This window comes from Streptomyces yatensis (assembly GCF_018069625.1).
Classification (GTDB): domain Bacteria; phylum Actinomycetota; class Actinomycetes; order Streptomycetales; family Streptomycetaceae; genus Streptomyces; species Streptomyces yatensis.
This window is the reverse complement of record NZ_CP072941.1, coordinates 4,975,378-5,203,467: the sequence shown is the minus strand read 5'-3', so window position 1 is coordinate 5,203,467 and position 228,090 is coordinate 4,975,378. Positions and strand designations below refer to the sequence as shown.

Sequence of the window (228,090 nt, the reverse complement as noted above, 5' to 3'; positions counted from 1 at the left end):
TTGGTCATTGGCCCGCTGCACGGCGGTGCCGAGGGACGTCAGGATGTCCGAGCCCGGGACGTCGTCGTCGAGCTGGACGAGGGTGGAGATCACCTCGGAGCTGGCGACCTCGCCGGCGGCCTGGCCACCCATGCCGTCGGCGATGGCGAGCAGCCGGGGACCGGCATAGCCGGAGTCCTCGTTGCCCTCCCGGATCATGCCTTTGTGCGATCCGGCCGCGAAACGCAGTGACAGACTCATGCGCACCTCGCCTGTCGGCTCCGGGTACAGCCCCTTGCCAACCACGCTGCCCACCCTCCGGTCGTCATGGTCCTACTACTTCCGCAGCTCGATGACGGTCTTGCCGATGCGAATCGGCGCACCCAGCGCGATCGGTGTCGGTGTGGTGAGTCGGGTCCGGTCGAGATACGTGCCGTTGGTGGACCCGAGATCCTCGACGATCCACTGGCCGTCACGGTCCGGGTAGATCCTGGCATGCCGGCTGGAGGCGTAGTCGTCGTCCAGCACGATTGTTGAATCGTGCGCACGGCCGAGGGTGATGGTCTGGCCCTGGAGGGCGACCGTGGTGCCGGTGAGCGTGCCCTCGGAGACCACCAGCTTGGTGGGGGCACCGCGGCGGCCGCGGCCACCGGACTGCTGGCGCTGCGGCGGCGGCGCGCTCTGCCGCTGTTGCTGCTGCTGCGGCCGGTCGGGGGCGCCGCGCCGCGCCGAACCGCGCTGGGTCACGCGGGTCCCGAACAGGTCGCTGCGGATGACCTGGACGGCCACGATGACGAACAGCCACAGTACGGCGAGGAAACCCAACCGCATGACCGTGAGGGTCAGCTCTGACATTGCCCCCGCTTCACCCTTCGGCTTGCCGGTAAACGATGGTGGTGCTGCCCACGACGATCCGCGAGCCGTCGCGGAGCGTAGCGCGCGTGGTGTGCTGTCCGTCCACCACGATGCCGTTGGTCGACCCGAGATCCTGCACGGTCGGTGGGGTTCCGACCCGGATCTCGCAGTGTCTGCGGGAGACACCGGGATCGTCGATCCGCACGTCAGCGTCGGTGGAGCGGCCCAGGACGAGCGTGGGCCGGGAGATCTGGTGGCGGCTGCCGTTGATCTCGATCCAGCGCCGGGTCTGACCCTGCTGCTGGGCTCCGGCGCCGGCCCCGGCTCCGGTTCCGCCGGTGCGGGGCACCGGACGGGCGCCGGGGGGCGTGGACGGCATCGGCGGGGCACCGGCGGGCTGGGCGGGGTAGCCGTAACCGCCGGGGCGCTGCTGCGGGGCTCCGGCGCCGGGGCGGCCCGGCGCCTGCTGCGCGTCCTGGGACTCGCTGGACGCCAGCGTCCGGCTGCGCACCCGGTACAGGCCGGTGTCGAGATCGTCGGCCTTCTGCAGATGCACCTTGATGGCGCCCATGAAGGTGTAACGCTGCTGCTTGGCGTAGTCGCGGACCATGCCGGCCAGCTCGTCGCCGAGCTGGCCGGAGTACGGGCTGAGCCGCTCGTAGTCGGGCGTGCTCAGCTCGACGATGAAGTCATTGGGGACGACCGTCCGGTCGCGGTTCCAGATCGTGGCGTTGTTGTCGCACTCCCGCTGGAGGGCGCCGGCGATCTCGACAGGCTGGACCTCGGACTTGAACACCTTGGCGAAGGTGCCGTTCACGAGGCCCTCGAGACGCTGCTCGAAGCGTTTCAGTACTCCCACGGGGCACCTCCTTCCGTCAGTCGTGCTCTATGCCGTCCTGGTACTGCTTACTGATCGTATCCACGCGTCGGGAAATCGGGTGGTTCCCCTTCCTGGCCCTGTGGAGCAGTGTCACCTCTCACAGGGATCGTAGAGGTGCCCTGACGACAGTGTCCCGCAACCGTGACGCTCCACGGACGGGTGGGGGCGGGGGCGCCGGTAACGGGTGTGATTGCACCCCGGAGGGCGTGCTAATGTTCTGGATGTCGAAAGGCGCTCCACACGAACCGGACGGATCGAGACGATCAACCGGGGAGCGGGACGAGTGGCCGGACGGCAGCACCCATGCGCGGGTGGCGGAATAGGCAGACGCGCTGGATTCAGGTTCCAGTGCCCGAAAGGGCGTGGGGGTTCAACTCCCCCCTCGCGCACCAGTCGGAGCGGGCCTCTCGGAAGTGACGAAAGTCGCTTTTGGGAGGCCCGCTTCGCGTTGTGGCAGGGGCGTTCCTTGCCGGGGCTTTGCCGGAGCCTTGCCTTCCAGGGGAAATGGCTGGGGCCTCCCCGGGGAGGGGAGGCCCCTGTGGCCTGATGCCCGGGTGGGTCGGGTCGATCAGAGGTCAGGCTGATCAGGCGGTCGGGCTGATCAGGGAGCCGGGCTGATCAGGCGGCGAAGCGGGTGGCGAGTTCCTTGGCCTTGGCCGCGGCCTCCTCGTGGGCCTTCGCCTTGGAGGCGTCCGAGGCCTCGACCAGCTCGGCCATGGCCGGATTGCTGCGGGCCAGCGTGAGTTCGGGCACAACGAAGGTGACATCGAGGCCGAGCCCGTCGCCCAGCGCCTTGCCCAGGTAGTTCGTGACGAACTCGAAGCTCTCGCGGGGAGTGCCGGGGCCGTAGCCGCCGCCACGGCTGGCGACGACGACGGTCGGGGTGCCCGAGGTGGTGGTCTGCTCGGCGCCCGCGGTGCGGCCCATGATGATCACGTGGTCCAGCCACGCCTTGAGGGTGGAGGGGATCGTGAAGTTGTACATCGGGGCGGCGATCAGGACCGTGTCCGCCTGCTCGAGCTCGCTGGCAAGGGTCTCCCGGAGGGCGAAGGCGGCGTGCTGCTCGGGCGAACGCTGATCGGGAGCGGCGAAACCGGCCGCGGCGGCGAGACCGTCCAGGTGGGGCAGCGGCTCGGCGGCCAGGTCGCGATAGATCACCGTGCCGTTCGGGTGCTGGGCTTCCCATTCCTTGCGGAAGGTGGCCGTGACCGAGCGGGAGGCGGAGGCCTCACCGGGGAAGACGGACGTGTCGATGTGCAGAAGAGTCGGCATCGATGCCTCCAGTGAAGAGGGCTCGGGTAAGGAGCCCGTAATACCTACGTACCTACAGATGGCACAGTAGCTTACTTTTCTGCAGTCCCGAACCAGAACGCAGTAGTCTGTATTCCATGGCGAAGGATCGTGGGGAGCACAACGAGCAGGCCTGCAAGCAGGTCGACGGCGAGATGACGCGGTTCTTCGAACTGTTCGGCAAGCGCTGGACGGGGCTCATCGTGGCCGTGCTGACGGAGCAGGCGGCGTACTTCGCCGATCTGCGGCGAGCCATCCCGGGGATCAGTGAGCGGATGCTGTCCGACCGGCTCACCGAGCTCTCCGCGGCGGGTCTGGTGGTGCGGGAGGTCGACGCCGGGCCGCCGCTGCGGGTGGCCTATCGGCTGACCGACGCGGGGAAGGCGCTGGAGCCCGCGCTGAAGGAGCTGTCGCGGTGGGCGGAGACCAATCTGCCCTCGGGCGGCGACAACTGCCCGGAGCAGTTCCGGGGCTGAGCCTGGGGCTGGGGCTGGGGCTGGGCTTGGGGCTGGGCTGGATTCGTGGCTGAGCCTGGGGCCGAGCCGGGTCCGGCGCCGGTTCCGTGACCGAGCCTGGGCCGGGGCTTGGGCCGAGGTTGGTCCGGGCCCGGGATGATTCGCGTCTGATCAGGCATTTCACCATGATCGCCGAGGTTTTCCACAGGCTCTGACGGGGTGGGCTGACAGGGGGTACGGTCTGCTCAGTCGATGTCGTGTGCAAGGAAGGCGGGGGCGCGATGACGGACGACCGGAGCGGTCAGGGCGGCGGAAACGGCGAGGCCGGCCGGGGCGACGAGAGCGGCCGGGGCGGAGAGAGCGGCGAGCGGGGGCCGGGCGGCGAGGGCACCGCGGGCGGGGCGGCCCGGCGGCTGCCTCCGGTTCCGGGCTTCGCCGTCTGGCGCGGTGAGGGGCCGTCTCCCCGGCAGATGGGCAAGGCGCTGCGCAAGCGGGTGCCGCGCTCGGCGCATGCCGAGCCGCCGAGGGCCGACGGGCGGCCGGATCCGGTGGCGGCGGTCGAGCGGTCGAATGCCGGGCGGCTGCCGGAGCTCACCCCGATCCGGGTGGGGCGGATGGCCGCGGGCCCCTTCTCCTTTCTGCGCGGGGCCGCCGGGCTGATGGGGCACGACCTCATGACCACGCCGGTGACCGGCATCGGGGCACAGCTGTGTGGCGATGCCCACGCCGCCAACTTCGGGATCTACGGAGATGCGCGCGGCGGCCTGATCATCGATCTCAACGACTTCGACGAGACCGTTCACGGCCCGTGGGAGTGGGATGTGAAGCGGCTCGCGGTCTCGCTGGTGCTCGCCGGCCGGGAGGCGGGTGCTGACGAGGACACCTGCCGGGCGGCGGCTCGGGACGCCGTGGGTGCCTATCGGCGCACGGTGCGGCTGCTGGCCAAGCTGCCGGCGGCGGACGCGTGGAACGCGATCGCGGACGAGGAGCTGGTCTCCCACACGGACGCCAAGGACCTGGTCGGGACGCTGGAGCGAATTTCCGAGAAGGCCCGGCGGAACACCAGCGCGCGGTACGCGGCCCGGTCCACCGAGCCCGTGCCGGGCGAGGAGGGCTCCTCCGGCCGGCCGGAGGCCCGGCGCTTCGTGGACGCGCCGCCGGTGCTGCGGAGGGTGCCGGACGAGGAGGCGGCGGCGGTGGCCTCCTCGCTCGCCGAGTATCTGGGCACGGTGCCGGAGGACCGGCTGCCGCTGCTCTCGCGGTACGAGGTGCACGACGTGGCGTTCCGGGTGGTCGGCACGGGCAGTGTGGGCACCCGCTCCTATGTGGTGCTGCTGCTCGACCACCGCGGCGAGCCGATGGTGCTCCAGGTGAAGGAGGCGCGCCCCTCCGCGCTGCTGCCGTATGTGGCGAAGGCCGGTTTCGAGGTGCCGGACGTCACACATGAGGGGCGGCGGGTGGTGCTCGGCCAGAAGCGGATGCAGGTGGTCAGCGACATCCTGCTGGGGTGGACGACGGTGCGGGGGCGGCATTACCAGGTGCGGCAGTTCCGCAACCGCAAGGGAAGCGTGGACCCGGCGGCGCTTGCGGCGGACCAGATGGACGACTACGGGCGGATGACCGGCGCGCTGCTGGCGCGGGCGCATGCCCACAGCGCGGACCCTCGGTTGCTGGCCGGTTACTGCGGCAAGGGGGAGGAGCTGGACGAGGCGGTGGCCAGCTTCGCTGTGGCGTACGCGGATCGCACGGAAGCGGATCACTCCGCGTTGGTCGTGGCGGTGCGCAACGGCCGGATAGCGGCCGAGTTGGGGGTGTGAGACGCGGGGCGGGGGTGCGCGCTCGGTCGCCGATCACCGCCGGACGTAGTCTGAGCGGGTGACGAATCCGGAAGCGCAGCAGCAGGCACGGCAGTCGGTGTCGGACGCGGAGCCCCAGGCGGAGTCGCACGACCGGTCCGGGGAGACGCGATCCGGGGAGACATGGTCCGGGGAGGCGTGGCCCGGGGAGACGCGGTCCCAGGGGCCTTGGTCCGAGGAATCCCGGTCCGGTGGTGCCGGGCCCGGGGACGCGGGGTCGTCCGGCGATGCGGGGTCGTCTCGGGATGCCGGTTCCGGGGATGCCGCGGACGACGCGGCCGCCCGTGCCCAGGAGGAGGCTCAGGCCGCCGAGCGTCTGGAGCGGGCGGTGCGCGCGGCCGAGCAGGCGCTGATCGAGTTCGAGATCGCGGTGGAGACCTTCCGGGTGGAGGTGGAGAACTTCTCCCGGCTGCACCACCAGCGGCTCGGGCCGATGTACTCGCGCCTCGACGAGCTGGACGCGCTGATCGCCGAGGCGGTCGCGGCGCGCACCGGCGATCCGGAGGACATCCGCAAGGCCCAGGAGGCGCGGGGGCTGGTGCAGCCGATGCCGGGCGTGGAGGAGCTGTTCCACGGCTGGATCGACTCGGAGGGGCTCTCGCCGGAGGCGGCCGCGATGCTCACCGAGCGGCCCGTGCAGCCGCCGCCGCGGGTGCGGCCGAGCGAGGAGGCCCGCCGGATCTACCGGGAGCTGGCCCGTAAGGCCCATCCGGATCTGGCCGAGGAGGAGGCCGAGCGGGAGCGGCGCGGTGCCTTCATCGTGCGGGTCAACGCGGCGTACGCGGCCGGGGACGAGGAGGCGCTGCGGGCGCTGGCCGAGGAGTGGGAGGCCGGTCCGCCGCCGCCGGAGCGGCGGGCGAGCCGCAGCGAGGAGCTGTACGCCCGGCTGGAGTGGCTGGCCGAGCGCAAGGAGATGCTGGCCGCGGTCGCTGCGGAGCTGGAGTCGAGCGCGATCGGCGCGATGATCAAGATGGCGCCGGAGGACCCCGATCGGCTGCTGGACGAGATCGCCGAGCAGCTGCTGGCCCAGGCCGCGGAGAAGGAGACCCGGCTCGCGGGGCTGATGCGGTAGTAGGTTTGCCGCAGCTGCCGATGTCATGTGAGAGGTGTGTCTGATGCATTTTGCCCAGCTTCCCCAGGTGGAGGCGGCGGCGGTACCGGCCGATGGCCTTCTGCTGGATGTCCGGGAGGACGACGAGTGGACTGCCGGGCATGTCGAGGGCGCGCTGCACATCCCGATGGGCCAGGTCGTGGCGCGGTTCGATGAGCTGACCGCGAAGGTCGGCGAGGGGCAGCGGGTGCATGTGATGTGCCGGGTCGGCGGCCGCTCCGCGCAGGTGACGCAGTACCTGGTCGCGCAGGGCATGGACGCGGTGAATGTGGACGGCGGGATGCTCGCCTGGGACGCGGCGGGCCGGCCGATGGTGAGTGGCCCCGACGGCACCGCCGAAGGGGCCTTTGTGCTCTAGGAGTTTCCCTACGATCGGCGGGCCCGCCGATCAGCCGAGGGGGTGGGCGGCGAGGAGCTCGCCCAGTGCCTCCTCATGGGCGGCGGCGGACCCCAGTGAGAGCTCCAGCTGCTTGCCCCACGCGTGGTAGCGGTGCAGGGGGTAGTCGGTGACCGCGCCGAAGCCGCCGTGCAGATGCTGTGCGGTCTGCACGACGCGGCGCACGCCCTCGGCGGCCCAGATCTTGGCGACGGCGACATCCCCCGCGATGGGCAGCGCCCCGCTCGCCGTCGGCCGCTCCTCGGCCAGGGACAGCCGCCAGGCCGCCTGCCACAGCGTGGCCTCCATGGCCCGCAGATCGATATAGCGGTCGGCGGTCTGCACGGCGACCGCCTGGAAGCTGGCGAGCGGGAAGCCGAACTGCTCGCGCTCGCTCACATAGGAGCTGGTGAGGTCCAGCACCGCCGAGCCGAGGCCCAGCGCGAGCGCACAGGTGCCGGTGGTGAGCAGATCGCGCAGCCATTCCCAGGCGCCGTCCGCCTCCAGCACCTCGCGGTCGGCGAGCCGCACTCCGTCCAGCCGCATCTCGGCCAGGCGCTCACCGCTGGTGGAGATCTGCTCCTCGAGGGCGACGCCGTCATGGTCGCGGGGGACCAGGGCGAGGATCGTCCGGCCCTCCCCGGTGTGCGCCGGGATCAGCACCTGCTCGGCGCCATGCGCCCAGGGGACCGCGGTCTGGGCGCCGTCCAGCACCCAGCCGTCCCCGCTCCGCCGCGCCTGGACGGCGAGTTCGGCCGGGCCATGGCCGGTGCGGCCGCTGGAGGCCGTGGTGAGGACCAGCTCACCCTCGGCGGTCCGGGGCAGCACGGCGGCGCGCAACTCGGCCCCGCCGTACCGCTGCACGGCCAGCGCCGCGGCGCTGGACTCCAGCAGTGGCACCCGGGCCAGCACCCGGCCGCATTCCCGCAGCACCAGGCAGAGGGCGAGCGCGTCGAGGCCCGAGCCCCCGTACTGGGGGTCGAGGCTCAGGCCGAGCAGATCGCTCTCGGCGAGCTTGCGCCACAGCGCGCGGTCGAAGTCCTCGGCGACGGCGCCGGCGGTCAGCGCGGGACTGGGCACGCTGTCCGGTGTGACGGAGGAGAAGACGGCCTTCGCCGCTTCGACGGCCGCCTGCTGCTCCTCGGTGAAGGTGAAGTCCACTGTCCGTACCTCCCGCGCCGCGGCTTTGTCTGACGGCCCGTCAAGATAGAACAGGTTCTACAAGAAGGGAACGCCGGTGCCGCGCCCGAGGGCGTCAGCGGTCGAAGTCCAGCTCCACCCGCTCGCCCACCGGATGGGACTGACAGGCCAGCACATAGCCCGCCTCCACCTCGTCCGGCTCCAGCGCGAAGTTACGGTCCATCCGCACCTCGCCGGAGACCAGGAAGGCCCGGCACGTCCCGCAGACGCCGCCCTTGCACGCATACGGCGCGTCGGCCCGGTTGCGCAGCACGGTCTCCAGCAGCGGCTCCCCGGCCTGGACCGGCCAGGTGCCCGACCGGCCGTCCAGGGTCGCCGTGACCGAGCTCTGCGACGCGGTCCGCGCCGGATCCGGCACGGGGGAGACGTCCTCGGTGGGGGCCGCCTCCACATGGAAGATCTCCTGATGGACCCGGCCGCGCGAGACCCCGAGGCCGCGCAGCGCCCGCTCGGCGGCCCGCACCAGACCATAGGGCCCGCACAGGAACCAGCCGTCCACCGAGGTGACCGGCAGCAGCGCCGGCAGCAGGGCGGTCAGCCGCTCCTCGTCGAGCCGCCCGGACACCAGCCCGGCCTGCTGCTCCTCCCGGGAGAGCGCGCACACCAGCTGGAACCGGTCGGGCCAGCGGTCCTTGAGGTCGGCGACCTCCTCCAGGAACATCGTCGAGGCCGCGGTGCGGTCGCTGCGGATCAGACAGAACCGCGCCTCGGGCTGCAGGCTGAGCAGGGTGGCCGCGATGGACAGCACGGGGGTGATCCCGCTGCCGCCGACGACCGCCGCGAAATGGCCGGGCCGGGGCTCCAGGACGAAACGGCCGGCCGGGGCCATCACCTCCATGACCTCCCCGACCGCCAGCTCCTTGAGGGCATAGGCCGAGAACTCACCGCCCTCGACCAGCCGCACGCCGATCCGCAGGAACTCCGGGCCCTCCGCGCCCGGGACCGGGGCCGGGGTGCACAGCGAATACGTCCGGCGGATCTCCGCGCCGTCCGCGAACCGGCGCACGGCGATGTGCTGCCCCGCCGTGAAGCGGAACGTCTCCCGCAGCGCGGGCGGCACCAGGAGGGTGACCATCACCGCGTCATCGGTGAGCCGGTCGACCGCGGCCACCCGCAGCGGGTGGAACGCGCCGTGGCGGGGCGTGGCCCGCTGCACCGCCTCCGCGGCCATCACAACTCCTTGAAGTGGTCGAACGGTTCACCGCAGGCCGTGCAGCGGCGCAGCGCCTTGCAGGCGGTGGAGGAGAAGCGGCTCAGCAACTCGGTCTCGGTCGAGCCGCAGTGCGGGCAGCGCACCGCCAGGGCCACCGGGACCGGGCCGCCCGCCGCCGCACGGCGCGGCGCGGGCGGCGCTATGCCGGACTCCGCCAGCTTGCGGCGGCCCTCGGCGCTGATCGCGTCCGTGGTCCAGGGCGGGGAGAGGACCGTGTGCACGGCGACCTCGGGGACGCCGTGGTCATGGAGCACCCGCTCGATATCGGTGGCCATCGACTCCAGCGCCGGGCAGCCGGTGTAGGTGGGCGTCAGCTCGACCTCCACCCGGCCCGGCCCCAGCAGCCGCAGCCCGCGCATCACGCCCAGCTCGGCCAGGGACACCATCGGCAGCTCGGGGTCCGGTACGGATCCGGCCAGCCGCAGCAGCTCCTCCTCGAGCGGGGTGGTGCCGGACGCGGGAGGCGTGGGCGCCGCGGAGGGCGTGGGCGTCACCATGTCGCCCCCGGGTGGCTACGGTGCAGATGCTGCATCTCGGCGAGCATCCGGCCGAACGGCTCGGTGTGCAGGCCCTGGCGCCCCGCCCCGGCCGCCCAGCCGCCGCGCCGCGGCCCCTCGGGCACCGCCAGGGTGGCGCGCTCCAGGACCGAGGTGATCCGGGTCAGCCAGGCGTCGTGCAGCGTGTGCCACTCCACCTCGCACCCCTCGACCGGCTCGAAGAGCTCACCGGTGAACCGCCAGAGCGCGTCCAGCCCCCGCCGCATCCGCTCATGGCTCTCCTCCGTGCCGTCGCCGAGCCGCAGGGTCCACTGCTCGGCGTGGTCGCGGTGGTAGGCCACCTCCTTGACCGCCTTCGCGGCCAGCGGGGCGAAGGGGCCGGTGCCGCGCGCCAGCCGCTCGTACAACAGCTCCTGGTAGGTGGAGAAGTAGAGCTGGCGGGCGATGGTCCGGGCGAAGTCACCATTGGGCTGCTCGACCAGCTGCACGTTCCGGAACGCCCGCTCCTCGCGCAGATACGCCAGCTCGTCCTCGTCGCCTGCGAGGGAGAGCAGCACCCGGGCCTGGCCGAGCAGGTCGAGGGCGATATTGGCGAGCGCGACCTCCTCTTCCAGCACCGGGGCGTGTCCGGCCCACTCCCCCAGCCGGTGGGAGAGCACCAGTGCGTCGTCGCCCAGGGCGAGGGCCGCGGTCATAGGTGCCGCACCCCCTCCGGGATCGCGTAGAAGGTGGGGTGGCGGTAGGGCTTGTCGGCGGACGGCTCGAAGAAGGGATCCCGCTCGTCCGGGGAGGAGGCCGTGATCTCGGCGGACGGCACCACCCAGATCGAGACGCCCTCCGAGCGCCGGGTGTACAGATCCCGTGCGTTTCGCAAAGCCATCTCCGCGTCCGGGGCGTGGAGGGATCCGGCGTGGGTGTGCGACAGTCCGCGCCTGCTGCGGACGAACACCTCCCACAGCGGCCACTCGGCGCTCGGGCTGCCGCTCATGCCTGTGCCTTTCCGTGCTTGGCCGCGTGTGCCGCGGCCGCCTCGCGCACCCAGGCGCCTTCCTCATGGGCCCGGCGCCGCTGGGTGATGCGCTGGGTGTTGCACGGGCCGTTTCCCCGCAGGATCTCGCGGAACTCGTCCCAGTCGATCGGCCCGAAGTCGTAATGCCCCCGCTCCTCGCTCCACCGCAGCTCGGGGTCGGGGAGGGTGAGGCCGAGGGATTCGGCCTGGGGGACGCAGATGTCGACGAAGCGCTGGCGCAGCTCGTCATTGGAGTGGCGCTTGATCTTCCAGGCCATCGACTGGGCGGAGTGGGCCGAGGCGTCGTCCGGCGGGCCGAACATCATCAGCGACGGCCACCACCAGCGGTCCACCGCGTCCTGCGCCATGGCGTGCTGGGCCTCGGTGCCCCGGCTCAGGGCCAGCAGCAGCTCATACCCCTGGCGCTGGTGGAAGGACTCCTCCTTGCAGATGCGGACCATCGCCCGCGCGTAGGGCCCGTAGGAGCAGCGGCACAGGGGGACCTGGTTGGTGATCGCGGCACCGTCCACCAGCCAGCCGATCGCTCCGACGTCGGCCCAGGTCAGCGTGGGGTAGTTGAAGATCGAGGAGTACTTCTGGCGGCCGCTGTGGAGCTTGTCGAGCAGCTCCTCCCGGCTGGTGCCCAGGGTCTCCGCCGCGCTGTAGAGATACAGACCGTGGCCCGCCTCGTCCTGGACCTTGGCCATCAGGATCGCCTTGCGCCGCAGCGAGGGGGCGCGGGTGATCCAGTTGGCCTCCGGCTGCATGCCGATGATCTCCGAGTGGGCGTGCTGCGCCATCTGCCGCACCAGCGTGGCCCGGTAGTCATCGGGCATCCAGTCGCGCGGCTCGATGCGCTCGTCCGCGGCCAGGGCGGCGTCGAACACCGCCTCGTACGCCCCCGCGTCCGCCGCCATCGTCGTCATGCGAAGCCCCTCCGCCCGTCCGTCTCCGCCGACCGGCCAGCCGACCGACCGATCGTTCGGTTCAATGGTGTGCTGAGGAACGTAGGGTGTCAACCCTGTGGATAACGCTGAGGACGCTGTGCCGAGTGGTTCCGCATGGGTACGGTGCCGGGGACGTGGGGGCCACGGGGCGCGCGCTCGACCGGCGTGCGCGAAGACCTGGACCATCGGGAGCGGGGCGGGGTATGGCGGGGCTGGGCATGGCCGGGACGGAGCCGGAACCGGAACCGGAACCGACGGAACCGGAACCGGAGTCGACGGAGCCGAAGCCGGACGACGACGTGGCGGCACCGCTCGCCGCGCTCTCCCTGCCCGCCCAGCTGATCATCGCGGTGGGCATCGCGGTCGCCGCCGTCGCCGCCGCGATCCACGTCTCGGCGGCCTTTCTCGCCGTCTCACCGCCCAACACCCTCACCAAGCGGCACGGCGCGGCGATCGACGACTACATCTATCCGGAGTTCGAACGGGTCTGGAAGCTCTTCGCCCCCAACCCGCTCCAGCAGAACATCTCCGTCCAGGCCCGCGCCGAGATCCGCACCCGCGAGGGCGGCACCGCGACCACCGGCTGGCGCGACCTCTCGGCCCAGGACGGGGCGGCCATCCGCCACAACCCGCTGCCCAGCCACACCCAGCAGAACGAGCTGCGCCGCGCCTGGGAGTTCTACGTCGGCTCGCACGACGCGCAGGAGCGGCCGCAGGGCATGCGCGGCAGCCTCTCCGAGCAGTACATCCGCCGGATCGTGATGCTCCGCTTCGGCCCCGAGGAGGACGGCGGCGCCGTGGAGCGAATACAGGTGCGCTCCGCGACCACTCCGGTGGCCCCGCCGTCCTGGAGCGACGAGAAGATCGACACCAAGACGATCTACCGGACGCTGCCGTGGTGGACGGTGACCACCGACGACATCCCGGAGGCGAAGAGCCGGTGACCCCCTCCGCCCGCCTCCAGACCGCCGTGGCGCACGGCTACGCCCGCGTCACCGGAGCCGCGCTCGGCCCCCGGCAGAGCGCCGCGGTGCGCATCGGCTTCTCCTTCACCTGGCTCCTCTTCCTGGTGCGCGAATGGCCGTACCGCCGGGAGCTGTACGGGCCGGACGGTCCGTGGAACTGGGACATGGCCGCGCGGCTGATCGACGGCAACCGCGCCTTCAGCGCGCTCATGTGGTCCGACGGCGGGGTGTGGTTCGAGGCCGTCTACGCCCTCGCCCTCGTCTCCAGCGCGCTGCTGCTGATGGGCTGGCGCACCCGCACCATGTCCGTGCTGTTCATGATCGGGGTGCTGTCGCTGCAGAACCGCTCCATCTTCGTGGGGGACGGCGGCGACAATCTCATCCATCTGATGTCGATGTACCTGGTGCTGACCCGGTGCGGTCAGGTGTGGTCGCTGGACGCGCGCCGGGCGGCCCGGCAGGCGGACCGGGAGCGGCCGCCGCGCGATACCACCGGCATCGTGCTGTGGGCCGTCACCGGGACCGCCCTGCTCTGGGTGCAGCTGTTCACCGACGCCCGGCTCTCCGTGATCTCCGACGGCCCGCTGCCCGGGCTGGGCTGGGCCACCGTGCTGTGGGGGCTGTGGATCGTCCAGGCCGGCTGGTGGCTCGTCCAGCGCTACGCACCGGGGGAGCCGCGCACCGTTCTGGACGCGCTCGCCAATGTGGCGCACAACGGCACCCTGGTGGTGATCATGGCCGAGGTGTGTCTGCTGTACGCCACGGCCGGCTGGTACAAGATCCAGGGCTCGCGCTGGCAGGACGGTACCGCCCTCTACTACCCGCTGCATCTGGACTACTTCTCGCCCTGGCCGGGGCTGACCGACCTCATGGCCTCCAGCGGCACCCTGGTGATGGTGCTGACCTACGGCACGGTCATCGTCCAGGTGGCCTTTCCGTTCACCCTGCTCAACCGGCGGGCCAAGAACGTGATGCTGGTCCTGCTGATGCTGGAACACCTCGGCATCGCCGTGATGCTGGGGCTGCCCTTCTTCTCGCTCGCCGTGATCGCGGCGGACTCGGTCTTCCTGCCGACGAACTTCCTGCGCTGGGCCGAGGGGCCGCTGGGCCGGGCCCGGGACCGGCTGACGGCGCGCGCGGTGCGGCTGCCGGGGCAGCGGGTGCGGGAGAGCGACGGGAAACCCGCGGCCGACACCCTCGTACGCTGGGGGAATGATCGATGACGAGGCCGCGCAGGCCGTACGGCACTGGCGCGCGACGGCCCCCGAGACCGTCCTGCTCGACGGCTTCCACGCGCTGAAACACGCGCTGCGGTTCGGAGCGGACGTGCGCGCCGCGGTTACCAGCGACAAGGCGGCCGCCGTGGAACTCGCCGAGGGCCTCGCCGACGATCTCACCGAGACGATCGCGGATCTCCTGGTGGAGGTGGAGGCCGGGACCCTGCGCGATCTGGTGCCCCGGGTGCACCCCACACGGGTCGCCGCCTTGGCGGTACGGCGCGGCCGGCAGGGCAATCTGGACGAGCTGTCCAGGCGGCCCCGGACTGCCCCGGTGGTCGTCCTGGACAACCCCCGCAACCTGGGGAACGTCGGTGCCGTGGTCCGGCTCGCCGCGGGCTTCGGGGCCACCGGCGTGGTCACCACCGGCGATATCGATCCCTGGCATCCGAACGCCGTGCGGTCCGGCGCCGGGCTCCACTTCGCCACCGCGGTCGAGCGGCTGCCGGGCGACGCCCTCCCGGAGGGGCCGCTGTATGTGCTGGACGCGGAGGGGGAGGACATCCGGTCCGTGACCATCCCCGATGACGCGCTGCTGGCCTTCGGCTCCGAACGGCACGGGATCTCGCCGGAGCTGCGGAAGCGGGCCACCAGGCTGGTGGCCCTTCCCATGCGGCCACAGGTCTCCAGCTACAACCTGGCCACCAGCGTGGCCATGGCCCTCTTCCACTGGGGTGGCCCTGATCGGCCGGCCTGAGCGCAGGCCCGCCCGCCCGAGACGGTGTCATGGCGGGGCGGCGCGGTGACCCGCCCCGCCCCGCTCACCGGGCCCGTTACTCCGCCGGGCGGCGGACCTCGATCATCCGGAAGCGGCCGGCCACGAACGCCCCGTCGCACAGCGTGGCGTTGGCCGACGGGTTGCCGCCCGAGCCGTGGTAGTCCGAGAAGGCCGCGGTCTGGTTCACATACACCCCGCCGGTCAGATTGAGCGACAGCTGGGCGCACTCCTCCAGGCACGCCTCCTCGATCAGCCGCTCCGCCTCCGGTGAGGAGGTGTACGCGCCGACCGTCATCGCGCCCTTGTCCCGGGTGGTCCGGCGCAGCAGCGCGACCGCGTCCTGTGTGGAGTCGACGGCGACGGCGAAGGAGACCGGGCCGAAGCACTCGGACAGATAGGGCGCGTCAGCGTCGGCCCCCTCCCAGAACTTGCGGGCGCCGTCCGCCTTGACCATCAGCGGCGTACGCACCGTGGCGCCCGGGAAGTCGGGGTGGGTCACCGTGCGCGAGGCCAGGGCGACCGCGCCCAGGCCGGGCGCGGCCTCCAGCCGCTCCTGGACCCGCGGGCCCACGATCGCGCCCAGCAGCGCACTCGCCCGGGCGTCGTCGCCCAGCAGCCCGTCCACCGCCGCCGCCAGGTCGGCCACCACCTCGTCGTAGGTCTTGGGGCCGGCGTCGGTGGTGATGCCGTCCCGGGGGATCAGCAGATTCTGCGGGGTGGTGCACATCTGGCCGCTGTAGAGGGACAGCGAGAACGCCAGGTTGGCCAGCATGCCCTGGTAGTCGTCGGTGGAGTCGATCACCACCGTGTTGACCCCCGCCTTCTCGGTGAAGACCTGGGCCTGGCGGGCATGGGTCTCCAGCCAGTCGCCGAAGGCGGTCGAGCCCGTGTAGTCGATGATGCGGATCTCGGGGCGGACGGCGAGGATCTTGGCGATCCCCTCGTCCGGCCGCTCGGCGGCCAGCGCCACCAGATCCGGGCTGAACCCCGCCTCCTTCAGCACCTCCCGCGCCACCTGGACGGTCAGCGCCAGCGGCAGCACGGCCTGGGGGTGGGGCTTGACCAGCACCGGATTGCCGGTGGCGAGCGAGGCGAAGAGCCCCGGATAGCCGTTCCACGTCGGGAAGGTGTTGCAGCCGATCAGCAGCGCGATGCCGCGCGGGACGGCCGTGAACGTCTTGCGCAGGCGCAGCGGGTCGCGCTTGCCCTGCGGCTTGGACCAGTCCGCGGCGCCGGGGGTGCGGGTCTGCTCGGCGAACGCGTAAGCCACCGCCTCCAGGCCGCGGTCCTGGGCGTGGGGGCCGCCTGCCTGGAAGGCCATCATGTACGCCTGACCACTGGTGTGCATGACGGCCTGGGCGAACTCATGCGACCGGGCGCCGATCCTGGCCAGGATCTCCAGACACACCATGGCCCGCGTCTCCGGGCCGGCCTCCCGCCAGGCGGACATCCCCGCCCGCATCGCCGGGAGGAGCACATCGAGGTCCGGATGCGGATACTCCATGCCCATCTCGACGCCGAACGGCGAGACTTCGGAGCCCGTCCAGCCATCGGTGCCCGGCTGGTCCAGCTCGATGCGCCGGCCGCGCAGCGCCTCGAACGCCGCCTGGCCCTCGGCGACGCTCAGGCTCGGGCGCCCGCTCTCGCCCTCGCCGCCGTAAGCCTTCGGGTGCTCGGGGTGCGGGGACCAATAGGCGCGGGTACGAATCGCCTCCAGGGCCTGGTCGAGGGTGGGGCGGTGTTCTTGCGTCAACTGCGCGGTGGTGAGTGCGGCGGTCACGACTGACCAACTCCTCGTCGAGCTGGGGGCTGGGCTGGAACGGGCGACAGAGTTAGAGTAACCGAACGATCGGTCGGGACAAGAGGGCCTGACGAACCTGTGGACAACTTCGTCGAAAAGGATCTGCGGCATGACTGCGAGCGACCGTGGGATCGACCGCGCCGGCGTCGTCGCCGTCATCGGCACCGGCACGATGGGCCAGGGGATCGCCCAGGTGGCGCTGGCCGCGGGCCATCCCGTGCGGCTCTACGACGCGGCGCCCGGTCGTGTCTCCCAGGCCGCCGACGCCATCGCGGCCCGGCTCGACCGGCTGGTCGCCAAGGAACGGCTCACGGCCGCCGACCGTGACGCGGCCCTCGGCCGGCTCGCCCCCGTCGCCGACCTCGCGGACCTGGCCGAGGCGGAGCTGGTGGCCGAGGCGATCCTCGAGGAACTCGGCGCCAAGCAGCAGCTGTTCACCGCGCTGGAGTCGGTGGTCTCCGACGGCGCTCTGCTCGCCACCAACACCTCCTCCCTCTCCGTCACGGCCGTCGCGGGCGTCCTGCGCCGTCCCGGCCGCCTCGTCGGTCTGCACTTCTTCAATCCCGCCCCGCTGATGCCGCTGGTGGAGGTGGTGCGCGGCGCCGCCACGGACGAGGCCGCCGCCGACCGTGCCCACGCCACCGTCGCGGCCTGGGGAAAGACCCCGGTGCGCTGCGCCGACACCCCCGGGTTCATCGTCAACCGGATCGCCCGCCCCTTCTACGCCGAGGCGTTCCGGGCGTATGAGGAGCGCGCCGCCGACCCGGCCACCCTGGACGCCGTGCTGCGGGAGTCCGGCGGCTTCCGGATGGGCCCCTTCGAGCTCACCGACCTGATCGGCCAGGACGTGAACGAGGCCGTCACCCGATCCGTGTGGGAAGCGTTGTTCCACGATCCGAAATTCACCCCGTCGCTCGCCCAGCGGCAGCTCGTGGCCGCCGGACGGCTCGGCCGCAAGACCGGCCACGGCTGGTTCGACCACTCCGAGGGCGCCGGGCGGCCCGCCCCGCACACCGCCGAGCCGTGCGAGCCGCCCGCGAAGGTCGCCCTCCACGGCGACCTGGGGCCGGCGCAAGGGCTGGTGGGCCTCATGGAGGAGGCGGGCATCCCGGTGACCCGCGAGCCCGTCGGGGGACATCTCGCCCTGCCCGACGGCACCCGCCTGTCCCTGACCGACGGCACGACCGCCACCGACGACCCCTTCGCCGCGACGGTCCGCTTCGACCTGGCGCTGGACTACCGCACCGCCACCCGTATCGCCCTCGCCCCCTCCCCGGCCGCCGGCGAGGAGCCCCTGCGGTCCGCGATCGGCCTGTTCCAGGCGCTCGGTAAGGCGGTCAGCGTGGTCCAGGACGTGCCCGGCATGGTCGTGGCCCGCACGGTCGCGATGCTCGTGGACTTCGCCGAGGACGCCGTAGCCCGCGGGGTGGCGAGCCCCGGGGACGTAGACACCGCCATGCTGACAGGGGTCAACTACCCGCGCGGGCCGCTGGCCTGGGGGCACGCGCTCGGCGCCCGCTGGGTGCGCGACACGCTGCGCAACCTCCATCAAGCCTGCCCGACCGGTCGCTATGCCCCCTCCCAGGCGCTGATCCGGCGTGCCGCCGCCGATGAGAGGCTGCTCTAATCATGACCATGGCCAAGCGCGACACCTACACGCCCGAATCGCTGCTCGCGGTCGCCGTGGAGGTGTTCAACGAGCGTGGCTACGACGGCACCTCCATGGAGCACCTCTCCCGGGCCGCGGGGATCTCCAAGTCCTCCATCTACCACCATGTGAAGGGCAAGGAGGAGCTGCTCCGGCTCGCCATAAGCCGTGCGCTGGACGGGCTGTTCGGCATCCTCCAGGAGCCCGCCGCGCGCGACGGGCGGGCGATCGAACGGCTGGAGCATGTGACCCGGCGCACCAGCGAGGTGCTGATGGAGGAGCTGCCCTACGTCACCCTGCTGCTGCGGGTCCGGGGCAACACGGACACCGAGCGGTGGGCCATGGAGCGGCGCCGGGAGTTCGACCACCAGGTCGCGGAGCTGCTCAAGCAGGCGGCGGCCGACGGCGACCTGCGGTCCGATGTGGACGCCCGGCTGGCGACCCGGCTGCTCTTCGGCATGATCAACTCCATTGTGGAGTGGTACCGGCCGGGCCGCGGCGGGGCCGCGACCTCCCAGGAAGTGGCCGAGGCCGTGGTCCGTACGGCGTTCGCGGGCCTGCGCACGGAGCGCTGAGCGCTCCGGTCCCCGCTACGGCTCCGAGTCCAGATCCGTCTCCTCGAAGACCAGCAGCGTCCGGGTGCTCAGCACCTCCGGTATGGCCTGGATCCGGGTGAGGACCAGCTCGCGCAGCGAGCGGTTGTCCTCGGTGTGCACCAGGAGAAGCACATCGAAGTCCCCGCTGACCAGGGCGATGTGGGCGGCCCCGGGGAGCTGGCGGAGCTGTTCGCGCACGGTGCGCCAGGAATTCTGGACGATCTTCAGCGTGATGTACGCGGACGCGCCCTGCCCGGCCCGTTCCTGGTCCACCCGGGCGCTGAAGCCCCGGATCACTCCGTCGTCGATCAGGCGGTTGATCCGGGCGTAGGCGTTGGCGCGCGAGACGTGCACCTGCTCGGCAACGGAGCGTATGGAGGCACGGCCATCCGTTCGGAGCAGACGCAGGATGTCGTGGTCGATGGCGTCCAGGGGCCGGGCCGGGGGTTTGCCGTCCGGATTGGCCATCTGTTCGCCCCGCATATCGTCCCGCCTCCCCTTCATGGACGTCCTGTCTTCATCACAGGCGCTGCAGAACCGTTTGTCCACAGGCTTGGGTCGCCTGTAGCCAAAATGCGTCAACGACCGAACAATCGGTAGGGGGAGGGCGATGCCGCACGGCACGTCCCGCCCTCCCGCCGTACGCCACGCCCAGGAGGTCGCGACATGACGGTCCTTGAGCAGCCCGGTGCCTACCGGCCCACTCCCCCGCCCGGCTGGCAGCCCCGCGTCGAGGCCGCGCCGCTGCTGCCCGACGCGGAGCCGTACCGCCTGCTGGGCACCGCCGCTGCCGCCGACATCTCCCCCGATCTGCTGACCCGGCTCCACCGCGAGCTGGTGCGCGGCCGCCGCTACAACACCCAGGCCACCGCCCTCACCCGGCAGGGCCGGCTGGCCGTCTACCCCTCCTCCACCGGGCAGGAGGCCTGCCAGGTCGCGGCCGGGCTGGTGCTGGAGGACCGCGACTGGCTCTTTCCCAGCTACCGCGACACCCTGGCCGCCGTGGTCCGCGGGCTCGACCCCGTCGACGCCCTGACCCTGCTGCGCGGCGACTGGCACTCCGGCTACGACCCCCACGAGCACCGCGTGGCCCCGCTGTGCACCCCGCTGGCCACCCAGCTGCCGCACGCCGTCGGCCTCGCCCACGCCGCCCGCCTCAAGGGCGACGATGTCGTGGCCCTCGCCCTGGTCGGCGACGGCGGCACCAGCGAGGGCGACTTCCACGAGGCCCTCAACTTCGCGGCCGTCTGGCACGCCCCGGTGGTCTTCCTCGTGCAGAACAACGGCTTCGCCATCTCCGTCCCGCTCGCCAAGCAGACCGCCGCGCCCTCCCTCGCCCACAAGGCGGTCGGGTACGGGATGCCCGGCCGCCTCGTCGACGGCAATGACGTGGCCGCCGTCCACCAGGTCCTGGCGGAGGCGGTGCGCCGGGCCCGCGGCGGAGGCGGCCCCACCCTGGTCGAGGCGGTCACCTACCGCATCGACGCCCACACCAACGCCGACGACGCCACCCGCTACCGCCCCGACTCCGAGGTCGAGGCGTGGCAGGCACACGACCCGATAGCGCTCCTGGAGGACGCCATGCGGGATCGCCGTCTGCTGGACGACGAGGGAGTCCGGGCCGCCCGGGAGTCCGCGGAGCGGCTCGCCGCCGATCTGCGCACGCGCATGCACCAGGACGCGGTCCTCGATCCCATGGAGCTCTTCGAGCACGTCTACGCCGACCGGACCGGCCAGCTGCGCGAGCAGGCGGCCCAGCTGCGCGCGGAGCTCGACGCCGAGGCCGGCGACTCCGGGAAGGGGGAGTGATGACCACCGCCATCGGGGCCGACACCGCCCGTAAGCCCGCCACCATGGCCCAGGCGCTCGGCCGCGCGCTGCGCGACGCCATGGCCGCCGACCCGTCCGTCCATGTCCTCGGCGAGGACGTGGGCACCCTGGGCGGCGTCTTCCGGATCACCGACGGGCTCGCCAAGGAGTTCGGCGAGGACCGCTGCACCGATACGCCGCTCGCCGAGGCCGGCATCCTCGGCACCGCCGTGGGCATGGCCATGTACGGGCTGCGGCCGGTGGTCGAGATGCAGTTCGACGCCTTCGCCTACCCGTCGTTCGAGCAGCTCATCAGCCATGTCTCGCGGATGCGCAACCGCACCCGGGGCGCGATGCCGATGCCGATCACCGTGCGGGTGCCCTACGGGGGCGGCATCGGCGGCGTCGAGCACCACAGCGACTCCTCCGAGATCTACTACATGGCCACCCCCGGCCTCCATGTCGTCGCCCCCGCGACCGTCGCCGACGCCTACGGGCTGCTGCGCGCCGCCATCGCCTCCGACGACCCCGTGATCTTCCTCGAGCCCAAGCGGCTGTACTGGTCCAAGGCCGACTGGTCGGCCGACGCCCCCGAGCAGGTGCCGCCGATCGGGCGCGCGGTGGTGCGCAGGCCCGCCACCGGCGGCCGGCAGAGCGCCACCCTGATCTCCTACGGCCCCTCCGTGCCGGTGTGCCTCGAAGCCGCCGAGGCGGCCCGGGCCGAGGGCTGGGATCTGGAGGTCGTCGATCTGCGCTCGCTCGTCCCCTTCGACGACGACACGGTGTGTGCCTCCGTGCGCCGCACCGGCCGCGCGGTCGTCGTCCACGAGGCCACCGGCTTCGGCGGGCCCGGCGGGGAGATCGCCGCCCGGGTCACCGAGCGCTGCTTCCACCATCTGGAGGCGCCCGTGCTGCGGGTCGCCGGATTCGACATCCCCTACCCGCCGCCCATGCTGGAGCGGCACCATCTGCCCGGTGTGGACCGGGTGCTGGACGCCGTCGCCCGGCTGCAGTGGGAGTCGGAGTGGACCGAGGGGAGCGCCGTCTGATGGCTGTCGTACGGGAGTTCACCCTGCCCGATCTGGGCGAGGGGCTGACCGGCGCCGAGATCGTGCGCTGGCTGGTCCAGGTCGGTGATGTGGTCGCGGTCGACCAGGCGGTGGTCGAGGTCGAGACGGCCAAGGCGATGGTGGACGTGCCGTGCCCCTACGGCGGCGTGGTGACGGCCCGTTACGGCGAGGAGGGCGCGGAGGTGCCGGTCGGGGCGCCGCTGATCACGGTCGCCGTGCCGGAGGGCTCGGACGACGGCTCCGCTCCGCCGGTCACCGAGAGCCCGGCCGACGGCGGATCGGGCAATGTGCTGGTCGGCTATGGCACGGCCGGTCCCGCCGCGCGGCGCCGTCGCGTCCAGCTCTCCCCCGGGCCGCCGCGCGAGACGGTGGCGGTGGCCCCCGCCGGGCCCCTGCCGGTGATCTCGCCCCTGGTACGGCGGCTGGCCCGGGAGCACGACGTCGATCTGCGCCGGCTCAAGGGATCGGGCCCGGAGGGGCTGATTCTGCGGGCCGACGTGGAGCGAGCGGTGGCGGCCCCCGCGGCCGCGCCCGCCCCGGCACCCGGCCCCGCACTCGCGCCCGAGCCCGCCCCCGCGGTCGCCTCGGAGGGGCAGCGGGTTCCGCTGCGCGGTGTGCGGGGCGCCGTGGCCGACAAGCTCGCCCGCAGCCGGCGCGAGATCCCCGACGCGACCTGCTGGGTGGACGCCGACGCGACCGAACTGCTCGCCGCCCGCGCGGCGATGAACACCGCGGGCGGGCCCAAGGTCTCGGTGCTCGCCCTCCTGGCCCGTATCTGCACGGCGGCCCTGGCGCGCTTCCCCGAGCTCAACGCCACGGTGGACTGGGAAGGCCGGGAGATCATCCGGCTCCCCGACGTCCACCTCGGCTTCGCCGCGCAGACCGACCGGGGTCTGGTGGTCCCCGTGGTGCGCGACGCGCAGACGCGGACCATAGAGGGGCTGTCCGAGGAGATCGCCCGGCTGACCGAGGCCGCGCGGACCGGGACGCTCGCCCCCGCGCAGCTCACCGGCGGCACCTTCACCCTGAACAACTACGGGGTCTTCGGGGTCGACGGCTCGACGCCGATCATCAACCACCCCGAGGCGGCGATGCTCGGGGTCGGCCGGATCACCCCGAAGCCCTGGGTGCACCAGGGCGAGCTGGCGGTGCGCCAGGTGGTGCAGCTCTCCTTCACCTTCGACCACCGGGTGTGCGACGGGGGCACCGCCGGCGGATTCCTGCGGTACGTGGCCGACTGCGTGGAGCAGCCCCTGGTGTTGTTGCGACGGCTGTAGCGGAGTGTTGTTGCGACGGCTGTAGCGGATGCCGGGCGGCGCCATACTCATGGGGTGACTCCAGGTGCGTATGACGCGGTGATCCTGGCCGGGGGCGCCGCCCGGCGGCTCGGCGGGGTGGACAAGCCCGCACTGCGGGTGGGCGGGCGTGCCCTGCTCGACCGGGTGCTGGACGCCTGCCGCGGCGCCGGGCGGACCGTCGTCGTCGGCCCGCGCAGGCCCACGGTGCGGCCCGTGCGGTGGGCCCGGGAGGAGCCCCCCGGCGGCGGCCCGGTCGCGGCCGTCGACGCGGGCGTCCGGCAGACCACCGCCCCCGTCGTCCTCGTCCTCTCCGCCGATCTGCCCTTCCTCACCCCCGAAACCGTGGAGACCCTCCTCGACGGCATCGAGGGCACCGACGGCGTCGAGGGCACCGAAGGCGCCGTGCTCATCGACTCCGACGGCCGCCAGCAGCCCCTCGTCGCCGCCTACCGCGCCGAGCCGCTGCGCCGCGAGATCGCCCTCCTCGCCACCGAACACGGCGGCCTCGGCGGGCTGCCCCTGCGCCTCCTCGTCTCCGAGCTGGCACTGGCCCGCCTCCCGCACCCCACGGCGTCGTTCGACTGCGACACCTGGGAGGACATCACCACGGCTCGAGCACGGATCAGGGAGCATGGACGCGTGTTGGATGAATGGATTACCGCAGTCAAGGCCGAGCTCGGGATCGACCTGGATGTCGACACCGCGGCGCTACTCGATCTGGCCCGTGACGCCGCACATGGCGTCGCCCGGCCCGCCGCCCCCCTGACCACCTTCCTCGTCGGCTACGCCGCGGCCCAGAAGGGCGGCGGCCCGGAGGCACTGGCCGCCGCGACCGAGAAGGCCGCGGCGCTGGCCGCACGTTGGGCCGAGGAGCAGTGACACCACGCACCCCCCGGGACGGGGACCCGCTCGATCGAGAGGTCGACGAGGCGCTGGCGCTGGCCAACGAGGCGGAGCCCGCACCGGAGGGCCCCGGGTACTCCGACGAGGAGGACTGGGCGGACGCGGCCCTCAACCTGGCCAACGGCCGCCCGGACCGGCCCGCCCCGGAACGAGGCCGCGGTGGCAGCGCCGGCTCGACCGGCACGGACTGGGCCGAGACCGCACTCGACCTGGCCCATGAGCGGCCGGGGAAACGGCGGGCGAGCCGCGAGGAGAGGGGAGGGGACGGGGCGGGCGGGGAGGGGATTTCGGACGCCGACGTATACGTGTGGCGCCAATTTCTGGGTAACTCGACGTCAGAGGGGACTGGCAGCAAAAGCATGCGGTCCAGCGCCCCCGCCCCGCAGACCCCGGCCCCGCACCCGAAACGCACCCCAGCCGCCCCCACCTCCCACCCGCACCCCCTCATGGACGAACCGCACCCCAGCCCCACCTCCTGGCCCGACGCCCGCGCCATCGCCGCCCGCGCCGCCGTCAAGGAGGCCGCCCACGCCGCCCCGGTGATGCGGCCGCTGTCCGAGGCGCTCGGGCAGGTCCTGGCCGCACCGCTCGCCGCACTCACCGATCTGCCGCCCTTCGACACCTCCGCCATGGACGGCTGGGCGCTCGCGGGCCCCGGCCCCTGGCGGCTGCCCACCGATGACGAGGGCCAGGACCATGGCATCCTCGCCGGACACGGTGAGGCGGCCGCCCTGCCCGACGGCCACGCCGTCCGCATCGCCACCGGCGCCCGCGTCCCGCCCGGCGCCACCGCCGTGCTGCGCAGCGAGTACGGCACCGCCGCGGACGACGGCTGGCTCCACGCGTCCGCCGCCCACCCCGTCGTCCTCGGCCAGGACATCCGCACCCGCGGCCAGGAGTGCCGCAGCGGCGATCAGCTGCTCCCCGCCGGGACCCTGGTCACCCCGGCCGTGCTGGGCCTGGCCGCCGCGGCCGGGTACGACGAACTGCCGACGGTGCGCAGGCCGCGCGTCGAGGTGCTGGTCCTCGGCGATGAGCTGCTCACCGAGGGGCTGCCGCACGACGGCCGGATCCGGGACGCGCTGGGGCCGATGGTCGGGCCGTGGCTGCGGGCGCTCGGTGCCGAGGTCACGGGCACCCGGCGGCTGGCCGACGAGGCGGACGCGGTGTGCGCCGCGGTGGCCGAGTCGTCCGCCGATGTCGTCGTGACGACCGGGGGCACGGCCGCAGGCCCGGTGGACCACGTCCACCCCACCCTGCGCCGCCTGGGCGCCGAACTGCTGGTGGACGGGGTGGCGGTGCGCCCCGGCCACCCCATGCTGCTCGCCCGCCTGGCACCCGAGCACCGCGAGAAGCCCGAGCACCGCGAGAGCCGCGAGAGCCGCGAGAACCCTCAGAGCCCCGAAAGCCCCGAAGGCCCCGGGACCTCCGAAAAGTCCGAAACCCCCGGACCTCAAACCCGCCCCGCCCGCCATCTGGTGGGGCTCCCGGGCAATCCGCTCGCGGCGGTGTCCGGTCTGCTGACCCTCGCGGAGCCGCTGCTGCGGACGCTGACGGGCCGCCCGGCCCCCGCCCCCGGCCCGGCCCCGCTGGCCGAGGCCGTACAGGGGCATCCGCGGGACACCCGGCTGGTCCCCGTGACCTTCCGGCAGGACGCGGCGGTGCCGTTGCGCTTCAACGGTCCGGCGATGCTGCGCGGAATCGCGGTGGCCGACGGCCTCGCCGTGATCCCGCCGGGCGGGGCGAAGCGGGGCACCGAGGTCGAGGTGCTGGATCTCCCGTGGTCGGCGATCGCGACCGAGCAACTGAGCTACGGGGGCCAAGCGCGCCGCGCGGACCAAGCCCGCCCCGCGGACCAAGCCCGCCACGCGGACCAAGGGCGCCCCGCGGACCGAGCCCACCGGGCACCCCAAGCCGGCCACCGCGCACCCCGAGCGAGCCACCGCACGGACAAGGCAGCGGGCCACCGGGACGGCGAGGACATATCCCCCGAGGAGGGCCCGGCGTGAAGCTGCCCAGCCATGACGCGGCCGCCCGCACTCCCGAGGACGGCGGCCACCGCGTCCATCTGCCCCGCTTCCGCGCGGGCCCGCTGCGCCAGGTCGCCAGTCGACTGCTGCTGGCGCTGCTGGTGCTGGTGCTGACCGTGGTCATCGTGTACGTCGACCGCACCGGCTACCACGACAACTCCGACGAAAACGTCGACTTCCTCGACGCCGTCTACTACTCGACCGTCACGCTGTCGACGACCGGATACGGCGACATCGTGCCGTACAGCGACAGCGCGCGGCTCAGCAACATCCTGCTGGTCACGCCGTTGCGCGTGCTCTTTCTGATCATCCTGGTCGGTACCACACTGGAAGTCCTGGCCGAACGGACCCGCGAGCAGTACCGCCTGAACCGCTGGAGGTCAGCGTTGCGTGATCACACCGTCGTCGTCGGCTTCGGCACGAAGGGGCGGTCCGCGGTGCAGACCCTCTGCGCGACGGGGCTGGCCAAGAACCGGGTGGTCGTGGTCGACCCCAACCACAAGGTGATCGAGGCGGCGAACGCGGACGGGTTCGCCGGCGTGGTGGGCGACGCGACCCGCAGCGATGTGCTGTTGCGCGCGGAGGCGCAGCGCGCCCGCCAGTTCGTGATCGCCACCCAGCGCGATGACACCGCCGTCCTGGTCACGCTGACGGCCCGGCAGCTCAACCGGGGCGCCAACATCGTGGCGGCGGTCCGCGAGGAGGAGAACGCGCCGCTGCTGCGCCAGTCCGGAGCCGACGCGGTGATCACCAGCGCCAGCGCGGCGGGCCGGCTGCTGGGCATGAGCGTGCAGAGCCCGACGGCCGGGGCGGTGATCGAGGATCTGATCCAGCAGGGCTCGGGCCTGGACCTGGTGGAGCGCACGGTGGTGAAGGCGGAGGTGGGCAAGTCGGTGCGGGACACCGACGACCTCGTGGTGTCGGTGCTGCGCGGCCATCGTCTGCTCGCGTACGACGACCCCGACGCCAGCCCGCTGCAGGCGGCCGACCGGCTGATCACGATCGTTCGCGCGCCGCTGGTCCAGGAGTAGCCTCGCGGCCATGCATGCGATCACGATTCCCGAACTCGGTGGCCCCGAAGCCCTGGTGTGGGCCGAGGTTCCCGATCCCGAACCCGGTGAGGGCGAGGTCCTGGTCGACGTGGCCGCCGCCGGTGTCAACCGCGCGGATGTGCTGCAGCGCCAGGGCGTCTATCCGCCGCCCCCCGGAGCCGCGCCCTACCCCGGACTGGAGTGCTCGGGCCGGATCTCGGCGCTGGGCCCCGGCGTCACCGGCTGGGCCGTGGGCGACGAGGTGTGCGCCCTGCTCGCGGGCGGTGGATATGCGGAGAAGGTGGTGGTTCCCTCGGGGCAGCTGCTGCCCCTCCCCGAGGGCGTGGACCTGGTCACGGCCGCCGCGCTGCCCGAAGTGACCGCGACCGTATGGTCCAACGTCTTCATGATCTCCCATCTCCGGCCGGGCGAGACGCTGTTGGCGCACGGCGGATCGAGCGGTATCGGCACCATGGCGATCCAGCTGGCCAAGGCGGTCGGGGCGCGGGTCGCGGTCACCGCGGGCGGCCCGGAGAAGCTGGCGGCCTGCCGGGAGCTGGGCGCCGACATCCTGATCGACTACCGCGAGCAGGACTTCGTCGAGGAGGTCCGCCGGGCCACCGACGGCGTGGGGGCCGACGTCATCCTGGACATCGTCGGCGCGAAGTACCTCGCCCGGAATGTGGAGACGCTCGCCACCAACGGCCGACTGGCGATCATCGGGCTGCAGGGCGGGACGAAGGCCGAGCTGAACCTGGCCGCTCTGCTCTCCAAGAGCGCCGCCGTGACGGCCACCGGACTGCGGGGCCGCTCGCTGGCGCAGAAGGCGGCGATCGTCGCGGCGGTGCGGGAGCATGTCTGGCCGCTGATCGCGGGCGGCCGGGTCCGCCCGATCGTCTACCGCACCGTTCCGATGCGGGATGCCCCGGAGGCCCACCGGCTGCTGGAGGCCAGCGAGCACGTGGGGAAGATCCTGCTGACGACCTGAGCGGCGCGGGCAGACGCCCGGAGTGGCCCGGCACCGGCCCTGCTGACGACCTGAGCGGCGCGGGCAGGCCCGGCCCCGGCCCGGCCCCGGCCCGGCCCCGGCCGTACGGACGGCGGCGTCGCAGCCATAGCGGTGTCGCGGTCCGTACGGCGGCGCCCAGAGTGCCCGGTACGTACCCTCATGTGACGCTGATCCCGTTACGCTACGGTTCGGCACGGGAGGGTGACCACCGTGAACCCCGCGATACTCCGCACACTCCCCGCGGCGGCCCTGCTGGCGGGCACCGCCCTGACCGCCGCCCAGGCGGCCCAGGCCGCCCACGCCGCATCCGCCACCTCCACCGCCGCCACCACCCCCGCCGCCGACGACGACGGCGGGCTGGCGGGCACCCGGGCGGGCGAGGGCCGTACCCACCCCGGCCGTATCCGGCCGCCCGCCCCCTCACCGCCGGACGAGGACCCCTCGGCCGGAACGCGGGACGGGGACGGCGACCCGGACGGATACGGGAACGAGAGCGGGAACGAGAGCGACGAGGGGACCGGGCGGTTCTCCCTGGTGCCCGAGTGGACGCCGTCCTCCCTCCCCATGCCGCAGCGTCCGGACCGCCACCAGGCGCGCGAGCCGTTCCCCTCCGGGCAGCCTTACGGCGCTCAGCGGACCGCCGCCGAGCCCAGCGAGCGGGCGATGCGGGTGCTGCCGCTGGGCACCGGTCTCGCGCTCACCGGTCTCGGCCTCGGCCTGGCGTTCTTCGGTCTGCGACTGCGCCGCCGCTGACATCGGCGCCGAATCCTCGACCCTCGACCGCCGGACCGGATGCCGGTGCGGAACAATAGGGGTATGAACCAGCCGATGAACGAACGAGCGCAGGAGAGCCCGCACGTCCTGGTCGTCGGCCCGGACGGCATGGCACTCGGCGGCGGTGCTCCCGCTTCAGGCGAGGGCAGTGGTGACGACGAGTCGCGCGAGATTCCCGTGACCGACATGGTCGAGCAGCCCGCGAAGGTCATGCGGATCGGCAGCATGATCAAGCAGCTGCTGGAGGAGGTGCGCGCCGCACCCCTCGACGAGGCCAGCCGGGTCCGGCTCAAGGAGATCCACTCCAGCTCGGTGAAGGAGCTGGAGGACGGGCTCGCACCCGAGCTGATCGGGGAGCTGGAGCGGCTGTCGCTGCCCTTCACGGACGAGGCGGTGCCCACCGAGGCGGAACTGCGCATCGCCCAGGCCCAGTTGGTCGGCTGGCTGGAGGGGCTGTTCCACGGCATCCAGACCACCCTGTTCGCGCAGCAGATGGCGGCGCGCGCCCAGCTGGAGCAGATGCGCCGGGCGCTGCCGCCCGGGCTCGGCGGGGGCGAGGAGGACGAGGACGCGCCCAAGCCGGGCGGCGCCCGCTCGGGTCCGTATCTCTGAGCCACGCACCGCACGACGAAACGACGCCGCGGGCCGCACCGGAAGGTGCGGCCCGCGGCGTCATGCGTGGAGCGGAGTCGGGCGGGAGTCGTGCGGGGTGCGTCCGCCGGGGTGCGCCGGGTGCGTGATCGGCGCGGAGCCGTGGCTACCCCGGGTTACCCGTGGAGACGGTCAGCTCGATGGTGTCCGTCTTGGGGTTGTACGGCTCGTAGTTCCGGTACGTGTAATTGAGGACGGTGCCCTTGCCCCACAGATTCTCGTCCTGGGGCACCACGCGGTACTTCCAGCCCGCGGCGCGGATGCACTTCTTCACCGAGTCGATGTAGAGGTTCTGGAAGTCGGGCACCGAGTACGTGCCCTTCTCGTTCGAGTTCTCGTAGGCGTCGGTGCACCTCGAGGCCTCGATCGTCTTGGTCTTGTCTCCCATGCGGAAGCCCGCGGCGGTGTCGGAGGCCGACGGCTTCGCCCGTCCGCCGCCCCCGCCCCCCTTGTTCTCGTCCTTGGAGCCGCCGTCACCGCTGAACGCGATGGCCAGGCCCACGGCGATGACCGCGACCGCCGCGACCACGGCGGAGCCTATGATCACGCGCTTGTTGCCGTTGCCGCCGCCTCCGGACGGCGCCGAGGGCGAGATGCTGTACGGCGGCGGGGTGCTGGGGCCCTGGTACGACGGCGTCGGGGTCTGGTAGCCGTGCTGCCCCATCGGCGGGGTGGCCGGGGCCGGGGTGGACGGGCCGAAGGCGCCGAACTGCCCGGCCGAGGGCTGCGGCTGGTACGGCGTCTGGACGCTCCCGGGGCCGGGGGCGGGCGTCTGCTGGTCGATCGGCGGGAAGACCGCCGAGCCGACACCGACGCCGCTGCGGGCCGGCGGACCGCCGCTGATGATGATCGGGGAGGCGCCGGTCTGGCCGGTACGGGTGACCCGGGCGCATTCGTCGCGCATGGCCTCGGCGGTCGGGAAGCGCTCGTTCGGGTTCTTCTTCAGGGCGCGGGCGACCAGCGCGTCCACCGCCGGGGGAATGGACTGGTTGATCGTGGAGGGCGCGACCGGCTCCTCCTGGACGTGCGCGTACGCGATGGCCAGCGGCGAGTCCGCGTCGAAGGGCAGCCGTCCGGTCAGCAGCTCGAAGAGCATGATGCCGACCGAGTACAGGTCGCTGCGGGCGTCGACGCCGCGGCCCAGCGCCTGCTCGGGGGAGAGGTACTGCGGGGTGCCGACGACCATGCCGGTCTGGGTCATGGAGGTGACCCCGGACTGCATGGCGCGGGCGATGCCGAAGTCCATGACTTTGACCACATTACGCTTGGTCATCATCACGTTGCCGGGCTTGATGTCGCGGTGGACCAGCCCCATCTCATGGCTGATTTCCAGTGCCGCCAGCACATCGCCGGTGATCTTCAGTGCCTTTTCGGTCGGCATCGCACCGTATTGCCGGACATCGGCGTCCAGAACCGCGCGCAGCGGCTGGCCCTCGACGTACTCCATGACGATGTACGGCATCAGGGAGCCGTCCACGGAGTCCTCGCCGGTGTCGAAGACCGAGACGATATTGGTGTGCGTGAGTTTCGCTACAGCCTGGGCCTCGCGGCGGAACCGCTCGCGGAAGGACTGCTCGCGGCCCAGCTCGGTGTGGAGCGTCTTGATCGCGACCTGGCGGTCCAGTACGGAGTCATAGGCCAGGTGAACGGAGGCCATTCCGCCCTCGCCCAGCAGGTCACGCAGTTGATAGCGGCCGTTCGCCAGAGAGTGGCCGTGATACCTGCCGGATGCGCCGTACTGGCTCATTTCGTACTTCCCCCTCGGCGCACTCACTACTCTGACGCGCACGTTTCGACGCATTGATCTTGATGTTCTGGATATCGTGGCCAAGTCTGCCCCAGGCCACGGACACGTCAAGCCGCGTGCCCGTTCCGTGACCGGATGAGCAAGAACCCGTCACGCGATTTGCATCGCTTTGGCGTCAACAGGTTTGATGGCCGGTCCATCACCAACCGATGTACGGCGCGAAGGCTGTAGCGTGCCTAGCAGGAACCGTACCGCCCGTGGGCGGGGCGATCTCGACCAGACCCCCACCGAGAACGAGACGGCGAGGACCGATGGCACAGACCCAGAGCGCCCAGGGGCCCTCCGAACCTGACGCCAGTGGGTCCGGCATGCCGGACTTGCCCGAAGCGTGGGGTAACGGAGGACTTGTCGGCGATGGTCGATATCGGCTTACCGGTCGTCTCGGCCGCGGCGGTATGGCGGAAGTCTTCGCCGCCGAGGACCTCCGGCTCGGCCGGACGGTCGCGGTCAAGCTGCTCCGCGCCGATCTGGCCGAGGACCCGGTGTCCAAGGCCCGCTTCACCCGCGAGGCACAGTCCGTCGCGGGGCTGAACCACCACGCCGTGGTCGCGGTCTACGACTCCGGCGAGGACACCGTCGGCCAGAACACCGTGCCGTACATCGTCATGGAGCTGGTCGAGGGCCGGACCATCCGCGATCTGCTGCTCAACGCCGAGGCCCCGCCGCCGGATCAGGCGCTGATCATCGTCTCCGGGGTGCTGGAGGCGCTCGCCTACAGCCATCAGCACGGCATCGTGCACCGTGACATCAAGCCCGCCAACGTCATCATCACTCACAGCGGCGCGGTCAAGGTGATGGACTTCGGCATCGCCCGCGCCCTGCACGGCGCGCAGTCCACCATGACCCAGACCGGCATGGTCATGGGCACACCCCAGTACCTCTCGCCGGAGCAGGCCCTCGGCAAGGCCGTGGACCACCGCTCCGACCTGTACGCCACCGGATGTCTGCTCTACGAGCTGCTGGCGCTGCGCCCGCCGTTCACCGGGGAGACCCCGCTGTCGGTGGTCTACCAGCACGTCCAGGACACCCCGGTGCCGCCCTCGGAGACCTCGGGTACCGTGCCGCCGGAGCTGGACGGCCTGGTCATGCGCTCCCTCGCCAAGGACCCGGACGACCGGTTCCAGAGCGCCGAGGAAATGCGCGGCATGGTCCAGTACGCGCTGCAGATGCTCCATGAGGCGGGCGGCCACACCGGCGTCTGGAGCACCGGCCCGGTCACCCAGCACCTGGGCGCGGCCACCCCCGCCATGGGCATGCCGGGCGTACCCGGGGCGACCACCGCGCTGCCCCACCCCGGCCACGGCGAGACCTCCCAGCAGCCGATCGTGGGCGGCCCTGGGGGCGGTGACGGCGGTTACCACGGCGGTTCCGGCCGCCGTAAGGGCCGCGGCAAGGTGTGGCTGATCGCGGTGCTCGCGGTGATCGCGGTCGCGGTGGGGGTCGCCTTCGCCCTGCAGGCCGGCAAGAAGGACGACAACAAGCAGCCGACCAAGCCCAAGACGTCGGTCACCCAGGACAAGACCACCGAGCCGAGCGACAAGCCGACCGACGACACCAGCGACGACTCGGTCCCGACCGACAACTCCACCGGCGGGAACACGGGCGACGACTACACCCCGTCCGGCGACCCGACGCCTTCGTACTCCGAAGACCCCACGGACCAGCCGACCGACTCGGAGACGGACCCGGGCACCAACGAGCCCACCGAGGAGCCGACCACCCCGGGCGGCAATGAGCCGACCACCGAGCCCACCGACAACGGGCCGACCGAGCCCACCACCGACCCCACCGGTACGGCGGGCGCCACGGACGGCGGCATCCCGTAACGGCCCGGGGGCGCCCCCGGCGCCCCCGGCAGCCGTAGGGGGCCCGCCCACAGAGGTCACCCGCAGAAGGCGTCGCGGACCGCGTCGTACTCCCGGGTCCACCACACCACCAGCGCCGCGGCCGCCGGGAACTGCGGATCGGCGCGCCGGTCCCCGCGCTGGTAGCGCCAGCGCAGCATCCAGAAGTCGTTGAGCCGCTCCCACCACACCCGGTGCACGGCCGCGGCCATCTCAAAGGCCCCGGCCCCCGCCGTGCAGCGGTACGCCCGGGCGTAGGAGCGCACCTTGGTGAGCTCCAGGGTGCCGTCGGGCCGTACGAAGAAGATCGCGGCGGCCCGGACCGCCTCCTCGGCGCGCGGCTGCACCCCGAGCCGGTCCCAGTCGACGATGGCGGCCGGTTCCGTGTCGCGGTAGAGCAGGTTCAGCGGGTGGAAGTCGCCGTGCACCCAGCCGGCGACCGGGACGGCGTGGGCCTCCGGGTGGCGGTGGGCGTGCCGCTCCAGCAGCGCCCGCCGCTCGACCAGGCGGTGCTCGGCGAGCTCGTCGAAGCTGTCGCGGTCCCGGCGTCCCCGGATCAGCGTGAGCAGCTCGTCGATGACGTCGAAGGTGTCCTCGGGGTCGGCCGCCTCCTCGGGCGGCCGGCGGTCGCCCGTACGGGCCCGCATGACGCGCTCCAGACAGGTGTGGACAAGCCCGAGCAGGCCGCCCAGCCGCCAGCACTGGGGGGTGGTCAGCTCACCGCCGGCGCGGTGCTGTCCGTCGATCCAGGGGTGTAACGCGTAGCAGCGGCCGCCGATGACGGCGACCGTACGGCCGTCGGCGTCGGGGACCGGCGGGGCGACGGGCACCCCGAGCGCGCCCAGCCGCTGGGTGACCCGGTGCTGGCGGGCGATGGCGGTGCGGTCGCCGTCGAGGTGGTGTTTGAGGAAGAACCGGCCGCGGGTGGTGGCGAGGCGGTAGCCCCGGTTGAGCAGCCCCTGGGTGAGCGGTTCGCAGGAGACGGCCTCACCGGCGCTGTCGTAGCGGCGGAGCAGGGCGCCCAGGGTTTCCCCGTCGGGAGCGGCCTCGGCGGAGTGTACATGTGAGCGCGGCACCTGCCAGATGTTAGATCACCGGGGATCACCGCCATGGCGTGCGAGGACGAGGACGCATGGCACGCCGGGGTGCGGCTGGTTGACCGAGGCGGGGGTGGCGCGTCGCGGCGGGTGTGCCTTTCGGGGGCTGGGGCGTCCGAGGGGGCGTGGCGCCTGCGGCGGGCTGTTTCCCCTCCCCGCCCCTTCCCTCAACCGGGGCTCCGCCCCGGACCCCGGGGCCTGGGGGCAAGGCCCCCGCCACGCGGCGGAGACCCCCGGAGCGCGGAACGACGGCACACCACGGCACATCCGGCGGAGTGCTGAGCGCTTCTGGGCCTGTGTCGCCCCCCGTCAGGGCTGGCGCTTCTGGGCCTGTGTCGCCCCCCGTCAGGGCTGGCGCTTCTGGGTCTGCGTCGCCTCTGTCAGGGCCGGTGCTTCTGGGTCTGCGTCGCCCCCGCCCGGGGCTGGTGCTTCCGGGGCTGTGCCGCCCCCCGTCAGGGCTCGCGCTTCCCGGGTCTGCGCCGCCCCCGCCAGGGCTAGTGCTTCTGGGGTTGTGTCGCCTGCATCCGGGCGACATAGGCCGCCGCCTGCGACCGGCGTTCCATGCCCAGCTTGGCGAGCAGGCTGGAGACATAGTTCTTGATCGTCTTCTCGGCGAGATGGAGCCGCTCGCCGATCGCCCGATTGGTGAGCCCCTCCCCGATCAGCAGCAGGATGCGGCGCTCCTGCTCGGTGAGGGCGGCCAGTCGGTCGTCCGGTTTGGTGGCCGTCTGGCCGCGCAGCCGCTCCAGCACCCGGGCGGTGGCCACCGGGTCGAGCAGCGACCGGCCCGCGGCCACGTCCCGGACGGCGGAGAGCAGTTCCTCGCCGCGGATGTCTTTGAGGACATAGCCGGAGGCGCCCGCGATGATGGCGTCGAAGAGGGCCTCGTCGTCGGCGAAGGAGGTGAGCATCATGCAGCGGATGCTCTCGTCGCGGGCGCGGATCTCCCGGCAGACCTCGACCCCGCTGCGGTCGGGCAGCCGGATGTCCAGGACGGCGACATCCGGCCGGGCGGCCGGGATCCGTGCCAGGGCGTCGGCCGCGGTGCCCGCCTCGCCGACCACCTCCATGTCCGGCTCGCTCGCGAGCAGATCCCGTACGCCGCGTCGGACGACTTCATGGTCGTCAACCAGGAAAATCCCTATTTTTCCTTCTTCGCGCACGGATCCAGTCTCACACACCATGTCTTCCCGTGCCCTTGTCGCGCGGGATAACGTGCGCTTGTCCGGCGGCCTGCGGGGCTGTGACCAGTGGATGTTTCCCCCCTCGCGCGATTTACTTGGAAATCCAAGCAAAATTGCAGGTCAGGTGGGGTTTCGCAGACATGCGACGCACTGGGTAACGTGCCTTGTGCAGGGCCAGCCGCCGGGAACCTGTCACGCCCGGCCATGTCTTGGCGCACCCACCCCGTGTGCCGAGACGGAACGGGCGAGCCGCAACTGGCCGCCGGCGGATCCCGGGGGCCGGACAGACGGAGGAGCACACGTGACCGTGGAGAGCACTGCCGCGCGCAAGCCGCGCCGCAGCGGAGCCAAGCGCAGCACCACCGCGCGGGACGCCAAGAAGCAGCCGGAGGCCCAGACCGAACTCGTACAGCTGCTGACCCCCGAGGGCGAGCGTGTCGAGCACCCCGAATACGCCATCGACCCGACCCCGGAGGAGCTGCGCGGTCTGTACCGGGACATGGTGCTGACACGGCGGTTCGACGCCGAGGCGACCACTCTGCAGCGCCAGGGCGAACTGGGCCTGTGGGCGTCGCTGCTCGGCCAGGAGGCGGCGCAGATCGGCTCCGGCCGGGCGCTGCACGACGACGACTACGTCTTCCCGACCTACCGCGAGCACGGTGTGGCCTGGTGCCGTGGCGTCGACCCGACCAACCTGCTGGGGATGTTCCGCGGGGTGAACCACGGCGGCTGGGACCCGAACAGCAACAACTTCCACCTGTACACCATCGTGATCGGCTCGCAGACGCTGCACGCGACCGGCTACGCGATGGGCATCGCCAAGGACGGCGCCGACGCCGCGGTCCTGGCCTACTTCGGTGACGGCGCCTCCAGCCAGGGCGACGTCGCCGAGTCGTTCACCTTCTCCGCGGTGTACAACGCGCCGGTGGTCTTCTTCTGCCAGAACAACCAGTGGGCCATCTCCGAGCCCACCGAGAAGCAGACCCGGGTCCCGCTCTACCAGCGCGCCCAGGGCTACGGCTTCCCCGGCGTGCGGGTGGACGGCAATGACGTCCTCGCCTGCCTGGCCGTCACCAAGGCCGCGCTGGAGCGGGCGCGGACCGGGCAGGGCCCGATGCTCATCGAGGCGTTCACCTACCGCATGGGCGCCCACACCACCTCCGACGACCCGACGCGCTACCGCTCCCCCGAGGAGCGGGAGCTGTGGGAGACCAAGGACCCGATCCTGCGGCTGCGGACCCTGCTGACCCGCGAGGGCCTGGCCGACGACGCGTTCTTCGCCGAGCTGGAGCGGGAGAGCGACGCGCTGGCCAAGCGCGTGCGGGACGCGGTGCGGGCCATGCCCGACCCCGATGACATGGCGCTGTTCGAGCACACCTACGCCGACGGGCACGCGCTCGTCGACGAGGAGCGGGCGCAGTTCGCCGAGTACCAGGCTTCGTTCGTCACCGCTGAGGAGGGCATCTGACATGGCCGCCGAGAAGATGTCGCTCTCCAAGGCGATCAACGCGTCACTGCGCACGGCCCTCGAGTCCGACCCCAAGGTCCTGATCATGGGCGAGGACGTCGGCAAGCTGGGAGGCGTCTTCCGCGTCACCGACGGGCTGCAGAAGGACTTCGGCGAGGACCGGGTCATCGACACCCCGCTCGCCGAGTCCGGCATCGTGGGCACCGCGATCGGGCTCGCGCTGCGCGGCTACCGCCCGGTGGTGGAGATCCAGTTCGACGGTTTCGTCTTTCCCGCCTACGACCAGATCGTCACCCAGCTCGCCAAGATGCACGCACGCTCGCTCGGCAAGGTGAAGCTGCCGGTCGTCGTCCGGATTCCGTACGGCGGCGGCATCGGCGCGGTGGAGCACCACAGCGAGTCGCCCGAGGCGCTGTTCGCGCATGTGGCCGGGCTGAAGGTGATCTCGCCCGCCAACGCCTCCGACGCCTACTGGATGCTGCAGCAGGCCATCGGCAGCGACGACCCGGTGATCTACTTCGAGCCCAAGCGCCGCTACCACGACAAGTCCGAGGTCGACACCGCCGCGATCCCCGGTCCGCTGCACGCCGCCCGGGTGGTGCGGCCGGGGGCGGACCTGACCCTCGCGGCCTACGGCCCGATGGTGAAGGTCGCCCTGGACGCCGCCGCGGCCGCCGCCGAGGAGGGCAAGTCGATCGAGGTCGTGGACCTGCGGTCGATGTCGCCGATCGACTTCGACACCATCCAGCGTTCCGTGGAGCGGACGGGGCGGCTGGTCGTCGTCCACGAGGCTCCGGTATTCCTGGGCACTGGGTCGGAGATCGCCGCGCGTATCACCGAGAGGTGCTTCTATCACCTCGAGGCTCCGGTGCTGCGGGTCGGCGGCTTCCACTCGCCGTACCCGCCGTCACGGCTCGAGGACGAGTACCTTCCGGGGCTGGACCGGGTGCTCGACGCCGTAGACCGCGCGTTGGCGTACTGAAGGGCTTGAGGAGATCGTGACGATGACCGCAGTCGAACAGCGCTTCCGTGAGTTCAAGATGCCCGATGTGGGCGAGGGACTGACCGAGGCCGAGATCCTCAAGTGGTTCGTGGCGCCGGGCGACACCGTGACCGACGGTCAGGTGGTGTGCGAGGTCGAGACCGCCAAGGCCGCCGTCGAGTTGCCCATCCCCTTCGACGGAGTGGTGCACGAGGTGCGCTTCGACGAGGGCACCACGGTGGACGTGGGCACGCCGATCATCTCGGTGGACACCGACCCCGGTGCGGGGGAGGCGGCGCCCCAGGCCGCTCCCGCCGCCGGGAAGCCCGCCGAGGCGCCCGCCGCCGAGGCCGAGCCCGCCGAGAAGGAGGGCCGCCAGGCCAACCTGGTCGGTTACGGGGCGGCGCCCGCCTCCACCAAGCGCCGTCCGCGCAAGCCGCTGCCGGGCCCCCAGCGCTCCGCGCCCGCCCCCTCCGCCGGGGCGCCCGCGCCCCAGGAGCCCGCCCCCGCGCCCGCGCGCCCCGAGGCCGCGCCCGCGCCCTCGCCCTCGTCCGCGCCCGAGCTGAACGGCAGTGGCCGGACGGCCCGGCCGCTGGCCAAGCCCCCGGTCCGCAAGCTGGCCAAGGACCTGGGCATCGACCTGGAGGCGGTCACCCCGAGCGGGCCGGACGGGATCATCACCCGCGAGGACGTCCACGCGGCCGCCGAGGCCGTCCAGACGGCCCGGGAGACGCCCGTGGCGGCCCCGTCCAGGGCCGTGGAGGGCCGGGAGCGCCGGGTGCCCGTGAAGGGCGTACGGAAGGCCACCGCGCAGGCGATGGTCAACAGCGCCTTCACCGCCCCGCATGTGACCGAGTTCGTGACGGTCGACGTGACCCGCACGATGAAGCTGGTCGCCGACCTCAAGCAGGACCCGGCGATGGCCGGGCTGCGGGTCAACCCGCTGCTGCTGGTCGCCAAGGCCCTGCTGGTGGCCATCCGGCGCAACCCGGACGTCAACGCCACCTGGGACGAGGACAACCAGGAGATCGTCTACAAGGACTACGTCAATCTGGGCATCGCGGCCGCCACGCCGCGCGGGCTGATCGTCCCCAACATCAAGGACGCCCACGCCAAGACCCTGCCCGAACTGGCGTCCGCCCTGGGTGAGCTGGTCACCACCGCCCGTGAGGGCAAGACCACCCCGGCCGAGATGTCCGGCGGCACGGTCACCATCACCAACGTCGGCGTCTTCGGCATCGACGCGGGCACGCCGATCCTCAACCCCGGTGAGTCCGCGATCCTCGCCTTCGGCGCCGTCAAGCTCCAGCCGTGGGTCCACAAGGGCGAGGTCAAGCCCCGCCAGGTGACCACGCTCGCGCTCTCCTTCGACCACCGGCTGGTCGACGGCGAGCTGGGCTCCAAGGTGCTCGCGGACGTCGCGGCCGTCCTGGAGCGCCCCAAGCGCCTCATTACCTGGGCGTGATGTAGCGGCAGACCCATCCCCCGTCCGTATCGCGGACGGGGGATGGGTGCGCATGCATCTTGTATCTATGATGTGCGCATCATGAGTCCCGCCGATACGGCCACCAAGCCGCCGCCTGCCGCCGAACGCGTCTACCACCACGTCAAAAAAGCCGTCCTCGACCGCCGCTACGAGGGCGGCACACTGCTGAGCGAGGGCGAACTCGCGGACGCCGTCGGGGTCTCCCGCACGCCCGTCCGCGAGGCCCTGCTGCGGCTGGAGGCCGAGGGGCTGCTCAAGCTCTATCCGAAGAAGGGCGCCCTGGTGCTGCCCGTCTCCTCGCAGGAGATCGCGGACGTGGTCGAGACCCGGCTGCTGGTGGAGCAGCACGCGGTCGCCAAGGTCGTCCCGGCCGGGGAGCAGCTGCTGGGGCGGCTCGAGGAGCTGCTGGAGGAGCAGAAGGTGCACGCGGCGGCCGGGGATCTGGCCGCCTTCGCGGCCGCCGACCGCTGCTTCCACGCGGCGATCGTCAGGGCGGCGGGAAACGCCATCCTGGCCCAGCTCTACGACCAGTTGAGAGACCGCCAGCTGCGGATGGGCGTGGCCACCATGCACGCCGAGCCCGGCCGGATCGCCAAGAACATCACCGAGCACACGGACATCCTCCGGGCCCTGCGCGCCGGGGACGCCGGCTTCGCGTCCGGTCTTGTGCAGCGCCACATCAGCTGGGTGAACAACCTCGCCCGGGGTGAGGAGCGATGACCTCGGCCCAGTTGCCCGGGGATCCGCCCGGCGGCCGTCGTGCCGTCGCCGTGTGGGGTCTGGGCGTCGCCGTCTACTTCGTCGCCATCACCTATCGCACCAGCCTCGGCGTCGCCGGTATCGACGCCGCCGAGCGCTTCCACATCAACGCCTCGGCGCTGTCGACCTTCTCCATCCTGCAGGTGCTGGTCTACGCCGGGATGCAGATACCGGTCGGGCTCATGGTCGACCGTCTCGGCACCCGTAAGGTGCTCATGCTCGGGGTGGTGCTCTTCACCCTGGGGCAGTTCGGCTTCGCGTTCTCCCACTCCTACGCGATGGCGCTGGGCTCCCGGGCGCTGCTCGGCTGCGGTGACGCGATGACCTTCATCAGCGTGCTGCGGCTCGGCTCGCGCTGGTTCCCGGCCCGCCGCGGGCCGCTCATCGCCCAGATCGCCGCGCTCTTCGGCATGGCGGGCAACCTGGTCTCCACGCTGGTGATCGCCCGATCGCTGCACGGCGTCGGCTGGACCACGACCTTCGCGGGCAGCGCGCTCGGCGGCTTGGCCGTCTTCGTCCTGGTGCTGTTCTTCCTCAAGGACCACCCCAAGGGCTTCGAGCCCGCGCCCGCCACCCACCTGGGCGCCGACTACGTGCGCCGGCAGATCGCGGACGCCTGGCGCGAGCCCGGCACCCGGCTGGGCATGTGGGTGCACTTCACCACCCAGTTCCCGGCGATGGTCTTCCTGCTGCTGTGGGGGATGCCGTTCCTGGTCGAGGCGGAGGGGCTGTCCCGGGCGACCGCGGGCCAGCTGCTGACCCTCGTGGTGCTCTCCAACATGGCGGTCGGCCTGGTCTACGGACAGGTCATCGCCCGGCACCACGCCGCCCGCGCCCCGCTGGCCCTCGGCACGGTCGGCGCCACCGCGCTGCTGTGGGGCACCGTGCTGGTCTGGCCGTCCGCCCATGCGCCCATGTGGCTGCTGGTGGTCCTGTGCGTGGTGCTCGGCGCCTGCGGGCCCGCGTCGATGATCGGCTTCGACTTCGCCCGGCCCGCCAATCCGCCCGAGCGGATCGGCACCGCGTCGGGAATCGTCAACATGGGCGGCTTCACGGCCTCGATGACCACCCTGCTCGCCGTCGGCGTGCTGCTGGACCTGACCGGCCAGAACTACCGGATCGCGTTCGCCTCGGTGTTCGTGCTGCAGGCGCTCGGCATCAGCCAGATCCTGCGGCTGCGCGGCCGGGCGCACCGCCGGGAGCGCGAGCGCGTGGTCGCGAGCCGTGTCGAGGCCGTGCACGTACCGGCGTGACCCCGGGGGACTTACGGCGAGCTCCCCGAGGCGGCTCACGACGTAACCCCCGGGGGGCGTACGGCGCGATCCCAGGGGGTGCACGGCCGGGCCCCGCGGGCGGCGCTACGGCATGATCCCGGGCGCTGTGCGGCCCGGCCCTCCGGGCCGCGCTACGGCGTGATCGCGAAGTGCCCGAGGATCGCCTCGGCCAGCTGCTGGTCGCCCTCGATCTTCAGCCGCTCCGAGACCGCCTCGGGCCGCACCCGCCCACACGCCAGCCGTACGTACGTCTCCCAGTCCAGGGAGAGCGTGGCCGTCGGCCCGAGCGAGACGCTGCCGTCGATGCTGCCCCGGCCGTCCGCGTCGACCCTTACCGTCCGCATGAACTCCATGGGGCCGTTCACGTCGAAGACGACGGCCGACTGGGGCGCCGCGCCCGCGTCCTTGGCGACCACCTTCGGCAGCGCCGACAGCAGCAGATCACGGGTGATCGCGGCGCCCGGCGAGTCCAGATTGCCGGGCTTGTTCAGGGCCCGGCGCAGATCCTGCTCATGCACCCAGACGTCGAAGACCCGCCTCGTCAGGGCCTCCCCCAGCGTCACCTCGGAGCCGCCGGGCCAGCGCACCATGGCGTCCGGGGCGCGCTTCTCGTTCCGCAGCTGGCGGCCCCGCCGGATGACGGTGTACTCCAGCTCGGAGGTCATCTCGGGCGCGGTGTGACAGCGCCGGACGTCGACCTGGACCTCCATGTACCGCGACAGCTCGTTGGTGACGTGGAAAAGGTCGCGCGGCAGTGTGTGGATGGGGCGGGGATCGCCGAGCATCTCGCATTCGAGTCCGATCACATGCGAGACGACGTCCCGCACCGACCACCCCGGGCACTCGGTGGCGAGGTTCCACTCGCGCTCCGCGAGCGGATTCACCAACTCCGATATCGCGTCGATGGAGTGCGTCCAGGCATCGATGGAGGTCTGAAGGCTGGGATGGACGGTCACGGGACCCCTCGGGCGGTTGGTGCGCGGGCTGGGTGCTGGTGTGTGCGTTCAAGTTACGCTGCCCACGAGCGCACGGGCAGTGCTTTCGGCTCTGATCGTAGGCCCGGATCGGCGGCTGGCGGCCTGCTCGCGATGGTAGTGTGCGCCCGCCTCCGCCTTATCTCCGGACAGACCCCGGCACATCGGTCGAAAGCCACCGGGGGGCGGGGGAATGAGACGGGTGGGGCTGCTGTTTCATGGGGATATGGCTCCACGTGCACGCGTCCGCGCCCCCGAACTGATCGGCCGGGGCGGCTGGCTCAATACCGGCGACAACGACCTCACCCTCACCGACCTGCGAGGGCGCATCGTCATCCTCGACTTCTGGACGTTCTGCTGTGTGAACTGTCTGCATGTCCTGGACGAACTGCGCGAGCTGGAGGAGAAGCACCGCGACACCGTGGTGATCGTCGGGGTGCACTCGCCGAAGTTCGTCCACGAGGCGGAGCACCAGGCGGTCGTGGACGCGGTCGAGCGCTACGAGGTGCACCACCCGGTCCTCGACGACCCCGAGCTGGCCACCTGGAAGCAGTACGCGGTACGGGCCTGGCCCACCCTCGTCGTCGTCGACCCCGAGGGCTATGTGGTCGCCCAGCACGCGGGCGAGGGCCATGCGCACGCCCTGGAGACCCTCGTGGGGCAGCTGGAGGCCGAGCACGCCGCCAAGGGCACCCTGCGGCGCGGCGACGGCCCGTACGTGCCCCCGGAGCCGGTCCCCACCGAGCTGCGCTTCCCCGGTAAGGCGGTGCCGCTGCCCGGCGGCACCTTCCTCGTCTCGGACACCACCCGCCATCAGCTGGTGGAGCTCGCGGCGGACGGCGAGAGCGTGGTCCGGCGGATCGGCACGGGTGAGCGCGGCCTTGACGACGGCACGGGCGAGCGAGCCCGCTTCAGCGAGCCCCAGGGGCTCGCCCTGTTCCCCGACGGCACCGTGGCCGTCGCCGACACCGTGAACCACGCGCTGCGCCGCTTCGACCCGGCCACCGGCGAGGTCACCACGCTGGCCGGGACCGGCCGCCAGTGGTGGCAGGGGTCGCCCACCGAGGGGCCCGCCCGGGAGGTCGACCTGTCCTCCCCCTGGGACGTCGCCTGGTTCGCCGGCCGGCTGTGGATCGCCATGGCGGGCGTCCACCAGCTGTGGACCTACGACCCGGAGGACCGGACCGTACGGGCCGCCGCCGGGACCACCAACGAGGGTCTGGTCGACGGCCCCGCCGAGGAGGCGTGGTTCGCCCAGCCCTCCGGGCTCGCGGCCACCGAGGACCGGCTGTGGATCGCGGACTCCGAGACGTCCGCGGTGCGCTACGTCGAGCGCGACGGCGACGGCTTCGCCGTCCGTACGGCCGTCGGCACCGGGCTCTTCGACTTCGGCCACCGGGACGGCGCCGCCGAACAGGCGCTGCTCCAGCATCCGCTGGGCGTCACCGCGCTGCCCGACGGCTCGGTGGCCATCTCGGACACCTACAACCACGCGCTGCGCCGCTACGACCCGGCCACCGGCGAGGTCTCCACGCTCGCCACGGATCTGCGCGAGCCCTCCGGCGCGGTCCTGGCCGACGGGGACATCGTCGTGGTGGAGTCCGCCCGGCACCGGCTGACCCGGCTGCGGCTGCCGGAGGAGGCCGTAAGGGTCGACGCGGTGGCCCACCGCACCCAGCGCGCCGCGACCGACATCGCGCCGGGCACGCTCCGGCTGGACGTGGTCTTCCAGGCGCCCGAGGGGCAGAAGCTGGACACCCGCTACGGCCCCTCCACCCGGCTGCTGGTCAGCTCCACCCCGCCCGGGCTGCTGGCCGAAGGAGACGGCGCGGGCACGGATCTGCACCGTGAGCTCGTCCTTACGGAGGGCGTCACCGAGGGCGTGCTGCACGTCTCCGCGATGGCCGCCTCCTGTGACGACGACCCGAGCAACGAGTACCCGGCGTGCCATGTGCACCAGCAGGACTGGGGCGTCCCGGTGCGGGTCACCGAGGGCGGTGCGACCCGGCTGCCGCTGGTGCTCGCCGGGATGGACGGCTGAGCCCCGACCGGCGGTCAGTCGGGGCAGTTGGGCAGCGTGGAGTACTGCACCTGGTCCTGGCGGATGCGGATGCCCGGCACCCACATCCGCTTGCCGTCCTGTAAGACGCGGAACCACATGCTGCTGTGCCCGCCCGCCTCGTCGGTCACCGTGACGCCGTTGGCGATGCGGCAGTCGGCGCGCAGGACGTCGCCCTGCCAGGCCCGGCCCACGATGTTCGACGGGCGGTAGGCCACGTACGGATCCTCCGCCAGGCCCAGAGAGCAGGCGCGGACGCGCTGGTGCTGACAGTCCTTCTCGGCGTTGTAGACGGTGATCCGGGCGTCGCCCAGGGGCGAGGAGCCCGCCGCGCCGCCCGGGGACCCACCGTCGTCGGACGACCGGAGGGCGATGATCCCGGCCGTGCCCCCGGCGATGATGACGACGGCGCCCACCGCCACGAGCGTGAGCCGCAGCCGGTGCCGGGACGGCCGGTCCTCCGGAGGCCGTCCCGGGGGCGGCGGCGCGGACGCGCCGGGCTCCGGCCCGGTCCCCTCGGCGGCCTGCACGGCGGCCTCGGCCTCGGTGGCCCGGTGCAGCAGGGTCACCAGTTCGGGCAGCCGGTCCTCGGCGGTGAAGGAGAGCTTGCCCCACTGGACCAGCAGCCGCTCGTCGGGGAGGCTCTGGCCGCGCAGATAGCGGGAGAGGGAGGACCGGCTGGCGGGCAGCCGCCCTTCCAGTTCCTTCAGGCTCAGTCCCAGTTCGCCGTGCATCCGGCGCAGTGCGGTCACGAATTCCCGTACCGGGCCGGAGAGTTCCTCGGGAAGCGGGGCAAGCGGCTTGCGTCGCGGGTTCTCTGGGCGATTCGGATGCGCTGGCACGTACACCATTGCAGCACGGGATCATGAACATGCCGAGCGACACGTCCACACCCCCGAGGTGGACGTGCCGCTCGTTACAGGAACCGGGTCAGGAACGCATCAGTCGGTGAACTTCAGCGGCCGGTAGGGCTTGTACTCGCTGCCCGGCTCCAGTCCGTAGCGACGGGTCGTGTGATCCGTCCCGAAGTCGCCGCGCTGCTCGTAGGAGGTGTACGAGGTGTGGGCGGCGTCGTTCCACTTCTCGAACATCACGACATGGCGGGTGTTGTTGTTCCCGGAGGCGTCGATCAGCAGATCCCCGGGCCGCAGGTCGTTCAGGGCGATCGGCTTGGTGATGCCCGAACCGGTGAGTCCCACGGTGTTGGTGCCGGGCGCCCGCAGACCCAGCGCCATGGAGACATAGCCCGAGCAGTCCTGGCGGTAGCCGTCCTTCCAGACCTGGGCCTGGCTGTACGGCACCCGGCCGCCGTTGTTGGCGGTCAGCCAGGTGGCGGCCCGCCGCAGCGCCTCCGCGCGGGTGCCGCCGGTCTGCGGCGGCTTCGGCGGCTGGCCACCGCCGTTCTGCACCGGGACGCCGGGCAGCGAGTCCTGCGGGATGTCCACCGCGACGACGGTCACAAAGCCGCTGACCGGCCCGGTGATATGGGCCATGTAGGTCGAGCAGGCGCCGTCCTCGCAGACCTTCCTGCCGGTGTCGACCTGGTAGTCGGCGGTGATGCGGTCCTGGCCCGGGGCGTCCTTGTTGAGCATGCCGGCGGACGGGGAGCCGGTGTCGGCGCTCTGGTGGACCACCCAGCGGGTGCCCCAGGTGGGGAAGTCGGCGGTGGCCGCGGCCTTGGTGCCGAACTCCCCCGTGGTCGTCTTCAGCTTGAGCGCGGCGGCCCCGCCCTGGGCCGAGGTGGTGTCGCGGGTCGTCACGCCCTTCTCGGCGACCTTCCCGGCCTTCGCCGCCTTGGCGTCATGGCCCGCGGTGTCGGCCGAGCCCGAGCAGCCCACGAGTCCGGTGGCGCCGATGCCCGCCGCGGCGATCGCGGGGACCACCCTGCGCAGGAAGATCCGGCGTCGGCCGCCGCTGATGGAGTGCGTCATCTCTGGATTCCCCCTTGGTGAGAGCGCCGACGGCGGACGTCGGCACGGCTCGGTCGAGGCCGCCGGGCCGTTCGCCGCGGCGACGGGAACCACTGTGGGCCGCGGGGCGGGGCCTTGCCGGGGCCGAGCCGTCCTTTGGGACGTCCCAGCCGGGCGCGCCCCTGATGACCTGCCAAGACGCCCATGGGAGAGGCCAGGAGCGGGACACGGAGGGCGGCGCCGTGGGACATGACGAGACGGGGACATGACGAGACGGGGACATGACGAGACGGCCCCCGCCGAGGCGGGGGCCGTCCGGGGCAGGTAGCCGGGGGGAGGCGGCTACCTGTCCAGCTGGGTGGCTCGGAATCGAGCGGTCACCGGAGAGGAAGGTCGAGCGGTCACCGGCGGGAAGGTCACGCGGTCACCGGAGGGGCCGGGCGGTCACCGGTGGGAGCGCCGGGCGGTCACCAGAGCAGGGCGTCGGACGCGTCGCTCTGCCAGTAGCCGACCGCCGTCCCGCCCCCGACCTCCACCGAGTCGCCGGGGAGGTCGACGGCGCGGTGGCTGTCCTCGCCGGGGAGGGAGACCGTCAACCCGGTGGCCTTACGGCCGCCGTCGGCCGGGGCGCCCGCCGCGGAGGTGGTCAGGCCCGCGTAACCGCTCTCGCCGGGCGGCAGCGTGACGGCCGTCTGCGGCCGGGTGTTCTCGTCCTGCGGCACGGCCGCCCGCCCGTCGGCGAACCGCACCACGGGGGAGCCGATGAGACGGCACGTCACCCCGGACTGGTTGGTGATCTCCAGCAGCAGATGGTTGGCCGGCCGGGGCACGGAGGTGACGCTCACCGCCATCGTGTCGAGACGGCAGGCGCCGGTCTCGCCCTGGACGCCGCTGTCGGTCCGCAGACCGCCCTGGGCCCCGGCGTCGGCCCCGCCCGCCACCGTGTCCCGCGCGGCCTGCTGGGCGCCGCCCTGGAGGCCTTCCTCGTTGGCGGTGGGGACGGTGGGGAGGGCCGAGGCCATGCTCTCGGCCTTGCCGGCCGTCTTCACGCCCGACGCGTCGGCGGTGCCGCACGCCGCGAGGGTGATGCCCGCGGCGACGACGGTCAGGCCGGCCGCGACCGAGCGCAGGGTGCCGGGGCGGTGGGCGAGGCGAGCGATGGTGAGCGGCATGGCGGGTCTCCCCTCAGCGGGCGTTCGGGCGTTCTCCGGTACGGCATAAGCCTGTCCGGACCCGCTGCCGTTCGGCTGGTGAACGGCTGCCGCCCGCTAACGTCCCGCTAACGCCCCGCTGTTCACCCCTGCTCAGCCCCCCTGGGACGGTTCGCCGGAGCCCCCGCCTGACCCCTCGCCCGGGGTCTCGCCGCGCCCGCTCCCGTCGCCCTGGGCGAAGAGCTTCACCAGATCGCTCATCACGTAGCGGTTGGTGGCCTCCTCGTCCAGCAGATGCATCTCCGCCAGCCGCTCCAGGGAGTCCTGGATCAGCTCGGGGTCCGCGCCCGACAGCGCGGCCGCCTCGGCGGTGTTGACCTCCCGCGCGAAACCGGTGCCCAGGGCCCGCAGCAGCTGTGCGTCGTCCGCCGAGAGCCGGGCCACGGAATTGCGCAGCGCGGCGGCCACTCCGGTGTCCTCCGCCGACAGCAGCGCCAGCCTGCGGCGCTCGTCGCGCAGCGCGGTGGCCAGCCGGGCCAGCCGCCAGCGGGGCCGGGCCATCAGCTGGGCGGAGGCGGCGCGCAGCGCCAGCGGCAGCCCGTCGCACAGGGCCACCAGCTCCCGTGCGGCCTCCGGGTCCTCGGCGACGCGGGCGGGGCCCAGCAGCGCGCCCAGCAGGGCCGCCCCGTCCTCGGTGCCGAGGGCGTGCAGCCGTACGGGGCGGGCGGCGTCGGTGGCGATCAGCCCGTCCAGCCTGCTGCGGCTGGTGACCAGCGTGGCGCAGTTCGGCCCGCCGGGCAGCAGCGGGCGCACCTGGGCGGAGCTGCCCGCGTTGTCCAGCACCACCAGCAGCCGGCGGCGGGCCGCCAGCGAGCGGTACAGCGCGGACGCGGCCTCGGTCGAGGTGGGGATCTGCTCGGCCGGGGTGCCCAGGGCGAGCAGGAACTCGCGCAGCACCTCGGCGGGCACCGTCGCCTCGCCGCCGCTGAAGCCGCGCAGATCCGCGAAGAGCCGTCCGTCGGGGAAGGCGGCGGCCTGGGCATGGCCCCAGTGGACCGCCAGACCGGTCTTGCCGACCCCGGCGGGCCCGGTGAGCAGCGCGATACCGCCCTCCTGGGGGTAGCCGGAGCCGCCCTGGGCCGGTTCGGCGCCGCCCCGGGTCAGCCGGGTCAGCTCGGCCAGCTCCGCGCCCCGGCCGTGGAAGCCCGCCGGGGGCCGGGGGAGCAGCTCGGGCACGGGCGCGGCGGCCGACGCGGCGGCGGCCACGGACTGCGGATGCGACGGGGTCGAGGCCACCGGCTGCCCCGAGGGGCCCGGCGCCGCGGCGCTCTCGGCGCCGGCCCGCGGCCCGTCCGCCTCGGGGGCCGCGCGCAGGATCTCCTGGTACGCGGCGGTCAGCCGCTGGCCCGGGTCGACCCCCAGGTCGTCGTCGAGCAGCTGCCGGGTGCGGTGGAACCAGGCGATCGCGTCGGACTGCCGTCCGGAGCGGTACAGCGCCAGCATCAGGGCGGCGATCAGCCCCTCGCGCAGCGGGTTGGCGACGGCGGCGGGGTGCAGGGCACGCACCGCCTCCTCATGCTCGCCCAGCGTCTTGTGCGCCCGGGCCAGGGCCTCCACGGCGCTCAGCCGGCGCTCCTCCAGGGCGTGCGCGGCGGCCGCGAACGGCGGGCTGGCCACGGTCCCGGTGAGCGCCGGGCCGCGCCACAGGCCGAGCGCCTGGCGGAGCAGCCGGACGGCCTCGCCGGGGGCGGACTCCGGGCTGGCCTGGGCGGTCAGCTGGTCGAAGCGCTGGGTGTCGATCAGGGACTCGGGTATGCGCAGCAGATAGGCGGAGCTGTGGGTGGCCAGCTCGACGCCGTGCTCCTCGGCGCCGCCCTCGGCCAGGGCGGCGCGGAGCCGGGAGACATGGCCCTGGATGACGGTCCGGGCGTGGGCGGGCGGCTCGTCCTCCCACAGGCTGGTTATCAACTGCTCCACGGACACCGTCGCGTTGGGCCGCAGCAGCAGCATCGCCAGCACGCTGCGCCGTTTGGCGGGCCCCAGCGGTAGCTCGACGGGCGCTGCCGGCGGTCCCGCGATGACGGTCACCGGTCCCAGCACGGAGAAGTCCAACTCAGCCCTCCAGAAAGGCGTGCAGTGCCTTGGCCAGCAGCCGCGGGTCCTGCGCTCCGCACAGTTCCCGCGCAGAGTGCATGGACAGGATCGCGATGCCGATGTCGACGGTGGCGATGCCGTGCCGGGCGGCGGTGATCGGCCCGATCGTGGTGCCGCACGGCATCGAGTTGTGGGAGACGAAGCTCTGCCAGGGCACCCCGGCGCGCTCGCAGGCGGCGGCGAAGACGGCCCGCCCGGCGCCGTCGGTGGCGTATCTCTGGTTGACGTTCACCTTGAGGATCGGGCCGCCGTTGGGCCGTGGGTGGTGGCCCGGCTCATGGCGCTCGGCGTAGTTGGGGTGGACGGCGTGGCCGGTGTCGGAGGACAGGCAGACAGTGCCCGCGAAGGCGCGGGCGCGGTCCTCGTAAGCGCCGCCGCGGGCGAAGACCGAGCGCTCCAGCACCGTGCCGAGCAGCGGGCCGTCGGCGCCGGTGTCGGACTGACTGCCGTTCTCCTCGTGGTCGAAGGCGGCCAGCACGGGGATGTACGGCAGCTCCTGACGGGAGGCGGCGGCGATGAGCGCGGCCGTACCGGCGTGCACGGAGACAAGGTTGTCCATCCGTGGCCCGGCGAGCAGTTCGCGGTCCCGGCCGAGGTAGGCGGGCGGCTCGACGCTGTGGGTCATCAGGTCCCAGCCGGCGATCTCCTCGGCCGCGACGCCGGTCTCCTCGGCGACGAAGCGGATCAGGTCGCCCTCCTCGACGCCGCCGAGCCCCCAGATGGGCGTCATATGGCGCTGCTTGTCCAGCTTGAGGCCCTCGGTGTTGACGGACCGGTCGAGGTGCACGGCGAGCTGGGGCACTCTCAGCAGCGGCCGGTCGATGGTGACGAGATGGTGTGAGCCGTCCCGGAGGGAGATCCGGCCGGAGAGCCCGAGGTCGCGGTCGAGCCAGGTGTTGAGCAGCACCCCGCCGTAGACCTCGACCGCGATCTGTCTCCAGCCGTGCGCACCGGTGTCGGGAATCGGCTTGACCCGCAAATTGGGAGAGTCGGTATGAGCGCCGACAATTCGGTACGGAGTGGCGGGGTCCGCCCCCTCCGGTACGTACCAGGCGATGATCGCGCCGCCCCGCAGTACGAACCGGCCACCGGCCGCGCCGTCCCAGGACGCCGTCTCCTCGATCCGCTGGAACCCGGCCTTCTCCAGCCGCTCAGCGGCGCTCGCCACGGCGTGGTAGGGCGATGGGCTGGCGCGGAGGAAGGACATCAGGTCATCGGTGTGGCCGCGGTCGATGCCGGGTTGTGCGCTCATGTGCTCAGCATAGATTCGCCGGGGGGTGGCTCGCCCTGGTGCGGGTCGTGGCATCCATCTGCGGGGCCACGTTGATCCAATCTGATGAAAGCACGTCAGGTAAGGCGAGAATTCGGGAGAATCGGTCGATATTCCCCGTGTACCGAGCAACGCCGCACTGAGTCGTAACTCAAGGGGATACCGGATGCGCGTTCTTCGCCACCTGCTTGTGGTTCTGGGGTCACTGCTGCTGCTGTGCGCGGGCGGACCTGCCATGGCCAAGCCCGTCACGGATTTCGCCGCGGGGCTGTCACCCGTGGCCGCCCCGGAGCCGGCAGCCGCGCCCTCGCCCGGCCCGCGGCCGGGGAACGGCGGGGACGGTGAGGGCAAAGGCCACCCTCCCTGTCCGGCCAGGGACCGCATCGGGGGGACCAGCATCGCGCCCAACCCGCCGCGTGAGCGCTACTACCAGGGTGACTGGCGGCTCGGCCCCGCCCAGCTCCCCCGGTACGGCGCGATCGGGCGGATGCTCGAAGGCTACGAACGGCTCGACCACTTCCCCACCTCCTCCGCCTTCCTCGACTGCTACTGGAGCGAGCAGACCAGCGGCTGGTGGTTCCCGTACCCCGACGGCTGGGTGCTGCTCAACGGAAGCCCGCTGCACACCACGGTCAGGCTGAAGGTCGGTCAGAAGGTCGATCTCTTCGGGAGCGGTTTCGGTCACTTCCTCGCCCCGGCGGGCACGCCCTACGCGGAGCGCGCGCTGCCGCCGAGCAACCTCAACACCATCGACCCGGCGTATCCGAACGGCTATCACCTCTATGAGGTCACCGAGCCCTTCCTGGTCGAGGCAGGTCCCATCCGGCCCTGGTTCGGACAACCCGGCTTCGGGCTGCAGTATCTGACCGGGCCTTCGATCCCCCAGTTGGTCGCGGCGGGTAATCTGCGCGCACTCAACTGAGGGCGGATCCTGAAGCGGTGGACAGAACGGAACTCGTCTCGACCCTGCGCGACGAGCAGGTGCCGGACGCGCTGTACGACATCCCGGGAGTGCAGGACATCCCGGTCCAGCCGGACGCCTACTACTACCTGCGCCCCGCCGCGGACGGCGGCTGGGAGACCGGGCTGAGGGAGCGATCCGTGGACCGGGACACCAGCCGGTTCGCCACGGAGGACGAGGCGTGCCGGGATCTGCTGGAGAAGCTGAGGGCCCGGCCGCGCCCGCCGGAGGGCGGGGGCGAGTCGGTCGACGAGCTCCTCGCCGAGGGCGAGGAGCTGCGGCAGTGGGCCCGCGAGGAGGTCGAACGGGCCCTGCGGGAGCGGCCGCCCGACGACGAGGAGCGGTGACGGGCACAGACCAGACGCCCGCGGGCACAGGCCAGGGGGCCGGCCGCCCCGCTGGAGGAGGGGACGGCCGGCCCCCTGGACGAGGGAGGAGAGCCCTTAGAACGCGGCCTCGTCCAGGTCCATGAGCCCCTTGTCGACCGACTCGGCCAGCGAGCGCTGCACCGAGACGCCCGGCAGCACCTCGTGGGCGAAGAACTTCGCGGCGGCGATCTTGCCCGCGTAGAAGGACCGGTCCTTCGTGGAGGCGGTGCCCACCTTCTCGGCGGCGACGGCCGCGCCCTTGAGGAGCAGATAGCCGATGATCACGTCACCGGAGGCCAGCAGCAGCCGGGTGGAGTTGAGACCGACCTTGTAGATCGAGCTGACGTCCTGCTCGGTGGCGGCCAGGTCGGTGAGCATCGCGCCGACGATCGCCTCCAGGTCCACCGCGGCCTGGGCCAGCTGGTCGCGGGCGGCTTCCAGCTCCTCGCCCCCGGCGGCCTCGGCCAGGAACTTCTTGATCTCCTCGGAGACGACGGTCAGGGCCTGGCCCTGGTCCCGGACGATCTTGCGGAAGAAGTAGTCCTGGCCCTGGATGGCGGTGGTGCCCTCGTAGAGCGTGTCGATCTTGGCGTCCCGGATGTACTGCTCCAGCGGGTACTCCTGGAGGTAGCCGGAGCCGCCGATGGTCTGCAGGGACTGCGCCAGCTGCTCGTACGCCTTCTCCGAGCCGTAGCCCTTGACGATGGGGAGCAGCAGGTCGTTGAGGCGGCTCAGGGCGGAGGCGTCCTCGCCCGCGGCCTCCTTGACCATGATCTCGTCCTGGACGGAGGCGGTGTAGAGGACCAGCGCGCGCAGGCCCTCCGCGTACGCCTTCTGCGTCATCAGCGAGCGACGCACATCCGGGTGGTGGGTGATGGTGACGCGCGGGGCGGTCTTGTCGGTGAAGGCCGCCAGGTCCGGACCCTGCACCCGCTCCTTGGCGTACTCCAGGGCGTTGAGGTAGCCGGTGGAGAGGGTGGCCATGGCCTTCGTGCCGACCATCATCCGGGCGAACTCGATGATCTTGAACATCTGGCGGATGCCGTCGTGCTTGTCGCCCAGCAGCCAGCCCTTGGCCGGGTGGTCGGCGCCGAAGGTCAGCTCACAGGTGTTGGAGACCCGCAGACCCATCTTGTGCTCGACATTAGTGGCGTAGACGCCGTTGCGCTCGCCGAGCTCACCGGTCTCCCAGTCGAAGTCGTACTTGGGGACGATGAACAGCGACAGCCCCTTGGTGCCGGGGCCCGCGCCCTCGGGCCGGGCCAGCACGAAGTGGATGATGTTGTCGGAGAGGTCGTGCTCACCGGAGGTGATGAACCGCTTCACACCCTCGATGTGCCAGCTGCCGTCCTCCTGCTGGGCGGCCTTGGTGCGGCCCGCGCCGACGTCGGAGCCGGCGTCCGGCTCGGTCAGCACCATGGTGGAGCCCCACTGCCTGTCCACCATCAGCTGGGCGATCTTCAGCTGCTCCTCGGTGCCCTCGTCGTGCAGCACACCCGCGAAGGACGGCCCCGAGGCGTACATCCAGATCGGGGTGTTGGAGCCGAGGATGGTCTCGGCCGAGCCCCACAGCAGCGAGCGGGGGCAGACCGTGCCGCCCAGCTCCTCCGGGACGCCCAGCCGCCACCACTCGGCCTCCATGTAGGCCCGGTAGCTCTTCTTGAACGACTCGGGAAGCGGAGCCGTGTGGGTCTTGGGGTCGAAGACGGGCGGGTTCCGGTCGGAGTCGGTGTAGCTTTCGGCCAGCTCATGCTCGGAGAGCCGGGATATCTCCGCGAGCACGCTCTTGGCGGTCTCGACGTCCATCTCCGCGAACGGTCCGGTGCCGTACACCGTGTCCCGCCCGAGCACCTCGAAGAGGTTGAACTCGATGTCGCGGAGATTCGACTTGTAGTGCCCCATGGCGACGGCTCCGTAAGGGATCGGGAGGCCAGGACCTCTGCGTTGACGCGTATCAGATCAGCTGTCGCCATGATGCTACCCGTGGGTAATAAAGGGCAACCCTCAACCGGGTAACTGTGACTCAGTACGCTTCTTCGCATGTACGGCTACGACCAGAACGCGAGCGCAGGGCAGGGTTATGCCGCTCCGCCACCTCCGCCGCAACAGCAGCCGCATGCGTCACATCACGCGCAGGCGGGTGCGGGCTACGGCCAGCAGCCGCTCTACCCGGAGCCCTCGCCGCCGTCGCTCGCCGACGCGGTGCGCGCCTTCACCACCGGTTCGATGCCGGCCGAGGACTTCCAGCAGATCTTCGCGGGCTCGAAGGTCTACTGCCCGCGCGGTGACAACCCCGGCTTCCTGGCGCTGCACAACACCCAGCAGCCGGTGATCCCCATGTTCACCTCGCTCAAGGAGCTGCGGCGGTATGCGGGCAAGGAGTCCAAGTACTTCGTGATCACCGGCGCCGAGGTGATCGACCTGCTGCCCACCGGCTACGGCTTCGTCCTCGACATGGAGGGTGAGCACCGGATCGTCTTCGACGCGAAGGCGGTGGAGCAGATGGTGGACTTCGCAATGAGGCGTATGTACGGATAGGTCCGGAAATCACCGTTCGCCTCGCGGGGTGCTCGGGTGGAAATAAAGGCCCTCTTGCGAGTCGTTCACCATTCAATTAAGTTGAATGGTGAACGACCGAGGAGGCCGCCATGCCCGCAGTGACCGTAGAGAACCCGCTGACCCTGCCGCGCGTCGCGGCCCCCGCCGAGGCACGCCGGCGCCCCGTGCTCGCCGTCACCACCGCCCCCAGCGGTTTCGAGGGCGAGGGATTCCCGGTGCGCCGGGCCTTCGCGGGCATCGACTACCAGCACCTCGACCCGTTCATCATGATGGACCAGATGGGCGAGGTGGATTACGCGCCGGGCGAGCCCAAGGGCACGCCCTGGCATCCCCACCGCGGCTTCGAGACCGTCACGTACATCATCGACGGGATCTTCGACCACCAGGACTCCCAGGGTGGGGGCGGCACCATCACCAACGGTGACACCCAGTGGATGACGGCCGGCTCGGGGCTGCTCCACATAGAGGCGCCGCCGGAGTCGCTGGTCATGTCGGGCGGCCTCTTCCACGGTCTGCAGCTGTGGGTGAACCTCCCGGCCAAGGACAAGATGATGGCGCCGCGCTACCAGGACATCCGCGGCGGCAACGTACAGCTGCTGACGACCCCGGACGGCGGCGCGCTGCTGCGGGTCATCGCCGGTGAGCTGGACGGCCACCAGGGTCCCGGCATCACCCACACGCCGATCACGATGATCCACGCCACCCTCGCCCCGGGTGCGGAGATCACCCTGCCGTGGCGGGAGGACTTCAACGGCCTCGCGTACGTCCTCGCGGGCCGCGGCACCGTCGGCGCCGAGCGCCGCCCGGTCCAGGTGGGTCAGACGGCGGTCTTCGGCGACGGCGGCTCGCTGACCGTCCGCGCGGACGAGAAGCAGGACTCCCACACTCCGGAGCTCGAAGTGGTCCTCCTGGGCGGAGCGCCCATCCGCGAGCCGATGGCCCACTACGGTCCGTTCGTCATGAACACCCGCAAGGAGCTCCAGCAGGCGTTCGAGGACTTCCAGAAGGGGCGCCTCGGCACGGTCCCGGCGGTGCACGGGATGTCCGAGGGCGGCCTGTAGGACTCGCCGGGCCCGCATGCGAACGAGCCCCGTCCGGATAGGGACGGGGCTCGTCGGCGCTTACGGGTGGATCACCCGTCTTTCCGTGGTGTCTCAGTGTTGCCCGGCGCGGCGCTTCCGGGTCACGAACGCGGCTGCCGCGCCCGCACCGGCCAGCAGGGCACTGAGGGAGATGATCCTCAGCAGGCCGGACGTACCCGTGTTGGCCAGCGAGCCACCGCCTCCGCCGGTCCCCGAGCCTCCGCCTGTCCCCGAGCCTCCGCCTGTCCCGGAGCCGCCGCCGGACTGGGGGCCTGGCTCGTTGGGCGGCTCAGAGGTGGGCGGCTGCGACGACGGAGTGGGCGTCGGCGTAGGAGTCGGCGATTTCTTGGGGATGTGCACGCCGGCGTCGATCGTGTGATCGACCTCTCCCGGCTTGTCCGGCGCCGTGACGGGTGCGCGTCCGTTGCACAGCCGCCCGGTCCTCGGCGGGGTCACATTCGAGTCATGTGCCCGGTTGTCACCGGCCCGCGGGAGCGTGAACCGCAGCTTGGTGGCCGGCGGCTCAGTCGGCACCTCGCTGGTGTCCGCGGTGCACACATCGAACTGCACCGTGTACTTCGCACCCGGCTTGAGCTCGTATGCGGCGCCGACGCCACCGAAGTAGTACTCGCCGGCGGCATCGGTCTTGGTCGTGGCGACCTGCTTGCCATCGGCGTCCAACAGGTTGATCGTCGCGTCCGGCAGCGGCACTTCGCGCGGACCCTCGGGATCCTGGATCCCATTGTGGTCGCCGTCGAACCACACCCGGTTGCCGATCTGGATCGGCGCGTTCGCCGCCTCGTACGCGATGTCGCCGAGCCCACCGGCCTTACCGAACCCGCTCTGTTCCTGGCTGACGAACTGGTACGCGTTGGCGGCCGGAGCGTTGCCCGGGCCCTGACCGGTCGTGACGTCGTGGTAACCGGTCCCGGAGGTCGCGACGTTGACGGTCGGGTCGAACTCCGTGCTGACGGCCCACTGCTGCTGCGGAATGTAGGCCACCGACCCCAGCGCGGTTTCCAGGTGCGCCCCGCGGAAGAAGTCGCCCGGGAAGTATTCGACGACATCGTTTGCCTGGCCGCCATTGGTGGCGGGGGTGGCGTGGTTGGGGCAGCTTCCCGTGCCTTCCCACGCGTATCCACCGGTGGGAGTGGCACAGGCCATGGTGATGTCGCCGCCGGCCATGCCGTTTTCCGGGGTGTTGTTGTCCGGCCTCGGGTCCAGTCCACCCCAGCTCACGACGTCCATGAACCTGTCGCGGAAACCGATGATCATCGAACCGTCGCGGGTGAAGGCGAGGGAGGCGAGCTCCGGCTGCGGATCGATGAAGACGTTGCCCACCTTCCGTTCGTCCCACGTGGCCAGGGAGGTGTTCCACGGGTTCCAGTGGGTGGACTGGGCGACGTCGTCGGAACCGAAGACGGAGCCGCGCTTGGCGGTGAGCGGGTGGTCCAGCACGGTGGTGAACCGCTCGCCGTCGTAGCTGTAGACGACGGCTTTCAGGTCGTCGCGCTTCTGTGTGCTCTCCGCACTGCACACGCCACCGACGTAGAGCTTGTTGTCGTGGACCTGAAGACCGAACGGCCGCCAGTCGCCGGAGCTCGCGCAGCCCGGGTCCGGAATGCTCACCGTCGCCTTTGGCGCGGAGGCGGTGGTACCGGTGGCGTCGAAGCTGACCAGTTTCCGGGTCAGCAGGTTCACCGCGTACAGCGTCGAGCCGTCCTCGGACAGGGCCAGGCCGCCGATGCTCTCCTTGCCCGGCGCATCGGTGAACCCGGCGTCCTTGTTCATGGTGGCGGCGTCGTGCGGCGTCTTCGCGGCGCCCGGCACCTTCGCGAACAGGGTCGGCGCCCCACCGTCGGCCGGCGTGGTGTAGATCGCGTCACCGCCCTCCGGCCCGTACGGGGTGTACCGCCGGGCGAACGCGCCCTGGAACACCCGCTTCCGGTGCTGGTCATAGGCCAGCGCGAACGTCGTGCCCACCTGGTCCTGCGTGTTGAGCGCGGTCGGGCACGCCGTCTCGCCAGGGCATGTGCCTCGTTTGTCCGTCCCGAACGCCACGAGGGCCCGGGTGTCCCGCGCGTCGGCGGTGTTCTGGATCGGCACGAAATACCGTGTGTCCGGCAGCGTGTAGTCGGCCGGATTCCAGACCCCGGTCATCACCGAGTCGTCCTTGCCGTCCGACACGTTCACAAATGTCGTGAAGCTGTCGAAGTGGTTTTCCGCCGTCGAGGCCGGCGCCGCCTGAAGATACTTGTTGTACGGCGCCGGGATGGTGACGTCGACGCGGTACTGGCCGCCGGTCAGTTCGGCCGACTTCGAGACCACCACCTTTCCGGTGGCATCCGTGGTGCCGCTGACCCGATGGCCGGCCGGGTCGGTTACCCGAACCTTCATGCCCCGCTGCGGCACATCCATGGCCGCGTTGATCACGCCGGTGCCGAAGAAATCCCGCAGTACCTGAACCGTCAGGGTTCCGTCGCCAGTCGAAGCGGTGGCCGTCCCGGCCGTCGCGCCCATGGCGCTGCCCAACAGTACGAACGTGCAGAGGCCCACTCGTGCCAGTGGTCCCGTACGCTTTCCGGCTGTCCGGCGTAACCTTCCACACACTCTTCGCACAGCCATCACTCTCCCCTCGTGATGTGAACCGACCACCCGTTGCCGGCCGTGCATCCGCTTTTCGGTTCCGGGTGACAGATCGGCCGTGAAAAGGGCCCACCGCTGTTTCGGTGGGCCCGGTCGTTCTTGGTCGTCCTGGCGGATGGAGCGAATTCGGGGACTCGGGAGTACCTTTCCGAGGCCAGTCGCACTCGTCCTCGACTTCCCCCGCGGAAACAGCACAAGAGTCCGAATAGTGATCCTTAACCGCCCCACCAGCAGCGATACTGTAGCGGGTGGACGCCAAGATCGGGGGGAGAGCAGGGAATGAATAAGCGGAACGAGTTAGCAAAGCGCCGGGCGCGGAGTCCGAAAATCAGACACTTTCTCTCGCGGCGCGCGGCCGGCCGATGGTTGCGGCCACGCTGGGTGGTGGCCGTGATCGGCGGTGTGGCCGTCGCGGTGGCCACGTTCCTGGTCGTCGACAGCGGCTCCGCCCCTGCCGGTCCGAAGGCGCTGACCTCGGATCAGGCGAGCCGTCTGGCGGTCACACGGTTCCTCAACTACCAGGCGGGCGGGCGCGCCCTGACGATCGACGTGCCGGGCACCGCCGGTGGGCTGACCTTCACCGGATCCATCGACTACCGCCGCAAGGTCGGTTACGGCGCGATGCGCGGCACCGGGCGCGACACGTCCAGCGACGGGCTGATCCAGTGGACGGCCACCACCGTGTTCGTCCACCCGATGGGGAAGGCCCCGGCCAAGGCCCCGGCACGGCCGCCGGAGTCGGGTTGGTACAGCCGTCCGCTGCAGAGGTACGGCAGTTCGCTGGACAGTTCGCTGGCCATCGCGCTGAAGCTCGGCAGCGACCGGCCGGACAACGCCGAACTGCTGCCGCAGAACGGTGCCGCCTGGGTGGGACAGGACCGGCTGGACGGCCATCAGGTGGACATCATGACCGGGCCGAGCGCCCGTGCCACGTCCGCTCCGGCGGGGGCGACGGGGGCGGCGGACGCCGTGCGCTACTGGATCGGCTCGGACGGCACCATGTACCGGGTCCGTGTCGGCGTGGCTTCCGCGTCGCGGCCGGTGGTCATCGATTTCGACACCCAGAAGTACGTTCCGGTCCGGCCGGCACCGGGAGTCACCCCGGCGCGGTAGCCACCGCTCAGGACGTCCCCACCCGCGCGCCCGTGGCGAGCAGTGACGCCGACGGCAGCCGGAAGCCCCCCGTGTCCGGCAGCGCCGGAACGGCCGGAACGGCGGTGGCGCCCGCGGTCGTGGCGTTCGGGAACTGCGGCTGTCGCTTGGGCGCCGCCACGTCGGTGAACGGGATACCGCCGGGTGCGGTGGGCTTCGCCCAGGTGCCGGACGGCGAGGACGACCGGGCGGGACGCGGGCAGGACGCGGTGGTCGCGAGCCGGGCGGGTACCGTCCTTCGCAGCTCGTTGCCGCGCAGGCAGTTGCCCCGTCCCTTCGTGGCGGTGGGGAACGTCCAGCCGACGTCGACGCCGTTGGCGGTGAAGGTGTTGTCCAGGATCCGGTTGCCGTTCGGCGGCAGGTCGGCGGTTGCGGTGATCATCAGCCCGGCGGTGCTGTTGCCGGCGACTCGGTTGCGGAGGAACTGGTTGTCGGTGCCGCCGTCGACGCCGATGCCGATGCCCCACCCGCCGTCGGCCTGTTCGGGGGTGGCCGCCTGCTGGTTGGCCGCGATCAGGTTGCCCGCGATGACGGCGTCCTTCTGCGGGAGCAACTTCTCCTGGTGGTCGGAGTTGGTGGTGAGCCCGACCCGGTTGCCGACCAGGCGGTTGCCGACCACGTACATGTCGCCGCCGGCATTGGTGCCCTCGTAACCCACCGCGTTGAGCTCGGCGATGTTGTCCCGCACCACGATGCGACAGGGCTTGCACTGTCCGACGTAGATCCCCGAGTCGGCCGAGCCCGAGGTGTACGAGTGCTCGATGACACCGTTCTGCGCGGAGAACGCGTAGATGCCGTACAGCCCGTTGCGGGTCGCGGTCACATGGGAGACCAGGAACGACTTCAGGAAGGTGACGGGTTCGTCGCCGGTGTCGTAGCCGCCGGACTGCCCCGGCATTCCGGCGGCCGCCTTCGCCGAGCCGGTGACCAGGACCCCGTTCTGGGTGTTGTTCTGCACGGTCAGGTTCTCCACGGCCACCCCGGGGGCGGCGACGACGATGCCGTTCGGCTGTCGCAGCCGCCCGTCGATGACGACCTTGTCCCGAGACGCGCCGCGAAGCGTGACACGAGCCTTGGATATCTTCACCGACTCGTGGTACGTGCCCGGCGCGACCAGCACGAGGTCGCCGGGCCGGGCCAGGGACACCGCGGCCGAGATCGTCGGGGCGTCGGCCGGCACGTTGATCGTCACATGGGCACCGGACGGGCGCCGGCCGTGATCCGATCCGTCATCGTCCGCGCCGCAGCCGACCATTACGGGTGCCAGTGTGCCGAGTAACGCGGCCATCACGCGAAGACGGAGATGAGGCATGGCCTCATCCTGGCACGGGCGCCGACGGGGTCGCAGGCGCCGATAGGGATATGGCACAGTTCACACTGTGTGCCAACCCGACTCCCGCCCGTCACGCCGCGCGTTTCTCGGTGCCACCGGCACCGTGACCGCCGTCGGCCTCTCCGCCGGGTGCCAATCGAGTTCCGCCCCGCCGGACCGGTCCGATGCCCCCGCGCCGACCCCGCCGGTGTCGCCAACGGGCCGGTACCAGGCGGGCATCACGCTTCCCCAGCCGGCCCAGCGGAACCTGCTGGCCGTGGTGGCCGACCTCGTCGACGCCGCGCCGGTCCGTCCGTTGCTGGCCGAACTCGGCGAGGCCATCCGCACGCTCACCGCGGGGACCGACGCCCGGCTGATGGGCCTGGAGCCGGGCGATCTGACCGTGACGATCGGGGTGGGCCCCCGGCTGGTGCGCACCGTCGATCCCGCCCTGCCCGGCGCGAAGGACCTCCCACGGTTCTCCCGCGAAAAGATCGCCTCCCGGGCCCGCGGTGGCGACCTGCTGATACAGATCTGCGCCGACGACGCCCTGGTGGTACCGGCCGTGGCCGCCGCGCTTCTGGAGCGGGCCGGTGACCGGATACGGGAACGCTGGCGGCAGTCCGGGGTCCGCGGTGCGAACGTGCGGGTGGAGCGGGGCCGTGCCGCGCCACGGAACCTCTTCGGCTTCGTCGACGGCATCGTGGGCCCCCACACGAGGGCCGAACAGGAACGCGACCTGTGGTTGTCCGGGCCGGCTCCGGTCGCCGACGGCACCCTTGTCGTACTGCGCCGCATCGAACTCGATCTGCCGAGGTTCGCCAAGCTGTCCGTCGCCGAACAGGAAGCGGTCTTCGGCCGCCGCCGAGCCACCGGGGAGCCCCTCTCCGGTGGCACCATCGCCGCGGGACCGGACCTCGGCGCCAAAACGCCGGACGGACGCTACCTCGTCCCGGCGGACGCCCATGCCCGCAGGGCGCATGCCACCGCGGTCGGCGTCGGCCTCATGCTCCGCCGCTCCTACAGCATCGACGGACCCGCCCCCGGCCTGCTCTTCATGAGCTTCCAGAACGACATACGGACCTTCACCAGCACCCTCACCAGCATGGACAATTCCGACGCCCTGCTGGACTACACGACCACGACCGCCAGTGCGACCTTTCTGGTACTGCCCGGTTTCGACGCACAACACCCGCTCGGTTCCCGGCTCTTCCGCTGAACGGACCGGCCGCCCCGGCACCCTCCCGGCCGGCGCGGGCTGATCACGCGCGGGGGGCTACCCGTCCGCCGCCGGGTCGGGCCGCTCGTCCGGGCTCGCCTCGTACAGCTCGTACCAGATGCATTTGCCGTCGCCGCGCGGATCCACCCCCCAGTTGTCGGCGAGCATCTCCAGCAGCAGCAGCCCGCGCCCCGACGAGGCCAGCTCGCCGGGGCGGCGGCGGTGCGGCAGCTCATCGCTGCTGTCGGCGACGTCCAGCCGCAGCCGCCGGGATCCGTGCCGCCCGCTGACCTCGGCCACCAGCAGGGCGTCCCCGTCGGTGTGCACCAGCACGTTGGTGACCATCTCGGAGAGCATCAGCACCGCCGACTCCACCTGGTCCGGGTCGGCCCAGTCGTGCAGCATGTCGCGCAGCTGCTGCCGGGTGCCCGCTATGCGCTCCGGCTCGGCCTGCGCGACCGTGACCGCGGTCCGCCGCACCGGCGCCGAACCGGGCCCGACCAGGCACACCTCCGCCTCCCGGCGGATCAGCAGCAGCGCTATGTCGTCCTCGCGCCGGTCCGCGAGCGGGCCGGTGGTGTGGTGGGACGGCGGCCCGTGCACGGCCTGCACCAGGGAGTCGGCGAGGGCTTCGAGATCGTCGGAGTCGAGGCCGTGGGAGGGGAGGGCGCCGGGGGCGTCCATGAGGGTGGCGGGCCGCTCGAAGACCTTACGGATCCGGTCCCAGCCGGTCTCCAGATCGTGCCCGCCGGTCTCGATCAGCCCGTCGGTGCACATCAGCAGCGTCTCGCCGGGCTCCAGCACCACCCGGGTGGTCGGATAGTCGGTGTCCGGATCGATGCCCAGCGGCAGCCCGCCCGCCGTGGGCCGGACCATCATCGTGCCGTCGGCGAGCCGGACCGCCGGATCGGGGTGGCCCGCGCGGGCGATGTCCAGGGTGCCGGCGACCGGGTCCACCTCCATATAGAGGCAGGTGGCGAACCTCGGGTCGTACCGGCCGTCCGGGCCGTCAGGGCCGTCAGGACCACCCGGCGCAGCCAGCCCGGCGAGGAAGCGGGAGGCGCGGGAGAGCACCGCGTCGGGGTGGTGCCCCTCGGAGGCGTACGCCCGGACCGCGATCCGCAGCTGCCCCATGATCCCGGCGGCGTGCACATCGTGGCCCTGCACATCGCCGATCACCAGCGCGGTACGCCCCGAGGGCAGCCCGATCACGTCGTACCAGTCGCCGCCGACCTGCAGCCCGCCACCGGTCGGCACATAGCGGGCGGCCACCGCCAGCCCCGGGATATCGGGCTTGCTGGCGGGCAGCATCGAGCGCTGCAGCCCGTCCGCCAGCTCCCGCTCGGTCTCCTGGAGCGCGGTGCGGGACAGCGCCTGGGCCAGCATCCGGGCGATCGTGGTCAGCACCGAGCGCTCATCGGGCGAGAACGACACCGGATGGGCGAATCCGGCCATCCACGCGCCGATGGTGCGGCCCGCGACGATCAGCGGCAGAAACGCCCAGGACCGGCGCTTACGGGGCCGGCCGAGCGACCAGGCGGCCGGAAACCGGCCGCGGTACTCGTCCGGCGTGGGCAGATAGACCGCCCGGCCGGTGCGGACCACCTCGGCCGCCGGATAGTCCGCGCCCAGCGCGATGTCGTGAAAAGGGTGATCGGCCCCCGCCCGCGGCCCGTGGTGGCCGATCACCGAGATCCGCTCGCCCCGGACGCCGAAGACCGCGAGCCCCTCCGGCGAGAAGCCCGGCATGGACAGCCCCGCCGCGACCCGCAGCACCTCGGCGGTGGACATCGCCTCCGCCAGCGCCCGCCCCGCGTCCAGCAGGAACGCCTCGCGGTTGCGGCGCCAGTCGCCGGTGACCGGCGGGCCCGCCGCCGAGGTGCCGGGCAGCGGGTCGGGGACCTCCTGGAGGGTGCCGAGCAGGTAGTAGCCGTCCTCGCTGCCGCCCCGCGCTATCGGCCGGGACCGGGTGCGCACGGTCCGCAGCACGGTGCCCTTCTCGTCCACGATGCGCAGCCGGGCCTCGGCCAGGGTGCCCTCGGCCACCGCGAGGTCGACGATCGCCTTGACCTCCAGCCAGTCCGCGGGGTGGAAACACGCGCGGGCGGCGGCCTCGGGAAGGGTGACGGGCTCGGCGGGCAGGCCCACCAGCCGGGCCGCCTCCGCGTCATAGCTGACGGCGCCCGAGACACTGTCCCAACGCCATAGGCCGGTCGCTATGGCGGCCAGCAGGTCCTCGGTGCGCATTGCACTACCTTATGGGGATTTGCCAACCGCTTACCAGTGAGGGTCGCGGCGCCGGTAGGCTTGGCCGGAAGTTCATGAGGGTACGCACGCCTCCCGATCAGACGACTTGGATGAATGATGCATCGGTACCGGTCGCACACCTGTGGTCAGCTCCGCGCCGCTGACGTCGACACCGACGTCCGGCTCTCCGGCTGGCTCCACAATCGACGGAACCTGGGCGGCATCCTCTTCATCGATCTCCGCGACCACTACGGCCTGGTCCAGCTGGTGGTGCGCCCCGACACCCCCGCCAACGAGGCGCTGAGCTCGATCAGCAAGGAGACCGTCGTCCGCGTCGACGGCCGGGTCATCGCGCGCGGCGCGGACAACGTCAACCCCGAACTGCCCACCGGCGAGATCGAGGTCGAGGTCGCCGACGTCGAGGTGCTCGGCGCCGCCGACCCGCTGCCCTTCACGGTCTTCCCCGAGGACGGGGTCGGCGAGGAACGGCGCCTGGAGTACCGCTTCCTGGACCTGCGCCGCGAGCGGATGCACCGCAACATCATGCTGCGCTCCGCCGTCATCTCCGCCATCCGGCAGAAGATGACCGCGCAGGGGTTCAACGAGCTGGCCACCCCGATCCTGTCCGCCACCTCGCCGGAGGGCGCCCGGGACTTCCTGGTCCCCTCCCGGCTGCACGCGGGCAAGTTCTACGCGCTGCCCCAGGCCCCGCAGCAGTTCAAGCAGCTGCTGATGATCGCGGGCTTCGACCGCTACTTCCAGATCGCGCCCTGCTTCCGCGACGAGGACGCCCGCGCCGACCGCTCGCCGGGCGAGTTCTACCAGCTCGACGTCGAGATGAGCTTCGTCGAGCAGGAGGACGTCTTCGGCGTCATCGAGAAGGTCATGACCGAGCTCTTCGAGGAGTTCGGCGGCGGCCGCCACGTCACCTCGCCCTTCCCGCGGATCCCGTTCCGCGAGGCCATGCTGAAGTACGGCTCCGACAAGCCGGACCTGCGGGCCCAGCTGGAGCTGCGGGACGTCAGCCACATCTTCGAGGGCTCCGGCTTCAAGGCGTTCGCGGACAAGCACGTACGCGCGCTGGCCGTGCCGGACACCGCCGACCAGCCGCGGAAGTTCTTCGACCAGCTCGGCGAGTTCGCGGTCGAGCAGGGCGCCAAGGGGCTGGCCTGGGTCCGGATCGGCGAGGACGCCAAGCTGACCGGCCCGATCGCGAAGTTCCTCACCGACGAGGACGTCGAGAAGCTGATCACCGAGGTCCAGGGCAAGCCCGGCACGTCGATCTTCTTCGGCGCGGGGGAGTTCGACGAGGTCTCCAAGATCATGGGCGCGGTGCGGGTCGAGGCCGCCAAGCGGACCGGCCACTTCGAGGACGGCGTCTTCCGCTTCTGCTGGATCGTGGACTTCCCCATGTTCGAGCGGAACGAGGACACCGGGCAGATCGAGTTCTCCCACAACCCCTTCTCCATGCCGCAGGGCGGCCTGGAGGCCCTGGAGACCAAGGACCCGCTGGACATCCTGGCGTGGCAGTACGACATCGTCTGCAACGGCGTGGAGCTGTCCTCCGGCGCCATCCGGAACCACGAGCCGGACGTCATGTACAAGGCGTTCGCGATCGCGGGCTACGACCGGGAAGAGGTCGAGCGCGAGTTCGGCGGCATGCTGCGCGCGTTCCACTTCGGCGCCCCGCCGCACGGCGGTATCGCCCCCGGCGTCGACCGCATCGTGATGCTGCTGGCCGATGAGCCCAACATCCGCGAGACCATCGCCTTCCCGCTCAACGGCAACGCACAGGACCTGCTGATGGGCGCGCCCAGCGAGGTGGACGAGGCCCGGCTGCGCGAGCTGCACCTGTCGGTGCGCAAGCCGCCGCAGGTGAAGAAGGCCGAACCCGCTGAGAAGGCGGAGAAGGCGGACGAGAAGGCCGAGAAGCCCGCCGAGTAGTCGGGCCGGACGAGACCCACCGGGCGGGGGCGTGCCGAACGGCGCGCCCCCGCCCCGCGTCCGCGGATGGCCGAATGACGCGCTTCGCACAGCCATTCACAGCCGGCACCCATGGGGCTGCCAGGTTGCCTCCCTACCGTCCCGGGCCATGACCGAACAGCAGAGCAACGACCTCGATCCCCAGCGGGACCTGACGAGGCGGCGGGTCGTGGTGGCGGGCGGCGCGGCCGTCGCGGCGGCGGGCCTGGGAACGGCCATCGCCACCACCGCCTCGGCGGGCGAGACCTCCGCGACCTCCGCCACCCCCTCGGCCTCCGCCTCCGACCCGTCCGGGGAGGTCTGTTACCGGCTCACCTCGGAGACGACCGAGGGGCCGTACTACATCGACGCGGACAAGATCAGAAAGGACATCACCGAGCACAAGGAGGGCATTCCGATGACCCTCCGCCTCAAAGTGATCGACTCCGACAGCTGCAAACCCGTGGCGAAGGCCGCCGTCGACATCTGGCACTGCGACGCGCTGGGGCTCTACTCGGGCTATGAGAGCTCGAGCAGCGGCGGGGGCGGCACGCCGCCCACCGGGACCCCGCCCACCGACGCCCCGACGGGCGCCCCGACCGGTGGCCCGCCCGGCGGCGGCCACCAGGAGCCCACCGACGACAAGCGGTATCTGCGCGGCACCCAGCTGACCGACCGGCACGGCTTCGTCGAGTTCACCACGGTCTTCCCCGGCTGGTACCGGGGCCGCTGTGTGCACATCCACACCAAGGTGCACGTCGGCGGCAAGCTCACGGACGCCGGTTACGAGGGTGGCCACACCTGCCACACCGGTCAGCTCTTCTTCGCCGAGGAGGCCGTGCTCGCCTCGGCCGAGGTGGCGCCGTACAACACCAGCACCACCGAGCGCACCACCCTCGACGAGGACGGGATCTACCCCGGCAACGGAGCGCAGGGCGGTCTGCTGCACCTGAAGTACCGCAAGGGAAAGATCGAGAAGGGCGTCACCGGAAGCCTCACCCTGGGGGTCGACCCCGACGCGACCCACGAGGGCACGGACCTCTGAACCCCGGGGCGACGTGAAGCCCTGCGGCGCCCTCGGGTCAAAGCCTCCGGTCCACGCCGCACGGTGTGCCGCGGTCCGCGCGGGCGGCCCGGTGCACGGCGCGCAACAGCCGCTTCGGCGTGGTCCGGTGCTGCCATAAGACGGCTCGTACGCCGTACTCCATCACCGCCATCAGCTCCGTCTCACGGAGCTCGCCCGCGATCAGCACCACCCGCTGCCGGCCGCCCCGCACCAGGCGGCGCAGCTCCGCCCCGGCGCGGTCGTCCAGGCGCTCGGCGAGCATGACGGCGACGGCGCCGCGGGGTTCGTCGCCGGACGGGCACGGCCGGTCGACCAGCTCGACGCTGGGCTGATGCTGCAGATGACGCACGACCCCGGCCCGGCTGAGCGGGTCGGGGCCGTGGACCGTCACCGTGACACGTGCGTCCGGCACTGCTTCCTCGACTCCCCGGTGGCTATGGACTCCACAGGGTCATCGAGGGGACTAAACGAACGGTTGCCGCGCGATCAACACGCGCATGAGCGGCTACGTGGCGCCGCTCGGCGACCGCTACGCGGCGCCGTTGCCGTTCCCGTTCTGCTCCGCGCCGCCGAAGCGCTCCCGGAAGGACTCCAGGTCCTCCTCGGTGATCTTCGCGAAGAGCACCGGGGGAACGGTGAAGCCCGTGCCCGCCGGAACGGACGCCAGCGCCTTCGCCTCCTCCTGGCCGACCCAGACCGCGGTGTCCTCGCTCAGCGCGAACGCCGACCGCATGGCCCGCGCCGAGGCCGGGATGAACGGCTCGGAGACGATCGCGTAGAGGTGGATGAGGTTCATCGCCGTACGCAGGGTGAGGGCCGCGGCCTCCTGGTCGGTCTTGATCTCCAGCCAGGGGGCCTTCTCCTCCAGGTAGGAGTTGCCCGCGCTCCACAGGGCGCGCAGCGCCGCCGCGGCCTTGCGGAACTGGAGCGCGTCCATGTGCTCCTCGTACTCCGCCAGCAGCCGCGCGATCTCCTCGCCCAGGCGCTCCTCCGCCGCACCGGCGGCCTTCCCGGCCGGGACCTCGTCGCCGAACCGCTTGCGGGAGAAGGACAGCACGCGGTTGACGAAGTTGCCGAGGGTGTCGGCCAGGTCCTTGTTGACCGTGGCGGTGAAGTGCTCCCAGGTGAACGAGGTGTCGTCGGACTCCGGGGCGTTCGCCATCAGGAAGTAGCGCCAGTAGTCGGCGGGCAGCACCTCGAGCGCGGCGTCGGTGAACACCCCGCGCTTCTGGGAGGTGGAGAACTTCCCGCCGTAGTACGTCAGCCAGTTGAACGCCTTGACGTAGTCGACCTTCTTCCAGGCGTCCCGGGTGCCGAGGAGGGTGGCCGGGAACATCACCGTGTGGAACGGGACGTTGTCCTTGGCCATGAACTCGGTGTAGCGGACGGTCTCGTCCACGTCGTACCACCACGACTTCCAGTCGCGGTGCTCCGGGTCTGTGTCTCGCGCGGCGTCTGCCCACTCCTTGGTGGCCCCGATGTACTCGATCGGCGCGTCGAACCAGACGTAGAAGACCTTGCCCTCGGCCGCCAGGTCCGGCCAGGTGTCGGCCGGCACCGGCACGCCCCAGTCCAGGTCGCGGGTGATCGCCCGGTCCTGCAGCCCCTCGTTCAGCCACTTGCGGGCGATCGAGGAGGCCAGCGTCGGCCAGTCCTTGCCGCGCTCGTCGACCCAGGCGGCGACCTCCTCCGCCAGCTTGGACTGGAGGAGGAAGAGGTGCTTGGTCTCCCGGACCTCCAGATCGCTGCTGCCGCTGATCGCGGAGCGGGCGTCGATCAGGTCGGTCGGGTCGAGCACGCGGGTGCAGTTCTCGCACTGGTCGCCGCGGGCCTTGTCATAGCCGCAGTGCGGACAGGTGCCCTCGATATAGCGGTCGGGGAGGAAGCGGCCGTCGGCGTTGGAGTACACCTGGCGGATCGAGCGCTCCTCGATGAAGCCGTTGGTCTTGAGCTCGCGCGCGATCGTCTGGGTGATCTGCACGTTCTGCGCGGAGGAGCTGCGGCCGAAGTAGTCGAAGGCGAGCCCGAACCCGTCGTAGATCGCCTTCTGCGCCTCGTGCTGCTGGGCGCAGAACTCGTCGACCGGCAGCCCGGCCTCCTTGGCGGCCAGCTCGGCCGGGGTGCCGTGCTCATCGGTGGCGCAGATGTAGAGGACGTCATGGCCGCGCTGGCGCATATAGCGGGAGTAGACGTCGGCCGGGAGCATGGACCCCACCATGTTGCCCAGGTGCTTGATCCCGTTGATGTAGGGAAGGGCGCTGGTGATGAGGTGTCGAGCCATTGCAGGCTGCTCCCGAGTCGATACGGTAAGTGACGTTCAGCTCTACCGAGCCGCCCATATCGTATCCGAGTGACGGGGGCCACCCGCGCGGCGTTTTTCCCGCGGCGGATGGCCCCCGGTGTGGTGCTCGGTGGGTTGCCGGATGTGCTGCGGCCCCTGGTCAGCCCTGCGTACGGGCGGCCAGCCAGCCCGGGAACTTCTTCAGGATCTCCCGGTACAGCTCGGCGTCGGCGACCGTACGCGGGTCCAGCCCGGCGTGGAAGAAGCCGGTGTTGTCCACCGTCCGCTTCTCCGGGACGGCGAGCGCGGGCGCGGTGTCCAGCTTCCGGAGGAAGTCGAACCCCTTCGCCTCCGGGTCCCCGAAGGCCAGGAACTGCCAGAACAGCGGCAGCTCCGCCGCCTCGCACAGCGCCTTCTCGGCGGCGGTCTTGGCGGTGGGCGCGCCGTCCGTCTGGAAGATCACGAACGCGGGGTCGGTGGTGCCGGACCCCTTGTAGTGCTCGATGACGGCGTTGACGGCGGTGTGGTAGTTCGTCCGCCCCATGTGGCCGAGCGAGCCGTGCAGCTCCTCGATGCGGCCGGTGTGCTGGTCCAGCTCGAGGTCGGCGGTGCCGTCGATGTCGGTGGAGAAGAACACGACGGGCACGGTGCCGGTGGCGTCGAACTGTGCGGACAGGGCGAGCGCCTGCCCGGCGAGGTGCGAGACGGTGCCGTCCTTGAAGTACCCGCGCATCGACCCGGACCGGTCCAGCACGAGGTAGACGACCGCCCGCTGCCCGGCCAGCCCGTGCGCCTCGATGGCCTCCCCCGCGGCGGCGAAGGCCCCGACCAGCCCGGGCGCCCGCGACGCGAGGTCGCTGGGCGCGATGGCGGATGCGGTGGTGGATGCCGTGGTGGATGCGGTCGCGGTGGTGGATGCGGTCGCGGTGGCGGGTGCGTCGGTCTTGGCGACGGCGGGAGCGGCGGCCACGGCCGCCACCGGCTCGTGGTCGGCCTTGGCCTCGGGTTCGGCCTCGGCGGTGGCGGGCTCGTCATCGGTCGTGGCCGCGGGGGCGGCCTCCGCCTCGGGCTCAGGCTCAGCCTCGGGCTCGGCGGGCTCGTCCTCGGTCTTCGCCGCGGGGGCGGCCTCGCCGTCAGCTTCTGCTGCGGCCGTGGGCTCGGCCTCCGCCGTGGCCTCCGGTTCGGCTTCCGGCCTGGCCTCTGCCGTGGCGGCAATGGCCTCGTCGGTCGCGGCGGCGGGCGTGGCCTCGTCGCTCGTGGCCGTGGGCGTGGCCTCGTCGTCAGCCTCTGCCGCTGCCTCATTCTCGGGCGCGGCGGCAGCTGCCGCCTCTGCCGTGGCGAGCTCCGGCGCGGGGCTCTCCGCAACCTCGGCCCGGGACGTGGTGTCGGCCTCCGACACCGGCTCGGCGGTCTCCGACGCGGCGTCGGTTGCGGGCGCGGGCTCGGCCTCGGCGGTGGCCTCGGCAGCGGCCTTGTCGCCTGCCGTCGCCTCGGCTCCGGTGTCGGCACTCGCCTCCGCCGACCGGGCGTCCGCGGCTGCGGCAGGCTCAGGCGCGGTGGCGGGTTCCGCCCCGGCCTCGGGCGTGGTGTCGGCCTCCGCCGAGGATGCGTCGGCGGTCTCCGCCACCGGCTCGGCAGTCTCCGGCGCGAGGTCGGCCACGGCCTCGGCCTCGTCGGTCTCGTCGGCGGTCTTGGTCTCGGCAGCGGTCTCGTCGCCTGCCTTCGCCTCAGGCTCCGCTGTGGCCTCGGTCGCTGCCGTCTTGTCCGCGGCCTCGGCCGCCGGTTCGGGCGTCGGCTCGTCCTCGGCGTCGGCCGTAGCGTCGTCACCGGCCGCGGAAGTCGGTTCGGCGTCAATCTCCCGCTCGGACGCGGTCTTTGCCTCGTCCTCGGCGGCGGGCTTGGGCTCGTCCGCCTCCGTCTTCGCCTCCGTGGCGGCCGTTTCCCTTGCGTCGGACGCTGCCTCAACCGGTGCGTCGTCGCCGGAGGTTGTCGTGTCCTCGGGCGCGGGTGACTTCAGGATCTCGTCGAGGGACTTCAGCGGAGCCGACAGGGCCGGGTCGTGGGTGGATTCGTCGTCGGGGGAATCCGAGGCCGGTGCCATGTCCGCGGCCGGCTCAGGCTTCGGCTCAGCCTTCGGCTGGGGCGCGGGCTCGGGATCGGCCCCGGCCTCCACCCCGGACTTCGGCTCGACGCCGGACTCGTCCTTCGGCTCGACGGCCGACTCAGCCTTGGACTCGGCCTTCTCGTCTGCCGTCTGCTCTGCCGTCGGCTGTGCCGACTCCTCGGCCGACTGGGGGTCCGGGACAACCTCCGCCTCCGGCGCGGCAGAAGTTCCGTCCACCCCCGTGGCTCGGGAGCGGCCGAAAACTTTGCGCAGTAGGTCCCGTATGCCCATGGGAGATACCTCTCACGTGTCGAGTGCGGTGCATGGCGGTGCATGACCGTGGTGCCGAAAGGCTAGCGGGCCGTTGGACGGCGCTCTTCCGCCGATTCCGCTCGCGCTTCGTTCACCTCTGGTTCAGGCGTTCGTCGCCACCGTGCGGTTCTACGCCCATAGCTTCGCCGCCAGAGGATCCCGACGTCATGTCGGCCCGGACCGCGTCGGCCTACTGCCCATGCGGGGCCCTGCGAAGCCCATACGTGACACCCTTACGGAGGGGAAGACGTGCGCAACCTCCTGCCGCTCATCAGCTCACACCCGGGCGGTCGTTCCGCGCTGACGTGCCGATACCGCTGTGGCGACGCCTGCTTTCACGAGACGCCGAACACCAGTGGAAACGCCTACGTGGGCGACGTCATCGCCGCTGCCGCATCGCGCCGTTCCCTTCTGCGGGCCGGTGCGGTGATGACCGTGGCGGCCGCGACCGGTGCCGTGGCGATCGAGGGGGCACCGCAGGCGTCCGCCGCGTCGGCCGACGCGGCCGCCACCGCCGCCACCGCCACCGCGGCGAAGCACAACAAGGCCGCCCGCGGCCTCCGCTTCTCGCCGGTGGCCCCCAACACCGAGGACACCGTGGTCGTCGCCGAGGGCCACGACCAGAACGTGGTGCTCCGCTGGGGCGACCCGATCCTGCGCGGTGCGCCCGCGTTCGACCCGGCCAAGCAGAGCGCCAAGGCCCAGGCGGGCCAGTTCGGTTACAACAACGACTACATGGCGGTGCTGGACGTCCCCGGCGAGCGCGACCATCAGCTGCTCGTGGTCAACCATGAGTACACCGACGAGGTGCTGATGTTCGCCGGGTACGACCCGGAGAACCCCACCCGCGAGCAGGCCGAGATCGCCTGGGCCGCGCACGGGCTGTCCGTGGTGATGACGGCCGAGGAGCGCCGGCTGGGCCGGCTCACCGCCGTGCCCCGCCACCACCTCAACCGCCGTATCACCGCGACCACTCCGTTCGAGGTCAGCGGCCCGGCGGCGGGCAGTGAGCTGCTGCGCACCTCCGCCGACCGGTCCGGCAAGCGCGTCCTCGGCACGCTGAACAACTGCGGCGGCGGCATCACGCCGTGGGGCACGGTGCTCTCCGGCGAGGAGAACTTCAACCAGTACTTCGCCAACCCCGACAAGGTCACCGACCCGACCGTCAAGGCGGGCCTGAAGCGCTACGGCTTCGTGGACGGCGCCTCCGAGCGCAAGTGGGAGCGTTTCGACGACCGCTTCGACCTCGCCAAGGAGCCCAACGAGGCGCACCGCTTCGGCTGGGTGATCGAGATCGACCCGTTCGACCCCGACTCCACCCCGCGCAAGCTCACCGCGCTGGGCCGCTTCAAGCACGAGGCCGCCGAGCCCCGGCTGACCACCGACGGCCGTCCGGTCCTCTACATGGGCGACGACGAGAAGTTCGACTACTTCTACAAGTTCGTCTCCGCCAAGCGGATGATGAAGGGCAACAGCCGCACCGCCCGCGAGCACAACCGCACGCTGCTGGACGAGGGCACGCTGTACGTCGCCAAGTTCACCGGTGACAGCCCGTCCGCCGAGATCGACGGCAGCGGAAAGCTGCCCAAGGACGGCGAGTTCGACGGCGCCGGTGAGTGGATCCCGCTGGCCTGCGGCGACCGCTCCTTCGTGGAGGGCATGACCGCCGAGGAGGTGTACGTCTTCACGCGTCTGGCCGCCGACAAGGCCGGTGCGACGAAGATGGACCGCCCCGAGGACGTCGAGCCGAGCCCGCGCACCGGTCGCGTGTACATCGCGCTGACCAACAACACGGACCGCGGCAAGGAGGGCAAGGCCGCCGTCGACGAGGCCAACCCGCGCAACGCCAACAAGCACGGCCAGATCCTGGAGCTGACCGAGCGCTGGAACAACCCGGGCTCCACGCGCTTCAACTGGCGGCTGTTCCTGGTCTGCGGCGACCCCGAGGACCCGAGCACCTACTTCGGCGGCTTCCCCAAGGACCAGGTCAGCCCGATCTCCTGCCCGGACAACATCACCTTCGACGCGCACGGCAATCTGTGGATCTCCACGGACGGCAACGCGCTCGGCAACCACGACGGGCTGTTCGGCGTGGCGACGGCGGGCAGCCGCCGCGGCCAGGTCAAGCAGTTCCTGACGGTGCCGAACGGCGCCGAGACCTGCGGCCCGATCGTGCACGAGCGACGGGTGCTGGTGGCCGTGCAGCACCCGGGTGAGCTCGACGGTGCGAGCGTCGAGAAGCCCGCGTCCACCTGGCCCGACGGCCCGGGCAAGCTGACCCGGCCGTCCGTGGTCAGCGTCTGGCGGCGCGACGGCGGCGACATCGGCGCCTGAGGCCCCCAAGGCCCCAGAGGCGCCTGAGGTCCCAGAGGGCCCCAAGCGCTTGAGGCCCCAGAGCCCCCAAGGCTCATCCAAGGCTCATAAGGCTCAGGCGTCAGCCTTCGCCCTCCGCGAGTCGCCGCAGCCGCTCGCGGGGGGCGCGCAGGGAACGGCCCCTGGTGTCCGTACGGGCCCAGGGGTCGTCCGCGAGCCGCTCGCCGACGGTCCGCAGCGTCCAGCGGTCGGCCCTCAGCTCCGGGTCGTCCAGCTCCGCCGCGTCGATGGGCGTGGCGACGGGGGCTCCGGGACGGGCGCGCACCGCGTACGGGGCGACGGCGGTCTGGGCGTAGGCGTTGCGCTGGACGTCCAGGTAGAGCCGGCCGCTCCGGTTGGCCTTGCGCGGCTCGGTGGTGAGCCGGTCGGGATGGCGGGCGGCCAGCAGCTCGGCGGCCTCGTGCGCGAAGGACCGCACGGTGTCGAAGTCGGCGCGGCGGTCCAGCGGGACGATCACATGCAGTCCGCGGGAGCCGGTGGTCATCAGCAGCCCCGGCAGCCCGAGCTCGCCGAGCAGCTCGCGGCAGCGGCGGGCCGTCCAGCGCACCTCCTCGAAGGCGGACTCCTCCGCCGAGGGCGGATCGAGGTCGAAGACCAGCCGGTCGGGGTGGTCGGGCCGGTCGGCGCGGGAGAGCCAGCGGTGCGGGGTGACGCACGCCTGGTCGGCGAGGTAGACCAGGGTCGCGGTGTCGTCGCAGACCACATGGGTGACCTCGCCACCCTCTTTGGGGAGTACGGCGCGGCGCACCCAGTCCGGAAAGTAGTCGGGGGCGTTCTTCTGCATCAGCGGCTTGCCGCCGATTCCGTCCGGATGGCGTTCCATCATCAAAGGGCGGCCGCGCAACTGCGGAATGATGCGGCGGGAGACCGAGCGGTAGTACGTGACGAGATCCCACTTCGTGATCCCGTCGTCGGGGAAGAGCACCTTTTCCGGGCGGCTGATCCGTACGGTGTGGCTCCCGGCCCTGACGTTTCGCGCATCGGTCTGCTTCTCGCTCATATCGGACCCGGGTAACCGTGTGGATAGCTGACTAAACTCTGGAGTCAGGAAAACGGGAGAAGTTGAAAAGCGGGGGAAATCATGGTGAGACCAGGGTCGCTCGGACCACCGACGACGGATCGGCGCGGCCGCTGGGCGCAGAGCCCACTCGCGCTCATGGACACCACGATGGACCAGTTGCGCACCTTGATCATGGTCCATGAGGCCGGTACCGCACTGGGCGCCGCACGGATTCTGGGCCGTGAACAGTCCAGCGTGCAAAAGCAGATCGACACCATGAACCGGAACTTTCGCGAGCTTTGCGGCGAACCCCTCATACTCAAGCAGGGGCGTGGCAAGGACGTGCTGTTCACCGGCACCGGAGAAGCCCTGGTCGAATTGGCGCGCGGAACTCTCGGCGAGTGGCTGGACGGTATCCATGAGTCACGGCGACGCCTGGGAAAAACCCTGGTGGTGGGCACCACTCGATTTACCCTCAGCTATCTGGCGGGCGCCGGGGAGCGGGTGTCCGAGGAGTTCCGGCAGCGCGCCATCGAGCTGAAGGTCGGCCATGTGCGCACCCGGGACGTACTGGCCAAGCTGCGGGCCAAGGATGTCGACCTGGTGTGCGGTTCCGTGGTCACCCGGCCCGAGGGCGACGATGAACTGGCCGCCTTCGACGTGATGGAGTGGCGCCGCAGCGGGGTCTCGCTGCTGACCAATCTGTCCGAGGCCGAGCTGCCCGGTCCCACCGCCCCGAGCAGCGCGCTGCGCTCGCTGCCGCTGGTGGTCTCGGCCAGCGGGCTGATGGCCGGGGTGCTGCACACCTGGTTCGGCGGCGACTACCGCAACAAGCTGCGCATCGCCGCCGAGATCGACACCGTCAACTACGGTTTCGAGCTGCTGCGCTCCGGTCTGCTGCGCGGCTGCATGCTGGTCACCAAGGGGGTCGCGGACGCGGCGGGCGATCCGAGAGTGGCGTACGGACGCGGGCTGCGCGCGGTCGAGCTGGTCAATGACACCGGGCCCCGGCTGGAGGTGCTGCTGGGTGCCTTCACCCGGCGCGGTGAGCGGGCGTCCTATGGGGCGGCCCATCCGCTCAATCTGCTCTGGGACGCGCTCGCGCAGGAGAACGCGCGCTGGCAGCGGGAGCAGCGCTGGCCCACGGCGGGCCTGGAGCCCGATCCGTTCGAACTGGCCAACTCCTACAACCCGAGCGAGAGCTGAGCGCGGCCCGAACGAGAGCTGAGCGCGACCCGGGCGAGAGCTGAGCGCGGCCCGAACGAGAGCTGAGCCGCGGCTCAGCCCTGCGGCCCGTACAGGTCCAGCTCCACCAGCAGCGCGCGGTGGTCGGTGTGCGGCAGATCCAGGAAGCGGGCCGTGCGCGGCCGCAGCGCCCGGCTGGCCAGCACATGGTCGATCTGCGCCCCCAGCACCGGGGCCGTGGCGCTCGGCCAGCTCGGCGTGCGGGAGATCCCGGTGGCCCGTGCGCTGTCCCGCAGCCCGGTGTCCAGGACGGCCCGGAAGGCGGCGTGGTCCTGGGTGGCGTTGAAGTCGCCGGCGATCAGGGTGGGTTCCCCGCCCCGCCCGGCGGCGTAGGCCCGCAGCCGCCCCAGCTCGGTGCGCCAGACGTCCAACTGGCCCGGCATCGGCGGCATGGGATGCGCGACCTGCAGCCGCAGCCGCTGCCCCGCGATCCGGACGACCGCCCCCGGCATCCGCAGCGTCCCGCGCACCCCCTCCGCACGGGTCAGCGGATGGCGGCTGAGGATCGCCGAGCCCGCGGCGGCGCTGTCGCCGAGGGCGACGCTCCGGTACGGATAGGCCGCGCGGACGGCGGCCGAGTCCAGCGCCTCGGCGCACTCCGTGTCGCACTCCTGCACCGCGACCAGGTCCGGCCGCTCCCGGCGCAGCGCGGTCAGCAGCCCGTCCCTGGCCTGCCCGAATTCAAGGTTCGCGGTCATCACCCGCAGCCGGGCGAGGACCGGTCCGTGCGGCTCGGGCGGGGTGCCGCCGTCGTACGGCTGGATGAACCACCCGGTGGCCGCGGCTGCCGCCAGCGCCCAGCCGCACCCCAGCGGCCAGCGCGCGGCCGTGCCGAGCAGCAGCCCGAGCGCCGCCGGGACCAGCAGCCAGGGCAGGAAGGCCAGCAGCTGCGGTAGGGGGGTGATGCCGTCGATGTCCGCGGCTCGGCACAGCACCACCACGCTGACCAGGGCCAGCGGCACCACCGCAGACCAGGCCGCCGTCCGCCGGGCCCGTCCGTCGGGGAGCCGGAGCAGCCGGGCGACGGCGGCCCAGGTGCCCCGGGCGCCGCGCGGGGCGCCGGACGGGCGGCCGGGGCCGGGGCCTGTGCCTTGGTCCTCCGCGACTGTCGTCTCCACGCTGGGCCTCTCGATCGGGGCGGGGCGCACATTCTCTCCTACGCCCCGCAGGTCTAGACCTTGACGTGTTCATGAGCTAACTTCCCGGAACAATCGCAGGAGTTCATGTCGGCATCCGTCGTTCATATACACGAACCCACCGTCAGGAGCCGCCCCCATGCGCACCAGAGCCCTGTATCTCGCCCTCGCCGCAGCGCTGGCCGCGCTGTTCGCGGGCATCCTCAGCGGTCCGGCCACGGCCGGGCAGACCAAGCGGTCCGCCGAACCCAAGGCCGCCGCCGCCTTCACCCACCCCGGCGTCCTGGTCAGCCAGGCCCAGCTCGACTTCGTCCGCTCCAAGGTGAACGCCGGCGCGCAGCCCTGGAAGGGCGCGTACGACGCGATGCTGTCGAGCCCGTACGCCTCGCTGTCGCGCACCCCCAAGCCCCGGGCGGTCGTCGAATGCGGGCCGTACTCCGACCCCAACCTCGGCTGCACCGATGAGCGCCAGGACGCGCTCGCCGCCTACTCGCTCTCGCTGGCCTGGTACATCACCCGCGACAGCCGCTACGCGGAGAAGGCGATCCAGATCATGGACGCCTGGTCGGCCACCATCAAGGACCACACCAACAGCAACGCCCCGCTGCAGACCGGCTGGGCCGGATCCTCCTGGCCCCGGGCGGCCGAGATCATCCGCTACACCTACGACGGCTGGTCGGACGCCTCCATCAGCCGCTTCTCCACGATGCTGCGGAACGTCTACCTCCCGAAGGTCATCGGCGGCTCGAACTCCAACGGCAACTGGGAGCTGGTGATGATGGAGGCCGCCACCGGCATCTCCGTCTTCCTCGACGACCGGGCCAGCTACGACAAGGCCGTCGCGAAGTTCCGCGGCCGCGTCCCGGCCTACGTCTACCTGCAGTCCGACGGCTCCCTGCCCAAGACCGCGCCCGGCAGCGGCCTGGACACCCGCGACAAGATCGTCAAGTACTGGCAGGGCCAGACGACCTTCGTCACCGGCCTCACCCAGGAGACCTGCCGCGACTTCACCCACACCGGATACGGCATCGCCTCCATCGCGCATGTCGCCGAGACCAGCCGCATCCAGGGCCAGGACCTCTACCCCGAGGTGGGCGAGCGGCTGCGGCAGGCGCTGGGCTTCCAGTCGAAGTACGAACTGGGCGAGGCCGTGCCGTCCTGGCTGTGCGGCGGCAGCGTCAAGCGGGGCCTCGGCCCGATCACCGAGGTCGGCTACAACGCCCTGCACACCCGCCTCGGCATCGCCATGGCCAACACCCAGAAGCTCACCGAGCAGCAGCGCCCGGCGGGCACCAACAGCCTCTTCCTGGGCTGGGAGACCCTGACCCACGCGGAGAACCCCTCCTGATCACTCCCGATCCGAGGAGACCCCGGGCCGCTTGGCGGTCCGGGGTCTCCTCGCGAAGGGCCCCGGCCGGTCACTCGCCGCGCAGCGCCAGCACCGCCTCGACCGTGTCCGCCTGATCGGCCGGCTTGTCCTCCCGGTAGCGCAGCACCCGCGCGAACCGCAGCGTGACGCCCGCCGGATAGCGGGACGAGCGCTGCAGCCCGTCGAAGGCCACCTCCACCACCAGCTCCGGCCGCACCCGCACCACCCAGCCGTCGTCGCTGACCGCGATCCCCAGCAGCGCCTGCGTCTGCCACTCCAGCATCGCGTCGGTGAGCCCCTTGAAGGTCTTGCCCAGCATCAGATACGTGCCGTCCGCCGCCCGCGCGCCCAGGTGGAGGTTGGACAGCTTCCCGGTGCGGCGGCCGTGGCCCCACTCCGCCGCCAGCACCACCAGATCCAGCGTGTGCACCGGTTTGACCTTCAGCCAGGACGCCCCGCGCCGCCCCGCGCCGTACGGCGCCTCCAGCGACTTGACCAGCACCCCCTCATGCCCCCGGGCCAGTACGTCCGCGGCGAACTCCCGTGCCGCCCGCCGGGTTTCCGGATCCGCCGGATCGTCGGCCACCAGCCGCCGCACCCGCCGGGGCCCGGGGGCGATCCGGGCCAGTTCGGCATGGCGCTCGCGGGTCGGCAGGTCGAGCAGATCGCGGTCGTCCACGACGAGCAGATCGAAGAAGACGGGGGACAGCGGCAGCGCGGCCGACGCCCCGGCCACATCGAGCCGGGAGCCGACCCGGGCGGAGGTCTCCTGGAACGGCCGTGGCCGCCCGTCGGCGTCCAGCAGGATCACCTCACCGTCGAGGATCGCCCGGTCCACCGCCAGTTCCCGCGCCGCCGTGACGACCTCCGGCAGCCGGTCGGTGATCTCGTCGAGGGTGCGGGTGTAGATCCGTACGTCCTCGCCGTCCCGGTGCACCTGCACCCGGATCCCGTCCAGCTTCTCCTCGACCGCGCACGGCCCCAGCCGGTCCATGGCCTCGTCGAGGCCCTTGGCGCTCTGCGCGAGCATCGGCAGCACCGGCCGCCCCACCTCCAGCCGGAAGTCGGCCAGCGCCTCCGGGCCGCGTGCCAGCAGCGCCTCGGCGACGGTGCCCAGCGAACCGCCGACCATCACCGCCCGCCGCACCTCGGCGGCCGGTGCGCCCACGGCCTCGGCGAGCCCCTCCACGGCCAGTCCCTCCAGCGCCCCCTGCCGCAGCTCCCCGCCGATCAGCCCGAGCAGAAAGCCCTGCTCGTCCTTGGTCGCGGCGGCCAGCAGCTCGCCCACCAGCCGCTTGCGGGCCGCCGTCGCGCCGGTGCCGGAGACCGCCGCGACCCGGGTCAGGGCCTCGTCCACATCGAGCACCCCGAGCGTCGGCTCGGCGGCGGGCTCGCGCCGGTGGCGCAGGGTGGACCAGCCCACTCCGGTCCGGCGCTGGGGCAGTTTGCCCGCGAGGTAGGTGATCACCACGGCCGCTTCGGCCGGTTCCGTACGCCGGAACAGCCGGGCCAGCGCGGCGATCTTCTCCGAGCGGGCGGCGGTGGCCGCGACCTGGCGGGAGGTCAGCGCGACATCAGCCAGCAGCATGGCTCCAGCCTGCCCCGCACCCCGCCGGGAAGCCAGGCACCGCGGCTCTCAGGCCGTACGTCCCGCCTCGCCGCGTCCTCCCGCGCCGGCGCGGCTCGGTCCGGCGCACAGCGACCAGATGACGAGGGCGTCGACGATGAGCAGCACGGTGGCCCAGACCGGGTAGTACGGCAGCCACAGGAAGTTGGCGACCAGCGCGAGCCCGGCCAGCGCCACCCCCGCGACCCGGGCCCACATCGCACCGGTGAACACCGCGAACCCGGCGAGCAGGAGGGCGATGCCGACGCCGAAGTGGACCCATCCCCATCCGGCGAGGTCGAACTGGAAGATGTAGCTCTGCGTGACCAGGAACACCTGGTCGGTCCGGATGGCCGAGATGCCCTGGAGCAGGTTCATCAGCCCACTGAAGATCATCATGACCGCCGCGAAGACGAGCCATCCGCTCACCGCCCGGTGCGCGTGGCCCGGGGCGACTCCTGTCTGAACTCCACCGGCGTGACTGGCCATGTCGGGCTCCTTCGTCAGGCGCAATCGGTGCCGCGCCGACACCGATTGACGGCAATAAGGGTGAATTGCCCTTTTCTTCAGATTTGCACAGACCCCCGCCTTCGGCACCTCGCTCCTCGTGAACGCCTCCCGCAAAAGCACTCCGTGGTCGAGTCGGCACGGAAAGTCGCCGTGGCGTGCACGGATTATCGTGGCCGCCCGGCCGATGGAGGCGGAGATTCGCCTTCCAGGATTTCCCGGTGTAGATGTATGTGTATGGCCCGGTTTATGGGTCGATCGTGGGCTGCCCGCATGATCCCCGGTCGGCGCCCACGGAGTCGGCGCCGGGAGCGCCCGGAGGTGGCGGGCCGGCGCTTTCGATCGTGGCTGAGCGTCCGCAGCGTCGCCGGCCAGGTCTTCGTCCTCCAACTCGTCATCGTGCTGCTGCTCGGCGCGGCCGCGACCATCGCCCTGGTGCTCCAGGTGCGACACGACGCCACCGACGAGGCCCGCGGCCGGTCCGTCGCGGTCGCCGAGGCCTTCGCCAACTCCCCCGGCATCGTCCAGGCCCTGCACAGCCGCAACCCGACCAAGGTGCTCCAGCCGAGGGCCGAGGCCGCCCGGAAGAAATCCGGGCTCGACTTCGTCGTGGTGGTGACCCCGCAGGGCATCCGGCTCACCCACCCCAAGCCCGACCGCATCGGCAAGCACTTCATCGGCAACATCGGCCCCCCGCTGCGGGGGCACACCATCACCGAGAGCCGCCCCGGGACCCTCGGTCCGGCGATGCAGGCGGTCGCCCCGATCTTCAACGGCCATCACAAGGTCGTCGGCCTGGTGGGCGCGGGGATCACGATCCAGAAGGTGAGCGGGCTCGCCAACCGCCAGCTCCCGCTGCTCGTCGGCGCCGTCTCCGCCTCCCTCGTCCTCGCCACCGGCGGCACCGCCCTGGTGAGCAGGCGGCTGCGGCGGCAGACCCGCGGCCTGGACCCGGTCGAGATGACGCGGATGTACGAGCACCATGACGCGGTGCTGCACTCGGTGCGCGAGGGCGTGCTGATCGTCGGCGGCGACGGGCGGCTGGTGCTGGCCAACGACGAGGCGTCCCGGCTGCTCGACCTGCCGCCGCGGCCGGAGGGGCGGCTGGTCGACGATCTGGGCCTGGAGCCCCATGTCGCCGACGTCCTGGCCTCCGGGCGCGATGTCACCGACGAGGTGCTGGTGGCCGGCGACCGGCTGCTGGCCATCAACAACCGGCTGACCGACCGCGACGGCGGCCCGCCCGGCAGCGTCGCCACCCTGCGCGACTCCACCGAACTGCGCGCCCTCTCCGGCCGTGCCGAAGTGGCGCAGAAGCGGCTCAAGCTGCTCTACGACGCGAGCGTGGAGATCGGCACCACGCTCGATGTGGGCCGGACCGCCCAGGAGCTGGCGCAGGTGGCGGTGGACCGCTTCGCCGACTTCGTCACCGTCGACCTGGCGGAGCCCGTGGCGCGCGGCGATGAGCCGCTGGCGGTCGGCGGCGTCGAGATGCGCCGGGAGGCGGTCCACGGGATCCGGCCCGGCCAGGGCCACCCCTTCTATCCGGTCGGCCGGGTGTTCTCGTTCGTCCCGACCTCGCCCCAGGCGTTCGGGCTGAGCAGGGGTGAGCCGGTCGTCGAGGACGATCTCACCGAGGCCCTCGGCTGGCAGGCGCAGGACTCCGAGCGGACCGCCAAGATCATCGAATACGGTGTCCGATCGCTGGTCACCGTGCCACTGCGGGCCCGGGGCGTGCTGCTGGGCGTGGTCAGCTTCTGGCGGATGAAGCAGCGCGAGCCCTTCGAAGAGGAGGAGGTGTCCCTCGCCGAGGAGCTCGCCGCGCACGCCGCGGTCTGTATCGACAACGCCCGCCGCTACACCCGCGAACACACCATGGCGGTCACCCTGCAGCACAGCCTGCTGCCCCGCGCCCTGCCCGAGCAGAACGCGCTGGATGTGGCCTTCCGCTATCTGCCGGCCGAGTCGGGGGTCGGGGGCGACTGGTTCGACGTCATCCCGTTGCCCGGAGCGCGGGTGGCGCTGGTGGTGGGCGATGTCGTCGGGCACGGTCTGCACGCGGCGGCGACGATGGGGCGGCTGCGGACGGCGGTGCACAACTTCTCCACGCTCGACCTGCCGCCCGACGAGATCCTGTCGCACCTCGACGATCTGATCGCCCGGATCGACCGGGACGAGGGCCCCGGCGGGCCGGAGGGCGAGGGCGCCGGCAGTGAGGGGATCACGGGGGCGACGTGTCTGTACGCGATCTACGACCCGGTGACGCGGCGGTGCACGATGGCGCGGGCCGGTCATCCGCCGCCCGCGCTGGTGCGTCCGGACGGCTCCGTGGAGTTCCTCGACCTGCCCGCCGGGCCGCCGCTGGGCCTGGGCGGGCTGCCGTTCGAGACCGCCGAGGTGGAACTGGCCGAGGGCAGCCATCTCGTCCTCTATACCGACGGGCTCATCGAGGACCGCCGCCGGGAGATCGACACCGGTCTGGAGATGCTGCGCGACGCCCTGTCCCACCCCGGCCGCACGCCCGACGAGATCTGCACCGAGGTGCTGGAGGCGCTGCTGCCCAGCAACCCGAGCGATGACATCGCCCTGATCGCCGCCCGTACCCAGGTCGTGGGCGGTGACCGGGTGGCCTCCTGGGACGTGCCGTCCGACCCTGCCGCCGTGGCCGGGGTGCGCGCCGAGGTGATGCGGAAGCTGGCGGAGTGGGGGCTGGACGAGGCGGCGTTCACCGCCGAGCTGGTGCTCAGCGAACTGATCACCAACGCCATCCGCCACGCCACCGGCCCGATCCGGGTGCAGTTGCTCCGCGACAAGGCCCTGATCTGCGAGGTCTCCGACACCAGCAGCACCTCCCCGCATCTGCGGTACGCGGCGACGACGGACGAGGGCGGCCGGGGGCTGTTCCTGGTCGCCCAGTTCGCCGAGCGCTGGGGCACCCGCTACACCTCGGGTGGCAAGGTCATCTGGGCCGAGCTGGCGATTCCGTGAAGGTTCGGGGGCCTGGCGCTGCCGGATCCGTGACGCCCGCGGGTCCGTGATGTCCCCGTATCCGTGACGTTTCCGGGCCCGGCACGCTGGTGAGCGATGGCAGCGGCATATGCGTCCGGAAGGTGACGCTTCTCGGCGCGCCAACTTGACGGGCCGTCATGCTCCATGTGATGAGCGGGACCGGTCAAAGCGACGTGACTCTACTAACATGTGGCGCCCACGGCTTGATGTCCGCGTGGTCCAGCCAAAAACCCTCAACGCGCCCATGAGGACCTGATAGATGTCAGCACACATATCCAGCCATCCGTACAAAGGGCCCTCGGTGACACGTGGGGCCCTGACCGTCCCCCTGCTGGCCGCCGTCGTCGCCGGTGGCGCGGGACTGTGGGTGACCACCGCCGTGCCGTCCGCCCAGCGCGCCGCCGTCGCCGTCTTCTGCGCGGTGGCCGCCGTGCTGCTGGGGGTGGCGCTCGCGGTCGCCACCAACCGCTCGCGGACCATCGGCCGTCTCCAGGAACGGGTCACGGAGCTGGAGACCACGGCCGCCGCCAAGGAGATCGAGGCCACCCGGCTCGCCGAGGAAACGATTCCGTCCGCGGTGCGGAGACTGCGCGAGGGCGGCTCGGTGGATACCGTGATCACCCGCATGGAGCGCCCCACCAGCAGGGCCCATCAGCTCCTGCTGCGGGCGTTGCTGCGCGAGATCGGCGACGGTGAGCGGATGCGCGCCTCCGCGATGGCCGCGTGCGCCAACGCCGCGGGCCGCGTCCAGGCGCTGGCCACCAGCATGCTGGCCGATCTGCGGGAGATGGAGAACCGCCACGACGAGACCGTCCTCGGCGATCTGCTGAAGCTGGACCACACCACCGCCCAGGCGGGCCGGATCGCGGACAGCATCGCGGTGCTCACCGGTGCCCGCTCCGGGCGCCGCTGGACCAAGCCGATCGTCATGGAGTCCGTGCTGCGCGGCGCGATCGGCCGGATCAGCGCCTTCCAGCGGGTACGGGTCCACTCGGCCAGCAACGCCGCGGTGGCCGGTTACGCGGCCGAGGGGGTCATGCACGCCCTCGCCGAACTGATGGACAACGCCGCCAGCTTCTCGCCTCCCACCGAGGAGGTGCATGTGTACGTCGAGGAGACGCACGCGGGCGTCGTGGTGACCATCGAGGACGGCGGACTCGTGATGGGCCCGGCCGCCCTGGACCGCGCCCAGAAGTCCGTCTCCTCCGAGAGCCTGGACCTGATGAGCCTGTCCGGCACCCGGCTGGGCCTGGCGGTCGTCGGCTGTCTGGCCCGTAAGCACGGACTGACCGTCTCCTTCCGGCCGTCCGCGCGGGGCGGCACCGGTGTGGTCGTCCTGATCCCGCAGCAGCTGATCACGCACGTCAACCAGGACGCGGTCGTCCTCGACGCGCCGGGCACCGTGCGCTCCGGGGTCCCCCGGCAGGCGTCCGCCCAGGCCGTCGCGCCCACGGCCACCACCACCGCGGCCCCCGCCGCGACGGCCCCCGCACCCGCCACCTCGCCGTCCCCTTCGCCGTCCCCTTCGCCGTCGTCCGCGCCGGATCCCGCCGCGCCGGAGCCCCCCGCGCAGCCCTCACGGCCCGTCAACGGACTGCCCAAGCGGCGCCGTGGCGAGACGCTGGCCGCCGCCACCCGGGCGGCCGCCCAGGCGGCCGAGACGGAACCCAAGGCCAAGACCAGCCGTCCACGACCCGAGGAAGCCGGAGCCCGCTTCGGCGCCTTCCGCCAGGCGGCCCGCGGCGGTTTCGCCGCCGGTGCTCCGTGTGACACCGAGCCTTCGGTATCCGCAGATCACCATGAGACCGCCGAGTCCGCCGAGCCTGCCGAGAACGACAAGCCGTGACAGAAGGAACGCCGATGAACACCACTGACCGCAGCTTGGACTGGCTGTTGGAGAACCTGCTGGAGAAGACCCCGGGGTCACGCCACGCGCTGGTGCTGTCGCGGGACGGGCTCAAACTGTGCCTCTCCTCCGGGTTGTCCGTGGACCAGGCCGATCAGCTGGCGGCCATCGCGTCGGGCATCCAGAGCCTCGCCCATGGCGCGTCCATCGAGTTCGGCGACGGCAGCGGCGGCGTACGGCAGTCGATGACGGAGTTCCACGGGGGAATTCTGTTCATCGTCGAGGCCGGCGAAGGTGCCCATCTCGCCGTGGTGGCGCATGACGACGCCGATGTCGGCGTCATCGGCCACAACATGAACGAACTGGTCGAGCAGATCGGCGACCATCTGCGAGCCGCCCCGAGGGTGGTCGCGGGCGACAGCGGCGGCGGGGCGACGGCATGATCCGAGGGCCGCTGGACAAGGAGGGGCCGGACCGGCTGTACACCGTCACCGGCGGCCGCAGCCGGGCCGATGAGAGCCGGTTCGACATGGTCACGCTGATCGTCAGCGAAAGCGACCCCACTCCCGGGATGCAGTCCGAGCACGTCCGGATCCTGCGGATGTGCCGCCGCCCCCTGTCGGTCGTGGAGATCTCCTCGTATCTGGAACTGCCCGTCAGCGTGGTCAAGATCCTGCTGTGCGATCTGCTGGACACCGGCCGGATCACCGCGCGCCATCCGCAGGCGGCCCGCCCCGGCGGCCGGCTGCCCGGGCCCGAAACCCTGAAGAAGGTGCTCGTTGCACTCCAGAATCTCTGACGACACCGTCAGCATGGCGCTCCCCGGCAGCACCGGACACGCTCCGCTGCCGGAGAGCGCGAGCAACGGTCTCAAGATCGTGATCGTGGGCGGGTTCGGCGTCGGCAAGACGACGATGGTGCGGTCGGTCAGCGAGATCCGCCCGCTGAGCACCGAGGAGACGATGACGCAGGCGGGCGTCGGCATCGACGACGCCTCGTTCGTGCGGCACAAGACCACCACCACGGTGGCCTTCGACTTCGGCCGGATCAGCCTGGACGAGCAGATGGTGCTCTATCTGTTCGGCGCCCCCGGCCAGGAGCGGTTCTGGTTCCTGTGGGACCGGCTCTTCTCCGGGACCCTGGGCGCGGTCGTCCTGGTGGACACCAATCGGCTGTCCGACTCCTGGTACGCGCTGGACCGGCTGGAACACCACGGCACGCCGTTCATCGTGGCCCGCAACAACTTCACCGAGCCGCAGCACTCGCTGGAGGAGGTGCGGGAGGCCCTCGACCTCCCGCCCGAGGTACCGATGATCGACTGCGACGCCCGCAAGCGCGACTCCAGCAAGGCCGTACTGGTCGCGCTCGCCCGCTACCTCTACTCCCTTTCCGCCAACGGCGCCGCCGGGGAGAGCACCGCGTGACCACCCCTGACCCCACGCCCCCGTTCGAGGACCCGTCGCAGGACGCGCCGGAGGATGTGCCGAAGGACGCGCCGGAGGGCCTGTCGGCGGACTCGTCCGAGGACGCGCCGGAGGGCTTGCCCGAGGACCCGCCCCAGCCCCTCTTCCGGTCCGCCCCCGCCCCGCCCGACGGGGTGGTGCCCGCCGGCTCGGTGCCGCTGGACTACCAGCGGTTCCGGGCCGAACCGCTGGAGCTCTACCGGGAGCTGCGCCGGGACCACGGCCCGGTCGTGCCCGTTCTGCTGGACGGCACGATCCCCGTCTGGGCGGTGCTCGGCTACCGCGAGGTGGTCCGGGTCACCACCGATCCCCATCTGTTCGCCCGCGACTCCCGCCGCTGGCACTCCTGGCATCTGGTGCCGTCCGACTGGGAGTTGACGAGCTTCGTCGGCTACCGCCCGACCATGCTGTTCAGCGAGGGCGCCGAGCACCAGCGGCGGGCCGAGGCGATCTGGGACGGCCTGGCGGCGGTGGACCAGTTCGAACTGCGCGCGCAGTGCGAGCGGGTCGCCGACCGGCTGATCGACACCTTCGCGGGCAGTGGCCGGGCCGATCTGGTGGCCGAGTACGCCAGCCAGATCCCGCTGCGGGTGGTGACCCGGCTGTACGGCCTGGACGACACCGAATCCGCCGCCATCCAGGACGACGCGCTCCACCTCACCGGGAACGACGCGCCCCTCGCGCTGCGGAATATGCAGACCCGGACGGAGGCGCTGATCAAGCGTGTCCGGGAGAACCCCGACCAGGTCAACATCGCCGCCCATCTGGTGGCCCACCCGGCCGGGCTCACCGACGACGAGATCGTCAACGACCTGCTCGGCAGCGTCTACGCCGTCCAGCAGCCCACCAGCGACCTGATCGCCAACGCCCTCCGGCTGATGCTGACGGACGAACGGTTCGCCATCACCCTCTCCGGCGGCCGGCGCAGCGTCGGCCAGGCGCTCAACGAGGTGCTGTGGGAGGACACCCCGGTCCCGTTCTGGATCGGCCGCTGGGCCGCCGAGGACACGATGCTCGGCGGACGCCGCATCAGGAAGGGCGACTGCCTGATGCTGGGCCTCGCCGCGGCCAACGCCGACCCCGACGTACGGCCGGACTTCCACTCCGGCGCGGGCGGCAACCAGGCCCATATGGCCTTCAGCCACGGCAAGCACGGCTGCCCCCCGGCCGCCCGTGAGATCGCCCAGGTCATCGCCGGCGCCGCGGTCGAGGTCCTGCTCGACCGCCTCCCGGACGTCACCCTGTCCGTCGACCCGGACGGCCTCGAATGGCGGGTCACGCTGATGATGCGCGGCGTGGCCGCCCTCCCGGTCCGGTTCACCCCGGCCCACCCGCACTGACCCTTTCGTGCCCCGGTGGGTTCCGTACCACCGGGGCACACGGTTTTTCCCTGCCGCGCACGCGAGGGCGTAGCGTGGAAGCCACATCCACCTGATACCTGATGGTGAGTTGGGGGACCAGGGCCATGGGCTGTGAGGACGGACAGGGGCTCGGGGATCGGATCGCTCGGTTCCGGGTCCGGCGCAAGCTCACGCAGGAGAGGCTCGCCGAACGGGCGGAGCTGTCCGTGGACGTGGTGCGCAAGCTGGAACAGGGCCAGCGGCAGACCGCGCGGCTCTCGACGATCAACGCCCTCGCCCGCGCCCTCGATGTGGAACCGTCCGTACTGATCGGGCAGCCGACTACTTTCGAGGCCCGTCAGGAGGGTGACTCGCCGTCCGTGCTCGCGCTACGGCAGGCCGTGTCCCCGCTGACCGAACTCCTCGGTGAGGACGCCGACCCCGAGGCCCCGCCCACCATCGGTGCGCTGCGCGCCGCGTTACGGTCCACCGAACGCGTGCGGCGCGAGGGGCGGATGGCCGAGATCGGCGTCCTGCTGCCCCAGCTCATCCGGGACGCCAGGACGGCGGCCCATGCCCACAGCGGTGCCGAAGCCGCCGCGGCCCATGCGGTGCTCGCCGAGGCGTACCAGGTGGCGGCCACCACGCTGGCCGCGCTCGGCAAGGAGGACGCCGGTTTCACGGCGTTGGAGCGCTCGATGGAGGCCGCCCGGCGGTCGGACGATCCGCACCTCGAGACCATGGGCGTCTCCACGTTGTCGTCCGACGGTGGTGACTGCTCGCCCGCTGAGCAGGAGGCGTGCGACCCGAAGTACGACGAATGAGGTGGCTGATGGACTGGAAGCCGCACGCCGACCGTCTCGCGGCCGAGGTGACTCCGCCCGTCTCGCGCTGGCGGGACGCGGTGGCCTCCACCCCCCGCCACGCTTTCGTGCCCCGGTGGTGGGAACCGGCGGGCGGTGGCACCTGGGCGTTGCGCGACGGGCCGGCCGACGAGTCGGCATGGCTGCGCGCGGCCTACTCCGACACGTCCCTGGTGACCCGCGTCGGCCCGCTGCATGCCGACCGGGCGAGCCCCGACGACCGGCCGGGCGGCGTGCCCACATCATCGAGCACCATGCCCGGCCTGGTGGTGCGCATGCTGCGCCACGGGCTGTTGTATGACGGCGCCGACCTCGGCCTGATCGGCACGGGTACCGGAGCCAGTACCGCCCTCGCCGCGCGGCGGCTCGGGGACAAGCGCGTCACGGCCATGGACGTGGACCCGTATCTGACCGCGACGGCGACCGATCGGCTTGCCTCCCTGGGCATGTCCTCCCAGGTGGTCACCTGTGATGTCACGGGGCCGCTCCCGGGGGACTTCGACCGCGTCGTGTCCATGGTGGCACTGCCCAACCTCGCCAGCGTGACAGCCGCGTTGCGCCCCGGCGGGCGCCTGGTGACCACGCTCGCCCGCATGAATGTGATCGTCACGGCCGACAAGGACGCGGACGGCTGCGCGCGCGGAGTCGTCGAATGGGATCGGGCCGGGTTCATGAGCACCCGCACCGGGGCCGACTACCCGCCGGGAACGGATGACCTGTTCACGGCTGTACGGGACCTCGAGGGCGAGCAGGTGATGCGGGGCCGCTATCCGGTGCTCAACGTCGCGGAGGCGTGGGACGTGCGCGCCATGCTCGAACTCGCCGCGCCCGGCGTCGAGACCCACTACGAGGAGCGCGGCGGGCAGCGCACGGCATGGCTCGTGCACGCCGACGGCTCATGGGCGCGCGCCTCGGCGACGTGGATCGACCCGCCCACGGTCCACCAGGGCGGCCCGCGGCGCCTGTGGACGGTGCTCGAACGCATCCGGCACCGGCTGAACGCCGAGGGCGGTCTACCGATCTACGGCAGCCGTGTGCACATTACGCCTGACGGTGTGTGCCACTTCACGCGCGGCAAGTGGTCGGCCTCCTACGGCTGACCCCATCCGGCCGTCAGCGTGCCGGGCAACTGGGGCAGAACGGGGGCGTGCTGGACCTTCCTTCCCCTCGTGAGGAAGGTCCGGCAACTCTGCGCCCTGTTGGCCTAATGCGCTGTCGCGCGCATTAGGTAACGGGTGTCACAATAGCGAGGGGCGTGTACGCCGTGCAATGGGTTACCCGGCGTAGGGCGCCCGGATGTGGTGAAGATCTGGTGCTCACGAGGGTGGAGGGGCCGTAGAGTCGGCGCGTCATGACAGAGCGACCACCGCATGGGTCGGCTCGCCCCGGGGGGCGTACGGCCCGGACTCGTGCCGCCGTGTTGGCGGCCGCTTACGAGGAGCTCGACCGCGATTCGTTCGCCGCGCTCACGCTGGACCGGCTCGCCCGGCGGTCGGGGGTGCATGTGTCGACCATCCGGCGGCGCTGGCGCACGGTGGAGGGGGTCGTCGTCGAGCTGCTGGCCGAGCGCAGCTCGATGCTGCCGACGCCGGACACCGGTGACTTCCGGCGGGATCTGACGCAACTCACGCAGGCCATCGCGGACTTCAACAACGCGCTGCGCAACCGCAACGTACTCCAGGGGCTGCTCGCGGCCGCCGCGCACGATCCCCGGGTCGAGGAGATCGTCCGCGCCGCGTTCGTACGGCGGATCGAGGAGGTGACCCTGATCGCGCGGCAGGCGGTCGAGCGGGGGGAGATCCCCGAGGACACCGATCCGCGGGAGGTCATCGCCGCGCTGGCGGCGCCCCTCTACTACCGGGTGCTCATTCTGCGCGGGTCCATCGACGAGCGGCTGGTGCACACCACCGTCGAGACGACGTATCAGGCCACCGTCGCCGGGGTGTTCGTACGCAAGGAGAGTCGCGAGGGGAATCGCAAGGGGGATCGCGAGGGGTGATGGCGCCCCCGGGGCGGGGGCGCCATCGGCGAGGCGTCGGTCAGGCGGAGGCGCCGCGGGCCTTGAGCATCCCGGCCATCAGCTGGATCTCCGACTGCTGGCCCTGGACCATGGTCGTGGCCAGATGCTTCTCGGTCGGGTCCTTGACCAGTTCGACCGCGCCCTTCGCCATCGCGACGCCGCCCTTGTGATGGGCGGTCATCAGCTTCAGGTAGAGCACCTCGGCCGCCTTGCCCTTGGCCTTGCGCAACTCGTCGAGCTGCGTGTTGGTGGCCATGCCCGGCATGAGCGAGCCGTCGTGCGGCTTGTACGTACCGCCGCCGTCCATGCCCTTCATCGAGCCGTGGTCCATGCCCTCCATACCGTCCATGCCGTTCTTCATCCACGTCATGGGCGGGTCCTCGGACGTCTTGTCCAGCCCCCACATGTCCAGCCAGCCCTGCAGCATGCCGCTCTGGGTGGCCTGCGTGCTGGCGATGTCGAACGCCAGCCGCCGCACCTCGTCGTCGCCGGTGCGGTCGCGCACGATGAACGACATCTCCACCGCCTGCTGGTGGTGGACGGACATGTCGCGGGCGAAACCGGCCTCGGCGGAGGTGTCCTTCGGCGTACCCGTGTCGGTCGTGCCCTCCGAGCGGTCGCTCGTCAGCCACAGCACGGCCACCGCCACCAGCGTCAGCAGCGCGAGGGCGGCGGCGATCCCCGCCACCAGCGGCCGGCGAGCGGCGCGGCCGACGGCGGTCCCGTCGCTCACGAGGTCTTTCCGTTGGTGCAGTAGGCGCCGGGCTCGGGCGTCTGCTTGCCCTGGACGAACTTCTTGAAGAAGGCGGCCACCCGCGGGTCCGACGCCTTCTGGATGTCCAGCTGGTTGCCCCAGGCGTTGAGGACGATCGGCGCGTCCTGCTCCTGGTAGGGGCTGATCATCGAGTACGGGGTCTTCTTCACCCGCTCCGAGAGGGTGGCGATGTCCTCCTTCGACGCCTTGTCGGTGTACGTCACCCACACCGCGCCGTGCTCCAGCGCGTGCACCGCGTTCTCATTCGCCAGCGGCTTGGTGTAGACGTCGCCGTTGCAGTTCTGCCAGACCTGGTTGTGGTTTCCGCCGACCGGCGGCGACATCGCGTACTTCACGGTGCCCTGGACATGCGTCCGGCCCAGGTTCTTCCAGGTCTTCATGCCCTTGAACTCGCCGGTCTTCACGACCGAGGAGGTGACCTTGGCCTCCTTCTCGTCCTTCTTGTTGCTCGCGTCGACGAGGAAGTAGCCCCCGACGGCGAGTCCGGCGACGATCACCGCGACGGAGGTGATGGTGATGGCCCGGAACCTGCGCTCGCGCGCCTTCTCCGCGCGGCGCAGTTCCTCTATCTTCGCGCGGCGGTCGGCCGCGCTGCCCTTCGTCTTCGATCCCTTGGAGCCCATGGCTGTCCTTGTCCTCGGAGTACTCAAAGTTCGCGCAGTTCGCGCACTTCGCACGCTGGATGGGTGGAGCGGTGCATCGCGGTTACCGGCGCCGGCCTAGGTCCGAAGCACTTGGAGCTGATGGAGGCCGAGGGCGCGGAGGGGGCGGTCGGGCGGCGCCCGGACGGAGTCCGGATTCCGGTGGCCGCCGGGCTGCGGAACCTCGGTGAGGAAGAGAGGGGGTACGGGCGTGGGCACCAGGGCCTGGACCACGCCCCGGGGGCCCGTGACACAGTCGTCGCTCCCGGAACCGGTGTCGGAACCGCTCCCGGAGCCGGTGCCGGTGCCGGAGACCTCGGACGGGCCGTGTCCGGGCGACGGATAGGTGACCGGCTTCTCGTGCGGCTCGGCCCACGCGGCGGTGTCCGCCGGGCGGCGCGGGCACCCCGTCGACAGGCCGCCGTGGTCGGCGGCGGGATGGACGCACGAGGGCGCCACCCATATCGCCGCGGCGAGCAGCAGCAGGGCACGGCACAGGACGGACGGCACGGTGCCGCGCACCGCGTCCGTCCGTATGTGGCCCTCTCCGCCCTGCCCTCTGCCCATCGCGCCAGATCGTAACCACTGCGCCTGTCGCGACTGAATGGGTCCATGGCGGAACGTGGGCAAACGCCTGGTGGGGGGCGTGGCGTCAGGCGTGGCGTCAGCCGTGGCGTCCGGCAGCTCCCGGTGGGTCGGGCGCCGCCCGCCGTACGCCGCCCCTCAGTAGACGCCCTCGATCACGACCTCGTCGTCGAACATCGCGACCGGCCCCACATCCGCCACCGAGTCCCCGGCCGCGCCCTCGGGCGGCGGGACGCGGATCGCCAGATCGCGCTCGAGGTTGTGGGGAAGCAGAGCCGACTTGCTGACGTGGTTCATCACCACCTGGCCGCGCTCGCCGTACGGCACCGGCTCCCCGCTCGCCGGGTCCACCACCGAGAAGGTGACGAACGGCGTGCGCGGATCGAAGACACACGGCTCGTCCGGGCCGAGCCCCAGCCGCTCGGTGGCGCCGCCGAGGATCATGGTGTTGCCGTAGGTGCCGTACAGCGCGCAGTCGGGGAAGACCTCGGTGCGCAGCAGATCGCGGGTGTCGGCGTCCATATGGGCGCCGCCCCACATGATCCCCTTGACCTTCTCCCTGATCAGCTCGATCAGGTCGTCGTGCCGGGCCAGCCGCTCCAGCAGCGGCGGGGTGGTCATCAGCACCCCGACCTCCTGGGTGCGCAGGACGTGCGCCGCCTGCTCCACCAGGTGGCTCACATACGCGTCGGTCTCCTCGGCCTTCCCGGCGGAGATCAGCTTCTTCACCCACCGCGGATCCATGTCGACGCGGAACATCAGCCCGCCGTGCCGCGCGGCCGTGCCCGCGACCATCTCGCCGACCATATGGGGGCCGCTGGGCGCGATGGCGAGCCAGTCCACCCCGCGCGGGATGCCGAGCCCGTCGAGGTCGGCGCTCAGCCCGTGGGTGAGCCGGTCCAGCCAGTCGCGCAGACACACGATCCGCTTGGGCGCGCCGGTGGTGCCGCCGCTTTCGAAGACGCCGACGATCCGGGCGTCGGCGCCGTAGCCCTGGGGGATCAGATCGCGCACCGGCACATCGCGCAACTCCCCGGTGACATTGGGGAAGAGCGCGAGATCGGCGACGCCCTTGACGTCACGGCGCGGGTCGAAGTCCAGTGTGCGCGCCTTCCGCAGCCAGAACGGGGAGCCGGTGTCCGGGCCGAAGTGCCACTCCATGGCGGCGCGGATGTACTCGTCGGGGTCGGGGCGCTCGTCGAAGGGGACGTCGAGCACGGAAAGGGAAGCTGTCGGCACGGGTTGCTCCTCATGCTCCTCGTGGGGGACGGGCGACGCCGGGTCGGGCCGTCGGGACGGGCGGCGCGGGATCGGCGCTGTGGGGGACGGGCGGCGCCGGGGTCGGCGCTGTGGGGGACGGGCGACGCCGGGGTCGGCGCTGTGGGGGACGGGCGACGCCGGGGTCGGCGCCGTCAGCCGCGGATGACGGCCTTCGTGCGCATCAGGAACTCGCCGAGATACGCGTCGTGCGGGATGCCCGGGGCGATCCAGTGCGTGGGGTGGTCCCCGATGTAGAGGTTCTTGACGGACGGCTCGGCGAGCAGCGCGTCCAGCAGCGCCTCGTCCCCGGTGATCGCCGTGACGACCAGGCTGTCCCGGAGCGCGGCGACCCCCGCCGCCCGCGTCCAGGGGGCCACCCAGACGCAGGGGAACGACAGCTCCATGCCCAGCCGCGGGTCCAGAGGATCGTCGAGCTGGAAGACGGCGGGGCGCAGCACCGCGCTGCCGTCACCGAGGTCGTCCACCACCCCGTCGCCGCCCAGCCACGCCCGGGCGCCCGCGGCCTTGCCGAGCAGCAGGCGCTCGAAGCCGCGCGCGGTCTCGAGCGGATGGACCGGCAGCACCGCCTTCTCGTCCCGCGGCGGCAGGCTGGGGAGCGCGGCGAGCCGCTCCGCCAGCGCCTCGGCGACCGGCGCCGGATCGCCCTCGACGAGCACGGCGGTGGCGTTGACGCATGCGGTGCCGCCATGGCGGGCGATCGAGTCGACGACGACATCGAGGTGGTCGCGCCACTGCCGGTCGGCGGTGAGCAGGATCTTGGAACGGCCGGGGCCGTTGGGCAGCACGGCCGGATCGGTGGCGTAGCGGTCGATGACCTCCTGGCCGCCGTAGACCATGGACAGATCCGCACCGTGCAGGATCTCCCCGGCCGCGTCGTGGTCGGTGGGCAGCAGCACCACCTGATCCGTCCCGAAACCCGCCTCGCGCAGGGCGCTGACCAGCCGGTACGGGGTGAGCGGCTCACGGCGGGAGGGGCGTACGGCCACCCGGTAGCCCAGCGCCAGCGCCTCCAGCCACAGGGCGTGCACGGCCGGGTGGTTGCCGGCGGCGTGCACGGCGAAGACATCGCCGCGCCGGATCCACACGGCGGTGCCGCCGCGGGCGTACGGATCGCGCCAGTCGCCCACCGCCCCCACCGGGCGGGCCGCCTGGACACTGCGGTACGCCTCGGTGGCGCTGAGCCGTATCGCCTCCACGGCGATCCGCACATTGGCGAGCGGGGTGCCCGACATCCGGCACACCGCGCTCTCGTACGCCGCCGCCGTCATCCCGGCGACGGTGCCGGTGGCGAACAGCTCCCCGGCCCGCTTCAGCGCGGCCAGCCGCTCCTCCAGCGGCGGCGTGACGGCGGCGTGCAGCGCGGCCAGCGCCCGGGTCACGAACAGCCTGGGCACCAGGGACAGTTCGGCCATGGGGACGCCGGTGACATCGCTGATGGTGAGTCGGTGCCGGGAGCGGTAGGGCCCCTTGGGGCCGAGGGCGTCCAGAGCTTGCAGGGTGCCGGGGGCGGGCGGGGTACGCGGCGCGTCCAGGGCGTCCGGGGTGGTGGCGGGCTGGGACACGCTGGCTCCTTCGCGGGCGGAGGACACACCGGCCCCTGGGCGGGCGCGGCGGGAAAGGGGTGAACCACGCTTATCCCACGGCGCGGACGGGACCAAGTCAATTGGCCCAAAGGCCATACCGGCCCCCTGGGCCGGGCCGGGCGCACCCCGGGCCACGTACCATGCCCGGCCGGAGGTGGTAGGGACATGGGAGAGACAGGTGGCGGTCGCGTCCTGGTGACCGACGACGACGCGGCCATACGGCGGTCCCTGGAGCGCGGGCTGCGGCTCAACGGGTTCTCCGTGACCCTCGCGGACGGCGGCCACGCCGCGCTCGCCGCGGTGCGCGACGGCGCGCCCGATGTGGTGGTCCTGGACATCTCCATGCCCGACCTCAGCGGTATCGAGGTGTGCCGCGCCCTGCGCGGGGACGGCAATGACGTCCCCGTCCTGATGCTCTCGGCGCTCGACGAGGTGGCCGACCGGGTGGCCGGGCTGCAGGCCGGGGGCGACGACTACCTCGTCAAGCCGTTCGCGCTCCAGGAGTTGGTGCTGCGGCTGCACGCCCTGCTGCGCCGCCGTCCGCCCGCCGCCACCGACCGGGTGCGGGCCGGCGCGCTGGAGATGGCGCCGGAGGCCCGCGAGGCGTGGCTGGACGGGACGCCGCTGCGGCTCACCCGGCGCGAGTTCGAGCTGCTGGACATGTTCGCCCGCAACGCCGGGATCGTGCTCACCCGCGATCAGCTGCTGGACCGCGTCTGGGGCTATGACTTCGAGGTGCGGACGGACGCGGTGGACACCTTCGTCAGCTATCTGCGCCGCAAGCTGGAGGCCGGCGGCCGGCCCCGGATGCTGCACACGGTGCGCGGCGTGGGCTTCGTCCTGCGGCCGTCGGGAACCCCGGAGGGCCGTGCAACAGGCGTGTGAACGGGGGCTGTTGCGGCCCACAGAATTTCCACAAAGAAGGCTCCTAGGTTTTTCCCTAGTCCGGGACGGCCCGGTCCCTCCCGGGCCGTCCGGCCCCGAGGGAAGGAACAGCACCATGCACCGTGGAAAGAGCGTCATCGTGGCCTGCGCGGCCACCGCTGCCCTGCTCGGTCCGGTGGGCGTCGCTGCGGCGGACGGCAGCGCCCCGGCCTCGACACCGGCCGCCACTCCGAGCGCGAAGCCGCACAAGGGGGCGGGGGACGGCTCCCAGGGGCTGTGCAAGCGCGCCAAGAAGATCGACGAGCGGCTGGACCGGGCGCTGAAGCGGCTGAAGGGCCAGGCGAACGTCAAGGGGTCCGTCGCCCGGCTGGCGAAGCGGGTCGAGCGGGCCAAGAAGGCGGACCACACCGAGGTCGAGACTTTCCTCAACCACAAGCTCACCTTCCGCAGGTCCCTCGTGACCACGCTCGAGCAGCGCCAGAAGGACCTGTCGAAGGTCCAGACGTGGTGCGCCTCGCGCGGTGAGGGCTCCGGCACATGAGGCGCGGGCGGCCCGTACGGCGCGGCCCCTGGGCCGTGGCGGCCGCGGCGGTGCTCTGCGCCGCGCTGGCCACCGGCTGCGGTGGCGGCAAGGGCGGTTCGGACGACGCGGACGGCTCGGGCGGCTCATCGGGGTCCTCGTCCGCCCCGTCGGCCACCGCACCGGCTCCGTCCAGCTCCGAGCTCGACGAGCTGAACAAGCTGGTGGACGACGCCGAGTCGGCGGCCGACAAGGCGGACTCCGACGCGGCGGGCGACAACTGACCACACGACGTCGGGAGGCCCCCGGCGCGGCATCGCGCCGGGGCCCCTCAGACGAGGGTGACCGAGGCGATCAGACCGGCGGTGGATCCGGCCGGTACGGGGTTGGCCTCGGTGCTGACCAGATCGCCGCTCTCCATGACCCCGGAGCCGCTGACGTCCACATGGACCCGCAGCCCGTAGTTGGCGCCCGGCACCAGCTCCCCGGGGACGGTGACACTGAACGGGACGTGGCCCCCCGGGCTCAGCGGCACATCGGTGAGGACCTGCGCCGCCACGATCGACTCGGGCGTATCGGAGCGGGACACGTTGCGCACCTCCACCACCACCCGCGCCGCCCGCCCCGCGGGGGCGTCGGGGGGCAGGGTCACGATGCCGCTCAGGACACTGCTCACCCCGAGATGTTTTCCCCCTGGACGGAGGACTTGTTCCGCCATCCGGGTGGGAACGCCGTTCGGGCCGGGTGGGAACGCCGTTCGGGCCGGGTGGAGCGGTGTCGTCAGTCCGCGCAGGGGCGGCCGTTCAGGGTGAACGACCCGGGCGGCCGGTTGCCGTCGTTCCAGGTGCCGAGGAAGCCCACGGAGAGGGAGCCGCCCGCCTTGACCCGCTTGTTGTAGTCGGCGGCGGTGGCGGTCACCTTCGCGCCGGCTTGCGTGAACTCCCCGTCCCACATCTGGGTCACCCGCTGCGAGTCGCGGAAGGTCCAGGTGATCCGCCAGTCGTCGAGGGGCTTGCGGGAGGTGAGGGTGACGGCGGCCTTGAAGCCCTCGGGCCACTCGGTGACCAGCTGGAAGCGGGCCGTGCAGTCGGCGTATGCGCCGGGCGTCCGGCCGGATGGCGGCCTTCCGCCGTGGCCGGAGGCGGAGCCGGAGCCGCCCTTGGAGGGCGACGGGGACGCGGAGGGGGAGTGACCGGGCTTCCTCGTCGGCCCCTTGCCGGGGTCGTGGCCGGAGCCCTCGCCCGGGCCGCCGCTCCCGCCCGTCGAGGGGTTCGCGGAGGCGGTGCCGCCGGGGGTGCCCGGTGAGGAGGTGGCGGGGGCCAGGCTGCCGTACGTCTCGTCCGGGCCGATGGACCCGCCGCTGCGGTCGTCGGAGTCCGCGGCGGTTCTGGTCATCGCCACCAGTGCGGCGAGGGCGACGACGGCTATCACCGCCAGGATGACCGCCGTACGGGCTCTGCGTAACCGGCGGCGGGAGGCGCGGCTCCGGCCGACCCGATGCCCGCCGGCGCGGGAACCACCCGCACCACCCGCACCACCCGCACCATCCGCCCCGCCCGCCCCGGCTCTGCCGTCGGCCCCGGCTCTGCCGCCCGCGTCACCGGCCCGTCTGCCAACGGCCCGTCTGCTCCGTCGCCCCCCGATCGCGTCCAGGACCCGGTCGCGCAGCCGCTCCCACAGCGGCGCGCGGACCGCGTGCGCGGTGGGCGCGGCTGCGCGGGCGCTCGGCGCGGTGCCCGGGGCCCGCTCGGCGAGCGCGCGGCGCCGCGCGAGATAGGGGTGCGCGCCCCAGCCGATGACCCCGCTCGTCAGCGCGCCGGGCAACCCCTCGCCGTCCACATACATGCAGGTGGCGGCGTCACGGCAGGACCGGCAACGGGCGAGGTGCTGCCACAGGTCGGCGGGTGAGGGGGAGTCGGGCGCCCGGGTGGCGGCGTCCAGCAGCTTGGCGTAGCTGCGGCACTCCTCGTCGGTGAGGGTCTCCACATGGGCGCGCTGACACCGTTCGCGGAAGGCCGCGCGGACCCGGGCGATCTCCTCGGTGGCGTACTCCGGGTCGTAGCCCAGCTGCCGGGCCACCGCCTCGATGGACCGCGCCTCCACCTCGACCAGCCACAGCAGCTCCCCGTCCGCCTCCGGCAGATCCCGCAGCGCGCGCAGCGCGAGCGGCTGGTCGCGGGGCGGGGCGGCGAAGCGGGCGGCGAGGTCGGAGGTCAGCCACGTCCGCAGCTCCGGGTTGAGCCGGTCGCCGTGCCGGTGGGCGTGCCAGTCGGCGGCGGTCTTGCGTACCGAGGTCAGAAAGAGCGGCAGCCACGGGAGACGCTTGCCGAAGCCGCGGGTACGGCGGTGGCGGGTCTCCCGAATACCGCGCCGGAACGCCTCGGTGGCGAGCCGCATCCCGTCTTCGGGAGTGGTCGTGCACAGTTCCGCGTAATCGGCGACCGCTTCCCAATAGGCGCCCAGCAGCGCCGTCGCGGAGGCCGCGCCATCGACGTCCTCGGCGGGCGCTTCGGCGGGACCGGGGCGCGCCGGGGGGCCGTCCCCGGGAGATTCCCTGGGCGATGAGTGGTCGGGCATGGAGGCGATTCCTCACTCACGAACAGCGGCGCCCCCGCCGGGGGCAACCCTCTCATAAACGGGCCGCGGGGTGGTCAGCCAACAGCACAGCTGTGCCTCGGAGTTGGGGATTCCCCTTACGGGGCGGGCCGAGCCTTTCACGCCGGTGACCTGGCTGACAAGAGACGTAGAGCAGTCCCCGTTTAGGGATGTGGAGCCGCCTGACAAGCCGTGAGGTCGTGCCGAATTGAGGTGAATAGTAGTCACGTTCACTGCCCAATGCGACATGAAGTCGCACGCCGCAAAAGGTCCAGACCGCACCGTTCGCCGTGTGAACTCCTGTGCGTTTCCGGTGACTTCCGGTGAGCCGCACCCCGCCCTCCGGGTCGGGCCCCAGTTATGAGCGCTTGGTGCCAACAGGTGGGCGGGTGGGGCGTATCCGTCGAGGCGGGGCGTCTGCGTTAATCAGCACATGACCTCCCGAATCGCGTGGTTCGGACGCTAAGGTTCACTCCACTCACGCGAAATGTGCAGTGCGTCACGCATTGCAATGAAGAGGCTGTCCGGGCGGGCCCCGAGGCGGCTGTTTGGGGGGACCAACCATGCGCGAGATGACCAAGGGTGGCAATGTCAGCCTGGCGACTCTGAGCGAGGACGCAGGATCCGTGATCCTGAGCCTGAACTGGAGCACAGCGTCCGGAGACGGGGACGCTGACGTCTCCGTGCTGCTGCTGAACGGTGATGGCAAGGTCCGCGGCGACGCGGACTTCTACTTCTACAACAATCCGGCCGCGGCCGACGGCAGTGTGCAACTGCTGGGCAAGACGCCGACCGCAGAGGGAAACGAGGACCGCATCAGCCTCGACCTGACGGCGACACCTCCGGATGTTGAGCGGATCGTCGTGGCGGCCAGCCGGTACGGCGGCGCCAGGTTCGGCGATCTCAGTGACCTCCGGATGACCCTCGCGGACCGGAGCGGTGAGACCCTGCTGGGGTTCTCGATCGATGACGCGGATGTGGAGACCGCGTTCATCTTCGGCGAGCTCTACCGCCGGGGCGAGGAGTGGAAGTTCCGAGCCGTCGGCCAGGGGTACGAGTCCGGACTGGCCGGCCTGGCCATGGACTTCGGCATCGACATCGACGATGACGCGGCCGACGAGGAGGCGGAGGCGGCGCCGGAGGCGGTGGAGCAGGCATCGGCGCCCGAGGCCGAGGGGACTCCCGGTATCCCCGCGCAGACGGCGTCCACGGCACGGGCTATGGGCGAGGAGTCCGTACCGGCCTCGGCCCGGCGTCCCCGTACGGCCAGGAAGAAGGTCACGCTTCCCAAGGTCGCCAAGAAGTCGCTGGCGGAGAACGAGTCCTGGCGGGCGGCTCGGCTCTTCCCGGTTTCCTCGCTCAAAAATGACCGGGAACGGGAAATGCGCGCGACGTCCGTCCTGCTGTCGGTGATGACTCAGGTGCCGGAGTTCGGCCGTCGGCTCACCGCGGCCTTCGGCGCGCCCGCCGGCCGCATGGAGACTTTCACCGAGGTCTCCTTGCCGCACGGTGGCAACGCCCCCAAGCGCCCTGACGGCGTGATCCGCGTCGAACGGGCCGGGAAACTGTGGACCGCCCTGGTGGAGACGAAGACCAACGGCAATCCGCTGAAGTCCGAGCAGGTCCAGGACTACATGGATATTGCCGCCCGGCGGGGCTACGAGGCGGTGATCACGCTGTCCAACGACGTTGCCATCGAAGGCAGCCCACTGGTCGACGTCAAGGTGGACGGACGCCGTAAGCACAAGGTCGCGCTCTGGCACCTGTCCTGGGCCGAGGTGGCCCACCATGCCCAGATGCTGATCCGCCACGAAGGCGTGGGCAACACCGCGCACGCCTGGCTCCTCCAGGAACTGCTGCAGTACCTCCAGCACGAGAACTCCGGCTGCCACGGCTTCCAGAACATGGGCCCGGCATGGGTGCCGGTGCGCAACGGCATCGACAACGAGACGCTGTGCCAGGGGGATCAGCGCGCCATCGATGTGGTCGAGAGCTGGGATCGGCTCATCCGCCAGGTCTGTCTGCGGCTGGGAGGCGAACTCGGACAGAAGGTCCTGCCCGTCCAGCGCGCCAGGCGAGGGACCGACCAGAGCTCCCGCCGTGCGGCCACGGCCGACCGGCTCTGCCAGGACGGCCGCCTCCACGCCGAGCTGCGTATTGAGGACACCCCGGGGATTCTCGCGATCGTCGCTGATCTGCGGACCGGCAAGCTGCGCACTTCCATTGAGATTCCGGCCCCGGACCAGGGCTACCCCCTGAGCTGGGCCAAGCGCCTGGTCCGCCAACTCGCCGAGGCCCCCGCCGATCTCCATGTGGAAACCCTTGTCGAGGGAGAGGGCGGCGGCCCGCGCGGCACCCTTGAGCGGCTCCGCCCCGAACCGGCCGACATGCTCCCCAAGAGCGGCGCCCGGATAACCGGTTTCCGGCTTTCCCTCTTCAAGAGCATGGGCAGCGCCCGAGGCAACGCCGAGTCCGGCTTCATCCGCAGTGTCGATGACGCCGTGGATCGCTTCCACTCCGGTGTCGTCGCCCACTTGGGACGGCGCCCGAGCCGTCGGCCGTAGCGGGCTGCTCCGCCGACGGGGGGTGAAGAGGCGGATCGGGCCACTGTGCGGTGTGACATTGCACTGTTACCGTTGAACGGACAAGTGGCCTGGTCCCCTCCCCGAGAAGGTTCCGCATGCCCGAGATTCCCGGTGTTTCCGCGCCCTGGCGTGGCGTTCATGTCGCCACGGCGCTGCCGTTCCAAGACGATGACGAGCTGTCGGTCGACTACGAGGGATACGCCGCCCATGTGCGGTTTCTCGCCGAGCACGGATGTGACGGGGTCTGCCCCAACGGGTCGTTGGGGGAGTATCAGACGCTGACGGACGAGGAGCGGGCGCGGGTGGTGCGGGTGGCCGTGGAGGCGGCGCCCGAGGGGTTCGGGGTGATGCCGGGGGTGGCGGCGTACGGGGCGCTGGAGAGCCGGCGGTGGGCGGAGCAGGCGCGGGAGGCCGGGGCGCGGGCGGTGCTGGCGCTGCCGCCGAACAGCTACCGCGCCGACCGGGAGGCCGTGGTCGGCCACTACCGCGAGGTGGCGCGGGCCGGGCTGCCGGTGGTGGCGTACAACAACCCCCATGACACCAAGGTCGACCTCACCCCGGAGCTGCTGGCCGAGCTGCACGGGGAGGGGCTGATCGTCGCGGTCAAGGAGTTCAGCGGGGATGTGCGGCGGGCGTACGAGATCGCCGAGCGCTCCCCCGGGCTGGATCTGCTGGTCGGCGCCGATGACGTCCTGCTGGAGCTGGGGCTCGCCGGAGCCGTGGGGTGGATCGCCGGATATCCGAACGCGATTCCCGAGTCCACCGTGGAGCTGTACCGGCTCGCCACCTCGGGCGTCGGCGCGGACCTGGAGAAGGCGCTGCCGCTGTACCGCGCGCTGCATCCGCTGCTGCGCTGGGACTCCAGGACCGAGTTCGTCCAGGCCATCAAGGCGTCCATGGACCTCGCCGGGCTGCGCGGCGGATCCTGCCGGCCGCCGCGCTCGCGGCTGAGCGGCGAGGTGGCGGCGCGCGTCGTGCGCGAGACCGAGACCGTGCTCGGGCTGGGGTACCGGTGAGGCGCCGGTCGGCGAAGGGCCCGTCGGTGAGGCGCCCCTCGGCGAAGGGCCCGTCGGTGAGGCGCCGGTCGGCGAATGGTCCCTCGGCGAAGGGGCGCCGGTGAGGTCGCGGCGAACGGCAAGGGGGCGCTCATGAGGTCGCGGCGGGTCCTGCACACCGTGGAGTCCCACACCGAGGGCATGCCCACCCGCGTCGTCACCGGCGGGGTGGGGACGCTCCCGGGCGCGACCATGGCCGAGCGCCGCCGCTGGTTCATGGAGCACCAGGACGATCTGCGCACCCTGCTGATGTACGAACCGCGCGGCCACTCCGCGATGAGCGGGGCCATCCTGCAGCCGCCGACCCGGCCGGACGCGGACCACGGAGTGCTCTTCATCGAGGTGTCCGGTGTGCTGCCGATGTGCGGGCACGGCACCATCGGAGTGGCCACGGTGCTGGTCGAGACCGGGATGGTCGAGGTACGCGAGCCGGTCACCACCATCCGCCTGGACACCCCGGCCGGCCTGGTGGTCGCGGACGTCGCCGTGCGCGACGGGGCCGCGACCTCGGTGACGATCCGGAACGTGCCCTCGTTCTCCCTGGCCACGGACCGTACGGTGCGGGTGCCCGGCTTCGGCGCGGTGCGCTACGACATCGCCTTCGGCGGCAACTTCTACGCCATCGTGGAGCTGGACGCGCTCGGGCTCCCCTTCGACCGGGCGGCGGCGCAGGAGCTGCTGACCGCCGGGTTGAAGATCATGGAGGCGGTGAACGCGCAGCAGCCACCCCATCACCCCGAGCGGCCGGACATCACCGGCTGCCACCATGTCTATCTGAAGGCCCCGGGGTCGACGGCGCGCCACTCCCGCCACGCCATGGCCATCCACCCGGGCTGGTTCGACCGCTCCCCCTGCGGGACCGGCACCTCCGCGCGGATGGCGCAGCTCTACGCACGCGGCGAGCTGGGCCTGGGCGAGGAGTTCGTGAACGAGTCGTTCATCGGGACGCGGTTCATCGGGCGGCTGCTGGAGGAGACCACGGTGGCGGGGCTGCCCGCCGTCGTGCCCGCGATCACCGGACGGGCCTGGGTCACCGGTACCGCGCAGTTCCATCTCGATCCCGACGATCCGTTTCCGGCCGGGTTCTTGCTGTAGGGGGAGCGAGCGTGGCGATGGTGGGAGAGATGACGCCGGGGCGACGCATCACGACGCCGGGGGTCACCGACGGGATCACCGACGAGCTGCCGAGCACCGCCGACCTGGTCGTCATCGGCGCCGGGGTGGTCGGTGCGGCCGCCGCCTGGTTCGCCGCGCTGGCCGGGCTGCGGGTCGTGGTGGTCGACCGGGGCGCCGTCGCGGGCGGCACCTCGGGCGCGGGCGAGGGAAACGTCCTGGTCTCGGACAAGGAGCCGGGCCCGGAGCTGGAACTCGCCCAGTACTCGCGGCGGGTGTGGGGCGAGGACCTGGGCGCGTACGGCGGGCTGTGGGAGTTCGAGTCCAAGGGCGGGCTGGTGGTGGCCTCCACGCACACTGCTCTGGACGCGCTGCGGACGCTGGCCGAGCGGCAGCGGGCACTCGGTGTCGACGTACGGGAGGTGTCCGGGGCGGAGCTCCACGCCCTCGAACCGCGGCTGACCCGCGAGGCCGCCGGGGGCGCGCTGTATCCGCAGGACGCCCAGGTGCAGCCCATGCTGGCGGCCGCCCACCTGCTGCGGCTCGCGCGGCGGCGCGGAGCGGTGGTGGCGACGGGGACGGAGGTGGTGGGGTTCCTGCGGCCGGGCGACGGGCGGTCGGGTGGCGGGCGGCCGGGCGACGGGCATGCGGGCTCCCCGGTCACCGGCGTACGGACGCCCCACGGCACCATCAGCGCCCCCGCCGTCCTCAACGCGGCGGGCACCTGGGCCGGTGCGGTGGCGGGGCTCGCGGGCGTCGAACTGCCGGTGCTGCCGCGCCGCGGCTTCGTCCTCGTCACCGAACCCCTGCCGCCCGCGACCGTACGGCACAAGGTCTACGCGGCCGACTACGTGGACGCCGTGGCCAGTTCGGACGCGGAACTGCAGGCATCGCCGGTCGTGGAGGGCACGGGCGGCGGCACGGTGCTGATCGGCTCGACCCGGGAGCGGGTCGGCTTCGACCGGCGGCCGTCCCCCGCCGCCCTCCGGGCGCTGGCCCGCGGGGCCATCGGGCTGTTCCCGGTGCTGGCATCGGTGCGGGCGATGCGGGTGTACGCGGGCTTCCGCCCGTACTGCCCCGACCATCTGCCGGTCATCGGCCCCGACCCGCGCGCCCCCGGGCTGTGGCACGCCTGCGGCCACGAGGGCGCGGGGATCGGCCTCGCGGCTGGAACGGGGAAGCTGATCGCGCAGGCTCTGACGGGGGAGGCGACGGAGCTGGACCTGGCGCCGTTCGCCCCCGAACGCTTCGCGGGCGAAGGAGGCGCGGATGAGTGAGCGCAGCACACGCGGTGGACCGCCGCCGTACCGGCTGACCTTCGACGGCGCGACGGTCACCGCGCTGCCCGGGCAGAGCGTGGGTGCGGCGCTGATGGCCGCCGGGATCGTGGCCTGGCGGACGACGCGGCGGGAGGGCAGACCGCGCGGACTGTTCTGCGGGATCGGGGTGTGCTTCGACTGTCTGATCACCGTGGACGGGCGGCCCGGCCAGCGGGCCTGTCTGGTTCCGGCACGGGACGGGATGCGGCTGTCGGCGGAGGACGGCGGCAGCGATGCCGGTGGCCGTGGCGTTGACGGTGGCCGTGGCCGTGGCCGTGGCCGTGGCGATGCCGGTGGCCGTGGCGGTTGCGGAGTGGACGGCGAGGGCGGTGGCGGGGGTGATGGCGATGTCGGTTGATCCGTCGACGTATGACGTGGCCGTCGTGGGCGCGGGACCCGCCGGGCTCTCCGCCGCCGTCGGCGCCGCCGAGGCGGGCCTGAACGTGGCCCTCATCGACGCGGGGCGCCTCCCCGGCGGCCAGTACTGGCGCCATGACGACGAGCACCCCCCGCACCCCGGCCACCGCGACGGGCGGCTCTTCGCCCGCCTCCGCGTCCGGCTGCACCACCAGCGCCGCCTCGGTCGCCTCCACTACCTCCCCGGCCATCAGGTCTGGCTGATCGACCGCCCCCGCCCGGACACCGGACCGTTCACCCTGCGCCTGAACGGTCCGTACGACACGGCCCCCGTCGAGCGGGACCGGGTGCGGGCCCGCGCCCTGGTGCTCTGCTGCGGCGCCCACGACCGCCAACTGCCGCTCCCCGGCTGGGATGTGCCCGGGGTGATGGCGGCCGGAGGCGTCCAGGCGCTGCTGAAGGGGCATCGGACGGCGGCGGGCCGCCGGGCGGTGGTCGCGGGCACGGGCCCGTTCCTGCTGCCGGTGGCGACGGGCCTGGCGCAGGCGGGTGTGCGCGTCCTCGCCGTATGCGAGGCCAACCCCGCGCACGGCTGGCTGCGCCACCTGGGCGGGGCGGCGCGGGTGCCCGCCAAGTCCGCCGAGGCACTGCGGTACGCGGCGCTGATGGCCCGCCACCGCATCCCGTACCGGACGCGGGCCGCGGTGACCGAGATCCTGGGCGAGGACCGGGTGCGCGGGGTGCGGCTCGACGGCGGCGAGGTGCTCGAGGCCGATCTGGTGGCGCTGGGCTGGGGGTTCACCCCCGCCCTCGAACTGCCCCTGATGGTCGGCGCCGACACCCGGCGCGACCTCGACGGCTCCCTCGTCGCCGTGGTCGACGCCCGTCAGCGCACCACCGTCCCGGACGTCCTGGCCGCGGGGGAGACCACGGGCGTGGGCGGCGCCGCGCTGGCCGTCGCCGAGGGACGGCTGGCCGCCCTGACCCTGGCGGCGGCCCACGGGCTGCCGGTCGATTCGCGCACCGCGCGACGGCTGCGCACCACGATCCGCCACGGCCGGGCCTTCGCCGCCGCCCTGCACAGCACCTACCCGGTACCCGCCGACTGGACCGGCCGGTTGACCGAACGCACGGTGGTCTGCCGCTGCGAGGAGGTCACCTACGGGGAGCTGTGCCGCGCCCGCGGCGAACTCGGCGCCGAGGACCCCCGCACCATGAAGCTCCTGGCCCGCCCGGGGATGGGCTGGTGCCAGGGCCGGATCTGCGGGTTCGCCGTCGCCGCCGTCACCGCGTCGCTGACCGGCCGCCCGGCCACGGCGGAGGATCTGCGGCCGCTCTCGACACGGCCGTTCGCGGCCCCGGTGACGCTGGGGGAGCTGGCGGGGATGGCGGACGGGGCCGAGGAGCCCGGGGCCGAGGCGGACGACGAGCCCTGAGCCGACGGGGGCGAGGAGCCGTGAGCCGACGGGGGCGAGGAGCCGTGAACCGACGCGGTCGAGGAGCCCTGAGTCCCCCCTCGCGCAGATGCCAGCCTTCGTACCCGAATCGTTGGACGGATACCACCTGACCGCCATGTACCGGCTCGCAGATGCGGCGCTACCATCGGCGGATGCATACGTACCGGATCGGTGAGGCCGCGGCCCTGATGGGGGTCAGCGCCGACACCCTGCGGCGCTGGGTCGACAGCGGACGGCTGACCGCCGAACGGGACGAGCAGGGGCGCCGGATCATCCCGGGCCCGGCGCTCGCCGCGTTCGCCCGCGAGGTCGCCAGGAGCGCGGAGCGCGACAACCCCGGCTCCTCGGCCCGCAATCGCTTCTCGGGGATCGTCACCGAGGTGATCCTGGGCGATGTGTCCGCGCAGGTGGAGATCCAGGCCGGGCCGTTCCGCGTGGTGTCCATGATCAGCCGGGAGTCGGCGGAGGAGCTGAAGCTGGAGCCCGGCGTTCCGGCCGTCGCCGTCATCAAGTCGACCAACGTGGTCGTGGAAACCCCGTGAGCACGCGCACCGAGAGCGGCAGCGGCACAGGCGGCAGCGGCAGCAGAGGCACAGGCGGCAGCGGCAGCAGAGGCAGAGAGGGAGAGACAGACTCCATGACGACCCGTTCCGTATCCGGATCCCGACTCCGAGCCCGACCCCGAGTCCGTTGGGCCTACCGTGCGGTGGGCGGTTTCGCGCTCGCCGCCATGGCACTCACCGCCTGCTCCTCCGGTGACTCCGACGACTCCTCCCAGAAGTCCGACTCCGGCTCCTCATCGAAGAAGCCGTCCGGCACGGTGACCGTCTTCGCGGCGGCCTCGCTCAAGGAGAGCTTCACCGCGCTGGGCAAGACCTTCGAGAAGGAACACCCCGGCACCAAGGTCTCCTTCAACTTCGGCGGCAGCGACGCCCTCGCGGCCAGCATCACCTCCGGCGCGCCCGCCGATGTCTTCGCCGCCGCGAGCCCGAAGACCATGAAGACCGTCACCGACGCCAAGGCCGCCAAGGGCACCCCGGCCACCTTCGTCCGCAATCAGCTCGAGATCGCGACCCTCCCGGGCAACCCGAAGAAGATCGCGACGCTGAAGGACCTCACCCGTTCCGGGCTGAAGGTCGCGCTGTGCGCCAAGGAGGTGCCCTGCGGCTCGGCGGCCCAGAAGGCGCTGGACGCGTCCAAGCTGAAGCTCACCCCGGTCTCGTACGAGCAGGACGTCAAGGGCGCCCTGACCAAGGTGCAGCTCAAGGAGGTGGACGCCTCCGTCGTCTACAAGACCGATGTCAAGGCGGCGGGCGGCAAGGTCGCGGGCGTGGAGTTCCCCGAGTCCAAGCAGGCCATCAACGACTATCCGATCGCGCTGCTGAAGAACGCCCCCAACGCCGAGGCGGCCACCGCCTTCATCGACCTGGTGAAGTCCGCGCAGGGCCAGAAGGTGCTCGGCGAGGCCGGTTTCCTCAAGCCGTGACGGAGCGGAAGGCGGGGCCGGGGCCGGACGCCACGACCGGTCCGGCGGAGGTTCTGGACGGCGGCTCGCGGCGACGGTCCGGCACCCCCCGCTTCCGGGCGGGGGTCCCGCTGCCGCTGCTGCTGCCCGCCCTCGGCGGCCTGGTCTTCCTCGTGCTCCCGCTGGTGGCGCTGCTGGTCCGCGCGCCCTGGCGGAGCCTGCCCGACCAGCTCACCAGCGTCGCGGTGTGGCAGGCGCTGCGGCTTTCGCTGATCACCGCGACCGCCGCCACCGCCGTGGCGCTGGTGCTGGGCGTGCCACTGGCCTGGCTGCTGGCCCGCGCCCGCTTCCCCGGCCGCCGGCTGGTGCGCGCCCTGGTGACGCTGCCGCTGGTGCTGCCGCCGGTGGTGGGCGGTGTGGCGCTGCTGCTCGCGCTGGGCCGCAACGGGATCGTCGGCCGCTGGCTGGACTCGGCGTTCGGCATCACGCTGCCGTTCACCACGATGGGGGTGGTGATCGCGGAGGCGTTCGTGGCGATGCCGTTCCTCGTGATCAGCGTCGAGGGCACGCTGCGGGCCGCCGATCCGCGCTACGAGGAGGCTGCCACGACCCTCGGCGCCTCCCGCTTCACCGCCTTCCGGCGCGTCACCCTGCCGATGGTCGCGCCCGGCGTGGCCGCGGGCGCGGTACTGGCGTGGGCGCGGGCGCTGGGCGAGTTCGGCGCCACGATCACCTTCGCGGGCAACTTCCCCGGCCGTACGCAGACGATGCCGCTGTCGGTCTATCTCGCGCTGCAGAGCGACCCGGCGGCCGCCATCGCGCTCAGCCTCGTCCTGCTCGCCGTCTCCATCGCGGTCCTGGCCGGGCTGCGCGACCGCTGGATGGCCGCCTCATGACCACGGACACTCCCCTCACCGAGAGGCCTCACAACTGCCGGACGGCCGCCTCATGACCACGGACGCCTCCCCCACCGAGGCCGCCGGGCGCCGCACCGACGGCCTCGACGCCCACCTCGTCGTGGACCGCGGCACCTTCCGCCTCGACCTGCGGCTGTCCGCCGCCCCCGGCGAGGTGGTCGCCCTGCTCGGGCCCAACGGCGCGGGCAAGACCACCGCCCTGCGCGCCCTGGCCGGACTCACCCCGCTCACCACGGGGGCGCTGCGGCTGGACGGCCGGACCCTGGAGGAGCCGGAGCGCCGGCTGCGGACCCCGCCCGAACACCGCCCGGTCGGTGTCGTCTTCCAGGACTATCTGCTCTTCCCCCATCTCACCGCCCTGGACAACGTGGCCTTCGGCCCGCGCTGCCACGGGGTGCCGAAGGCGGAGGCCCGCGCCCAGGCGGCCGACTGGCTGGAGCGGATGGGCCTGACCGACCGCGCGGGCGCCAAACCCCGCGCCCTGTCCGGCGGTCAGGCCCAGCGGGTCGCCCTCGCCCGCGCCCTGGCCACCCGCCCCCGGCTGCTCCTGCTGGACGAGCCGCTGGCCGCGCTGGACGCCCGTACCCGCCTCGACGTGCGCGCCGGGCTCCGCCGCCATCTGGCCGAGTTCGAGGCGGTGGCCGTCCTGGTCACCCATGACCCGCTGGACGCGATGGTGCTCGCCGACCGGCTGGTGGTCGTGGAGGACGGCCGTACCGTCCAGGAGGGCGCCCCGTCGGACATCTCCCGCCGCCCCCGTACCGACTACATCGCCAGCCTCGTCGGCCTCAACCTCTACCAGGGCCGCGCCGACGGTCACACCGTACGGCTCGACGGCGGCGCCACCATCACCACCACCGAGGACCTCGCCGGCCCGGTCTTCGTCGCCTTCCCTCCGGCCGCGGTCACCCTCCACCGCGACCGCCCCGACTCCAGCGCGCGCAACCTGTGGCGGCTGGAGGTCGCCGGTATGGAGTCGCACGGCGACCAGATCCGCGTCGACCTCACCGGCGAACTCCCCCTGCTGGCCGACCTCACCACACCCGCCGTGGCCGACCTCGCCCTCCACCCGGGGCGCACCGTCTGGGCCACCCTCAAGGCGACCCAGACCCACGCGTATCCGGCCTGAACCGGGCTCCGGCCGGACGGGCCGTCGGGCCTTGCGCACCTGCAGCGCGACGGTTAGCCGGGTGTTAGCGGCCCGGCAGCTTTGCGATAGCGCCCCCGAGCAGAGTGGTTGTCGTACCGAGGAGACAACGACACCGACCGCCCCGGGGGGACCCGAAATGAGCTCCAACACCACTGCTCGCACCGCTCGTCGCCGCACCCTGCGCATCGCCGCCGCGGCCCTGACCGCAGCCGCCGCCCTCACCCTGACCGCCTGCAACGACTCGGACGCCAACGCCTCGAAGCCCGCGGCCGGCGCCGAGTCCAACGGCGGGGGCTCCTCCGCCGGAGCGCAGGGCTCCGGTGCCAAGGCGGACCCCGCGGCCAAGGGCGACACCGACACGGGCGCCGCGGGCAAGCAGTCGAGCGGCAAGCACGCCGCAGGCGGTGACCGGGCGGGCTCGGGCGTCGAACGCTGCCACACCTCCGGTCTGGAGGCGTCGTTCGCCACGGGCGAGGACGCGGCTCCGGACCCGAACGCGGGCGGCTCGACGACCACCAGCATCGTGCTGACCAACGCCGGCGACCACACCTGCAAGATCGGCGGCTTCGCGGGCGTGGACCTCACCTCCGAGAACGGCGGTCAGGTCTGGTCGCTGGCCCGCTCGTCGGCCAAGTACGGCTCGATCACCCTGAACCCCGGGGACAGCACCGACTTCACGATCAACCTCGGCATGACCGACGAGAGCGAGGAGGGCTCCTACAAGCCCGCCTTCGCCGTCGTCACCCCGCCGAACGAGACCAGCTCGCTGAAGCTGGAGTGGCCGTGGGGCGCCCTCGTCGACCAGCAAGCCGCCACCCACCCGGCCACCTTCGTCAACCCCATCGGCTGACCACGTCGGCACTGCCCCGGAATTGAGCCGAGACCATCTCCGAGCGGGAAGTCCGCTGCCCCGGTGCACCACACCCCGGCAGCGGACTTTCCGCGTCACGCCTCGCGGCAGAGCGGCCGGCACACCCACAGCTCGACCTCCTGGGGCCTGTTGCCGCAGGTCCACTCGACCGTGCCGAGCAACTGATCGGCATACAGCCGCCGCCCGCACAGCGCACAGTGCCAGCCCTCCAGCTGTGGCCCGGTCAGCGTGTCGGGATCTGGCAACTCGATGCCGCGCAGCGCTACGGGCCGCTGCGCCGCCAGGAAGTCCTCGCTCACCGGCTGGCCTCCCCCTCGATGCCGAGCTCGGCAACGGCCGCCCGGGCGAGGGCCTCGCGGAGCCGGTTGGCGTCGGTGAGATACCGACCCGGCCCGAGCGGCACGCGCCAGTGCAGATACGGCCCGCTGGTGCGGTCGACGGGGGGAACCCCGATGTACGAGGTCTCGACACGCCCCGTACCGAGCGTCTGAACCTGCCGGATACGTCGCCAGTACTGGGCGCTGCCCGGCCGGATGAGCCAGTACATGAGGTTGTAGTCGGCGATGACGGCCCCGGAGGCCCCACCGAGTAACTCCAACGCCCGCCCGCCGAGCGCCTCCGGCGCCCGTACGACATCCCAGTGCGGGCCGACCCGCACGATCTCTACGTCGGTGCCGCACGGCGGCGCCCATGGTGGGGACTTGAGAGAGTCAGCTGACATTCTGGTTCGCCTTGGTCGCGGTGGTCTTCACAGACGACGTCACGCCGTACGCGATCCCGCCGGGGAAGATTGATGGGGCGGGCGGCGTACAGCTGTCCCATCCGCCTGGTCGGTGTGGACAGGTAGATGGTTCTCCGCTGGAAGGGCCGTAAGTGACCCGGCGAGGGTCAGTGCGGCTCACTCACCCGCGTGACACCACTCCGCGAATGTGCTCAAGCTCTCGGCATCTCCGCGCCGCAGGCGGCGAAGAGTCGCGGCGTCCTCCCGCACCCATGGGTGATCACGGGTGTGCTGTGGAGCGATGTGCCGCGCGACCTTCAGCGACTCGAACGCATCGCGGGTCAGCCCTGACCACAGTTGCGCACGGGCCACCTCGATGTAGAACCCGCTGCGGCGCTCGGCAGGAAGGTCCCGCGGCGGGGCCCAATCATTGGCCACGTCGAGGGCGCGGCGCACGTGGTCGCCCCCCATGCTGACCGCAACGGATACTTCGTGGACGCGGACGCTGTTCGGCCCGAACGCTGTGCCTTGATAGACGTTCTCGGGCACGGCATCCCCCAGGCGCCGCGCCTCCGCGAGGTGCTTGTCCGCGGCCGTCACGAGACCGGCGCGCCCCGCAATGACAGCGGCGCGCATGTGCAGGGCGCCTCGGGCAGCCATGGCCGCCTCATCGTCACTGGTGGGTGCGCGGTCCAACGCGGCCTCCAGCGCGCACAGCCCAGGGGTGAACGCGCGCGCGGCGAAGAAGGTCTCGGTGCGGACGTATGCGACGGTGGCGTCCAGCAGCGGGTTGTCGGTGTACGGCGCCGCCCAGCGCATCAGATCGACCAGACGGGCAGACAGGTCCCGGGCACCGTACTTGTACGCCACAGCGTCAGCGGTTCGAACCGCACCGATGAGCAGGCTCGCTGTCTCGGGCTTCGCTTCTGCCGAAGCGAGGTGGAAAGCACGGATCAGCTCGCTGATGAGCGATGGTAAGTGGCGTGCGATCCGGACGTACTGGGAGGCCAGGCGCCAGGTCACCGCCTCATCCACGGCTGTGCTCAGCTCGCTGAGGTGCCGCACCGGCCCGTCGTCGGGCACGTCGTACGCCGCGATGACAGCCGACAGAGACGGCATCGCCGCATGAACGCGGGCGTCCGTCCGGTCTCGGCTTCCCAGCAAGACAGACGGGTCGACCCCGAGAGCTGCCGCGAGGGCCTCCACCACGTTGTCGCCGGCGCCCCGGGCGTTGCGTTCGATCTTTCGCAGGGTGCCGACGTGCACACCGGCGGCGTCCGCCAGCTCTTGCTGCGTCATGCGAGCGATGCGGCGCTGATAGGCCACACGCTTGCCGAGATCGGTGGGCATACCGTGGCTCCGTTCGGTGCGTCCACTCCGAACGGTAGCGAGCGGCCTTGCGATAGCGGGGCTGCTCGCCTCAAGTGGCGGCGAATCGTACGAGATCGTGCAGCGAATCGATCTGCCAGTCGGCACCAGCCGCCTCAGCTGTGCCGGACCACAGATGGCCCCACGGCCCACGGCGCAGATGCGCGACGCGCAGTCCCGCCGCCTTTGCCGGGCGGATGTCGTTCGCGGGGTGGTCTCCCACGTACACCGTCTCGTCGGGCGGGGTGCCGACGAGATCCAGGACGCGGGCGAAGAAGCGGGGGTCGGGCTTGGCCACGCCCCACTCTCCCGACGTGGCGATCTCGTCTACCGGGAGGTCCAGCTCCCGTAGCAACTGGCCGACGTGCGCGGTCTGGTTGCCCGCGATGACGACGCGGAGCCCCTTCTCGCGGAGGGCCGCGAGGACGGGACGCACATCCGGGTAGAGATCGGCTTCGCTCAGTTCCTCACCCACCCCGGCGGCCTCCATCGCGGCTCGCTCGGCCGCGATGTCGATGTCGGGCCGAATGAGCCGCAGGGCATCGGCGTTGTCACGGCCCTGAGCGACGACCGCCCCGACGAGTGCGGACACGGTATGGCGGGGGACATCCAGCCAGTCCGCCCACATGGCCCATCCCCGGTCATCCCTGATCAAGGTCTCGCCGACGTCGAAGACCACTGCGCGCATCATGCGGGCAGCGTAGGCCGCCGCCCCGGACCCATGCCCGTCCGGCCTGAAGTGGTCCCGGCTGTGGAAGGCTGGGAGACATGAGGCGGGGGGAACACCGGGAGAGCGAACGCTTCGCGCGGCGGGGCGGGTGGCGTCGGTACATCGTCGCGTCCGTGGTGAGCGGGGTGGCTGTCGCGGTGGCGGTGACGCATGTGCTGGCGCCGGACCTGAAGATAGACAACGTCACCGTGGCGCTCCTGGTGGTGGCGGTCGTGCCCTGGTTGCGCGACCTGCTCAACAGCATCGAACTGCCGGGCGGGTTCCGCGTGGAGTTCAAGGCGGTCGAGCAGCGTATCGAGGCCGCCGAGCGCATCGCCGACGCCGCCCTCGTCGGAAGCGGCGACGACGGACCGGAGACCGACGACCCCACGGCGCTGGCGGACGTGCGCCGGCTGGCCGCCGAATACCTCGACGTCCGTCGGTCGATGGCCAGTGGATCCGCCCGTACGCAGCGCATGAGCGGCATCTTCGCGCGGCTGGTGCGCACCACCCAGCGGCTCGCGGACCCCGACCTCGACGGCTGGCTCACCTCCCCCGACGGCGGTCTGCGGCTGGCGGCGTACGCGCGGCTCTACGCGGTGCCGGTGCCCGACGCGCTGGCCCTCCTCGCCGACGCCGTCGTCAAGGAGCCCCTCGCCTTCAACCAGTACTGGGGCATCCGCGCGCTCGACAAGGTCGTGGACGCCGTCGGGATCGAGGACGTACCGCCGGGGGTCGTCCGCCGTCTCGAGGACTGCCGACCGCGTGGCAGCGACCGGGTGGCCCTCCTGCGCCGTCTGATCACCAAGCTCCACGGCCTCCCCTAGCGACGGCCCCTCCGGGTACCCCCCGAAAAAACGCTTGATCTGAAGCAACTAATTTGTCAAACGTTTTCCACAGGGGTACCCCGCCCCCGGCTGCCCGGCGCCGACCCCAACCTCCCACCAGCGGCGCCGCCACCGGCGCTCACCCCCACCGCCCCGGCGCCCGGCAGCGGCGCCGCGCCCCCCACCCCCGCCGCCGCTGCTCAATTGCGCCGAAGGCGCGAAACGGCGCCGCACCCAGCCACGCCGACCAGCCCGAACATCACGACGACCCCGACAACCCCCACCGGGTCAGTCGTACCAGCGGCGGACCCCCACACCCCCTCCCTACTGCGTTCTCAGTAGCGCGAACTGTCGGCAGCCGCACGACGACACGACCGCCCCCTCCCGGAGAGCCTGGGCGGACAGTCGGCACCAGATGTTCGGCACCAGATGTGGAGACCTCCTGCCGTGGCTACTTTCCTTTACCGAGTGGGCCGTCTGGCCTTTCGGCGACGCTGGTACGTCGCCCTGGTCTGGGCGGCCGTCCTGGCCGCCCTCGGGCTGGGTGCCCTCAAGGCTCCGGGAGCCTCCGACGACGGGTTCTCCATGCCGGGCATCGAGTCCCAGAAGGCGTTCGACCTGATGGAACAGCGCTTCCCCGGGGCCACCGCCGACGGCGCGACCGCCCGGGTCGTCTTCGTCGCGCCGGGCGGTGAGAAGGTCACCGCCACCGAGAACAAGCGGGCCGTCGAGAAGGCCGTGGCCGACCTGGCCGACAGCCCGCACGTCGCGAGCGCCGCCGACCCGTTCCGGGCGAAGGCCGTCAGCGAGGACGGCACGACGGCGTACGCGACCGTCACCTACAAGGTCGCCGCCGACGGCCTCACCGACGCCGACCGGACGCGGCTGGAGCGGGCCCTCCACACGGCGCAGGACTCCGGACTGACCGTCGAGGCCGGTGGAAGCGCGATGGACGACGGCGGCGGGGCCGGCGGTGCGGCCGAAGTGATCGGTGTCGTGATAGCCGCCGTCGTGCTGCTGGCCACCTTCGGCTCGCTGGCCGCCGCCGGGCTGCCGCTGCTGACCGCTCTCATCGGCGTGGGCGTCAGCACGGCCGCCATCCTGACCCTGTCCCAGGCACTGGGTCTTTCCACGACGACCGGCACCCTGGCGATGATGCTGGGCCTCGCGGTCGGCATCGACTACGCCCTGTTCGTCGTCTCCCGCTACCGCGAGGAGCGCGCCAAGGGCCGTGCGCCGCAGGAGGCGGTCGGTCTGGCGGTCGGCACGGCCGGTTCCGCGGTCGTGTTCGCCGGGCTCACCGTGGTCATCGCGCTGGCCGGACTCGCGGTGGTCGGCATCCCGATGCTCACCAAGATGGGTCTGGCCGCGGCGGGCGCGGTCGTCGTCGCCGTAGTGATCGCGCTGACGCTGGTCCCGGCGCTCCTGGGCTTCTGGCCGAACGCCGTGCTCCGGCGGCGCGCCCGCAAGACCGGACGGATCGAGGACGAGAGCACCCGGAACAACGGGGGCAGCCGCTGGGCTCGGTTCGTGCTGCGGCGTCCGCTGCCCGTGCTGCTGCTCGGCGTGGTGGGCCTCGGAGCCCTCGCGGCGCCGATGACGGCCCTGCAGCTCGGCATGCCGGGGGACGAGGCCAAGTCGACCGCCACCACCGAGCGCCGGGCCTACGACGCGCTCGCCGAGGCGTTCGGGCCGGGCTTCAACGGGCCGCTGACCGTCGTCGTGGACGCGAAGGCCAACGCAGACGCGAAGGGCGCCGCCGCGACCATCGCGAAGGAGCTCCGCCGCACCGAAGGCGTCGTCTCCGTCTCCCCGCCCCGCTTCAACGAAGCCCGTGACACGGCCGTCCTCCAGGTCGTGCCGTCCACGGCGCCGACCGATGAGAAGACCAAGGACCTGGTCACGACCATTCGGGGGGAGCGGCCCGGAGTCGAGTCCGAGACCGGGGCGACCTTCGAGGTCACGGGCACCACCGCGCTGAACATCGATATCTCCGACAAGGTCCAGGCCGCGCTGATCCCTTACCTGGTCGTCGTCGTGGGTCTCGCGATCGTGCTCCTGCTGGTGGTCTTCCGGTCCCTGCTCGTCCCGCTGAAGGCGGCCCTCGGCTTCCTGCTGTCGGTGCTGGCCTCCCTCGGCGTGGTCGTCCTCGTCTTCCAGCAGGGCCACGGCGCCGGACTCCTGGGCGTGGAACAGACCGGCCCGATCATGAGCCTGATGCCGATCTTCCTGGTGGGCATCGTGTTCGGCCTGGCCATGGACTACGAGGTGTTCCTCGTCTCGCGGATGCGGGAGGCGTACGTCCACGGCGAGGGACCCGGCCAGGCGATCACATCCGGCTTCCGGCACAGCGCCCGCGTGGTGGTGGCCGCCGCGCTGATCATGATCGCGGTGTTCGCCGGGTTCGTCGGCGAGAGCGACTCCATGATCAAGATGATCGGGTTCGGACTCGCCTCCGCCGTCCTGTTCGACGCGTTCGTCGTACGGATGGCGATCGTGCCCGCCGTGCTCGCCCTGCTCGGCGACCGGGCCTGGTGGCTGCCGAAGTGGCTGGACCGGCTGCTGCCCAACGTCGACGTGGAGGGCGAGGCCCTCAGCCGCCGACGGGAAGCGGACCGGGGAACAGACCACGGAGCGGACCGGGGAACAGACCCGGAAGCGGACCCGGATCCGGCCGCAGGGACGCCCGGCCGCGAAGTGGCCCGCACCTGAGACCACCGCCCTGCCCACCCCACCGACCGGGGTCACCCCACCGACCGGGGCCACCCGTGGCGAACGCCATGGGCGGTCCCGGCAGCCGTTCGCGTGGGGAGCGGGGAACGGTCACGATGGCCCGAGAGCAACGACCGGAGAGCCCGATGAGTACCAGCCTTGAGCGTTACACGGACCGTTTCGAGCAGTACGCCGACCGCTACCCCCGCGTCGTCGACGTGGTGCTCGTCCTGTCGCTGATGGGCTGTGCGACCCTCGGCAGCAATCTCACCCTGCCCGGAGCCAGCCCACCCGACCAGGACAGGGCCGCCGTCGTCCTCATGGGCGTCTCCTGCCTCGCCCTGCTGAAGTACCGCGCCCACCCGCGCACCGCCGTCGTCGTGACCGCGGTCTGCACCGTGATCGCGATCGCGCTGGGGTATCTGCTCACCCCCCTGCTGCTGGGCCCCGTCATGGCGGCGCTCTACTGGCTGGCCACGCTCACCGACCGCAAGACCACCCGCGTTTTCGGCGTCACCGCCATGGCGGCGCTGATGGCCGCAGCGGCGGTCTCCGACTCCATGGACAGCCTCTCCCTGATCCTCAGGACGATCGGTCCCTTCTTCTGGCTGCTGCTGCCGCTCGCCGCCGGCAACATGACCCGGCTGCGGCGCGCCTACCTGGCATCGGTGCAGGCCCGCGCCGAACACGCCGAGCGCACCCGGGAGGAGGAGGCCCGGCTGCGCGTCACCGAGGAGCGCATGCGTATCGCCCGCGAGCTGCACGATGTGGTGGCCCACCACATGGCCCTGGCCAACGCGCAGGCCGGTACGGCCGCCCACCTCGTGCTCACCAGCCCGCAGCAGACGCAGAAGATCCTCACCGACCTCACCGGCACCACCTCCTCCGCACTGCGCGAGCTGAAGGCCACGCTGGGGCTGCTGCGCCAGAACGACGACCCGGCCTCCGCATCGCTGGAGCCGTCCCCCGGCCTGGCCCGGCTGCCCGAACTGGTCTCGGCATGTGCGTCCGCGGGGCTCACCGTCACGGTCACCACGACGGGGGAGCCGCGGCCGCTCTCCCCCGGGGTGGACCTGACCGCGTTCCGGATCGTGCAGGAAGCGCTCACCAACGTCACCAAGCACGCCGCCGCGGACGCCGCACACGTACGCATCGCCTACGCCGGATCCCGGCTGCTGATCACGGTCAGCAACGACGGCCCGGACACCTCGGGCACCATGGGCGGCACCGATGCCGCCGAGGCCGGGCCGAGCCGGGGCTTCGGCGTCATGGGCATGCGTGAGCGCGCCCACACCATCGGCGGCGAACTCCGCGCGGGCCCCCGCCCGGAAGGCGGCTTCGAGGTCACCACCGCACTGCCGCTCCAGCCCTCGGCACCCCAGGCGGCACCCCAGGCGCCACCCGGGACGGCCCCGCAGCCGCCACCCGGGACGGCCCCGCAGCCGCCACCCGGGACGGCCCCGCAGCCGGCACCCGAGGCGGCCCCGCAAGCGGCCGTGGCCGCCACCGATGTTCCAGCAGGAGGAGAAGAGTCATGACCATCAGGGTGCTGCTCGCCGACGACCAGGCCCTGCTGCGGGCCACCTTCCGGATCCTGATCGACTCCTGCGAGGACATGACGGTGGTCGGCGAGGCGTCGGACGGCGCGGAGGCGCTGGAACTGACCCGCGCCCACCACCCCGACATCGTCCTCATGGACATCCGGATGCCGGGCACGGACGGTCTCGCCGCCACCTCCGCGATCTGCGCCGACCCGGAGCTGGCCGCAACCCGCGTCCTCATCCTGACGACGTTCGAGACCGAGGACTACGTCGCACAGGCGCTGCGCGCCGGTGCCAGCGGCTTCCTCGGCAAGGACGTCACCGCCGACACCCTGCTGGCCGGCCTGCGCACGGTGGCCTCCGGCGAGGCGCTGCTGTCACCCGCCGCGACCCGCACCCTCATCACGAACTTCCTCATGTCCCCCGCCCCCGACGCCCACCTCGCGCCCCCGGAACGCCTGTCGGAGCTCACCGGCCGGGAGCGCGAGGTGATGGGCCTGGCCGCCGAGGGCAGGTCCAACACCGAGATCGCCGAGATCCTCACGCTCAGCCCGCTGACCGTGCGCACCCACATCCACCGCGCGATGATGAAGCTCGGCGCCCGCGACCGCGCCCAACTGGTCGTCATCGCCTACCAGACGGGCCTGGTACAGGCGGCCCCGCCCGCGCCATGAGCGCCGAGGCCGGTGTCACGCGTCGGTGTTTCGCACCAGGCCTCACCCGCTCCGCGGGATCCGGACGGCCTGCCCGCTGACGCGCGCCCGGGGCTCGTCGGGCGTGATGTCGAGCAGGAGATCGCTGGGCCGGCCCATGTCCTCGCCCTGGCGGATATGGATCCGGGTCGGGGCGTCGACCAGGCCGAGTGCCCGCAGATAGCCGCCGAAGGCGGCGGCCGCGGCGCCGGTGGCCGGGTCCTCGACCACCCCGCCGACCGGGAACGGATCGCGGGCGTGGAAGACGAGGCCATCCGCAAGGCCGTCCGCGGAGTCACCCGCGGCGCCATCCCCCGCCTCGCGCCACACCAGATGCACCGTCGTCCAGCCGCGCCGCCGCATCACCGCCTCCAGCGCGTCGTAGTCGTAGTCGAGGTCCGCCAGCCGCTCGCGGGTGGCGGCGGCGAGGACGAGGTGGTCGTTGCCCGCGAAGGCGACATGCGGGGGCAGGGCCGGGTCCAGTTCGTCCGCGGACCAGCGCAGTGCCGCCAGCGTCGGTTCGACCTCCGTGCCCGGGTCGGCGGGGCGCGACCGCGTGGGAACACTGGTGAGCGTGGCCCGGGACGGGCCGTCGCCGTCGGCCGTGGTCTGGACGCGGATCTCGCCCGAAGCGGTGTCGAAGATCAGCTCACCGGGGCCGTCGCGGTCGGCGAGGGCGACGGCCGTGGCGATGGTGGCGTGTCCGCAGAAGGCGACCTCGGCGAGCGGGCTGAAGTACCGCAGCCGGTAGCGGCGCGCGGCCTCGTCCCGCTCGGTGATGAACGCGGTCTCCGAGTAGCCGACCCGCGCGGCGACGGCGGTCATGGCCGCGTCGTCGTCCGCGAGGGCCGCGGCGTCGAGGACCACACCGGCGGGGTTGCCGCCGTCGGGGTGGGTGGTGAAGGCGGAGTAGTGCAGAACGTCGATGTCCGTCGTGGGTGCCGTCATGCCGTCCACGGTTCCACCGCGCCCGGTATCGCGTCCAACGATTCCTTTCGCTGGAGGTGATCGGGAAACCCGATGGGGCCAGGTGGGGGGCTGCCTAAGCTGACCGTCGTGGACACACGACTCCTGAGGACGTTCGCGGCGCTGGCGAGAACCGGCAGCTTCACCGCGACCGCCGCCGATCTCCATCTCGCCCAGTCCACCGTCACCGTCCAGATACGCACCCTGGAACGGGAGCTGGGCACCCGCCTCTTCGACCGGCTGCCGTCAGGCGCCCTGCCGACCAGCGCCGGCCGCCGGCTGCTGAAGGAGGCCGAGGAGGTCCTGGACGCCGAGGCCCGGCTGCGCGCGGTGGCGGCGGCCGGAAACGGCGACGGCGCGGACGGCACGGTGGAGGGCCCCGTCGCGCTCGGCGCGGGCGAGTCCCTGTGCGCCTCGCACCTCCCCCGCGTGATCGCCTCGCTGCGCCGCACCCACCCCGGTATCGACCTCGACCTCCACCCCGCGGGCACCGCGGCGGCCGTCGAGGGACTGCGTACGGGCCGGCTCGACCTCGCCCTTCTCCTCGAACAGGACGTGACCGAGGCCGACTTGGTCGCCCGCCCCATCGCCCGCGAACCCCTCGTCTACCTCGCCGCCCCCGGCCACCCGCTGGCCGGACGCGCGGCGGACTGGGACGAACTGGCCGCGCAGAGCTTCTTCGTCCACGAACAGGGCTGCTCCTACAGCGACCACCTCGTCCGCACCCTGCTCACCCTCCCCGGCCCGCCGCCCCGCCTCACCCGCTTCGGCAGCATCGAGGCCGCCCGCTCCTGCGTCGCCGCCGGGCTCGGCCTGACGCTGCTGCCCCGTGTCACGGTGGAACGCCAGCTCGCGGATGGCCAGCTCGCCGAAGTCCATGGCCCGGCCATTCCGCCGGTCCCGGTCCACCTCACCCGGCACCGCCGCCGCTGGACCAGCCCGGCGGCGCGGGCGGTGGCGGACGAGCTGACGCGGCTGCTCCCGGCGTGAGCCGTGGGCGTTGCGGGGTCAGACCAGCGTGACGCCGTCGTGGGCGCGGACCGCCGGTGGGGCGGTGGCGTCGAGGGCGTCCAGGATGCGCACGGCATACGCCTCGTCGGCGAGGTCGGGGACCTCGGCACGGGTGGCCCAGCGCCAGGCGCGGGTGCGGGGGCCCGTGGCCGGAGTGCCGTCGAGGGCCTCGCAGCGGAAGACGAGGGAGACGGTGAGGTCGTTCATGTCCTTGTAGACCCCGGTGAGCGCGGCCGGGAGCGCGATCTTGACGCCCGTCTCGTCGAGGATTTCGCGCCGCAGGGCGTCGGGGACGGTGGCGTCGGGGTCGAGCGCACCGCCCGGCGGCTCCCAGGTGCTGCCGTCGCGCCGTTTGATCAGCAGCGCTCGGCCGCGCTCGTCCACGATGACTCCGGCGACGCTGACGCGGTGCGGGCGGTCAGAGGTCACGTTCCTCGGCCCTCTCGGCTGGCTGGGTTTCTCACGGTAGCAACGGCCGGACGGGCTGCATTCAGCCCCTCCGGCGATTGAGGACACGCCCGAAGGGCGTCCAGGGTCAGGGGCGGAGCCCCACCGCGCGGCGGAGCCGTATATCGATGCTGCGGGAAGGGGCGGGGAGGGGAGCAGCCCGCCGCAGGCGTCACGACCCGCCGGACCCCCTAACGAACCTCGACCGCGCCGTCGTCCGCCCCGCTCGGCCGCTTCGGCTCGTCCTTCGGACCCGGCGTGCCCATGTTGCGCCGCACCGCGTCCAGGATGGTCAGCCCCTGGCCGACCAGGCCCGCCGCGATCTCGCCCAGCCCATCGGCCCCGTTGAGGACGTTGACGTTCGCCCCGGACAGCCCGGAGGCGGCCTCCTTGACGATCTGCGGGAGTTGGTCGATCAGCATGCGGTCCAGCGCCACCCGGCCGTGCGAGGCCGCCGCCTCGGCCTGGATCTTCATCCGCTCCGCCTCGGCCAGCGCCACCACCCGGATCCGCTCGGCCTCCGCCTCCGCAGGCTTCACGATCTCGGCCACCAGCTGCTGCTGCCGCAGATCGGCCGCCCGCTGGGCCAACTCGGTGCGCGCGGCCAGCACTTCCCGCTGGGCGTGCGCCTCCGCCAGCGGCCCCGCCTGGGCGGCCTCGGCCTGGGCGCGGTCCACCTCGGCGCTGTACCGGGCCTGGACCACCGCCGTCTGCCGTGCGTACTCGGCCTGGTTGCGCGCCGCCTCCTGCTCCGCCTCGGCCGCCGCCTGGCTGGCCTGCGCCTGGGCGATCTGGGCCTGCCGCTGGATGGCGGCCTTGTGCGGGGCCGACATCGCGTCGATATAGCCGGTGTCGCCGTCGTCGATCGACTGGATCTGCAAGGAGTCCACGATCAGACCGATCTTCGCCATCTCCGCCTTGGAGGTGTCCAGCACCTCGGTGGCCAGCTTCTGCCGCTCGGTGATGATCTCCTCGACCGTCATCGAGCCGATGATGGACCGCAGATGGCCCGCGAAGATCCGGCCCGTCAGCACCGCCATCTGCTCCTGGTCGGAGAGGAAGCGCTGTCCCGCGTTGACGATGGACTCGGTGTCATTGCCCACCTTGAACGCGATCACCGAGCGCACCGTCAGCGTGATGCCCTGCCGGCTGACGCACTTCTCCTCGACCTCCGCCTCACACATCGCCAGCGTCAGGAAGCGGACCTTACGGAAGACCGGGAGCACGAACTTGCCGTGCCCGGTCACCACGCGAAACGGCGCACCCCCCTGTCCACGCCTGCCGCCCGAGATCAGCATCGCCTGGTCGGGTGCGGGCACGCGGTAACCGAACATCCTTCGTCTCCTCAGCCGGCGCCGCCGGCCATGCCGGACGACGCGTTCAATGGATCGGTCCACTCGATGACGTCGACCTGGCGGGAGCCACGGAAGTCGATCACGAGGACGGACGCGCCTCGGGGCAACGGGTCGGCAGACCAGGCGAGGAACGTCTCCGAACCGCCTCTGACCCGCACCAGGACCTCACCGGGACCACCGGCCCCCCGGGTGCCGAGTACCAGCACCCCGGTGCAACCGATCACAGGATCATCCGGTGTCATACGGCGGCCGCCCCCCAGTCGTTCCGCTGCTGAAACCCGACGTTAGACCGTTTTCCCGGCGCCGGATACGGTTGTGCGCAGCGAGGACCGGATGAACCGCCACCCGCGCGGAGGGCCGCTACGAGGTGGCGTCCTTGGCTTCGGTCTCCTTGGTGTCCTCGGTGTCCTTGCTCTCGGCTTCCGCTTCGGCCTTCGCTTCGGCCTCGCCGTCCGCCGAGTCCTCGAAATACGCGTCGAGCACCGCGTCGAGCTCCGCCGTCCATTCCTTGAGGAGCTTGCGGGCGGGTGCCTCGACATCGGCCGTGTACCAACGCCGGTTGGTCGTATAGACCGTGATCCCGAAGCGCTTCCCGAACCGCGGGGTGTCGACCTCCACCGCGCCGATCTCGTCCCACCCGAACTCGGCCTTCTCGCCGTCGAGTTCGAAGGTGACACCATGGCGCCCGGCCCGGATCGCACCGCGCCGGTCGGACACGTCGAAGACGACGCCGCCGTCCTCCTCCGCGCCGTCCGCTTCCGCTTCCTCTTCCTCGTCGTCGTCCGCTTCCCCGTCGGACGCGACGTCGCCCTTCGTCCCGGCTTCGTCGTCGGACTCCGCCTCGGCGCCGGCGCCTTCTCCCTCGACGCCTTCTCCCTGGGCGTCTCCTGCCTCGTCGACTTCGTCCTCGGCGGTGACATCCTCGGGCGGCCGCTCTGCTGCGTTGTCCGGTGCGTCCTCCTCCACATCGGCAGGGCGCGGGGACGTCAGGCCGGGGACATACCCCGGATCCGTCCCGGCTGTGTGCATGGGCGGGATGATCGGTCCAGTGCTCTGCTCCACGGCGGGAAGTATTGCCGATAAACCTGTGCCGACGACAGGCAACCCCGGTCCCAATCGAGCCGACAGGGAAAAGCCGCAGGTTGTGCGGAGCGCATCTCGATGCGGACCGGGGCGCGGGCCGGGGGGCCCGCACCTTTACCGTCCCTTTACTATGGATGCGGGGACACTGCTTTCCCCGGACATGTGTGGATCCACCGGACGTCCCGGTGAGCCACCGACCAGCGATGAAGGAGTACCAGACCCGCGATGGGCGACCCTGACCCTCCCAGTACCACCCGTGCCACCCTCCGCCCGTTCCTCACGAGGACGGCCCTCACCACCGAGCCCCTGAGCGGGCGGACGGCGGTGGCACGGTGACCGAGATCCTTCTGCTTCTCCTCGCGCTGGCCCTCACGCTCGCCTGCGCGCTCTTCGTGGCCGCCGAGTTCTCCCTCACCACCGTCGAACGCGGTGAGCTGGAGCGCGCCGCCGAAGCCGGTGAGCGCGGCGCCGACAGCGCGCTGATGGCGGTGCGCCGGCTGACGTTCCAGCTCTCCGGGGCCCAACTGGGCATCACCGTCACCTCCTTGGTGATCGGCATGCTCGCCGAGCCCTCGCTGGCCGCCCTGCTGCGGAGCCCGCTCACCGCACTCGGCCTGCCCGAGGGCGCGGCGTCGACGACCGCGCTGGTGCTGGGCGTGGCCCTCTCCACGGTGGTGCTGATGGTCGCCGGGGAGCTGGTGCCCAAGAACTGGGCGATCTCCCGCCCCCTGCACGTGGCCAAGGCGGTCGCCGCCCCGCAGCGCGCCTTCACCGCCGCCTTCGCCCCGCTGATCCACCACCTCAACAACACGGCCAACCGCCTGGTGCGCCGTCTGGGCCTGGAGCCCGCCGAGGAGCTGGCCTCCGCCCGTACCCCGGACGAGCTGGTCGCGCTGGCCCGCCACTCGGCCGCCGCGGGCGCGCTGGAGCAGGACGCGGCCGAGCTGTTCGTCCGTACGCTCCATCTGAGCGAGCTGACCGCCGAGAACGTGATGACCCCGCGCGTGGACGTCCAGGCGCTGGAGGCCCACGCCACCGCCGCCGACGCCGCCAACCTCACCCTGGCCACCGGGCGTTCCCGCTTCCCCGTCTACCGCGACACCCTGGACGAGGTGGTCGGCACCGTGCACATCCGCGACGTCCTCGCCCTGGCCGTCGCCGATCGCCCCACCACCCCCGTCACCGACCTGGCCACGCCCCCGCTCCTGGTCCCCGACAGCCTCCCGGTGGACCGGCTGCTGGACCGGCTGCGCAGGGCGCACACCATGGCCGTGGTCATCGACGAGTACGGGGGCACGGCGGGGGTCGCCACCCTGGAGGACATCGTCGAGGAGATCGTCGGCGACGTACGCGACGAACACGACACCGACGAGACCCCCGGCCTGGTGCCCCTCGGCCCCGGCGTCTGGGAGGCGGACGGGGGCGTACGGCTGGACGAGCTCACCGGCATCGGGCTGACCGCCCCCGAGGGTCCGTACGAAACGGTGGCGGGCCTGCTGGCCACCGCCCTGGAGCGCATTCCTGCGGCCGGGGACACCATCGAGACCGACGGCTGGCAGCTCACGGTGCTGAAGGTGGAGCACCACCGCGCCGACCGCGTACGGATCACCGAGATCACCGAGATCACCGAGACGACCCAGACCACCGAGACGACCCAGACCACCGAGGCCACCCGATGACCGTCCTCCAACTCGCCATCGGCGCCCTCACCCTCCTCACCAACGCCTTCTTCGTCGGCGCCGAATTCGCCCTGATCTCCGTGCGCCGCAGCCAGATCGAACCGCGCGCGCAGGCGGGGGAGAAGCGGGCGCGCGGTGTGCTGTGGGCGCTGGAGCACCTGTCCGCGCTGATGGCCACGGCCCAGCTCGGCATCACCATCTCCTCCCTCGCCCTGGGCGCGGTCGCCGAACCGGCCATCGCCCATCTGCTGGAGCCCGTCTTCGACGCCGTCCATGTGCCGCACGCCCTGGTGCATCCGATCGCCTTCGTCGTCGCGCTCACGGCGGCCACGTATCTGCACATGCTGATCGGCGAGATGGTCCCCAAGAACATCGCCCTGGCCGCCCCCGAGCGCACCGCACTCCTCCTCGGCCCGCCCCTGGTGGCCCTCACCCGCCTTCTGCGCCCGGTCGTCTTCGGCGTCAACGCCTTCGCCAACGCCGTGCTGCGGCTGCTGAAGGTCGAGCCCAAGGACGAGGTCGAGGCGGTCTTCACCGACGACGAACTCATCCGGCTGGTACGGGACTCCAGCGACGCCGGGCTGCTCGACAAGTCCGGCGGCGACCGGCTGCGCGACGCGCTGGAACTGGGCACCCGGCGGGTCGGCGACATCCTCGTCCCCGTCGGCGCGATGGTCACCGTCGACCATCGCGTCACCCCCGCCGAACTGGAACGCAGGGCGGCCGCCTCCGGCTACTCGCGTCTGCCGGTCACCGGCCCCGGCGGCGCCATCCTGGGCTACCTCCACATCAAGGACACCCTCGGGGCCCTCGACCGGGACCGCCCGTTCCCGCATACCGCCGTCCACACCATCCCCCGCGTGCGGGCGGACACCCCGCTGGACGACACCCTCACCACCATGCGCGCCACCGGCACCCACCTGGCCGCCGTGACGGCCGACACCGGTACGGCGGTCCTCGGTTTCGTCACGATGACGGACGTCCTGGACGAACTCGTGGGCCCGGCCCCGGCGTAACCACGTCGACCGTAGCCACGTCGACCGCAGCCGCGCTGACCGCCGCCGCCCGTCCGCAGCCGCGTCGATCAGGACGGGGGCCGCGCCGAGGGACGGTCCGGGCGCACGGAGAACACCGTGTCCCCGGCCGTCCCCACGATCGCGTCCTGGACCAGCACCACCCTCGGCTCGGTGTCCTCCGCCGCCGTCCCGGGATTGTCCAGCGCGGCCGTACGCCACGCCTCCGTGCCGTCGTCCACGTTCAGCGCCAGCAGCCGGCCGAAGCGGTTGGAGAAGTAGAGCTGCCCGTACCGCCTGGACAGCACGGGCGCGGACAGGTTCTCCGTCTCCGTGGCCCGCTGCCACAGCTCCCGGCCGCTGTCCGCCGACACCGCGGTGACCGTGCCGTTGGCACGGACGAAGTAGACGACGCCGCGCAGCAGGGTCGGCTCACCCAGCACGGGGCGGCGCAGCGGGATCCGCTTGGTCTCGCCGGTGCCCGGATCGACCCGGAGCATGGACGTGTACGGGCGCTCGTACCCCGAGTCGTACACCTCCTTCGCGGTCTGCGGTATCAGGAACAGCGGCTTGCCGGTGGCCGCGCCGATGGTCAGCGTCTTCTTCGGAAGCGTGGTGAGTTCGTGCCGCTTGCCGTCGGAGACGTCGAACCGCAGCAGTTCGTACGGGCCCTCGGCGGCCAGGCCGTCGTCGGCCGTGGGTGCGCACAGGCCGTACGGTTCGCCGCCCAGCACCGTCGGCTCGCAGTACTTCCCCTGGGGCGCCGGCGACTGCCACAGCCGCTCACCCGACGTCCCGTAGGCGACGAGCTGATTGCCGTCCGGCGACAGCGTCAGCACCCCGCCGCGGAACAGCTCCGCCGGCGCCGAGCCGTTGATCGGCTGCTCCCACCGCTCTCGCTTGGTGGCGGCGTCCAGGGCCACCACCGACCGGTGGCCGCCCTCCGGCGCCCGGTAGGCGTAGGCGATTCCGTCCCGCACCCCGATCGGGCGCGCCGCCTGGGGGCGGGTGCCCCAGCGCCACAGGACGCGGCCGGTGGCGGCGTCGACCTTGGCGATGGTGAACCCGTTTCCGCCGCAGTACAGGGCGCGGCCGTTGGCCGGGACACATCCGGACTGCTGGTAGACGAGGGGCGGCCCGTCGGTCTCGACCCGCAGATCCGTCCGCCACGGCTTCCAGCCCTCGGGGAGCGAGGCGGGCTTCTGGGACGGCGCGGTGGCGGAGGCGGCGGACGCGTCGCCCGACGACTCCGTCATGTCCGGGGCGAAGACCGCCGCCGCGACGGTCAGCCCGGTGACGGCCAGGGCCACCCCGGCGGAGGTGACGACGAGCCGCCGCCGAGCTCCCCGCCTCGGTGCGGTGCTCCCCGGGCCGGGGGGCTGCGAGCTGGGGGGCTGCGAACCGGGGGGCCGGGGAGCGGGCCGCGAGTCGGGCCGGGGAGCGTGGGCCGAGGGGGCGGGGGGACCTACAGGGGGACCTACAGGGGCGCCGGCTCCGGGAGCACCGGCCGTTTCGACGCGCTCCGCCGCCGGGAAGTCCGGCAGCGCCCGCAGCATATGGTGCAGTTCGTCCAGTTTCGGCCGGGCCTCCGGCTCCTTGGCCAGACAGCGTTCGGCGATGCCCCGCAGTGGCGCCGGGACCTCCTCCAGCGTCGGATGCTCGTACATCACCTGGTAGCCCGACAGATAGGGGCTGTCGGACTCGAACGGGCTGCTGCCCCGCGCCGCGAACACCAGCAGCGACCCCAGCGAGAACACATCCGACGCCGCCGTGACGTCCCGCGGACTGCGCAGCTGCTCCGGCGACATGAACGGCGGGGTGCCGAGCACCCGCCCGATGGTGACGGTGAGCGTCTGGCTGTCGACGGCGCGGGAGATGCCGAAGTCGATGACGCGCGGCCCGTCCTCGGCCATCAGGATGTTGGCGGGCTTCAGATCCCGGTGCACCACCCCGGCCCGGTGGATCTCGCGCAGCGCCTCGACCAGTCCGAGGCCGAGCGTCCGCAAGGTGTGCCCGTCCAGGGGGCCGTTCTTCCGTACGACCTCGGAGAGGGTGCGCCCCGGCACATACAGCGTGGCCATCCACGGCCGGTCGGCCTCCGGATCGGCGTCCACGACGGGTGCGGTGAACGCCCCGCTCACCCGGCGCGCCGCCGCGACCTCCTGCCGGAAACGGGTCCGGAACTCCTCGTCCTGCGCGTACTGCTCATGGACCAGCTTGAGCGCGACCTGCCGCCCCGACGCCGAACGCCCGAGATAGACGACGCCCATGCCGCCCGACCCCAGCCGGTCGACCAGGGCGTAGCCGCCTATGGATTCCGGATCCCCGGTGGCCAGCGGCATCGCCGATCCCCTTTCCCGCGCTGTCTCCGCGCCTTGAGCGGCCGTACCGGACTCCTAGATTAGGTCGGCGGGAGCATCGGCGGACCAGGTGGCCCAGGGCGTGGCGGAACGGTTACCAGCGGAGCGCCGGCCGACGGGGGGACACATGGACGGGCCGGCGAACGGCCGGGTCGGCCCCCTGCCGGCCAACTGGACGTGGGGAGCGTGCCGTTGCGTTAGCGCGGCGTTAGCGGAACGGCGTCGTGGCAGCAGCTTTACGCCAGCGGACCACGGCAGGCTCATAGCCATACCGAGGGCCGGTGGGGGACACCGCCGGACCGCCGACCCGCCCCAGAGGGAGACCCCACCATGAACGTCACCGCTTACCGCCGCGGCCGCACCGTCCGTACCATCGCCGCCTCCATGCTGGCCGTTGCCGCGCTCGGCCTGACCGCGGCGTGCGGCGGTAGCGAGGACGGAGGCTCGGACAACGCGGGCAAGGCGAACGCGTCGGCCTCGGCCCCGGCGGACAAGACGGCCAAGACGGATAAGGCGGCCAAGGGCGGCAACGCGGGCGCCGAGGAGGCCAAGGACGCGAAGACGCAGGCCCAGAAGGCCGGGGCGGGGTCCGACGAGGAGCCGATCGGCGACTGCGACATCAACAAGACGGTCTTCTCCGTCCAGAAGGTCAAGAACCCGATCAACCACATGCTGCTCAAGGCGACCAACGGGGCCGGTGTGGACTGCAAGCTGGTCGGCTACCCCGGGCTGAAGTTCGGTGAGAACGCGCAGGCCGCCACGCCGGTGAACGAGGAGAGCCGGCCGCAGTCCGTCGTCGTGCTCGCCCCGGGCGAGAGCACCTATGCGGGCATCACCACCTCCGCGGGGGACGGCTCGGGTGCGGAGGGCAGCGAGGTCAACTCGCTCGAGGTGTTCATCGACGGCAGCGAGGACCCCACGAGCGTCGAACTGCCCGGCGGCTCGGTCTACATCGACAGCGCCGCCCAGGTCACGTACTGGCAGACGACCGCGCAGGACGCCCTGACCTGGTAGGTCGGCACGGCCCTCGGGACCCAGAGCGGTCCATGTACATGAACGCTGTCTTGCATAGGAGACAGCACCCCTGGAGTATGAAGCGACGTCGCCGACGTGCAGAAGAAACAGCGGCGTCGCCGAAGCCGGCGAACAGGGGGAACGGATGGGCATCGACTCGGCGGCGCTGCTGGTGTCGGCCGGGGTGGCCTCCGGGCTCGCCGGTTCGATCGCGGGGCTGGCCTCGCTGTTCAGCTATCCGGCGCTGCTCGCGGTGGGCCTGCCGCCGGTGGCCGCCAATGTGACCAACACGGTGGCCCTGTTCTCCAACACCGTCGGCACCGCGGCGGGATCCCGCGCCGAACTCCGCGGCCAGCGGGACCGTCTCCTCCGACTGGGCGTCATCGCGGCGCTCGGCGGCGCGGTCGGGGCCGCCCTGCTGCTGGGAACCCCGTCCTCCGCCTTCGAGACCGTCGTACCGTGGCTGATCGCCCTCGGCTCGGTGCTGATCCTGGTCCGCGATCCACTCCGCCGGCTCGTGGCCTCCCGCTCGCCCTCCCTCGCCCATACGGCTCGGCCCACCCTCCCGCTCGCCTGCGCGGTCCTGCTGGTCGGCCTGTACGGCGGCTACTTCGGCGCGGCCTCGGGCGTCCTGATGCTGGCGGTGCTCTCGCTCTCCGCCACGGAACCCCTCCCGGTCACCAACGCCGTCAAGAACATCGCCACGGGCGCCGCGAATGTGACGGCGGCCGTCGCCTACGTCGCCGTCGCCCCCGTGAACTGGGCCGCCGCCGTAGCCCTCGGCCTCGGCGCCCTCCTCGGCAGCCGGCTCGGCCCCGTGGTCGTCCGCCGCCTGCCCGAAACCCCGCTCCGGATCGCCATCGCCCTCGGCGGCCTGGGCCTGGCCATCTCCCTGTGGCACTAGGCGGCGCCCCCTTGCCCCAGGAGGGCGGCGCTTACGTCCCGGACTCCTCCGGATAGAAGGTGATCAAGGTGGTGCTCCCGTCCGGCGCGACGACGCGGACGGCGGCCTCCGGGATGTCCTCCGTGGCCACGTCGACCTCGGTGGGATGCCACACCATGTGCCGCAGCACCACCGGATACCGCGGCGACTTCCCGCCGACGGCACCGATCACCGTGTCGTCCTTCGGGTCGTAGCTGAGGGAGGAGAAGGGCAGCCGCTCGGCCTCGTACTGATGCCCGACGGACGGGTCCAGCACCTCGATGGTGGCGAGTTCCCCCTCGTGCTCGGCCGTGACCTGATCGAGCGTGGTCCGCCACTCCCCGCGATCGAACGTTGTGGAACCGGCCATCGTCGATCCTCCTCCGCTACTCCGCTACGCCTCCTGCTGTGCCGACCCGTCCCACGGTGGCCGCCACCGCCCCGGGCCGCCACGTCCACCCGGGTCGAATCGATCCGGCCGGGCTTGACCTCCCCGGACAAAACGGACGGCCGTGTCCCGTTCCCTGGGGGCATTACCTGGGACGTAATCGCACCGCGCCGCGCCCCCCGGCAGCATGGTGATCGCTTCCCGCAAGGCTTCCGATCGGAGGGATCACCATGTCCTCGGCCGCACCCACGACCACCCGCGCCCTGGTGGCGGAACTGTTGCGCCGCATCGGTGAGGGCGACCCCGAGCGCATCGCCGAGCTGTACGCCGAGCGCAGCGACTGGAAGCTGGACTGGCCGGAGGCCGAGCACGGCCGCCCCGCCACCCCGTGGATTCGCCACCGCTCCACCCGCGCGGACGTGGCCGCCCACTTCCGGGAGCTGGCCCATCACCATGTGCCCGAGCAGGCGGCCACCGAGGTCGAACGCGTCCTGGTCGACGGCGACGACGCGGTCGTGCTGGGCGAGATCCGCCAGACCGCCCGGGCCACCGGACGCGCCTATCGCGCGCGGTTCGCCCTGCATCTCACCCTCGAGGGCGGTCTCGTCACCCGGCACCACGTCTACGAGGACAGCCTCGCCGTGGCCCAGGCCTTCAGCACGACACAGGACGATTAACCACGCGGGAGCAGGGGCTCCACCCGGGACAGCGTGTCCAGAACATTGGCCTCGGTGATCGCCATCCGCGCCTCGTCCGGCGTCAGCCAGCGCAGCGGCGCGTCCGGCTTCTCCGGCCGTACCGCCTCGGGAACGCCGGTGGACAGCACATAGCGCACATCGGCGTGTTCATGCGCCGGCTCCCGGCTGTTCGCGGGGACCGGAACGATCACCAGATGCCGTACGTCCGCGTCCGGCCACGGGGCCAGGTCGGGCAGCCCCGTCTCCTCCCGCCCCTCCCGCAGGGCGATGGCGAGCGGGTCGTACTCGCCCGGGTCGCCATGCCCGCCGACCAGCAGCCACGACTGCTGGCGCTGGTGCCAGCGCAGCAGCACACGGCCGCTGTCCGGGTGCACGATCAGGGCGGATGCGGTGATGTGGAGGGGCGTCGACCGGTCCCAGGGGGCGCCGCCCGCCTCGACAACGCCGAGCACCCGCTCGAGGTCGACGCATTCCGCGGTGGTCTTCGGCCGGTAGCCCGTAAGGACATGGGTGACTGCGTGGTCGGCTGTGGCCATGCGCCGGATCCTAACGACGCGGGGCCGCCTACGGCGCGGGGTTTTTGTCACCCAGCGGGTCGCCCACGCGGACGCGGAGCTGCCGGAGAAAGCGCCCTCCAACGGCCGCCGACGGTCAAAGCACACGCAGCGGGCACAACGGCCCCATAGCCGGTCAGAGGGCAAAGCCCGAGGTCACAGCGTTGCCAGCCCGTTAACGAGGCGTTAGTTGATCGTCAGCGGCGGCGGACAGACTGGTGGTCACGGCCCCGGGGGACGGGGACGCCGTTCACGACAGCTGAGGAACCCATGTCGCACCGCATCACTCTTCGTCACGCTCGCAAGGTCGCCGCCGCCGCGGTCGTCGCAGTCGCCGCGTTCGGTCTGACCGCGTGCCAGGACAACGCGGATGCCGGCGGCGGCGACTCGTCCTCCGCGGCCTCGTCGAGCTCCGGCGGTTCGGACTCCTCCGACTCGGGTTCCTCCGGCTCCTCGGGCTCCTCGGACAGCGGCTCCTCCGGTTCGGGTTCCTCGGGCTCCGGTGGTGGCGGCAATGCCGGTTCCGACGCCTGCGCCACCTCGCAGCTCGCCTTCCGCAGCACCCACGGCATGGGCGAGGGCACCCTGATCGTCGACCTCAAGAACACCGGCTCGGCCACCTGCACGCTGCAGGGCTTCCCCGGCGTCGACCTGAAGAGCAAGAACGGCACCCTGAGCGCCAAGCGCAGCGACCTCGCCGCGCCGAAGACGAGCGTCAAGCCGGGCGAGGAGACCCGCTTCACGCTCCACTACCCGCCGAACACCTCCGGTGGCTCCGGCGAGACCTTCACCACGCTCGTCGTCACCCCGCCCAACGAGACCCACTCGCACTCCCTGCCCGTCAGCATCAACGTCCCCGTCACCGACGGCTCCGGCTCCGAGATCAAGGTGGACCCCGTCGGCACCGGTAAGTAGCCAACGGACAGCAAAGCAACCCCGGGCCGCCGGCCTGGGGCTTTGCCATGAGCGCCGGGAGTCGTGCACCCGACCGATATCGATCGTACGTTTGATTTCCGGTGCATCGGCGTGCGCCCCCGCCGGTGACGGCCGACCCTGGATGGTGGACGCGGGGAGCCTGCTGAGCAGCGCCCGGCTCACGTTCCCCTGGCCCAGCGCAGGAGCTCGGACCGAACTGGAAGGTGGACGTCACGATGAAGACACCTCCGATCGTCTCGCCGCAGGAGTGGGAGGCCGCGCGCCGGCAGCTGCTCGACGAGGAGAAGCGGCTCACCCGCGCCCGTGACGCGCTGGCCGCCAAGCGCCGGCGGATGCCGTGGCTGGCGGTGGAGAAGGCGTACGCGTTCGAGGGTCCCGAGGGCCGGGTGAGTCTGCTCGACCTGTTCCAGGGGCGCCGTCAGCTGATCGTCTACCGCGCCTTCTTCGAGCCCGTCGTCTACGGCTGGCCCGACCATGCCTGCCGCGGCTGCTCCATGGTCGCCGACCACGTGGGCAACCTCGCTCATCTCAACGCCCGCGACACCACCCTGGTCTTCGCCTCGCGCGCCCCGCAGCCGGAGATCGAGCAGGTGAAGGAGCGGATGGGCTGGACGATGCCCTGGTACACGATCACCGACGACTTCGACGCCGACTTCGGTGTGGACGAATGGCACGGCACGAACGCGTTCATCCGCGACGGCGACCGCGTATTCCGCACCTACTTCATCAACGCCCGCGGTGACGAGGCGCTGGGGAGCACCTGGAGCTACCTCGACATGACCGCGCTCGGGCGGCAGGAGGAGTGGGAGGACTCGCCGAAGGACTACCCCAAGACCCCGCCGTACGAATGGTGGAACTGGCACGACGCGTACGACGACGCCGCGCCGGCGCCGGAATGGGTCGCCCAGACCCGACGGGGCACCCAGGCCCAGCCGGGCTGAGCCGTGCGCCAGACTGGGTGGCATGGACGACCGCATCCGCCCCGCGACCGCGGCCGACATCGACGCGGTACGGGCCGTCACCGACGCGGCCTACCGCCCCTACGTCGCCCGGATCGGGCTGCGCCCCGCGCCGATGGACGCGGACCACGCGGCCGATATCGCGGCGGGGCGCGTCTTCGTCACCGGCGACCCGGTCGTGGGGGTGCTGGTCCTGGTGGCCGAGCCCGGCCATCTCGTCCTGGAGAGCATCGCCGTGGATCCGGGCGCGCACCGACAGGGCGTGGGCAGGCGTCTGCTCGCCTTCGCCGATCTGCACGCCCGCGCTCTCGGCCGCCCGGAGATCCGGCTCTACACCAACGCCGCCATGTGGGAGAACCAGGAGATCTACCCGAGGTACGGGTACGAGGTGACCGAGCGCCGCCAGGACGGCGCGTACGACCGGATCCACTACCGGAAGCGCGTCTCGGGGGCCACGCCCGACTAGGGTCGCGGCCGCCGCAGAAGCCCCCGCTCCATGGCCACCACCACCGCCCGCGTCCGGTCATTTACATCCAGCTTGGCGAACAGGCGCAGCAGATGCGTCTTCACCGTGGCCTCGGCGATCACCAGGCGCCGTCCGATCTCGGCGTTGGTGAGACCGTCCGCCACGGCGCCCAGGACCTCGGTCTCGCGGTCGGTCAGCGGCTCCTGAACGGGCCGGCGCAGCCGCGCGACCAGCTTCTCGGCGACCCGGGGTGCGAGCACCGTCTCGCCCCGCGCCGCCGCGTGGATGGCGTCGACGAGTTGCTCACGGGTGGTGTCCTTGAGCAGATAGCCGATGGCACCGGCTTCCACTCCGCGCTCGATCTCCGTGTCGGTGTCGTACGTCGTCAGGATCAGCACCCGCGTACGCGGATACCGGGCGACGATCTCGGCCGTCGTCGCCACCCCGTCGAGCACGGGCATCCGCAGATCGACCAGGGCCACGTCGGGGTCGTACCGCTCGACCAGATCGAGCGCCGCGCGTCCGTCGCCCGCCTCGCCGGCGATCTCGATGCTGTCCTCGGCGGCGAGCAGGGCGATCACCCCGGCCCGCATCACGGTGTGATCGTCCACCACGACGATGCGCAGACCTGCCTCGCTCATGCCTCCACCTCGCTCGCCATGGGGAGCATCGCCAGGATCCGCGTCCCGTCGCCCACCGAACTCGTCACCGTGAGCCTCCCGCCCAGCTCCGCCAGTCGCTTGCGCATGCCGTCGAGTCCGAAGCCCGTCGACTCCCCCACCCGGAACCCGGTTCCATCGTCGGTGATCTCCAGTTCCACTCCGTGCGGACGCCGCACCAGCACCACGCCGACCATGGACGCGTGTGCGTGTTTACGCACGTTGGCCAGGGACTCCTGGGTGCAGCGCAGCAGCGCGATACGGGTCTGCTGGTCGCACTCCAGGTCTGCCAGGTCGGCGTCCACCGTCAGCCCGGTGTCCTCCGCGAAGCGGTCCAGCGTACGGCGCAGCGTCAGCGCCACCGAACCGGCCGCCACCCGGCCCGGGCCCGGCTGCCCCGCCGAGCCGACCAACTCCCGCGCCTCGGCGAGGTTCTCCCGGGCGGTGGACTCGATCGACCGCAGTTGCTGGGCGCTGGTCGCCGGAGCGTGGCCGATGCCCGCCTGGGCCGCCTCCGCGAGCACGATGATCGACGCGAAACCCTGCGCGAGCGTGTCGTGGATGTCGCGTGCGATGCGTTCCCGTTCGTCCGCCGCGCCCTGCCGCTGGTGGGCCTCGGACAGCTGCGCCTGCGTGCGCTCCAACTCCTCGATCAGCCGCGCCCGTTCACTGCTCTGCGCGACGACCGAGTGCGCCCACAGGCCGATCAGCACGCCCACCGCGACCACGATCAGGGTGGACATCAGCGTCTCGCCGAAGAACTCCGCCGACCAGCCCTGCCGGACCAGACTCCCGGCCAGCGTGGCGGCGGCGGCCACCCCGAGGAACCCCATCGAGGCCCGCGGCGTGCGCCCGAACATCCAGTAGTGCGGCAGCGTCACCATGAACAGCGCCGCATAGCTGCTGCCCAGATAGGCCAGCCCGCCGAGCCCGAGCACGAGCACCGAGAGGTAGACCCGCGGACGGACGACGGGATTGCCCGGGAAGCGGTCGAGCACCGCGTAGCACAGCACCACACAGCCCAGAAGCGCGATCGCCCGGTACTTGCTGCCCCCGGCCGGAGCCGTCGTCACCAGCCCGACGGCCATCGCGGCGAACAGGACCCAGCACACGGCGTTCCACCGGCGCAGCGAGGTGGCCCAGAAGGCGTCGGCCAGGGGGTTGGCGAGAGCGGTCATACCGATCAACGTACGTCGACCACCGGCCGCCCGTCGGCCGGTTGAGCCGAGGCCGCCGCCGTTCGCCCCGCCGTCCGCGAGGGCCACCAGCTCGCCTCACCGAGCAGCAGCATCGCCGACGGCAGGACCATGATCCGGACGATGAAGGCATCGAGCAGCACGGCCGCCGCGAGGACGAAGCCGATCTGCTTCATCTCGATGATGTGCAGGAAGACGAAACTCACGAAGACGGTCGTCATCACCACCGCCGCACTCGTCACCACACTCGCCGACCTGCGGATTCCCTCGAGCACGGCCTGCCGTGTGGGCACGCCCGCGAGGACGGCCTCCCTGATCCGGCTGACCACGAACACCTGGTAGTCCATCGAGAGCCCGAAGAGGATCACGAAGAGGAACAGCGGTACGCGCGATCCGATCGACCCCGTGGAGTGGAAGTCCAACAGCCCCTCGGCCCAGGTCCCCTGGAAGACCAGGACGAGCAGCCCGAGCGCCGCCGCCGCGGACAGCAGATTCAGTACGACGCCGATCAGGCCCAGCACCACCGAGCGGAACGCGTACGTCGTCATCGCGAAGGTCACCAGCAGCAACGCCCCGAGGACCAGCGGGAGTTTGCTGTTCTGGTGAGCGGGATAGTCGGCGTACCGGGCGACGTCGCCGCTCACTCCGAACTCCGCCCCCTCGACCCGGCCGACGGTGGCGGGCAGATAGTCCTCCCGCAGGTGGTCGAGGGAGTCGTACGCCTGGTCGGAGTTGCCGAGGTACGGCACCTTCAGCTCGAGCACACTGGTCCGGTGGTCGGCGGAGGTCCGCACGCGCGAGGCACCGGCGAACAGCGGGTCGGCGTCGGCGCGCCGGGCCAGCTCGCGCAGCGCCCCGCCGACCTCGCCGGAGCGGGCGGCGTCGGCCCGTACGACGACCTGGTGGGTGACCCGCTGCTCCGGGAACGCCGCGTTGAGCCGGTCGTACACCCGCATCGCGGCGATGTCGCGGGAGTGGGTGTCCCGGCTCATCTCGGTGATCTTCAGCCCGGCCAACGGGGTGACGAGCGCGAGCAGGGCGAGAACCGAGACGCACAGGGTGGCCAGCGGATGCCGGCTCGCGGGTCGCAGCAGGGCGGCCCATACGCGGCCCCCGCTGTCGCCCCGGGTCCGGCGCGCGGGCCTTCCCCGCTCGGCACGGCGCCGCGCCCTGCGCTCCTCCCGCTGTCCGAGCTTGACCAGCAGCGCGGGCAGCGCCGTCAGCGAACTGGCCACCGCGACCAGGACGACCACGATCGTGCCGGTGGCGAGTGAGGAGAAGATGACGTCGGAGGCGAGATACAGGGTCGCGGTGGAGGCCACGACCGCGAGTCCGGAGATCACGACAGCCCGGCCGGAGGTCGCCGCGGCCATGTCCACCAGCGCCTCGGAGCTCAGCCGGCCGCCCGAGCGGGCGCGCTCCTCGCGCTCCCGCTTGAGATAGAAGAGCGTGTAGTCGACGCCGACCGCGAGGCCGATCATCAGGATGACGTTGGTGCCGACCCCGGCGTCGGGGGAGACGTGTGAGGCCACCATCGAAAGCCCGATGGCCGCCGCGATGGACGACAGCGCGAGCAGCAGCGGCACCCCCGCCATGGTCACGGATCCGAAGACGACCAACAGGGTGACCAGGGTGATGGGAAGCGTGATCTTCTCGGAGAGCGCCAGGTCGTCGCCGCGCTGCTGGTCGACTCCCTTGCTGATGGAGGGACTCCCGGTCTCCTCCAGCCGCAGCGCCGGATAGGCCGTCCCCACGGCGTCGGTCTGTCCGGCCAGGGCGTCGACCTTGTCCTTGGCGTCCCGCTCCTCGCCCTTCAGCGCCACCTCGACCATGAGGATCCGGCGATCCTGGGACAGCAGCGGATCGGCGACGCCCGCGACTTCGGGCAGCCGCTTCATCCGGGCGGTCAGGTCCCTGGCCGCGGCCTCGGCCGCGTCCCGGTCGAGGGGGCCCGACCGGGAAGAGATCAGCACCTGTTCGGCGGCCCGGCGCTCCAGACCCCCCTCCGCGGCCATCGCCTCCGCCCGCCCGGCCTCGCCGACCCGGTAGTCGGCCGTGGTCGCGCTGTGGGTGCCGACGGCACTGCCGACCCCCAGGCACAGCGCCACGAACACCAGCCAGCCGGCGATGGCCCGCCAGGGGTGCCGAGCGCTCCAGCGCGCCATGCGCACAGTGAATGAGTTCATGGCCAAAAGCGTTGCTGACCAGCGCGGTTGGCCGACAGAGGTACCCGGTTGAACTTCCCGTCCACCGATCGGTGGACGGCACAGGGCCAGGTCCCGGGAGCGGGACCCGGCCCTGGAGAGGCGCCGGGGTGGGGTCAGGCGCAGGACGTGTAGAAGTGCTTCCAGCCGTCGCCGGGCATGGCCGGCGGCTCGGCCGTGCTGCCGAACTCCCCGTACTTCCGCTGCGTCGCGTAGTCGTAGTCCCCCGGGCCGCTGCCCGCGGTCGACAGGCGTACGTCCCGATCCAGCTGCCCGTCACCGGGGTTGTTGAGGATCGCGAGGTCCGGGTAGGGGTCGTCGCCGTAGTCGGCGATGCGAAGCTGCTGGGCCTCGCCCTGGTCGCCGATGTCGGAGTGCCGGGCGTCGGCGGAGCCCAGGTCCGTCCGTGCGAGCGGGCCGGGGCGGTATTCCGCGACGCGGGCGGTCGAGGCGTCGTCCCCGTCGGCCGGCTCGACGATGTTGACGACCATGTCCAGGGTGCCGTCGTTGCGGAAGTCGGCGACCGCGGCGGTCGCGACCTCCCCCTTCTTCGCGCCGAGAAGTGCGCTGACGGCCTGCTTCCCGCCGAACGAGCCGTCCGCGGCGCCCCACTGGATGGTCATCTTGGTGCCAGTGCGCCCGGGGTTCGAGATCTTGTCCGGGTGGCCGTCGCCGTCGAGGTCGCCGATCAGCGTCGTGGCGTCGGCCAGGCAGGGGCCCGTCGCCTCGCCGACCTTGCCGGACCGGTCCGCGCCGCCCGAGGGCGACGACCCGGCCGCACTGGCCTGGTATCCGGCGATGGTCAGGGTCAGAGCGACAGCCGCGATCGGTGCGGCGATCAGACGTGACCGTTTGCGAGGCATCTGCGAACTCCTGACGTCGTTACTGCGAAGTGCGAGGGCCACCTTCCCCGGCATGTGGCCCGCCGGTTACTGGTCCGTTCCGCCGCCGAAGGGGACGGCGTCCGCCGGGGAGGTGTGCCAGTTGGTGACGACGGGCTTGTCGACGGTGATGGTGTCGACCGGCAGGGAGACCGGGTTGGCGTCCTCATTGCCGACTGCGACGATGATGCTGTCCAGTTCCTTGCCGTTGTTGTCGTTGGTGGTCTTCGGGTTCACCCCGGCATAGGCGGTGGTTCCCCCGCTCAGCGTGATCGCGGGCCCGACGGACTGCTCCGCGGGACCCGCCTCGGTGCCGTCCGACCCGAAGGCCACCGTGGGCAGCGCGGAGGGCAGCACACAGGTGATCCCCGCCTTGGCCTTCGCCATGACCAGGATGTAGCCGCCGGCCTGCGACTCCTCCCGGGTGCTCCAGGAAATGTCGTTGGCCCCGCACACCTGCCCGACCTTGCCGCGCTCGCCGTTGCCGGTGTCGGCACCGGAGCCGTCCTGGGCTCCCTTGTCCTTCGCACCGGGGGACTTGGCCGACGAGTCGGCGGCGGTGTCCTTGTCGCCCGCGGCATCGGCCGAGGCCCCGGTCGTGGCCTTGGCGGAGGCGGACGAGTCATTCGACCCGCTGCTCGTCTCGTCCGACTGGCAGGCGGTGGCGAACATCGCTGCCGTCACCAGCAGGCTGGCACCGGCGAACATACGGACCCGGGGGCGGCTGATAAGCATCGGAAGACCTTCTTCGTCATCAGTGGTGTCGTGCTCCCGGCGACGTTTCGCTCGGTGTGCCACTCACCCTGCCGGTGGCCGCTACCGTTCCCTTAGCGCTCCGCTAACGAAGCGCTGACGCGATCTCGAACCGGCTGACGCCATCTGCGGATTGCCGACCCGCCAGTACAGTGAGACGGTGACTTCTCTGCCGGAAGACCCGCCGTTACTGGTCGGCGAAGACGACCGCGACGCGGCCGTGCGGCGCGTGCAGGAGGCGTACGCCGAAGGGCACATCGCGCACGAGGACATGGACGAGCGCCTCCAGCGGGTGCTCACCGCCAAGACCCGCGGCGACCTCGCGGCGGCTCTGGCCTCGCTCCCGGAGGAGAACGCGGGCACGACGTCCACGATTGCCGCCGCCGGCGGGCGGATCAAGCGGCGCGGCGCCTGGCACGTGCCCCGGGTCCTGAAGGTCGCGTCCGCATTCGGCAGGGTGCGTCTGGACCTGTCCCGGGCGGTCATCGAGCATCCGGTCGTGGACATCGAGCTGCAACTCGGCACCGGCAGGGCCAAGATCACGGTGCCGCGGGACGCGATCGTCGATCTCGAGGGGCTGCACACCGGGTGGAAGGACACGCGCTACACGCCCCGGCGGGACTCCGGCCCCGGCGGGCCGAGGATCCGGATCTCCGGGGCCATGGGGTTCGGACGGTTGACGATCCGCCACGCGCGCCGTTCGCCCCGGTGACGGAAATCCTGACCCTCAGCCGGCTCACTGGCGATGAACCGTCCCGCCACCAGCGCTGCCCAGCTGGTGGGAACACTGAAAGGGCGGCGTCCGCGACATGGTGTCGGTGGCCGCCGCCCCTGGTGGGACGAGGTGCGGGAGAGGGCCCGCGGGCGCATCCCAGTTACTTCGGGTCGCGCCTGAACGACGCCGTCGACCAGCGGTAGCCGAGCGCGGTCAGGCCGATGGACCAGGCGAGGGCGAGCCATCCGTCGTGGCCGATTTCGGTGCCGAGCAGCAGACCGCGCAGGGTCTCGATGGCCGGGGTGAACGGCTGGTACTCGGCGATGGGCTGGAACCAGCCCGGGATCGAGTCGATCGGGATGAAGGCGCTGGAGATCAGCGGCAGCAGGATCAGCGGCATCGCGCTGTTGCTGGCGGCTTCGGCGTTCGGGCTGGCCATGCCCATGCCGACCGCGATCCAGGTGAGGGCCAGGGCGAAGAGCACCAGCAGTCCGAACGCGGCGAGCCACTCCAGGGCGGTGGCGTCCGTGGAGCGGAAGCCGATGGCCACGGCGATGGTGCCGACGAGGACCACGCTGGCGAGGGACTGCAGCACGCTGCCGATCACATGCCCGATGAGCACGGATCCGCGGTGGATGGCCATGGTGCGGAAGCGGGCCACGATCCCCTCGGACATATCGGTGGCGACGGACACCGCGGCCCCGATGACAGTGGAACCGATGGTCATCAGCAGGATGCCGGGGACGACATAGGCGATGTAGTCGGAGCGGTCGGCGCCGCTGCCGGCGATGCCCGCGCTCATCGTGTCGCCGAAGAGGTAGACGAAGAGCAGAAGCAGCATGACCGGTGTGAGCAGCAGGTTCAGCGTCAGCGACGGGTAGCGGCGGGCGTGCAGCAGGTTGCGGCGCAGCATCGTGGCCGAGTCGCGGACGGCAAGGGAGAGGGCGCTCATCGGACGTTCTCCTTGGGCTGGTCGTTCTGGGCGGGCACGGTGGAGCCGGTCAGGGCGAAGAACACGTCGTCGAGGTCGGGAGTGTGCACGGTCAGCTCGTCGGCCTCGACGCCGACCGAGTCCAGCCAGTCGAGAAGGGAGCGCAGTTCCCGCTGGCTGCCGTCGCTGGGGATCTGCAGGGACAGCGCCTCGTCGTCCCGCGTCGCCTCGCGCAGCGCGACGGTGGCGGACTGGTAGGCGGCCGGGTCGGTGAAGCGCAGCCGTACGTGCCCGCCGGGGATGAGCCGCTTCAGCTCGTCGGCGCTGCCCTCGGCGGCGATCTTGCCGTCGCTCAGCACCGCGATGCGGTCGGCGAGTTCATCGGCCTCGTCCAGGTACTGGGTGGTGAGGAAGACGGTGACGCCGTCGGAGACCAACGCGCGGATGATGCCCCACATGGTGTGGCGGCTGCGCGGGTCCAGACCGGTGGTCGGCTCGTCGAGGAAGATGATCCGCGGGCTGCCGACCAGCGTCATGGCGATGTCCAGGCGGCGCTTCATCCCGCCGGAGTAGCTGGCGGCGGGCTTCTTCGCGGCCTCGACCAGGTCGAACCGCTCCAGCAGCTCGGCGGCCACCCGCCGTCCCTCGCGCTTGGAGAGATGGTGCAGGTCCGCCATGAGGAGCATGTTCTCCTCACCGGTGATCAGCCCGTCGACGGCGGAGAACTGCCCGGTGACACCGATCGCGGCCCGCACCGCCTGCGGGTCGGCGGCGAGGTCGTGGCCGGCGACGTGCAGCTCGCCGCCGTCGGCGCTGATCAGGGTGGAGAGGATCTTGACGGCGGTGGTCTTGCCGGCGCCGTTCGGGCCGAGCAGGGAGAAGACCGTACCGGCCGGCACCGCCAGGTCGATGCCGTCGAGCACGACCTTGTCGCCGTAGGACTTGCGCAGCCCGTTCGCCGCGATGGCCAAGCTGGTCATGAGGGGTGCTCCTTCTGGAAGCCGCGGATCGGAGGTTGCGGGATCAATCGGAGGTTGCGGGGGCAGTGGCTGTGGGGTCAGAGGCTGTGGGGTCAGTGGCTGCGGGCGGCGATGTCGCCCTGGTTGGTGGTCGCATGGATCTCGAGCTCGGCGGCGCCCGCGTTCTTGAGGCGGTTGCTGACGCGGCCGTAGGAGGTACCGGCGTCCAGGGAGGCAGAGACGCCGGCGGCGGCGGTGACCGAGATGTCGCCCTGCTGGGTGCTCAGCACGACCTTGCCGCGCACGGCCTCGGCGATCCGGATGTCCCCCCTCGCGGTGCTGATCTCCGCGGGCCCGTTGAGCCTGCCGACCTCGACGTCGCCGTCGACCGCGGTGAGGCGGACACTCCCGGCCTCATCGATCTTGATCTGGCGGTACGCGCCGTCGAAGGCGATGTCGCCGAGGCGGCCGACGGCCCGGAATTCGGTGCTCGCCGCCTTCGCCTCGACCCGGGAACCGGCGGGCAGTTGGACGGTCACCTCGATGGATCCGGAGGGGCCGAGGTACTGGTTCTTCACCGGGGCCGCGATCCGCAGCGCTCCGTCGGCGTACCCGACGGTGGTCTGCTCCGCGGCCAGCACATCGCGGCTCTTCGAGGCGTTGGTGGGCCGGACCTCGACCGCGGTGTCGGTGCGATCGGCGGCGATGATCTGGACCCGCCCCGCGGGGATGTCCAGGACGGCGGCGATCGGGGCGGGGGTCTCGAACTTCGGCATCGTGCTCTCCTTGCGTCTCGTTGTTTCTGGCATGGGAAAAGCTACGTTGCGTTCATGAGTCTGGCAACGAAGTTGTTGCATAGAAAGGAGGTTGTCGCAGCTAGAAGCCCACTATTCGTTGCGATGGTCCTGAACGTAATGCAACATGCGCTCGCTCGAACGTTGCAATGGATTGCGCGTGAACGCTATGCTGGGGCATCGGACAACATGTGAAGGAGGGCGCGATGCCGGGCGGCAGGCTCACCCAGAAGGACCGTCAGCAGATCGCGCTGGGGCTGGCCGACAACCTCCCCTACGCCGAGATCGCCCGCCGTCTGGAGCGGCCGACCTCGACGGTCACGCGTGAGGTGATGCGCAACGGCGGCCCCACCGGGTACCGCGCGGACCTGGCCCACCGCGCCACCGAACGCCGCGCCCACCGGCGCAAGCCCGCCTCGTCCCGGGGGGCGGAGCCGGCCGCCCTGCCGCATGGCCGCGACCCCGAGGCCGTGGCCGAGTACGAAGAGCGGTTCACCACCGTCTTGATGCAATCGGGCCTGTCCAACAAGATGATGGCGCGGGTGATGGTCTGCCTCCTCACCACCGACTCCGGCAGCATGACCGCCGCTGAACTGGTCCAGCGCCTTCAGGTCAGCCCGGCGTCCATCTCCAAGTCGATCGCCTTCCTGGAGAGCCAGTCCCTCGTCCGCAGGGAGCGCGACGAACGCCGCCGGGAGCGGTACGTCATCGACGACAACCTCTGGTACCAGTCGATGGCCGCCAGCGTCCGCGCCCTCACCCAGCAGGTCGAGATCTCACGCCAGGGCGTCGGCATCCTCGGCCCCGGCACCCCGGCCGCCGTCCGCCTGGAAAACGTCGCGCGCTTCCTCGACTTTGTCGCCGAAAGCCTCGCCCGTGCCACGGAACAGGCCCGCGACATCCTCCACATGAACCCGGAACCGGACGCGGAACCGAACGCCGAACCGACGACCCAGGAAAGCCCTGCCGCAGCAAGCCCGGACCACGGCTAGCGGGCCTCAGGGAACTGGCCTCCGGGACACGGTTGTTGCCACGACCGGTTGTTGCCGCGAACGGGCCTCGGCATGATGGATGCGGCATGCCGCATGCCATGAATCGACGCTGCCCCTCGCCCAGGACCAGGACGGAAGCATGTCGGGAGAGATCACGCCCGCCGGGAAGCACTCCGCCCCCGGCTCATCGCCCGAGCTGCGGGCCTCTCACGCGGACCGGGACCGGGTGGCGGATGTGCTGCGCGTCGCGGCGGGGGACGGCCTGCTGACCGCGGACGAGTTGGACGAACGCCTGGAAGTCGCCCTGTCGGCGCGGACCCTGAACGAACTGGCCACGCTCACCGCCGACCTGCCGCCCGTACCGGCTGCGGTCGGCGGCATGGCGGTGGCTGAGGCCAAGGACGTAGTCCGGATCGAACAGGTCCACAGCGGCCCGATCGAGCGCGCGGGGCGCTGGGTGGTGCCGCGGAGGCTGGAGCTCGCGGTGACGTACTGCAAGGTGACGCTCGACTTCACGGACGCGGTGATCACCCACAACACCTTGCGGATCGACGTGGGCATGACGGGCAAGACCCTGAAGCTGATCACGAGGCCGGGCATCGTGGTCGACACCGATGAGCTGGGGCTGGTGCACAGCAGGGTCAAGCACCGCCAGACTCGGGCGAATCCGGATACGCCGGTCGCCCTGCGCGTGGAGTTGGTCGGCCTGAAGGCCCACGGCCGCGTGGTGGTACGCCCCCCGCGCCGGACATTCATGCAGTGGCTGCTGCGCAGGCCCCCGTCCTTCCGGGATTCGCCGGCTCTGTGACCTGCGCCTTACTGGGGCACGAGACCGCGGTCAGCGCGATCGACGACATCCGGGGCCCGATAGAGTCCCGACCATCGCGTTAGGGCTGTTGTGTACGAGGGCGAGGCGTCCCATGGGGCGAAAGATGTGGCTGGCGGATTCGGGCGAGCGGGTCCAGTCCGGACACACGGCGGACGAAGGCAAGGAGAGCGAGCCGCAGGACGGCGCCTTGTCCCGCGAGATACGGATGTGGGAGGGCCACCGGGCGCCGGACGGGAGCGACCTCGTACGGACCGTCGCCTACCCGGAGCGGCCGCTTCCCCCGGGCGGGCTGGACGCGTACCAGAAGGCACGTAAGCAGGGCAGCCGCTCCATCGTCCTGTGGGCCGACCCTCACCGGGAGGGGAAGCTGGCGACGGTGGTCACCAGGACGGCGTCCAAGGGCCGCCCGGCGACGTACGACGTGGTGGACGAGTCCGGGGCGCCGCTCGGCTCGATCGTCCGCGAACCGGCCGCGAGGGGCGGGCGGGTCAGGACCCGCTGGACCGTACAGCAGACCGGCCACCCAGTCGCCGTTGGCCTCAAGGGGCACCCCTTCTGGTGGGTCGTGTGGTGGCTGATCTGGCCCGTACAGCTGGCCCTCGCCTTCCTGAGCGTCCTCGGGGGCGGCGGCGCCGCGGCCCGGACACCGCGGCGCACGAAGTGGCGGATCGACGGCGAGACCGTCCTGGACTGGCACGACGGCGGCTACGAGTTCCAGCTCTCCCTCCTCGCGGACTGGTGGGACGAACGGCTGGTCGCCGCCCTGGTCGCGCTGGAGGAGAGCCACGAGAGCCGGCTCGGCGACGCGTGGGACAACGCCTCGCACTAGGCAGTTCCGTTGGCGGCGATTCCCGTGCGGCCTCAGGTGCCAGGTAGGGGTTGGCATGGGTCAGATGGCAGCCGACGTGGAGAATCACACCCATCGCCAGCGGCAGGGGTTGTGCCGTGCGCCTTCTCGGCGGGCGCGGTGCTCGCCTCCGTCTCGCCGGAGTCCGGCCGCGCGTTCGAGCCGTTGGGCGAGGCCGTGGCGGAGCTGAACAAGTTCGCGGCGCTGCTGGTCTTCGACGTGCCGGGCGCTCGTCTCTTCGACGTCGAGGACCTCGTCGGCATTCCGGACGACGATGACGAGGACGGCCACGATGGGGGCAGGGAGAAGAGGACCGCCGGGTCAGTCCGGACGGCGTCCCGAGTGGAGGAGGACGACGATGCGCGCACGTGATCTGGCGATGGCATACGAGTCGGTCCGCGTCGATGATGACGCGCTGGAGGCGGCTCGCCTCATGGCCGAGCACCAACTGCCCGGGCTACTGGTCCTGGACCGCGAGGGGGAGCCGAAGGCCATCCTGCCCGCCTCCCAGGTGATCAAGGCGCTCGTCCCGGCCTACGTGATCGAGGACCCGGCACTTGCGGCCGTCATCGACGAGAAACACGCCGACCGGCTGTGCGAGGGGCTGCGTGGCCGCCGGGTCGGCGACCTGCTGTCCGACAAGGCGGCCCGGCCGCCGATCGCCGATCCCGACGACACCGCGCTGGAGGTGGCCGCGCTGATGGCGCAGGCGCGCAGCCCGCTGGTGGCGGTGGCGAGGCGGGACAAGGCGGGACTGCGTCTGCTCGGGGTGATCACCGCCTCGCAGCTCCTCCACCGACTCCTCGGACATGCGGAGCCCTATGAGTGACTGGCACAGCTGGGCGGCGATCGCCGTCTTCGTCGTCGCCTACGCGGCGATCATCAGTGAACATGTCCACCGGACGGCCGCCGCCCTGGCCGGGGCGGCCGTCATGCTCACGATCGGTGCCACCGACGACAAGGCCGCCTTCTTCGACGAACGTTCCGGAATCGACTGGAACGTCATCTTCCTGCTGCTGGGGATGATGGCGATCGTCGGAGTCCTGCGGCAGACGGGCCTGTTCGAGTATCTGGCGATCTGGGCGGTCAAACGCGCCCACGGCAAGCCGTTCCGCGTGCTGACCATGCTGATAGTCATCACCGCGTCCGCCTCCGCGCTGCTGGACAACGTCACCACGGTCCTGCTGGTCGCCCCGGTCACCCTGCTGGTGTGCGAACGTCTCGCGCTGCCGGCGGCGCCCTTCCTGATCGCGGAGGTGATGGCGTCCAATATCGGCGGCACCGCCACGCTCGTCGGTGACCCGCCGAACATCATCATCGCCAGCCGGGGCGGGCTGACCTTCAACGACTTCCTCGTCCATCTGGCCCCGATCGCCGTGGTCCTGACCGCCGTACTGGTGGTGCTGTGCCGGGTGATGTTCCGCAAGGCGCTGGTGTACGACGAGGAGCGGGCCGCCGAGGTGATGGCGCTGGAGGAACGGGAGGCCATCCGCGACCACCGGCTGCTGTACCAGGGTCTGGGCGTCCTGGCCCTGGTCGTCTTCGGGTTCGTGGCGCATCCCGTGCTGCACTACGCGCCGAGCGTGGTGGCCCTGCTCGGTGCCGGATTGCTCGTCGCCGTCTCGACGGTGGAGACGGGTGAGGCGCTGAAGGAGGTGGAGTGGCCGACGCTGGCGTTCTTCGCCGGGCTGTTCATCATGGTCGGGTCGCTCATCGAGACCGGTGTCATCGGGGAGATCTCCCGCGCACTGGCTGACGCCACCGGCGGCAGCGAACTTGGCGCGGTCATGCTCCTGTTGTTCGGCTCGGCAGTGCTGTCGGGGATAGTCGACAATATTCCGTACGTCGCGACCATGGCCCCCATCACCGCCGACCTGGCCCACGGGTTCGGCGGCGGCGACGGTGTCCATGTGCTGTGGTGGGCGCTGGCACTCGGCGCCGACCTGGGCGGCAATGCCACGGCCATCGGCGCCTCCGCCAACGTGGTCGTCCTGGGCATCGCCGAACGCAACCGCCAGCCCATCTCCTTCTGGCAGTTCACCCGGTACGGCCTGATCGTCACCGCCGTGACGGTGGCCCTGTCCGCCGGATATCTGTGGCTGCGGTACTTCGCCTTGAGCTGACGCTACGACGTTCACAGGGAGCCGACCGATGAGACAGCCCCGGATACCTGATGACTTCCTCGGCGGGTACGAGCGGATGCTCACCGACGTCGCCGCGACCGGCCGACTGCTGCTCCGCCCCGAGCTGGACGAACTGCGAGATCTGGGGGAGCGGGCGGCCGAGGCGGGATTCGGCCTCCGGCAGCTGATCGGGCTGTACCTGGCAGAGACCCGTAGGCTGTGGGGTTCGCTGCCCGGTGCGGTCCGGGCGTCCGGCGCGTCGGCGTCGGCCCGTACCGCCGACGCGCTGCTCGGCGCCATGGACACCGCCGTCGCCGCTCTTGGCGAGGGGCATGAGCGAGCGCAGCGCCTGGCGGTGCGGCAGGAGGAGGCGGCGCGGCGGGAGTTCGTGGACGACCTGCTCTACGGGCGCAGCGACTTGGGCCGGTTGGCCGAGCGGGCGGAACGGTTCGGGCTGCGGCTGGCGCGGAGCCACGCGGTGGCGGTCGCCGAAGGGGAAGAGCGGTATGACGATGTGCATCCGGTGGTACGGCGTGTCGAGCGCGAGCTGATCGCCCGGTTCGGTGAGCACGATGTGCTGCTGTCCACGAAGGACGGGCGGCTGGTGTGCGTCGCGGCCAGCGGTGAGCGTGAGCGCGCGATCCTGGATGCCTTCGTGAGCTGGGTGCACGATCCCGGCAGTGGGTACGTGGGAGCGGGGCGCGTGGCCGTCGGCCGTGAGCACCCGGGGGCCGGTGGCGTGGTGAGCAGTTACGAGGAGGCCCTGAGCGCCTTGGAGCTCGCCGACCGTCTGGAGCTGCCCGGCCCTGTTCTGCGCGCCGCCGACCTGCTGGTCTTTCCGGTGCTCCTGCGCGACCGGGCCGCCATGACCGACCTGGTGCGCACGGTGCTCGGCCCGCTCACGCGGGCCCGGGGCGGGGCCGGGCCGCTTCTGGAGACGCTCACCGCGTGCGCGGGCGCGGGGTACGTCAACGCCGAGGCGGCGCGGCGACTGAACATCGGCGTCCGCACACTCTCCTACCGGCTGGAGCGCATCAGGGCCCTGACGGGCTACGACCCGGGCGACGCGTTGCAGCGCTTCACCTTGGAGACGGCTGCCATGGGGGCGCGGCTGCTGGGCTGGCCGGGGAGCCCGTTGTAGACGCGGCCCCGCCCGTTCGGTTCCGGTGTCACCAGGCCGTCAGGAACGCGTGGAGATTGCCGGGATCCGGCAATGTGCGGCTCGTGGTCCCGGTGTCACGATGTGCCCGGCACCGAGACGGGGGAATCGGGGAGGCGTTGTGGCTGAGTGTCCGCGGACCGCGCAGGAGCGTCCGGCGGTCCTGCCCGGCCTGACGCTCCTCGTCGTGGCCGGGTACCGGCTGGTGGCGCGGATCGGCGGGGCCGGCGGCGGGACTCACGGGGGAGACGGAGTCCGCGCCGGCACCGTCGGCCCACGGCGCACCGCCGTGGCCGTGACCGGAATCGCGCTGGCCTGGTTCGTCGCGCTCGCCGGGGACGCGCTGACGGATTGGCACTGGCTGCGCGTCGCCGTGCTGCCGACCGTGGCGGGCGCGGGCTGGGCGGGTGTCAGGTTGCAGCGACGGCTGACCCGCCACCTGTTCTCGCCCGCCGGGCCGCTCGATCGCCCTCGGCCCGGCGTCGATCGCCTCGTGTCCCGGATGTGACCCGTACCACCACCCTCGTTGCTCAGGGTCAAAGGGCCTGGCCGGTCTCCGCGCGACAGGACCTGATGAGGCATGTGGAGGGCATGCGGGTCTCAGAAGGTGGCGGCGATGTCGTCGTAGGTGGCCTCGTCGACCAGGCCGGAGTCGTCCAGGACGTTCTGGTGGTCGAGGACGGTGAGGTTGACCTCGGAGGCGAAGCGGCGCATCAGGGAGTTCTTGGTGCTGGCGCGGACCTGGGCGATCGTGACGAAGATCTTGCCGTGGGTGCCGCGGAGGATGTTGGCGAACTTCTTGTCGAAGTCGGCGCCCTGGGCGTCCTCCAGGGTGCGGACGAAGCCCTGCTGCTCGGCGCTGGCCTCGTCCGGCAGGGGGACGTTGAGCGCTTCGGCGGTGTTGCGGACGAACTCGTCCAGCTTGGAGTGTCCGTCCATGACGTGCATCCCGGCCCGTTTGACGGCCTCGCTGGTGGCGTGGGTCTGGGCGAGCCGCCCGGCCGGGGCCTCCCACAGGTTGGCCTGCCGCACCTTCGCCAGGAACTCCATGTCCAGCTTGCTCACCGGCCCGGCCGTGGTGACCACATCACCCGGCGCGGCCGGCTTGGCGCTGGGGAAGTTCGACGAGGAGTTCTCCGTGGCGTTGGCGTCGCCCCGGGTGGCCCACACGATCGCTCCGGCCACGACGGCCAGGGCGAGGAGCAGGACGCCCGCGATGGTGAGGTTGCGTGAGCGGCCGGATGCCGACCGGGCGTGCGCGGTCATGGTGCCTCCTGGATCGGGAGTGCGTCCGCCTGCGGGGGCGGACACCTGCGTCGTGGGCACGGAGCACGCTAGGCTTTTAGACAGTGCAAAATTTGCACTTTGATAAAGCATGCGGAACCGATGGCCGGGGACCCTCCGATTCGCTACGCTCCCCCGCTCCCCGACGGCGCGAGTGCGGACCCCGGCCGCCTACGCCGCCTACCCCGCCTACGCCGCCTACGCCGCCTACGAGGAGGAGACCGGTCGATGCCGAACCGCCGTACGCGGGTGCCCCCTCCTTCCGGGCTGCGCAGGGCGATGTTCCGGGCGCCGCTCCTGCTCTACCGCTGGCGCCTGGGGTGGCTGCTGGGTGGCCGGATGCTGCTGCTCACGCACACGGGCCGGACGAGTGGCCTGCCGCGGCAGGTCGTCCTGGAGGTGACCGGTCGTGACCCGGCGACCGGGGCGTACCACCTCGCCTCCGGTTTCGGCCCGTCCGCGCAGTGGTACCGCAACATCCGGCGCACTCCACACGTCACCATCCAGGTCGGACGGCGCCGGATGCCGGCGGTCGCCGAACCGCTGGATCCCGAGGAGTGCGGCCGCCTGATGGCCACCTACGCGCTGCGCCATCCACGCCTGGCCAGGGGCCTGATGCGCATGTGCGGTCTGGAGACGGACGGCAGCGCGGAGGACTACCACCGCATCGGGCGTGACCACATCCCCTTCGTACGCGTCCTCCCCGACGAACGGCCCGCGCCGCGGTGAGTCACCGCGCTCGCGGAAACGCGCTGACGTGAGGTCAGGGGTTCCCGGCGGGGACCGCGGGCGCGTGGAGCGCGCTCAGCACGGTCTGGTGGGTGAGCCAGCCGACCGGTTCGCCGGTCTCCGCGTCCAGGACGGGCAGTCCGGCGCCGTCGGCGGCGACCAGGGTGTGCAACGCCCCGCTCAGGGGCGCGTCGGCGGTCACCGCCGGGGGCCGTTCGGCGAGGTCCGCGACGACGCGCGGGGTGGCGTGCGCGTCGAGGGCGGGATCGGGCTCGGTGAGTGCTTCGGCCACGGCACGTGCGGTGACCACACCCGCGTACCGCCCGTCCCGGCCGGTGACGGGCAGGACTCCGTGCCCGGAGCGGGCGATCACATCGGTGGCGTCCTCCAGCTGCAGGCCGCCGGACAACGCGGCGGGGAGTTGCTCCATCACGTCGCGGACGCTCGCGCCGGCCAGTGAGGACCCCAGCCGTGCGCTGTCCAGGTCGATGCCGCGGCGGCGCAGCTTGAGGGTGTAGATGGTGTCGCGTGACAGCAGGCGGCTGGTGAGCGTGGCCAGGACGATGGCGAGCATCATCGGCAGGATGATGGTGTACTGCCCGGTCAGCTCGAACAGCACGATCACGGCGGTGATGGGGGCGCGGGCCGCGCCCGCGAAGGCCGCGCCCATCCCGACCAGCCCGTAGGCGCCCACCGCTCCCGCGGTGCCGGGCAGCAGATCGTGGGCCGTCACGCCGAAGGCGGTGCCGGTCATCGCGCCGAGAAAGAGGCTGGGCGCGAACACCCCGCCCGAGCCGCCGATACCGATGGTCAGGCTGGTCGCCACGATCTTGCCGACCAGCAGGAGCAGCAGCAGGCCCATGGCGTACCGGCCTTCGATGGCGTTCTCCAGGACCGGGTAACCCACCCCGTACATCTGGGGCAGTACGAGCAGCAGGCCGCCCAGCAGCAGGCCGCCGACCGCCGGGCGCAGCCACTCAGGCCCGCGCCAGGCCCAGTCGCAGGCGTCCTCGATCAGGTACAGCACCCGGGTGAACGACACGCCGACCGTGCCCGCGATCACCCCTAGCAGGGCGAACAGCAGGTACTGCGCGGGATGGGCGACATGGAAGGCGGGCAGGGTCAGGAACGCCTCGTCCCCCAGCACCGCCCGGCCGATGACGCTGGCGGTGACGCTGGAGAGGACGATGGCACCGAAGGACTCCACGGCGAAGTCCCGCAGGATCAGCTCCATGGCGAAGAACACCCCGGCCAGCGGGGCGTTGAAGGTGGCCGAGATCCCGCCGGCCGTACCGCAGGCGACCAGCAGCCGCCTGAGGTCTTCCGGCACCCGCAGCACGCCCCCGACCGTTGAGCCCAGCGCCGAGCCGATCTGCACGATCGGCCCCTCCCGGCCCACCGAGCCGCCCGACCCCATGCACAGCGCCGACGCGACCGCCTTGACCACCGCGACCTGCGGGGCGATCCGTCCCCCGCGGTGGGCGACGGCATACATCACCTCCGGTACGCCGTGTCCGCGTGCCTCCTTGGCGAAACGCTGCACCAGCGGCCCGTACAGCAGTCCGCCGGCCACCGGCGCCAGTACGACGAACCACGGGCCGAGCCAGGGCAGCCACGGGTGGGCGGCGTGCCCGGCGGCGGAGTAGTCGGCGTGGCCCGACAGCAGTTCGGTGAAGGTCTGGATCAGCCACCGGAAGGCGATCGCCCCCAGCCCGGCCCCGCACCCCACGACCAGTGCGAGCGCGATCACCCTTCCCGGCGCCTGTCCCGCGCCGTTCAGGAGCCGGGTGCCCGCTCGGACGGGGGAGGAAGACGCCCGCCGGGAACTAATCGTTTCACTGGCCATGTTTTGCATTATGCAAAAGAATGCCTCCGGCGCACAGACGGCGTCGGCTCGGGTGTCAACCGCGCGGGGTGTCGCATGTGATGGCCGGGGGCGCCGAAGCCGCCTCCGGGCGTCACCAGGTCGCGTGCGCCCGCGGGCCGTTGGCCACGGAGGGCTCGCCGCCCGCCTCCGTGAACGCCTGCAGCGCCTCGATGAGATGACGCCGCTGACCGGGCGGCATGACATCGACGATGCCCGCGATCTCCCGCCGCCGTCGGCCGGTGGCCTCGTTCACAATCCGCCGACCGTCCTTGGTGAGGGAAATCACGCTGGTGCGCCGGTCCTCCGCGGTGACACCGCGCGCCACCATGCCCGCCGCGACCAGGCGGTCGATCATGCGCATCGCGGTCGAGGGCTGCACCCCCAGCTCCCCCGCCAGCCCGGACAGACTCAGCGGCCCCCGGCCGTCGAGCACGACCAGCATCCGGAACTGCGGCAGCGTCAGGGAATCCTCCACCGCGGCCAACGACCGGGCGGAGACGGCGACAAGCAGCCTGGACGCGGTCAGCAGAGCGGTGACCATCGCCTCGGCGTCGGACTCGGAGGCTGGAGAAGGGCGGGCCATACGCCCTTTCTACCGCCCCGGTCCCGACGCCGTGTGCCCGGTGGACCCCGGACGCCCCTGGTCCGGACCGCCGGGGGGCGACGGGGTGGCGATTGCGGTGTCCGCTCCGACATCGGCGACCCGGGCGCCGGACGGGGGCATGCCGCGAGCTCCTCGACGCCGCCGAAGGGCGCGGACGTTCCGCTCCGGCGGGCGCCCATCCGGTTGCGGCAGCGGTGGCTCGGAATCCCGGTCCGCGTACAAGGGCCGTCAGTTGTTGTCGCCAGCCCGCTATCATCCCGATGTGGAACGTTCCCAAAACACATCGCCGACCATGGTCGTCTGGGATCTCGGCGGCGTCCTGGCGCCGTCGGGCCGTGCGCTGACCGCTCTCGCCGAGGCCCTCGACGTATCCGAGTCCGAACTGGCCGAACCGTACTGGACTCACCGGGACGCCTACGACCTGGGCGCCTCCCCGGACGCGTATTGGCGGCCGATCGCCGAGGTGCTGGGGCGCCCGCTCGACGGGGCGTGGGTCGAGCGACTCGACCGGATCGACACCGACTGCTGGACGGCCCTCGCGCCCGACGCCGCGGCGCTGCTCGCGCGACTGGTGAAGCGGGGAGCGCCCTTGGGGGTCCTGTCCAACGCCCCGGGCTCGATGGCGCGGGCGGTCCGCCGGGCGCCGTGGAGCGATGACTTCGAGAGCCTGGTCTTCTCGTCGGATCTCGGCCTGATGAAACCGGATCCACTCGTCTACCGGGCCGCCGACGAACGGCTGGGCCGCGCGCCGTCGGAGGTGGTGTTCTTCGACGACCGTCCGGAGAACGTCGCGGCCGCCCGCGCGCACGGCTGGCGTGCGCACGTATGGACCGGAGGCGACGCGGCCGCGGCGGTGCTCGCCCGGGAGGGCGTGCTCGATGACTGACCGGCCGCGCAACCCGACGATCATAGACGTGGCCGGGCGGGCCGGGGTGTCCAAGTCGGTGGTGTCCCGCGTCGTCTCGGGGCGCGGCAGTGTGGGGGAGGAGACCCGGCAGCGGGTCCTCCGGGCCGCGCAGGAGCTGGGCTACGTCGTCAACGCGTCGGCGCGGGCCATGGTGGCCCACCGCACGTACACCGTCGGGGCGTTCGTACGGGACGCCGCGACGCCCTTCTACGGCCACCTGCTCACCGCGATGCAGGAGCGCGCGGCCTTCCACGGTTACCGGGTGGTCACCGCGACCGGGTCCGGCCGGTTCGAGGAGGACGACGAGTACCGGGCCCTGGAGACTCTCGCCATGCTGCGGGTCGAGGCGCTGATCGTGTGCAGCGGGCTGTTGCCGAGCGAGCGGATCCTGCCCTTCGCCGAGCGGCTGCCGACGGTGGTGGCGGGACGCCCGGAGACCCATCCCAGCATCACCAGCGTCTACTGCGACGAGGACGAGGGCGGCGTCGCGCTGGCGGACCACCTCGTCGGGCTCGGGCACCGCGAGGTCGCGGTGGTCACCGTACCGACGAGCCACTCCGTGACGCTGGGGCCCCGGACGGCGGCCATGGCCCGCCGGTTGCGGGAGCGGGGCGCGCATGTGCTGGAGATTCCCGGTTCGCACCGGGAGACGGCAGGCGCCTGGGCGACCGAGGTGCTGCGGCATCCCGGGATCACCGCGGTGATGGCACCCAGCGATCGCCATGCGCTCGCCCTGCTGGAACAGCTTCGACTCCGGGGGGCCGCCGTGCCGGAGCAGCTGTCCGTCACCGGCTACGACGGCATCGGCGATCTGACGACGTCCCTGATCGGTCTGACGCACTGGCGTCAGCCCATCGACCTGATCGGCGGCGGAGCCGTGGACGCCCTGGTGCAGTTGCTCGACGGTGAGCAGCCTCCCGACCATCACCGGGCGCTGCCGGGTGCGCTGGTCGTCGGGCGGACGACGGCACCGCCCGCGGCCTGATCGGGTGCCGGCGGCGGGGTTTGCAGATTGTTCACCTTGCGGGTCCTTTGGGGTCCGACTGGAAGTGGGAACGTTCCACTCATGATTGGGAACGTTCCACTTCGACGCGGTGGACCGCGCGGACCGGACGGACCGGGCAGACCGAGCGCGTCGCACGCACCGGCCGGAGCCGGTGGGCCGCGTCGTCGGTACATACGGCGCGGGTCGCGTTCATCGGCTGCCCCGGCCGCACGGCCCCGCGCCCTGGCCGCGCCGCTCATGGCCCTGCCGTGCGTCGGGCTGCTGCTCGTCTTCGCGTACTGGCCGGTCGTCCGAGGTGTCGCACTGAGCCTGTACGGTACCGACCTGCTGGGTAACCCCTCCTGGTTCGTCGGCGGCGCCCACTACGTCGACGTGGTCTCCGACCCGGACATGCGGCGGGCACTGCTCACCACCGGGGCGATCGCCGGGCTGAGCGTGCTGCTCTCCGTGGGCGGCGCGCTCGCGGCGGCACTCCCGCTGCGCCGGGCAGCCGGCAGGCCGCGAGCCGTGGTGTCAGTGCTGTTGTCCCTGCCGTTCGCCTACTCGGCGGCAGCGGCGGCGGCCGTGTTCGCGGGGCTGTTCGCGCCCGCGGTCGGGACGCTCAACCAGGTGCTGGCCCACCTGGGCGTCACCGGCCCGCCATGGCTGCAGTCACCGACATGGGCCATCATCAGCGTCTCGCTCGCCACCGCCTGGTACGAGTTCGGTTTCGCCTTCCTCGTCCTGCTGGCCGCGCTGACCCAGCTCGACCAGTCGGTCATCGAGGCGGCGGCGCTGGACGGCGCCTCGGGTCTGCGGCTCGCCCGGTCGGTGATCATCCCCATGCTGCGGCCGAGTCTGGTGTTCCTCCTGGTCACCCAGACCATCAGCGGACTGCAGGTGTTCACCCAAGTCCAGGTGCTCACCCGGGGCGGCCCGGCCGACGCGACGTCGACGCTGGTGTACGAGCTGTACCAGCGTGCGTTCGGCGAGGCGCTGCCCCACGTCGGCTCCGCCTCGGCCCTGGCCGTGGTCCTGCTGGCCCTCGTCCTGGCGATCACCGCACTGCAGTTCCGGGTGCTGCGGAGGTGGACATGAGACGCCGTCAGGCCGGTTCCGTACTGCGCTGGCTGTGGCTCTGCATCGTGGTCGCGGTCGTCACGTTCCCCGTCTACGTCACCGTCGTCACCGCCCTGCTCCCGTCGGGCGACGTCGCCACCGGCCGCCTCGTCCCGGTGCCGGACCAGCTGACCCTGGCCAATGTGCGCGCGGCGCTGGACTCCGCTCCGCTGTCCAGCCAGTACCTGGTCAGCGTGGCCGTCACCGTCCTGCAGTCGGCCGCCCAGCTGACCACGGCCGCGCTGGCCGCGTACGCGCTCGTGTTCCCCCGCTGGCGCGGCCGGGGCGTCGTCTTCGCCCTGGTGCTGGCCACCCTGGCGTTCCCTGGCGAGAGTCTGGTCATCCCCAACTTCGAACTCGCCACCGCGCTCGGGCTGCGCGACACCCTGCTCGGGATCGTCGTGCCGTATCTGGCCGCGGGCTACGCGGTCTTCCTGCTCCGCCAGGCGTTCCTCGCCCTGCCGAGAGAGACCTGGGAGGCCGCCCGGCTGGACGGCTGCGGCGACCTGCGGGCGCTCGTGCACGTCATCCTGCCCATGGCACGACCGCAGTTGATCACGGCGGCGATGTGGTGCGCCCTGTCGGCGTGGAACGGCTACTTCTGGCCGCTGCTGATCACCGACTCGCCTCAGCGGCGCACCATCCAGGTCGGCCTCGCCCAACTCGTCGTCGACCAGGCCACCACACCTGCGGTGATCTACGCCGGCACCCTGCTCGTTCTGCTGCCGACCCTGCTGCTGGTCCTGTTCGGGCAGCGCTTCCTGGTCCGCGGGCTGGCCTCGCGGGTCACGACGTAGACGCCCCCACCACTCACCCGCACGTGCCGGCAAAACGGCTCCCCCGCACGCGCGGAGAAAACCGCTCACCCGTGACGCGCCGAGAAAAGGAAGACGATCCCCCATGTCCTCACGCTCCTCCCGCTCCTCCCGCCCCGGACGATTGCCTGTCCTGGCCGCATTGCTCACGACGGTCACCGTGACGACCCTCACCGCCTGCGGCGGCTCCGGTGAGGAGGCCACCGGAGCCGCGCCCGGACCGTCGGCGCTGGGCGCGGCGAAGGGACCGGTGACCGTGACCCTGTGGCACGGGCTCGGCGGACCGGCCGGCAAGGCGTTCCAGAAGGAGATCGACGCCTTCAACAAGGCCAACAGCGGAAAGATCGTGGTCAAGTCCTCGTTCCAGGGCAGTTACGCCGACGCCATCGCCAAGTACACCTCCGCGATCCGCGACGGCGGCACGCCGAGCATCATGGTCTCGAACGACATCACCACCGGCTATCTGCGCGACGCGCACCAGACCGTCTCCGCCCAGGACATGGCGGCCGCGAACCCCAAGGACCTGGACCTCGACCGGCTCCGCCCCGCCGCGCGCGACTACTACACGGCCGACGGCGAGCTGCTCGCCGTACCACTCAACACGTCCATGCCCCTGCTGTACGTCAACGACGAGCTGCTGGACCGGGCAGGCGTCGACCGCTCGTCGCTCGGCACCCTGGAGGGCGTGGCCGCCGCGGCCCGCAAGATCCACGCCCGGGTACCCGGCGTCAAGGGCATCGACATGCCCCTGGACGGCTGGTGGTTCGAGCAACTCACCGCCGCGGCCGGGGCCTCCTACTGCACGCCCGACAACGGCCGCAAGGGTGACGGGGCCACGGCGCTGTCGCTGACCGGCGGGCCTCAGCGCAAGGCGATCGGCACCATGGCCGAGCTCTACACCGATGGCGCCGCGCTCAACACCGGTGTCGACGGCAACGCCGCCCTGTCCGCTTTCACCGCGGGCAAGACCGCCATGATGTTCAACTCCAGCGGCGCCATCGGTGGCCTCGAGGAGGCGAAGATGACCGGCTACACCGCGCTGCCCTACCCCCTCTCGGGTTCGCCGTCTCACGCGGGTGCGGCGATCGGCGGTGCCGCGATGTGGGTGGACCAGGCCGGGCACAGCAAGGCCGAGCAGGTGGCGAGTTGGAAGGCGATCAGCTATCTGGCGTCCGCCGAGGCACAGGAACGGTTCGCCAAGGCGTCCGGCTACGCCCCGATCAACACCGAAGTCGACAGCTCCGCCACCTGGAAGCAGTTCCTCGCGAAGAACCAGCCCTATGCCGTGCTCGGCAAGCAGTTCGCGGACACACGGCCCACGACAGCCACCTCCGGCTGTCTCACCGGCGCGATGTCCGGCGTACGAGCCGTGGTCGTACCCGAGATGCAGCAGGCGTTCAACGGCAAGGCCCCCCTCGACACCGCGCTGAGGGCGGCGGAGAAGGCGGCCACCGCCAAGATCAAGGACTACCGAGGGCAGGCCGGACAGTGACCATGCCCCCGACCCCCATGGCAACCCCGGCCGTGACCGCAGCCCCGGCCGTGCCGGCGACCGCGACCGTGACCGCAGCCCCGGCGGTGACGGCGACGGCGGCCGAACCGACCGACCGGTTCGCGCAGGCCCCCGGCGACCCGTACCGCTACGGCGTCTACCTTCGCCCCGACCCCGCGACCTGCGCAGCCGTCACGGCCGTGACCTCACAGTTGCGGGCGCAGTACGGGATCGTCTCGGCCGGTGCGTTCCCGCCCCACGCGACCCTGGTCGGCAGTCGGCACATCGTGGCGCCGGCCGAGGAGATCGTCGCCGCGGTCACACGGGGACTGGCCGGAGCGTCGCCCATCACCGTTCACAACGCGGGCGTCCGGCGGCAGGGGGTGGGCCTGGTCTACGACGTCCATCACCTCGCCGACGGCGTCACCCCGAACGCGGCGTTCACGGACCTGGCCGCCCGGGTCGACCAGGCCGTCGTACCGCTGGAGATTCCGGCACCGAACCCCATGGGTCACCAATTCGACGCGGACACCTTCCGGGCTCATCTCTCGCTGGTGTCACACGACATGTACGTACGCCCCGACCTGTCCGAAGAGGTCGAGGAGTACGTCAGAGGACTGCCGGTGCCGTTCCCCAAGAGCTTCCCCGGCAACACGGTCACCCTCTACCGCACCCGCAGCGACGACTGGTCGGGCCGCTGGTGGCAGACCCTTACCTGGGAGCACGTCCACACCTGGCGCCTGCCGCACTGAGCGGTTTCTCCCGCTGTCCCCCTTGCGCACAGCCCCCGTGGCGCGGCTGCTGCTGTGTGAGGGGGCCGGCCGCCTGCCCGGAAGATTTCCGAGAGGTGCGGGTGCGGCCACAGCGGCGGTGACGACAGCGCCGACCGCCGGCCGGTCTGCCGACCCCTGGCCGCGACGGCGCTTGGTGTGGCCGAGTGACCATGGTGGTGGCGGAGCACCGTTCAGAGCAGTTGCTGCTGCCAGTCGGCAAAGGTGTCGCGAATCGCTGCGGCTGGGTGGGAGTCAGACGGTCCCGCTCGACGGTGTATCCGGCGGCTTCGTAGGCGGTGGTGATCCGCTCCACGGCCTGGCCCATCTCGCGGCTTGCCCTGTCTGACAGTGAGTGGCCGTCCGTACCGACCGGAACACATTTTGTAGTGTGGCATCAGCACATAGCGGATACGAACGTGCACGGGGGGAAGGCATGGTTGGCATCACATGTAGTCAACTCGGCGGTGTGACGGGGAAGCCGTGGGGCGCGGGGGAATCCGGCGGAGTGAAGTCGGACCGGAGGACGCGGCACACCGGAAGCGAATTGGTCGCCTTGCTGAGCAACGTGGAGAATGCGACAACCACCGGCGCCGGCAGCCAGGACAAGGGTCGGTGACCTGAACGGTGGACTACGCGACGCTGAAGGGCCTCAAGCCCAGCGAGTTCGAGGGCGCGGCCGACGGCTACCAAACGACCAGCGACATGGCTGGCCGGGCCAGGCAGGCGCTGGAGCGCCGGATCGCCGCCCAGATGCGAGAGTCCCTGGAGGGTGAAGCCGCCACGGCGGCGTACAACCAGTTACGGAACCTCTCGGAGAACTTCCACTACGTGGAGGTCGAGTGCGGCCTGGTCAGCACCGCTCTGAACGCGCTGGCTTTCGATCTGCGAGCGGCGAAGAAGAAGCTGGACGCGACAATCGAGGACGCCCAGGCGGAGAAGCTGACGGTGAACGCGGACGGCTCGGTGAGCTATCCGCCCGGTGGCGACGAGGTCGACGGCAAGACCCCCAAGGGCGGCAAGGTCACCGGCAGTGCCAGGGCACACGAGTCCGGTGCCCCCATAGACCCGGGCAAAGACGCGAATGACATCGCCGACGCCCTGGACCGGCAAGCCGGGAATCAGCACCCGAACCCGTACTTCAGCCGGGCGATCGAATACGCCGACCGGATCGCCCAGGCTGTCCAGGAGGCGACCGAGGCCGACGAGCGGTGGGCGCCGAAGCTGCTCAAGTTGAAGGCCGACGATGATCTGAACGTCTCTGACAAGGACTGGATCGACACGGACAGGGACACCGGCGGGGTCAGGTCGGGCGCCAAGGACTACCTGGATCACATCAAGAATCCGCCGGGGGACGGCAGCCCCAAGGAAAACGCAGAATGGTGGAAAGGCCTGTCCCAGGACGAGAAGGACGCCTATATCGCCCTCCACCCGAAGGCTGTGGGCGGCATGAACGGCTTGCCCGCCGCCGTCCGGGACGAGGCCAACCGCACCCATCTGGACGTGATGCATGCCAAGTACCAGGAGGAGTTGAAGAGCATCCCCGAGGAACCTCTGGTCAAATACAAGACGATTCCGGGCAGCGGAGGTTATCCGGTCCAGGTCTTCACCGATGAATACGCGAAGTGGTACTACAAGTACAACGACCGCAGGGACCATCTGAACGCCGCTCTGGATGGCATGGAGGCGATCCAGAAGCGTTTTGACGAGACCGGCGGAAAGAAACACATACCCGAGGCGTATCTACTCGGTTTCGATCCGGAGAAGAACGACGGTCGCGTCATCATGGCCACCGGAAACCCGGACACCGCCGATCACACTGCGGTGTATGTGCCGGGCACCAAGACGCACATCGGCAGTATCGGCGGAGATCTCGACCGCGGGGAAAGGCTCTGGGCGGAGAGCAATAAACTGGATCCCAACTCCAAGGTCTCCACAATCACCTGGTTGGGGTATGACGCCCCGGACGCCATTCCGGACGCACGGCACGACAAATACGCGGCTGCTGCGGCGCCCCATCTCCGTCAGTTCCTCGACGGCAATCGGGCGGCGCATGAGGCGGCGGCCGGCAACCATGGCCATACGACCCTCATTGGGCACAGTTACGGCAGCACGGTCATCGGTGATGCCAGCAAGTCCCATACCTCCTACGACCCTCATGGCGGTGCCTTGCCCGTTGACGACATCTTCGCGGCGGGCAGCCCCGGCATGCAGGTGGGGCACGCGTCCGACCTCGGCATCGGGAGCGACCATGTCTGGGCCATGAAGGCCGGCGGTATTGGGGGAGATGACTGGTGGGTCCGGGAAGGGGGGCGGAAGGTTGGGCTCGGTGGTGACGGGAACATTCCCACCGACCCCGAGTTCGGCGCCCACCGAGTGACATCAGGTGTCGAGGGCCATGGTGACTACTGGGATGATGAAACCACTGCGCTGTGGAATCAGGCCGCAGTGATCACCGGCAGCTACGACAGGGTTCAATATGATTAAATTGACTTCTGGGAAAGTTTGGTCGGTGCTCTTCGTGATTCCGATCCTTACCTTTATTGCGGGGTGTTCCCAGATGGGCGACAAAAAACCTGCGGACACAGTGGATGTCCGTGATGTCGGCACTATGGAAAAGAAGACGGAGAAAATGTCCAGTATGATTCTGGACATCATTGACCTGAAGAAGGCGAAGGTCACCGAGCCTGGTCCGGGGGCGCTACCGTGCTCGAAATACCCTGATGACGCGGGAGTGCAGCGCATGCACCATCCCTGGAGCGTCTATGACGTGCCGTTTGATGATCTGTCCCGCAGTTTTGAGCGGCTGCGCACGGAGCTTCCCCAACACGACTGGAAGATCGTCAAAGACGGGCCCGACGGAAGTCCCGCGAAGACACCGCAGATCGTCGCGAACTCTACTCGGGACCACTTCTCCGCAGACATCCGACTACTCGATCAGCGCAGGCATCCTGACAAGACGTCATTGATTGCGGTGACGGTCGTCTCCGACTGTTTTCGCGACAAATCGCATGAGCCCAGGGAGTCCAACTGAGGGCAGGCCTCCGGACTGACGGCGGGACACCGGCATGACCTGCACGCCGGCCCCGGCCTGTCAGAACCCGCCTTCCACGACCATGCCCGGCTGTCCCTCGTCCGGCTGTCCTTCGCCGAGATCGCCGAGTAGCAAAAGTGCGGCGCCGTCCACCTCATGCCGTGATCCGCATCGACGGGGCCGGTGGCGACTGTCGCCTTCCGGCCTGGGACACGACCGAGCTGCTGACTGACCGCCATGCCTGTCGATGTGTACAGGGCGTTGTCGGCCGAGCGCCGCCTACTGCGGTGGCCACGAGCCGAAAATGTCCTGTGCCCGCAGACCTCCGCCGTGCGGGTTTCCGCGACCGACGTCGACCGCGTCGCGGCCCATGACCGTCAGCTGCTCAGCGAGGCGCTCTACCTCGGCCATGACTTCGTGGGGCAGGCCGCCTCCGACATGCTCGGCATCGAGGTCGTAGTCCCAGGTCCAGTTACCGCTCACGCGGAGATCCTCGTGGACCCACCCGTTGGTGCCGGGCACCGGCGGCGATGCAGCAGCGGCTCCCTATCCTTTCGCCCAGCACGGACGAAGGAGCACTGTGGCGGGAACAATCGAAACACGGGTGGCTGTCGTCGGGGCCGGGCCCGCCGGCCTGACACTGGCAACGCTGCTGCACCAGCGGGGCGTCGGCTGCGTGGTGATCGACAAGTTCCGGCGCGACCAGCTGGTGGCCAGGTCCCGTGCCGGTTTCCTGGAACGCCGCACCGCGCGGCTCCTGGACGACCTCGGGCGTTCGAAGCGGCTGCACGCTGAGGGCCTGCCACACACGGCGTGCGAGTTCCGGTGTGACGGCGAGGTCGTGCGGCTGGACTACGCGGACCTGTGCGGAGGCACCCCGAGCTTCGTCTACCCACAGCACGAGCTGGTGGCCGATCTGCTGGACGGGTACGTCTCGGACGGCGGAACGGTACTGCTGGGCAGCCCCGTCGTCGGCCTCGGCACCGAGCGGGCGCTGCCGGTGGTGCGATGCGCGGACGGCACGGTGGTGCGGGCCGAGGTGGTGGTGGAGGCAGCCGGCCAGTACGGCCCCGTGCGCGCCGCCCTGCCCGCCGACGCCTTCACCCAGTACGACATCCGGCACGGTGTGCGGCTCCTCGGCGTCCTGGCGCAGACTCCGCCCTTCGCGCCCCACACCGTCTACGGTCAGCACCGCGACGGGTTCGCGGGGCAGATGCTGCGGTCCGCGGAGGTGACGCGCCTGTACCTGGAGGTGCCCCCGGGCGAGAGCCTGGAGGACTGGCCCGAAGCACGCATCTGGCGCGAGCTGGATGCCCGGTTGGCGCTCCCGCCGGGAGCGCTGCGGCGGGGGCCGGTGCTCGAGCGGTCCCTCGTGGAGATGCGGACCTGGGTGGTGGAACCCATGCACCTCGGGCGGGTGGCGCTGGTGGGTGACGCGGCGCACATCGTGCCGCCCTCCGGTGGCAAGGGGATGAACCTGGCCATGGCCGACGCGGCCGATCTCGCGGCCGCCCTGGGCCGGCACTTCCGCGAAGACTCCGCAGGGGACCTCGACGAGGTGCTGGCGGCATACTCCCGGCGGCGCCTCGCCGACGTGTGGCAGGTGCAGGAGTTCAGCCACTTCATGCTCCACCTCCAGCACGGCCCGCTTCCCGGTACCCCGGACGCGGGGTACCTCGAAAAGCTGCGGCGGGCCCGGCTGTTCCGGCTGCGTGACGACCCGGCCTACGCGCGCGCCTTCCTGGAACGCTACATGGGACCCGAACTCCCGCCGGGCCTGTGACCCGCAGAGTCGACCGCTCTCGCGCTGCCGGTGGCCCTCATCGTGTCCGTCCGCGTCACTACCCGCCTCGTCTGGCTCCGACGGCCCAGGTACCCCACAAAGCCCCCCCGCCTACGAACAGCCGCAGGCGGGGGTCTTTGCCGGTCAGGCTTGGTGGCGGAGCACTGTTCAGAGGAGTTGCCACTGCCAGTCGGCGAACCGCGTCCCCGAGGCTGGAGTCGGTGACGTTCAACCTGGTATAGGTGGGGGTCAGGTGGGCTTGTTCGACGGTGTACCGGCGGCTTCGTAGGCGGTGGTGATCCGCTCCGCGGCCTGGCTCATCTCGCGGCTCGCCCTCTCGACGTGGGCGAAGAGGACCACTTCGTCGCTGATTCGGTTGACGATGTGGTGGGCCTACACGGCGTAGCCGCCCGCGAGGGCGTATCCGTAGTCCTTGGCGAGAGCGTCCAGCCCGATGCGGATCAGTTGGCGGTGCAGCTGGTCCACTAGGCGGCTGCTGTCGTGGCGCCCGGTTTCCGGAGTTCGGGGAAGCGGGTTTCCCACGCCGTTTTGACCGGGAGGGGGAGGAACAGCTCGCGCCACACCTTCCGCAGGGACATGGCGTTCAGATATGCGGCGAGGTCCTCGCGTGTCTGGGCCTCGCGGATGACCCGCTCGTTCATCAGCCGGAAGTCGGCCTCGTCGGTCAGGTCGTAGACGTAGCGCGGTCCCCAGTCGATGTGGCGTGGCAGCGTGACACTGCCGACTGTCGGCCCGCTCAGCTCGTCGAGCGACTCCGGCAGTACGTACGGCTTCGCCGCTGCGTACCTGCACATGGATCGAGCATGCCCGATGGGGACTGGCGAGGGCGTCGCAGTGCGGATGGTGCACTAGGGAGTGAACGTGGCGCCGAACGCGTGGGACAGCTGGACAACGAACAAGCCCCGGGCCGGTGGCCTGAGGCTTTGTGCTGGAGCGGGTGACGGGAATCGAACCCGCGCTCTGAGCTTGGAAATCACGGGCACCGGTCGATGTGAAACAGGTTCTGACCAGCTGAAATGGGTTGACGGCGGTGCCGTGACAGGACTCATCGAAGACCCTGGTGGACCGTGGTTCGCCGCCCGATCGGACACGCATCGGGCACGGACTGGTACCTGGGTAGCGAGCACCGGTTCGTTAGGAAGCGGTCGGTGCGTACAGCCGAGCCAGGCAGGTAGACACCCGCATCAGGAGGTCGATCGCCGCACGGTGCCGCTCCTGAAGGGCCCCTGCCTCCGCTTCTCACCCCAGCTACCGGGTGTGGCCCACGGGCGTCAATGCTGGAGCGGTCATCAATGGGATCGGGAGCTCCGAGGCTCGCCAGTTTCGCGGCCACTGCGGCCGCCGCCGCCCGGGCGATGCGCGGCGGCTCCCAACCCCGTGGGGGACGGCCAGCCGCTGATACAGCTCACGACGTACATGACGCTGAGGCAGCGGCTCCGCGCCTACGGCGATCCGCCATGCTCTCCTCGGCAACGGCGACCGAGTCGACCTTGAGCAGGCCGTCACGCGGCTGTATGCGGCACTATCACCTCTATGGATCTTGAAGGAGTCGGCGCAATAGCCGCCGCAGGCGTCACTGCGGTCGGAATCCCAGCGGCTCTACTCGTCGGTCGGTGGCAGATGCGTGCAGCGCTGCGCACGGCTGACGAGACAGGCCGGGCAGGTATCGCCCAGGCTGAGGCCACGTACCGCGCTGCCCTCGACGCGGTGCGCGCCGAGGCATCCGCTGCGCATGTCCAGTGGCGCCGCAGTGTCCAGCGAGAGACGTACGCCTCGTTCCTACTTGCGTCCCACCAGGTGACCGAAGCAGCTAAACGCCTTGATGAAGACCGGGTGGATAGCGAGGTTGCAGCAGCTCACAAGGCAGACCTTGCCATCGCTGAGGCGGCGGTGCGCGCCGCATTCCTCGTTGTGACCCTTGAAGCTCCCGGAACCGTCGCCGACGCTGCACAACGCGTACTCACGCACACGTTGGCGATCGCTGACGCTCAGAAGCGGCAGGCAGCGATGGGGCGAGCCTGGGTCACTCTCGACCGTATGTGCGACGCGGAACGCAATTCCCCCGCAGGCAGTAGGCCAGCGATAGACCTCATGGAAGCTCTAACTTTACTCGGCTCAGTCTTGATGACCAATCCTCAAAGAGCTGACCGCCGCTCTCTAGAGGAGCAGGCGGCGGCTGCGGTTGATGAGGCGTTTAATGCCTTTCCGCCCGGGACCTTTGACCTAGGGGACCAGACCCTCCTGCGGGACGTGCAACATCAGGAGCCTGCACGCGCACGCAGCGCCTACCAGGAGGCGAGCGAGGCGCTGCTCGCAGCACACGCGGAGTTCGTCAACGTGGCCCGCGCCGAGCTAGATGCCCTCGGCCGCCCCTGATGCGCTCTGCGCGGGTTACTAGCCTTCGCCCAGGTACCTTAAAGGCGACCGCGAGGTCCGTGCTGGCGCTCAGAGTCATCCTCGGTAGGGCAGTCGAGGGTGAATTGCTGCAACGAAACCCGTGCCTTGTCCGAGGAGTTGGGAAGGAGTCGCCTCCGGAGCGTCCATCGCTCCATCTGGTGTGCTGGTCGCGCTTCGTCCCGAACTACGGGCCGGTCGCTGAGGTCTGCCGGGCTGGCCGCTCCACGGCCATGAACATGAAGAAGCCCCGTCCTCCGAAATGTCCTGTGTCCGCAGACCTCCGCCGTGCGGGTTTCCGCGACCGACGTCGACCGCGTCGCGGCCCAGGACCGTCAACTGCTCTTCGGCCACCACTTCGTGAGACAGGCTGCCTACGACATGGTCAGCATCGGGGTCGTAGTCCCAGGCCCAGTTATCGCTCAGGTGGAGATCTCGCGCTGCGCCAGGTCTGTGATCTGTCGCATCTCGGCGAGTGCGGAACGCAGGGCCTCGCGGTCCGTTGCTGCTTCTGCCTCGGCTTCCAGTTCACTCAGGCGGGCCGCCCTCACGGGGTAGCGCTGGATGGCGACGAATTCTCCCCACCACAGCAGGAACGTACGCAGCGGAGCGATAGTGCTCTGAGTGGCGGCTTGTTCAACCGCGCGGTCGAGGTGCTCGACGAAGGAAGGCAACTGGGCGGGGGCGATTTGGGCGACCGCTGCTCGGAGCGCTGCTGGAGTGAGCGCCGGCATGGGTATCAGGGGCCTGTCGGGGCAGAGGGCTGCTCGGTCATCGGAACGTCTCCTGGGCGCCGGTCTGCGTGATCATCGTGCCGTTGTGAGCCTACGCCCGCGTCCCGTCCGCCACATAACAACCGACCCGTCTCGATCGCTCTGGCCCAAGCCTGATCGCGTTGTGCTGGATCTTGGTGCGTCGACGCGAGCTGCCGGAGACACCCGCGGCCTTGAGCAACAAAGAAGCCCCGGGCCGCTGGCCTGGGGCTTTGTGCTGGAGCGGGTGACGGGAATCGAACCCGTCCTCTGAGCTTGGGAATCACGGGGCCCAACGAGCTTGGAAGTGGGCCCGACCTGCTGAAATGGACTTCCCGGTGGGAGCATTCTGGCCATTCCGAAAACCCTGATTGACCGTGGTTCACCGTCCGATCGGGCACGCTACGGGCACGGCCGCGGTTGCAGGGAAGTGCCACCGTGCGCCCCTCGATGCACCCCGCTGGAGCCGTTACGATCCGCCGACATGACCAAGAAAAAGAAAAACCAACTTTGGGCGCATTGGGGACTATTCGTCTTTATTGTGGCGATTGCTGGCTGGCTGACGTCAGACATAGGGCCTGCTGGCATCGCGGCACTTTCTGGTCTCAGCTTCCTTTGGTTCTTGTTTCAGGCTCCGGTCCCATGCGGCGCTCTGAATCGGGGCGACGTAGAGCAGTGCCGTAATAACGGGCGGGGTGTGTTGCGAGGTTGTCGCATTAAGCAGCACCAGTGGCAGAAATTGAAAGCCATTGTAATCAGGCGCCGATGGCGTCAAATTTCCGCAGAACTATTTCCTAATGCCACTACATCACTTGCCAGCGTGGGCGCCGTCATTGCACTCGTGTCTTCGCTCATTGGCATAGTGAAGACTTTTATTGGGTGAAATCACTCCGTTGTCACTCACTACTTTCCGAACAAGAAAGAGTGTGGAGATGTGGCAGTGAGAGTATTTGCGTGCCACTCTTCCCCGAGTTTTTGAGCCTCGGTCATTGTTTCCTCTACGGATTTGCCGTCCAGTACCCCGTCAAGCGCATATGAAATCAAGCTCCCCGCCAATTTTCGCGAGAAGGAGCTCACGCTGTCAAGAGATGCCTCTGTCACCGGACCGCCGTGAGTCAGCGCATTCCTAACTCTCTCAAGTCGGGCTAGAGCTCGATTCCACCTGCTCGTCAAGAGCTTGCGTGATGCGTTCAAGCGTGCACAAGTTGAATAATCGCGTTCCAGCGATTTTAGGCGATAGCCAATCAACTCGTTTTCGGAAAAATGTTGGGCGAGGTCAGGAAGATATTTTAGCGCCAACTCCATATCGGAGTAGGCGAGGCCATCTTTGTCTTCAAATATGCGGCCGTATATCTCGTCGATGGCGGCCTGGGTCTCCTCGCTGATAAATTCAGAGGATCCTCGGGCTGCTCTATCGATTCCCTGACGCAAGCCCCATTGAAGATCGCTCCAAGTCCAATGGTGCTCGAATACTCGGTGACAGAAATGGGTCCAATCCTCGACTCTATTCGAGGCTAGCAACTCAATCAGTCTAACATTTGTCAGTACCGATGATGTTCCATCGTACCCTTGGGCTCGGTCCCATAGATTCACGGAATCGAGAAGTTCCACTAGAGATTGAGAAGTGAGAGGCAGGTAGGTCGAAATTCTTTTGGCTGCTTTATCAATTCCGTGTGCCAACGGGTCGAGTTGAAATCTTGTGATTGGCGAGTTGCCGCTGCGGGTAATCGTCTGACTGACGATCCTGCCGTCCATTACATGAACGAATCCTCCCGATTCCTTCCAGCTCCCCTTCTTGCCGCTGGCGTGTGTAGATCCTGCCGTGATAACGGCCAACGCCTGCTTGCGCGCAAGAGCGGGAGCATCGGATAGCGCGCTTAGTCCCAGATCGACGCGTGCCATCACGAATCTTTCGCCACTAGGAAATATTCTCCTAATGTTTCGCTCATCCGTTTGTTTAAGTTCTTGAGGGAATATTGCTGCGTCTTGAGGCATGTCGCGTAGTTTAGGTCCGTCGTACAGTGTTACAGGACCTGCGGTAATAACCTCTCTATTGATGAGTGCGGACGTGTAGGTGAGCCAAACGATGTGATGAGCTTTTCGCGGCTTTGCTTCGACGAGGCGGAGGCACAGTTCCTCTCGGTCTCTTCTGCTTAGACTGGCCGAAGCGTTGATGCGATCACGGACGTTTTCTGGGAAGGTAGAAGTGTCTTCTCCCAGAACCGTTTTTGCGCGATAGACTCCTTGCAAGTCATTTTCGAGAATTCCATTCAGCATGCTATTCAGTTCTTTGCAATTGTGGCCGCATGCTTTGGCTATTGCCCAGAACTCATCTCGTGTCATTGCGACTCGACGCAACGAGTGCTCGGGTCGTTTGCAGGAGCGGAGAAAGTCCTGCCAGGATGCAGACAAGGCTTGCGTTGACTGGAGTGATTCCAGGAGTTGCTGCAAATTTCGCTTTAGTGGCTCCCTTTGCGGGTTCTTCGGATCTTTTAGGCATGTTTGTGTGTGTCTCAGTATCTCTTCTCGAACGGGAGCGATATGCCCTTGCAGGGAACTGCCTATGGTGTTTAGTGAATGCTCGATGTCATCTATTGCCGACTGCCATGCAGATTTATGGAACCTCTGCACGTAGTTGCGTTGGTCATTCACCCATGCCAGCAGCTCGGAAGCTGCCGTGTGCAGACTGATGGTGTCCTCTCCTGACCACCTCTCGCTCTCGTGGTCAAGGCATTCTGCTGCAAGATCTATATAAGTAGGCATGTTGGGTGACGAAGAGTGCATGTCATCGACTATGACATCATCAGGTGCCAAACCGCAGGCTTTTTGCGTCGGAACTCGATCGGGTGCTCCTAGAGGCTGACGCCGTCGGTGGAGCGGGTTTGGGCGGTGGCCTGCCCGATTTGGGGTCGGGCATGGTCAGGGGGCCGTACGCTAGTTGGCAACTCGGGCAGGCTTTGGACCTGCCCGGAATTAGCACGAGTGGCCCCCTGGCCTTGCCCGACGCGGGACCCGGACCGGGGAGGTGCCTAAAGCCGTGGAGCCGACCCCCAGCCACGACGTACCCCTTCTCCTCAGCCAAGGTGCCCGTTGCTGGCGCGCGGCTCGGCGGTCGGGCCGGAGCGGGGCGGAGACAGGAGCGGCGGCCCGCGCCGCCGGGCCGCGCGCGCCGCGCTTGCGCGGCGCCTTGAACCCGTAGAGAAGGTTGTAACTCAGTAGCCGTTGGCCTGGTGTCGGGCGATCTTGTGTGTGGTGGGGCAGGTGAACTGTTCGGCGCATGCTGGAAGGCGTCGAGACTCGCGGTGGGCGAGCGGTAGGAAGATGACCGGCCGGAGGATCCATTCGATGTGGGTGTCTTGCTGGGTGAGGGCGAATGTGGCTGCTCCGCCGTTGGTGAGGGCGTCTTCGGCCTCCTTGTGGCCGTAGGTGACCCAGTCCCATGCCTCATGGGCTGTTTCCCGGTCGAGTGCTGTGGCGATGGTGCGCACGGTGATGCGGATCCATCGGGTGGCCTCGCTCGGGCTGTTGGTTTCGATGGAGGCGAGCAGGACGGAGCGGGGTCCTGTGGCTGGTGAGCGGGTCCAGCATTCGCACCAGTAGCCGTGTCGTAGCAGGGGCCTCAGCATGTGGTGGCTCCTGTCTCGGGTGCTACGAGCTGGGCGGTGACGGTGCGGCCGTACTGGCCGCCGGTGATGTCCAGGCGGCGGGCGAGTGCCATGACGATGGTTAATCCGCGGCCGTGGGTGTCGTCTGCGTCGGCCTCCGTAGGGCTGACTTCTTCTGGGTGGCCTCCCTCGTCGGTGACGGAGATCGCGACGGTGCGGGGTGAGAGCGACAGCGTGAGCTGGAAGGTGCCGTAAGCGGTGCCGCTGGCGGTGTGGGTGAGGGCGTTGCTGCCGAGTTCGCTCACGATCAATTCGGCGTCGTCGGCGCAGGGGTGGTTGCTGAGGATGTCGCGGGTCCAGCGGCGGGCGCGGGTGACTTCTTCTCGGGATCCTGGGCACATCAGGCCCCAAACTCGCGGAGCACTCATATACTCGTCCATACAAGTCCCTTCATGCTGGTAGAGGCTATGGGTCATGGGTTCGTGCTAGATGAGTCGTACGCCGTCGTGGGCGCGGATGGCCGGCGGGGATGTGTTGTCGAGCGCGTCCAGGACGCGGATCGCGTACGCCTCGTCGGCGAGCTCGGTGACCTCGTCGCGCGTGGCCCAGCGCAGGGCGCGGGTCTCGGCTCCGGTGGTCGGGGCGCCGTCGATGGCCTCGCAGCGGAAGACCATGGAGACGATCAGGCCGGTCATGTTCTTGTAGACGCCGGTGAGGGTCGCGGGAAGCGCGATCTTGATGCCGGTCTCTTCGAGGACTTCCCGTTGCAGGGCGTCGGGGATGGTTTCCCCGCGTTCGAGCACGCCGCCGGGCGGTTCCCACTTACCGTTGTCCCGTCGCTTGATCAGCAGCGCACGGCCCGCGTCGTCGACGATGACTCCGGCGACGCTCACGGAGTGCGGGCGCTCAGTGCTCACGTTCCTCTGCCCTCTCGGCTGGCTAGGCTCTCCACCGTAGCAATCCCGGTCAGCCGCTCGTCTAGATACCTAAAGGAGTATGTGCGAATGGCTTCTCTGACTTCCGTCCTGGGTGTATTGGACCCGACGAGCGACCGGGCGGTGTTCCGGCAGATCGCCGATGCACTGCGGGAAGCGATCGACAAGGGACGCTTCCGGGAGGGCGACAAGCTGCCCTCGGAGACCGAGCTGGTCGACCACTTCGGCGTCTCCCGGATGACCGTCCGCAACTCTCTGTCGCTGCTCCAGCAAGAGGGGCTGGTGCTGTCCGAGCACGGCAAGGGTGTGTTTGTGCGGCCCCGGCCGCCTGTGCGGCGGCTGGCCTCGGACCGGTTCGCGCGGCGTCATCGCGATCAGGGCAAGGCGGCCTTCACCGTGGAGGCAGAGGCGGCGGGCAGTCGCCCGGAGGTGGACAACCTCGAGGTGAAGGAAGAGCGGCCGTCGCAGGACATCTCGGCCCGGCTCGGTTCGCCTCGTAAGGTGCTGGCTCGGCGGCGGCGGTATCTGCTGGATGGGCGGCCGGTGGAGTTCGCCACCTCGTATCTGCCGTTGGACCTGGCGCGGAACACTCCGATCGCGCAGCCGAACCCCGGCCCCGGTGGCATCTATGCCCGGCTGGAGGAGATGGGGCACCGCCTGGACCACTTCGATGAGGAGATCCGGGCCCGGATGCCCTCGCCCACTGAGGTGCGCACGCTCCAGCTCGCATCTGGGGTGCCGGTGATCCATCTCGTCCGGACCGCCTACGACTCGGAGGGGCGGGCGGTGGAGGTCTGCGACACGGTGATGGCCGCCGACGCGTACGTCCTCGCCTACCAGCTCCCCGCCAACTGACGCATGACCGGGGCGCGGTGGCCCCGGGCTGCTTCTTCTGACTCGTACACACGAAGACGCATACTCGTATAGACGAGTGGGCAAGCTGTGTGGCATGGTGGTCGTCGTTCCCGCTCATTCGGGTTCGAAGACCGCAACTCATCTACACAAGTAGGTGGGTTGAGTGAGAAGCAAGGAGAAGTAGTTGCGTTCCATCCGAGTTGAGACCTCTGGCGCCACGGTTCTGCTGACTGAGGCGCCGGAGCCGAAGGTGAAGGACCGGCAGACCGGCGAGATCGCCAAGGACGCGCAGAGCGGTGAAGCGCTGATGCGGCTTGGCGTCGTCTACATCGACGGCGGGGAATCCTCGCTGCTTCAGGTCACCGTGCCGGAGAGCGGAGTCACGGAGGGGCTGGCGCTCGGGGCACCGGTCACGCTGATAGGTCTGATCGCCCGGCCCTGGGAGTCCGTGTTCAACGGGCAGCAGCGGCACGGCATCGCCTTCCGGGCCGAGGCCATCGCCCCGGCCGCCATATCCGTCGGCGCGGGGGCCTGACCCTGATGACCGACGCCATGACGTTGATGGAGGTGGGTGGTCCGGTCGCCGGAATGGTCGGCGGGGCCGCCTACCTCCGGTCCCGGCACCCAGCCGCCTACTGGTCCACGATCGGGATGCCCCTCTCGACTGCCCGGCTGCTGGGGTCGTACGGGTCGGTGATGGACGCCTGCGGGCTCACCGTTCCGCCGTCCCGGCTGCGGGCCTGGGCGATACAGGCGCTCACGCACCGGGAAGTCCGGCCGGTGCCTCCGCGCCGGGGACTGATCCGGCCCACGTCGACCGGGCTGCGGGTCCGGCTGCGGCTGGCACCGGGGCAGGAACCTGCCGACGTGGCAGCCTCGGCCGAGCGGCTGCGGCATGCCTGGGGCGTTCACGGCGCGTACGTGGAGGAGATCAAACCGGGCGTGGTCGAACTGCGGCTGATCGGCTTCGACGTGCTCCGGAAGGTCCGGATGCCGCGCAAGACCGGCGGTGGCTTCCTCAAGGTGCCGGTGGCGCTGCGAGAGGACGCGACCCCGTTCGTCCGGGACTACCGGGCCATCCCACACCAGCTCACACTGGGCGCCACGTTGTCGGGGAAGTCGATGTTCCTGCGGCACCTCATCGCCGGGCTCGCCCGGCAACCGGTCGCGCTGGTCGGGATCGACTGCAAGCGGGGGGTCGAGCTGGTGCCGTTCGCTCCACGGCTCTCGGCGCTGGCCACCGATCCTGTGCAGGCGGCGGAACTGCTGCCTGTACTGGTCGGGCTGATGGAGGACCGGTACGACCTGATCAAGGCCCGGCAGGGCATCGCACCCAGCACCCCGGACGAGGAGATCACCTCTGACATCTGGGGCTTGCCGGAGGAGGAGCGGCCGGTGCCGGTGGTGCTGGTTGTGGACGAGGTGGCCGAGCTGTTCCTCGTCGCCACTCGGAAGGATGAGGAAAGGCGGGATGAGATGGTCACCCAGCTCATCCGGCTCGCCCAACTCGGCCGCGCGGCAGGCATCTACCTGGAGGTGTGCGGGCAGCGCTTCGGCGCCGAGCTGGGCAAGGGCGCGACGATGCTGCGGGCTCAGCTCACCGGCCGGGTCTGCCACCGCGTCAACGATGAAGCCTCCGCCAAGATGGCACTCGGCGACATCGCCCCCGAAGCGGTCGGCGCGGCCTGCGCCATTGCTCCGGAGCGGCCCGGTCTCGCTGTTGCTGGTGATACGTCCGGTGGCTGGTCCCGTATCCGTACGCCGTACCTGTCGCTGGCTGAGGCGGCCGAAGTGTGCCGCGAGACCGCTCATCTCGTGCCGGACATGCCCGCGCTGGAGCCGTTCCGGCCGGACGTGCCGGCCGTTCCGGTGAGCGCTCCGGCGTCCCTGCTCAAGCCGCTTCCGGCTGCCGAGTAGTCCACCCCGTCTGACGGTCGGCGCGACCGTACCCGCGCCGTGTCCCTACCCCTGCCATGCCTGAATCCGGAAGGAGATTGCCCGTGCGCGCTCACCTGGCGCGGATTGACGCGGTGTTGGTGCAAGCGGTCATCGCTGCTGCGCTGTCTTTCGCCCACCTGCATGACCTGGCCTCGGCGGCCGGACAGGCCGGGTGGAAGGCGTGGGCCTATCCGGTCTCCGTTGACCTGCTGCTTGTGGCGGCCTGGAAGCGGCTGCGGTCGGGCTCGTCCAAGGCGGCGGGCTGGTGCTGGTTCGTGATCGCCCTGGCCGCCTCACTCGGGGCCAACGTCGCCACCGCCGGACTGCTCGACCTGACCGACGTCCCCGCCTGGCTGCGCATCCTCGTCGCTGGATGGCCAGCCGTGGCCTTCCTCGGCGGAACGCTCCTCGCCCACACCGCACCAGCGGCCGAAACCGCGTCGGCTCTGGCCGGACCCGCCGAAGCCGTATCGGTCACGGCCGAGCCGGAAACTGCGGAGCCTCCTGCTGGTCCGGAGCTGGAGTCGAATCGGACGGCGCCGCACGTTCCAGCCGCGCTGGTGAACCACGCGCGCAAGCTCGCCGACGACCACCACGCCCGTACTGGATCGCCCATCGACCCTGAGACCCTGCGCGCCCGCCTCGGCGTTCCGGCGCCGTTGGCCGACGCCATTGCATCCCGCCTCTGAAGGAGTCCTTCATGCTCCGCCGATTCCGCAACGTCATCCGTATCGGCCTGGTGCGCGTCGGCACCGCCAACGATCAGCGGGGCCGGGTGAAGCACACCGCCGTATGCACCGCGCCGCGCTGTGACTTCTCCGCCGACTACGACACCCGTGCCGCTGCCGAGCTGGCCGCCCGTACGCACCGCTGCCCCGTCCGCTGAAAGGAGAGATCGCCCGTGACTGTCAGTCTGCCCCTGGTCCTCGTCCTGGGCGCCGTCGCCTGGATCGCGATCAAGTTCATGGGCGTCCGCCTGTGGGTTGCCGTCGTGATCGCGCTGTTCGGCTTCTGGCTCGCCCACACCGGTCTTGCGCCGCCCGTGGAGTCCGGTACGCGCTCCGGCGTCGAATCCGTCAACGACCAACACGACTAGACGAGTAGCTGGGAGAGATCGCTGTGTTCCGTCCGAAGTATCCCGAAGCCCCTACGCCGTCGATCGTCCATGTGCCCACCGCCGTCCCGGCGGCCCAGCACCAGCACGCCCCGGCCTGCTCCTGCCAGCACGCCCCCGCGCCTGCTCCAGCTCGACCGGCCGGGGTCTTGAGCGGGCTCAACGCCGGAACGGTCGGCGCCGTGGTCACGGTCGGCATCGTCCTGACGGCCCTGCTCGCCGCTGTGGCCGTGACGGCTGTCTCCGTCGCTGTGGCCGCTGTCGTCATGCGGTCGCTGCTGGCCAGCCAGCGCCGCCGCTGACCCCGCACGAACACGACTGCCGGGGCGGCCTCGATACCGCCAAGCATCCGCCGCCCCGGCAGCCCAACCCCTCCCGACCCAAGAGCCGAAAGAGGAGCCCCATCATCACCCGCACCACCCCACCACCGCTGCCCGAACTCCGCAGCCTGGCAGCACTCGGTACCATGCCCGCACTGCTCCGCCAACTCTCCGGCCTCGGCGGCTGCACCAACCCCATTCGCCTCGACGGCCACCGCATCGAACACCACCTCAACCAGGACACCGGCGAGATTGGCCACGTCCTCCGACACCTCGACTCTGCCGAGCTGCCCGCCGGGCATCTCCTGGTCCGCTGCAACAACCGCCGTACCACCCGCTGTGCGGCCTGCGCCGAGACCTACCGCCGCGACACCTTCCACCTGATCACCGCCGGACTGCGCGGCGGGAAGGGCACTCCGGAAGAGGTCGCCACTCATCCCCGGGTCTTCGCCACCTTCACCGCGCCCAGCTTCGGCCCGGTCCACAACCGGCCCACCGGCCCCGCCGGTCTCCGTCGCCCGTGCCGCTGCGGTGTCCGCCACGACCAGGACGACGACGCCCTTGGAGCGCCTCTCGACCAGGACCGGTACGACTACGAATCCGCGGTGCTCTGGAACGCTCACGCGGGCCTGTTGTGGCGGCGGTTCTCGATCTACCTGCGGCGGGAGGTTGCTAAGCGGGCCGGGCTCACGCAACGGGCCTTCCGCGACCATGCGCGGCTGTCCTTTGCCAAGGTCGCCGAGTACCAAAAGCGCGGTGCTGTCCACTTCCATGCCGTGATCCGCATCGACGGCCCCGACGGCGGCGACACCCCGCCCCCGGCCTGGGCCACGGTCGAGCTGCTGACTGACGCAATCCGGACCGCTGCTTCCAGGGTGCAGGTCCCCGGAGCCGTCATTGACGGCCGGGCTCGCACCTTCGCCTTCGGCGGGCAGCTCGACGTACGGCCCATTCGAGGTGCCGACTTCAACGGCCGCCAGGAGCTGACCGACCGTGCCGTGGCCGCGTACATCGCCAAGTACGCCACCAAGGGTGCCGAGACCGCGACCGGAGCGCTGGACCGGCCGATACGGCTCATCGCCGAGGTGGCTCAGCTCGACATCAGCGAGCACGCCCGCCGCCTCGTCCGTACCGCCTGGGCGCTCGGGGCCCGCAAAGACCTGGAGCACCTCCGGCTTCGCGCCTGGGCCCACATGCTCGGCTTCCGGGGCCACTTCTCCACCAAGTCCCGCCGCTACTCCACCACCCTCGGCGCGCTCCGCGACGCCCGCGCTGCCTGGCGACGTGCTCAGGCTGCGGCCACCGACTCCGGCCCGGACGAGACCACGCTGGTCCTCGCCCACTGGGTCTACGCCGGTACCGGCCTCACCCCCGCTGAGGAATGGCTCAGCGCCACCATCACCCCCGCTCCCGGAACGGAAGGAGAACCGACCCATGCGTGACCGGTACCTCAGCGTTGCTCAGGTGGCCGAGCTGCTGGGGACCACCCAGCGATTCCCCCGACGGCTGGTCGCCGAGCGGCGCATCAAGTACGTCAAGGTGGGCCGTCACGTACGGATCCCGGAGAGCGTCATTCAGGAGTACATCGACGCCAACACCGTGCAGCCTCGGCGTCGGCGTCTCGGGCGGGCTGCCTGATGCCGAAGAAGAAGCCATCGAAGAAGCGGAGCTTCGGCCGCATCCGCAAGCTCCGCTCCGGGCGCTATCAGGCGCGCTATCTCGGTCCCGATGGCGTTGATCGCCCGGCGCCCATCACCTTTGCCACGTCCAGGGAGGCCGATGACTGGCTGGCTGAGAGGCAGACGGAGGTGCGTAAGGGCGACTGGCAGGACCCCGACGCGGGGGCGGTCAACTTCGCTGAGTACGCCGCGCAGTGGGTCGACGAACGGGACCTCTCCGCGACCACTGAAGAGCTGTACCGGCGCCTTCTGCGGCTGCACATCCTGCCCACCTTCCAGTCCTGGGAGCTGGACGAGATCACCCCGCCCCGGGTGCGCACATGGCGTGCTGAGCGGCTCAAGGCCACGGGGGAAACGACCGTCGCCAAGTCGTACCGGCTGGTGAAAGCGATCCTGCAAACGGCGGTTGAGGACGAGCTGATCCGCCGCAATCCGTGCCGCATTCGAGGGGCGGGCAAGGAGTCGGCTCCTGAGCGGCCCGTCGCCACCGTGGACCAGGTGGACGCCCTCGCGGACGCGATTGGGCCCCGCTGGCGCCTCATGGTCTACATCGCGGCGTACGGGCCCGCACGGCCGGAGGAGCAAGCCGAGCTGCGGCGGCCTGACGTGGACCTCGAAACGGTCGGCGTCTGGGTCCGGCGGGCCGCGCCCGAGCTGACGACCGGGCGGCGGGTGGTCGGTGACACCAAGTCCGAAGCGGGGAAGCGGTTCATCGTGCTGCCTGGCTTCCTCCGAAAGGACCTGGAGCGGCACTTGAAATGGTTCGCGGAGAAGGAGCCCAACGGGCTGCTGTTCGTGGGGGAGAAGGGAGCGCCGTTTCGCAGGTCCTCCTTTGGGCGGAAGTGGCGTCGGGCGCGGGCGAAAGTCGGGCTTCCCAACGACTTCCGTTTCTACGATCTTCGTCACACCGGCCACACGCTCTCGACCCAATCCGGGGCGACACTCAAGGACACCATGGTCCGTGCCGGCCAGTCCTCCGAGCGGGCAGCGCTGATCTATCAGCACTCCAACCTCGACCGTCAGAAGGAGATCGCCGCTGCCCTCGACGCTCGCGTACGGGCACACCGCGAGGCGGCCCAGAGCCCATCGGGCACACAACGGGCACGGGAGGCATAGAGAGGTCTAGACAACAAACAAGGCCCAGGTCGCTGACCTGGGCCTTCATCATGGAGCGGGTGACGGGAATCGAACCCGCGCTCTGAGCTTGGGAAGCTCATGTTCTACCATTAAACTACACCCGCGAGAGGCGCCTGATCTTCGGCGCCGCATCGTCGGATACTTTACCCCATCGCTGACCCCCGGCGCATTCGTCGTGGGGTCTTCGTGCTGTTCGGGTGGGATCGAGGTCAAGGCGGGGCCGGGGTGCGGTCAAGGCGGGGCCAAGGTGGCGTCGGGGTGTGGGTGAGACCGGGGTGGGGTCAGGTCGAGTTGGTGGGGATTCGTGCGGGTTTCGGGGTGGTTTTGGGGTGGATGTCCGGCGTGGGGGCGGGGTGGAAGCGGCTGTGGGGGTGCGGGAGTTGGGCGTACGGTGGGGGTCCGGAGTGCCGCGTGGAGTGGTGCGTGGTTGATCCCCTAATGTGGCTTTTGTCGTCCACGCCGTCCACGTTCTTGGGGAAGGGACTCAATGGAGCGCACCGTCGTCCGTTGTGCTGAAGGGCACGTATTCAGCACCGCCTCGTTCCCGATGCAGCACCTCACCGTCGACCGCATCGGTCCCGGCCGGTTGCTGCGGTGTCCGCGTTGCGCCCGGCTCCGGCACGCCGTGCCGGTGGGTGCCGATAAGCGGTAAGCGGTAGCCGATGAAGCCGCAGGGTGCGGGCCCGGTCCGGTGGGACCGGGCCTGTGCCGTGGGGGTGGGTCCGATGTGCGTATCCTCTTCGGGTGCTTCTCTCAGACAAGGACATCCGGGCCGAGATCGACGCCGGACGGGTGCGGATTGATCCGTACGACCCGGCGATGGTGCAGCCGTCGAGTATCGATGTACGGCTGGACCGGTTCTTCCGGGTGTTCGAGAACCACCGCTATCCCCATATCGACCCGGCGGTGGAGCAGCCCGATCTGACGCGGCTCGTGGAGCCCGAGGGCGAGGACGCGTTCATCCTGCATCCCGGGGAGTTCGTGCTCGCCTCGACGTACGAGGTCGTATCGCTGCCCGACGACATCGCCTCGCGGCTCGAGGGGAAGTCGAGTCTGGGACGGCTGGGGCTGCTGACGCACTCCACGGCGGGGTTCATCGACCCGGGGTTCTCCGGGCACGTCACGCTCGAGCTGTCGAATGTCGCGACGCTGCCGATCAAGCTGTGGCCGGGGATGAAGATCGGGCAGCTGTGCATGTTCCGGCTGACCTCGCCCGCCGAGCATCCTTACGGTTCCGCCCATTACGGCTCCCGCTATCAGGGGCAGCGCGGGCCGACGCCTTCGCGGTCGTTCCAGCGGTTCCATCGGACGAAGGTGTGAGTGACATGGGCGAGCAGCGCGAGAACCTTACGTACGAGCGGTTCGGGGTCGCGGTCCGCGAGCTGGCGGAGAAGATCGCCGAGGATGGGTACGAGCCCGACATCGTGCTCTCCATAGCCCGTGGCGGGGTCTTCGTGGCCGGCGGGCTGGCGTACGCGCTCGACTGCAAGAACATCCACCTGGTGAACGTGGAGTTCTACACGGGCGTGGGGACCACCCTCGACATGCCCGTGATGCTCGCGCCCGTGCCCAACGCGATCGACTTCTCCGACAAGAAGGTGCTGATCGCCGATGACGTGGCGGACACCGGCAAGACGCTGAAGCTGGTCCGTGACTTCTGCATCGGGTCGGTCGCCGAGGTGCGCAGTGCGGTGATCTACGAGAAGCCGCAGTCGCTGGTGAAGTGCGAGTACATCTGGAAGCGCACCGATCAGTGGATCAACTTCCCGTGGAGTGTCGAACCGCCCGTCGTGCGGCGGGAGGGGCAGGTTCGGGACGCCTGAAGGGGTGCCGGGCGCCTGACGGGCGCGGGGAGCCTCTTTAAGGGCGCGACGACATCCTTACGGGTGCCAAGCCCGCCACGTGGCGCGTGAGATGAGGAAGGGGCCCGCCGGTGCGGGCCCCTTGGTCGTGCGGGTCGTGCGGAATGCGGTGGCTGCCTTACAGCGTCCCCAGCTTCAGCAGGCTCAGCAGGGCGATCAGCTGGAGCGCCGACGCGCCCAGCGCCTTCTGCCACGGCAGGTCGTGCGACTTGCTCACCATCGTGGTGAAGAGCGCGCCCGCGGCCAGCCAGGTCAGCCAGCCCACCACCTTCACCAGCGAGCTGTCACCGCCCAGGAAGAGCGCGAACACCAGCCGCGGCGCGTCCGTGATCGACATGATCAGCATCGACAGGCCGATGGTCGGTGCCCAGGTGCCGTCGCCGCCCAACTGGCGGGCGAGGGTGTGGGTGACGGCGCCCAGGATCAGCGCGCTGATCACCATGGCGACGCCCGCGGTGAGCACCCAGGGGATGCTGTTGCCCATGGAGGCGTTGAGGACGTCCTCACGGGCGTTGTCGAAGCCGAAGACCGCCAGCAGACCGTAGATGAACGTCACGATCAGCGCCGGGCCCCACACCGCGTAGTCCCGCATCTGCCAGAAGGTGGCCGACGGGCGCAGCACGATGCCGCTCAGCAGCTGCTGCCAGCGCAGCCGGGGGCCGGCGGGCGGGGCGGTGGAGGAGCCGGCGCGGTACGTCTGACCGCCGTAGCCGTCGTCGTACGAACCGGGGTCCTGGCCGTACGGGTCGTACGCGTCGGGCGCCTCGCCGATGCTGAACTGCTGTGTATGGCCCGCGTTGTTGTCGGCGTAGCCGCCGCCCTGTCCGTACGGTCTCTGCCCCTGGCCATGGCCTCCGGGGCCGGGGCCAGGGCCGTGCCCGTGCCCGGGGCCGTAGTGCGGGTCCTGGCCGCCGAAGTACTCCGGCTCTCCCTGTGAGGAGGGCTGCTGCCACTGCGGCGGCTGCTGACCGCCGTACGGCTCCTGCTGTCCGTACGGCGACTGCGGCGGCCGCTGCTGCTGCCCTTGTTGCGCGGAGTGGGAGTCCCGTCCGCGTCCGATCCTGAATCCAGCCACCATTCGAACGTACCCGGTCGTAGCGGGCCGGGTACGGGAGCTGTGGTGGCGGACCGGGCTTTGCGGCCGAGCTGTGACATCCCTTAGGGGGTCCCTTATGGGTTTTCCCCCGGTGGTTCCTGAGGGTATCTGGTGCACCCGCTCGGGGTTCCTCCGGCGTTCGCCGGGTTCCTCCGGCGTTCGCCTGCCCGGCGTTCCCCCGCCCGGCATTCCCGGCCCGGCGTTCCCCGCCCGGGGTTCCTCCGGCGTTCGCCCGCCCTCGCTTCCCCGGACCGTCGTGCTGACCCGTCGTCCTGCTCCGCCGCCCTGCCCCGTCGTCGTCCTAGTCCGTGTCCGCCGCGAACGGCTTGCTGCTGAAGGCCGTCTTGTCCTTCGTGCCGTCCGTGATCCACCACCACTCGGGACGTTCGCCGTACCGCGAGAAGGCCAGACCGGGGCCCCACGCCAGGACGACCTCGTCCTTACCGTCATGATCGAAGTCCGCGACATCGTAGAGCCGGGCCGCGCGCTCGCCCTTACGGACCGTCTTGCCGTCCACGACGGAAGGTGCCGCGCGGGTCAGGAGGTGACGCCCGGCCACGCGGGTCGTGGCGGAGTGGGAGCCTCGGCGCAGGGTGAACAGCTCGACGCCGCCCCGGCCGAGCGAGACGGCCAGCTCATCGGTGCCGTCACCATTGGTGTCGGCGGCGGCCAGCTTGCCCGACATCCCCGGCATCTTGAGGGGGCGGGGTTCCAGAGGGCGCGGATCGGCGCGCCCCGGTCGCGCCGCCCTCTTGTAGTAGACGCTCACCGTCTTACCGATGTCCGGCCGCTCCGTCTCGCCGCCCGGCTCGTCATTACGGGTGCCGCTGTCGCCGACCGCGACATCGCGGCGGCCGTCGCCGTCGAAGTCGCCGAACGTGATCGCGTTGCCCTCGCGCAGCCTGCGGCCCTCCGTGCTGAGGCCGTGGGAGCCGGCGGCGAGGAGGGTGGAGCCGGACTGGTCGTTGTCGTTGATCGCGTGCACCACCAGATCGGTGGCGTGGTGGCCGTTGGCGGTGCCGGCGTGGGAGCCGGTGCCGGTGCCGGCGTGGGTGCCCGTGCCGGTGTCGGTGCCGTCCGCGGTGCCAGGTTCGGCGATGGTGTCGGCGATGAGATCGCCGATCTCGCCGTGGCCGTCCAGCGGGCTTGCGTACGGAACGGTCCGCGCGGCCTTGCCCGCCCGGTTGAACGGCCCGTACAGCACCAGTAGCGAGCGGCGGTCCTCGCGGATCAGGGCCAGGTCGTGGTGGCCGTCGCCGTTGAAGTCGCCGACGGTCGGCCGCTGGGCGTCCACGCCGTCCTCCGGTCCGGTCAGCTGGACGCGGGCGGCCGAGCGGGTCCTCCGGGGGCCGCCGGGGCCGCCCCAGGAGATGTAGGGGACGGTCCGGACGGTGGCCTGGGTGCGCTCGGTCTCGCGCTTGCCTAGGGCCTCGCCCGCCGTGGTGGTGACGTCGGCGTAGCCGTCGCCGTCGAGGTCGGCCGTGGCCACCTCGGTCGCGCCCGCGACGGTGACGTCCTGGGACGGCAGGCCGAGGTCGCGGTGGCGCAGCACGGTGCGGGTGGCGGGATTCAGGCCGTGGGACGAGCCGTGGACGAACGCGATCCGGCTGGGCAGCCCCCCTTTGCCGGACGGGACGGGGAGCCGCAGATCGGGATAGCCGTCGCCGTTGACGTCATCCGGCAGCCGGCTGCCCTTGCCGCGGGGGACGGGCGCGGTGGCGGTGGGGGTGATGACGGATCCGCCGGCGGAGGAGGAGCCCTCGCGCCCGCCCTGGGCGCCGCCGTCCTCGGGGCCGCAGGCGGCGAGCAGCAGCGCCAGGCAGGCCGTACCTGCGGCGATGGAGGCGGTGGGGACGCGGAAGAGGGAGCGGGGGAGGGAGAAGCGGGGGCGGGGGAGGGAGCGGAGCCGGGGGCCCGGGACGCGGCCGGGTGGTGCGGTGGGGGGAGGTGCGGGCGTCATCGGGCCACCTCAACCCATCAGGGCGGCTGAGGCCATGGGGCGCGGCACTTCGTTACGAGGGTGATGCCTGGCGGTTCGTCCGCGTCCGTTCGATGTCCGTTCGATGTCCGCTCGATGGTGATGCGGAAGGACGCGGGACCGATCAGTCCGCTTGGCTGTAAAGATGACCTTTTGAGCACAAGGTCTGTCCAGGACATTTACCTATGCGCCGTCGGGCATGATCCTGTAGGGAATTCGCAACGTCGTTGTGAGAAGGGATACTTCACGGCCAGTATCGGTAGTCGGTCGACGCGGAACTTCAACGCGGAAAAGCGGGGGCAGTCATGTGCTTAACGCACGGTGTGCGGGTGACGGGTGAAGCGGCGAGACCGGCGAAAGAGGGCTCGGGCTGGGTGTAGTCGCGATGTCCGACGGGAGCGCTCGGCGCCCAGCGGCGGATGCCGCTCGCCCGCCGCTGAGCGAGGGTGCTAGAAATAACGACATGGCCGGACTTTTCGGTCGACCACGGGTTCCGCTGGCCCGCACGATGAACGACTGGCGCCCACGCGGTCGGCGTGAGGGGCCCCGCTCGGCGTGGGAACGACGTGGGCGGCGCGTTCAGCAGGACCAGCAGGATCAGCGGGATCAGCGCGGTCAATCCGATCCGCAGGGCTCGCCGGATCCCCATGACCACTGGGATCCGCAGGGCCGGCAGGGCGCGTACACCCGGCGGGGCCCGCAGGAGCGGTCGCCGGTGCGCACCGGCCGGAGCGGCCACGGATCCGGTCCGGGCTCCGGCCACGGCACCGCTCACGGCCGCGGCTATGGGGGGCCCCGCCGCAATCCCGTGCGCGGTGTGCGCACCGTGGCCGGCCAGGTCTTCGTCCTCCAGGTGGGGGTCGTGCTGCTGCTGGTCGTCGCGGCCGTGGTGGCGCTCGTCCTGCAGTCCCGCTACGACAGCGAGCGGGAGGCCCGTAACCGCTCCATGGCGGTCGCCGAGAGCTTCGCCAGCGCGCCCGGGATGGTGAGCGCGATCCGCGGGCCCGATCCGAGTGCCGTGCTGCAGCCGCTCGCCGAGCGCGCCCGCAAGGGCTCCCGGGTCGACTTCGTCGTCGTCATGACGCCCCAGGGGATCCGCTTCACCCACCCCAACCCCGAGCGGATCGGCAAGCACTTCATGGGCAGCATCCGCCCGGCGGCGGAGGGCCGGACGGTGCAGGAGACCTTCACCGGCACGCTCGGCCTGTCCGTGCGGTCCGTGGTGCCCGTCAAGGACAGCCATGGGAAGGTCGTCGGCCTGGTCGCGGCCGGTATCACGATCAAGAAGGTCAGCGGTGCGGCCGACCATCAGCTGCCGCTGCTGTTCGGCGCGGCGGCGGCCGCGATGGCGCTCGCCACGGCGGGCACGGCCCTGGTCAGCAGGCGGCTGCGGCGCCAGACCCACGGGCTGGACCCGGCCGAGATGACGCGGATGTACGAGCACCATGACGCCGTGCTGCACTCGGTGCGCGAGGGCGTGCTGATCGTCGGCGGCGACCGGCGGCTGGTGCTCGCCAACGACGAGGCGCGCCGGCTCTTCGATCTCCCGCCGGACGCCGAGGGCCGGCTGGTGTCCGAGCTCGGCTTCGATCCGCACACCGCCGCACTGCTGGTGTCCGGGCGCCCCGCCACCGACGAGGTCCATACGGCCGGTGAGCGGCTGCTGTCCGTCAGCCACCGCCCCACCGACCGCGACGGCGGCCCGCCCGGCAGCGTCGCCACCCTGCGCGACACCACGGAGCTGCGCGCGCTGTCCGGCAAGGTCGACCTCGCGCGCAACCGGCTCAAGCTGCTGTACGACGCGGGCGTCTCCATCGGCACCACGCTGGACGTGGTGCGCACCGCCCAGGAGCTGGCGGAGTACGCGGTGGCCCGGTTCGCCGACTACGTCTCGGTGGACCTCGCGGACTCGGTGCTGCGCGGCGAGGAGCCCCCGGACGGAGCGGCCGGCACCGGCGCCCCGGACGCGGGCCCGTGGGCCGCCGTGGCGGTCGCCGACGGAGGCCGTACCGTCCTGCGCCGTACGGCCCTCAGCGGCATCCGCGACGACGGCCCGCTCTACCCCCTCGGCATGCTGATCGAATTCGGCCCGAGCGCGCCCCAGGCCCGCGGCTTCCGCAGCGGAGCGGTGACGGTCGAGCCGGTCCTGAGCGACTTCGCCGGCTGGCAGGACCAGGACCCCGAGCACGCCCGGCGGATCGTCGACTACGGCATCCACTCGATGATCACGGTCCCGCTGCGGGCCCGCGGCGTCGTCCTGGGCGTGGCCAGTTTCATGCGCGCGGAGAAGCCGGAGCCCTTCGAGGAGGACGACATCTCCCTCGCCGAGGAGCTGGTCACCCGGGCCGCCGTCAGCATCGACAACGCCCGCCGTTACACCCGCGAGCACACCATGGCGGTCACGCTGCAGCGCAGCCTGCTGCCCCGGATGCTGCCGGAGCAGAACGCGCTGGATGTGGCGTACCGCTATCTGCCGGCCGAGTCGGGGGTCGGGGGCGACTGGTTCGACGTCATTCCGTTGCCGGGGGCGCGGGTGGCGCTGGTGGTGGGGGATGTTGTGGGGCATGGCCTGCACGCGGCGGCGACGATGGGGCGGCTGCGGACGGCGGTGCACAACTTCTCCACGCTCGACCTGCCGCCCGACGAGATCCTGTCGCACCTCGACGATCTGATCGCCCGGATCGACCGGGACGAGGGCCCCGGCGGGCCGGAGGGCGAGGGCGCCGGCAGTGAGGGGATCACGGGGGCGACGTGTCTGTACGCGATCTACGACCCGGTGACGCGGCGGTGCACGATGGCGCGGGCCGGTCATCCGCCGCCCGCGCTGGTGCGTCCGGACGGCTCGGTGGAGTTCCTCGATCTCCCGGGCGGGCCGCCGCTGGGCCTGGGCGGGCTGCCGTTCGAGACCTCGGAGCTCGACCTGCCCGAGGGCAGCCATCTGGTGCTCTACACGGACGGGCTGATCGAGAAGCGCGACCGGGACATCGACACCGGTCTGGAGATGCTGCGCGATGCCCTGTCCCACCCGGGCCGCACGCCCGAGGACGCCTGTACGGCCGTGCTGGACGCGCTGCTGCCCGACCGCCCGAGCGATGACATCGCGCTGATCGTGGCCCGTACGAGGGTGCTGGAGCCCGGTCTGACGGCCGACTGGGAGGTGGCCTCCGACCCGTCGCAGGTGGCCGCGGTGCGGGCCGCGGTGGCCCGGAAGCTGGCGGAGTGGGAGCTGGGCGATGTCGCGTTCACGACCGAACTCATCCTCAGCGAGCTGATCACCAACGCGATCCGCTATGCGACCGGCCCGATCCGGGTGCGGCTGCTCCGCGACCGCAGCCTGATCTGCGAGGTCTTCGACACCAGCAGCACCTCCCCGCACCTGCGGTACGCGGGGACGACGGACGAGGGCGGCCGGGGGCTCTTCCTGGTCTCGCAGTTCGCCGACCGCTGGGGCACCCGCTACACCTCGGACGGCAAGGTCATCTGGACCGAGCAGGCGCTGCCGCTGTCGAAGAGCGGCAAGCCGCGGTCGTGAGGGCCTCAGGGCGCTCCAAGGCTCCAGGGACTCGGATGGAAGCCGTAAGGCGCTCACGAGAGCCGTAAGGCGCGCACGGGACTCACGGGGCCGTGGGCGCTCCTGAGGGCCGTGAGGGCGGCGCGGCCGCCTTACCGGGCCCATCCAGGGCCTCAGGGCCGCCCTACAGCCCCCAGCAGCCGCCTTACGGCGCCCAGCACAGCGAGAAGCCCGCCCACGGACCCGTGGGCGGGCTTCGGCGCATCGCGTCCGTCGCGGCGTTACTTGGCCGGGGCCGGCTCCGGCTCCTCGGCGTTCTTGCCGCCGTCCTCCGGCGCGGCCGGGGTCCGCACCGAGTCGAGGAGGAGCTGTGCCACGTCCACGACCTGCAGCTCTTCCTTCGCCTTTCCATCGTTCTTCTTGCCGTTGACGGAGTCGGTCAGCATCACCAGGCAGAACGGGCAGGCGGTGGAGACGATGTCCGGGTTGAGGGACAGCGCCTCGTCCACGCGCTCGTTGTTGATGCGCTTGCCGATCCGCTCCTCCATCCACATCCGGGCGCCGCCCGCGCCACAGCAGAAGCCGCGCTCCTTGTGGCGGTGCATCTCCTCGTTCCGCAGCCCCGGCACCTTGGCGATGATCTCGCGCGGCGGGGTGTAGACCTTGTTGTGGCGGCCCAGGTAGCAGGGGTCGTGGTAGGTGATCAGACCCTCGACCGGGGTGACCGGGATCAGCTTGCCCTCGTCGATGAGGTGCTGCAGCAGCTGGGTGTGGTGGATGACCTCGAACTCGCCGCCCAGCTGCGGGTACTCGTTCGCGATGGTGTTGAAGCAGTGCGGGCAGGTCGCGACGATCTTCTTCTTGGACTTCTCGACGGTGACGCCCTCCTCGGCGTCCTCCCCGAAGGCCATGTTCAGCATCTCGACGTTCTGCTGGCCGAGCTGCTGGAAGAGGAATTCGTTGCCCAGGCGGCGGGCGGAGTCACCGGTGCACGCCTCGTCGCCGCCCATGATCGCGAACTTGACGCCCGCGATGTGCAGCAGCTCCGCGAAGGCCTTGGTGGTCTTCTTCGCCCGGTCCTCCAGGGCGCCCGCGCAGCCGACCCAGTACAGGTAGTCGACCTCGGTGAGGTCCTCGATGTCCTTGCCGACGACCGGCACCTCGAAGTCGACTTCCTTGGTCCACGCGAGGCGCTGCTTCTTGGCCAGCCCCCAGGGGTTGCCCTTCTTCTCCAGGTTCTTGAGCATCGTGCCCGCCTCGGACGGGAACGAGGACTCGATCATCACCTGGTAGCGGCGCATGTCCACGATGTGGTCAACGTGCTCGATGTCCACCGGGCACTGCTCGACGCACGCACCGCAGGTGGTGCAGGACCACAGCACGTCCGGGTCGATGACGCCATTCTCTTCGAGGGTGCCGATCAGCGGGCGCTCGGCCTCGGCCAGCGCGGACGCGGGCACGTCGGTCAGCTGCGCCTCGCTCGCCTTCTCCTCGCCCTCCACCGTCTTACCGCCACCGGCGAGCAGATACGGCGCCTTGGCGTGCGAATGGTCGCGCAGCGCCATGATCAGCAGCTTGGGCGACAGCGGCTTGCCGGTGTTCCAGGCGGGGCACTGGGACTGGCAGCGGCCGCATTCGGTGCAGGTGGAGAAGTCGAGGATGCCCTTCCAGGAGAAGTGCTCGATCTGCGAGACGCCGAACTGGGCGTCCTCGTCCGGGTCCTCGAAGTCGATCGGCTTGCCCTCGCTCACCATCGGCTGCAGCGCGCCGAGGGCCACGTCGCCGTCCGCGTTGCGCTTGAACCAGATGTTCGGGAAGGCGAGGAAGCGGTGCCAGGCGATGCTCATGTCGAGGTTGGTGCTGACCGTGATCATCCAGATCATGGTCGTACCGAGCTTGATCATCGCGAACAGGTAGGTCAGGTTCTGCACCGTGTCGACGCTGAGCCCGTCGAAGAGCTGGACCAGCGGATACGAGGCGAAGTACGCGGGCTCGTAGTGGTCGACGTGGTGCAGTGCGCCCTCGGTGCCGCGCAGCGCCATGATCGCGACGCCGATGATGAGGATGACGTACTCGACGAAGTACGCCTGCCAGGCGGTGGAGCCCGTGAACCGGGACTTGCGGCCGGCCCGGCTGGGCAGGTTGAGCAGCCGGATCGCCATCAGCGTCAGGATGCCCAGGGTGGTCATCGTGCCGATGAACTCGATGTACAGCTCGTAGGGGAGGAAGCCGCCGAGGATCGGCAGCGTCCAGTCCGCCTGGAAGAGCTGGCCATAGGCGTTGATGATGGTCGGCGGCAGGGTCAGGAAGCCGATCGCCACGAACCAGTGGGCGACGCCGATCACCCCCCACTTGTTCATGCGGGTGTGCGCGAGGAACTCCCGGGCCAGGGTCACGCTGCGCTGGTATGGGTTGTCGGTCCTGGCCCCCGCTGGGACCGGCGCGCCGACCTTGAAGAAGCGCACGAACTGCGCGACGGCCCGGCCGAGCAGGGCAACGCCGACCGCGGTGAGGACCAGCGACACGATGATCGCGGCGAGTTGCATAGGGGGCTCCTCGAACCTGCGAGCTGGATTACTAAGCAGTAACTTAATGTGGCTTGACCGAGATTACCCGCCCGGACGGGAACGCATGTAGTCGACGAGCCGGTGATCTGTGTCGCTCACTTGGCCCCTCCTCCACCTCTTCCACGCTTGGTTGGGCATAAGCCTCATATAAAACTTGAGCCCGGGCGACTCAGGTCTGTTGACAGCGACGATCGGGCTGATGCACGCTTGAGCCTGTTCCACTCAATGCTGTAGCTGGAGGATCCCGAAATGGCACGTGCGGTCGGCATCGACCTGGGTACGACGAACTCCGTCGTCAGTGTTCTCGAGGGCGGTGAGCCCACCGTCATCACCAACGCCGAGGGCGCCAGGACCACGCCGTCCGTTGTGGCGTTCGCGAAGAACGGCGAGGTGCTGGTCGGCGAGGTGGCCAAGCGCCAGGCGGTGACCAACGTGGACCGCACCGTCCGCTCGGTCAAGCGCCACATGGGCACCGACTGGAAGATCAACCTCGACGGCAAGGACTTCAACCCGCAGCAGATGAGCGCCTTCATCCTGCAGAAGCTGAAGCGGGATGCGGAGTCGTACCTCGGCGAGAAGGTCACGGACGCGGTCATCACCGTCCCGGCGTACTTCAACGACGCCGAGCGCCAGGCGACCAAGGAAGCCGGTGAGATCGCGGGCCTCAACGTCCTGCGTATCGTCAACGAGCCTACCGCCGCCGCGCTCGCCTACGGGCTGGAGAAGGACGACCAGACCATCCTGGTCTTCGACCTCGGCGGCGGCACCTTCGACGTCTCGCTGCTGGAGATCGGCGACGGCGTGGTGGAGGTCAAGGCCACCAACGGTGACAACCACCTCGGTGGTGACGACTGGGACCAGCGCGTCGTCGACTACCTGGTCAAGCAGTTCAACAACGGCCACGGCGTCGACCTGTCCAAGGACAAGATGGCCCTGCAGCGCCTCCGCGAGGCCGCTGAGAAGGCGAAGATCGAGCTCTCCAGCTCGTCCGAGACCACCATCAACCTGCCCTACATCACGGCGTCCGCCGAGGGCCCGCTGCACCTGGACGAGAAGCTCACCCGCGCCCAGTTCCAGCAGCTCACCTCCGACCTGCTGGAGCGCTGCAAGACCCCGTTCCACAACGTCATCAAGGACGCGGGCATCTCGCTGTCCGAGATCGACCACGTGGTCCTGGTCGGCGGCTCGACCCGTATGCCCGCCGTCGCCGAGCTCGTCAAGGAGCTGACCGGCGGCAAGGAGGCCAACAAGGGCGTCAACCCGGACGAGGTCGTCGCCATCGGCGCCTCGCTCCAGGCCGGTGTCCTCAAGGGCGAGGTCAAGGACGTCCTGCTGCTCGACGTCACCCCGCTGTCCCTCGGCATCGAGACCAAGGGCGGCATCATGACCAAGCTGATCGAGCGCAACACGACCATTCCGACCAAGCGCTCGGAGATCTTCACCACGGCCGAGGACAACCAGCCGTCCGTGCAGATCCAGGTCTACCAGGGCGAGCGCGAGATCGCGGCGTACAACAAGAAGCTCGGGATGTTCGAGCTGACCGGCCTTCCGCCGGCCCCGCGCGGCGTGCCGCAGATCGAGGTCACCTTCGACATCGACGCCAACGGCATCATGCACGTCGGCGCGAAGGACCTGGGCACCGGCAAGGAGCAGAAGATGACCGTCACCGGCGGCTCCGCGCTGCCGAAGGACGACATCGACCGCATGATGCGCGAGGCCGAGCAGTACGCGGAGGAGGACCACAAGCGCCGCGAGGCCGCCGAGACCCGCAACCAGGCCGAGCAGCTCGTCTACCAGACGGACAAGTTCCTCAAGGACAACGAGGACAAGGTCCCGGGCGAGGTCAAGACCGAGGTCGAGGAGGCCCTCACCGAGCTGAAGGAGAAGCTCAAGGGTGAGGACACCGCCGAGATCCGCACCGCGACCGAGAAGGTCGCCGCGGTGAGCCAGAAGCTGGGCCAGGCGATGTACGCCAACACCCAGGCGGACGGCGCGGACGCGGCCGGTGCCGCCGCCGGTGACGCCGGTGCCGCGGGCCAGGCCAAGGCCGATGACGATGTGGTGGACGCCGAGATCGTCGACGACGACAAGGCCGACAAGGGCCAGGGCCAGGGTGGTGCCGCGTGACGGAGGAGACCCCGGGCTTCGAGGAGCAGCCCGACGTCCCCTCCGAGGCCGCGCAGACCCCCGACGACGCGGCGAAGGGCGCCGGGTCCGCCGACAAGGCGGGCTCGGCAGCCCCGGCCGGGGACCTCGAGCAGGTAGCCCTTCAGGCACAGCTGGACCAGGTGCGTACCGCCCTCAGCGAGCGGACGGCCGACCTCCAGCGGCTCCAGGCGGAGTACCAGAACTATCGGCGCCGGGTCGAGCGGGACCGGGTGACGGTCAAGGAGATCGCCGTGGCGAGCCTCCTGTCCGAGCTGCTGCCCGTGCTCGACGACATCGGCCGCGCCCGTGAGCACGGCGAGCTCGTCGGCGGCTTCAAGTCGGTCGGCGAATCGGTGGAGACGGTGTCGGCGAAGCTGGGTCTGCAGCAGTTCGGCAAGGAGGGCGAGCCCTTCGACCCGCTGGTGCACGAGGCCCTGATGCATTCGTACGCGCCGGATGTCACCGAGACCACGTGCGTGCAGATTCTGCAGCCGGGGTATCGAATCGGCGAGCGCACGATCCGCCCGGCGCGGGTCGCGGTCGCCGAGCCCCAGCCGGGAGCCACCCCCGCGAAGGGCGGCGAAGGCGACGCCGCGGCGCCGGACGAGGAGAGCGGTGGCCCGGAAGAGGGCTGACGTGACGGTGATCGCGGGAGCAGCAGGAGAGGAGGGACGTCGAGGATGAGCACCAAGGACTTCGTGGAGAAGGACTACTACAAAGTCCTCGGCGTCCCCAAGGACGCGACCGAGGCGGAGATCAAGAAGGCGTACCGGAAGCTCGCCCGCGAGTACCACCCGGACGCCAACAAGGGCGACGCCAAGGCCGAGGACCGCTTCAAGGAGATCTCCGAGGCCAATGACATCCTCGGCGACCCCAAGCGGCGCAAGGAGTACGACGAGGCCCGCTCGCTCTTCGGGAACGGCGGCTTCCGCCCCGGTCCCGGCGGTCCGGGCGGCACCGGGAGCTTCAACTTCGACCTGGGCGACCTCTTCGGCGGCGCCCAGGGCGGCGGCGGTGCCGGTGGCGCCGGCGGCTTCGGCGGCGGGCTCGGGGATGTCTTCGGCGGGCTGTTCGGCCGCGGCGGCGCCACCCGCGCCCAGCCGCGCCGGGGCCAGGACATCGAGTCCGAGGTGACGCTGAGCTTCACCGAGGCCGTCGAGGGGGCCACGGTCCCGCTGCGGATGTCCAGCCAGGCCCCGTGCAAGGCGTGCTCGGGCACCGGCGACCGGGACGGCACCCCGCGGGTCTGCCCGACCTGTGTCGGCACCGGCCAGGTCAGCCGGGGCGGCGGGGGCGGCTTCTCGCTCACCGACCCGTGTGTGGAGTGCCGCGGCCGCGGCCTGATCGCTCAGAACCCGTGCGAGACCTGCAAGGGCAGCGGACGGGCCCGTTCCGCCCGCACCATGCAGGTCCGGATCCCCGCGGGCGTCAGCGACAGCCAGCGGATCCGGCTGCGCGGCAAGGGCGCCCCGGGCGAGACCGGCGGCCCGGCCGGCGATCTGTATGTGGTCGTGCACGTGGACGCGCATCCGGTCTTCGGCCGTAAGGGCGACAACCTGACCGTCACCGTGCCCGTCACCCTTCCGGAGGCCGCGCTCGGCGGCGAGATCAAGGTCCCGACCCTGGGTGGCCCGCCGGTCACCCTGAAGCTGCCGCCCGGCACGCCCAACGGACGCACGATGCGCGCCCGTGGCAAGGGCGCGGTCCGTAAGGACGGCACGCGTGGAGATCTGCTGGTCACCGTCGAGGTCACGGTGCCGCAGGAGCTGAGTGACACGGCGCGGGACGCGCTGGAGTCGTATCGCGAGGCGACCGTGGGAGAGGACCCACGGGCGGAGCTGTTCAAGGCCGCGAAGGGAGCGTGACCCCAATGGAGTCGCACGGCCGAGGAGGCATCGGAGGCAGGGGCGCCGGCCGGCCCCGTAACCCTTATGAGCTGACCGAGGATTCGCCGGTGTACGTCATCTCGGTGGCGGCTCAGCTCTCCGGACTGCACCCGCAGACCCTGCGTCAGTACGATCGCCTCGGCCTGGTTTCCCCCGACCGCACCGCCGGCCGTGGCCGGCGGTACTCCGCGCGCGACATCCAGCTGCTCCGCCAGGTCCAGCAGCTGTCCCAGGACGAGGGCATCAACCTCGCCGGGATCAAGCGCATCATCGAACTGGAGAACCAGGTCGCGGCTCTCCAGTCCCGTGTCGCCGAGCTCCAGGCCGCGGTCGAGGGCGCCGCGACCGCCATGCAGCAGCGCGAGGCCCAGGTCCACGCCTCCTACCGCCGCGACCTGGTCCGCTACCAGGACGTCCAGCAGAGCAGCGCCCTGGTGGTCTGGCGCCCCAAGCGCCCGGAGTAGCGCCCGGCTGCCCGGCCCGGAGTAGCGCCCGGCTGCCCGGCGCGCCGCTGATCGCAGGCCCGGTGACCGTCCCCACGGCCACCGGGCCTTTCGCGTGCCCGGCGACCGCCCCCTGCCCGCCCGGTGGGCTCTGGGCCGGGCGCGCCGATGGGGCGACCCGGGCGCACCATGGAGATATGGGAGGAGGTATCGCCATGGTGGAAGTCAAGACGATCGAGAAGCCGGATGAGCGGCGTGACTTTCCCGGAGGCCATATCGAAGCCCTGCATCTGACCGGGCTGGATTTCGCCGTGGGCACCTTCGAGCCCGGATGGCGCTGGCGGGAGTCGGTGCGGCCGATCGTGGGGACCGATCTGTGCGAGGTCCACCACAGCGGGGTCGTGGTCCAGGGCCGGATGCGGCTGCGCACGGCCGATGGCGCGGAGGCCGAGCTCGGCCCCGGGGATGTGTATGTGGTGGCGCCCGGCCATGACGCGTGGGTCGTCGGCGACGAGCAGGTCGTGGTGTACGACGTCGCCGGGCAGATGGCGTTGACGTACGCGAAGTCGAGTGAGGCCGGCGCCTGAGGCGGGGGCCGGGAGCGGCGCCTTACAGCGGTTCAGCCGTCGGCAGGGGACGAGAATGAGTACCGGTCGGACACCACCGCGTGGACCCCGCGGCGGAGGGTGGCCGCACCGCAGTGCCCGTACCGACCAGCTGATCAGGACCCTGCTGCGCCGCCGCAAGGAACCGCTGGCCATCGAGGAAGTCACCGTCGTCGACAAGCCCGGGATGCGCCGTGCGGTCGCGGCGACCGCGGTCGGCAACACCATGGAGTGGTTCGACTTCGGTGTCTACGCCTATGTGGCGGTCACCCTCGGCAGGGTCTTCTTCCCCGCCGACGACCCCGCCACCCAGGTGGTCTCCACGTTCGCCACCTTCGCCGTGGCATTCCTGGTGCGGCCGCTGGGCGGGCTGGTGTTCGGGCCGCTGGGCGACCGGATCGGGCGGCGGCGGGTGCTGTCCACCACCATGATCATGATGGCGGTCGGCACCTTCGGGGTGGGCCTGCTGCCCGGCTATTCCGAGATCGGCTTCGCCGCCCCGCTGCTGCTCCTGGCCTGCCGCGTGGTGCAGGGCTTCTCGACCGGCGGCGAGTACGCGGGGGCGACCACCTACATCGCCGAGTTCGCGCCCGATCAGCGCCGTGGCTTCCTCGGCAGCTGGCTCGACTTCGGCACCTTCATCGGGTATTCGCTGGGCTCCGGCCTGGTCACCGTGCTCACCGCCACGATCGGTGAGACCGGGATGGTGGACTGGGGCTGGCGGGTGCCGTTCCTGGTGGCGGGACCGCTGGGGCTGATCGGTCTGTATATGCGGCTGCGGCTGGAGGAGACCCCGGCGTTCCAGCAGGAGGCCGAGCGGGCGGCCGAGGCGGCGGAGGCGGCGGAGGCACACGGCGACACGGTGCCGATCGAGGAGGCCCGCCAGTCCGGACGGGGGCGGCTGAAGGAGATCTTCACCCGGCACTGGGAGGCGATGCTGATCTGCATGGGCCTGGTGCTGCTGTACAACGTCACCAACTACATGGTGACGTCGTATCTGCCGACGTACATGACCTCCACGCTCGGTCAGGACGCCACCACGGCCCAGGTGCTGGTGCTGGGCACCATGCTGTTCGTGGTGCTGGCGATCACGGTGGTCGGGCGCGGTTCGGACCGCTGGGGGCGGCGGCCGCTGTTCCTGTTCGGCAGTCTGGGCCTGGTGGCGCTGGCCATTCCGGCGGTCCTGCTGATCCGGGCGGGCGGCGTGCTGATGCCCGCGATCGGCTGTCTGATCCTGGGCGCGATGCTGGTCACCTTCGCGGGGACGAGCGCCGCCACGCTTCCGGCGCTGTTCCCGACCCGGCTGCGCTACGGCGCGCTGTCGATCTCGTACAACCTCTCCGTGTCGCTGTTCGGCGGGACGACGCCGCTGCTGGCCTCGTGGCTGGTGGCCACCACGCACAACACGCTGGTGCCCGCCTTCTACCTGATGGCGGCGGGGGTGATCGGGCTGATCGCCACGCTGTTCCTGCACGAGACGGCGGGGAAGCCGCTGCGCGGTTCGGGGCCCATGGTGGAGACCGAGGAGGAGGCACGTACGGCGGTGGCCGAGAGCCGTACGGAGGCCGGGCGGCACGCCCGCGACGTCTGGATCCGGCTGCGCCACCCCTGGGCGGGGGCCGGCCACCGGGAGGAGGAGGACGAGGAGTGAGCCGGCCCGGGGCTCAGCTCTTGGGCATGGCGCGGTCTCAGGTGTTGCGCATGGCGCGGTCTCGGCCCTTGCCCAGGGCGCGGCCTCAGCTCTTGCCCAGGGCGCGGGTGAGGTCTCAGCTCTTGCCCATGGGGCGGGTGAGGCCTCAGCTCTTGCCCAGGGCGCGGGTGAGGCCTCAGCTCTTGCCCAGGGCGCCGGTGAGGCCTCAGCTCTTGCCCATGGCGCGGGTGAGGGTGATCTCGATCAGGACGCGGTCGGGGTTGGGGCGCGGGGTGCGCTCGTAGCGCTCGGCGTAGCGGCGCACCGCCTCCGCGATCAGCTCGGGGTCCTCGCGTACGACCGCGAGCCCCTCCAGCGTGGCCCACCGCTTGCCCGCCATCTGGCAGACCGCGACCCGCGCCCCGCCCTCGCCCGCCGCCCGGACATGGGCGACCTTACGGCTGTGGCGGTTCGCGATGACGCGGGCGAGCCCGGCCTCGGGGTCGTAGGTGACGCCGACCGGGACGACGTGCGGGGTGCCGTCCGGGCGTGGGGTGGTCAGGGTGCACAGATGGCGTTCGCGCCAGAAATGGAGGTACCCGGGATCGGGGTTGCGGGGATCGACAGCCATGGCCCAGAACCTACAGACAGGGCCCGGAACCTCAGGCCAGGGGAGTGGCGTGAGCGAGGTTGAGTGGAATAGACTCAACTTTGCGGAGGTTGGGTAGGGCAGGATGGGAAGACCGCAGCGAGGAGGAGCACAGGGACGTGGATGCCGAGCTGACCAACAAGAGCCGGGCGGCGCTGAGCGCCGCCAATGACCGGGCGGTGTCCTCCGGGCACGCGGATATGACGCCCGCGCATCTCCTGCTCGCCCTGCTGGAGGGCCAGGACAACGAGAACGTCATGGATCTGCTGGCAGCCGTCGAGGCCGACGCGGCCCTCGTGCGCAGCGGCGCCGAGCGGCTGCTCGCCGCCCTGCCCAGCGTCCAGGGCTCCACCGTGGCTCCGCCACAGGCCAGCCGCGATCTGCTCGCCGTCATCGCGGACGCCACCCAGCGGGCCAGGGAACTGGGGGACGACTATGTCTCCACCGAGCATGTGCTCATCGGCATCGCCGCCAAGGGCGGCCAGGCCGGGGAGCTGCTCGACCAGCAGGGGGCGAGCGCCAAGAAGCTGCTCGCCGCGTTCGAGAAGGTCAGGGGTGGACAGCGGGTGACGACGCCCGATCCGGAGGGCACGTACAAGGCCCTGGAGAAGTTCGGCACGGACTTCACCGCCGCCGCGCGCGAGGGCAAGCTGGACCCGGTCATCGGCCGGGACCAGGAGATCCGCCGGGTGGTGCAGGTGCTCTCCCGGCGCACCAAGAACAACCCGGTGCTGATCGGCGATCCGGGCGTCGGCAAGACGGCCGTCGTCGAAGGGCTCGCCCAGCGGATCGTCAAGGGCGACGTCCCCGAGAGCCTGCGCGACAAGCGCCTGGTCGCCCTCGACCTCGGCGCGATGGTCGCGGGCGCGAAGTACCGCGGTGAGTTCGAGGAGCGGCTGAAGACCGTCCTGGCCGAGATCAAGTCCAGCGACGGCCAGATCATCACCTTCATCGACGAGCTGCACACCGTGGTCGGCGCGGGCGCCGGCGGCGACTCCGCGATGGACGCGGGCAATATGCTCAAGCCGATGCTGGCCCGCGGTGAGCTGCGCATGGTCGGCGCCACCACCCTCGACGAATACCGCGAGCGGATCGAGAAGGACGCCGCGCTCGAGCGCCGCTTCCAGCAGGTGCTGGTCGCCGAGCCGACCGTCGAGGACACCGTCGCCATCCTGCGCGGGCTCAAGGGCCGTTACGAGGCCCATCACAAGGTGCAGATCGCCGACGGCGCGCTGGTGGCCGCCGCGGCCCTCTCCGACCGGTACATCACCTCCCGCTTCCTGCCCGACAAGGCCATCGACCTGGTCGACGAGGCGGCCTCCCGGCTCCGGATGGAGATCGACTCCTCCCCCGTGGAGATCGACGAACTCCAGCGGTCGGTGGACCGGATGCGGATGGAGGAGATGGCGCTGGCCCGGGAGACCGACGAGGCCAGCAAGCTGCGGCTGGACAAGCTGCGCCGCGACCTCGCCGACAAGGAGGAGGAGCTGCGCGGGCTCACCGCCCGCTGGGAGAAGGAGAAGCAGGGCCTCAATCGCGTCGGTGAGCTCAAGGAGCGGCTGGACGAGCTGCGCGGCCAGGCCGAGCGCGCCCAGCGCGACGGCGACTTCGACACCGCCTCCAAGCTGCTGTACGGGGAGATTCCGGCCGTCGAGCGGGAGCTGGCCGAGGCGTCCGAGGCCGAGGCCGAGGTCCAGCAGGACCGCCCCACCATGGTCAAGGAGGAGGTGGGCCCGGACGATGTGGCCGATGTGGTCGCCTCCTGGACCGGCATCCCGGCCGGCCGGCTGCTGGAGGGCGAGACCAAGAAGCTGCTGCGCATGGAGGAGGAGCTGGGCAAGCGGCTGATCGGCCAGCTGGAAGCCGTAAGGGCGGTGTCGGACGCCGTGCGCAGGACCCGCGCGGGCATCGCCGACCCGGACCGGCCCACCGGTTCGTTCCTCTTCCTCGGCCCCACCGGCGTCGGCAAGACCGAGCTGGCCAAGGCGCTCGCCGACTTCCTCTTCGACGACGAGCGGGCCATGGTCCGCATCGACATGAGCGAGTACGGCGAGAAGCACAGCGTGGCCCGGCTGGTCGGCGCCCCGCCCGGGTACGTCGGCTATGAGGAGGGCGGCCAGCTCACCGAGGCGGTGCGCCGCCGCCCGTACAGCGTGGTGCTGCTGGACGAGGTGGAGAAGGCCCACCCCGAGGTCTTCGACGTTCTGTTGCAGGTGCTCGACGACGGGCGGCTCACCGACGGGCAGGGCCGGACGGTGGACTTCCGCAACACCATCCTGGTGCTCACCTCCAACCTGGGCAGCCAGTACCTGATGGATCCGCTGCTCGGCGAGGAGGAGAAGAAGCAGAGCGTGCTGGAGACCGTAAGGACCTCCTTCAAGCCGGAATTCCTCAACCGCCTGGACGACCTGGTGGTCTTCTCCGCGCTCAGCGGGCCCGAGCTGGCCCGGATCGCCGAGCTCCAGATCGCCCGGCTGGCCCGCCGCCTCGCCGACCGCAGGCTGGCCCTCGACGTCACCCCGGCCGCGCTGGAATGGCTGGCCGAGGAGGGCAACGACCCGGCGTACGGAGCGCGCCCGCTGCGCCGGCTGATCCAGACCGCGATCGGCGACCAGCTGGCCAAGGAGATCCTCGCCGGGGAGATCCGCGACGGCGACAAGGTCCGGGTGGACCGGGTCGGCGACGAGCTTCTGGTGGGCCCCGCGCAATAGTTTCCGGCGCCTCCCGGGCACGTCCCGGGCACGTCCCGGCAATAGGTCCGGCCGGTCCTCGTTCGGCCGGATCGGGCAATGTACGGCCGGGGTTGCACGGCGGGGGCGGGTGTGAGGGAGGATGGCGGTATTCCATACGAAGGGAAATCCACGGTGAGCATCGACCCGTCCTCGATTCCGAATTTCGGGGGTCAGCCCGAGCCCGAACCGACGGGTCCGAGCGGCCCCGTGCTGCCCGACCAGGATCTGGTCAAGCAGCTGCTGGAGCAGATGGAGCTGAAGTACGTCGTCGACGAGGAGGGGGACCTCGCCGCGCCGTGGGAGCAGTTCCGCACCTATTTCATGTTCCGCGGGGAGGAGGAGCAGCAGGTCTTCTCCGTCCGTACGTTCTACGACCGGCCGCATGGCATCGACGAGAAGCCGCGGCTGCTCGAGGCGATCGACGACTGGAACCGCCGCACGTTGTGGCCGAAGGTCTACACCCACACCAATGACGACGGCACGGTCCGGTTGATCGGCGAGGCGCAGATGCTGATCGGCACCGGCGTCAGCCTTGAGCACTTCGTATCCAGCACGGTCAGCTGGGTGCGGGCTTCGATCGAGTTCGACCGCTGGCTGGTCGAACAGCTCGGTCTGGAGGCCGACATCGAGTCCGACGGCGACGACAAGCCGGACGACGGCGACGGCCAGGCCTGAGCCGGGAGCCGTGGCGCAAGCCCCGGGCCGCCCGGATCTCGGTCAGGCCGGGCTGCGCGCCACGGTCAGCAGATACGCCCCATAGAGACAGGAGAGCCCGGCCAGCGCCCCGCCCACCAGGACGGCGGTGCGGGGCCGGGCTCTTGCCATCGCCAGCGCCGCCGGGAACAGCAGCGGGAAGGCGGGCAGCAGAAAGCGCGGCTTGGACGCGAAGTAGTTCGAGCCGGTGAGCGCGATGGCCACCAGGACCAGGGTGTAGACGACCAGCGGCAGCGGCGGCGGGCGCAGCGCGAGCAGGATCAGCGAGATCAGCGAGGCGCCGATGACGATCAGCGACATGTAATGCGGCAGTGAGCCGTTCCCCATGATCAGGCCGCGGGCGCTGCGGAAGCCGCTCGCACCGAGATCGAACGAGGTGCCCCAGCGGTCCTGGACGTCCAGATAGCCGCGCCAGGTGCCGCGCCGCACCCCCACCCAGCCGATGTAGCCGAGCCAGCCCAGCGGTGACAGCGCCGCGCCCGCCCACACCCGCCAGGACGTACGCCCACGGCGCCGCCAGACCTCGGCGGCCGCGTACGCGCACACCGCCGCCGCGACCGCGATCCCGTTGGGCCGCGTGGCCCCCGCGCACAGGGCGAGCGCCCCGGCCCACAGCCAGCGCCGGGTCAGCAACGCGTACAGCGACCAGGCCGCCAGCGCCGTCAGCAGCGACTCCGTGTACCCCATGGACTCCACGACCGCATGCGGCAGCAGCCCCCACAGCGCCACCAGCATCAGGGCCACCCGCCGCCCGTACAGCCGCTCCCCGACCGCGTGGATGCCCCAGGCCGCCAGCCCGGCCGTGACCCAGGTGGTCAGCAGCCCCGCCGTCACCGCGCTCAGTGGCACGACACTCGTGACGCCCCTGATCAGCGCCGGGTAGAGCGGGAAGAACGCGAGATCGCTGAAGGCCAGGCCGGGGTGGGTGACGGAGGGCCGGCTGGTGCCGTAGCCGTGCTGGGCGATGCCCACGTACCAGAGGCTGTCCCAGTAGTGCCCGAGCTGCGTCCGCGGATGCTTCCCGGTCCGCCAGGCCCCCACCGCCACGCACCCGATCCCGGCCGCCCGCACCGTCGCGTACACCGCCAGCGCGAGCCACGCCCGCCCCAGCGACGCCCGCACGCCCCGCCGTGCGGCCGGTGGTCCTGGGGGTTCCGGGGCCCGGGTGGACGCGGTGGTGTCGGCGGACACGGAAACCTCCGGTACGGGCACCCGATGGACATGCGCCGAGCCCCCGGGAGGGGACGGACCAGGGGGCCCGGCGGACAACACCGACCATCCGCCGAACCGCGGACGCCCGCGACCCGGAAGGCCCATCCGGGGGACTTACCGGGCCTGCCCGGGTGATCCGGGGACTTACCGGGCCTACCCGGGTGACCGGAGGCGCCGCGTCAGCCGGTGCCGTCCCGTCAGCCGGAGCCCGCCGCGTCAGCCGGAGCCCGCCGCGTCAGCCGGCGCCGAGCGTCTTCAGGCGGGCGACGGCGTCCGTAAGGACCTCATCGCGCTTGCAGAAGGCGAAGCGGACGAACGGCGAGCCCTGGTCCTGGTGGTCGTAGAAGACCGCGTTGGGGACGGCGACCACCCCGCAGCGCTCGGGGAGGGAACGGCAGAAGGCGAAGCCGTCGGTCTCGCCGAGCGGCCGGATGTCGGTGGTGATGAAGTACGTGCCCGAGGGGCGGAAGACCTGGAAGCCCGCGTCGGTCAGGCCATCGGCCAGCAGATCGCGCTTGGCGCGGAGATCCTCGCGGATGCCGTGGAAATAGGCGTCGGGCAGGCGCAGCGCCTCGGCGACCGCGTACTGGAAGGGCCCCGCCGAGACGTAAGTGAGGTACTGCTTGGCCGAGCGCACCGCCGTGACCAGCTCGGGAGCGCCGGTCACCCAGCCGACCTTCCAGCCGGTGAACGAAAAGGTCTTGCCACTACTGCTGATGGTGACGGTCCGCTCGCGCATCCCCGGGAACGAGACGAGCGGGGTGTGCGCGGTGCCGAAGACGAGATGCTCGTAGACCTCGTCGGTGACCACCAGCAGATCGCGCTCGACGGCGAGCTCGGCGACCGCGGCCAGCTCATCGTGGGTGAGCACGGTGCCGGTGGGGTTGTGCGGGGTGTTGAGCAGGATGAGCCGGGTGCGGTCGGTGACGGCGGCCCGCAGCTCGTCCAGATCCAGCCGGAAGGTGTCCCCGTCCGGGCGGAGGGTGACCGGGACGCGGACCCCGCCCGCCATGGCGATGCAGGCGGCGTACGAGTCGTAGTACGGCTCCAGCGCGACCACCTCGTCCCCCGGCTCCACCAGCGCCAGCAGCGACGCCGCGATGGCCTCGGTGGCGCCCGCGGTGATCAGCACCTCGCTATCGGGATCGAAGCCCAGCCCGTACCAGCGCCGCTGGTGCTCGGCGACGGCGGTACGCAGCTCCGGCACTCCCGGCCCGGGCGGATACTGATTGCCCCGCCCGTCCCGCAGCGCCCGTACGGCGGCCTCGCGCACCTCCTCGGGCCCGTCGGTGTCCGGAAAACCCTGCCCCAGATTGATCGCGCCGGTGCGCACGGCGAGGGCGGACATCTCGGCGAAGATCGTGGTCCCGAAGGCGGCCAGTCGGCGATTGAGCGGCGGTCGTCCCATGGCGCCCATACTCCGCCGAAGCGGCGGCCTTCCTCAACTCTGGCGGGCACCGACGGTTTCGGGCTCGGGGCTACGCTCGCGCTATGACTGATTTCCTTCAGGTGGCGACGGCGACGGAGAGCCGCGAGGAAGCAGAAGGGCTCGCGGGGTCGGTGGTGACGGCGCGGCTCGCGGCCGGGGCGCAGATCGTGGGGCCGGTGGTCTCGGTCTTCTGGCATCGGGGGGATTGAGGTTGGAAAACGCTCACCGGGTGGGCGCCTCGGCGAGCGACAGGCTGTTCCCGTCGGGGTCCAGCACGACGACATGGCGTACGCCGTTGCTGTAGGTCTCGACCGGTTCGTGGTCGATCCCCTGTGCGGCGAGCCGGGCCAGGATGTTGTCGAGGTCATTCACGCCGAGCGTGATCATGGCTCCGCCTACTCGCTCAGCCCGCACGTCCCGATCGTCAACGACGACCCACGCGTTCTCACCGACCTGCCACAGGTATTCCTCGCCTATGGTCTCGTCCGCTGGGCGCCCGAAGAACGCCTCGAACCACTCCAGTGCCTTGATCCGGTCACTCACGCACATGATGCTGTACAGGTCCACTCGGATCACTCCTCACAGTCGTTTCGGAAGTTGGACCACGTCCGTGACTGAAGCTCATCGGAGGACGGCAGCCTGGTTCTCCACAAGGAAGGTGAGGACAGGCACCGTCGGCGCGTGGACGCCGGGTACTTCCGCACGGCCGTTGAGCGACTGATCGCAGCGCGCCGACCGTACTCCCGCACCTCATAGGGCGATCAGTCGCACGCGGTCATCGCAGAGCTTGGCCATGTCGTCGGTGTCGGAGGTGAGCACGGCGACGGGTGGCGGCTGGCGTAGTGCCGCCTCGGCGACAGTGGCGTCGATCGCGTACTTGTGCCCGTGCAGCCCTGCTGACGTGAGTAGCTCGGCGGCGGCCTTGGCCGCCTGCTCGGTGACGGGTTCGACCTTGACCCGTGAGAGGGCCCAGTTCAGGCGTGGGAGGTTTACTCGCGCATGGCTGACTTCGACGATGGTGTTGGCGCTGACGACGAGATCGGCTCCCATTTCGTGGAACACCTGGAACATCGCGAGAACCTTGCGGTCCTGGGCGACCCAGGCGGACAGTCCCTGGGAGTCCAGGACGACGGTCTCAAGGTGTGTGCTCACGCGGCGTCCGTGCGGCCGGCGCCGTCGGCGGTGCCGAAGATCTTGGCGCGGGCGTCGGCCAGCTCCTCATCCGTGAAGGCGCCTTCCTCCTCCTGATGGCGCCGTAGATCGTCGCCGAGGAGTTGGTGCCGGATCTGCCGGGCCACCGCTTCGGCCACATAGCCGGACACGTTGTCGGTGAGCTTTCTCAGCTCTTCGACCTGCTCGGTGGGCAGGGTGACGGTGATGCGCGTCGTGGCGGCCATGTGTCGAGCATACTCCAGTATGCGTTCGGTCGATGCCCGATGCGGTGACCGGTGTGGGGCGCCGCGCTCGATGGTGGTGCCACCCGGCGCGGGCCGTACTCGCTAGTTCTTCCGCGCTCGTTTTCGGTGGCGGGATGGACGGGTACTCGGCCGGGTCGGAATGTATTGACGGTGATCGAATGCGCTTTTGCCGGAGTCGTGAGACCCCGCGGGAGGCGAGATGGCCGAGCAGCAGACACAGCAGGCGGGGGCCTGGCCGCGGCTTCGGCTGGAGGACTGGGCCGAGGCGCGGGACACGCTGCATATGTGGACCCAGATCGTCGGCAAGATCCGGCTGGATCATGCGCCACCGGCCAATCAGTGGTGGCAGGTGACCTTGTATGTCACCCCGCGCGGGCTGAGTACGTCGACGATTCCGTATCGCGGCGGGGCATTCGATATCGAGTTCGACTTCGTCGAACAGCGGCTGGGGATTCGGGTCAGCGACGGGAGCCGGCGCGAGCTGGTGCTGGAGTCCAAACCGGTGTCCCAGTTCTACTCCGAGATCATGGGGGTGCTGGGGGACCTGGGCATCCAGACCCGGGTGTACCCCCGCCCGAACGAGGTGCCCGTGTCGATCCCCTTCCCGGAGGATCACCGGCACGCGGTGTACGACCCGCACGCCACCCGGCTCTTCTGGGGGCAATTGCTGAACGCACACCGGGTGTTCGGGGAATTCCGGTCGCATTTCGTCGGCAAGGCCAGCCCCGTGCACTTCTTCTGGGGAGCGATGGACCTGGCCGTCACCCGCTTCTCCGGCCGCACCGCGCCGCCGCATCCCCCCGGCGGGGTGCCGAACCTGCCGGACCGGGTGACCCAGGAGGCGTACTCCGTCGAGCTCTCCAGCTGCGGCTTCTGGCCCGGCGGCGGGGAGGAGGGCGGCTTCTACTCCTACGCCTACCCCGAGCCCGCCGGTTTCGCCGACCAGCCGGTCCAGCCCGCGGCGGCCTCGTACCGGCGGGACGTCGGTGAGTTCGTACTGCCCTACGAGACGGTCGCCACCGCGGCCGATCCGGACCGGACGCTGACCGAATTCCTGCACAGCACCTACGAGGCGGCCGCCGAACTGGCCGACTGGGATCGCGCGGTCCTGGAAGCCGATCCGCATCACTGGGAGCACCGCTAGGCGCTCCGCGGGAAGTGCCGCGAGGGGCGGTCGTTCGTCCGCGGCTGTGTCGTGGCTGGTCCCACGCACCGGCGTCAGGGCCAGACGTTGGCCTGTGCCCGGAAGGTCTCCGGGTCGGTCTCCTGGGGCAGTACGCACATCACGTGGCCGCCGGGAACGCGGAGCACCCGGCACTCCTGCCACTGCGCGATCTGCTCAGCCCCCAGGGCGAGCAGGCGCGCGGTTTCCGCCTCGACGTCGTCGGTCTCGAAGTCCAGGTGGATACGGGGCGCGTCGTCGACCGCCTGGACGGCGGTGACCAGCCCCGGCAGAGCCTCATGGAGCGTGGTGAACTGCGGCTCCGGCGGATACGACTCGGCGGTGACGCCGAGGGCCGCTGACCAGAAGGCGGTCGCCCGGTCGGCCTCGGCTTTGGGCGCGTCGATCAGAACGGCGTACACACGGCTCCTGTGCATGCACGGCAAATTACCCCGCCGAGCCCACGGCCAGTCACGCCGCGCCGAACCTCTGGACTTCCTCAACTTCGCTTTCGACCCGGGTGAGGTCGGGCAGGGGAGACGACAGGTACGAAGCGGTACCTCGCTACGGGGGATGGAAGGAGAGTGAGGACCATGGGTCCTGTCGTCATCTTGGTCGTGGTGGCGTTCACGTTCGCGGCGCTCGCCGCGCTGGGCGCCGGTCGGTCGAAGGGGAACAGCGGGCGGCGCAAGCGGTCCTGGGGTGCGGGTTCCAGTGGGGCGGCCGGTGGCAGCTGGTGGGCCGGTGGCGACGGCGGTGGTGGCCATCACGGGGGTGGCCACCACGGCGGCGGTGGCTGCGGCGGCGGAAGTGGCTGCGGTGGCGGGGGAGGCTGCGGTGGCGGCGGCGGCGGTGGTGGTGGCGGTGGCTGCGGTGGGGGCGCCTGATCCCCCTGATCCCCTGGCCACCACGCGTCCTTACGGTCGCCATGCCGTCCTTACGGTCACGCCGTCCATATGGTCGCCACGCCGTTCTTACGGCCGTGAAGCAATGAGCCCGCGCCCGGCGCGCCAACGTGCGCCGGGCGCGGCCTTGTTGAACACTTGACCTAGAAGGCGCCCTAGGGGGTGGAAACCCGGCGAAGATGGGTAAAAACGATGTGGCGCCCAGCATTTCATGATTCCGTATACCACCATCGACCTTACGGCCCCACGTGGGCACGAGCCGGCGTATGCGCATGCCCCTGGTTCACCGCGGGGCCAGTCGGCCCATCTTTTTTCCATTGCGTGCTTGCGGAGCCGATCCATGCTCACGACCCTCAAGACTGCCTACACCGATACCCGCGCCGCTGACCTCGCCTGGGGCCTGGGACGGGAACCGCTTCCCGCCCTCGCCGTGCTTGATCTTCAACTTCATGGTTTCGACGTCCAGTTGAGGCTCCTGGGGGCCTCGCATCAGGTCCTCCTCGAAGGGGAGGGCAGCCGTTGCTCGGAGACCGTCGCCTGCATGTCCGGCAACAGCACCGCGCTTCCGCTGGGGGTTTCCACGCTCGTCGACGGCCGCGAATACGAATTCGCGGCGCGCGTAGAGGAGTTGTCGCAAGGGGCCTTCGCCGGGCGCGCGCAGGAGCTGCTCGCGCTGGTGGCCGACCATCCGCACGGGCTGGCCGGCACCTTTCCCGGCAGTCCGAACGCGTTCACGGCGCTGCTCGCGCAGTGGCACGAGGGCACGGTGGGCTGGCGGACCTGGCATGCCTACCCCCAGGAGGGGCGGCTGGTCACCACCCGCACCTGTGTGGGGGCCCGGGTGCCGGCCGCGCTCCGGCCGCCGGGCGCGGGCGGGCTCGAGATAGGTGGCCTGCCCGATGGGCGGTCGCCCCAAGTGCCGTGTGCCTAAAGGCGGTCCAGGGTGTTCGCGAGGCCGTCGGTGCCCGATGCGTGAACGGCAATGCACTCGTGTGGGGGACGAGGCGTAAGCGATATGTAACGTAGCGTTCCCTTTGTGATCGATTCGCCGATGTCCGCCGTCTCGGATGCGCCGTCGTCGCCGGAGTCCGGCCCTCCGGCGCGGCTGCCCGTGCGGGCGACGCTCGGCCGCTTCCTCGTTCTCGGCACCGTCTTCGTCTGCGCCGCCTGCGGTCTCGTCTACGAGCTCGAACTCGTCGCGCTGGCCTCGTACTTGGCGGGTGACTCGGTCACCCAGGCATCCGTGGTGCTGTCCGTGATGGTCTTCGCCATGGGCGTCGGCTCGCTGCTGGCCAAGCGGCTGCGCTGCCGGGCCGCCGTCGGCTTCGGCGCGGTCGAGGCGGTGCTCGCGCTCGTCGGCGGCTGCTCGGCGATGGCGCTGTACGCCTGCTTCGCATGGGGCGGTCACTCGCGCTCCGCGCTTGTCGGCTTCTCGTTCGCGATCGGGGTGCTCATCGGAGCCGAGGTGCCGCTGCTGATGACCCTCATCCAGCGGGTGCGCCGGCAGGACGCGGGGGGCGCGGTGGCCGATCTGTTCGCGGCGGACTATGTGGGCGCGCTGGTCGGCGGGCTCGCCTTTCCCTTTCTGCTGCTGCCCGCGTTCGGCCAGCTGACCGGCGCGCTGGTCACCGGCGCGGTCAACGCGGTCGCGGGCGGGGCGCTGGTGCTCTGGCTCTTCCGCCGCGATCTGAGCGTACGGGCGCGGTGGACGCTGATCGTCGCCAATGGGCTGGTGCTCGCCGCGCTGACCGCCGGTGCCGTGCTGACCCCGTCCTTCGAGCGGGCCGCCCGGCAGGCCGTCTACGGACCGGGGGTGCGAGTCGCGCTGCGCACCGGCGAGCAGGAGATCGTGCTCGTGGGCGGCGGGGCGAGCGGGCGGCCGCTGGCCCTCTTCGTCAACGGGCGGCTGCGGGTCAGCGGGCGCGACGAGGTCCGCTACCACGAGGCGCTGATCCACCCGGCGATGGCCGCCGGACCGCACGGCCGGGTCCTGGTGCTGGGCGGGGGCGACGGGCTCGCGGTGCGCGAGGTCCTGCGGTACCCGGGGGTCCGGTCGGTGACCGTCGTGGAGCGCGACGCGGAGGTGGTGCGGCTGGCCCGCCGCGATCCGGGCCTGTCCGCGCTCAACGGCGGCGCCTACCGCGATCCGCGGGTGCGGGCGGTGACGGCGGACGCCTTCGACTGGCTGCGCCGGTCCATGGCGTACGACGTGGTGGTCTGCGATCTGCCCGCCCCCGAGCTCACCCCGAGCACCAAGTACTACTCGCAGGAGTTCTACGGCCTGGCCGAGCGGGCGCTGGCGCCCGGCGGCCGGCTGGTGGTCCACGCCGGACCGCTGCGGCCCGAGCCACGGGCGTTCTGGACGGTGGACGCGACGATGCGCTCGGTCGGGCTGCGGACCGCGCCCTATGTGATCGACGCCCCGCGCCCGGGCCGTGGCTCCCCGCGTCCCGGCCGTGGTTCCCCGCAGGACTGGGGCTTCGTGCTGGCGGCGCGCTCCCCGGTGGGGGTGCGGCTGGCCCCCCACGATCCGCGGCCGCGCTCGCTGACGGAGGAGGGGCTTCGGGCGGCCCGTCGCGCCGCCGAGCGGCACCGGGAGGCGGGACTGCCGCCCTCCACATTGATGCGGCCGCGGTATGGGGAGTGAGGCGCCTCGGCAGGCCCTCGCCGGGGGCGGGGCCACGGGGGAGACCACAGGGCAAGGCTGCCGTGGGCGGCGCGCCCGGTGCGGAAAGTTGACCGGGAACGGGTCTCAGGTAACGAGCGATGGGTAGTGTTTTGAGCTATGGAGCATGAGGTGTTCGTTCCGTTTCCCGTCGACACCGTCCGGCTGGCGCTCGCGGAGCCCGATCGCGTCGCCCGTTGCGTCCCCGGGCTCCAGCGGGACGCCGATGAGGCCGCCGGGCCGCTTTCCGGCCGGCTGCGGCTGCGCATCGGCGGGTCCACCATCACCTACCGCGGCGTGCTGCGCGTCGGTCGGCGCGCCGATGCCTTCGAGATCGAGGGCGAGGGCACCGAGGCGCGCGGCAGCGGCTCGGTGAAGCTGGCGCTGACCGTGACGCCCAAGCCCGTCGAGGGCGGTACGGAGCTGAGCTGCGCCGGGACGGTCCACAGCGAGGGGCGGCTGGCCGAGTTCGACGACGAGGCCTCCACGACCGTGGCCCGCCGGATGCTGGACCGGTTCGCCTCGGCGCTCACCGCCGGGCTGCAGAAGTCCCCGATCACCGCCGTCACCGAGGACGAGGCCCCTGGCAGGCCCACCGACGAGGCCGCTGAGGACGAGGCCGGTGATGGTGACGCTGACGCCGGTAAGGGCGCCGCCGCGGAGGAGTCCGGGCTGCCGACCGAGGCCGAGCTTCCGCTGTCGGCCGACGACATGGACATCGACGACGTCGGCGACCTCGAGGACGTCGACGACCCGGACGCCGTCGAGGAGCCCGTCGGCTTCGGCGACCTCGCCGATCTCGACGACCTGGACGACGAGCCCCCGGCCGAGGCCGCCCACGCCCGCCGCACGATGATCGGCCGCTCCACGGAGGAGGTCGACCACGCCCCGCCGCGCGGCCGCTACGCCCCCGTCCCCGCGCCCGAGACCGTCTCCACCAGCGCCACCCTGCGCTGGGCCGCGCCCGCCGCGGCGGTGGTGATCGCCTCCGTCGTCGTCGTGGGCCGTCGGGTACTTCGCCGCCGCCGATGACCGTGTGCGCATAGGGTCGGTAGCTGTGACCACCGAAGAGACACCGGAGACCAAGGGCGTACGGCTGACCGCCGGGGACGCCGAGCTGACCGTCTCACCCGAGAACGGCTGCTGTATCGGTTCACTGCGCATCGGCGGTACGGAGCTGCTGCGACAGGGCCCGCGGTTCGGGGCGTTCCCGATGGTGCCGTGGTGCGGTAGGACCGGTCTTGGCCGGTTCCGCAATGGCGGGCAGACCCACCAACTGCCCATCAACTCCCCGCCGCACGCGATCCACGGAACCGGCCGGAACGTCGCCTGGAGCCAGGTCAGGACCGGCCAGTCCACCGCGGCCTTCACCTATGAACTCGCCGACCCCTGGCCGTACGAGGGCCGGGTCACCCAGACCTTCGAGCTCTCCCCGGACAGCGCGACCGTCACCATGAGCGTGGAGACCGACGGCGATTCCTTCCCGGCGCAGGTGGGCTGGCATCCGTGGTTCCTGCGGAACCTGGGCGACGGCGGTGCCGATGCCGAGATCGCCTTCGACGCCGCATGGCAGGAGGAGCGCGGGGAGGACCACCTCCCCACCGGCCGCCGGATCGCGCCGAAGCCCGGCCCCTGGGACGACTGCTTCGGCATGCCGCAGGGGGTGGACGTCACGCTCACCTGGCCCGGCCGGCTGGAACTGAAGGTCACCAGCCGCACGGAGTGGGTGGTCGTCTACGACGAGCAGGCGGAGGCGGTGTGCGTCGAACCGCAGTCCGGCCCGCCCAACGGCCTCAACCTCCTGCCGCGCCTGGTCACCCCCATCGATCCGCTGGAGCTCTCCATGACCTGGAGCTGGCGCACGCTGGCCTGAGGAGCGGCCTGACGAGCGGCCTGAGGAGCGGCCTGACGAGCGGCCTGAGGAGCGGCCTGACGAGCGGCCTGAGGAGCGGCCTGACGAGTGGCCTCATGGTGCGGAGCGGGGCGGCTCGGCCTGCGGGAACGGAGTGCCGTGAGGGGTTCCGAGGGCCACCGCCTAAGCTCATGCGCATGAGCGATGCGCGTGACGCCCTGCTGCAGCAGATCAAGGACAAGGCCGTGGTCCACGGCAAGGTGACCCTCTCCTCCGGGCGTGAGGCCGACTACTACATCGACCTGCGCCGGATCACCCTGGACGCCGAGGCCGCGCCGCTGGTCGGGCAGGTCATGCTCGAGGCCACGGCCGATCTGGAGTACGACGCGGTGGGCGGTCTGACGCTGGGCGCCGACCCGGTGGCCACGTCCATGCTGCACGCGGCCGCCGCGCGCGGCCGTCGGCTCGACGCCTTCGTGGTCCGCAAGGCCCAGAAGACGCACGGGATGCAGCGGCGGATCGAGGGCCCGGACATCGCGGGTCGCCGGGTGCTGGTGGTGGAGGACACCTCCACCACCGGCGGTTCGCCGCTGACCGCGGTGGAGGCGGCACGGGAGGCGGGTGCGGAGGTCGTCGCGGTCGCGACGATCGTCGAGCGCGGCGCCGCGCCTGCGATCGCGGACGCCGGGCTGCCGTACCTCCCGGCGTACTCGCTTGCCGACCTCGAGCTGAGCTGAATCGTGGTGGGTGGGACGGTCGGACGTTTCACGTGAAACCACCCACCCCCGTCCGTGTGGTCTCCGCGTGCGCCGTGTGGAGCAATCGACGGAGTCTGGGATTATGGCCCCGACGATGACGTCGCCCCTAGGTCAGGGCCGAGTACGACTAACCCGCACATACAAGGAGCGGTCAGATGCCCATCGCATCCCCTGAGATCTACAACGAGATGCTCGACCGGGCGAAGGCAGGCAAGTTCGCCTACCCCGCGATCAACGTGACCTCGACGCAGACTCTGCACGCCGCCCTCCGCGGCTTCGCCGAGGCGGAGAGCGACGGCATCGTCCAGATCTCCACCGGTGGTGCCGAGTTCCTGGGTGGCCAGTACAGCAAGGACATGGTCACCGGTGCGGTCGGTCTCGCCGAGTTCGCGCATGTCGTCGCCGAGAAGTACCCGGTGCACATCGCCCTCCACACCGACCACTGCCCGAAGGACAAGCTGGACGGCTATGTCCGCCCGCTGCTCAAGATCTCCCAGGAGCGCGTCGCCAACGGTCAGAACCCGCTGTTCCAGTCCCACATGTGGGACGGCTCCGCCGAGACGCTCGACGACAACCTCAGCATCGCGCGGGAGCTGCTCGCCGAGGCCGTCAAGGCGAAGATCATCCTCGAGGTCGAGATCACCCCGACCGGTGGCGAGGAGGACGGCGTCACCCACGAGATCAACGACAAGCTGTACACGACGGTCGACGACGCCCTGCGCACCGCCGAGGCCATCGGCCTGGGCGACAAGGGCCGCTACCTGCTCGCCGCCTCGTTCGGCAACGTCCACGGCGTCTACAAGCCGGGCAATGTCGTCCTCCGCCCGGAGCTGCTGCGTGAGCTCCAGGACGGTGTCGCCGCGAAGTACGGCAAGCAGGACCCGTTCTTCTTCGTCTTCCACGGCGGCTCCGGCTCCACGGAGGAGGAGATCCGCACCGCGCTGGAGAACGGTGTGGTGAAGATGAACCTCGACACGGACACCCAGTACGCCTTCACCCGCCCGATCGCGGACCACATGTTCCGCAACTACGACGGGGTGCTGAAGGTCGACGGCGAGGTCGGCAACAAGAAGCAGTACGACCCGCGGAGCTGGGGCAAGCTGGCCGAGAAGGGGATGTCGGAGCGGGTCACCCAGGCTTGCGCGAACCTTCGGTCCACGGGCACGAAGCTGAAGTAGTCCGTTCTCCGGCTCGCTCTTACGGGCCCGGCGCTCGCCTTCGCGGCGAGCCGCCGGGCCCGTTTGCCGTGCGCCTCGCGGATTCGTTTTCGGGTGCGGGTCGGTGGCCCGTTTGTGCCCACCCGTCCCGCCCTGCGGAACGATTGCCCACAAACGGCAAGACGAGGATGATCCAGGTATGGGCGGAGCCACGCCCGGGGCGGGCCGCGCTCCGGGAAACGGTCAGCCGGTCAGGCTCTCCGTGCCGGCCGGGCGGTGGCTGGTGTTCACCACCGTGCTGGGTTCCGCCATGGCCCTGCTCGACAGCACCGTCGTCAATGTCGCCCTGCCGCGCATCGGGCTCGACCTGGGTGCCGATCTCCCCGTACTGCAGTGGACCGTCAACGCCTACATGCTCACCCTCGCCGGGCTGATCCTGCTCGGCGGGGCGCTCGGGGACCGGTTCGGGCGGCGGCGGGTGTTCGTCACCGGGGTGGTGTGGTTCTCGCTGGCCTCGCTGGCGTGCGGACTGGCGCCGAACGCCGGGGTGCTCATCGCCGCGCGGGCGCTGCAGGGCATCGGCGGGGCGCTGCTCACCCCGGGGTCGCTCGCGCTGATCCAGTCGGTGATCCACCACGACGACCGGGCGCGGGCGATCGGGCTGTGGTCCGGCTTCGGCGGGGTGGGGGCGGCCATCGGGCCGTTCCTCGGCGGCTGGCTGGTGGACGGGCCCGGCTGGCGCTGGGTGTTCTTCATCAATGTGCCCCTGGCCGCGGTGTGTGTGCCGGTCGCTTTGCGCCATGTACCGGAGACCAGCAATCCGCGGGCGCACGGCCGGTTCGACGTCCTCGGTGCCGTGCTGGGGGCGGCGACCCTCGGCCTGATCACCTATGCGCTGATCGCCGCGCCGCAGAAGGGCGCCTCGCCCGCCGTGGTGGTCCCGGCCGTGGCCGGGCTGGCGCTCGGAGTGGTCTTCGTCCTCGTGGAGCACCGGCGGCGCGAGCCGATGCTGCCGCTCTCCATCTTCTCCTCCCACCAGTTCAGCGCCGTCAACGCGGTGACCCTGTGCGTCTACGCGGCCTTCGGCGGCTTCTTCTTCCTCTCGGTGCTCGACCTTCAGGTGGTCGTGGGCTACTCCGCGCTCGCCGCCGGTACCGCGCTGCTGCCGACGACCACGCTGATGCTGCTGCTGTCGGCCCGTTCGGGAGAGCTGGGCAAGCGCATCGGCCCGCGGATCCCGCTGACCGTGGGCCCGCTGCTGTGCGCGGCGGGGATGCTGCTGATGACCCGGGCCGGGGTGGGGGCGGTCTACTGGCGGGACATCCTGCCCGCGCTGCTGGTGCTGGGCATGGGCATGGTGGTGGTGGTCGCCCCGCTCACCGCGACCGTCCTGGCCTCGGTGGACGTCGCCCGCGCGGGTCTGGCCAGCGGCGTCAACAACGCGGCGGCCCGTGCGGCGGGCCTGATCGCGGTGGCGGCGCTGCCGCTGCTCGCGGGGATGGGCCCGGAGGCGTACCGGTCGGCGGACGCGTTCGGGGACACCTTCCGGCGGGCGATGCCGATCTGTGCCGGGGTGCTGGTGGTGGGGGCGGTCCTCGCCTGGCGCACGGTGCGCTCGGACGCCCTGGAGCCGGTGGGCGAGGAGGCGGGGGCGGGCGCGGAGGTGGGCCCGGCGCCGGAGCGGGCCGAGCCGGCCGCCGTGCCGACCACCGAGCCGGCCGCCGTACCGGCGGAACGTACCGAGGGCGCCGTACGGACGGAGGGGCTGCTGTGCCGCCCTGAGTGCGCGTACCACTGCGGTGTGGCGGCGCCGCCCCTGGATCCGGGCGACCTGTCCGCGGCGCCGCCCCTGGACCCGGGTGAGGGACGCTCCGGCACCTGACCCGCGCCCTCTTCACCCCTCTTCGCGCCGGACGCGCCCTTGGACGTGCCCCTCGACCCCCTCGACCCCCTCGCCCCCCTCGACCCCCCCCGATCTGCGGACCACATGGCTTGAGCGTGTCGGGTGGGGCCCTGGACCAGGCAGACTGGAACCCATGGCCATTCACGAGAACCTGCTCGGGGGACCGCCCCCGACCCATCTGCCCGACGACCCGGAGCCACGGGAGCTGCTCGCCTCCGGCGCGGCCCCGTCCGAGGTCGCCGCGAAGTACCCGGCCTCCTCGCTCGCCTGGGCCCAGCTCGCCGACGAGGCGTTCGAGGCCGGCCGGGTGGTCGAGTCCTACGCGTACGCCCGCACCGGCTACCACCGCGGACTCGACGCCCTGCGCCGCAGCGGCTGGAAGGGCCACGGCCCCGTGCCCTTCGAGCACGAGCCCAACCGTGGCTTCCTGCGCGCCCTGCACGCGCTCGCGCGCGCCGCGCAGTCCATCGGCGAGCAGGAGGAGTACGAGCGCTGCTCGACCTTCCTGCGCGAGAGCTCCCCGACCGCGGCGGACACGCTCTCCTGAGGAGCTCCCGAAGGGCTCCTGAGGCGCTCCTGAGGCGCAACGAGACGTAACGAGGCGTACCGGGCCCGTGGGGTGTCGTACGCCCCACGGGCCCCTTCCGTACTTGCCGATCGTCCGTGCGGCGCGGATGATGCGGTGCGGGGCCCCTTCGGCTGTGGGCCCCGAGGGGACCGGGGCTCCGAGACCGAAAGGATGGGGCGGACCGCTACCCGGTAGCGAGCAGTACTCAGGAGATGCGATGTCGCAGCAGCCTGTCCCTGACCACGCCGCCCCGGCCCAGGCCACCCCAGGCGGGACCCCTCAAGGCCGGACCGCCCCGGGCGGGACCACGCCGAGCGGGGCCGCCCGAGGCCGGACCGCTCCGAGCGGGACCACGCCGAGCGAGGCCCCATCGAGCCGGACCGCACCGGGCGGGGCCGAGCTCGAGGCCCCCCATCTGGACTTCGACGGCACCACCCCGTACGAGGACTACGTCCAGGCGTCCGTGCTCACCCACCTCCAGCGCCCCCTCTCCGACGACCCCGGCGAGATGGTGTTCCTGGTGACCACCCAGGTCATGGAGCTGTGGTTCACCGTGATCGTCCATGAGTGGCACACCGCCGCGCAGGCGCTGCGCGAGGACGATCTGCCCACGACGATGGCCGCGCTCCAGCGCTCGGCCTACGAGCTGGAGTCGCTCAACGCCTCCTGGAAGCCGCTGGCCCATCTCACCCCCGGCCAGTTCAACGCGTACCGCTCCGCGCTCGGTGACGGCTCCGGCTTCCAGTCGGCGATGTACCGGCGGCTGGAGTTCCTGCTCGGCGAGAAGTCCGCGTCCATGCTCGTCCCGCACCGGGGCGCGCCGCGGGTCCACGCCGAGCTGGAGAAGGCGCTGACCGAGCCCAGCCTCTACGACGAGGTGCTGCGCTATCTCGCCCGCCGCGGCCTCGCCGTCCCGGCCGCCGTGCTGGACCGCGATCCCGCCCTGCGCTATGAACCCGATCCGGGGGTGGAGCGGGTCTGGGAGGAGATCTACTCCGGCCCGCGCGAGGGTGAGCTGGTCCGGCTCGGCGAGGCGCTCACCGAGGTCGCCGAGCTGGTGTGGCGCTGGCGCAACGACCACTTGGTGGCGACCCGGCGGGCGATGGGCGCCAAGACCGGCACCGGCGGCTCGGCCGGGGTCGCCTGGCTGGAGAAGCGCGCGGGCAAGACGGTCTTCCCCGAGCTGTGGACGGCGCGCAGCCATGTCTGACGCGACGATCCCCACGGAGTCGGCGGACGCCGCGCCGAGGAGTGCCGAGTCCGGGCCGACGGGGTCTGAACCGACCGGCACCGGGGCCGAGCCGACCGGCACCGGGGCCGAACCGGCTGGCACCGGGGCCGAGCTGCCCGGGGCCGAGCCGGCTGCGGCCGAGTCGTCCGGTACGGAGTCGACGGGCGCCGCGACCGGGGTGGGCGGCGCCAAGTCCGGGGCGGCCGGTACTGGGTCGACCGAGCTCGAGCCGACCGGTGCCGAGCGCGGTCTGGCCGAGCCTGGCGCGGCCGAGCGAGGCGCGGCCGAGCGCGGTCCGGTCGAGTCCGGCGCGGCCGAGCCCCGGCTGCCTCGGACCGGGCTGAGCGACGAGGCCACCGCGCTCGACGCGGCCGACCGGCTGCGCGCCAAGCGCGACGCCTTCACCCTCGACGACGTGATCTACCTCGACGGCAACTCGCTGGGCGCGCTGCCGCGTGCCGTCCCGCCCCGCCTTGCCGAGGTGGTCGCCCGCGAATGGGGCGAGCTGCGCATCCGCTCCTGGGAGGAGAGCGGCTGGTGGACCGCGCCGGAGCGGATCGGTGACCGCGTCGGCCGGCTCGTCGGTGCCGCCCCCGGCCAGGTCGTGGTGGGCGACTCGACGAGCGTGAACGTCTTCAAGGCGGTCGTCGCGGCCGTACGGATCGCCCAGGAGCGCGGCGCCCACCGCGATCAGATCCTGGTCGACGAGGCCACCTTCCCCACCGACGGCTATATCGCCGAGTCCGCCGCCCGGATGACCGGCTGCGCCCTGCGGCCGGTCGCGGCGGGCGACATGCCCACCGCCGTGGGCGCGCGCACCGCCGTCGCGCTCGTCAACCACGTGGACTACCGCACCGGCCGCCTCCACGATCTGCCCGGGACCACGGCCGCCGTGCACGCGGCGGGCGGGCTCGTCGTCTGGGACCTGTGCCACAGCGCGGGCGCCCTGCCGGTCGGGCTGGACGCCCACGGGGTCGACCTCGCGGTCGGCTGCACGTACAAGTACCTCAACGGCGGGCCCGGCGCGCCCGCGTATCTGTACGTCGCCCGTGCGCACCAGCCCCGCTTCGACTCGCCGCTGCCCGGCTGGAACTCGCATGCCGACCCCTTCGGCATGGCCTCCGCCTACACCCCGGCCGACGGCTCGGCCCGCGGCCGCGTCGGCACCCCGGACATCCTCTCGATGCTGGCGCTGGAGGCCGCCCTCGAGGTGTGGGACGACGTGACGATCGAGGACGTCAGGGCCAAGAGCCTGGCCCTGACGGACTTCTTCCTCCGCTGCGTCGACAACTACGTCCCGGCCGGTCGCGTGCGGTCCCTCACCCCCGCCGCACACGCGGAGCGCGGCAGCCAGGTGGCGCTGCGGTGCGCGGACGCGGGGGAGGTGATGGCGGAGCTGACGCGGCGCGGTGTCGTGGGCGACTTCCGCCGCCCCGATGTGCTGCGCTTCGGCTTCACCCCGCTGTACACGGGCTTCGCCGAGGTGGAGCGGGCGGCGCGGGTGCTGGCCGACGTGCTCCCGAAGGAGGGCTGACCGATGGGCGGGGCAGCGGCCGAGGAGGCGTCGGCCCTCGGGCTCGCACCCGTGGCTCCGGACCGGACCGCCGCGTACGGCGAACACCCGGACCAGGTGGCGGACTTCTACCTTCCGTCCAGGCCGCTCGGGGTCGCCCGCCCCGCCCCGCTGGTCCTCCTCTTCCACGGCGGCGCCTGGCGCGCCCCCTACGACCGGCGCCATGTGTCCCCCTTCGCCGCGTTCCTGGCGGGGCGGGGGCTCGCGGTGGCGTCGGTCGAATACCGCCGGGGCGGGGCGGACCCCGCGCGGGCGGGGCGGTGGCCGGAGACGTTCGACGACATCGCGGCCGCCGTGGACACCGTGCCGGGCCTCGCCCGGGAGCTCGGGCTCCCCGGGGTCGACCCGGACCGCGTGGTGCTCACCGGGCACTCCGCGGGCGGGCACGCCGTGCTGTGGGCGGCGGCCCGGCATCGGCTGCCGTCCGGCACTCCCTGGCACGTGCCCTCCCCCTCCCCGCTCCGCGGTGTCGTCGCCCTCGCCCCCATCGCGGACCTCGCCACGGCCCGCGCGCTGGACGTGTGCTCCGGCGCCGTCGGCGAACTCCTCGGTGAAGTCCGCGGCGACGGCGATGAACTGACGGCCCGGCTCGCCCTTGCCGACCCCGCCGCACTGCTGCCCACCGCGATCCCCACCACCATCGTGCAGGGCGGCACCGACATCGACGTGCCACCGGCGGTCGCGGACGCCTTCGCGGCGGCCGCGACCCGCGCCGGCCAGCACGTACGGCTGGTCAGGACGGAGGGCGGACACTTCCCGCCCATCGACCCCACCACGCCCGTCGCCCACACCGTCGCGGACGAGATCGCCCACGTGGCCGGGACAGGCCCGGCAAGGTAATGGGGGCGCCGTCGGCCGCAGCGCACCCGGCCGCGCAGCACCGCAGCGCACCTGGCGCGTTGCTATCGCCCCGGGCCCGGCCGCGCAGCACCGCGGTGCACCTGGCGCGTTGTTATCGGCCCGTTCCCGGCCGAGCATTGCCGGGCGGCAATGGGCCGTGAGGTCCCGGGACGCATCTGGCCGCGTGACGTCGGGGCGTACGCCGCCGCATTGCGTCGGTGCGCACCCGGCCGGGTGACCGGGGGCGCTCCCGGCCGCACAGCATCCGGGCGCACCTCGGCCACGCAACCCGAGGCAGCACAAGCCGGCACCCAGACGGTGTCCGACGGGCCTTGAGGAGATACGCGGTCCCGCCCCTTCCCGTAACCAGGGGCCCGCCCCAGCCCCTGGTTACGGGAAGGGGCGGGGAGGGGAAAGACCCGCCGGACGCTTCATAGCGCCGCAGCACCGCAGCGCACCCAGTCACGCCCCACCCCACCGCGCCCCCACCGCGTAGTACTTGAGGCGGATGCCGCACAATCCACATTCCCGGGGACGACGGCGCTGTGCCCGCTCTCTACCGTGGACGGCGTGACCCAGACGATTCCGCGGACCGAACTCCGCACCCTCCGCCGGGCGTTCTCCGATCTGCGGAAGGACCTGATCACCGGCGCCTTCGCCCTCCGCCCGGTGCCGCCGCTGGCCGCCACGCACCCGCTGGTGCGGCAGATGCCCCGGGCGGTGCGGCCGTACGTGCCGTGGTTGCCGCATGCCGCGATCGTGGTCGGGGCCTTCTATCTCATGGCCGTGGCGAGTGAGACCGAGAACATGGGACTGGCCCTGCTCAGTGCCGTACCCCTGCTGGTGGCGCTCTACCGGCCGATCGGCGCCTGGTGGCTGTCCTTCGCGGCGAGCGTCTTCTGGAGCCTGGGCGTCCCCGAACCGGTCGGGAGCAGCATGTGGCCCTGGCCTGCGACCCTCTTCGCCTCGCATGTCGCGGTGATGATGATCGTCGCGAGCCGGAACCGCCCGCGGGTGGCCGGGCAGGTGCTGCTGCTCACGGCGCTGTTGGGGATCGCCTGCGATTTCAGCGCCGACGGGGGGCACACGAACGCCTTCCCCATGGTGGTCGCCTCCTGCGGCATCGTGGGCGCCGTCGTCGCCCGGCGCAGTCTGCGCGAGACCAAGCAGCAGGTCGCCGTGGAGCAGTCGGCCACCTACGAGGAGCGCTCCCGCCGCACCCTGCTGGAGGAGCGCGCCACCATCGCCCGCGAGTTGCACGATGTCGTCGCGCACCACATGTCCGTGATCGCCATCCAGGCGGAGGCCGCGCCCTACCGGGTGGCGAACCCGCCCGAGGAGCTGGCCACCAGCTTCGCGACCATCCGCGAGAACGCGGTCGCCGCGCTCACCGAACTCCGCCGCGTCCTCGGCGTCGTCCGCGCCGACGACCCCGATGCCTACGCCGACGCCGACCCCGAGGCGCCCCAGCCCACCCTCGCCACCCTCGACACGCTCTTCGCGGGGGTCCGGGCGGCCGGGCTGACCGTCGAGCACGTCGTCACCGGCGCCGTACGCCCGCTGCCCTCCGGTGTGGAGCTCTCCGCCTACCGGATCGTCCAGGAGGCGCTGTCCAACGCGCTGCGCCACGCCCCCGGATCCACCGCCCGCGTCGAGATCGCGTATGTCCTCGGCGGTCTTGGCCTGCGGATCGTCAACGGCCCGCCCACCCAGCTCGTACGCCCCTCGCCGGGCATGGGCCACGGACTGCTCGGGATGCGGGAGCGCGTGGCGATGCTGAACGGGGAGATGACGGCGGGAGCGGTGGAGGAGGACGGCGGCTACGAGGTCGCGGTCTTCATCCCGGCCGCCGCGGTCCCCGAGGCGGACGCCGCCGCTCCGGACACCGCGACGCCCCCGCGGCCGGGGCCCGCCCCGGAGCCGGGGACGATGAAGCCATGACGACCGATGTCACCGCTCCCATCCGCGTGCTGATCGCCGACGACCAGGTGATGGTCCGCGAGGGCTTCTCCGTGCTGCTGAACGCCCAGCCCGATATCGAGGTCATCGGCGAGGCGGTCGACGGGCGCCAGGCCATCGCCCAGGTCGCCGCGTTGCGCCCCGACGTCGTCCTGATGGACATCCGGATGCCGGAGGTCAACGGCCTCGAGGCCACCCGGGAGATCGTCGCGGCGGACGCGGACGCCAAGGTGCTCGTGCTGACCACCTTCGACCTGGACGAGTACGTCTACCAGGCGTTGCGCTCCGGAGCGAGCGGTTTCCTGCTCAAGGACGCCTCGGCCCGTCAGCTCGGCGATGCGGTACGCATCGTCGCGGCGGGCGAGGCGCTGCTCGCGCCGACCATCACCAAGCGCCTGATCACCACGTTCTCGCGGATCGGGGAGGCCGCCGGGTTCGGTGGCCCGCTTCCCTCCCCACAGGGGCGGCTGGCCGAGCTGACCGAGCGGGAGAACGAGGTCCTGGTGCTGGTCGCCCAGGGCTGCTCCAACGCCGAGATCGCCGAGCGGCTGATCGTCGCCGAGTCGACGGTGAAGACGCATGTCAGCCGGATCCTGGTGAAGTTGGGGCTGCGCGACCGGACCCAGGCGGCGGTGTTCGCGTACGAGGCCCGCCTGGTGACCCCTGGAGGCTGAGCCGGGCGCTGGGGGCCCTGGAGGCATGAGCATGCTCTGGAGGCTGGGAAGGTCCCCGGAGGCCCCTGAGCATGCCCTGGAGGATCCGGCGGGCCCTGGAGGCCGGGCGGGCCCGGCGGTACCGTCCGGGGATGAGCAGCAGCAGTGCGGAAGCCCCCGCCTTCGACCCGTGGCAGCCGTCGTTCGTCGCGGACCCGTATCCGGCGTACGCCGCGCTGCGCGAGCGCGGCCGTGCGCACTGGTTCGAGCCCTCCCGCCAGTGGCTGATCCCGCGGCATGCGGATGTCAGCGCCCTGCTGCGGGACCGCCGGCTCGGCCGCACCTATCTGCACCGCTTCAGCCATGAGGAGTTCGGCCGCACCGCGCCGCCGCCCGAGCACGAGCCGTTCCACACCCTCAACGACCACGGCATGCTCGATCTCGAACCGCCGGACCACACCCGGCTGCGGCGGCTCGTCTCCAAGGCGTTCACCCCGCGGACGGTCGAGGCGCTGGTGCCGACGATCCGGCGGTTCGCGGACGAACTCGTCGACTCCCTCGTCGCCTCGGGCGGCGGCGATCTCATCACGGCGGTCGCCGAACCGCTGCCGGTGGCCGTCATCGCCGAGATGCTCGGCATTCCGCAGGCCGACCGCCCCGCGCTGCGGCCCTGGTCGGCGGCCATCTGCGGGATGTACGAGCTGGGCCCGAGCGAGGAGACGGCGCGCCGGGCGGTGCGCGCGTCCCTCGAATTCTCCGGCTATCTGCGCGAGTTGATCGACTCGCGCCGTAACGCCCCGGGGGACGATCTGATCAGCGGGCTCATCGCCGCGCATGACGAGGGCGACCGGCTCACCGAGCAGGAGATGATCTCCACCTGTGTGCTGCTGCTCAACGCGGGCCACGAGGCCACGGTCAATTCCACCGGCAACGGCTGGTGGGCGCTGTTCCGCCACCCCGAGCAGCTCGCCCGGCTCCGCGCCGACCCGGACGCGCTGCTGCCCACCGCCGTGGACGAACTCCTGCGCTTCGACACCCCGCTGCAGCTCTTCGAGCGCTGGGTGCTGGAGGACATCGAGATCGACGGCACGGTCATCCCGCGCGGCAGCGAGGTCGCCCTGCTCTTCGGCTCGGCCAACCGCGACCCGGCCCGCTTCGACCGCCCCGACACCCTCGATCTCTCCCGCGCCGACAACCCCCATGTCAGCTTCGGCGCCGGGATCCACTACTGCCTCGGTGCCCCGCTGGCCCGTCTGGAGCTCGCCGCCTCCTTCGGTGCGCTGCTCCGTAAGGCGCCCGGGATGCGGCTGGTCAAGGAGCCGGAGCCGCAGGCGAACTTCGTGATCCGCGGGCTGCGGGAGCTGCTGGTCGAGCTCTGAGCGGACGACGGCGGCGGCGGACACGGCACCCGGCGAACGGCGCAGACAGAAGGGGCCCCCTGTTGTCCACAGCCTGTGGACAACAGGGGGCGGTTGCCGGGGTGTGGTGGGCCGACGGGGGTCAGCCGCCGATGTCACGGCGGCGCAGACCCACCAGTCCTCCGGCGGCGAGAACGACCGAGAGAAGCAGCAGCCACAGGAAGGGTGCGGCCGTCACCTCATCGCCCGGCAGCTTCGGCAGATGGCTGAAGGGCGAGGTGTTCATGACGGAATCGGACAGCTCCAGCGCCGGGCCCATCCAGCCCAGGGCGACCACCCAGCCGACGAAGGCCCAGGCCGCGGCCGAGTACTTCGGCAGCACGCCCACGAGGAAGACCGTCACGCTGGTGAGCACCCACAGGGCCGGGAGCTGGGCGAGGGTGGCGCCCATACAGCGGCCGAGCTGGTCGCCCAGATCGCCCGCCGCGACGCCGTAGCCCAGACCGAGCGCCAGACCGCCGATGGCGAGGATGACGACCGGGCCGAGGTAGGCGATGACCAGATGGCTCCCGGCCCAGCGCAGCCGGCCCACGGCGTTGGACAGCAGGGGCTCGGCGCGCTGGTCGGTCTCCTCGCCGCGCAGCCGCAGCACGGAGCTGGCGGTGTAGACGGCGAGGATGGTGCCGAGGACGCCGACCATGGCGGCCAGGAACGCGTCGTTGAGCCCCTGGGCGCCGCCCATCCGCTGGATGATGTCGCGGGTCTGGTCGCTGTCGCCGAGGAAGTCGTCGGCGCCGTCGGAGATGGATCCGAAGATGGCGCCCGCGAAGACGAAGCCCGCGGCCCAGCCGAGCAGGGCACCGCGCTGCAGCCGCCAGCCCAGGCCGTAGACCCCGTTCAGCAGCGGGCCCGCGGCCGGCGGGCCGGGACGGCTGGCGTAGAAGCTGGCGCCCACGTCGCGACGGCCCGCGAGGGAGTACGCGAGGCTGATCGAGGCCGCGGCGAGCACGGCGATCAGCAGCAGCGGCCACCAGCGCTCGCCCCCGTACGGCCGGGCGTACTCGGCCCAGCCCAGCGGCGAGAGCCAGACCAGGACGTGGCCGGAGCCCTTGGTGCCGTCCTCGGCGGCGTCACCCGCCATACGCAGCACGAAGG

At 71.2% G+C, this 228,090-nt stretch carries 210 protein-coding genes, 2 tRNA genes and 1 pseudogene (2 of these 213 cut by a window edge); 132 read left to right on the top strand and 81 right to left on the bottom strand.

Annotated features, from left to right (window positions below):
* The 3 genes from J8403_RS21720 to J8403_RS21710 form a co-directional block, all read right to left on the bottom strand.
* Nucleotides 1-240, bottom strand: the 5' portion of a protein-coding gene (locus J8403_RS21720; protein WP_211124627.1) for a PP2C family protein-serine/threonine phosphatase. 1,347 nt of this gene lie to the left of the window's left edge; only the first 240 of its 1,587 coding nucleotides appear in the window; it begins with the start codon at nt 238-240; its stop codon lies beyond the left edge, outside the window.
* Between the two features lie 75 nt (nt 241-315).
* A complete protein-coding gene (locus J8403_RS21715; RefSeq protein ID WP_014053590.1) occupies nt 316-834 on the bottom strand; it encodes an FHA domain-containing protein FhaB/FipA in 519 nt (172 codons plus the stop codon).
* Nucleotides 835-844: 10 nt separating this feature from the next.
* Nucleotides 845-1,693 (bottom strand): FHA domain-containing protein, encoded by an 849-nt coding sequence (locus tag J8403_RS21710; RefSeq protein ID WP_211124626.1) that lies wholly within the window; start codon nt 1,691-1,693, stop codon nt 845-847.
* A 326-nt stretch (nt 1,694-2,019) separates the two neighbouring features.
* Here J8403_RS21710 and J8403_RS21705 point away from each other — a divergent pair.
* Nucleotides 2,020-2,106 (top strand) — tRNA-Leu (locus J8403_RS21705).
* 226 nt (nt 2,107-2,332) lie between these two features.
* On the opposite strand, the gene J8403_RS21700 is transcribed toward J8403_RS21705, so the two are convergent.
* Entirely contained in the window at nt 2,333-2,986 is a 654-nt protein-coding gene (locus tag J8403_RS21700; protein ID WP_211124625.1) for an FMN-dependent NADH-azoreductase, read from the bottom strand.
* A gap of 116 nt (nt 2,987-3,102) precedes the next feature.
* Between J8403_RS21700 and J8403_RS21695 the strand changes: the two genes are divergently transcribed.
* The 4 genes from J8403_RS21695 (at nt 3,103) to J8403_RS21680 (ending at nt 6,784) form a co-directional block, all read left to right on the top strand.
* The gene (locus J8403_RS21695; RefSeq protein ID WP_211124624.1) at nt 3,103-3,480 is read left to right on the top strand and encodes a winged helix-turn-helix transcriptional regulator; all 378 of its coding nucleotides are present in this window, start codon (nt 3,103-3,105) and stop codon (nt 3,478-3,480) included.
* 260 nt (nt 3,481-3,740) lie between these two features.
* On the top strand, nt 3,741-5,276 hold the full coding sequence (locus tag J8403_RS21690; RefSeq protein WP_211124623.1) for a DUF2252 domain-containing protein: 1,536 nt from the start codon (nt 3,741-3,743) through the stop codon (nt 5,274-5,276).
* A gap of 58 nt (nt 5,277-5,334) precedes the next feature.
* Nucleotides 5,335-6,387 (top strand): hypothetical protein, encoded by a 1,053-nt coding sequence (locus tag J8403_RS21685; protein ID WP_425519820.1) that lies wholly within the window; start codon nt 5,335-5,337, stop codon nt 6,385-6,387.
* Between the two features lie 43 nt (nt 6,388-6,430).
* A complete protein-coding gene (locus J8403_RS21680) occupies nt 6,431-6,784 on the top strand; it encodes a rhodanese-like domain-containing protein (protein ID WP_211124622.1) in 354 nt (117 codons plus the stop codon).
* Between the two features lie 30 nt (nt 6,785-6,814).
* Here the strand turns inward: J8403_RS21680 and J8403_RS21675 are convergent, their stop codons facing one another.
* The 6 genes from J8403_RS21675 to paaA form a co-directional block, all read right to left on the bottom strand.
* Entirely contained in the window at nt 6,815-7,963 is a 1,149-nt protein-coding gene (locus J8403_RS21675) for an acyl-CoA dehydrogenase family protein (protein ID WP_211124621.1), read from the bottom strand.
* Between the two features lie 94 nt (nt 7,964-8,057).
* Nucleotides 8,058-9,173: a 2Fe-2S iron-sulfur cluster-binding protein gene (locus tag J8403_RS21670; RefSeq protein ID WP_211124620.1), complete on the bottom strand. Its 1,116-nt coding sequence runs from the start codon at nt 9,171-9,173 to the stop codon at nt 8,058-8,060.
* On the bottom strand, nt 9,173-9,712 hold the full coding sequence (gene paaD / locus J8403_RS21665) for a 1,2-phenylacetyl-CoA epoxidase subunit PaaD (protein ID WP_211124619.1): 540 nt from the start codon (nt 9,710-9,712) through the stop codon (nt 9,173-9,175). The genes J8403_RS21670 and paaD overlap by 1 nt, the downstream gene beginning before the upstream one ends.
* Complete coding sequence (paaC, locus tag J8403_RS21660; RefSeq protein ID WP_211124618.1) at nt 9,706-10,407, bottom strand: 1,2-phenylacetyl-CoA epoxidase subunit PaaC; 702 nt, start codon at nt 10,405-10,407, stop codon at nt 9,706-9,708. The genes paaD and paaC overlap by 7 nt, the downstream gene beginning before the upstream one ends.
* Nucleotides 10,404-10,700 carry a 1,2-phenylacetyl-CoA epoxidase subunit PaaB gene (gene paaB, locus J8403_RS21655; protein ID WP_046088802.1) on the bottom strand — a complete coding sequence of 99 codons (297 nt, stop codon included), beginning with the start codon at nt 10,698-10,700 and terminating at the stop codon, nt 10,404-10,406. Before paaB ends, paaC begins: the two co-directional genes overlap by 4 nt.
* Complete coding sequence (gene paaA / locus J8403_RS21650; protein WP_211124617.1) at nt 10,697-11,647, bottom strand: 1,2-phenylacetyl-CoA epoxidase subunit PaaA; 951 nt, start codon at nt 11,645-11,647, stop codon at nt 10,697-10,699. Before paaA ends, paaB begins: the two co-directional genes overlap by 4 nt.
* 224 nt (nt 11,648-11,871) lie before the next feature.
* Here paaA and J8403_RS21645 point away from each other — a divergent pair, with 224 nt between their 5' ends.
* From J8403_RS21645 to J8403_RS21635, 3 genes are read left to right on the top strand one after another with little or no spacing between them, the layout of a single operon-like run.
* Nucleotides 11,872-12,612, top strand: coding sequence for a DUF5819 family protein (locus tag J8403_RS21645; RefSeq protein ID WP_211124616.1), 741 nt, complete (start codon nt 11,872-11,874; stop codon nt 12,610-12,612).
* Complete coding sequence (locus J8403_RS21640; protein ID WP_211124615.1) at nt 12,609-13,856, top strand: HTTM domain-containing protein; 1,248 nt, start codon at nt 12,609-12,611, stop codon at nt 13,854-13,856. The genes J8403_RS21645 and J8403_RS21640 overlap by 4 nt, the downstream gene beginning before the upstream one ends.
* The gene (locus J8403_RS21635) at nt 13,846-14,607 is read left to right on the top strand and encodes a TrmH family RNA methyltransferase (protein WP_211124614.1); all 762 of its coding nucleotides are present in this window, start codon (nt 13,846-13,848) and stop codon (nt 14,605-14,607) included. Before J8403_RS21640 ends, J8403_RS21635 begins: the two co-directional genes overlap by 11 nt.
* A 76-nt stretch (nt 14,608-14,683) precedes the next feature.
* On the opposite strand, the gene paaN is transcribed toward J8403_RS21635, so the two are convergent.
* Nucleotides 14,684-16,408, bottom strand: coding sequence for a phenylacetic acid degradation protein PaaN (gene paaN / locus J8403_RS21630; RefSeq protein ID WP_211124613.1), 1,725 nt, complete (start codon nt 16,406-16,408; stop codon nt 14,684-14,686).
* 130 nt (nt 16,409-16,538) lie between these two features.
* Here paaN and J8403_RS21625 point away from each other — a divergent pair, with 130 nt between their 5' ends.
* On the top strand, nt 16,539-18,056 hold the full coding sequence (locus tag J8403_RS21625) for a 3-hydroxyacyl-CoA dehydrogenase (protein WP_211124612.1): 1,518 nt from the start codon (nt 16,539-16,541) through the stop codon (nt 18,054-18,056).
* A 2-nt stretch (nt 18,057-18,058) separates the two neighbouring features.
* Entirely contained in the window at nt 18,059-18,652 is a 594-nt protein-coding gene (locus J8403_RS21620; RefSeq protein ID WP_093463246.1) for a TetR/AcrR family transcriptional regulator, read from the top strand.
* A gap of 15 nt (nt 18,653-18,667) precedes the next feature.
* Here the strand turns inward: J8403_RS21620 and J8403_RS21615 are convergent, their stop codons facing one another.
* Complete coding sequence (locus J8403_RS21615) at nt 18,668-19,156, bottom strand: Lrp/AsnC family transcriptional regulator (RefSeq protein ID WP_014053609.1); 489 nt, start codon at nt 19,154-19,156, stop codon at nt 18,668-18,670.
* Between the two features lie 183 nt (nt 19,157-19,339).
* Here J8403_RS21615 and pdhA (J8403_RS21610) point away from each other — a divergent pair, with 183 nt between their 5' ends.
* The 9 genes from pdhA (J8403_RS21610) to J8403_RS21570 all read left to right on the top strand — a co-directional run bounded on the left by pdhA (J8403_RS21610) (nt 19,340) and on the right by J8403_RS21570 (nt 29,209).
* Nucleotides 19,340-20,482 (top strand): pyruvate dehydrogenase (acetyl-transferring) E1 component subunit alpha, encoded by a 1,143-nt coding sequence (gene pdhA, locus J8403_RS21610; protein WP_211124611.1) that lies wholly within the window; start codon nt 19,340-19,342, stop codon nt 20,480-20,482.
* Nucleotides 20,482-21,531 carry an alpha-ketoacid dehydrogenase subunit beta gene (locus J8403_RS21605; RefSeq protein ID WP_211124610.1) on the top strand — a complete coding sequence of 350 codons (1,050 nt, stop codon included), beginning with the start codon at nt 20,482-20,484 and terminating at the stop codon, nt 21,529-21,531. Before pdhA (J8403_RS21610) ends, J8403_RS21605 begins: the two co-directional genes overlap by 1 nt.
* The gene (locus J8403_RS21600) at nt 21,531-22,829 is read left to right on the top strand and encodes a dihydrolipoamide acetyltransferase family protein (protein WP_211124609.1); all 1,299 of its coding nucleotides are present in this window, start codon (nt 21,531-21,533) and stop codon (nt 22,827-22,829) included. The genes J8403_RS21605 and J8403_RS21600 overlap by 1 nt, the downstream gene beginning before the upstream one ends.
* A 54-nt stretch (nt 22,830-22,883) precedes the next feature.
* Nucleotides 22,884-23,729, top strand: coding sequence for an NTP transferase domain-containing protein (locus J8403_RS21595; protein WP_211124608.1), 846 nt, complete (start codon nt 22,884-22,886; stop codon nt 23,727-23,729).
* Nucleotides 23,726-25,762, top strand: coding sequence for a molybdopterin molybdotransferase MoeA (locus J8403_RS21590; protein ID WP_425519819.1), 2,037 nt, complete (start codon nt 23,726-23,728; stop codon nt 25,760-25,762). Before J8403_RS21595 ends, J8403_RS21590 begins: the two co-directional genes overlap by 4 nt.
* A complete protein-coding gene (locus tag J8403_RS21585) occupies nt 25,759-26,814 on the top strand; it encodes a potassium channel family protein (protein ID WP_211124607.1) in 1,056 nt (351 codons plus the stop codon). The genes J8403_RS21590 and J8403_RS21585 overlap by 4 nt, the downstream gene beginning before the upstream one ends.
* Nucleotides 26,815-26,824: 10 nt before the next feature.
* Nucleotides 26,825-27,802: an NAD(P)H-quinone oxidoreductase gene (locus J8403_RS21580; protein WP_211124606.1), complete on the top strand. Its 978-nt coding sequence runs from the start codon at nt 26,825-26,827 to the stop codon at nt 27,800-27,802.
* Between the two features lie 231 nt (nt 27,803-28,033).
* A complete protein-coding gene (locus J8403_RS21575) occupies nt 28,034-28,576 on the top strand; it encodes a hypothetical protein (RefSeq protein WP_211124605.1) in 543 nt (180 codons plus the stop codon).
* Nucleotides 28,577-28,639: 63 nt separating this feature from the next.
* Complete coding sequence (locus J8403_RS21570; RefSeq protein WP_211124604.1) at nt 28,640-29,209, top strand: bacterial proteasome activator family protein; 570 nt, start codon at nt 28,640-28,642, stop codon at nt 29,207-29,209.
* Between the two features lie 145 nt (nt 29,210-29,354).
* Here the strand turns inward: J8403_RS21570 and J8403_RS21565 are convergent, their stop codons facing one another.
* Complete coding sequence (locus tag J8403_RS21565) at nt 29,355-30,995, bottom strand: protein kinase domain-containing protein (RefSeq protein ID WP_211124603.1); 1,641 nt, start codon at nt 30,993-30,995, stop codon at nt 29,355-29,357.
* Between the two features lie 311 nt (nt 30,996-31,306).
* Between J8403_RS21565 and J8403_RS21560 the strand changes: the two genes are divergently transcribed.
* The gene (locus J8403_RS21560) at nt 31,307-32,881 is read left to right on the top strand and encodes a protein kinase domain-containing protein (RefSeq protein WP_211124602.1); all 1,575 of its coding nucleotides are present in this window, start codon (nt 31,307-31,309) and stop codon (nt 32,879-32,881) included.
* Between the two features lie 56 nt (nt 32,882-32,937).
* Here the strand turns inward: J8403_RS21560 and J8403_RS21555 are convergent, their stop codons facing one another.
* Together J8403_RS21555 and J8403_RS21550 are read right to left on the bottom strand one after the other, a co-directional pair.
* Nucleotides 32,938-33,975 (bottom strand): phosphotransferase, encoded by a 1,038-nt coding sequence (locus tag J8403_RS21555; RefSeq protein ID WP_211124601.1) that lies wholly within the window; start codon nt 33,973-33,975, stop codon nt 32,938-32,940.
* Nucleotides 33,976-34,490: 515 nt separating this feature from the next.
* Entirely contained in the window at nt 34,491-35,159 is a 669-nt protein-coding gene (locus J8403_RS21550; RefSeq protein WP_281427943.1) for a response regulator, read from the bottom strand.
* A 322-nt stretch (nt 35,160-35,481) separates the two neighbouring features.
* Here J8403_RS21550 and pdhA (J8403_RS21545) point away from each other — a divergent pair, with 322 nt between their 5' ends.
* The 5 genes from pdhA (J8403_RS21545) (at nt 35,482) to J8403_RS21525 (ending at nt 41,128) form a co-directional block, all read left to right on the top strand.
* Nucleotides 35,482-36,648 (top strand): pyruvate dehydrogenase (acetyl-transferring) E1 component subunit alpha, encoded by a 1,167-nt coding sequence (pdhA, locus tag J8403_RS21545; RefSeq protein WP_059143792.1) that lies wholly within the window; start codon nt 35,482-35,484, stop codon nt 36,646-36,648.
* A 1-nt stretch (nt 36,649) separates the two neighbouring features.
* Nucleotides 36,650-37,630: an alpha-ketoacid dehydrogenase subunit beta gene (locus J8403_RS21540; protein WP_137966622.1), complete on the top strand. Its 981-nt coding sequence runs from the start codon at nt 36,650-36,652 to the stop codon at nt 37,628-37,630.
* Between the two features lie 22 nt (nt 37,631-37,652).
* Nucleotides 37,653-39,095, top strand: a complete 1,443-nt coding sequence (locus J8403_RS21535) for a dihydrolipoamide acetyltransferase family protein (protein WP_211124599.1) — start codon at nt 37,653-37,655, stop codon at nt 39,093-39,095.
* 81 nt (nt 39,096-39,176) lie between these two features.
* Complete coding sequence (locus tag J8403_RS21530) at nt 39,177-39,836, top strand: GntR family transcriptional regulator (protein ID WP_211124598.1); 660 nt, start codon at nt 39,177-39,179, stop codon at nt 39,834-39,836.
* Nucleotides 39,833-41,128: an MFS transporter gene (locus J8403_RS21525; protein WP_211124597.1), complete on the top strand. Its 1,296-nt coding sequence runs from the start codon at nt 39,833-39,835 to the stop codon at nt 41,126-41,128. Before J8403_RS21530 ends, J8403_RS21525 begins: the two co-directional genes overlap by 4 nt.
* 152 nt (nt 41,129-41,280) lie before the next feature.
* On the opposite strand, the gene J8403_RS21520 is transcribed toward J8403_RS21525, so the two are convergent.
* Complete coding sequence (locus J8403_RS21520; protein WP_211124596.1) at nt 41,281-42,105, bottom strand: maleylpyruvate isomerase family mycothiol-dependent enzyme; 825 nt, start codon at nt 42,103-42,105, stop codon at nt 41,281-41,283.
* Between the two features lie 244 nt (nt 42,106-42,349).
* Between J8403_RS21520 and J8403_RS21515 the strand changes: the two genes are divergently transcribed.
* Nucleotides 42,350-44,164, top strand: a complete 1,815-nt coding sequence (locus J8403_RS21515) for an NHL domain-containing thioredoxin family protein (RefSeq protein ID WP_211124595.1) — start codon at nt 42,350-42,352, stop codon at nt 44,162-44,164.
* Between the two features lie 14 nt (nt 44,165-44,178).
* Here the strand turns inward: J8403_RS21515 and J8403_RS21510 are convergent, their stop codons facing one another.
* The 5 genes from J8403_RS21510 to J8403_RS21490 form a co-directional block, all read right to left on the bottom strand.
* Nucleotides 44,179-44,934 carry a helix-turn-helix domain-containing protein gene (locus J8403_RS21510; protein WP_246585934.1) on the bottom strand — a complete coding sequence of 252 codons (756 nt, stop codon included), beginning with the start codon at nt 44,932-44,934 and terminating at the stop codon, nt 44,179-44,181.
* 189 nt (nt 44,935-45,123) lie between these two features.
* Nucleotides 45,124-46,113 carry an NlpC/P60 family protein gene (locus J8403_RS21505; protein ID WP_211124593.1) on the bottom strand — a complete coding sequence of 330 codons (990 nt, stop codon included), beginning with the start codon at nt 46,111-46,113 and terminating at the stop codon, nt 45,124-45,126.
* 446 nt (nt 46,114-46,559) lie between these two features.
* A complete protein-coding gene (locus J8403_RS21500) occupies nt 46,560-47,264 on the bottom strand; it encodes a DUF4232 domain-containing protein (protein WP_211124592.1) in 705 nt (234 codons plus the stop codon).
* Nucleotides 47,265-47,396: 132 nt separating this feature from the next.
* Nucleotides 47,397-49,355: an AfsR/SARP family transcriptional regulator gene (locus J8403_RS21495; protein ID WP_211124591.1), complete on the bottom strand. Its 1,959-nt coding sequence runs from the start codon at nt 49,353-49,355 to the stop codon at nt 47,397-47,399.
* Nucleotide 49,356: 1 nt separating this feature from the next.
* Nucleotides 49,357-50,649 carry a M18 family aminopeptidase gene (locus J8403_RS21490; RefSeq protein ID WP_137966631.1) on the bottom strand — a complete coding sequence of 431 codons (1,293 nt, stop codon included), beginning with the start codon at nt 50,647-50,649 and terminating at the stop codon, nt 49,357-49,359.
* Between the two features lie 184 nt (nt 50,650-50,833).
* Between J8403_RS21490 and J8403_RS21485 the strand changes: the two genes are divergently transcribed.
* Both J8403_RS21485 and J8403_RS21480 read left to right on the top strand, forming a co-directional pair.
* On the top strand, nt 50,834-51,589 hold the full coding sequence (locus tag J8403_RS21485; protein ID WP_246585933.1) for a TNT domain-containing protein: 756 nt from the start codon (nt 50,834-50,836) through the stop codon (nt 51,587-51,589).
* 17 nt (nt 51,590-51,606) lie between these two features.
* Complete coding sequence (locus tag J8403_RS21480; protein ID WP_211124590.1) at nt 51,607-51,975, top strand: hypothetical protein; 369 nt, start codon at nt 51,607-51,609, stop codon at nt 51,973-51,975.
* 96 nt (nt 51,976-52,071) lie between these two features.
* On the opposite strand, the gene J8403_RS21475 is transcribed toward J8403_RS21480, so the two are convergent.
* Entirely contained in the window at nt 52,072-53,898 is a 1,827-nt protein-coding gene (locus J8403_RS21475; RefSeq protein WP_211124589.1) for an acyl-CoA dehydrogenase, read from the bottom strand.
* Nucleotides 53,899-54,036: 138 nt separating this feature from the next.
* On the opposite strand from J8403_RS21475, the gene J8403_RS21470 reads away from it, so the two are divergent.
* Complete coding sequence (locus J8403_RS21470; protein ID WP_014053638.1) at nt 54,037-54,534, top strand: SseB family protein; 498 nt, start codon at nt 54,037-54,039, stop codon at nt 54,532-54,534.
* Between the two features lie 110 nt (nt 54,535-54,644).
* The gene (locus J8403_RS21465; RefSeq protein ID WP_211124588.1) at nt 54,645-55,616 is read left to right on the top strand and encodes a pirin family protein; all 972 of its coding nucleotides are present in this window, start codon (nt 54,645-54,647) and stop codon (nt 55,614-55,616) included.
* A gap of 93 nt (nt 55,617-55,709) precedes the next feature.
* On the opposite strand, the gene J8403_RS21460 is transcribed toward J8403_RS21465, so the two are convergent.
* Complete coding sequence (locus tag J8403_RS21460) at nt 55,710-58,157, bottom strand: SdrD B-like domain-containing protein (protein ID WP_246586361.1); 2,448 nt, start codon at nt 58,155-58,157, stop codon at nt 55,710-55,712.
* Nucleotides 58,158-58,697: 540 nt separating this feature from the next.
* On the opposite strand from J8403_RS21460, the gene J8403_RS21455 reads away from it, so the two are divergent.
* Nucleotides 58,698-59,396: a hypothetical protein gene (locus J8403_RS21455; protein ID WP_211128366.1), complete on the top strand. Its 699-nt coding sequence runs from the start codon at nt 58,698-58,700 to the stop codon at nt 59,394-59,396.
* Between the two features lie 7 nt (nt 59,397-59,403).
* On the opposite strand, the gene J8403_RS21450 is transcribed toward J8403_RS21455, so the two are convergent.
* On the bottom strand, nt 59,404-60,747 hold the full coding sequence (locus tag J8403_RS21450; protein ID WP_246585932.1) for a right-handed parallel beta-helix repeat-containing protein: 1,344 nt from the start codon (nt 60,745-60,747) through the stop codon (nt 59,404-59,406).
* A 67-nt stretch (nt 60,748-60,814) separates the two neighbouring features.
* Between J8403_RS21450 and J8403_RS21445 the strand changes: the two genes are divergently transcribed.
* Nucleotides 60,815-61,966: a Dyp-type peroxidase gene (locus J8403_RS21445; RefSeq protein ID WP_211124586.1), complete on the top strand. Its 1,152-nt coding sequence runs from the start codon at nt 60,815-60,817 to the stop codon at nt 61,964-61,966.
* A gap of 57 nt (nt 61,967-62,023) precedes the next feature.
* Here the strand turns inward: J8403_RS21445 and J8403_RS21440 are convergent, their stop codons facing one another.
* A complete protein-coding gene (locus tag J8403_RS21440; protein ID WP_211124585.1) occupies nt 62,024-64,213 on the bottom strand; it encodes an ATP-binding SpoIIE family protein phosphatase in 2,190 nt (729 codons plus the stop codon).
* 117 nt (nt 64,214-64,330) lie between these two features.
* Here J8403_RS21440 and aspS point away from each other — a divergent pair, with 117 nt between their 5' ends.
* Complete coding sequence (gene aspS, locus J8403_RS21435; protein WP_211124584.1) at nt 64,331-66,157, top strand: aspartate--tRNA ligase; 1,827 nt, start codon at nt 64,331-64,333, stop codon at nt 66,155-66,157.
* 148 nt (nt 66,158-66,305) lie between these two features.
* Nucleotides 66,306-67,220: an intradiol ring-cleavage dioxygenase gene (locus J8403_RS21430; protein WP_211124583.1), complete on the top strand. Its 915-nt coding sequence runs from the start codon at nt 66,306-66,308 to the stop codon at nt 67,218-67,220.
* A 37-nt stretch (nt 67,221-67,257) separates the two neighbouring features.
* Here J8403_RS21430 and J8403_RS21425 read toward each other — a convergent pair whose 3' ends face one another.
* The 3 genes from J8403_RS21425 to J8403_RS21415 all read right to left on the bottom strand — a co-directional run bounded on the left by J8403_RS21425 (nt 67,258) and on the right by J8403_RS21415 (nt 71,917).
* Nucleotides 67,258-67,653, bottom strand: coding sequence for a DNA-binding response regulator (locus J8403_RS21425; protein WP_211124582.1), 396 nt, complete (start codon nt 67,651-67,653; stop codon nt 67,258-67,260).
* Between the two features lie 117 nt (nt 67,654-67,770).
* Entirely contained in the window at nt 67,771-69,522 is a 1,752-nt protein-coding gene (metG, locus tag J8403_RS21420) for a methionine--tRNA ligase (protein WP_211124581.1), read from the bottom strand.
* 160 nt (nt 69,523-69,682) lie between these two features.
* Nucleotides 69,683-71,917, bottom strand: a complete 2,235-nt coding sequence (locus tag J8403_RS21415) for a VWA domain-containing protein (RefSeq protein WP_246585931.1) — start codon at nt 71,915-71,917, stop codon at nt 69,683-69,685.
* Between the two features lie 270 nt (nt 71,918-72,187).
* Between J8403_RS21415 and J8403_RS21410 the strand changes: the two genes are divergently transcribed.
* Complete coding sequence (locus J8403_RS21410) at nt 72,188-74,272, top strand: PhoX family protein (RefSeq protein WP_211124580.1); 2,085 nt, start codon at nt 72,188-72,190, stop codon at nt 74,270-74,272.
* Between the two features lie 100 nt (nt 74,273-74,372).
* On the opposite strand, the gene ligD is transcribed toward J8403_RS21410, so the two are convergent.
* Nucleotides 74,373-75,311, bottom strand: a complete 939-nt coding sequence (gene ligD, locus J8403_RS21405) for a non-homologous end-joining DNA ligase (RefSeq protein ID WP_211124579.1) — start codon at nt 75,309-75,311, stop codon at nt 74,373-74,375.
* Between the two features lie 156 nt (nt 75,312-75,467).
* On the opposite strand from ligD, the gene J8403_RS21400 reads away from it, so the two are divergent.
* On the top strand, nt 75,468-76,517 hold the full coding sequence (locus tag J8403_RS21400; RefSeq protein WP_246585930.1) for a LysR family transcriptional regulator: 1,050 nt from the start codon (nt 75,468-75,470) through the stop codon (nt 76,515-76,517).
* Nucleotides 76,518-76,591: 74 nt separating this feature from the next.
* On the opposite strand, the gene J8403_RS21395 is transcribed toward J8403_RS21400, so the two are convergent.
* Nucleotides 76,592-77,674 (bottom strand): endonuclease/exonuclease/phosphatase family protein, encoded by a 1,083-nt coding sequence (locus tag J8403_RS21395; protein ID WP_246585929.1) that lies wholly within the window; start codon nt 77,672-77,674, stop codon nt 76,592-76,594.
* 157 nt (nt 77,675-77,831) lie between these two features.
* Between J8403_RS21395 and J8403_RS21390 the strand changes: the two genes are divergently transcribed.
* A complete protein-coding gene (locus J8403_RS21390; protein WP_211124577.1) occupies nt 77,832-79,040 on the top strand; it encodes an alginate lyase family protein in 1,209 nt (402 codons plus the stop codon).
* Between the two features lie 70 nt (nt 79,041-79,110).
* Here J8403_RS21390 and J8403_RS21385 read toward each other — a convergent pair whose 3' ends face one another.
* Nucleotides 79,111-80,649: an ATP-dependent DNA ligase gene (locus J8403_RS21385; protein ID WP_211124576.1), complete on the bottom strand. Its 1,539-nt coding sequence runs from the start codon at nt 80,647-80,649 to the stop codon at nt 79,111-79,113.
* Nucleotides 80,650-80,697: 48 nt separating this feature from the next.
* A complete protein-coding gene (locus tag J8403_RS21380) occupies nt 80,698-81,156 on the bottom strand; it encodes a DUF7144 family membrane protein (RefSeq protein ID WP_211124575.1) in 459 nt (152 codons plus the stop codon).
* A gap of 255 nt (nt 81,157-81,411) precedes the next feature.
* On the opposite strand from J8403_RS21380, the gene J8403_RS21375 reads away from it, so the two are divergent.
* The 9 genes from J8403_RS21375 to J8403_RS21335 all read left to right on the top strand — a co-directional run bounded on the left by J8403_RS21375 (nt 81,412) and on the right by J8403_RS21335 (nt 91,694).
* Nucleotides 81,412-84,162: a SpoIIE family protein phosphatase gene (locus J8403_RS21375; RefSeq protein ID WP_425519818.1), complete on the top strand. Its 2,751-nt coding sequence runs from the start codon at nt 81,412-81,414 to the stop codon at nt 84,160-84,162.
* A gap of 280 nt (nt 84,163-84,442) precedes the next feature.
* On the top strand, nt 84,443-86,029 hold the full coding sequence (locus J8403_RS21370) for a sensor histidine kinase (RefSeq protein ID WP_211124573.1): 1,587 nt from the start codon (nt 84,443-84,445) through the stop codon (nt 86,027-86,029).
* Between the two features lie 14 nt (nt 86,030-86,043).
* Nucleotides 86,044-86,472 carry a roadblock/LC7 domain-containing protein gene (locus J8403_RS21365; protein ID WP_137966646.1) on the top strand — a complete coding sequence of 143 codons (429 nt, stop codon included), beginning with the start codon at nt 86,044-86,046 and terminating at the stop codon, nt 86,470-86,472.
* Nucleotides 86,469-86,828 carry a DUF742 domain-containing protein gene (locus J8403_RS21360; protein ID WP_078642513.1) on the top strand — a complete coding sequence of 120 codons (360 nt, stop codon included), beginning with the start codon at nt 86,469-86,471 and terminating at the stop codon, nt 86,826-86,828. The genes J8403_RS21365 and J8403_RS21360 overlap by 4 nt, the downstream gene beginning before the upstream one ends.
* Complete coding sequence (locus tag J8403_RS21355) at nt 86,809-87,453, top strand: GTP-binding protein (protein WP_425519817.1); 645 nt, start codon at nt 86,809-86,811, stop codon at nt 87,451-87,453. The genes J8403_RS21360 and J8403_RS21355 overlap by 20 nt, the downstream gene beginning before the upstream one ends.
* Nucleotides 87,450-88,832, top strand: coding sequence for a cytochrome P450 (locus J8403_RS21350; RefSeq protein WP_211124572.1), 1,383 nt, complete (start codon nt 87,450-87,452; stop codon nt 88,830-88,832). Before J8403_RS21355 ends, J8403_RS21350 begins: the two co-directional genes overlap by 4 nt.
* Before the next feature lie 125 nt (nt 88,833-88,957).
* On the top strand, nt 88,958-89,656 hold the full coding sequence (locus J8403_RS21345) for a helix-turn-helix domain-containing protein (protein WP_211124571.1): 699 nt from the start codon (nt 88,958-88,960) through the stop codon (nt 89,654-89,656).
* Between the two features lie 8 nt (nt 89,657-89,664).
* Nucleotides 89,665-90,795: a methyltransferase domain-containing protein gene (locus tag J8403_RS21340; protein ID WP_211124570.1), complete on the top strand. Its 1,131-nt coding sequence runs from the start codon at nt 89,665-89,667 to the stop codon at nt 90,793-90,795.
* Nucleotides 90,796-91,112: 317 nt separating this feature from the next.
* Nucleotides 91,113-91,694 (top strand): TetR-like C-terminal domain-containing protein, encoded by a 582-nt coding sequence (locus J8403_RS21335; RefSeq protein WP_246585928.1) that lies wholly within the window; start codon nt 91,113-91,115, stop codon nt 91,692-91,694.
* 40 nt (nt 91,695-91,734) lie between these two features.
* Here J8403_RS21335 and J8403_RS21330 read toward each other — a convergent pair whose 3' ends face one another.
* The 5 genes from J8403_RS21330 to J8403_RS21310 all read right to left on the bottom strand — a co-directional run bounded on the left by J8403_RS21330 (nt 91,735) and on the right by J8403_RS21310 (nt 96,493).
* Complete coding sequence (locus J8403_RS21330; RefSeq protein ID WP_211124568.1) at nt 91,735-92,448, bottom strand: DUF305 domain-containing protein; 714 nt, start codon at nt 92,446-92,448, stop codon at nt 91,735-91,737.
* A complete protein-coding gene (locus tag J8403_RS21325) occupies nt 92,445-93,113 on the bottom strand; it encodes a thioredoxin-like domain-containing protein (protein WP_211124567.1) in 669 nt (222 codons plus the stop codon). Before J8403_RS21325 ends, J8403_RS21330 begins: the two co-directional genes overlap by 4 nt.
* A gap of 96 nt (nt 93,114-93,209) precedes the next feature.
* Nucleotides 93,210-93,698 carry a hypothetical protein gene (locus J8403_RS21320; RefSeq protein WP_211124566.1) on the bottom strand — a complete coding sequence of 163 codons (489 nt, stop codon included), beginning with the start codon at nt 93,696-93,698 and terminating at the stop codon, nt 93,210-93,212.
* 156 nt (nt 93,699-93,854) lie between these two features.
* A complete protein-coding gene (locus J8403_RS21315; RefSeq protein WP_211124565.1) occupies nt 93,855-94,955 on the bottom strand; it encodes an AMP-binding protein in 1,101 nt (366 codons plus the stop codon).
* Between the two features lie 173 nt (nt 94,956-95,128).
* Nucleotides 95,129-96,493 carry an aldehyde dehydrogenase family protein gene (locus tag J8403_RS21310; RefSeq protein ID WP_211128361.1) on the bottom strand — a complete coding sequence of 455 codons (1,365 nt, stop codon included), beginning with the start codon at nt 96,491-96,493 and terminating at the stop codon, nt 95,129-95,131.
* Nucleotides 96,494-96,745: 252 nt separating this feature from the next.
* On the opposite strand from J8403_RS21310, the gene J8403_RS21305 reads away from it, so the two are divergent.
* From J8403_RS21305 to J8403_RS21295, 3 genes are all read left to right on the top strand, one after another.
* Nucleotides 96,746-97,465, top strand: coding sequence for a response regulator transcription factor (locus tag J8403_RS21305; protein WP_211124564.1), 720 nt, complete (start codon nt 96,746-96,748; stop codon nt 97,463-97,465).
* A 115-nt stretch (nt 97,466-97,580) separates the two neighbouring features.
* Nucleotides 97,581-98,006 carry a hypothetical protein gene (locus J8403_RS21300; protein WP_211124563.1) on the top strand — a complete coding sequence of 142 codons (426 nt, stop codon included), beginning with the start codon at nt 97,581-97,583 and terminating at the stop codon, nt 98,004-98,006.
* Nucleotides 98,003-98,269, top strand: coding sequence for a hypothetical protein (locus J8403_RS21295; protein ID WP_211124562.1), 267 nt, complete (start codon nt 98,003-98,005; stop codon nt 98,267-98,269). Before J8403_RS21300 ends, J8403_RS21295 begins: the two co-directional genes overlap by 4 nt.
* A 47-nt stretch (nt 98,270-98,316) precedes the next feature.
* Here the strand turns inward: J8403_RS21295 and J8403_RS21290 are convergent, their stop codons facing one another.
* Both J8403_RS21290 and J8403_RS21285 read right to left on the bottom strand, forming a co-directional pair.
* Nucleotides 98,317-98,661, bottom strand: coding sequence for a hypothetical protein (locus tag J8403_RS21290; RefSeq protein WP_211124561.1), 345 nt, complete (start codon nt 98,659-98,661; stop codon nt 98,317-98,319).
* Nucleotides 98,662-98,765: 104 nt separating this feature from the next.
* Nucleotides 98,766-100,562, bottom strand: a complete 1,797-nt coding sequence (locus J8403_RS21285) for a cellulose binding domain-containing protein (protein ID WP_211124560.1) — start codon at nt 100,560-100,562, stop codon at nt 98,766-98,768.
* Nucleotides 100,563-101,143: 581 nt separating this feature from the next.
* On the opposite strand from J8403_RS21285, the gene J8403_RS21280 reads away from it, so the two are divergent.
* The 11 genes from J8403_RS21280 (at nt 101,144) to J8403_RS21230 (ending at nt 112,848) form a co-directional block, all read left to right on the top strand.
* The gene (locus tag J8403_RS21280) at nt 101,144-103,144 is read left to right on the top strand and encodes a TerD family protein (RefSeq protein ID WP_246585927.1); all 2,001 of its coding nucleotides are present in this window, start codon (nt 101,144-101,146) and stop codon (nt 103,142-103,144) included.
* A gap of 116 nt (nt 103,145-103,260) precedes the next feature.
* Complete coding sequence (locus J8403_RS21275) at nt 103,261-104,181, top strand: dihydrodipicolinate synthase family protein (protein WP_211124559.1); 921 nt, start codon at nt 103,261-103,263, stop codon at nt 104,179-104,181.
* A 132-nt stretch (nt 104,182-104,313) separates the two neighbouring features.
* A complete protein-coding gene (locus J8403_RS21270) occupies nt 104,314-105,315 on the top strand; it encodes a proline racemase family protein (protein WP_211124558.1) in 1,002 nt (333 codons plus the stop codon).
* A 17-nt stretch (nt 105,316-105,332) separates the two neighbouring features.
* Entirely contained in the window at nt 105,333-106,610 is a 1,278-nt protein-coding gene (locus J8403_RS21265; protein WP_246586360.1) for an NAD(P)/FAD-dependent oxidoreductase, read from the top strand.
* Nucleotides 106,603-107,010 carry a (2Fe-2S)-binding protein gene (locus J8403_RS21260; protein ID WP_211124557.1) on the top strand — a complete coding sequence of 136 codons (408 nt, stop codon included), beginning with the start codon at nt 106,603-106,605 and terminating at the stop codon, nt 107,008-107,010. Before J8403_RS21265 ends, J8403_RS21260 begins: the two co-directional genes overlap by 8 nt.
* Nucleotides 107,000-108,445 carry an FAD-dependent oxidoreductase gene (locus tag J8403_RS21255; RefSeq protein WP_211124556.1) on the top strand — a complete coding sequence of 482 codons (1,446 nt, stop codon included), beginning with the start codon at nt 107,000-107,002 and terminating at the stop codon, nt 108,443-108,445. The genes J8403_RS21260 and J8403_RS21255 overlap by 11 nt, the downstream gene beginning before the upstream one ends.
* 173 nt (nt 108,446-108,618) lie before the next feature.
* On the top strand, nt 108,619-109,008 hold the full coding sequence (locus tag J8403_RS21250; RefSeq protein WP_208905651.1) for a TOBE domain-containing protein: 390 nt from the start codon (nt 108,619-108,621) through the stop codon (nt 109,006-109,008).
* Nucleotides 109,009-109,103: 95 nt separating this feature from the next.
* The gene (gene modA / locus J8403_RS21245) at nt 109,104-109,952 is read left to right on the top strand and encodes a molybdate ABC transporter substrate-binding protein (RefSeq protein ID WP_425519816.1); all 849 of its coding nucleotides are present in this window, start codon (nt 109,104-109,106) and stop codon (nt 109,950-109,952) included.
* A gap of 53 nt (nt 109,953-110,005) precedes the next feature.
* Entirely contained in the window at nt 110,006-110,827 is an 822-nt protein-coding gene (locus tag J8403_RS21240; protein WP_211128358.1) for an ABC transporter permease, read from the top strand.
* 52 nt (nt 110,828-110,879) lie between these two features.
* Entirely contained in the window at nt 110,880-111,977 is a 1,098-nt protein-coding gene (locus J8403_RS21235; protein WP_211124554.1) for an ABC transporter ATP-binding protein, read from the top strand.
* A 157-nt stretch (nt 111,978-112,134) separates the two neighbouring features.
* Nucleotides 112,135-112,848: a DUF4232 domain-containing protein gene (locus tag J8403_RS21230; RefSeq protein WP_211124553.1), complete on the top strand. Its 714-nt coding sequence runs from the start codon at nt 112,135-112,137 to the stop codon at nt 112,846-112,848.
* Nucleotides 112,849-112,943: 95 nt separating this feature from the next.
* On the opposite strand, the gene J8403_RS21225 is transcribed toward J8403_RS21230, so the two are convergent.
* The 4 genes from J8403_RS21225 to J8403_RS21210 all read right to left on the bottom strand — a co-directional run bounded on the left by J8403_RS21225 (nt 112,944) and on the right by J8403_RS21210 (nt 115,649).
* Nucleotides 112,944-113,168, bottom strand: a complete 225-nt coding sequence (locus J8403_RS21225; RefSeq protein ID WP_246585925.1) for a hypothetical protein — start codon at nt 113,166-113,168, stop codon at nt 112,944-112,946.
* Complete coding sequence (locus J8403_RS21220) at nt 113,165-113,590, bottom strand: hypothetical protein (protein ID WP_246585924.1); 426 nt, start codon at nt 113,588-113,590, stop codon at nt 113,165-113,167. The genes J8403_RS21225 and J8403_RS21220 overlap by 4 nt, the downstream gene beginning before the upstream one ends.
* Before the next feature lie 177 nt (nt 113,591-113,767).
* Nucleotides 113,768-114,940 (bottom strand): helix-turn-helix domain-containing protein, encoded by a 1,173-nt coding sequence (locus tag J8403_RS21215; protein ID WP_211124552.1) that lies wholly within the window; start codon nt 114,938-114,940, stop codon nt 113,768-113,770.
* A 70-nt stretch (nt 114,941-115,010) separates the two neighbouring features.
* Complete coding sequence (locus J8403_RS21210) at nt 115,011-115,649, bottom strand: HAD family hydrolase (protein WP_211124551.1); 639 nt, start codon at nt 115,647-115,649, stop codon at nt 115,011-115,013.
* A gap of 164 nt (nt 115,650-115,813) precedes the next feature.
* On the opposite strand from J8403_RS21210, the gene J8403_RS21205 reads away from it, so the two are divergent.
* The 4 genes from J8403_RS21205 (at nt 115,814) to J8403_RS21190 (ending at nt 121,421) form a co-directional block, all read left to right on the top strand.
* Entirely contained in the window at nt 115,814-116,494 is a 681-nt protein-coding gene (locus J8403_RS21205; protein ID WP_211124550.1) for a hypothetical protein, read from the top strand.
* Between the two features lie 447 nt (nt 116,495-116,941).
* Nucleotides 116,942-119,206 carry an MMPL family transporter gene (locus J8403_RS21200; protein ID WP_211124549.1) on the top strand — a complete coding sequence of 755 codons (2,265 nt, stop codon included), beginning with the start codon at nt 116,942-116,944 and terminating at the stop codon, nt 119,204-119,206.
* 146 nt (nt 119,207-119,352) lie between these two features.
* A complete protein-coding gene (locus J8403_RS21195) occupies nt 119,353-120,744 on the top strand; it encodes a sensor histidine kinase (protein WP_211124548.1) in 1,392 nt (463 codons plus the stop codon).
* Complete coding sequence (locus J8403_RS21190) at nt 120,741-121,421, top strand: response regulator transcription factor (RefSeq protein ID WP_059146441.1); 681 nt, start codon at nt 120,741-120,743, stop codon at nt 121,419-121,421. The genes J8403_RS21195 and J8403_RS21190 overlap by 4 nt, the downstream gene beginning before the upstream one ends.
* 42 nt (nt 121,422-121,463) lie before the next feature.
* Here the strand turns inward: J8403_RS21190 and J8403_RS21185 are convergent, their stop codons facing one another.
* On the bottom strand, nt 121,464-122,387 hold the full coding sequence (locus J8403_RS21185; RefSeq protein WP_211124547.1) for a PhzF family phenazine biosynthesis isomerase: 924 nt from the start codon (nt 122,385-122,387) through the stop codon (nt 121,464-121,466).
* A gap of 108 nt (nt 122,388-122,495) precedes the next feature.
* Between J8403_RS21185 and J8403_RS21180 the strand changes: the two genes are divergently transcribed.
* Entirely contained in the window at nt 122,496-123,395 is a 900-nt protein-coding gene (locus J8403_RS21180) for a LysR family transcriptional regulator (RefSeq protein ID WP_211124546.1), read from the top strand.
* 18 nt (nt 123,396-123,413) lie between these two features.
* Here J8403_RS21180 and J8403_RS21175 read toward each other — a convergent pair whose 3' ends face one another.
* The 4 genes from J8403_RS21175 to J8403_RS21160 form a co-directional block, all read right to left on the bottom strand.
* Entirely contained in the window at nt 123,414-123,845 is a 432-nt protein-coding gene (locus tag J8403_RS21175; RefSeq protein WP_211124545.1) for an NUDIX hydrolase, read from the bottom strand.
* A gap of 209 nt (nt 123,846-124,054) precedes the next feature.
* On the bottom strand, nt 124,055-125,197 hold the full coding sequence (locus J8403_RS21170; protein ID WP_211124544.1) for an SPFH domain-containing protein: 1,143 nt from the start codon (nt 125,195-125,197) through the stop codon (nt 124,055-124,057).
* 11 nt (nt 125,198-125,208) lie between these two features.
* Nucleotides 125,209-125,460, bottom strand: a complete 252-nt coding sequence (locus tag J8403_RS21165) for a hypothetical protein (RefSeq protein WP_211124543.1) — start codon at nt 125,458-125,460, stop codon at nt 125,209-125,211.
* Between the two features lie 118 nt (nt 125,461-125,578).
* The gene (locus J8403_RS21160) at nt 125,579-126,247 is read right to left on the bottom strand and encodes a hypothetical protein (protein WP_211124542.1); all 669 of its coding nucleotides are present in this window, start codon (nt 126,245-126,247) and stop codon (nt 125,579-125,581) included.
* 386 nt (nt 126,248-126,633) lie between these two features.
* Between J8403_RS21160 and J8403_RS21155 the strand changes: the two genes are divergently transcribed.
* Nucleotides 126,634-127,980 (top strand): hemolysin family protein, encoded by a 1,347-nt coding sequence (locus J8403_RS21155; protein WP_246585923.1) that lies wholly within the window; start codon nt 126,634-126,636, stop codon nt 127,978-127,980.
* The gene (locus tag J8403_RS21150; RefSeq protein WP_211124541.1) at nt 127,977-128,996 is read left to right on the top strand and encodes a hemolysin family protein; all 1,020 of its coding nucleotides are present in this window, start codon (nt 127,977-127,979) and stop codon (nt 128,994-128,996) included. The genes J8403_RS21155 and J8403_RS21150 overlap by 4 nt, the downstream gene beginning before the upstream one ends.
* Nucleotides 128,997-129,064: 68 nt before the next feature.
* Here J8403_RS21150 and J8403_RS21145 read toward each other — a convergent pair whose 3' ends face one another.
* Nucleotides 129,065-131,335 carry a serine/threonine-protein kinase gene (locus tag J8403_RS21145; protein WP_211124540.1) on the bottom strand — a complete coding sequence of 757 codons (2,271 nt, stop codon included), beginning with the start codon at nt 131,333-131,335 and terminating at the stop codon, nt 129,065-129,067.
* A 348-nt stretch (nt 131,336-131,683) separates the two neighbouring features.
* On the opposite strand from J8403_RS21145, the gene J8403_RS21140 reads away from it, so the two are divergent.
* Complete coding sequence (locus tag J8403_RS21140; RefSeq protein WP_211124539.1) at nt 131,684-132,367, top strand: DUF4232 domain-containing protein; 684 nt, start codon at nt 131,684-131,686, stop codon at nt 132,365-132,367.
* 145 nt (nt 132,368-132,512) lie between these two features.
* Complete coding sequence (locus tag J8403_RS21135; protein WP_211124538.1) at nt 132,513-133,271, top strand: sulfite exporter TauE/SafE family protein; 759 nt, start codon at nt 132,513-132,515, stop codon at nt 133,269-133,271.
* Nucleotides 133,272-133,302: 31 nt separating this feature from the next.
* On the opposite strand, the gene J8403_RS21130 is transcribed toward J8403_RS21135, so the two are convergent.
* Nucleotides 133,303-133,659: a DUF5335 family protein gene (locus tag J8403_RS21130; protein ID WP_211124537.1), complete on the bottom strand. Its 357-nt coding sequence runs from the start codon at nt 133,657-133,659 to the stop codon at nt 133,303-133,305.
* A gap of 248 nt (nt 133,660-133,907) precedes the next feature.
* Between J8403_RS21130 and J8403_RS21125 the strand changes: the two genes are divergently transcribed.
* Complete coding sequence (locus J8403_RS21125; RefSeq protein WP_211124536.1) at nt 133,908-134,354, top strand: nuclear transport factor 2 family protein; 447 nt, start codon at nt 133,908-133,910, stop codon at nt 134,352-134,354.
* Here J8403_RS21125 and J8403_RS21120 read toward each other — a convergent pair.
* Nucleotides 134,351-134,911 (bottom strand): NUDIX hydrolase, encoded by a 561-nt coding sequence (locus J8403_RS21120; RefSeq protein ID WP_211124535.1) that lies wholly within the window; start codon nt 134,909-134,911, stop codon nt 134,351-134,353. The two genes, J8403_RS21125 and J8403_RS21120, sit on opposite strands and share 4 nt — an antisense overlap.
* Nucleotides 134,912-135,199: 288 nt before the next feature.
* On the opposite strand from J8403_RS21120, the gene J8403_RS21115 reads away from it, so the two are divergent.
* The 3 genes from J8403_RS21115 to J8403_RS21105 all read left to right on the top strand — a co-directional run bounded on the left by J8403_RS21115 (nt 135,200) and on the right by J8403_RS21105 (nt 137,290).
* Nucleotides 135,200-135,844 (top strand): DUF4232 domain-containing protein, encoded by a 645-nt coding sequence (locus tag J8403_RS21115; RefSeq protein WP_211124534.1) that lies wholly within the window; start codon nt 135,200-135,202, stop codon nt 135,842-135,844.
* A gap of 236 nt (nt 135,845-136,080) precedes the next feature.
* Nucleotides 136,081-136,806 (top strand): DUF899 domain-containing protein, encoded by a 726-nt coding sequence (locus J8403_RS21110; protein WP_211124533.1) that lies wholly within the window; start codon nt 136,081-136,083, stop codon nt 136,804-136,806.
* A gap of 22 nt (nt 136,807-136,828) precedes the next feature.
* Nucleotides 136,829-137,290, top strand: coding sequence for a GNAT family N-acetyltransferase (locus J8403_RS21105; RefSeq protein WP_211124532.1), 462 nt, complete (start codon nt 136,829-136,831; stop codon nt 137,288-137,290).
* On the opposite strand, the gene J8403_RS21100 is transcribed toward J8403_RS21105, so the two are convergent.
* The 5 genes from J8403_RS21100 to J8403_RS21080 form a co-directional block, all read right to left on the bottom strand.
* On the bottom strand, nt 137,287-137,931 hold the full coding sequence (locus J8403_RS21100; protein ID WP_211124531.1) for a response regulator: 645 nt from the start codon (nt 137,929-137,931) through the stop codon (nt 137,287-137,289). The two genes, J8403_RS21105 and J8403_RS21100, sit on opposite strands and share 4 nt — an antisense overlap.
* The gene (locus J8403_RS21095) at nt 137,928-139,127 is read right to left on the bottom strand and encodes a sensor histidine kinase (RefSeq protein ID WP_211124530.1); all 1,200 of its coding nucleotides are present in this window, start codon (nt 139,125-139,127) and stop codon (nt 137,928-137,930) included. Before J8403_RS21095 ends, J8403_RS21100 begins: the two co-directional genes overlap by 4 nt.
* A gap of 5 nt (nt 139,128-139,132) precedes the next feature.
* Nucleotides 139,133-141,331, bottom strand: a complete 2,199-nt coding sequence (locus tag J8403_RS21090) for an MMPL family transporter (protein WP_211124529.1) — start codon at nt 141,329-141,331, stop codon at nt 139,133-139,135.
* Nucleotides 141,332-141,465: 134 nt separating this feature from the next.
* Complete coding sequence (locus J8403_RS21085; RefSeq protein WP_211124528.1) at nt 141,466-142,212, bottom strand: FG-GAP repeat domain-containing protein; 747 nt, start codon at nt 142,210-142,212, stop codon at nt 141,466-141,468.
* Between the two features lie 66 nt (nt 142,213-142,278).
* Nucleotides 142,279-142,965, bottom strand: coding sequence for a DUF4232 domain-containing protein (locus tag J8403_RS21080; protein ID WP_211124527.1), 687 nt, complete (start codon nt 142,963-142,965; stop codon nt 142,279-142,281).
* Nucleotides 142,966-143,143: 178 nt separating this feature from the next.
* Between J8403_RS21080 and J8403_RS21075 the strand changes: the two genes are divergently transcribed.
* Nucleotides 143,144-143,695, top strand: a complete 552-nt coding sequence (locus J8403_RS21075) for a DUF1707 SHOCT-like domain-containing protein (protein WP_211124526.1) — start codon at nt 143,144-143,146, stop codon at nt 143,693-143,695.
* Nucleotides 143,696-143,858: 163 nt separating this feature from the next.
* Here the strand turns inward: J8403_RS21075 and J8403_RS21070 are convergent, their stop codons facing one another.
* The 3 genes from J8403_RS21070 to J8403_RS21060 all read right to left on the bottom strand — a co-directional run bounded on the left by J8403_RS21070 (nt 143,859) and on the right by J8403_RS21060 (nt 146,364).
* Nucleotides 143,859-144,650: an ABC transporter permease gene (locus tag J8403_RS21070; RefSeq protein WP_211124525.1), complete on the bottom strand. Its 792-nt coding sequence runs from the start codon at nt 144,648-144,650 to the stop codon at nt 143,859-143,861.
* The gene (locus J8403_RS21065) at nt 144,647-145,609 is read right to left on the bottom strand and encodes an ATP-binding cassette domain-containing protein (RefSeq protein ID WP_211124524.1); all 963 of its coding nucleotides are present in this window, start codon (nt 145,607-145,609) and stop codon (nt 144,647-144,649) included. Before J8403_RS21065 ends, J8403_RS21070 begins: the two co-directional genes overlap by 4 nt.
* Nucleotides 145,610-145,701: 92 nt before the next feature.
* Nucleotides 145,702-146,364, bottom strand: coding sequence for a DUF4097 family beta strand repeat-containing protein (locus J8403_RS21060; RefSeq protein WP_211124523.1), 663 nt, complete (start codon nt 146,362-146,364; stop codon nt 145,702-145,704).
* A gap of 224 nt (nt 146,365-146,588) precedes the next feature.
* Between J8403_RS21060 and J8403_RS44370 the strand changes: the two genes are divergently transcribed.
* The 8 genes from J8403_RS44370 (at nt 146,589) to J8403_RS21020 (ending at nt 152,840) form a co-directional block, all read left to right on the top strand.
* The gene (locus J8403_RS44370) at nt 146,589-147,374 is read left to right on the top strand and encodes a helix-turn-helix domain-containing protein (RefSeq protein WP_211124522.1); all 786 of its coding nucleotides are present in this window, start codon (nt 146,589-146,591) and stop codon (nt 147,372-147,374) included.
* 139 nt (nt 147,375-147,513) lie between these two features.
* Nucleotides 147,514-148,182: a DUF1707 SHOCT-like domain-containing protein gene (locus tag J8403_RS21050; protein ID WP_211124521.1), complete on the top strand. Its 669-nt coding sequence runs from the start codon at nt 147,514-147,516 to the stop codon at nt 148,180-148,182.
* 112 nt (nt 148,183-148,294) lie between these two features.
* Entirely contained in the window at nt 148,295-149,032 is a 738-nt protein-coding gene (locus tag J8403_RS21045) for a hypothetical protein (RefSeq protein WP_211124520.1), read from the top strand.
* 111 nt (nt 149,033-149,143) lie between these two features.
* The gene (locus J8403_RS21040) at nt 149,144-149,422 is read left to right on the top strand and encodes a hypothetical protein (protein WP_211128727.1); all 279 of its coding nucleotides are present in this window, start codon (nt 149,144-149,146) and stop codon (nt 149,420-149,422) included.
* The gene (locus tag J8403_RS21035) at nt 149,409-149,879 is read left to right on the top strand and encodes a CBS domain-containing protein (protein ID WP_211124519.1); all 471 of its coding nucleotides are present in this window, start codon (nt 149,409-149,411) and stop codon (nt 149,877-149,879) included. Before J8403_RS21040 ends, J8403_RS21035 begins: the two co-directional genes overlap by 14 nt.
* Nucleotides 149,872-151,173, top strand: coding sequence for an ArsB/NhaD family transporter (locus tag J8403_RS21030; RefSeq protein ID WP_211124518.1), 1,302 nt, complete (start codon nt 149,872-149,874; stop codon nt 151,171-151,173). Before J8403_RS21035 ends, J8403_RS21030 begins: the two co-directional genes overlap by 8 nt.
* 28 nt (nt 151,174-151,201) lie before the next feature.
* The gene (locus J8403_RS21025) at nt 151,202-152,314 is read left to right on the top strand and encodes a PucR family transcriptional regulator (RefSeq protein ID WP_211124517.1); all 1,113 of its coding nucleotides are present in this window, start codon (nt 151,202-151,204) and stop codon (nt 152,312-152,314) included.
* A gap of 139 nt (nt 152,315-152,453) precedes the next feature.
* Nucleotides 152,454-152,840 (top strand): hypothetical protein, encoded by a 387-nt coding sequence (locus J8403_RS21020; protein WP_211124516.1) that lies wholly within the window; start codon nt 152,454-152,456, stop codon nt 152,838-152,840.
* Nucleotides 152,841-152,932: 92 nt separating this feature from the next.
* Here J8403_RS21020 and J8403_RS21015 read toward each other — a convergent pair whose 3' ends face one another.
* Nucleotides 152,933-153,598, bottom strand: a complete 666-nt coding sequence (locus tag J8403_RS21015) for a DUF4142 domain-containing protein (protein ID WP_211124515.1) — start codon at nt 153,596-153,598, stop codon at nt 152,933-152,935.
* 246 nt (nt 153,599-153,844) lie between these two features.
* Between J8403_RS21015 and J8403_RS21010 the strand changes: the two genes are divergently transcribed.
* On the top strand, nt 153,845-154,345 hold the full coding sequence (locus tag J8403_RS21010) for a nitroreductase family deazaflavin-dependent oxidoreductase (RefSeq protein WP_211124514.1): 501 nt from the start codon (nt 153,845-153,847) through the stop codon (nt 154,343-154,345).
* 34 nt (nt 154,346-154,379) lie between these two features.
* On the opposite strand, the gene J8403_RS21005 is transcribed toward J8403_RS21010, so the two are convergent.
* Both J8403_RS21005 and J8403_RS21000 read right to left on the bottom strand, forming a co-directional pair.
* Nucleotides 154,380-156,092 (bottom strand): chloride channel protein, encoded by a 1,713-nt coding sequence (locus J8403_RS21005; protein WP_211128355.1) that lies wholly within the window; start codon nt 156,090-156,092, stop codon nt 154,380-154,382.
* 211 nt (nt 156,093-156,303) lie between these two features.
* Nucleotides 156,304-156,795, bottom strand: a complete 492-nt coding sequence (locus J8403_RS21000; RefSeq protein ID WP_211124513.1) for a MarR family winged helix-turn-helix transcriptional regulator — start codon at nt 156,793-156,795, stop codon at nt 156,304-156,306.
* Between the two features lie 283 nt (nt 156,796-157,078).
* On the opposite strand from J8403_RS21000, the gene J8403_RS20995 reads away from it, so the two are divergent.
* The 8 genes from J8403_RS20995 to J8403_RS20960 all read left to right on the top strand — a co-directional run bounded on the left by J8403_RS20995 (nt 157,079) and on the right by J8403_RS20960 (nt 165,938).
* The gene (locus J8403_RS20995; RefSeq protein ID WP_211124512.1) at nt 157,079-157,702 is read left to right on the top strand and encodes an HAD-IA family hydrolase; all 624 of its coding nucleotides are present in this window, start codon (nt 157,079-157,081) and stop codon (nt 157,700-157,702) included.
* The gene (locus tag J8403_RS20990; protein ID WP_211124511.1) at nt 157,695-158,708 is read left to right on the top strand and encodes a LacI family DNA-binding transcriptional regulator; all 1,014 of its coding nucleotides are present in this window, start codon (nt 157,695-157,697) and stop codon (nt 158,706-158,708) included. Before J8403_RS20995 ends, J8403_RS20990 begins: the two co-directional genes overlap by 8 nt.
* A gap of 258 nt (nt 158,709-158,966) precedes the next feature.
* Nucleotides 158,967-159,806, top strand: a complete 840-nt coding sequence (locus J8403_RS20985; protein WP_211124510.1) for a carbohydrate ABC transporter permease — start codon at nt 158,967-158,969, stop codon at nt 159,804-159,806.
* On the top strand, nt 159,803-160,624 hold the full coding sequence (locus tag J8403_RS20980) for a carbohydrate ABC transporter permease (protein WP_211124509.1): 822 nt from the start codon (nt 159,803-159,805) through the stop codon (nt 160,622-160,624). The genes J8403_RS20985 and J8403_RS20980 overlap by 4 nt, the downstream gene beginning before the upstream one ends.
* Before the next feature lie 103 nt (nt 160,625-160,727).
* On the top strand, nt 160,728-162,134 hold the full coding sequence (locus tag J8403_RS20975; protein ID WP_211124508.1) for an extracellular solute-binding protein: 1,407 nt from the start codon (nt 160,728-160,730) through the stop codon (nt 162,132-162,134).
* Between the two features lie 17 nt (nt 162,135-162,151).
* The gene (locus J8403_RS20970; protein WP_211124507.1) at nt 162,152-162,886 is read left to right on the top strand and encodes a 2'-5' RNA ligase family protein; all 735 of its coding nucleotides are present in this window, start codon (nt 162,152-162,154) and stop codon (nt 162,884-162,886) included.
* A 645-nt stretch (nt 162,887-163,531) separates the two neighbouring features.
* A complete protein-coding gene (locus J8403_RS20965) occupies nt 163,532-165,391 on the top strand; it encodes an alpha/beta hydrolase (RefSeq protein WP_246585922.1) in 1,860 nt (619 codons plus the stop codon).
* A gap of 25 nt (nt 165,392-165,416) precedes the next feature.
* Nucleotides 165,417-165,938 carry a hypothetical protein gene (locus J8403_RS20960; RefSeq protein ID WP_211124506.1) on the top strand — a complete coding sequence of 174 codons (522 nt, stop codon included), beginning with the start codon at nt 165,417-165,419 and terminating at the stop codon, nt 165,936-165,938.
* A gap of 279 nt (nt 165,939-166,217) precedes the next feature.
* On the opposite strand, the gene J8403_RS20955 is transcribed toward J8403_RS20960, so the two are convergent.
* Nucleotides 166,218-166,421 (bottom strand): hypothetical protein, encoded by a 204-nt coding sequence (locus J8403_RS20955; RefSeq protein WP_211124505.1) that lies wholly within the window; start codon nt 166,419-166,421, stop codon nt 166,218-166,220.
* A gap of 121 nt (nt 166,422-166,542) precedes the next feature.
* On the opposite strand from J8403_RS20955, the gene J8403_RS20950 reads away from it, so the two are divergent.
* Complete coding sequence (locus J8403_RS20950) at nt 166,543-167,721, top strand: FAD-dependent monooxygenase (protein ID WP_211124504.1); 1,179 nt, start codon at nt 166,543-166,545, stop codon at nt 167,719-167,721.
* Between the two features lie 485 nt (nt 167,722-168,206).
* On the opposite strand, the gene J8403_RS20945 is transcribed toward J8403_RS20950, so the two are convergent.
* Complete coding sequence (locus J8403_RS20945; RefSeq protein WP_211124503.1) at nt 168,207-168,536, bottom strand: hypothetical protein; 330 nt, start codon at nt 168,534-168,536, stop codon at nt 168,207-168,209.
* A gap of 739 nt (nt 168,537-169,275) precedes the next feature.
* Here J8403_RS20945 and J8403_RS20940 point away from each other — a divergent pair.
* Entirely contained in the window at nt 169,276-170,118 is an 843-nt protein-coding gene (locus J8403_RS20940; protein WP_211124502.1) for a hypothetical protein, read from the top strand.
* Between the two features lie 440 nt (nt 170,119-170,558).
* Here the strand turns inward: J8403_RS20940 and J8403_RS20935 are convergent, their stop codons facing one another.
* The gene (locus J8403_RS20935; protein ID WP_211124501.1) at nt 170,559-170,870 is read right to left on the bottom strand and encodes a hypothetical protein; all 312 of its coding nucleotides are present in this window, start codon (nt 170,868-170,870) and stop codon (nt 170,559-170,561) included.
* A 502-nt stretch (nt 170,871-171,372) separates the two neighbouring features.
* Here J8403_RS20935 and J8403_RS20930 point away from each other — a divergent pair.
* Entirely contained in the window at nt 171,373-171,771 is a 399-nt protein-coding gene (locus J8403_RS20930; protein WP_211124500.1) for a hypothetical protein, read from the top strand.
* A 20-nt stretch (nt 171,772-171,791) separates the two neighbouring features.
* Here the strand turns inward: J8403_RS20930 and J8403_RS20925 are convergent, their stop codons facing one another.
* The 4 genes from J8403_RS20925 to J8403_RS20910 all read right to left on the bottom strand — a co-directional run bounded on the left by J8403_RS20925 (nt 171,792) and on the right by J8403_RS20910 (nt 175,386).
* Nucleotides 171,792-173,672: a hypothetical protein gene (locus J8403_RS20925; RefSeq protein WP_211124499.1), complete on the bottom strand. Its 1,881-nt coding sequence runs from the start codon at nt 173,670-173,672 to the stop codon at nt 171,792-171,794.
* A gap of 428 nt (nt 173,673-174,100) precedes the next feature.
* Nucleotides 174,101-174,514: a hypothetical protein gene (locus tag J8403_RS20920; RefSeq protein ID WP_211124498.1), complete on the bottom strand. Its 414-nt coding sequence runs from the start codon at nt 174,512-174,514 to the stop codon at nt 174,101-174,103.
* Nucleotides 174,508-174,894, bottom strand: a complete 387-nt coding sequence (locus J8403_RS20915) for an ATP-binding protein (RefSeq protein WP_246585921.1) — start codon at nt 174,892-174,894, stop codon at nt 174,508-174,510. The genes J8403_RS20920 and J8403_RS20915 overlap by 7 nt, the downstream gene beginning before the upstream one ends.
* An 84-nt stretch (nt 174,895-174,978) precedes the next feature.
* Entirely contained in the window at nt 174,979-175,386 is a 408-nt protein-coding gene (locus tag J8403_RS20910) for an NUDIX hydrolase (RefSeq protein ID WP_211128353.1), read from the bottom strand.
* A gap of 111 nt (nt 175,387-175,497) precedes the next feature.
* Here J8403_RS20910 and J8403_RS20905 point away from each other — a divergent pair, with 111 nt between their 5' ends.
* The 10 genes from J8403_RS20905 to J8403_RS20860 all read left to right on the top strand — a co-directional run bounded on the left by J8403_RS20905 (nt 175,498) and on the right by J8403_RS20860 (nt 182,450).
* On the top strand, nt 175,498-176,283 hold the full coding sequence (locus J8403_RS20905) for a GntR family transcriptional regulator (protein ID WP_211124497.1): 786 nt from the start codon (nt 175,498-175,500) through the stop codon (nt 176,281-176,283).
* A 184-nt stretch (nt 176,284-176,467) separates the two neighbouring features.
* Nucleotides 176,468-176,818 (top strand): SCO3933 family regulatory protein, encoded by a 351-nt coding sequence (locus tag J8403_RS20900; RefSeq protein ID WP_211124496.1) that lies wholly within the window; start codon nt 176,468-176,470, stop codon nt 176,816-176,818.
* A 5-nt stretch (nt 176,819-176,823) separates the two neighbouring features.
* A complete protein-coding gene (locus J8403_RS20895; protein ID WP_211124495.1) occupies nt 176,824-178,200 on the top strand; it encodes an FtsK/SpoIIIE domain-containing protein in 1,377 nt (458 codons plus the stop codon).
* Between the two features lie 83 nt (nt 178,201-178,283).
* Entirely contained in the window at nt 178,284-178,910 is a 627-nt protein-coding gene (locus tag J8403_RS20890) for a DUF2637 domain-containing protein (RefSeq protein ID WP_211124494.1), read from the top strand.
* Between the two features lie 11 nt (nt 178,911-178,921).
* Nucleotides 178,922-179,107: a mobile element transfer protein gene (locus tag J8403_RS20885; protein ID WP_211124493.1), complete on the top strand. Its 186-nt coding sequence runs from the start codon at nt 178,922-178,924 to the stop codon at nt 179,105-179,107.
* Nucleotides 179,108-179,122: 15 nt separating this feature from the next.
* A complete protein-coding gene (locus J8403_RS20880; RefSeq protein WP_211124492.1) occupies nt 179,123-179,317 on the top strand; it encodes a hypothetical protein in 195 nt (64 codons plus the stop codon).
* Nucleotides 179,318-179,340: 23 nt separating this feature from the next.
* Nucleotides 179,341-179,637: a hypothetical protein gene (locus J8403_RS20875; RefSeq protein ID WP_211124491.1), complete on the top strand. Its 297-nt coding sequence runs from the start codon at nt 179,341-179,343 to the stop codon at nt 179,635-179,637.
* A 164-nt stretch (nt 179,638-179,801) separates the two neighbouring features.
* Nucleotides 179,802-181,097: a replication initiator gene (locus J8403_RS20870; protein ID WP_211124490.1), complete on the top strand. Its 1,296-nt coding sequence runs from the start codon at nt 179,802-179,804 to the stop codon at nt 181,095-181,097.
* On the top strand, nt 181,090-181,293 hold the full coding sequence (locus tag J8403_RS20865; protein WP_125759263.1) for an excisionase family DNA-binding protein: 204 nt from the start codon (nt 181,090-181,092) through the stop codon (nt 181,291-181,293). Before J8403_RS20870 ends, J8403_RS20865 begins: the two co-directional genes overlap by 8 nt.
* A complete protein-coding gene (locus tag J8403_RS20860) occupies nt 181,293-182,450 on the top strand; it encodes a tyrosine-type recombinase/integrase (protein WP_211124489.1) in 1,158 nt (385 codons plus the stop codon). The genes J8403_RS20865 and J8403_RS20860 overlap by 1 nt, the downstream gene beginning before the upstream one ends.
* A gap of 51 nt (nt 182,451-182,501) precedes the next feature.
* On the opposite strand, the gene J8403_RS20855 is transcribed toward J8403_RS20860, so the two are convergent.
* Nucleotides 182,502-182,575, bottom strand: a tRNA-Gly gene (locus J8403_RS20855).
* A 640-nt stretch (nt 182,576-183,215) separates the two neighbouring features.
* Between J8403_RS20855 and dcd the strand changes: the two genes are divergently transcribed.
* Both dcd and J8403_RS20845 read left to right on the top strand, forming a co-directional pair.
* The gene (gene dcd / locus J8403_RS20850; RefSeq protein WP_078642588.1) at nt 183,216-183,791 is read left to right on the top strand and encodes a dCTP deaminase; all 576 of its coding nucleotides are present in this window, start codon (nt 183,216-183,218) and stop codon (nt 183,789-183,791) included.
* 5 nt (nt 183,792-183,796) lie between these two features.
* A complete protein-coding gene (locus J8403_RS20845; RefSeq protein WP_208514892.1) occupies nt 183,797-184,294 on the top strand; it encodes a phosphoribosyltransferase in 498 nt (165 codons plus the stop codon).
* Nucleotides 184,295-184,451: 157 nt separating this feature from the next.
* Here J8403_RS20845 and J8403_RS20840 read toward each other — a convergent pair whose 3' ends face one another.
* Nucleotides 184,452-185,411 carry a Yip1 family protein gene (locus J8403_RS20840; protein WP_211124488.1) on the bottom strand — a complete coding sequence of 320 codons (960 nt, stop codon included), beginning with the start codon at nt 185,409-185,411 and terminating at the stop codon, nt 184,452-184,454.
* Nucleotides 185,412-185,730: 319 nt separating this feature from the next.
* Complete coding sequence (locus J8403_RS20835; RefSeq protein ID WP_211124487.1) at nt 185,731-187,389, bottom strand: FG-GAP repeat domain-containing protein; 1,659 nt, start codon at nt 187,387-187,389, stop codon at nt 185,731-185,733.
* Nucleotides 187,390-187,870: 481 nt separating this feature from the next.
* On the opposite strand from J8403_RS20835, the gene J8403_RS20830 reads away from it, so the two are divergent.
* Nucleotides 187,871-190,939, top strand: coding sequence for a SpoIIE family protein phosphatase/ATP-binding protein (locus J8403_RS20830; RefSeq protein WP_246585920.1), 3,069 nt, complete (start codon nt 187,871-187,873; stop codon nt 190,937-190,939).
* A 260-nt stretch (nt 190,940-191,199) separates the two neighbouring features.
* On the opposite strand, the gene J8403_RS20825 is transcribed toward J8403_RS20830, so the two are convergent.
* Entirely contained in the window at nt 191,200-193,464 is a 2,265-nt protein-coding gene (locus tag J8403_RS20825) for a (Fe-S)-binding protein (RefSeq protein WP_211124486.1), read from the bottom strand.
* 270 nt (nt 193,465-193,734) lie between these two features.
* On the opposite strand from J8403_RS20825, the gene dnaK reads away from it, so the two are divergent.
* From dnaK to proP, 6 genes are all read left to right on the top strand, one after another.
* Nucleotides 193,735-195,612, top strand: a complete 1,878-nt coding sequence (gene dnaK / locus J8403_RS20820) for a molecular chaperone DnaK (RefSeq protein WP_211124485.1) — start codon at nt 193,735-193,737, stop codon at nt 195,610-195,612.
* Nucleotides 195,609-196,268 carry a nucleotide exchange factor GrpE gene (grpE, locus tag J8403_RS20815; RefSeq protein ID WP_211124484.1) on the top strand — a complete coding sequence of 220 codons (660 nt, stop codon included), beginning with the start codon at nt 195,609-195,611 and terminating at the stop codon, nt 196,266-196,268. Before dnaK ends, grpE begins: the two co-directional genes overlap by 4 nt.
* A gap of 45 nt (nt 196,269-196,313) precedes the next feature.
* Nucleotides 196,314-197,498 carry a molecular chaperone DnaJ gene (gene dnaJ / locus J8403_RS20810; protein WP_211124483.1) on the top strand — a complete coding sequence of 395 codons (1,185 nt, stop codon included), beginning with the start codon at nt 196,314-196,316 and terminating at the stop codon, nt 197,496-197,498.
* A 5-nt stretch (nt 197,499-197,503) separates the two neighbouring features.
* A complete protein-coding gene (locus J8403_RS20805; RefSeq protein WP_093463424.1) occupies nt 197,504-197,983 on the top strand; it encodes a heat shock protein transcriptional repressor HspR in 480 nt (159 codons plus the stop codon).
* Nucleotides 197,984-198,177: 194 nt separating this feature from the next.
* On the top strand, nt 198,178-198,549 hold the full coding sequence (locus tag J8403_RS20800; protein WP_211124482.1) for a cupin domain-containing protein: 372 nt from the start codon (nt 198,178-198,180) through the stop codon (nt 198,547-198,549).
* Between the two features lie 130 nt (nt 198,550-198,679).
* Nucleotides 198,680-200,218 carry a glycine betaine/L-proline transporter ProP gene (proP, locus tag J8403_RS20795; protein ID WP_246586358.1) on the top strand — a complete coding sequence of 513 codons (1,539 nt, stop codon included), beginning with the start codon at nt 198,680-198,682 and terminating at the stop codon, nt 200,216-200,218.
* Between the two features lie 205 nt (nt 200,219-200,423).
* Here the strand turns inward: proP and J8403_RS20790 are convergent, their stop codons facing one another.
* Nucleotides 200,424-200,828, bottom strand: coding sequence for a pyridoxamine 5'-phosphate oxidase family protein (locus J8403_RS20790; RefSeq protein WP_211124480.1), 405 nt, complete (start codon nt 200,826-200,828; stop codon nt 200,424-200,426).
* A gap of 137 nt (nt 200,829-200,965) precedes the next feature.
* Here J8403_RS20790 and clpB point away from each other — a divergent pair, with 137 nt between their 5' ends.
* A complete protein-coding gene (gene clpB, locus J8403_RS20785; protein ID WP_211124479.1) occupies nt 200,966-203,557 on the top strand; it encodes an ATP-dependent chaperone ClpB in 2,592 nt (863 codons plus the stop codon).
* Between the two features lie 153 nt (nt 203,558-203,710).
* Entirely contained in the window at nt 203,711-204,253 is a 543-nt protein-coding gene (locus J8403_RS20780) for a YbjN domain-containing protein (RefSeq protein WP_137966709.1), read from the top strand.
* Nucleotides 204,254-204,295: 42 nt separating this feature from the next.
* Here the strand turns inward: J8403_RS20780 and J8403_RS20775 are convergent, their stop codons facing one another.
* Both J8403_RS20775 and J8403_RS20770 read right to left on the bottom strand, forming a co-directional pair.
* Nucleotides 204,296-205,483 (bottom strand): hypothetical protein, encoded by a 1,188-nt coding sequence (locus J8403_RS20775; RefSeq protein ID WP_211124478.1) that lies wholly within the window; start codon nt 205,481-205,483, stop codon nt 204,296-204,298.
* 256 nt (nt 205,484-205,739) lie between these two features.
* A complete protein-coding gene (locus J8403_RS20770) occupies nt 205,740-206,921 on the bottom strand; it encodes a pyridoxal phosphate-dependent aminotransferase (RefSeq protein WP_211124477.1) in 1,182 nt (393 codons plus the stop codon).
* A 74-nt stretch (nt 206,922-206,995) separates the two neighbouring features.
* On the opposite strand from J8403_RS20770, the pseudogene cutA reads away from it, so the two are divergent.
* Nucleotides 206,996-207,139 (top strand): annotated as a pseudogene (gene cutA / locus J8403_RS20765) (divalent cation tolerance protein CutA); the annotation flags it as partial.
* A gap of 16 nt (nt 207,140-207,155) precedes the next feature.
* Here the strand turns inward: cutA and J8403_RS20760 are convergent.
* The 3 genes from J8403_RS20760 to J8403_RS20750 form a co-directional block, all read right to left on the bottom strand.
* Complete coding sequence (locus J8403_RS20760; protein WP_211124475.1) at nt 207,156-207,476, bottom strand: VOC family protein; 321 nt, start codon at nt 207,474-207,476, stop codon at nt 207,156-207,158.
* 207 nt (nt 207,477-207,683) lie between these two features.
* Nucleotides 207,684-208,085: a PIN domain-containing protein gene (locus J8403_RS20755; protein WP_211124474.1), complete on the bottom strand. Its 402-nt coding sequence runs from the start codon at nt 208,083-208,085 to the stop codon at nt 207,684-207,686.
* A complete protein-coding gene (locus J8403_RS20750; RefSeq protein ID WP_211124473.1) occupies nt 208,082-208,330 on the bottom strand; it encodes a type II toxin-antitoxin system CcdA family antitoxin in 249 nt (82 codons plus the stop codon). Before J8403_RS20750 ends, J8403_RS20755 begins: the two co-directional genes overlap by 4 nt.
* 220 nt (nt 208,331-208,550) lie before the next feature.
* Between J8403_RS20750 and J8403_RS20745 the strand changes: the two genes are divergently transcribed.
* Complete coding sequence (locus J8403_RS20745) at nt 208,551-209,495, top strand: DUF5996 family protein (protein WP_211124472.1); 945 nt, start codon at nt 208,551-208,553, stop codon at nt 209,493-209,495.
* 74 nt (nt 209,496-209,569) lie between these two features.
* On the opposite strand, the gene J8403_RS20740 is transcribed toward J8403_RS20745, so the two are convergent.
* Complete coding sequence (locus tag J8403_RS20740; protein WP_211124471.1) at nt 209,570-209,950, bottom strand: VOC family protein; 381 nt, start codon at nt 209,948-209,950, stop codon at nt 209,570-209,572.
* Between the two features lie 156 nt (nt 209,951-210,106).
* On the opposite strand from J8403_RS20740, the gene J8403_RS20735 reads away from it, so the two are divergent.
* The 15 genes from J8403_RS20735 to J8403_RS20665 all read left to right on the top strand — a co-directional run bounded on the left by J8403_RS20735 (nt 210,107) and on the right by J8403_RS20665 (nt 226,956).
* Complete coding sequence (locus J8403_RS20735) at nt 210,107-210,400, top strand: hypothetical protein (protein WP_211124470.1); 294 nt, start codon at nt 210,107-210,109, stop codon at nt 210,398-210,400.
* A 358-nt stretch (nt 210,401-210,758) separates the two neighbouring features.
* Entirely contained in the window at nt 210,759-211,349 is a 591-nt protein-coding gene (locus tag J8403_RS20730) for a DUF2617 family protein (RefSeq protein ID WP_014053793.1), read from the top strand.
* A 120-nt stretch (nt 211,350-211,469) separates the two neighbouring features.
* Nucleotides 211,470-213,065 carry a polyamine aminopropyltransferase gene (locus J8403_RS20725; RefSeq protein ID WP_211128351.1) on the top strand — a complete coding sequence of 532 codons (1,596 nt, stop codon included), beginning with the start codon at nt 211,470-211,472 and terminating at the stop codon, nt 213,063-213,065.
* 138 nt (nt 213,066-213,203) lie between these two features.
* A complete protein-coding gene (locus J8403_RS20720) occupies nt 213,204-214,115 on the top strand; it encodes an SRPBCC domain-containing protein (protein WP_211124469.1) in 912 nt (303 codons plus the stop codon).
* Between the two features lie 25 nt (nt 214,116-214,140).
* Complete coding sequence (locus J8403_RS20715) at nt 214,141-214,956, top strand: aldose epimerase family protein (RefSeq protein ID WP_211124468.1); 816 nt, start codon at nt 214,141-214,143, stop codon at nt 214,954-214,956.
* A gap of 170 nt (nt 214,957-215,126) precedes the next feature.
* The gene (pyrE, locus tag J8403_RS20710; RefSeq protein ID WP_093463450.1) at nt 215,127-215,672 is read left to right on the top strand and encodes an orotate phosphoribosyltransferase; all 546 of its coding nucleotides are present in this window, start codon (nt 215,127-215,129) and stop codon (nt 215,670-215,672) included.
* A 176-nt stretch (nt 215,673-215,848) separates the two neighbouring features.
* Nucleotides 215,849-216,871 carry a class II fructose-bisphosphate aldolase gene (gene fbaA, locus J8403_RS20705; RefSeq protein ID WP_211124467.1) on the top strand — a complete coding sequence of 341 codons (1,023 nt, stop codon included), beginning with the start codon at nt 215,849-215,851 and terminating at the stop codon, nt 216,869-216,871.
* 178 nt (nt 216,872-217,049) lie between these two features.
* A complete protein-coding gene (locus J8403_RS20700) occupies nt 217,050-218,732 on the top strand; it encodes an MFS transporter (protein ID WP_211124466.1) in 1,683 nt (560 codons plus the stop codon).
* Nucleotides 218,733-218,886: 154 nt separating this feature from the next.
* Nucleotides 218,887-219,300, top strand: a complete 414-nt coding sequence (locus J8403_RS20695) for a DUF3151 domain-containing protein (protein ID WP_078642619.1) — start codon at nt 218,887-218,889, stop codon at nt 219,298-219,300.
* A gap of 238 nt (nt 219,301-219,538) precedes the next feature.
* Nucleotides 219,539-220,531: a tryptophan 2,3-dioxygenase family protein gene (locus J8403_RS20690; protein WP_246585919.1), complete on the top strand. Its 993-nt coding sequence runs from the start codon at nt 219,539-219,541 to the stop codon at nt 220,529-220,531.
* A 346-nt stretch (nt 220,532-220,877) separates the two neighbouring features.
* The gene (gene kynU / locus J8403_RS20685; RefSeq protein ID WP_211128349.1) at nt 220,878-222,086 is read left to right on the top strand and encodes a kynureninase; all 1,209 of its coding nucleotides are present in this window, start codon (nt 220,878-220,880) and stop codon (nt 222,084-222,086) included.
* A gap of 3 nt (nt 222,087-222,089) precedes the next feature.
* Nucleotides 222,090-222,965: an alpha/beta hydrolase gene (locus J8403_RS20680; RefSeq protein ID WP_211124465.1), complete on the top strand. Its 876-nt coding sequence runs from the start codon at nt 222,090-222,092 to the stop codon at nt 222,963-222,965.
* Between the two features lie 561 nt (nt 222,966-223,526).
* Nucleotides 223,527-224,906, top strand: coding sequence for a sensor histidine kinase (locus J8403_RS20675; protein ID WP_211124464.1), 1,380 nt, complete (start codon nt 223,527-223,529; stop codon nt 224,904-224,906).
* Complete coding sequence (locus J8403_RS20670) at nt 224,903-225,598, top strand: response regulator (protein WP_211124463.1); 696 nt, start codon at nt 224,903-224,905, stop codon at nt 225,596-225,598. Before J8403_RS20675 ends, J8403_RS20670 begins: the two co-directional genes overlap by 4 nt.
* A gap of 131 nt (nt 225,599-225,729) precedes the next feature.
* The gene (locus tag J8403_RS20665) at nt 225,730-226,956 is read left to right on the top strand and encodes a cytochrome P450 (protein WP_211124462.1); all 1,227 of its coding nucleotides are present in this window, start codon (nt 225,730-225,732) and stop codon (nt 226,954-226,956) included.
* A gap of 121 nt (nt 226,957-227,077) precedes the next feature.
* On the opposite strand, the gene J8403_RS20660 is transcribed toward J8403_RS20665, so the two are convergent.
* Nucleotides 227,078-228,090, bottom strand: partial view of an ABC transporter permease gene (locus J8403_RS20660; RefSeq protein ID WP_211124461.1) — the 3' portion only. 640 nt of this gene lie beyond the right edge of the window; 1,013 of the gene's 1,653 nt are visible here — the last part of the coding sequence; its start codon lies beyond the right edge, outside the window; its stop codon occupies nt 227,078-227,080.

Bases quoted from the DNA above. Each gene is read 5' to 3' on its own strand.
- J8403_RS21715 (WP_014053590.1), bottom strand. From the start codon at position 834: ATGTCAGAGCTGACCCTCACGGTCATGCGGTTGGGTTTCCTCGCCGTA.
- J8403_RS21700 (WP_211124625.1), bottom strand. From the start codon at position 2,986: ATGCCGACTCTTCTGCACATCGACACGTCCGTCTTCCCCGGTGAGGCC.
- J8403_RS21695 (WP_211124624.1), top strand. From the start codon at position 3,103: ATGGCGAAGGATCGTGGGGAGCACAACGAGCAGGCCTGCAAGCAGGTC.
- J8403_RS21690 (WP_211124623.1), top strand. From the start codon at position 3,741: ATGACGGACGACCGGAGCGGTCAGGGCGGCGGAAACGGCGAGGCCGGC.
- J8403_RS21680 (WP_211124622.1), top strand. From the start codon at position 6,431: ATGCATTTTGCCCAGCTTCCCCAGGTGGAGGCGGCGGCGGTACCGGCC.
- J8403_RS21670 (WP_211124620.1), bottom strand. From the start codon at position 9,173: ATGGCCGCGGAGGCGGTGCAGCGGGCCACGCCCCGCCACGGCGCGTTC.
- paaD (WP_211124619.1), bottom strand. From the start codon at position 9,712: ATGGTGACGCCCACGCCCTCCGCGGCGCCCACGCCTCCCGCGTCCGGC.
- paaC (WP_211124618.1), bottom strand. From the start codon at position 10,407: ATGACCGCGGCCCTCGCCCTGGGCGACGACGCACTGGTGCTCTCCCAC.
- paaB (WP_046088802.1), bottom strand. From the start codon at position 10,700: ATGAGCGGCAGCCCGAGCGCCGAGTGGCCGCTGTGGGAGGTGTTCGTC.
- paaA (WP_211124617.1), bottom strand. From the start codon at position 11,647: ATGACGACGATGGCGGCGGACGCGGGGGCGTACGAGGCGGTGTTCGAC.
- J8403_RS21645 (WP_211124616.1), top strand. From the start codon at position 11,872: ATGGCGGGGCTGGGCATGGCCGGGACGGAGCCGGAACCGGAACCGGAA.
- J8403_RS21635 (WP_211124614.1), top strand. From the start codon at position 13,846: ATGATCGATGACGAGGCCGCGCAGGCCGTACGGCACTGGCGCGCGACG.
- J8403_RS21625 (WP_211124612.1), top strand. From the start codon at position 16,539: ATGACTGCGAGCGACCGTGGGATCGACCGCGCCGGCGTCGTCGCCGTC.
- J8403_RS21620 (WP_093463246.1), top strand. From the start codon at position 18,059: ATGACCATGGCCAAGCGCGACACCTACACGCCCGAATCGCTGCTCGCG.
- J8403_RS21615 (WP_014053609.1), bottom strand. From the start codon at position 19,156: ATGCGGGGCGAACAGATGGCCAATCCGGACGGCAAACCCCCGGCCCGG.
- pdhA (WP_211124611.1), top strand. From the start codon at position 19,340: ATGACGGTCCTTGAGCAGCCCGGTGCCTACCGGCCCACTCCCCCGCCC.
- J8403_RS21605 (WP_211124610.1), top strand. From the start codon at position 20,482: ATGACCACCGCCATCGGGGCCGACACCGCCCGTAAGCCCGCCACCATG.
- J8403_RS21600 (WP_211124609.1), top strand. From the start codon at position 21,531: ATGGCTGTCGTACGGGAGTTCACCCTGCCCGATCTGGGCGAGGGGCTG.
- J8403_RS21580 (WP_211124606.1), top strand. From the start codon at position 26,825: ATGCATGCGATCACGATTCCCGAACTCGGTGGCCCCGAAGCCCTGGTG.
- J8403_RS21570 (WP_211124604.1), top strand. From the start codon at position 28,640: ATGAACCAGCCGATGAACGAACGAGCGCAGGAGAGCCCGCACGTCCTG.
- J8403_RS21565 (WP_211124603.1), bottom strand. From the start codon at position 30,995: ATGAGCCAGTACGGCGCATCCGGCAGGTATCACGGCCACTCTCTGGCG.
- J8403_RS21560 (WP_211124602.1), top strand. From the start codon at position 31,307: ATGGCACAGACCCAGAGCGCCCAGGGGCCCTCCGAACCTGACGCCAGT.
- J8403_RS21540 (WP_137966622.1), top strand. From the start codon at position 36,650: ATGGCCGCCGAGAAGATGTCGCTCTCCAAGGCGATCAACGCGTCACTG.
- J8403_RS21535 (WP_211124599.1), top strand. From the start codon at position 37,653: ATGACCGCAGTCGAACAGCGCTTCCGTGAGTTCAAGATGCCCGATGTG.
- J8403_RS21530 (WP_211124598.1), top strand. From the start codon at position 39,177: ATGAGTCCCGCCGATACGGCCACCAAGCCGCCGCCTGCCGCCGAACGC.
- J8403_RS21525 (WP_211124597.1), top strand. From the start codon at position 39,833: ATGACCTCGGCCCAGTTGCCCGGGGATCCGCCCGGCGGCCGTCGTGCC.
- J8403_RS21515 (WP_211124595.1), top strand. From the start codon at position 42,350: ATGGCTCCACGTGCACGCGTCCGCGCCCCCGAACTGATCGGCCGGGGC.
- J8403_RS21505 (WP_211124593.1), bottom strand. From the start codon at position 46,113: ATGACGCACTCCATCAGCGGCGGCCGACGCCGGATCTTCCTGCGCAGG.
- J8403_RS21500 (WP_211124592.1), bottom strand. From the start codon at position 47,264: ATGCCGCTCACCATCGCTCGCCTCGCCCACCGCCCCGGCACCCTGCGC.
- J8403_RS21490 (WP_137966631.1), bottom strand. From the start codon at position 50,649: ATGAGCGCACAACCCGGCATCGACCGCGGCCACACCGATGACCTGATG.
- J8403_RS21485 (WP_246585933.1), top strand. From the start codon at position 50,834: ATGCGCGTTCTTCGCCACCTGCTTGTGGTTCTGGGGTCACTGCTGCTG.
- J8403_RS21475 (WP_211124589.1), bottom strand. From the start codon at position 53,898: ATGGGGCACTACAAGTCGAATCTCCGCGACATCGAGTTCAACCTCTTC.
- J8403_RS21470 (WP_014053638.1), top strand. From the start codon at position 54,037: ATGTACGGCTACGACCAGAACGCGAGCGCAGGGCAGGGTTATGCCGCT.
- J8403_RS21465 (WP_211124588.1), top strand. From the start codon at position 54,645: ATGCCCGCAGTGACCGTAGAGAACCCGCTGACCCTGCCGCGCGTCGCG.
- J8403_RS21460 (WP_246586361.1), bottom strand. From the start codon at position 58,157: ATGGGCGCGACGGCCGGGACGGCCACCGCTTCGACTGGCGACGGAACC.
- J8403_RS21450 (WP_246585932.1), bottom strand. From the start codon at position 60,747: ATGCCTCATCTCCGTCTTCGCGTGATGGCCGCGTTACTCGGCACACTG.
- J8403_RS21440 (WP_211124585.1), bottom strand. From the start codon at position 64,213: ATGCGCACCGAGGACCTGCTGGCCGCCATAGCGACCGGCCTATGGCGT.
- aspS (WP_211124584.1), top strand. From the start codon at position 64,331: ATGCATCGGTACCGGTCGCACACCTGTGGTCAGCTCCGCGCCGCTGAC.
- J8403_RS21430 (WP_211124583.1), top strand. From the start codon at position 66,306: ATGACCGAACAGCAGAGCAACGACCTCGATCCCCAGCGGGACCTGACG.
- metG (WP_211124581.1), bottom strand. From the start codon at position 69,522: ATGGCTCGACACCTCATCACCAGCGCCCTTCCCTACATCAACGGGATC.
- J8403_RS21415 (WP_246585931.1), bottom strand. From the start codon at position 71,917: ATGGGCATACGGGACCTACTGCGCAAAGTTTTCGGCCGCTCCCGAGCC.
- ligD (WP_211124579.1), bottom strand. From the start codon at position 75,311: ATGAGCGAGAAGCAGACCGATGCGCGAAACGTCAGGGCCGGGAGCCAC.
- J8403_RS21400 (WP_246585930.1), top strand. From the start codon at position 75,468: ATGGACACCACGATGGACCAGTTGCGCACCTTGATCATGGTCCATGAG.
- J8403_RS21390 (WP_211124577.1), top strand. From the start codon at position 77,832: ATGCGCACCAGAGCCCTGTATCTCGCCCTCGCCGCAGCGCTGGCCGCG.
- J8403_RS21385 (WP_211124576.1), bottom strand. From the start codon at position 80,649: ATGCTGCTGGCTGATGTCGCGCTGACCTCCCGCCAGGTCGCGGCCACC.
- J8403_RS21380 (WP_211124575.1), bottom strand. From the start codon at position 81,156: ATGGCCAGTCACGCCGGTGGAGTTCAGACAGGAGTCGCCCCGGGCCAC.
- J8403_RS21375 (WP_425519818.1), top strand. From the start codon at position 81,412: ATGGCCCGGTTTATGGGTCGATCGTGGGCTGCCCGCATGATCCCCGGT.
- J8403_RS21370 (WP_211124573.1), top strand. From the start codon at position 84,443: ATGTCAGCACACATATCCAGCCATCCGTACAAAGGGCCCTCGGTGACA.
- J8403_RS21365 (WP_137966646.1), top strand. From the start codon at position 86,044: ATGAACACCACTGACCGCAGCTTGGACTGGCTGTTGGAGAACCTGCTG.
- J8403_RS21360 (WP_078642513.1), top strand. From the start codon at position 86,469: ATGATCCGAGGGCCGCTGGACAAGGAGGGGCCGGACCGGCTGTACACC.
- J8403_RS21345 (WP_211124571.1), top strand. From the start codon at position 88,958: ATGGGCTGTGAGGACGGACAGGGGCTCGGGGATCGGATCGCTCGGTTC.
- J8403_RS21340 (WP_211124570.1), top strand. From the start codon at position 89,665: ATGGACTGGAAGCCGCACGCCGACCGTCTCGCGGCCGAGGTGACTCCG.
- J8403_RS21325 (WP_211124567.1), bottom strand. From the start codon at position 93,113: ATGGGCTCCAAGGGATCGAAGACGAAGGGCAGCGCGGCCGACCGCCGC.
- J8403_RS21320 (WP_211124566.1), bottom strand. From the start codon at position 93,698: ATGGGCAGAGGGCAGGGCGGAGAGGGCCACATACGGACGGACGCGGTG.
- J8403_RS21305 (WP_211124564.1), top strand. From the start codon at position 96,746: ATGGGAGAGACAGGTGGCGGTCGCGTCCTGGTGACCGACGACGACGCG.
- J8403_RS21300 (WP_211124563.1), top strand. From the start codon at position 97,581: ATGCACCGTGGAAAGAGCGTCATCGTGGCCTGCGCGGCCACCGCTGCC.
- J8403_RS21295 (WP_211124562.1), top strand. From the start codon at position 98,003: ATGAGGCGCGGGCGGCCCGTACGGCGCGGCCCCTGGGCCGTGGCGGCC.
- J8403_RS21285 (WP_211124560.1), bottom strand. From the start codon at position 100,562: ATGCCCGACCACTCATCGCCCAGGGAATCTCCCGGGGACGGCCCCCCG.
- J8403_RS21280 (WP_246585927.1), top strand. From the start codon at position 101,144: ATGCGCGAGATGACCAAGGGTGGCAATGTCAGCCTGGCGACTCTGAGC.
- J8403_RS21275 (WP_211124559.1), top strand. From the start codon at position 103,261: ATGCCCGAGATTCCCGGTGTTTCCGCGCCCTGGCGTGGCGTTCATGTC.
- J8403_RS21270 (WP_211124558.1), top strand. From the start codon at position 104,314: ATGAGGTCGCGGCGGGTCCTGCACACCGTGGAGTCCCACACCGAGGGC.
- J8403_RS21265 (WP_246586360.1), top strand. From the start codon at position 105,333: ATGGTGGGAGAGATGACGCCGGGGCGACGCATCACGACGCCGGGGGTC.
- J8403_RS21260 (WP_211124557.1), top strand. From the start codon at position 106,603: ATGAGTGAGCGCAGCACACGCGGTGGACCGCCGCCGTACCGGCTGACC.
- J8403_RS21255 (WP_211124556.1), top strand. From the start codon at position 107,000: ATGTCGGTTGATCCGTCGACGTATGACGTGGCCGTCGTGGGCGCGGGA.
- J8403_RS21250 (WP_208905651.1), top strand. From the start codon at position 108,619: ATGCATACGTACCGGATCGGTGAGGCCGCGGCCCTGATGGGGGTCAGC.
- modA (WP_425519816.1), top strand. From the start codon at position 109,104: ATGACGACCCGTTCCGTATCCGGATCCCGACTCCGAGCCCGACCCCGA.
- J8403_RS21235 (WP_211124554.1), top strand. From the start codon at position 110,880: ATGACCACGGACGCCTCCCCCACCGAGGCCGCCGGGCGCCGCACCGAC.
- J8403_RS21230 (WP_211124553.1), top strand. From the start codon at position 112,135: ATGAGCTCCAACACCACTGCTCGCACCGCTCGTCGCCGCACCCTGCGC.
- J8403_RS21220 (WP_246585924.1), bottom strand. From the start codon at position 113,590: ATGTCAGCTGACTCTCTCAAGTCCCCACCATGGGCGCCGCCGTGCGGC.
- J8403_RS21215 (WP_211124552.1), bottom strand. From the start codon at position 114,940: ATGCCCACCGATCTCGGCAAGCGTGTGGCCTATCAGCGCCGCATCGCT.
- J8403_RS21210 (WP_211124551.1), bottom strand. From the start codon at position 115,649: ATGATGCGCGCAGTGGTCTTCGACGTCGGCGAGACCTTGATCAGGGAT.
- J8403_RS21195 (WP_211124548.1), top strand. From the start codon at position 119,353: ATGAGTACCAGCCTTGAGCGTTACACGGACCGTTTCGAGCAGTACGCC.
- J8403_RS21190 (WP_059146441.1), top strand. From the start codon at position 120,741: ATGACCATCAGGGTGCTGCTCGCCGACGACCAGGCCCTGCTGCGGGCC.
- J8403_RS21185 (WP_211124547.1), bottom strand. From the start codon at position 122,387: ATGACGGCACCCACGACGGACATCGACGTTCTGCACTACTCCGCCTTC.
- J8403_RS21170 (WP_211124544.1), bottom strand. From the start codon at position 125,197: ATGTTCGGTTACCGCGTGCCCGCACCCGACCAGGCGATGCTGATCTCG.
- J8403_RS21165 (WP_211124543.1), bottom strand. From the start codon at position 125,460: ATGACACCGGATGATCCTGTGATCGGTTGCACCGGGGTGCTGGTACTC.
- J8403_RS21160 (WP_211124542.1), bottom strand. From the start codon at position 126,247: ATGCACACAGCCGGGACGGATCCGGGGTATGTCCCCGGCCTGACGTCC.
- J8403_RS21150 (WP_211124541.1), top strand. From the start codon at position 127,977: ATGACCGTCCTCCAACTCGCCATCGGCGCCCTCACCCTCCTCACCAAC.
- J8403_RS21145 (WP_211124540.1), bottom strand. From the start codon at position 131,335: ATGCCGCTGGCCACCGGGGATCCGGAATCCATAGGCGGCTACGCCCTG.
- J8403_RS21140 (WP_211124539.1), top strand. From the start codon at position 131,684: ATGAACGTCACCGCTTACCGCCGCGGCCGCACCGTCCGTACCATCGCC.
- J8403_RS21135 (WP_211124538.1), top strand. From the start codon at position 132,513: ATGGGCATCGACTCGGCGGCGCTGCTGGTGTCGGCCGGGGTGGCCTCC.
- J8403_RS21130 (WP_211124537.1), bottom strand. From the start codon at position 133,659: ATGGCCGGTTCCACAACGTTCGATCGCGGGGAGTGGCGGACCACGCTC.
- J8403_RS21125 (WP_211124536.1), top strand. From the start codon at position 133,908: ATGTCCTCGGCCGCACCCACGACCACCCGCGCCCTGGTGGCGGAACTG.
- J8403_RS21120 (WP_211124535.1), bottom strand. From the start codon at position 134,911: ATGGCCACAGCCGACCACGCAGTCACCCATGTCCTTACGGGCTACCGG.
- J8403_RS21115 (WP_211124534.1), top strand. From the start codon at position 135,200: ATGTCGCACCGCATCACTCTTCGTCACGCTCGCAAGGTCGCCGCCGCC.
- J8403_RS21110 (WP_211124533.1), top strand. From the start codon at position 136,081: ATGAAGACACCTCCGATCGTCTCGCCGCAGGAGTGGGAGGCCGCGCGC.
- J8403_RS21105 (WP_211124532.1), top strand. From the start codon at position 136,829: ATGGACGACCGCATCCGCCCCGCGACCGCGGCCGACATCGACGCGGTA.
- J8403_RS21100 (WP_211124531.1), bottom strand. From the start codon at position 137,931: ATGAGCGAGGCAGGTCTGCGCATCGTCGTGGTGGACGATCACACCGTG.
- J8403_RS21095 (WP_211124530.1), bottom strand. From the start codon at position 139,127: ATGACCGCTCTCGCCAACCCCCTGGCCGACGCCTTCTGGGCCACCTCG.
- J8403_RS21090 (WP_211124529.1), bottom strand. From the start codon at position 141,331: ATGAACTCATTCACTGTGCGCATGGCGCGCTGGAGCGCTCGGCACCCC.
- J8403_RS21085 (WP_211124528.1), bottom strand. From the start codon at position 142,212: ATGCCTCGCAAACGGTCACGTCTGATCGCCGCACCGATCGCGGCTGTC.
- J8403_RS21080 (WP_211124527.1), bottom strand. From the start codon at position 142,965: ATGCTTATCAGCCGCCCCCGGGTCCGTATGTTCGCCGGTGCCAGCCTG.
- J8403_RS21070 (WP_211124525.1), bottom strand. From the start codon at position 144,650: ATGAGCGCCCTCTCCCTTGCCGTCCGCGACTCGGCCACGATGCTGCGC.
- J8403_RS21065 (WP_211124524.1), bottom strand. From the start codon at position 145,609: ATGACCAGCTTGGCCATCGCGGCGAACGGGCTGCGCAAGTCCTACGGC.
- J8403_RS21060 (WP_211124523.1), bottom strand. From the start codon at position 146,364: ATGCCGAAGTTCGAGACCCCCGCCCCGATCGCCGCCGTCCTGGACATC.
- J8403_RS44370 (WP_211124522.1), top strand. From the start codon at position 146,589: ATGCCGGGCGGCAGGCTCACCCAGAAGGACCGTCAGCAGATCGCGCTG.
- J8403_RS21050 (WP_211124521.1), top strand. From the start codon at position 147,514: ATGTCGGGAGAGATCACGCCCGCCGGGAAGCACTCCGCCCCCGGCTCA.
- J8403_RS21045 (WP_211124520.1), top strand. From the start codon at position 148,295: ATGGGGCGAAAGATGTGGCTGGCGGATTCGGGCGAGCGGGTCCAGTCC.
- J8403_RS21035 (WP_211124519.1), top strand. From the start codon at position 149,409: ATGCGCGCACGTGATCTGGCGATGGCATACGAGTCGGTCCGCGTCGAT.
- J8403_RS21030 (WP_211124518.1), top strand. From the start codon at position 149,872: ATGAGTGACTGGCACAGCTGGGCGGCGATCGCCGTCTTCGTCGTCGCC.
- J8403_RS21025 (WP_211124517.1), top strand. From the start codon at position 151,202: ATGAGACAGCCCCGGATACCTGATGACTTCCTCGGCGGGTACGAGCGG.
- J8403_RS21015 (WP_211124515.1), bottom strand. From the start codon at position 153,598: ATGACCGCGCACGCCCGGTCGGCATCCGGCCGCTCACGCAACCTCACC.
- J8403_RS21010 (WP_211124514.1), top strand. From the start codon at position 153,845: ATGCCGAACCGCCGTACGCGGGTGCCCCCTCCTTCCGGGCTGCGCAGG.
- J8403_RS21000 (WP_211124513.1), bottom strand. From the start codon at position 156,795: ATGGCCCGCCCTTCTCCAGCCTCCGAGTCCGACGCCGAGGCGATGGTC.
- J8403_RS20990 (WP_211124511.1), top strand. From the start codon at position 157,695: ATGACTGACCGGCCGCGCAACCCGACGATCATAGACGTGGCCGGGCGG.
- J8403_RS20985 (WP_211124510.1), top strand. From the start codon at position 158,967: ATGGCCCTGCCGTGCGTCGGGCTGCTGCTCGTCTTCGCGTACTGGCCG.
- J8403_RS20980 (WP_211124509.1), top strand. From the start codon at position 159,803: ATGAGACGCCGTCAGGCCGGTTCCGTACTGCGCTGGCTGTGGCTCTGC.
- J8403_RS20975 (WP_211124508.1), top strand. From the start codon at position 160,728: ATGTCCTCACGCTCCTCCCGCTCCTCCCGCCCCGGACGATTGCCTGTC.
- J8403_RS20970 (WP_211124507.1), top strand. From the start codon at position 162,152: ATGGCAACCCCGGCCGTGACCGCAGCCCCGGCCGTGCCGGCGACCGCG.
- J8403_RS20945 (WP_211124503.1), bottom strand. From the start codon at position 168,536: ATGTGCAGGTACGCAGCGGCGAAGCCGTACGTACTGCCGGAGTCGCTC.
- J8403_RS20940 (WP_211124502.1), top strand. From the start codon at position 169,276: ATGGATCTTGAAGGAGTCGGCGCAATAGCCGCCGCAGGCGTCACTGCG.
- J8403_RS20935 (WP_211124501.1), bottom strand. From the start codon at position 170,870: ATGCCGGCGCTCACTCCAGCAGCGCTCCGAGCAGCGGTCGCCCAAATC.
- J8403_RS20930 (WP_211124500.1), top strand. From the start codon at position 171,373: ATGACCAAGAAAAAGAAAAACCAACTTTGGGCGCATTGGGGACTATTC.
- J8403_RS20925 (WP_211124499.1), bottom strand. From the start codon at position 173,672: ATGCACTCTTCGTCACCCAACATGCCTACTTATATAGATCTTGCAGCA.
- J8403_RS20920 (WP_211124498.1), bottom strand. From the start codon at position 174,514: ATGCTGAGGCCCCTGCTACGACACGGCTACTGGTGCGAATGCTGGACC.
- J8403_RS20915 (WP_246585921.1), bottom strand. From the start codon at position 174,894: ATGTGCCCAGGATCCCGAGAAGAAGTCACCCGCGCCCGCCGCTGGACC.
- J8403_RS20905 (WP_211124497.1), top strand. From the start codon at position 175,498: ATGGCTTCTCTGACTTCCGTCCTGGGTGTATTGGACCCGACGAGCGAC.
- J8403_RS20895 (WP_211124495.1), top strand. From the start codon at position 176,824: ATGACCGACGCCATGACGTTGATGGAGGTGGGTGGTCCGGTCGCCGGA.
- J8403_RS20885 (WP_211124493.1), top strand. From the start codon at position 178,922: ATGCTCCGCCGATTCCGCAACGTCATCCGTATCGGCCTGGTGCGCGTC.
- J8403_RS20870 (WP_211124490.1), top strand. From the start codon at position 179,802: ATGCCCGCACTGCTCCGCCAACTCTCCGGCCTCGGCGGCTGCACCAAC.
- J8403_RS20865 (WP_125759263.1), top strand. From the start codon at position 181,090: ATGCGTGACCGGTACCTCAGCGTTGCTCAGGTGGCCGAGCTGCTGGGG.
- J8403_RS20860 (WP_211124489.1), top strand. From the start codon at position 181,293: ATGCCGAAGAAGAAGCCATCGAAGAAGCGGAGCTTCGGCCGCATCCGC.
- J8403_RS20845 (WP_208514892.1), top strand. From the start codon at position 183,797: ATGGGCGAGCAGCGCGAGAACCTTACGTACGAGCGGTTCGGGGTCGCG.
- J8403_RS20840 (WP_211124488.1), bottom strand. From the start codon at position 185,411: ATGGTGGCTGGATTCAGGATCGGACGCGGACGGGACTCCCACTCCGCG.
- J8403_RS20835 (WP_211124487.1), bottom strand. From the start codon at position 187,389: ATGACGCCCGCACCTCCCCCCACCGCACCACCCGGCCGCGTCCCGGGC.
- J8403_RS20830 (WP_246585920.1), top strand. From the start codon at position 187,871: ATGGCCGGACTTTTCGGTCGACCACGGGTTCCGCTGGCCCGCACGATG.
- J8403_RS20825 (WP_211124486.1), bottom strand. From the start codon at position 193,464: ATGCAACTCGCCGCGATCATCGTGTCGCTGGTCCTCACCGCGGTCGGC.
- dnaK (WP_211124485.1), top strand. From the start codon at position 193,735: ATGGCACGTGCGGTCGGCATCGACCTGGGTACGACGAACTCCGTCGTC.
- dnaJ (WP_211124483.1), top strand. From the start codon at position 196,314: ATGAGCACCAAGGACTTCGTGGAGAAGGACTACTACAAAGTCCTCGGC.
- J8403_RS20805 (WP_093463424.1), top strand. From the start codon at position 197,504: ATGGAGTCGCACGGCCGAGGAGGCATCGGAGGCAGGGGCGCCGGCCGG.
- J8403_RS20800 (WP_211124482.1), top strand. From the start codon at position 198,178: ATGGTGGAAGTCAAGACGATCGAGAAGCCGGATGAGCGGCGTGACTTT.
- J8403_RS20790 (WP_211124480.1), bottom strand. From the start codon at position 200,828: ATGGCTGTCGATCCCCGCAACCCCGATCCCGGGTACCTCCATTTCTGG.
- J8403_RS20770 (WP_211124477.1), bottom strand. From the start codon at position 206,921: ATGGGCGCCATGGGACGACCGCCGCTCAATCGCCGACTGGCCGCCTTC.
- J8403_RS20750 (WP_211124473.1), bottom strand. From the start codon at position 208,330: ATGGCCGCCACGACGCGCATCACCGTCACCCTGCCCACCGAGCAGGTC.
- J8403_RS20745 (WP_211124472.1), top strand. From the start codon at position 208,551: ATGGCCGAGCAGCAGACACAGCAGGCGGGGGCCTGGCCGCGGCTTCGG.
- J8403_RS20740 (WP_211124471.1), bottom strand. From the start codon at position 209,950: ATGCACAGGAGCCGTGTGTACGCCGTTCTGATCGACGCGCCCAAAGCC.
- J8403_RS20735 (WP_211124470.1), top strand. From the start codon at position 210,107: ATGGGTCCTGTCGTCATCTTGGTCGTGGTGGCGTTCACGTTCGCGGCG.
- J8403_RS20730 (WP_014053793.1), top strand. From the start codon at position 210,759: ATGCTCACGACCCTCAAGACTGCCTACACCGATACCCGCGCCGCTGAC.
- J8403_RS20725 (WP_211128351.1), top strand. From the start codon at position 211,470: ATGTCCGCCGTCTCGGATGCGCCGTCGTCGCCGGAGTCCGGCCCTCCG.
- J8403_RS20720 (WP_211124469.1), top strand. From the start codon at position 213,204: ATGGAGCATGAGGTGTTCGTTCCGTTTCCCGTCGACACCGTCCGGCTG.
- pyrE (WP_093463450.1), top strand. From the start codon at position 215,127: ATGCGCATGAGCGATGCGCGTGACGCCCTGCTGCAGCAGATCAAGGAC.
- fbaA (WP_211124467.1), top strand. From the start codon at position 215,849: ATGCCCATCGCATCCCCTGAGATCTACAACGAGATGCTCGACCGGGCG.
- J8403_RS20700 (WP_211124466.1), top strand. From the start codon at position 217,050: ATGGGCGGAGCCACGCCCGGGGCGGGCCGCGCTCCGGGAAACGGTCAG.
- J8403_RS20695 (WP_078642619.1), top strand. From the start codon at position 218,887: ATGGCCATTCACGAGAACCTGCTCGGGGGACCGCCCCCGACCCATCTG.
- J8403_RS20690 (WP_246585919.1), top strand. From the start codon at position 219,539: ATGTCGCAGCAGCCTGTCCCTGACCACGCCGCCCCGGCCCAGGCCACC.
- J8403_RS20680 (WP_211124465.1), top strand. From the start codon at position 222,090: ATGGGCGGGGCAGCGGCCGAGGAGGCGTCGGCCCTCGGGCTCGCACCC.
- J8403_RS20670 (WP_211124463.1), top strand. From the start codon at position 224,903: ATGACGACCGATGTCACCGCTCCCATCCGCGTGCTGATCGCCGACGAC.
- J8403_RS20665 (WP_211124462.1), top strand. From the start codon at position 225,730: ATGAGCAGCAGCAGTGCGGAAGCCCCCGCCTTCGACCCGTGGCAGCCG.